Annotated in this window: 211 protein-coding genes, 2 tRNA genes, 1 pseudogene and 1 riboswitch (1 of these 215 cut by a window edge); of the genes and pseudogenes, 35 read left to right on the top strand and 179 right to left on the bottom strand. The window is 51.4% G+C overall.

What is annotated here, in order from left to right:
- The 6 genes from AC0YOB_RS01070 to AC0YOB_RS01045 form a co-directional block, all read right to left on the bottom strand.
- On the bottom strand, positions 1-142 hold the start of the coding sequence (locus AC0YOB_RS01070) for a tyrosine-protein phosphatase (RefSeq protein WP_475791163.1). 596 nt of this gene lie to the left of the window's left edge; 142 of the gene's 738 nt are visible here — the first part of the coding sequence; the start codon lies at positions 140-142; its stop codon lies off the left edge, out of view.
- A 39-nt stretch (positions 143-181) separates the two neighbouring features.
- Complete coding sequence (locus AC0YOB_RS01065) at positions 182-1,060, bottom strand: MBL fold metallo-hydrolase (protein WP_475791162.1); 879 nt, start codon at positions 1,058-1,060, stop codon at positions 182-184.
- A gap of 76 nt (positions 1,061-1,136) precedes the next feature.
- Complete coding sequence (locus AC0YOB_RS01060) at positions 1,137-2,687, bottom strand: extracellular solute-binding protein (RefSeq protein WP_475791161.1); 1,551 nt, start codon at positions 2,685-2,687, stop codon at positions 1,137-1,139.
- Between the two features lie 50 nt (positions 2,688-2,737).
- The gene (locus AC0YOB_RS01055; RefSeq protein WP_210039488.1) at positions 2,738-3,613 is read right to left on the bottom strand and encodes a carbohydrate ABC transporter permease; all 876 of its coding nucleotides are present in this window, start codon (positions 3,611-3,613) and stop codon (positions 2,738-2,740) included.
- A gap of 1 nt (position 3,614) precedes the next feature.
- Positions 3,615-4,445: an ABC transporter permease gene (locus AC0YOB_RS01050; RefSeq protein ID WP_475791160.1), complete on the bottom strand. Its 831-nt coding sequence runs from the start codon at positions 4,443-4,445 to the stop codon at positions 3,615-3,617.
- A 416-nt stretch (positions 4,446-4,861) separates the two neighbouring features.
- A complete protein-coding gene (locus tag AC0YOB_RS01045; protein ID WP_475791159.1) occupies positions 4,862-7,093 on the bottom strand; it encodes a helix-turn-helix domain-containing protein in 2,232 nt (743 codons plus the stop codon).
- A 290-nt stretch (positions 7,094-7,383) separates the two neighbouring features.
- Between AC0YOB_RS01045 and AC0YOB_RS01040 the strand changes: the two are divergent.
- A pseudogene (locus AC0YOB_RS01040) lies at positions 7,384-7,726 on the top strand (arginase family protein); the annotation flags it as partial.
- Positions 7,727-7,840: 114 nt separating this feature from the next.
- Here AC0YOB_RS01040 and AC0YOB_RS01035 read toward each other — a convergent pair.
- The 9 genes from AC0YOB_RS01035 to AC0YOB_RS00995 form a co-directional block, all read right to left on the bottom strand.
- Positions 7,841-8,713, bottom strand: coding sequence for a sugar phosphate isomerase/epimerase family protein (locus AC0YOB_RS01035; RefSeq protein WP_475791158.1), 873 nt, complete (start codon positions 8,711-8,713; stop codon positions 7,841-7,843).
- Positions 8,714-8,780: 67 nt separating this feature from the next.
- Positions 8,781-9,827 (bottom strand): glycoside hydrolase family 18 protein, encoded by a 1,047-nt coding sequence (locus tag AC0YOB_RS01030; RefSeq protein WP_475791157.1) that lies wholly within the window; start codon positions 9,825-9,827, stop codon positions 8,781-8,783.
- Between the two features lie 97 nt (positions 9,828-9,924).
- Entirely contained in the window at positions 9,925-12,138 is a 2,214-nt protein-coding gene (locus AC0YOB_RS01025; RefSeq protein WP_475791156.1) for a helix-turn-helix domain-containing protein, read from the bottom strand.
- 169 nt (positions 12,139-12,307) lie between these two features.
- Positions 12,308-13,948 (bottom strand): type 2 periplasmic-binding domain-containing protein, encoded by a 1,641-nt coding sequence (locus tag AC0YOB_RS01020; protein ID WP_475791155.1) that lies wholly within the window; start codon positions 13,946-13,948, stop codon positions 12,308-12,310.
- Positions 13,949-14,173: 225 nt separating this feature from the next.
- A complete protein-coding gene (locus tag AC0YOB_RS01015; RefSeq protein ID WP_475791154.1) occupies positions 14,174-15,073 on the bottom strand; it encodes a carbohydrate ABC transporter permease in 900 nt (299 codons plus the stop codon).
- A gap of 14 nt (positions 15,074-15,087) precedes the next feature.
- On the bottom strand, positions 15,088-16,068 hold the full coding sequence (locus tag AC0YOB_RS01010; RefSeq protein WP_475791153.1) for an ABC transporter permease: 981 nt from the start codon (positions 16,066-16,068) through the stop codon (positions 15,088-15,090).
- Between the two features lie 339 nt (positions 16,069-16,407).
- Positions 16,408-17,811, bottom strand: coding sequence for an alpha-L-fucosidase (locus AC0YOB_RS01005; protein ID WP_475792274.1), 1,404 nt, complete (start codon positions 17,809-17,811; stop codon positions 16,408-16,410).
- Positions 17,812-18,017: 206 nt separating this feature from the next.
- Entirely contained in the window at positions 18,018-18,569 is a 552-nt protein-coding gene (locus AC0YOB_RS01000) for a DUF5412 family protein (protein WP_475791152.1), read from the bottom strand.
- 180 nt (positions 18,570-18,749) lie between these two features.
- A complete protein-coding gene (locus tag AC0YOB_RS00995) occupies positions 18,750-19,193 on the bottom strand; it encodes an Lrp/AsnC family transcriptional regulator (protein WP_475791151.1) in 444 nt (147 codons plus the stop codon).
- 148 nt (positions 19,194-19,341) lie between these two features.
- Here AC0YOB_RS00995 and AC0YOB_RS00990 point away from each other — a divergent pair, with 148 nt between their 5' ends.
- Positions 19,342-20,169, top strand: a complete 828-nt coding sequence (locus AC0YOB_RS00990) for an alpha/beta fold hydrolase (protein ID WP_475791150.1) — start codon at positions 19,342-19,344, stop codon at positions 20,167-20,169.
- Positions 20,170-20,263: 94 nt separating this feature from the next.
- Here AC0YOB_RS00990 and AC0YOB_RS00985 read toward each other — a convergent pair whose 3' ends face one another.
- From AC0YOB_RS00985 to AC0YOB_RS00965, 5 genes are all read right to left on the bottom strand, one after another.
- Positions 20,264-20,890, bottom strand: coding sequence for a cysteine hydrolase family protein (locus AC0YOB_RS00985; RefSeq protein ID WP_475791149.1), 627 nt, complete (start codon positions 20,888-20,890; stop codon positions 20,264-20,266).
- Positions 20,891-21,251: 361 nt separating this feature from the next.
- The gene (locus AC0YOB_RS00980; RefSeq protein ID WP_475791148.1) at positions 21,252-23,558 is read right to left on the bottom strand and encodes a helix-turn-helix domain-containing protein; all 2,307 of its coding nucleotides are present in this window, start codon (positions 23,556-23,558) and stop codon (positions 21,252-21,254) included.
- 145 nt (positions 23,559-23,703) lie between these two features.
- Positions 23,704-24,582: a carbohydrate ABC transporter permease gene (locus AC0YOB_RS00975; protein ID WP_210039502.1), complete on the bottom strand. Its 879-nt coding sequence runs from the start codon at positions 24,580-24,582 to the stop codon at positions 23,704-23,706.
- A 12-nt stretch (positions 24,583-24,594) separates the two neighbouring features.
- Positions 24,595-25,551 (bottom strand): ABC transporter permease, encoded by a 957-nt coding sequence (locus tag AC0YOB_RS00970; RefSeq protein WP_475792273.1) that lies wholly within the window; start codon positions 25,549-25,551, stop codon positions 24,595-24,597.
- 104 nt (positions 25,552-25,655) lie between these two features.
- Positions 25,656-27,257: an extracellular solute-binding protein gene (locus AC0YOB_RS00965; protein WP_475791147.1), complete on the bottom strand. Its 1,602-nt coding sequence runs from the start codon at positions 27,255-27,257 to the stop codon at positions 25,656-25,658.
- A 485-nt stretch (positions 27,258-27,742) separates the two neighbouring features.
- Between AC0YOB_RS00965 and AC0YOB_RS00960 the strand changes: the two genes are divergently transcribed.
- A complete protein-coding gene (locus AC0YOB_RS00960; protein WP_475791146.1) occupies positions 27,743-28,645 on the top strand; it encodes a manganese catalase family protein in 903 nt (300 codons plus the stop codon).
- Positions 28,646-28,870: 225 nt separating this feature from the next.
- On the opposite strand, the gene ppsA is transcribed toward AC0YOB_RS00960, so the two are convergent.
- The 25 genes from ppsA to AC0YOB_RS00835 form a co-directional block, all read right to left on the bottom strand.
- Positions 28,871-31,465 carry a phosphoenolpyruvate synthase gene (gene ppsA, locus AC0YOB_RS00955; RefSeq protein WP_475791145.1) on the bottom strand — a complete coding sequence of 865 codons (2,595 nt, stop codon included), beginning with the start codon at positions 31,463-31,465 and terminating at the stop codon, positions 28,871-28,873.
- Between the two features lie 263 nt (positions 31,466-31,728).
- The gene (locus AC0YOB_RS00950) at positions 31,729-32,322 is read right to left on the bottom strand and encodes a YdeI/OmpD-associated family protein (RefSeq protein ID WP_475791144.1); all 594 of its coding nucleotides are present in this window, start codon (positions 32,320-32,322) and stop codon (positions 31,729-31,731) included.
- Positions 32,323-32,400: 78 nt separating this feature from the next.
- Positions 32,401-32,832: an SRPBCC family protein gene (locus tag AC0YOB_RS00945; RefSeq protein ID WP_475791143.1), complete on the bottom strand. Its 432-nt coding sequence runs from the start codon at positions 32,830-32,832 to the stop codon at positions 32,401-32,403.
- Positions 32,829-33,158, bottom strand: a complete 330-nt coding sequence (locus AC0YOB_RS00940; RefSeq protein ID WP_475791142.1) for an ArsR/SmtB family transcription factor — start codon at positions 33,156-33,158, stop codon at positions 32,829-32,831. Before AC0YOB_RS00940 ends, AC0YOB_RS00945 begins: the two co-directional genes overlap by 4 nt.
- Positions 33,159-33,229: 71 nt before the next feature.
- On the bottom strand, positions 33,230-33,652 hold the full coding sequence (locus tag AC0YOB_RS00935; RefSeq protein ID WP_475791141.1) for a DoxX family protein: 423 nt from the start codon (positions 33,650-33,652) through the stop codon (positions 33,230-33,232).
- Between the two features lie 307 nt (positions 33,653-33,959).
- Positions 33,960-34,871, bottom strand: coding sequence for an aminoglycoside phosphotransferase family protein (locus AC0YOB_RS00930; RefSeq protein WP_475791140.1), 912 nt, complete (start codon positions 34,869-34,871; stop codon positions 33,960-33,962).
- A gap of 120 nt (positions 34,872-34,991) precedes the next feature.
- Positions 34,992-36,419: a sensor histidine kinase gene (locus AC0YOB_RS00925; protein WP_475791139.1), complete on the bottom strand. Its 1,428-nt coding sequence runs from the start codon at positions 36,417-36,419 to the stop codon at positions 34,992-34,994.
- Between the two features lie 3 nt (positions 36,420-36,422).
- Positions 36,423-37,130, bottom strand: a complete 708-nt coding sequence (locus AC0YOB_RS00920) for a response regulator transcription factor (RefSeq protein ID WP_475791138.1) — start codon at positions 37,128-37,130, stop codon at positions 36,423-36,425.
- A gap of 125 nt (positions 37,131-37,255) precedes the next feature.
- Positions 37,256-39,424, bottom strand: a complete 2,169-nt coding sequence (locus AC0YOB_RS00915; RefSeq protein WP_475791137.1) for a M1 family metallopeptidase — start codon at positions 39,422-39,424, stop codon at positions 37,256-37,258.
- Between the two features lie 31 nt (positions 39,425-39,455).
- Complete coding sequence (locus AC0YOB_RS00910) at positions 39,456-39,815, bottom strand: YxeA family protein (RefSeq protein ID WP_475791136.1); 360 nt, start codon at positions 39,813-39,815, stop codon at positions 39,456-39,458.
- 26 nt (positions 39,816-39,841) lie between these two features.
- Positions 39,842-41,773 (bottom strand): FtsX-like permease family protein, encoded by a 1,932-nt coding sequence (locus AC0YOB_RS00905; protein WP_475791135.1) that lies wholly within the window; start codon positions 41,771-41,773, stop codon positions 39,842-39,844.
- Positions 41,760-42,527, bottom strand: coding sequence for an ABC transporter ATP-binding protein (locus tag AC0YOB_RS00900; RefSeq protein ID WP_475791134.1), 768 nt, complete (start codon positions 42,525-42,527; stop codon positions 41,760-41,762). The genes AC0YOB_RS00905 and AC0YOB_RS00900 overlap by 14 nt, the downstream gene beginning before the upstream one ends.
- A gap of 211 nt (positions 42,528-42,738) precedes the next feature.
- Positions 42,739-43,464, bottom strand: coding sequence for a Stf0 family sulfotransferase (locus AC0YOB_RS00895; RefSeq protein WP_475791133.1), 726 nt, complete (start codon positions 43,462-43,464; stop codon positions 42,739-42,741).
- A gap of 311 nt (positions 43,465-43,775) precedes the next feature.
- Positions 43,776-45,908: a GMC family oxidoreductase gene (locus AC0YOB_RS00890; protein ID WP_475791132.1), complete on the bottom strand. Its 2,133-nt coding sequence runs from the start codon at positions 45,906-45,908 to the stop codon at positions 43,776-43,778.
- Positions 45,909-46,115: 207 nt separating this feature from the next.
- On the bottom strand, positions 46,116-46,853 hold the full coding sequence (gene pyrH, locus AC0YOB_RS00885) for a UMP kinase (RefSeq protein WP_475791131.1): 738 nt from the start codon (positions 46,851-46,853) through the stop codon (positions 46,116-46,118).
- A gap of 215 nt (positions 46,854-47,068) precedes the next feature.
- Positions 47,069-47,905: a nucleotidyltransferase domain-containing protein gene (locus AC0YOB_RS00880; protein ID WP_475791130.1), complete on the bottom strand. Its 837-nt coding sequence runs from the start codon at positions 47,903-47,905 to the stop codon at positions 47,069-47,071.
- A gap of 304 nt (positions 47,906-48,209) precedes the next feature.
- Positions 48,210-48,404 (bottom strand): hypothetical protein, encoded by a 195-nt coding sequence (locus AC0YOB_RS00875; protein ID WP_475791129.1) that lies wholly within the window; start codon positions 48,402-48,404, stop codon positions 48,210-48,212.
- 65 nt (positions 48,405-48,469) lie between these two features.
- On the bottom strand, positions 48,470-49,420 hold the full coding sequence (locus AC0YOB_RS00870; RefSeq protein ID WP_475791128.1) for an SGNH/GDSL hydrolase family protein: 951 nt from the start codon (positions 49,418-49,420) through the stop codon (positions 48,470-48,472).
- 187 nt (positions 49,421-49,607) lie between these two features.
- A complete protein-coding gene (locus AC0YOB_RS00865; protein ID WP_475791127.1) occupies positions 49,608-50,222 on the bottom strand; it encodes a 3-keto-alpha-glucoside-1,2-lyase-like domain-containing protein in 615 nt (204 codons plus the stop codon).
- Positions 50,131-50,472: a hypothetical protein gene (locus AC0YOB_RS00860; RefSeq protein ID WP_475791126.1), complete on the bottom strand. Its 342-nt coding sequence runs from the start codon at positions 50,470-50,472 to the stop codon at positions 50,131-50,133. The genes AC0YOB_RS00865 and AC0YOB_RS00860 overlap by 92 nt, the downstream gene beginning before the upstream one ends.
- Before the next feature lie 357 nt (positions 50,473-50,829).
- On the bottom strand, positions 50,830-52,623 hold the full coding sequence (locus AC0YOB_RS00855) for an ABC transporter ATP-binding protein (protein WP_475791125.1): 1,794 nt from the start codon (positions 52,621-52,623) through the stop codon (positions 50,830-50,832).
- Positions 52,620-54,371 carry an ABC transporter ATP-binding protein gene (locus tag AC0YOB_RS00850; RefSeq protein ID WP_475791124.1) on the bottom strand — a complete coding sequence of 584 codons (1,752 nt, stop codon included), beginning with the start codon at positions 54,369-54,371 and terminating at the stop codon, positions 52,620-52,622. Before AC0YOB_RS00850 ends, AC0YOB_RS00855 begins: the two co-directional genes overlap by 4 nt.
- Before the next feature lie 490 nt (positions 54,372-54,861).
- Complete coding sequence (locus AC0YOB_RS00845) at positions 54,862-56,064, bottom strand: macrolide family glycosyltransferase (RefSeq protein WP_475791123.1); 1,203 nt, start codon at positions 56,062-56,064, stop codon at positions 54,862-54,864.
- A 261-nt stretch (positions 56,065-56,325) separates the two neighbouring features.
- Entirely contained in the window at positions 56,326-57,333 is a 1,008-nt protein-coding gene (locus AC0YOB_RS00840) for an SDR family oxidoreductase (protein ID WP_475791122.1), read from the bottom strand.
- Between the two features lie 354 nt (positions 57,334-57,687).
- Positions 57,688-58,611, bottom strand: a complete 924-nt coding sequence (locus tag AC0YOB_RS00835; protein ID WP_475791121.1) for an AraC family transcriptional regulator — start codon at positions 58,609-58,611, stop codon at positions 57,688-57,690.
- 232 nt (positions 58,612-58,843) lie between these two features.
- Here AC0YOB_RS00835 and AC0YOB_RS00830 point away from each other — a divergent pair, with 232 nt between their 5' ends.
- Positions 58,844-59,812, top strand: a complete 969-nt coding sequence (locus AC0YOB_RS00830; protein ID WP_475791120.1) for a quinone oxidoreductase family protein — start codon at positions 58,844-58,846, stop codon at positions 59,810-59,812.
- A gap of 137 nt (positions 59,813-59,949) precedes the next feature.
- On the opposite strand, the gene AC0YOB_RS00825 is transcribed toward AC0YOB_RS00830, so the two are convergent.
- Together AC0YOB_RS00825 and AC0YOB_RS00820 are read right to left on the bottom strand one after the other, a co-directional pair.
- The gene (locus AC0YOB_RS00825; protein WP_475791119.1) at positions 59,950-61,713 is read right to left on the bottom strand and encodes a hypothetical protein; all 1,764 of its coding nucleotides are present in this window, start codon (positions 61,711-61,713) and stop codon (positions 59,950-59,952) included.
- A 32-nt stretch (positions 61,714-61,745) separates the two neighbouring features.
- Positions 61,746-62,681 (bottom strand): zinc-binding dehydrogenase, encoded by a 936-nt coding sequence (locus AC0YOB_RS00820; protein ID WP_475791118.1) that lies wholly within the window; start codon positions 62,679-62,681, stop codon positions 61,746-61,748.
- A gap of 108 nt (positions 62,682-62,789) precedes the next feature.
- On the opposite strand from AC0YOB_RS00820, the gene AC0YOB_RS00815 reads away from it, so the two are divergent.
- Both AC0YOB_RS00815 and AC0YOB_RS00810 read left to right on the top strand, forming a co-directional pair.
- Complete coding sequence (locus AC0YOB_RS00815; RefSeq protein ID WP_475791117.1) at positions 62,790-63,152, top strand: MerR family transcriptional regulator; 363 nt, start codon at positions 62,790-62,792, stop codon at positions 63,150-63,152.
- Between the two features lie 86 nt (positions 63,153-63,238).
- On the top strand, positions 63,239-63,856 hold the full coding sequence (locus tag AC0YOB_RS00810) for a TVP38/TMEM64 family protein (protein WP_475791116.1): 618 nt from the start codon (positions 63,239-63,241) through the stop codon (positions 63,854-63,856).
- A gap of 173 nt (positions 63,857-64,029) precedes the next feature.
- Here the strand turns inward: AC0YOB_RS00810 and AC0YOB_RS00805 are convergent, their stop codons facing one another.
- Positions 64,030-65,070, bottom strand: a complete 1,041-nt coding sequence (locus AC0YOB_RS00805) for a Gfo/Idh/MocA family protein (RefSeq protein WP_475791115.1) — start codon at positions 65,068-65,070, stop codon at positions 64,030-64,032.
- Positions 65,071-65,087: 17 nt separating this feature from the next.
- The gene (locus AC0YOB_RS00800; RefSeq protein WP_475792272.1) at positions 65,088-65,939 is read right to left on the bottom strand and encodes a sugar phosphate isomerase/epimerase family protein; all 852 of its coding nucleotides are present in this window, start codon (positions 65,937-65,939) and stop codon (positions 65,088-65,090) included.
- A gap of 134 nt (positions 65,940-66,073) precedes the next feature.
- On the opposite strand from AC0YOB_RS00800, the gene AC0YOB_RS00795 reads away from it, so the two are divergent.
- Complete coding sequence (locus AC0YOB_RS00795) at positions 66,074-66,976, top strand: helix-turn-helix transcriptional regulator (protein WP_475791114.1); 903 nt, start codon at positions 66,074-66,076, stop codon at positions 66,974-66,976.
- 185 nt (positions 66,977-67,161) lie between these two features.
- Here AC0YOB_RS00795 and AC0YOB_RS00790 read toward each other — a convergent pair whose 3' ends face one another.
- The 3 genes from AC0YOB_RS00790 to AC0YOB_RS00780 form a co-directional block, all read right to left on the bottom strand.
- Entirely contained in the window at positions 67,162-67,320 is a 159-nt protein-coding gene (locus AC0YOB_RS00790) for a hypothetical protein (protein ID WP_475791113.1), read from the bottom strand.
- A gap of 362 nt (positions 67,321-67,682) precedes the next feature.
- Positions 67,683-70,082 (bottom strand): glycoside hydrolase family 95 protein, encoded by a 2,400-nt coding sequence (locus AC0YOB_RS00785; protein ID WP_475791112.1) that lies wholly within the window; start codon positions 70,080-70,082, stop codon positions 67,683-67,685.
- A gap of 93 nt (positions 70,083-70,175) precedes the next feature.
- Complete coding sequence (locus AC0YOB_RS00780) at positions 70,176-70,307, bottom strand: hypothetical protein (protein WP_475791111.1); 132 nt, start codon at positions 70,305-70,307, stop codon at positions 70,176-70,178.
- 30 nt (positions 70,308-70,337) lie between these two features.
- Between AC0YOB_RS00780 and AC0YOB_RS00775 the strand changes: the two genes are divergently transcribed.
- From AC0YOB_RS00775 to AC0YOB_RS00765, 3 genes are all read left to right on the top strand, one after another.
- On the top strand, positions 70,338-72,149 hold the full coding sequence (locus AC0YOB_RS00775) for a DEAD/DEAH box helicase (RefSeq protein ID WP_475765515.1): 1,812 nt from the start codon (positions 70,338-70,340) through the stop codon (positions 72,147-72,149).
- On the top strand, positions 72,146-73,096 hold the full coding sequence (locus AC0YOB_RS00770) for a YqhG family protein (protein ID WP_210039536.1): 951 nt from the start codon (positions 72,146-72,148) through the stop codon (positions 73,094-73,096). The genes AC0YOB_RS00775 and AC0YOB_RS00770 overlap by 4 nt, the downstream gene beginning before the upstream one ends.
- 169 nt (positions 73,097-73,265) lie before the next feature.
- Positions 73,266-74,162: a hypothetical protein gene (locus AC0YOB_RS00765; protein WP_475791110.1), complete on the top strand. Its 897-nt coding sequence runs from the start codon at positions 73,266-73,268 to the stop codon at positions 74,160-74,162.
- A gap of 21 nt (positions 74,163-74,183) precedes the next feature.
- Here AC0YOB_RS00765 and AC0YOB_RS00760 read toward each other — a convergent pair whose 3' ends face one another.
- The gene (locus AC0YOB_RS00760) at positions 74,184-74,372 is read right to left on the bottom strand and encodes a YqzE family protein (RefSeq protein WP_475791109.1); all 189 of its coding nucleotides are present in this window, start codon (positions 74,370-74,372) and stop codon (positions 74,184-74,186) included.
- 169 nt (positions 74,373-74,541) lie between these two features.
- Between AC0YOB_RS00760 and AC0YOB_RS00755 the strand changes: the two genes are divergently transcribed.
- Positions 74,542-75,306, top strand: coding sequence for an N-acetylmuramoyl-L-alanine amidase family protein (locus AC0YOB_RS00755; protein WP_475791108.1), 765 nt, complete (start codon positions 74,542-74,544; stop codon positions 75,304-75,306).
- Here the strand turns inward: AC0YOB_RS00755 and AC0YOB_RS00750 are convergent.
- From AC0YOB_RS00750 to AC0YOB_RS00740, 3 genes are all read right to left on the bottom strand, one after another.
- A complete protein-coding gene (locus tag AC0YOB_RS00750) occupies positions 75,274-76,101 on the bottom strand; it encodes a divergent polysaccharide deacetylase family protein (protein ID WP_475791107.1) in 828 nt (275 codons plus the stop codon). The two genes, AC0YOB_RS00755 and AC0YOB_RS00750, sit on opposite strands and share 33 nt — an antisense overlap.
- Before the next feature lie 137 nt (positions 76,102-76,238).
- On the bottom strand, positions 76,239-77,873 hold the full coding sequence (locus AC0YOB_RS00745; RefSeq protein ID WP_475791106.1) for an MDR family MFS transporter: 1,635 nt from the start codon (positions 77,871-77,873) through the stop codon (positions 76,239-76,241).
- Between the two features lie 28 nt (positions 77,874-77,901).
- The gene (locus AC0YOB_RS00740; RefSeq protein WP_475791105.1) at positions 77,902-78,261 is read right to left on the bottom strand and encodes a MarR family winged helix-turn-helix transcriptional regulator; all 360 of its coding nucleotides are present in this window, start codon (positions 78,259-78,261) and stop codon (positions 77,902-77,904) included.
- Between the two features lie 371 nt (positions 78,262-78,632).
- On the opposite strand from AC0YOB_RS00740, the gene AC0YOB_RS00735 reads away from it, so the two are divergent.
- Genes AC0YOB_RS00735 through AC0YOB_RS00725 form a run of 3 tightly spaced genes read left to right on the top strand, consistent with a single transcriptional unit; the run spans position 78,633 to position 82,369 of the window.
- On the top strand, positions 78,633-79,547 hold the full coding sequence (locus AC0YOB_RS00735; protein WP_475791104.1) for a permease: 915 nt from the start codon (positions 78,633-78,635) through the stop codon (positions 79,545-79,547).
- Entirely contained in the window at positions 79,544-80,431 is an 888-nt protein-coding gene (locus AC0YOB_RS00730; RefSeq protein WP_475791103.1) for a TIGR03943 family putative permease subunit, read from the top strand. Before AC0YOB_RS00735 ends, AC0YOB_RS00730 begins: the two co-directional genes overlap by 4 nt.
- Positions 80,432-80,470: 39 nt before the next feature.
- Positions 80,471-82,369: an LTA synthase family protein gene (locus AC0YOB_RS00725; protein ID WP_475791102.1), complete on the top strand. Its 1,899-nt coding sequence runs from the start codon at positions 80,471-80,473 to the stop codon at positions 82,367-82,369.
- Positions 82,370-82,562: 193 nt separating this feature from the next.
- Here the strand turns inward: AC0YOB_RS00725 and AC0YOB_RS00720 are convergent, their stop codons facing one another.
- The 9 genes from AC0YOB_RS00720 to AC0YOB_RS00680 form a co-directional block, all read right to left on the bottom strand.
- Positions 82,563-83,168 (bottom strand): pentapeptide repeat-containing protein, encoded by a 606-nt coding sequence (locus AC0YOB_RS00720; protein ID WP_475791101.1) that lies wholly within the window; start codon positions 83,166-83,168, stop codon positions 82,563-82,565.
- A 22-nt stretch (positions 83,169-83,190) separates the two neighbouring features.
- Complete coding sequence (locus AC0YOB_RS00715; protein ID WP_475791100.1) at positions 83,191-83,829, bottom strand: pentapeptide repeat-containing protein; 639 nt, start codon at positions 83,827-83,829, stop codon at positions 83,191-83,193.
- A gap of 62 nt (positions 83,830-83,891) precedes the next feature.
- Positions 83,892-84,311, bottom strand: coding sequence for a MarR family winged helix-turn-helix transcriptional regulator (locus AC0YOB_RS00710; protein ID WP_475791099.1), 420 nt, complete (start codon positions 84,309-84,311; stop codon positions 83,892-83,894).
- 202 nt (positions 84,312-84,513) lie between these two features.
- Positions 84,514-85,239 (bottom strand): N-acetylmuramoyl-L-alanine amidase family protein, encoded by a 726-nt coding sequence (locus AC0YOB_RS00705; RefSeq protein ID WP_475791098.1) that lies wholly within the window; start codon positions 85,237-85,239, stop codon positions 84,514-84,516.
- A gap of 495 nt (positions 85,240-85,734) precedes the next feature.
- Entirely contained in the window at positions 85,735-86,886 is a 1,152-nt protein-coding gene (locus AC0YOB_RS00700) for a serine hydrolase domain-containing protein (RefSeq protein WP_475791097.1), read from the bottom strand.
- A gap of 170 nt (positions 86,887-87,056) precedes the next feature.
- On the bottom strand, positions 87,057-87,494 hold the full coding sequence (locus AC0YOB_RS00695) for an RrF2 family transcriptional regulator (RefSeq protein WP_475791096.1): 438 nt from the start codon (positions 87,492-87,494) through the stop codon (positions 87,057-87,059).
- Positions 87,495-87,734: 240 nt separating this feature from the next.
- A complete protein-coding gene (locus tag AC0YOB_RS00690) occupies positions 87,735-88,103 on the bottom strand; it encodes a DoxX family protein (protein ID WP_475791095.1) in 369 nt (122 codons plus the stop codon).
- Between the two features lie 306 nt (positions 88,104-88,409).
- Positions 88,410-88,496 (bottom strand) — tRNA-Leu (locus AC0YOB_RS00685).
- A gap of 81 nt (positions 88,497-88,577) precedes the next feature.
- Positions 88,578-89,534 carry a glycosyltransferase family 4 protein gene (locus tag AC0YOB_RS00680; protein WP_210039551.1) on the bottom strand — a complete coding sequence of 319 codons (957 nt, stop codon included), beginning with the start codon at positions 89,532-89,534 and terminating at the stop codon, positions 88,578-88,580.
- A gap of 170 nt (positions 89,535-89,704) precedes the next feature.
- On the opposite strand from AC0YOB_RS00680, the gene AC0YOB_RS00675 reads away from it, so the two are divergent.
- The gene (locus AC0YOB_RS00675) at positions 89,705-90,103 is read left to right on the top strand and encodes a response regulator (RefSeq protein WP_475791094.1); all 399 of its coding nucleotides are present in this window, start codon (positions 89,705-89,707) and stop codon (positions 90,101-90,103) included.
- A 133-nt stretch (positions 90,104-90,236) separates the two neighbouring features.
- Here AC0YOB_RS00675 and AC0YOB_RS00670 read toward each other — a convergent pair whose 3' ends face one another.
- The gene (locus tag AC0YOB_RS00670) at positions 90,237-93,575 is read right to left on the bottom strand and encodes a DUF5107 domain-containing protein (RefSeq protein ID WP_475791093.1); all 3,339 of its coding nucleotides are present in this window, start codon (positions 93,573-93,575) and stop codon (positions 90,237-90,239) included.
- 171 nt (positions 93,576-93,746) lie between these two features.
- On the opposite strand from AC0YOB_RS00670, the gene AC0YOB_RS00665 reads away from it, so the two are divergent.
- Both AC0YOB_RS00665 and ilvD read left to right on the top strand, forming a co-directional pair.
- Positions 93,747-94,412: a GntR family transcriptional regulator gene (locus AC0YOB_RS00665; protein WP_475791092.1), complete on the top strand. Its 666-nt coding sequence runs from the start codon at positions 93,747-93,749 to the stop codon at positions 94,410-94,412.
- Positions 94,413-94,433: 21 nt separating this feature from the next.
- A complete protein-coding gene (gene ilvD / locus AC0YOB_RS00660; RefSeq protein WP_475791091.1) occupies positions 94,434-96,125 on the top strand; it encodes a dihydroxy-acid dehydratase in 1,692 nt (563 codons plus the stop codon).
- Positions 96,126-96,222: 97 nt separating this feature from the next.
- Here ilvD and AC0YOB_RS00655 read toward each other — a convergent pair whose 3' ends face one another.
- The 7 genes from AC0YOB_RS00655 to AC0YOB_RS00625 form a co-directional block, all read right to left on the bottom strand.
- Positions 96,223-97,329: an ABC transporter permease gene (locus tag AC0YOB_RS00655; protein ID WP_475791090.1), complete on the bottom strand. Its 1,107-nt coding sequence runs from the start codon at positions 97,327-97,329 to the stop codon at positions 96,223-96,225.
- Positions 97,329-98,546: an ABC transporter permease gene (locus AC0YOB_RS00650; protein WP_475785664.1), complete on the bottom strand. Its 1,218-nt coding sequence runs from the start codon at positions 98,544-98,546 to the stop codon at positions 97,329-97,331. Before AC0YOB_RS00650 ends, AC0YOB_RS00655 begins: the two co-directional genes overlap by 1 nt.
- Positions 98,547-98,659: 113 nt before the next feature.
- Positions 98,660-99,592 carry an ABC transporter ATP-binding protein gene (locus tag AC0YOB_RS00645; RefSeq protein WP_475791089.1) on the bottom strand — a complete coding sequence of 311 codons (933 nt, stop codon included), beginning with the start codon at positions 99,590-99,592 and terminating at the stop codon, positions 98,660-98,662.
- Between the two features lie 157 nt (positions 99,593-99,749).
- Positions 99,750-100,385, bottom strand: a complete 636-nt coding sequence (locus AC0YOB_RS00640) for a response regulator (protein ID WP_475791088.1) — start codon at positions 100,383-100,385, stop codon at positions 99,750-99,752.
- Positions 100,382-101,524: a sensor histidine kinase gene (locus AC0YOB_RS00635; RefSeq protein WP_475791087.1), complete on the bottom strand. Its 1,143-nt coding sequence runs from the start codon at positions 101,522-101,524 to the stop codon at positions 100,382-100,384. The genes AC0YOB_RS00640 and AC0YOB_RS00635 overlap by 4 nt, the downstream gene beginning before the upstream one ends.
- Before the next feature lie 31 nt (positions 101,525-101,555).
- Entirely contained in the window at positions 101,556-102,011 is a 456-nt protein-coding gene (locus tag AC0YOB_RS00630; RefSeq protein ID WP_475791086.1) for a DUF1801 domain-containing protein, read from the bottom strand.
- 81 nt (positions 102,012-102,092) lie between these two features.
- Positions 102,093-102,785 (bottom strand): O-methyltransferase, encoded by a 693-nt coding sequence (locus AC0YOB_RS00625; RefSeq protein ID WP_475791085.1) that lies wholly within the window; start codon positions 102,783-102,785, stop codon positions 102,093-102,095.
- A 118-nt stretch (positions 102,786-102,903) separates the two neighbouring features.
- Here AC0YOB_RS00625 and AC0YOB_RS00620 point away from each other — a divergent pair, with 118 nt between their 5' ends.
- Positions 102,904-103,818, top strand: coding sequence for a LysR substrate-binding domain-containing protein (locus AC0YOB_RS00620; RefSeq protein ID WP_475791084.1), 915 nt, complete (start codon positions 102,904-102,906; stop codon positions 103,816-103,818).
- A 6-nt stretch (positions 103,819-103,824) separates the two neighbouring features.
- Here AC0YOB_RS00620 and AC0YOB_RS00615 read toward each other — a convergent pair whose 3' ends face one another.
- From AC0YOB_RS00615 to AC0YOB_RS00585, 7 genes are all read right to left on the bottom strand, one after another.
- Positions 103,825-104,133, bottom strand: a complete 309-nt coding sequence (locus tag AC0YOB_RS00615; RefSeq protein ID WP_475791083.1) for a hypothetical protein — start codon at positions 104,131-104,133, stop codon at positions 103,825-103,827.
- A tRNA-Leu gene (locus tag AC0YOB_RS00610) sits at positions 104,104-104,190 on the bottom strand. The genes AC0YOB_RS00615 and AC0YOB_RS00610 overlap by 30 nt, the downstream gene beginning before the upstream one ends.
- 320 nt (positions 104,191-104,510) lie before the next feature.
- Complete coding sequence (locus AC0YOB_RS00605; RefSeq protein ID WP_475791082.1) at positions 104,511-104,828, bottom strand: TFIIB-type zinc ribbon-containing protein; 318 nt, start codon at positions 104,826-104,828, stop codon at positions 104,511-104,513.
- A 115-nt stretch (positions 104,829-104,943) separates the two neighbouring features.
- Positions 104,944-105,378, bottom strand: a complete 435-nt coding sequence (locus AC0YOB_RS00600) for a NucA/NucB deoxyribonuclease domain-containing protein (protein WP_475791081.1) — start codon at positions 105,376-105,378, stop codon at positions 104,944-104,946.
- Positions 105,379-105,459: 81 nt separating this feature from the next.
- On the bottom strand, positions 105,460-105,678 hold the full coding sequence (locus AC0YOB_RS00595; protein WP_210039566.1) for a hypothetical protein: 219 nt from the start codon (positions 105,676-105,678) through the stop codon (positions 105,460-105,462).
- 104 nt (positions 105,679-105,782) lie between these two features.
- Entirely contained in the window at positions 105,783-106,103 is a 321-nt protein-coding gene (locus AC0YOB_RS00590; RefSeq protein ID WP_210039567.1) for a hypothetical protein, read from the bottom strand.
- 92 nt (positions 106,104-106,195) lie between these two features.
- Complete coding sequence (locus AC0YOB_RS00585; protein ID WP_475791080.1) at positions 106,196-106,765, bottom strand: xanthine phosphoribosyltransferase; 570 nt, start codon at positions 106,763-106,765, stop codon at positions 106,196-106,198.
- Positions 106,766-106,956: 191 nt separating this feature from the next.
- Here AC0YOB_RS00585 and AC0YOB_RS00580 point away from each other — a divergent pair, with 191 nt between their 5' ends.
- Positions 106,957-107,661, top strand: a complete 705-nt coding sequence (locus tag AC0YOB_RS00580; RefSeq protein WP_475791079.1) for a hypothetical protein — start codon at positions 106,957-106,959, stop codon at positions 107,659-107,661.
- Positions 107,662-107,761: 100 nt separating this feature from the next.
- Complete coding sequence (locus AC0YOB_RS00575; RefSeq protein WP_210039570.1) at positions 107,762-108,802, top strand: YkvI family membrane protein; 1,041 nt, start codon at positions 107,762-107,764, stop codon at positions 108,800-108,802.
- A 14-nt stretch (positions 108,803-108,816) separates the two neighbouring features.
- Here the strand turns inward: AC0YOB_RS00575 and AC0YOB_RS00570 are convergent, their stop codons facing one another.
- From AC0YOB_RS00570 to AC0YOB_RS00560, 3 genes are read right to left on the bottom strand one after another with little or no spacing between them, the layout of a single operon-like run.
- A complete protein-coding gene (locus tag AC0YOB_RS00570) occupies positions 108,817-112,353 on the bottom strand; it encodes an AAA family ATPase (protein WP_475791078.1) in 3,537 nt (1,178 codons plus the stop codon).
- Positions 112,350-113,696, bottom strand: coding sequence for a metallophosphoesterase family protein (locus tag AC0YOB_RS00565; protein ID WP_475791077.1), 1,347 nt, complete (start codon positions 113,694-113,696; stop codon positions 112,350-112,352). Before AC0YOB_RS00565 ends, AC0YOB_RS00570 begins: the two co-directional genes overlap by 4 nt.
- 21 nt (positions 113,697-113,717) lie before the next feature.
- On the bottom strand, positions 113,718-114,860 hold the full coding sequence (locus AC0YOB_RS00560) for a glycosyltransferase family 4 protein (RefSeq protein WP_475791076.1): 1,143 nt from the start codon (positions 114,858-114,860) through the stop codon (positions 113,718-113,720).
- Between the two features lie 226 nt (positions 114,861-115,086).
- Here AC0YOB_RS00560 and AC0YOB_RS00555 point away from each other — a divergent pair, with 226 nt between their 5' ends.
- Together AC0YOB_RS00555 and AC0YOB_RS00550 are read left to right on the top strand one after the other, a co-directional pair.
- Positions 115,087-116,289, top strand: coding sequence for a GGDEF domain-containing protein (locus AC0YOB_RS00555; RefSeq protein ID WP_475791075.1), 1,203 nt, complete (start codon positions 115,087-115,089; stop codon positions 116,287-116,289).
- Between the two features lie 235 nt (positions 116,290-116,524).
- A complete protein-coding gene (locus AC0YOB_RS00550; protein ID WP_475791074.1) occupies positions 116,525-117,784 on the top strand; it encodes a stalk domain-containing protein in 1,260 nt (419 codons plus the stop codon).
- Positions 117,785-117,875: 91 nt separating this feature from the next.
- Here the strand turns inward: AC0YOB_RS00550 and AC0YOB_RS00545 are convergent, their stop codons facing one another.
- From AC0YOB_RS00545 to AC0YOB_RS00460, 18 genes are all read right to left on the bottom strand, one after another.
- Positions 117,876-119,198 carry an FtsW/RodA/SpoVE family cell cycle protein gene (locus AC0YOB_RS00545; RefSeq protein WP_475791073.1) on the bottom strand — a complete coding sequence of 441 codons (1,323 nt, stop codon included), beginning with the start codon at positions 119,196-119,198 and terminating at the stop codon, positions 117,876-117,878.
- Positions 119,195-119,527 (bottom strand): PadR family transcriptional regulator, encoded by a 333-nt coding sequence (locus AC0YOB_RS00540; protein WP_475791072.1) that lies wholly within the window; start codon positions 119,525-119,527, stop codon positions 119,195-119,197. Before AC0YOB_RS00540 ends, AC0YOB_RS00545 begins: the two co-directional genes overlap by 4 nt.
- Before the next feature lie 129 nt (positions 119,528-119,656).
- A complete protein-coding gene (locus AC0YOB_RS00535; RefSeq protein WP_475791071.1) occupies positions 119,657-120,379 on the bottom strand; it encodes a metallophosphoesterase family protein in 723 nt (240 codons plus the stop codon).
- Between the two features lie 59 nt (positions 120,380-120,438).
- Positions 120,439-121,239 carry a PhzF family phenazine biosynthesis protein gene (locus AC0YOB_RS00530; RefSeq protein ID WP_475791070.1) on the bottom strand — a complete coding sequence of 267 codons (801 nt, stop codon included), beginning with the start codon at positions 121,237-121,239 and terminating at the stop codon, positions 120,439-120,441.
- Between the two features lie 102 nt (positions 121,240-121,341).
- A complete protein-coding gene (locus AC0YOB_RS00525) occupies positions 121,342-121,815 on the bottom strand; it encodes a GyrI-like domain-containing protein (RefSeq protein ID WP_210039580.1) in 474 nt (157 codons plus the stop codon).
- A gap of 192 nt (positions 121,816-122,007) precedes the next feature.
- Positions 122,008-122,289, bottom strand: a complete 282-nt coding sequence (locus tag AC0YOB_RS00520) for a GNAT family N-acetyltransferase (RefSeq protein WP_475791069.1) — start codon at positions 122,287-122,289, stop codon at positions 122,008-122,010.
- Positions 122,290-122,306: 17 nt separating this feature from the next.
- Entirely contained in the window at positions 122,307-122,609 is a 303-nt protein-coding gene (locus AC0YOB_RS00515) for an antibiotic biosynthesis monooxygenase family protein (protein WP_210039583.1), read from the bottom strand.
- A 42-nt stretch (positions 122,610-122,651) separates the two neighbouring features.
- Entirely contained in the window at positions 122,652-123,416 is a 765-nt protein-coding gene (locus AC0YOB_RS00510) for a class I SAM-dependent methyltransferase (protein ID WP_475791068.1), read from the bottom strand.
- 25 nt (positions 123,417-123,441) lie between these two features.
- Positions 123,442-123,690 (bottom strand): DUF2164 domain-containing protein, encoded by a 249-nt coding sequence (locus tag AC0YOB_RS00505; protein WP_475785687.1) that lies wholly within the window; start codon positions 123,688-123,690, stop codon positions 123,442-123,444.
- 53 nt (positions 123,691-123,743) lie between these two features.
- Entirely contained in the window at positions 123,744-124,547 is an 804-nt protein-coding gene (locus AC0YOB_RS00500; RefSeq protein ID WP_475791067.1) for a GNAT family N-acetyltransferase, read from the bottom strand.
- Positions 124,548-124,604: 57 nt separating this feature from the next.
- Positions 124,605-125,108, bottom strand: a complete 504-nt coding sequence (locus AC0YOB_RS00495; RefSeq protein WP_475791066.1) for an NUDIX domain-containing protein — start codon at positions 125,106-125,108, stop codon at positions 124,605-124,607.
- A gap of 12 nt (positions 125,109-125,120) precedes the next feature.
- Positions 125,121-125,903, bottom strand: coding sequence for a phosphoribosylformimino-5-aminoimidazole carboxamide ribotide isomerase (gene hisA, locus AC0YOB_RS00490; RefSeq protein ID WP_475791065.1), 783 nt, complete (start codon positions 125,901-125,903; stop codon positions 125,121-125,123).
- 67 nt (positions 125,904-125,970) lie between these two features.
- Complete coding sequence (locus AC0YOB_RS00485; RefSeq protein ID WP_475791064.1) at positions 125,971-126,837, bottom strand: HAD family hydrolase; 867 nt, start codon at positions 126,835-126,837, stop codon at positions 125,971-125,973.
- Complete coding sequence (locus tag AC0YOB_RS00480; RefSeq protein ID WP_475791063.1) at positions 126,810-127,538, bottom strand: HAD family hydrolase; 729 nt, start codon at positions 127,536-127,538, stop codon at positions 126,810-126,812. The genes AC0YOB_RS00485 and AC0YOB_RS00480 overlap by 28 nt, the downstream gene beginning before the upstream one ends.
- Positions 127,516-127,971 carry a VanZ family protein gene (locus tag AC0YOB_RS00475; protein WP_475791062.1) on the bottom strand — a complete coding sequence of 152 codons (456 nt, stop codon included), beginning with the start codon at positions 127,969-127,971 and terminating at the stop codon, positions 127,516-127,518. Before AC0YOB_RS00475 ends, AC0YOB_RS00480 begins: the two co-directional genes overlap by 23 nt.
- Positions 127,972-128,063: 92 nt before the next feature.
- Positions 128,064-128,849, bottom strand: coding sequence for a GNAT family N-acetyltransferase (locus AC0YOB_RS00470; protein ID WP_475791061.1), 786 nt, complete (start codon positions 128,847-128,849; stop codon positions 128,064-128,066).
- A gap of 89 nt (positions 128,850-128,938) precedes the next feature.
- Positions 128,939-130,915 (bottom strand): dihydroorotate dehydrogenase, encoded by a 1,977-nt coding sequence (locus AC0YOB_RS00465; RefSeq protein WP_475791060.1) that lies wholly within the window; start codon positions 130,913-130,915, stop codon positions 128,939-128,941.
- A 104-nt stretch (positions 130,916-131,019) separates the two neighbouring features.
- Entirely contained in the window at positions 131,020-131,502 is a 483-nt protein-coding gene (locus AC0YOB_RS00460; protein WP_475785696.1) for a TcaA NTF2-like domain-containing protein, read from the bottom strand.
- A 315-nt stretch (positions 131,503-131,817) separates the two neighbouring features.
- Between AC0YOB_RS00460 and AC0YOB_RS00455 the strand changes: the two genes are divergently transcribed.
- Positions 131,818-134,082 carry a stalk domain-containing protein gene (locus AC0YOB_RS00455; RefSeq protein WP_475791059.1) on the top strand — a complete coding sequence of 755 codons (2,265 nt, stop codon included), beginning with the start codon at positions 131,818-131,820 and terminating at the stop codon, positions 134,080-134,082.
- A gap of 142 nt (positions 134,083-134,224) precedes the next feature.
- Here the strand turns inward: AC0YOB_RS00455 and AC0YOB_RS00450 are convergent, their stop codons facing one another.
- On the bottom strand, positions 134,225-135,424 hold the full coding sequence (locus AC0YOB_RS00450; protein ID WP_475791058.1) for a GTP-binding protein: 1,200 nt from the start codon (positions 135,422-135,424) through the stop codon (positions 134,225-134,227).
- Positions 135,425-135,595: 171 nt separating this feature from the next.
- A complete protein-coding gene (locus AC0YOB_RS00445; protein ID WP_210039594.1) occupies positions 135,596-135,853 on the bottom strand; it encodes an AbrB/MazE/SpoVT family DNA-binding domain-containing protein in 258 nt (85 codons plus the stop codon).
- Positions 135,854-136,159: 306 nt separating this feature from the next.
- Between AC0YOB_RS00445 and AC0YOB_RS00440 the strand changes: the two genes are divergently transcribed.
- Entirely contained in the window at positions 136,160-136,408 is a 249-nt protein-coding gene (locus tag AC0YOB_RS00440; protein WP_210039595.1) for a type B 50S ribosomal protein L31, read from the top strand.
- Positions 136,409-136,879: 471 nt separating this feature from the next.
- On the opposite strand, the gene AC0YOB_RS00435 is transcribed toward AC0YOB_RS00440, so the two are convergent.
- From AC0YOB_RS00435 to AC0YOB_RS00300, 28 genes are all read right to left on the bottom strand, one after another.
- Positions 136,880-137,341 carry an NUDIX hydrolase gene (locus AC0YOB_RS00435; protein WP_475791057.1) on the bottom strand — a complete coding sequence of 154 codons (462 nt, stop codon included), beginning with the start codon at positions 137,339-137,341 and terminating at the stop codon, positions 136,880-136,882.
- Between the two features lie 111 nt (positions 137,342-137,452).
- On the bottom strand, positions 137,453-137,878 hold the full coding sequence (locus tag AC0YOB_RS00430; RefSeq protein ID WP_475791056.1) for a GNAT family N-acetyltransferase: 426 nt from the start codon (positions 137,876-137,878) through the stop codon (positions 137,453-137,455).
- A gap of 166 nt (positions 137,879-138,044) precedes the next feature.
- On the bottom strand, positions 138,045-139,841 hold the full coding sequence (locus AC0YOB_RS00425; RefSeq protein WP_475791055.1) for an asparaginase domain-containing protein: 1,797 nt from the start codon (positions 139,839-139,841) through the stop codon (positions 138,045-138,047).
- 20 nt (positions 139,842-139,861) lie between these two features.
- Entirely contained in the window at positions 139,862-141,055 is a 1,194-nt protein-coding gene (locus tag AC0YOB_RS00420) for an asparaginase (RefSeq protein WP_475791054.1), read from the bottom strand.
- Positions 141,056-141,562: 507 nt separating this feature from the next.
- Positions 141,563-142,234 (bottom strand): NUDIX hydrolase, encoded by a 672-nt coding sequence (locus AC0YOB_RS00415; protein WP_475791053.1) that lies wholly within the window; start codon positions 142,232-142,234, stop codon positions 141,563-141,565.
- A gap of 37 nt (positions 142,235-142,271) precedes the next feature.
- Positions 142,272-143,288: an ion channel gene (locus tag AC0YOB_RS00410; RefSeq protein ID WP_475791052.1), complete on the bottom strand. Its 1,017-nt coding sequence runs from the start codon at positions 143,286-143,288 to the stop codon at positions 142,272-142,274.
- Between the two features lie 109 nt (positions 143,289-143,397).
- The gene (locus AC0YOB_RS00405) at positions 143,398-143,790 is read right to left on the bottom strand and encodes a DUF350 domain-containing protein (protein ID WP_210039663.1); all 393 of its coding nucleotides are present in this window, start codon (positions 143,788-143,790) and stop codon (positions 143,398-143,400) included.
- On the bottom strand, positions 143,790-144,476 hold the full coding sequence (locus AC0YOB_RS00400) for a signal peptide protein (RefSeq protein WP_475791051.1): 687 nt from the start codon (positions 144,474-144,476) through the stop codon (positions 143,790-143,792). The genes AC0YOB_RS00405 and AC0YOB_RS00400 overlap by 1 nt, the downstream gene beginning before the upstream one ends.
- Positions 144,473-145,678, bottom strand: coding sequence for a glutathionylspermidine synthase family protein (locus AC0YOB_RS00395; RefSeq protein ID WP_475791050.1), 1,206 nt, complete (start codon positions 145,676-145,678; stop codon positions 144,473-144,475). The genes AC0YOB_RS00400 and AC0YOB_RS00395 overlap by 4 nt, the downstream gene beginning before the upstream one ends.
- Positions 145,675-146,388, bottom strand: coding sequence for a hypothetical protein (locus AC0YOB_RS00390; RefSeq protein WP_475791049.1), 714 nt, complete (start codon positions 146,386-146,388; stop codon positions 145,675-145,677). The genes AC0YOB_RS00395 and AC0YOB_RS00390 overlap by 4 nt, the downstream gene beginning before the upstream one ends.
- A 28-nt stretch (positions 146,389-146,416) precedes the next feature.
- On the bottom strand, positions 146,417-146,632 hold the full coding sequence (locus tag AC0YOB_RS00385; protein WP_210039610.1) for a hypothetical protein: 216 nt from the start codon (positions 146,630-146,632) through the stop codon (positions 146,417-146,419).
- Positions 146,633-146,979: 347 nt separating this feature from the next.
- A complete protein-coding gene (locus tag AC0YOB_RS00380; RefSeq protein ID WP_475791048.1) occupies positions 146,980-147,678 on the bottom strand; it encodes a cupin domain-containing protein in 699 nt (232 codons plus the stop codon).
- Between the two features lie 200 nt (positions 147,679-147,878).
- Entirely contained in the window at positions 147,879-148,895 is a 1,017-nt protein-coding gene (gene desA, locus AC0YOB_RS00375; protein ID WP_475791047.1) for a Delta(5) desaturase DesA, read from the bottom strand.
- A 305-nt stretch (positions 148,896-149,200) separates the two neighbouring features.
- The gene (gene thiE / locus AC0YOB_RS00370; protein ID WP_475792271.1) at positions 149,201-149,839 is read right to left on the bottom strand and encodes a thiamine phosphate synthase; all 639 of its coding nucleotides are present in this window, start codon (positions 149,837-149,839) and stop codon (positions 149,201-149,203) included.
- Positions 149,840-149,843: 4 nt separating this feature from the next.
- Positions 149,844-150,659: a bifunctional hydroxymethylpyrimidine kinase/phosphomethylpyrimidine kinase gene (gene thiD, locus AC0YOB_RS00365; RefSeq protein ID WP_475791046.1), complete on the bottom strand. Its 816-nt coding sequence runs from the start codon at positions 150,657-150,659 to the stop codon at positions 149,844-149,846.
- Positions 150,660-151,006: 347 nt separating this feature from the next.
- Positions 151,007-151,774, bottom strand: a complete 768-nt coding sequence (locus AC0YOB_RS00360; RefSeq protein ID WP_475785720.1) for an SDR family oxidoreductase — start codon at positions 151,772-151,774, stop codon at positions 151,007-151,009.
- A gap of 21 nt (positions 151,775-151,795) precedes the next feature.
- Positions 151,796-153,301, bottom strand: a complete 1,506-nt coding sequence (locus AC0YOB_RS00355; protein WP_475791045.1) for an acyl-CoA reductase — start codon at positions 153,299-153,301, stop codon at positions 151,796-151,798.
- Positions 153,294-154,433 (bottom strand): LuxE/PaaK family acyltransferase, encoded by a 1,140-nt coding sequence (locus AC0YOB_RS00350; RefSeq protein ID WP_475791044.1) that lies wholly within the window; start codon positions 154,431-154,433, stop codon positions 153,294-153,296. Before AC0YOB_RS00350 ends, AC0YOB_RS00355 begins: the two co-directional genes overlap by 8 nt.
- Positions 154,430-155,785: a uracil-xanthine permease family protein gene (locus AC0YOB_RS00345; RefSeq protein WP_475791043.1), complete on the bottom strand. Its 1,356-nt coding sequence runs from the start codon at positions 155,783-155,785 to the stop codon at positions 154,430-154,432. Before AC0YOB_RS00345 ends, AC0YOB_RS00350 begins: the two co-directional genes overlap by 4 nt.
- A gap of 96 nt (positions 155,786-155,881) precedes the next feature.
- Positions 155,882-156,898 (bottom strand): thiazole biosynthesis adenylyltransferase ThiF, encoded by a 1,017-nt coding sequence (locus AC0YOB_RS00340; RefSeq protein WP_475791042.1) that lies wholly within the window; start codon positions 156,896-156,898, stop codon positions 155,882-155,884.
- Positions 156,895-157,662 carry a thiazole synthase gene (locus AC0YOB_RS00335; RefSeq protein WP_475791041.1) on the bottom strand — a complete coding sequence of 256 codons (768 nt, stop codon included), beginning with the start codon at positions 157,660-157,662 and terminating at the stop codon, positions 156,895-156,897. The genes AC0YOB_RS00340 and AC0YOB_RS00335 overlap by 4 nt, the downstream gene beginning before the upstream one ends.
- A gap of 1 nt (position 157,663) precedes the next feature.
- Positions 157,664-157,867, bottom strand: a complete 204-nt coding sequence (gene thiS, locus AC0YOB_RS00330) for a sulfur carrier protein ThiS (protein WP_210039620.1) — start codon at positions 157,865-157,867, stop codon at positions 157,664-157,666.
- The gene (thiO, locus tag AC0YOB_RS00325; protein WP_475791040.1) at positions 157,851-159,005 is read right to left on the bottom strand and encodes a glycine oxidase ThiO; all 1,155 of its coding nucleotides are present in this window, start codon (positions 159,003-159,005) and stop codon (positions 157,851-157,853) included. The genes thiS and thiO overlap by 17 nt, the downstream gene beginning before the upstream one ends.
- On the bottom strand, positions 158,989-159,624 hold the full coding sequence (locus AC0YOB_RS00320) for a thiamine phosphate synthase (RefSeq protein WP_475791039.1): 636 nt from the start codon (positions 159,622-159,624) through the stop codon (positions 158,989-158,991). Before AC0YOB_RS00320 ends, thiO begins: the two co-directional genes overlap by 17 nt.
- A gap of 117 nt (positions 159,625-159,741) precedes the next feature.
- A riboswitch (TPP riboswitch) is annotated at positions 159,742-159,843 on the bottom strand.
- A gap of 146 nt (positions 159,844-159,989) precedes the next feature.
- Positions 159,990-161,276 (bottom strand): hypothetical protein, encoded by a 1,287-nt coding sequence (locus AC0YOB_RS00315; RefSeq protein ID WP_475791038.1) that lies wholly within the window; start codon positions 161,274-161,276, stop codon positions 159,990-159,992.
- A 34-nt stretch (positions 161,277-161,310) separates the two neighbouring features.
- Positions 161,311-162,147, bottom strand: a complete 837-nt coding sequence (locus AC0YOB_RS00310; RefSeq protein WP_475791037.1) for a carbohydrate ABC transporter permease — start codon at positions 162,145-162,147, stop codon at positions 161,311-161,313.
- Positions 162,144-163,088, bottom strand: coding sequence for a carbohydrate ABC transporter permease (locus AC0YOB_RS00305; RefSeq protein ID WP_475791036.1), 945 nt, complete (start codon positions 163,086-163,088; stop codon positions 162,144-162,146). Before AC0YOB_RS00305 ends, AC0YOB_RS00310 begins: the two co-directional genes overlap by 4 nt.
- 45 nt (positions 163,089-163,133) lie before the next feature.
- Positions 163,134-164,456 (bottom strand): ABC transporter substrate-binding protein, encoded by a 1,323-nt coding sequence (locus AC0YOB_RS00300; RefSeq protein WP_475791035.1) that lies wholly within the window; start codon positions 164,454-164,456, stop codon positions 163,134-163,136.
- A 267-nt stretch (positions 164,457-164,723) separates the two neighbouring features.
- On the opposite strand from AC0YOB_RS00300, the gene AC0YOB_RS00295 reads away from it, so the two are divergent.
- Together AC0YOB_RS00295 and AC0YOB_RS00290 are read left to right on the top strand one after the other, a co-directional pair.
- Positions 164,724-165,452, top strand: coding sequence for a response regulator transcription factor (locus AC0YOB_RS00295; protein WP_475791034.1), 729 nt, complete (start codon positions 164,724-164,726; stop codon positions 165,450-165,452).
- Positions 165,453-165,467: 15 nt separating this feature from the next.
- A complete protein-coding gene (locus tag AC0YOB_RS00290; RefSeq protein WP_475791033.1) occupies positions 165,468-167,270 on the top strand; it encodes a histidine kinase in 1,803 nt (600 codons plus the stop codon).
- 127 nt (positions 167,271-167,397) lie between these two features.
- On the opposite strand, the gene AC0YOB_RS00285 is transcribed toward AC0YOB_RS00290, so the two are convergent.
- The 5 genes from AC0YOB_RS00285 to AC0YOB_RS00265 all read right to left on the bottom strand — a co-directional run bounded on the left by AC0YOB_RS00285 (position 167,398) and on the right by AC0YOB_RS00265 (position 172,064).
- Positions 167,398-168,603 carry a multidrug effflux MFS transporter gene (locus AC0YOB_RS00285; RefSeq protein ID WP_475791032.1) on the bottom strand — a complete coding sequence of 402 codons (1,206 nt, stop codon included), beginning with the start codon at positions 168,601-168,603 and terminating at the stop codon, positions 167,398-167,400.
- 242 nt (positions 168,604-168,845) lie between these two features.
- Positions 168,846-169,553 carry a C40 family peptidase gene (locus AC0YOB_RS00280; protein ID WP_475791031.1) on the bottom strand — a complete coding sequence of 236 codons (708 nt, stop codon included), beginning with the start codon at positions 169,551-169,553 and terminating at the stop codon, positions 168,846-168,848.
- Positions 169,554-169,738: 185 nt separating this feature from the next.
- Positions 169,739-170,866, bottom strand: coding sequence for a PAS domain-containing sensor histidine kinase (locus AC0YOB_RS00275; RefSeq protein ID WP_475792270.1), 1,128 nt, complete (start codon positions 170,864-170,866; stop codon positions 169,739-169,741).
- 25 nt (positions 170,867-170,891) lie between these two features.
- Positions 170,892-171,545 (bottom strand): response regulator, encoded by a 654-nt coding sequence (locus AC0YOB_RS00270; RefSeq protein WP_475791030.1) that lies wholly within the window; start codon positions 171,543-171,545, stop codon positions 170,892-170,894.
- 33 nt (positions 171,546-171,578) lie between these two features.
- Positions 171,579-172,064, bottom strand: a complete 486-nt coding sequence (locus AC0YOB_RS00265; protein ID WP_475791029.1) for a hypothetical protein — start codon at positions 172,062-172,064, stop codon at positions 171,579-171,581.
- A 337-nt stretch (positions 172,065-172,401) separates the two neighbouring features.
- Here AC0YOB_RS00265 and AC0YOB_RS00260 point away from each other — a divergent pair, with 337 nt between their 5' ends.
- Positions 172,402-172,914, top strand: a complete 513-nt coding sequence (locus AC0YOB_RS00260) for a DoxX family protein (RefSeq protein WP_475791028.1) — start codon at positions 172,402-172,404, stop codon at positions 172,912-172,914.
- An 85-nt stretch (positions 172,915-172,999) separates the two neighbouring features.
- On the opposite strand, the gene AC0YOB_RS00255 is transcribed toward AC0YOB_RS00260, so the two are convergent.
- The 9 genes from AC0YOB_RS00255 to AC0YOB_RS00215 all read right to left on the bottom strand — a co-directional run bounded on the left by AC0YOB_RS00255 (position 173,000) and on the right by AC0YOB_RS00215 (position 183,207).
- Positions 173,000-173,950 carry a sugar phosphate isomerase family gene (locus tag AC0YOB_RS00255; protein ID WP_475791027.1) on the bottom strand — a complete coding sequence of 317 codons (951 nt, stop codon included), beginning with the start codon at positions 173,948-173,950 and terminating at the stop codon, positions 173,000-173,002.
- Positions 173,951-173,981: 31 nt separating this feature from the next.
- Complete coding sequence (locus tag AC0YOB_RS00250) at positions 173,982-174,692, bottom strand: PIG-L deacetylase family protein (RefSeq protein ID WP_475791026.1); 711 nt, start codon at positions 174,690-174,692, stop codon at positions 173,982-173,984.
- A gap of 52 nt (positions 174,693-174,744) precedes the next feature.
- On the bottom strand, positions 174,745-175,479 hold the full coding sequence (locus AC0YOB_RS00245; protein ID WP_475791025.1) for a metallophosphoesterase family protein: 735 nt from the start codon (positions 175,477-175,479) through the stop codon (positions 174,745-174,747).
- A gap of 22 nt (positions 175,480-175,501) precedes the next feature.
- A complete protein-coding gene (locus AC0YOB_RS00240) occupies positions 175,502-176,176 on the bottom strand; it encodes an HAD family hydrolase (protein WP_475785740.1) in 675 nt (224 codons plus the stop codon).
- A 194-nt stretch (positions 176,177-176,370) separates the two neighbouring features.
- Positions 176,371-177,939, bottom strand: a complete 1,569-nt coding sequence (locus tag AC0YOB_RS00235) for an extracellular solute-binding protein (protein WP_210045724.1) — start codon at positions 177,937-177,939, stop codon at positions 176,371-176,373.
- A 210-nt stretch (positions 177,940-178,149) separates the two neighbouring features.
- The gene (locus tag AC0YOB_RS00230) at positions 178,150-179,952 is read right to left on the bottom strand and encodes a sensor histidine kinase (RefSeq protein ID WP_475791024.1); all 1,803 of its coding nucleotides are present in this window, start codon (positions 179,950-179,952) and stop codon (positions 178,150-178,152) included.
- Positions 179,953-180,380: 428 nt separating this feature from the next.
- Entirely contained in the window at positions 180,381-181,460 is a 1,080-nt protein-coding gene (locus tag AC0YOB_RS00225) for an AI-2E family transporter (protein ID WP_475765341.1), read from the bottom strand.
- Between the two features lie 175 nt (positions 181,461-181,635).
- Positions 181,636-182,439, bottom strand: a complete 804-nt coding sequence (locus AC0YOB_RS00220) for a class I SAM-dependent methyltransferase (protein ID WP_475791023.1) — start codon at positions 182,437-182,439, stop codon at positions 181,636-181,638.
- Between the two features lie 27 nt (positions 182,440-182,466).
- Positions 182,467-183,207: a methylenetetrahydrofolate reductase gene (locus tag AC0YOB_RS00215; RefSeq protein WP_475791022.1), complete on the bottom strand. Its 741-nt coding sequence runs from the start codon at positions 183,205-183,207 to the stop codon at positions 182,467-182,469.
- A 146-nt stretch (positions 183,208-183,353) separates the two neighbouring features.
- Between AC0YOB_RS00215 and AC0YOB_RS00210 the strand changes: the two genes are divergently transcribed.
- Positions 183,354-184,778 (top strand): RsmF rRNA methyltransferase first C-terminal domain-containing protein, encoded by a 1,425-nt coding sequence (locus AC0YOB_RS00210; RefSeq protein ID WP_475791021.1) that lies wholly within the window; start codon positions 183,354-183,356, stop codon positions 184,776-184,778.
- A gap of 498 nt (positions 184,779-185,276) precedes the next feature.
- Here the strand turns inward: AC0YOB_RS00210 and AC0YOB_RS00205 are convergent, their stop codons facing one another.
- The 6 genes from AC0YOB_RS00205 to AC0YOB_RS00180 all read right to left on the bottom strand — a co-directional run bounded on the left by AC0YOB_RS00205 (position 185,277) and on the right by AC0YOB_RS00180 (position 191,652).
- Complete coding sequence (locus tag AC0YOB_RS00205) at positions 185,277-186,071, bottom strand: Cof-type HAD-IIB family hydrolase (RefSeq protein ID WP_475791020.1); 795 nt, start codon at positions 186,069-186,071, stop codon at positions 185,277-185,279.
- Positions 186,072-186,149: 78 nt separating this feature from the next.
- Positions 186,150-186,914 carry a pseudouridine synthase gene (locus tag AC0YOB_RS00200; protein WP_475791019.1) on the bottom strand — a complete coding sequence of 255 codons (765 nt, stop codon included), beginning with the start codon at positions 186,912-186,914 and terminating at the stop codon, positions 186,150-186,152.
- On the bottom strand, positions 186,915-188,894 hold the full coding sequence (locus AC0YOB_RS00195; RefSeq protein ID WP_475792269.1) for an RsmB/NOP family class I SAM-dependent RNA methyltransferase: 1,980 nt from the start codon (positions 188,892-188,894) through the stop codon (positions 186,915-186,917).
- A 312-nt stretch (positions 188,895-189,206) separates the two neighbouring features.
- The gene (locus AC0YOB_RS00190; RefSeq protein WP_475791018.1) at positions 189,207-189,731 is read right to left on the bottom strand and encodes a DUF309 domain-containing protein; all 525 of its coding nucleotides are present in this window, start codon (positions 189,729-189,731) and stop codon (positions 189,207-189,209) included.
- A 1-nt stretch (position 189,732) separates the two neighbouring features.
- Positions 189,733-190,536 carry a GTP diphosphokinase gene (gene yjbM, locus AC0YOB_RS00185; protein ID WP_475791017.1) on the bottom strand — a complete coding sequence of 268 codons (804 nt, stop codon included), beginning with the start codon at positions 190,534-190,536 and terminating at the stop codon, positions 189,733-189,735.
- Positions 190,537-190,554: 18 nt separating this feature from the next.
- Positions 190,555-191,652, bottom strand: coding sequence for a quinone-dependent dihydroorotate dehydrogenase (locus AC0YOB_RS00180; protein ID WP_475792268.1), 1,098 nt, complete (start codon positions 191,650-191,652; stop codon positions 190,555-190,557).
- Positions 191,653-191,842: 190 nt separating this feature from the next.
- Between AC0YOB_RS00180 and AC0YOB_RS00175 the strand changes: the two genes are divergently transcribed.
- Positions 191,843-191,983, top strand: a complete 141-nt coding sequence (locus AC0YOB_RS00175; RefSeq protein WP_210045716.1) for a hypothetical protein — start codon at positions 191,843-191,845, stop codon at positions 191,981-191,983.
- On the opposite strand, the gene AC0YOB_RS00170 is transcribed toward AC0YOB_RS00175, so the two are convergent.
- The 3 genes from AC0YOB_RS00170 to AC0YOB_RS00160 form a co-directional block, all read right to left on the bottom strand.
- Complete coding sequence (locus AC0YOB_RS00170) at positions 191,984-193,381, bottom strand: L,D-transpeptidase (RefSeq protein ID WP_475791016.1); 1,398 nt, start codon at positions 193,379-193,381, stop codon at positions 191,984-191,986.
- Positions 193,382-193,695: 314 nt separating this feature from the next.
- Positions 193,696-193,932, bottom strand: a complete 237-nt coding sequence (locus AC0YOB_RS00165; protein WP_475791015.1) for a ferredoxin — start codon at positions 193,930-193,932, stop codon at positions 193,696-193,698.
- A gap of 123 nt (positions 193,933-194,055) precedes the next feature.
- Complete coding sequence (locus tag AC0YOB_RS00160; RefSeq protein WP_475791014.1) at positions 194,056-195,345, bottom strand: DNA polymerase IV; 1,290 nt, start codon at positions 195,343-195,345, stop codon at positions 194,056-194,058.
- A 258-nt stretch (positions 195,346-195,603) separates the two neighbouring features.
- Between AC0YOB_RS00160 and cimA the strand changes: the two genes are divergently transcribed.
- Positions 195,604-197,217, top strand: a complete 1,614-nt coding sequence (gene cimA, locus AC0YOB_RS00155; RefSeq protein WP_475791013.1) for a citramalate synthase — start codon at positions 195,604-195,606, stop codon at positions 197,215-197,217.
- A gap of 79 nt (positions 197,218-197,296) precedes the next feature.
- Here the strand turns inward: cimA and AC0YOB_RS00150 are convergent, their stop codons facing one another.
- Positions 197,297-197,860 carry a TlpA family protein disulfide reductase gene (locus AC0YOB_RS00150; RefSeq protein WP_475791012.1) on the bottom strand — a complete coding sequence of 188 codons (564 nt, stop codon included), beginning with the start codon at positions 197,858-197,860 and terminating at the stop codon, positions 197,297-197,299.
- Between the two features lie 178 nt (positions 197,861-198,038).
- Between AC0YOB_RS00150 and AC0YOB_RS00145 the strand changes: the two genes are divergently transcribed.
- Complete coding sequence (locus AC0YOB_RS00145) at positions 198,039-199,340, top strand: MFS transporter (RefSeq protein WP_475791011.1); 1,302 nt, start codon at positions 198,039-198,041, stop codon at positions 199,338-199,340.
- An 85-nt stretch (positions 199,341-199,425) separates the two neighbouring features.
- On the top strand, positions 199,426-199,911 hold the full coding sequence (locus AC0YOB_RS00140) for a M67 family metallopeptidase (protein WP_475791010.1): 486 nt from the start codon (positions 199,426-199,428) through the stop codon (positions 199,909-199,911).
- On the opposite strand, the gene AC0YOB_RS00135 is transcribed toward AC0YOB_RS00140, so the two are convergent.
- The 3 genes from AC0YOB_RS00135 to AC0YOB_RS00125 are packed head-to-tail and all read right to left on the bottom strand — an operon-like array spanning position 199,897 to position 203,135.
- Positions 199,897-200,631 carry an exonuclease domain-containing protein gene (locus AC0YOB_RS00135; RefSeq protein ID WP_475791009.1) on the bottom strand — a complete coding sequence of 245 codons (735 nt, stop codon included), beginning with the start codon at positions 200,629-200,631 and terminating at the stop codon, positions 199,897-199,899. The two genes, AC0YOB_RS00140 and AC0YOB_RS00135, sit on opposite strands and share 15 nt — an antisense overlap.
- A gap of 20 nt (positions 200,632-200,651) precedes the next feature.
- Complete coding sequence (locus AC0YOB_RS00130) at positions 200,652-201,722, bottom strand: DUF294 nucleotidyltransferase-like domain-containing protein (protein ID WP_475791008.1); 1,071 nt, start codon at positions 201,720-201,722, stop codon at positions 200,652-200,654.
- Positions 201,723-201,764: 42 nt separating this feature from the next.
- On the bottom strand, positions 201,765-203,135 hold the full coding sequence (locus tag AC0YOB_RS00125) for an ammonium transporter (protein ID WP_475765311.1): 1,371 nt from the start codon (positions 203,133-203,135) through the stop codon (positions 201,765-201,767).
- Positions 203,136-203,570: 435 nt separating this feature from the next.
- On the opposite strand from AC0YOB_RS00125, the gene AC0YOB_RS00120 reads away from it, so the two are divergent.
- Positions 203,571-204,014 (top strand): MerR family transcriptional regulator, encoded by a 444-nt coding sequence (locus AC0YOB_RS00120; RefSeq protein WP_210045707.1) that lies wholly within the window; start codon positions 203,571-203,573, stop codon positions 204,012-204,014.
- Positions 204,015-204,038: 24 nt separating this feature from the next.
- Positions 204,039-204,722: a zinc metallopeptidase gene (locus AC0YOB_RS00115; protein WP_210045706.1), complete on the top strand. Its 684-nt coding sequence runs from the start codon at positions 204,039-204,041 to the stop codon at positions 204,720-204,722.
- 217 nt (positions 204,723-204,939) lie between these two features.
- On the opposite strand, the gene AC0YOB_RS00110 is transcribed toward AC0YOB_RS00115, so the two are convergent.
- From AC0YOB_RS00110 to cymR, 14 genes are all read right to left on the bottom strand, one after another.
- Positions 204,940-207,093: a methyl-accepting chemotaxis protein gene (locus AC0YOB_RS00110; protein ID WP_475791007.1), complete on the bottom strand. Its 2,154-nt coding sequence runs from the start codon at positions 207,091-207,093 to the stop codon at positions 204,940-204,942.
- A gap of 289 nt (positions 207,094-207,382) precedes the next feature.
- The gene (locus AC0YOB_RS00105) at positions 207,383-208,639 is read right to left on the bottom strand and encodes a peptidase U32 family protein (RefSeq protein ID WP_475791006.1); all 1,257 of its coding nucleotides are present in this window, start codon (positions 208,637-208,639) and stop codon (positions 207,383-207,385) included.
- 37 nt (positions 208,640-208,676) lie between these two features.
- Positions 208,677-209,642, bottom strand: coding sequence for a peptidase U32 family protein (locus tag AC0YOB_RS00100; protein ID WP_475791005.1), 966 nt, complete (start codon positions 209,640-209,642; stop codon positions 208,677-208,679).
- 3 nt (positions 209,643-209,645) lie between these two features.
- Positions 209,646-210,785, bottom strand: coding sequence for an endolytic transglycosylase MltG (gene mltG, locus AC0YOB_RS00095; protein ID WP_475791004.1), 1,140 nt, complete (start codon positions 210,783-210,785; stop codon positions 209,646-209,648).
- 187 nt (positions 210,786-210,972) lie between these two features.
- Positions 210,973-211,269, bottom strand: a complete 297-nt coding sequence (locus tag AC0YOB_RS00090; RefSeq protein ID WP_210045702.1) for a DUF1292 domain-containing protein — start codon at positions 211,267-211,269, stop codon at positions 210,973-210,975.
- Positions 211,270-211,306: 37 nt separating this feature from the next.
- A complete protein-coding gene (locus tag AC0YOB_RS00085; protein ID WP_210045701.1) occupies positions 211,307-211,618 on the bottom strand; it encodes a DUF1292 domain-containing protein in 312 nt (103 codons plus the stop codon).
- An 8-nt stretch (positions 211,619-211,626) separates the two neighbouring features.
- On the bottom strand, positions 211,627-212,043 hold the full coding sequence (gene ruvX / locus AC0YOB_RS00080; protein ID WP_475765301.1) for a Holliday junction resolvase RuvX: 417 nt from the start codon (positions 212,041-212,043) through the stop codon (positions 211,627-211,629).
- A gap of 27 nt (positions 212,044-212,070) precedes the next feature.
- Complete coding sequence (locus AC0YOB_RS00075; RefSeq protein WP_210045699.1) at positions 212,071-212,334, bottom strand: IreB family regulatory phosphoprotein; 264 nt, start codon at positions 212,332-212,334, stop codon at positions 212,071-212,073.
- A 48-nt stretch (positions 212,335-212,382) separates the two neighbouring features.
- The gene (alaS, locus tag AC0YOB_RS00070) at positions 212,383-215,025 is read right to left on the bottom strand and encodes an alanine--tRNA ligase (RefSeq protein ID WP_475791003.1); all 2,643 of its coding nucleotides are present in this window, start codon (positions 215,023-215,025) and stop codon (positions 212,383-212,385) included.
- A gap of 389 nt (positions 215,026-215,414) precedes the next feature.
- The gene (locus AC0YOB_RS00065) at positions 215,415-216,485 is read right to left on the bottom strand and encodes an AI-2E family transporter (RefSeq protein WP_210045697.1); all 1,071 of its coding nucleotides are present in this window, start codon (positions 216,483-216,485) and stop codon (positions 215,415-215,417) included.
- 296 nt (positions 216,486-216,781) lie between these two features.
- A complete protein-coding gene (locus AC0YOB_RS00060) occupies positions 216,782-216,976 on the bottom strand; it encodes a hypothetical protein (protein WP_210045696.1) in 195 nt (64 codons plus the stop codon).
- A complete protein-coding gene (locus AC0YOB_RS00055; protein WP_210045695.1) occupies positions 216,973-217,524 on the bottom strand; it encodes a PRC-barrel domain-containing protein in 552 nt (183 codons plus the stop codon). The genes AC0YOB_RS00060 and AC0YOB_RS00055 overlap by 4 nt, the downstream gene beginning before the upstream one ends.
- A gap of 16 nt (positions 217,525-217,540) precedes the next feature.
- Positions 217,541-218,695 (bottom strand): cysteine desulfurase family protein, encoded by a 1,155-nt coding sequence (locus AC0YOB_RS00050; protein ID WP_475791002.1) that lies wholly within the window; start codon positions 218,693-218,695, stop codon positions 217,541-217,543.
- Between the two features lie 65 nt (positions 218,696-218,760).
- Positions 218,761-219,180 carry a cysteine metabolism transcriptional regulator CymR gene (gene cymR, locus AC0YOB_RS00045; protein ID WP_210045693.1) on the bottom strand — a complete coding sequence of 140 codons (420 nt, stop codon included), beginning with the start codon at positions 219,178-219,180 and terminating at the stop codon, positions 218,761-218,763.
- A gap of 250 nt (positions 219,181-219,430) precedes the next feature.
- On the opposite strand from cymR, the gene mnmA reads away from it, so the two are divergent.
- Entirely contained in the window at positions 219,431-220,531 is a 1,101-nt protein-coding gene (gene mnmA / locus AC0YOB_RS00040) for a tRNA 2-thiouridine(34) synthase MnmA (protein WP_475791001.1), read from the top strand.
- 124 nt (positions 220,532-220,655) lie between these two features.
- Here mnmA and AC0YOB_RS00035 read toward each other — a convergent pair whose 3' ends face one another.
- From AC0YOB_RS00035 to hisS, 7 genes are all read right to left on the bottom strand, one after another.
- The gene (locus AC0YOB_RS00035; RefSeq protein ID WP_210045691.1) at positions 220,656-222,008 is read right to left on the bottom strand and encodes a hemolysin family protein; all 1,353 of its coding nucleotides are present in this window, start codon (positions 222,006-222,008) and stop codon (positions 220,656-220,658) included.
- 247 nt (positions 222,009-222,255) lie between these two features.
- The gene (locus AC0YOB_RS00030; RefSeq protein WP_475791000.1) at positions 222,256-223,566 is read right to left on the bottom strand and encodes a replication-associated recombination protein A; all 1,311 of its coding nucleotides are present in this window, start codon (positions 223,564-223,566) and stop codon (positions 222,256-222,258) included.
- Positions 223,567-223,816: 250 nt separating this feature from the next.
- On the bottom strand, positions 223,817-225,160 hold the full coding sequence (locus tag AC0YOB_RS00025) for an Nramp family divalent metal transporter (protein ID WP_475792267.1): 1,344 nt from the start codon (positions 225,158-225,160) through the stop codon (positions 223,817-223,819).
- Positions 225,161-225,359: 199 nt separating this feature from the next.
- Positions 225,360-225,839, bottom strand: coding sequence for a hypothetical protein (locus AC0YOB_RS00020; RefSeq protein ID WP_475790999.1), 480 nt, complete (start codon positions 225,837-225,839; stop codon positions 225,360-225,362).
- Positions 225,836-226,591 carry a tRNA threonylcarbamoyladenosine dehydratase gene (locus AC0YOB_RS00015; protein WP_210045688.1) on the bottom strand — a complete coding sequence of 252 codons (756 nt, stop codon included), beginning with the start codon at positions 226,589-226,591 and terminating at the stop codon, positions 225,836-225,838. The genes AC0YOB_RS00020 and AC0YOB_RS00015 overlap by 4 nt, the downstream gene beginning before the upstream one ends.
- A 176-nt stretch (positions 226,592-226,767) precedes the next feature.
- Positions 226,768-228,582 (bottom strand): aspartate--tRNA ligase, encoded by a 1,815-nt coding sequence (gene aspS / locus AC0YOB_RS00010; RefSeq protein ID WP_475790998.1) that lies wholly within the window; start codon positions 228,580-228,582, stop codon positions 226,768-226,770.
- A gap of 82 nt (positions 228,583-228,664) precedes the next feature.
- Positions 228,665-229,912, bottom strand: a complete 1,248-nt coding sequence (gene hisS / locus AC0YOB_RS00005; protein WP_475790997.1) for a histidine--tRNA ligase — start codon at positions 229,910-229,912, stop codon at positions 228,665-228,667.
- Positions 229,913-230,686: the final 774 nt, after the last annotated feature.

The raw sequence follows: 230,686 nt of genomic DNA, 5'->3' as shown, positions 1-230,686 counted from the left end.
GCCCGTGCAGGCCGTCCGCTCTGTACAGCAAGCCCCAGCGGGTCGTCCTGCCGTCCTTCGTCTTGTACCCGCCGAGATCCCTCACGTTATAGGCGCCTTCTATTTGAAGAACGCGCTGTTGATCTGCCGTTTGCATATCCATGAATGATAACCGCCTTTATATTGAAATTAATATTGCATATCAAGCGCCCTCTTCGTCGATGGACAGCCCGTCATACGCAACGGCGACACGGTGACCGGTGCGGTCGAATTCCGCCTGCATCTCATCGTGGAGCAATTGATGGGCCGTATTAATATGCGTCGCCCATACAGGTGTCCGCTCGTTCACTAGTCCGATCTCCTTCATGCGCTCAAGCATCAGCACATAATTGGGAATGTCCAGATGGGAATTGGCATATTTCGGATATCCTTCGCGATTGCCGAACGTACACTCCATAATGAGCAAATCCACCGATTTCCCCTCCAGAAACCGCCACGTCTCCTCGGTGTACCAGCCGGTATCCGATGCATACAGCAGCTTCCTGCCGTCCGGCAGAGCAATGAGATAATTGATGGCCATTTCGTTCCTGCCCATGGCGTAATGATTGCCGGGCACGGTCGTTACCCTCAGCCTGCCGGCCTCATAGCTTTCGAAATAACGAAGCGGGTGAATGATAAACCGGCCGCCCCAGTCCGACCTGCCGGGAGCCGCGTCCAGACCGTACACGTCGAGCAATTTCCTGCTCCAATCGGCCGCGGGCTCGCTCAAGTAGATATGCAGCGGCTTATGGTTGTGCTCGATCCGGTTCAGCTTGGACATGATCTCCCCGACGTCAAAATGATCCTTATGGGTATGGGTGACGAGCAGATGCTCCAAATCGAACACATCAAGCCCCAGCTTGGTCATCTGATAGAAAATATCCGGACTAAAATCGATCTGATGCTGCGCATCGATGCGAAACGAGGAACGGCTGCGGATATTGGGGCCGCCCGCTTCCCTGATTCTGCTGCACAACCGGCAGCGGCAGAAGTATGACGGCGCGCCTTCGGCCGCGCCCGTCCCCAGAAATGTCATGTTCATTCGCTTGGTCCTCCATGAAGCGGCGTCGCCGCAAGCCGCCTGCACCCTCAAGCGGCAGGCGGCGCGGCGGACGCCTTTATTTGGCGAAGCGTTCGTTATAAGCCGCATTCATTTCCGTGATGATCTGCTGGTACTTGGCATCCGCCTTCAATTCGTTTACGTACTTGTCCCATGCCTCGATCGGCTGCTTGCCCATGATGACCTGGATTTTCAAGTCCTGAATCTTCTTCATAAACTCCGGTCCCACTTGATTAAACGTTTCGCTCTGCAAGCCGACGGCTGGGCTGCCAATGCTGTACTGCTCGCGGTCATCGATCAGCTTCTGCATATCCGCATACTGCTTGCAGGTGACGAACGATCCCGCCGCAGGCACACGGCCGTACTTGTCGTATCCGTTGAAAATTTGTCCGATGTCGCCGAAGTTGTCGGTCTTCTTCTGCGGCAAATCCTCGTATCCGCATTCGGCTTCCTTGATGTGAACGCCAAGCAGCCCCTTCTTCAGCATCAGCCCGTCCGGTGAAGAGCCGTAGTCCAGCATGGCCAATATCTTCTTCAGCTTCTCCTCGGAAACGGTCTTCTTCGGAATGACCAGTCCGCCGGTCATCCCCGTGCCCCGAATCGACATTTTCGCTTCGTTCGGGCTGATCATATACAGCGGCGACATCAATTGCGCATCAGGCGCCACCTTGACCAGATCGACCCCGATGTTGTTGATATTGTTGAGCGTGTTGTTGAAGCTGCCCGCCTTGTTGGATTTCAATTGATCCTCGTGCTGCGACGTCTTCATAATGGCAAAATCCTTCGGAATCAATCCCTCGGCGAACGCCTTGCTCAGATACACCAGCATGTCGCGGGTGCCCGGCAGCAGATCGGTATCAACGAGCTTGTCGCCGTCCAGCTTCCATTTGCCGTTGGAATTGTTGAACAGGTTCTGGAAGATGACAAAGTTGCCCATCGAATCCGAGTCCACGCTCCCCGTAAACCCGTACGTATCCTTCTGTCCGTCGCCGTCCGGGTCCTTCTCCGTGAAAGCCTTCATCACGTTATAAAAATCGTCCAGCGTCTGCGGCACCGGCAGCCCGAGCTTGTCCAGCCAATCCTGACGGATGATCGGGAAGCTGTCGCCGTCCAGCGCGCGCACCCGCGGGATCATGTAGTTCTTGCCCTTGACCTTCGTATTGTTCCATACATCCGGCGGGTAAGCCGCCAGATTCGGGTAGTCCTTGATGTAAGGCGTAAGATCCCAGAAAGCGCCCTGCTCCATCATGGTAAGCACGTTCGGGGTGAAGGGGTCCGTCAGCACCATCAGATCCGGAATGTCTCCGGACGCCAGCGTGACGTTGGCTTTCTCCTCGTAATTGTTGCTGGAGATGAGGGTCACGTCCATCTTCATGTTCGTACGCTTCTCGTATTCCTTCTTGATCACGTTATCGTCGGCAAACGGCTCAGGCTGATAGTACGGCGACATCACGGATATTTCGGTGATCTCTTGCGGAGCATCCGAAGCAGCAGCACCTGAAGCGGTGGAGCTGGAAGCTGCGTCATTCGCAGCTTCCTTGCCGCAGCCCGCCGCAACCAGCACAAGCGCCAGAAGCGGAAGCAGCCATTTCTTTCCCATCAATTTCATGAATATCCTCCTTAGTATTGAATCTCATTTATAATAAAAAGGCTTGCGGGCTATTCCTTTACCGAGCCCAGCATGACGCCTTTGGTAAAATGCTTCTGCAGGAACGGATAGACGAACAGGATCGGCACGGTCGCCACAATGACGGCAGCCATCTTCAGCATTTCCGGGGGCATCCGTTTCTGCAGGCTCAGCTCGGACGCGTCGCCTCCCATGGCCGTAGACGAGTCGATCAGCATGTTCTGGAGGAGCACCTGCAAGGGGTATTTGCCGGCGTCGTTGATATACAGCACCGCGTTAAAAAATGTGTTCCAGTAGCCCACCGCATAAAACAGGCCGACTGCGGCGATCGACGGAAGCGAGAGCGGCAGAATAATTTTCGCCCATACGCCGATGTCCGAGCTGCCGTCGATTTTCGCCGCCTCTTCGAGGCTGGCCGGCACGCTGTCGAAGAACCCTTTCATCAGGAAAATATACCAACCGCTGGTGAGCGAAGGAATGATGAGCGACCACAGGCTGTTCACCAATCCAAGATCGCGAACCAGCAAATATTGCGGAATGATGCCCGGATTGAGCAGCGTGGTCAGCAGTACGAGCAGCAGCAGCGCCTTTCTGCCCGGCATCCGCTTGCGGGAGAGCGCATAGGCAAACGATGAGGTCACCACCAGGCTGCAAGCCGTCCCCGCCGCCATGAGAAACGCGCTGACTCCCGCCGCTCTGACAAAAGCGCCGGTCGAAAGCAGATACCGGTAGGAATCGAGCGTCCACCTCTCCGGAAACAGGATAAGACCGCCGCGGTAATATTGCTCCGGGGTGACGAAGGAAATGACGAACACATAATAGATCGGGAATATCGTAACTACCGCAAGGACGGCAAGCACGATCAGATTGCCCGCGTTGAACGCCCTGCTTCCCCATAACTCTCTCATCTTAGTACACACCCTCCTCCCCGAAACGCTTGGACAAGCTGTTGGCAACGATCACCAAGATGAATCCGATCACGGATTTGAACATGCCGACGGCCGATGTGAAGCTGAACTGGCTCTGCTGGATGCCCAGCCGGTATACATACGTATCGAATACATCGGCCACGTCGGCGACGGCTCCGTTCGCCATCAGGTACACCTGCTCGAAGCCGACATCCATCATATGGCCTATCCGCAGGATGAACAGGATGACGATGACATTGCGGATAGCCGGCAGCGTAATATGCCACGCCTGCCGCAGCCTGCCGGCGCCGTCGATCTTCGCCGCCTCGTACAGTCCCGGATCGATCCCCGCGATCGCCGCGAGGAAGATAATCGTGCCCCATCCCGCTTCCTTCCATATCGATTGTGCCGTAAGCACGATCCAGAACAGCTTGGGATTGGTCAGAAAGTCGACCGGCTGCATGCCTGAAGCCATGATCAGCCTGTTGATCACGCCCTCCGAACCGAGCAGCAGGAAGCACAGCCCGGCAATAATCACCCATGACAGAAAATGCGGAAGGTACACAATTGACTGCACGATGCGTTTGAACATGTTGTTCCGCACTTCATTCAACAGCAGCGACAGAACGATTGGCAGCGGGAAGAAGAAGATCAGGCTGAGCAGGTTGATTCCCATCGTGTTCCGAAACAGAACGATAAAATCCGAGTCTGCGAAAAACCGCCGGAAATGCTCCAGCCCCACCCACTCGCTGTGCAGAATTCCCAAATAAGGCGAGTAGTCCATAAAGGCGATAATCAAGCCCCACAGCGGCACGTATTTAAACAGAATCATAAATGCCAGCCCCGGAAGAGCGAGTACAATCAGCTGCCGTTCGCGAACGATCCGGCTGAAGACAATTTCCCGTCGCGTCCGACTTTGCCGGGCCTGCCCGGCTGCGTTAGATAATGATTTTGAATCGTTGATCGCACCTCTCCTCCTTTCATCGGGTTTATTGTAAGCAGAGGCCTTGTTTCCGGCAATGAGACATATTTTCCCCGCCGTTCTCCCCGGGAATCCCCCTGTTAGGCGGGTTTTGACCCCATCTTCGCCTTTACAATTCCAACAGAATATATGTCCCATTGCCGGAAATAACAAATGGGGCGGCAAGACGCTTCCGGCAGCTCCCGGCGCGGCGGGAGAACGGTCAATACGACAAAAAAAACCGCAGGCTGCCACAGGCCGGCCCGCAGTTTTTAGTTGTAATCCGCTTATTGTTCCAATGCGCCGCGGTACTGGCCAGGCGTCTTTCCTTCATACTTTTTGAAGATGCGCGTAAAATACGACGGCTGGTAGCCAACCTGCTCGGCGATGTCGTGAATCTTGCTGTCGGTCTCCCTCAGCAGCTCCTTCGCCTTGTCCAGGCGAACCTTGGTCAAATAATCGATAAAATTCATGCCCGTTATCTGCTTGAAGCCGAGGCTCAGCTTTTTCATATAGGTGCCCTGCAAATCGGCGCATGACTCAAGTGTAATGTCCGTCATATAGTCGCGGTGAATGACCGTGACCACCTTCTCCACCAGCTGCTTCAGCTTGATCCCCTGCGTCTCCTCGACCCACTGCATATACGGCTCGATCAGCCTGGAGCGGCACCATGTCAGAACCTCCCCCAAATTGCGCAGTCCGGCGAGCTCCTCGTACAGATTGACACCGCCATAAATCTCGTGAAGATTGCAGCCGGATTGGATCAGCGTATGGTGAATGCTGCCCAGCAGTTGATGCATCCCCTGCAGTACGTAAAATTCCTTGGTGGAATTATGATGAAGCTCCGTAATGAACGCTTCGATCAGACGCATCGTTTCCTCAATTCCGCCCATCCGCAAGGCCTGCAAAATTTCTTTCTCGGCCGTGACCGGATAAGTAAAACCGTCGTAATCGATATCCGACCAGCCGTCCAAATCGAGAATCTGATTGATTGCCTCCAGGTCGCGGTATCTGTGCGCCTTCCTCGCCTGCGCGTACAAATCCGGAATCGACTTCAGCTGATCGGTCAGCTTTCCCGCGCCGATCGTCACATTCACCTTCAGCATTGTGTGCAGATAGTGAATGATCTCTTCGGAAAGCTGCATAAGCTTCGTCTTCGTCCGTTCCTTGTCCCCGTCGCACGCGAAGGATAAAAACACGCCCAGCAGCATGCCCTGGAAACTGACGACACTCACTTCCACCTCCCGGCTGCGCACCAGTTCCTCCACAATGTTGGCCGCGGCGAAGGTCACCGACTGCTTGTCCCCCTCGGAAAATCCGCTCTCCCGGCCGGCCAGGTCGAACAGCTCGATGGTGGTGAACGAAAAGCTCCTGCCATCGACATCCCAACCGTACGATTCCATCCGCTCCCGGATTTCCTGCTCCGACATGGAATAATAATGCCCATCCACGAACTGAATCAAGAATGCATTGCGGAGCGCCGGCAGGCTGTTCTCAAACCGCGTCTGGAACTCCCGGCTCTCGTACGTCAGGTGCCGCCACTGCTTCTCGATAAATGCAAGCTCGTCCCGGCTGTCGTTCGGTCCCGCTCCGATCCGCCTGCCGCGAAACAGTCCGACGATCCTGCTGATCGGCCGGTACAGCTGATTCGTCGCCACCCAGGATAACAGGAATGCGATGATCAGTCCGAAGAAGCTGGCAGCAAGCATCAGCCGGGACGTAATGATGATTGGCCGGCTCAGCAGACTAAGCGGCGTCGCCGTCACGAATGTCAAGCCGACCTTGGACATCTCATACTGCCCAACCGCATACTTTTGACCGTCCCAGTCGAACTTGAACGCCTCGCCCAGCTTCCCCTTAGCAATCTCCTCCCGCAATGCGGCGGCAAGGGGACTGATCTCTGTCTCCTCCGACGCGCCGTTTGCGACCCAATTCATGCTGTCGTTCAAAATAAACGCCGCTCCCGAATTCTCGGGATTTAATACGCGCAGAAGGCTGTTCATTTCCCCGGGGTCAAGGTCGATAATGAACGCGCCGTACGGATTCGCGCTGATCACCGGCAGCTTGTGAATGAGCGTCATCGATGACAGCGGAGCCCCGCGGTCCGAAGTAACGCCGAATTTCCAGAAGAATCCGTCGCCGGACCGCAGCAGCGCGGCATACTTCTCCTGCTCCTGCCGATCCGTAATGGCCATCGCGCCTTGATAGGGCGAGATCAGCGCGTTGTTCCGTTTGATGTACAGCTGAACCCGCTTGATCATCCGGTCGGCGGAGTTGAGGCGTGTAAGCAGCTCGAACATATTTTGCGCCAGACGAAAATTATCGTTATACGAATCCTCGTTCAGCTGATTCTGAAACAAATCCTGCTGCGCATACTGGTTCGCAATGATTTCCACTTGAGAGAATTGCTCATTGAGCTGCTCCGCCGTCTGCATCAGCCTCAGCTGATGCGTATAATCGACTTCCCGCTCGATTTGTCTCGCGCTGATCAGGTACGTGCTGACGGCAATCAACGCCATCGGCAGGCTGGAGATGAACAGGACGATCGCAAGATTTTTGCGAAAAAGCCGCCCCCGTTCTGTCCGCTTCCTCCATGCCCGGATAATTGGACTCCAAAACCAGGAGTTGATAGCGCCCTCCTCCTTTAACGATAATTGGCGCCTCCGTGCTTGGTCATATTTTGCTGTCGGTCTGACCGCAGTTCAAGGCAGGCTAAATAAACGGACGAGCTTGACGCTTCCCGGACGTATAATACCAATCAATTGTTATCGTAGTGTCACCTGTTTAAGAAGGAATTGCAAATATCCGCGGGGAATTAAGTTTAATTTGGATCGATGCCCACAGCGATTTAGTTCGATTTGCCAGGTATGACAACTGACATACCTTGCCTCTCGGGAATCTTTTGGGAGAAGGAGAACAAGATTCGGAAGTCATTCAAAGACTGGGTATAAATCTGCTGGAACCAAAGAGTTAATGAACGGCCTTACGATCTTTCTACTCCGGGAACAATGCAAATGCCTCAACTAAAGAAGCTGATTAAAGAACGGTCTGAAGAAACCGATGTAGTTGGATTAGGTATAACGGAGCATATGCCGTGGGATTCAATTAACCCGAAGAAGCTGCTTGGAGAAATTTCTATTTTAAATAAGTAATGGGCGAGGAGATTGGCGAAAAAAGCGGTTGCCTTTGGGGCAGCAAGCCCGGAACCGATTCAGATTCCGGGCTTGCTGGCTGCCTGAGCATGGGGAATTTCTTTTCAGACTCCCCTATGCCTCCTCCCAAAAACGCCGCAGGTTGTCCATGGCGATCTTGGACGCTGCCTTGCATTCCTCCATGCCTTCGAACTCTATTGTAATGCTGCCATCGTATCCGGAATCCTTGATGAGCTTGACAATTTTCCTAATCGGGATGTCGCCGTGCCCGACGATTGCTCCGCGCAGGAAATTGCCATGGGCCGTTCTGAACCATTCCCCTTCGCCCGGATGCTCGTCGTAGGGGCGGAAATAGAAGTCTTTGAAATGAACCAGAGACGCATACGGCAGATTCTTCATCACTCCGATAACCGGGTTCTCATCTACGCACATGAAATTGCCGATATCGAGCGTCGTCTTGAAGTTGGGGCGATCCACCGCATGCAGAACCCGCTGGACACGGTCGCTCGCCTGTACACTGAAGCCGTGATTTTCGATCGTGGTCGTAATGCCGAACTGTGCGGCGTAATCGGCAATGATCCGGCTCCCCTTGACGATCAGGGGCAGGCTGTCCTCGAACCAGGCTATCGTCATTTTCTCCTGCGGCAGCGTAAATGCCGTTACGTCATGGCGCATATGGGTCATGCCCATCCGGTGCACGACATCTACATGCCTTTTGACCCGGGCCATTTCCTCTTCGAAAGCGTCCTCTGTCTCTTGAACAAAATTCGCGGGCAGGGAGTAGTTGGACAGTTCAATGCTTGCGGACTTTGCCCGCTCGCGAATGGCGTCAGCCAGTTCAGGGTTATCCTCCACCGTGTACCCGTAGGGAACCATTTCCATATGCTCGCCGCCATTCCCGGCAATCCAGTCGATGACGTCCAGAACGGTCATTCCGCCGGATTTCAAATCATTTAACAAACTATACGTGCTAAGGCCTACTTTCATTTTCTCAGCTCCCAGATTATATTTTCAAATGAACTCCTTACGGCCAGGCGACAACGACGCGGGTTGATCATGATTGATTGCCACGCGTGAATTCCTTGCTTATAGCGTTCAGGAGTGTCAACGTCGTGTCGCATCCGTATTCCCAGAACATGATGCCGGCTAGCCCCTCATTGTTGACATAGCTGCATTTGTGATGAATGGATTCCTCATCCTCATACGTGATAAACGAACTCCCGTCAAACAGGTACGGCGCTTTCGCCTCATCATCCCAATAGCGCGTGTACCCGTTCTTATTCCTATAGTCCGCTGCCAGATTCGTATAATCGGGACCATATCCTCCCGGCCCGCCAGTCATCTGATGCAGACCGCAGTTATGGTTCGGAACGTCCTTCCACATCCGGGAATAGAACGCGGCTCCAATCACCAATTTATCGCGGGGGACGCCCGCCTTCTCGAACATGCGGACGGAGGCATCCGCGCTGATCCGGAATAAATCCCCTGTCGATGCATACAGATTCGTATGATGGCCCGTCAAGGTCTGGAAACCGCCGCGCATATCATAGGTCATGAGCTGCACGTAATCCAGATATTGCTGGACTTGATCCATCTGCGTGCCGTCGAGGTAATACTGATCCGCCCCCGCAGCAACCGTCAGCAAGTAATGCCGGCCATCCTCAGCCGTTTTGCGGTCGAGCGCCGCTCTGATTTCCTTCAATAGCAGCGTAAAGTTTACTTTGTCATTCGGGGACGCCGCGATCCCGGCCACGGCATAACACGGATACTCCCAGTCGAGGTCGATCCCGTCAAAAGAACCGCGCTCCAGCACCTCAACTGCCGACCGGGCCATCCGCTCCCTGCCTGCCTGCGTGGAGGCCGCTTCGGAGAAGCCGCCTGCGCTCCAGCCTCCGACAGATAATAGAATCTGCAGCTTTGGATGATCGCCCTTCAACCGGTCCAGACAGTCAAGATGCTTCAGATGGCCAACGCGAATTTCATTCTGCTCCACATGCCCGAACGCGACATTCAGATGGGTGAGCTTTCCGGCTGCATCTGCCGTGATGTCAGGAAGCGCCCGGTCGCCCGCATACCCCACAATAAACTTCTGACTCATCATCCATTCATTCCTTTCTCATATGGTTCCTATGACGCCGCTTCCCTGCTGCGAAGCGTTTTTGTAATCCATCTGCAGATTCTCCTCATGGGCTTGACTTTTATATGGCCTTTCTGTAATCGCTCGGAGCAATGCCGACCACATTTTTAAACGCCCGATTGAAGGAGTTGTAATTCGTATAGCCTACTTCCTCGCTGATCTCCTGTATCGGCTTATCCGTCTCCATCATCAACTGCTTAGCCTTCTCGATGCGGTGGGTGATCAGCAGGTCCACGAACTTCTCTCCGATCTCGTCCTTGAACAGCTTGCTCAAATATTTCGGATTGATATCAAACAAATTGCTTAAGTAGTTCAGTGAAAGCTCGGGATTATGATAGTTTTCCTCGACATATTTGCGGATTCGTAAAATATGCGTCCGATGTTTCTTGGCATAGCGCAGCGTCTGCATCTGCTGGGCCAGCTCCCGGAACGTTTCCCAGCAAAGCAGCCGGAGGTCATCTGCCGTTTCCCAATCGTCCAGCTGGTTAAGCAGGCGGCCGAGCAGCGCGGTCCATAACTCCAGATATTCGCGGGGCAGCTCCGCGAACTCGCGTTTATATTGCTGGAACAACAATTGAACCGTATTGATCATTTCCTGACGTGACAACACGGATGCCGTGATCTGTTCAAACAACCGGTCAAAATGCTTCTCCCAGATTTCATCGGATACCCGCATCGCCTGTACCAGGAGCGAGATCGTCTTCAAGAGCTCGTAGACATCATTTTTGGAATCCGGCACATCCGCGAACCGGATGATTTGGCCCACCCCCAGAACCGCTTTATAATCAAGGGCTCGAACCGCTCCCTTCAAGGAGGACCTGAGACCCCGCAGGTCAGACGCAGCCTGACCCATTCCGATCGTGACGGTGAAATTGAGATACTGCTCTACCCTATCAAGATACCCGGAAAGCACCTGATGTTCAACCTCTTCCGGCTGCAATGTTTCAGGAAGCCACAGGATCGCATACAGCCGGCGGTCTGAAATCCATTCCGCCCATACCTCATTCCCCTCCTGACGCGTGTTTTCCTGCAGAATGCTGATTAGTACGAACTTGAGCAGAGATTGGTCCTGCTCATGGTAGTCTGCTGCAAATTGCCGGTAGCGGTCAATCTCCACCACTGCCACAGTCCACCTGTCCGCAAGCTCCGGGAGGTTGAACTTCCTCATTTCCGACTGCAAATCACTGTCGGCGAACTCCCGCGCGCCTTCCAGCAGCTCCTGGAAGAAATATTTTTTTTGCAAAAGCAGATTCTCTTCGTATTCCTCCTGATATTGCCTCGTTTGATCAATCATACGCTCCAGCGTGTTCTGGATAAAGCGAAACTCGTTTTCCTTCACAGGACCCAGCTGTGTCTGGGAGGAGACGGTCTGGATCAGCGTCACAATCTGCTCTATCGGCTTGTAGTTTCTGCGAGTCACATAGATTACCCATATCACTCCGATGAACACGACAGCTACTGCAAAAGCAAACCAAATATCATAAAACTTCAGCGCAAATTTAATGATCTTGCCATTATTAAGACCCGTTTCTACTTTCCAGCCGCTGTAGCCCGATGTGAATTCGGAGAACACTTCGCCTGAAGCAAGGCTTGCGCTATCACGGCCCGCCCTATTATTCTCCCATAAACTATCGCCCGACCGGTTGAATACATTCACGAATGTAAATTCCGGATCGTACATCTGCATAATGGATTTGCGCAGCGACTGCAAGTCGACATTAACCACCATAAGACCCTGGCCGCTCCCCACACTGCGGACCAGCGTAATGACATGCTTGGCCGGCTGCGCCGCCTCATCGAAGGCTTTGAATTCTCTGGACCCCGCCCACTTCTGGCTGTTCGCGGCACGGCTCTCCCCGATGAACGCCGCATCCGGAAACTCCCTGATCGGGACCCCCTTGCCGTTGCTGAATACCGTGTCGTCCTTATAGCGCACCAAATAAATCGAATCAATTAATGGAAAATCTATTTTTAAATCATCAATCACCTGAACAGCCTGAATGCCGGCATACACGTCATGGCTGCCGGATACGGCAAAATAGTTCTTCAGGCTGGGATTCGTCAAAATTTCGCGCAGCACTTTAAAATCAATGGAGCGCAATGAATTATCCAAATATTGCATGACCTGCGATGCCAGGAACTCATTCGCCTTCAGCGCTTCTTTCCGGTTCTGTTCATTGAATACCTGGAAAAAGATAATAAACAAAATCGTTGTCACAATAAAAAAGACAGGCAAATAAGATAGCAGCAAACGTCTAAACCAATTGTTGTTCATCTCCGAAGTGCCCCCCACCACTGTTTATTCGTAAGACGACAACCCTCTGACCAGGCCGCTAATTTTGATCCATTATATTATATAGGATGAAGTGGGGTTGTCAAAGGAGAAGACTGCTCCGCGTCATGTCTGACAGGCAGAACAGCCCTTGTGAACAAACGTTGTGTTGCTACTGGGTTTTCTCAATCGCACGCTGATAGATATCAAGATAATTGCCAAGGCCCAATCCGTCGAAGCCTTTTACATACGCATCCCAATCCTTCTCGATGCTCTTGCTGCCGATAATGAATTGAGCCATGTTGGTTTGCACGTAATCCTTAACTGCCGTGGTCAGCTGTGCTGCCGATTCGGTATCGTCCGGGCGAATAAATACATTCGAAGGGTATGCCTCTTGCGGAGCAAACGGCTTGTAGACATTGGTTGCTTGCGCCAGACGCGTGCCGTAGCCTTCCGCCGATAAAGGATCCTGTCCTTCTGCAAACAGGTTGCGGAACGTGTTGGACAAGTCATGCGCTCCGATTTGCGACCAGCTCTCGTTGACTATGACGTTCGGATCGCGTTCAGGAAGATTATAGTACGTGTATTTGGCTGGTTCGCCGTTGATGTTCTTCTCATCCGTACCCGCTAATTTCCAGCCTTTCCCTTCCGTTGGCCCATATTCCGCATACAAGGCGCCTTCTTCGCTGAACATGTAATCGACAATTTTAATTGCGGCTATCTGCTGTTCTTCCGAAGCTTTGTTGGTGATCGCGAATTCGAATTCCCCTACGCTTTGCGTGACGCCGGTCGTTTGCACGCCGTCCGGCCCTTTCAGCGGAGGCACAATGTCCCAGTGCTGATGGCGGGTAAGCTTCTTGTCATACGTATCGACCAAATAGCTGACGAGCGCCGTTGTAATGGAACCGACGATTTCATCGCCTTCCTTCCTGCCCAGCTGCGAGACCGCCTGATCGTTCTGCGTGAATGAAGCGGGATCAACCAGACCTGCCGCATACAGCTTGTTCATGTATTCCAGACCCTTCCTCCAACCCTCCTGGTTGGCTGCAAACTCCACTTTCCCATCCTTGACGATCAAATATTTATCGTTGTCATTATAGATGAAGCTATTCATCAAATAAGCATCGATACTCCCGTTCCATACATATTTGTTCGGTGCGCCGGTGAGCGGGATTTCATCCGCCTTGCCGTTGCCGTTCGGATCCTTTTCCTTGAACGCCTTAAGCACCGTGTACAGCTCATCCGTCGTCGTTGGCATTGCAAGGCCCACCTTGTCGAGCCACTCCGTGTTGATCCAGTATTTCTGCGCATACGTACAGTGGTAGCACTCATTGAATATAGGCAGCGCGTAGATATTGCCGTCCGGTGCGGTGATTGCCTCTTTAAAATACGGCTTCTCTTCCATTATCTTCGTAAGGTTCGGTCCATATTTGGCAATCAAATCGTTCAGCGGGAGGAAAACTCCCTGTTTCCCGTAAGTCTGGAGATCCGAGGTTGTGAACTTGCCGTGAAGGAACACTTCAGGATAGTCACCGCTCGCGAGCAGCAATTGCCTGCGATCCTGCAGCGCGTCTGTTGGAGCCAGATCCCATTTCAGCTTAACGTCAAACTTCTCTTCAATAAATTTCGTGAAGTCATTGTCTTCCATAGGGGCCTTGCCCTGCGGAGCAAAGAAGGTCATCGTTACGGGGCCGGCGCTTTCCCTGCTTCCGTTGCTGCTTTCTGTATTTTTCTCCTCTGATGTACTGCAAGCAGAGAGCACTGAAACCGCAGCCATGATTACCAGCAGCATCGAAATCCAAGATTTTCTCAAACCTGACTCCTCCTTTTGTAAAATAGAAAAAAGTATAAATTTCCGCCGTACTTTGCCGAAATGAAACGCGCCTCGCCGCCAAAGGACGGCTGAAGCCGTGTCACCTTGTAATGCGGCATACACTCATGTTAATGTGCGCTATCAATCCCTATCCCGAAATCCACGGCGCTCCCCGCACCTCCCTTCAAGCCCTTTTTGTGGATCGTGGTGGATACCACGGATGTTCTATCCTTTCAAGGAGCCCACCATAACCCCTTTGACAAAATGCCTTTGAACGAACGGGTACATGATGAGAACAGGGATACTGGCTACAACGATCAATGCGTATTTAAGCACCTGCTCGAACCCCTGATCGCGGATTTGCTGGCTCGTATTGGCCAACATCGCCGGATCGGCGGCGTTCAGGATCAGCAGATTGCGCAGCACATATTGCAGCGGGAACAAGCTCTCGGACCGCAGATAAATCAGCGCATCGAAGTAAGCATTCCAGTGGCCGACCGCATACATCAGGGTCATGACGGCCAGAATCGGCTTCGATAACGGAAGAACGACGCTGACCAGAAACCGGGTATCCCGGCAGCCATCCACTTCCGCCGCCTCCCCCAGCTCCTCCGGAATCGAAGACTGGAAGAACGTTCTCGCCACGATGACCTGGAATACAGCCAGTGCTCCAGGCAGCCACATCGCCCATCGCGTATCCAGCAAATGAATATCCTTCATAAGCAGGTAGGTCGGAATGAGACCTCCGTCGAAGAACATCGTGATCATCATAAGGATCATAATAGCGCTCCGGCCATAAAACGTCTTGCGGGCCAAGGGATACGCCAGCATAACGGTCAGCACCACATTGATCAAAGTCCCTACGACGGTATAAATAATCGTATTGTAGAAACCCAACATCAGCTGCGAGCTTTTAAAAATAGAAACATACGCCTTGAAGTTTAAATCGACCGGAAACAGCCAGACCTGCCCCGACGTGACCGCCCGGGAGGAACTGAAGGAGGAGCTGACAATATAGAGCAGCGGGTAAAAGACGACCAACAGCACAATAATCAGAAATACATAGTTGAAACCCATGAAGATGCGGTCGCCAAGCGGATCCTTGATCTGATTTCGTTTAAACATAAATATCCCCTCCTTTACCACAGGCTGTTCTTAGAGACTCTTCGGGAAATGGCATTGACAAGGATAAGCAGAATCAGGTTAATGATGGAGTTAAACAACCCTACAGCCGAGGAAAAGCTGAAGTTCGCCCCGATCAGACCCACTTTGTACACATAAGTCGAAATAACCTCCGAAGCACTCGTATTCAACGGATTTTGCATCAAATAAATTTTCTCGAAGCCGACTCCCATAATGCTGCCAAGGCTCAAAATAAGCATAATGACGGTCACCGGGATGAGGCTCGGAATATCGATATGCCAGATTTTCTTGAGCCGGGAAGCCCCGTCCATCCGGGCGGCTTCATATAGGGCAGGGTCCACCCCGGCCAATGCCGCGATATAAATAATGGAAGAATAGCCCATCCCCTGCCACACACCCGACCATACATAGATGGATTTGAAATATTCCGGAATGCCCATAAAGTTGGTCATCGAGAATCCAAAAAAGGAGAACAGCCTGTCTACTATCCCTACGTGAGGAGACAGCATCAGAATAATAATGGATACCATAACGACCGTTGAGATAAAATGCGGGGCGTACGTTACCATCTGCACCGTCTTTTTGAAATAACCCGTGCGAATTTCGTTCAAAGCCAGAGCGAGCAGGATCGGAACCGGAAAACCGGCCAGCAAGGAATAGAAGCTGATTCCAATTGTGTTTTTGATAAGCAGCCAGAAGTTAGGAGAATTGAAGAAGGCTTCAAAGTGCTTGAAGCCGACCCACGGGCTCCCCCAAATGCCTTTAACCACACTAAAGTCTTTGAAGGCGATTTGCACACCTACCATGGGAATGTACTTAAAGATTAATAGATACACTACCGGAGGCAGCACCAATAAATAGAGCTCCCAATGTTTTTTGATGCTTTTAATGAAAGGATGCCCTTTTTTGCGTTCGGGCGGATTCATTCCTTTCTGGAGCTTCATCTGTGCAGGTATGCTTTCTGTAACTTGACTCATTCATGTCACTCCTTATGCATTTTGTGTCATAATACCTTACACTTACCTTCGTTATTTATCTTTTTCAGTTTCCGAAACTCGCTTGTAAAGATCTATTATGTAAAGATACATGTCAGGAAACGCTTTCTTGAATGGTATGAATTGATAGTACCTTGAGAGGCGTTCTTTAAGCAATTTGCAATTTTCTCATACCTCTCCATATTCCATAAACCCTTGTCCGACAAGGAAAAACCGTTGTTTTGAGCCTGATAGCCTGCCTGAATCGCTTGCGTTCCGCCCGCAACCCCTTGCACAATAAAAAAACCGGGGGTACTGCTCCCCCGGAATTCCTGAACCTGCTTATTCGTTTGCAATCAATCGAAATGCATGGGTAATCGGCGCTTGCTCCGTGACGGCCGCTTGCGGAAGTTCAACCAACAGCCCTTCGTCTGTGCGATTGAACTCCAGACGCCCGCCCGTTCCGACGAGCTCAATCCGTGCTGCACTTCCTGTGTAAGGAATGACCGTCTGCTGACGCACAGGCTCATTCTCATTCTTGTACAGGCGGAAAGCGTAGGTTGTGTCTGCCTTGCAGGTGAATGCCCATGCTCCCGTGAAATAAGGGCCGCAAATCCTTGTTCCGTAGATTCCTTCACCATATACGCTGAGCCATGCGCCAAGCTCCTTGATACTGCGCACCGCGCCTCCCGGAAGGCGTCCGTCCGGCTGCGGCCCGACGTTCAGCGCCAGGTTCCCGCCCTTGGCCACCACCTCCAGGAGGATGTGAGCCAGCTGTCTTGCCGTCTTATAACGGTCATCGAATCCGAAGGCAAAGGAATTCCCGACCGTAATACAGCTCTCCCACGGGATATTCATCGGCCGATCCGGTATCGTCTGCTCCGGGGTTACAATATTCTCGTAGGGACCTCCGACCGTACGGTCCGCGGCCAAGAGCCAGGGCTGCGTCTTCCGAGCCTTCTCAACGACCTCACCCAGCCGGATATCCTGGCCTCTTCGGCCCGCCCGCACCCAGCCCGCATCCAGCCACAAGCATTCGATCCGGCCGTATTTGGTCATCAGCTCCATAATCTGCTCATGCGTGAATTCCACGAACTTCTCCCACAACCAGGGATATTGTTCCGGATCATAGGAAGGGCCGCGCCACATATGCCGCCCGCGCTCCATACCGGGCGCCCAGTAATAAGGCGTATGCCAGTCCGCCTTCGAGAAATAAGCCGAGATTCCCAATCCCTTGGCGCGGAAAGCGTCAAATAGCTCCCGGCAAATATCCGCATATCGATGGGTATGAAACGGTGTATCCGGACCTGTAATGCGATAATCGGTCGTATGCGTATCCCACATGCAGAACCCGTCATGGTGCTTGGTGGTAAACAGAAAATATTTGAAGCCATTGTCTGCGGCAAGCTCTGCCCATTTCTCCGGTTCAAACCGGATCGGGTTAAAGGTTTTGTTCAGATCGAAGTATTGGCGCTTGAACGCCTCCATGTCGTCGATCCAGTCGACGTCATTGCGGGACCAATCCCCGTCATCATCACTTAACGCCCAGGATTCTACCAGTCCAAGCTGTGAATACGGCCCCCAATGCATCATGAGGCCGAGCTTCTGGTCCTTGAACCATTCCAGGCGTTCATTCAGCAGCGGATCCTCCGGCTTGACCCATTCTTCCTCTTTGCTGAAATTGTGCACGCCGGATTCAACCACCTGTTCTTCCTGATCCGGCTGTGTATCCTTCGATTCGCTCATCGCATTCATTCCCTTCCTGCTACGCTGATGTTCACAACCAACGTATACCCTTTTCCCCGGAACAGCACAATTCTCAATAATCGTTTGCTATGCTATTTTCCATTTGCTCCTCCTGAATCCGGTGAAAAGACGGGGGTGTTGTGGTGACTTCCACTTTACACGAATCCATCATGGCCTCTTTGTTTTTCTTGCTGTCGCACTTCATATTACAATCCGTCAACTATAAATAAAGTTTCGCCTTCCTTTAAATCCAATTCATGATTGTTAATCAAAATGATATGGTTATTTGCCCATTCAATATCAGCTTGATCCACTCTTCGTTCACTATAAATCTTTTTCTTAAACCAGAGAGGTCCGTTTAATTCGCCCAATATTCCGAACGTCCCCATGGCCCCTGCATCGGTATAGTAAAAATCGATCGTATAATGGTTGTCTGGGGAGTGTGCCGTTTTCAAAAGCACTTTTGCTCCTGAAAATATGATTGTGAATGATAGGGCAATTAATAGAACGAAGGATAATGCTACTGAAAGAAGCACAGTTAACCAACTTCTCATTCTTGCAAACCAGCTGGATTTATCTTTAAAACCTTTAATAGCTAAGATCAAAGCGAGAATGGACAGTAATAAAATCATATAATTAGGCGGGGCAATCAACCAAGTGTCGTGAACATTCGAATATACAGAATATGCTGTTGTCAGGGAACAAAATAAACTTAAAAAGAAGGAAACGAGATTATACTTGGATGGCCGATTTTTCAATTTATTTTCCTCCTTGTATTTGTATAATCTATATTCCTCAGACTGCATTTCCCCCCACAACTGCCGATAAACGTCTCAAAGGACTGCCATCCGGCAGCCCCTCTGTTTGTTAGAATAATATTTCGCTGCTTTCTTTAATCTTTAAGATTACAACTTTCTGACGTCCTTGCCCAGTTTGCTTTAAATCAGTCCATCATGGCTTGCAACAATGCTTTTATCCTCGAATCGCGTGGAGAGAACGACGAGGGTCGACGAAAATCCGAATGTGTTGCACGTTTCAAGGAAGGTTTCCAAGGTTTCGCTTGTTTCGGTTACGACCTTCATTAAATAATTATACTCTCCGCTGGTTCTGTAGAAATCGACTATCTCGGGGGCAGTTTCGCCGAAAGCTTCAAACTCCTTGCATTTGTTCGATTTAAACAGTACAAACGCGGTTGTATACTTGCCAAGCTTAGACGGGGAAAGCTCCGCCCGATAGCCCGTGATGATGCCCTGATCCTCCAGCTTCCGAAGCCGTTCCGTTACAGCAGGCTGCGACATCGCGATTATTCGGCTCATCTCGGAAATCGTAATCCTGGCATTATCATGAAGTGTTGACAATATTTTATAATCAATGTGATCCATGACCAGAGCACCTCATTTTTATAAGTCAGGGTCGGAAAACAACGATAGAATTAAGTTTTCAGACCATAAACCCCTTAATAATCTCATTTAAATTGTAGGGCAATTCCAATAAAATGTCACTAACAACCAGTGAGGGAGAATGAAAACGATGAGAATGACATCAAACGAAACCAGAGCGGCTGAAGGGTTGAACTTTTTCACAACCGGTGACGGAGTTCGGATTGCTTATCAAATCAACGGATCAGCCGGTAAACCGGTATTGATGCTTGCAAACTCCATCGCCACCTCAATGAGCATGTGGGATGGCCAGATAACTGAATTTTCCAGGTATTTCCGCGTGCTTCGCTACGACTATCGGGGGCATGGCGAATCGGACACGCCCGCCGGTCCGTATTCGTTCGACAGATTGGGACGGGATGTAATCGAACTGCTCGACGCGCTTCACATCGACCGTGTGCATTTCCTCGGGCTGTCGCTGGGCGGTGTCATAGGACAATGGCTCGGCATCTACGCTCCCGGGCGTGTCGACCGGCTGATTCTGAGCAATACCTCCTCCTACCTGGGGCCGCCCGGGCAATGGGAGAGCCTGATCGCCTCTGTGCTGCAACCAGAGAAAAGGACAGAATTCGCTGATATGTTCATGAAGAACTGGTTTCCTTCGCATATGCTGGAGCCGCAGAACCCGCTCGTCACGTTGTTTCGCAGGATGGTGCTCGCTACTCGTGCGCAGGGAATTGCAGGAAGCTGGGCTGCGATCCGTGACATGGATATGCGCCGGACAGTCGCCCTTATCAGCAGCCCGACACTTGTCATTGCCGGCCAGTATGATACAGTGACGCTTCCCAGCCACAGCGAATTGATCGCTGAGACGGTGCCAAACGCAAAACTCGTCATACTGCCCGCAGTTCACCTGTCGAATGTGGAGTATCAAGCCGAATTCCTGAGTGCCGTGTTCGAATTCCTGCAATCGAAATAAGGAAAAGCTGTTATGCGCTTTTGCTTACTATTGCACGATTCTACCCGTTCAGAAGGGCTGCCCAAGAGGCAGCCCTTTATCCGTTAAATACGGTTCAAATTTCTTCGTTATGACGTACATCTCTGACTATCTCCAACTCGTCCCAATAAATAGGCGTACCCCAGAAAGGAAAGAGCGTCTCGAATAGCACCCTCTTCTGTTCCAAATTACCCGAATAAGTGTCCACGCCTTCAAACAGGACCTTGGCACGATAGCCGCGATGATGCAATTCTTGGAGAGTGCTCAGAACGCAGATTTCGAGCACCAGTCCGATCAAGACAATGTCTTGCCCGGAGCCCGGTGGTCCGATTGTTTCGGACAACCACTGGCTGAAACCATTTGGCGAGGGATACGGGACACCCGGAAGATCATTCGCTTTACCGGCACCTTCACGAATCCACATCGGCGACGGTTCGGACTTCACCCATGTAGACGGGTGTTTGATGTCGTCGGGGATGAGAGATTCATACCCCCACATACCCGGGACACATACAGAAGTATTCTTTCCAGGCTCGGCAGCACGATAATCCGAGAGAATCTCAACAATCGTGTAACCTCGCCCGCGGACAAACGGGAATAATGTGTCCCTGATGAATTGCACGCACGGGCGCCGGCTGTAATGGGCGCCACCTGCAGTGGCGAAGTCGTTCTGCAGATCGATAGACAGGAATACGACTGACATATTGCACCTCCGTAGGTCATACCTTTTGTGCTGGAAGATACCGTACTGCATAATTTCCCCAATATGCTCAAAACCAATATTAACATATGATCCTGCTTTCCGCCCGTTAGTGTGGAAAGGTAGTCGACTGACACCTGAAACTTTCGGCTTTTGTTATACTAAGTAATGGTGATTGCTTAGACTGTCAAGGGAGGGGAGATCGGTTATGTGGGGAGAGACGACGAAAAATCAACCAACCCCAGGAAGTTAATTTATTCTATCCGTTACTTTAATGGATAAGAGGAGCTGCCGCGTAGCAAGCCCCTCCACTGTTAAAGCATCAAGTATACCCTTGTCGCACCGCAATAATTATGATGAATAATCAGCAGCTGTCGCGGTACTTGCCCGGCGTAATGCCCTCTACCTTCTTGAAAACGCGGATCAGGACGAGATCGTTCGCATAGCCAACCTTTTGGGCAATTTGGGCGATCGTTAAGTCTTTTGTGGAAATCAGTCTTTTTGCCTGATGGATACGACATTGTGCAATGTAATCGGTGATGTTCTGCCCGCTCGTTTTCTTGAAAAAAGTCGAGACATACTGTGGTGTCCGGTTGAATTGTTCGGCAATCATATTAAGTCCCATATACGGATCGGAGTAATGATTATCGATAAAAGCAGTCATTTCCTGAAGCAGCTGATCGCTATGGCAGCCCCGGTCGGCTTTGAGCGAAAGGGTCAGCGACAGAAACATTTGCTTCATCTGTACATGCATCTCTTCGGCCGTTGCACAGGCCAATATGGTTGTAATGGCTTCGAATTGACCGTCAACCTGCTCTCCGAGCCGTGCCCTTGTAACGTTAATGAGCTTCAAATGCGTGCTTGCCAAATCAAAAAACAGGCACCGGGCGAGTCCGGGTGTAATCGGATTGGAAGTGAAATTGACCGCATACAAATTATTCAACAGCTTGCCGACGCTTTCCGCATCACCGCTGCGGACATAATTCATCAATTGTATTTCTGTCTCCATGGGATAATAGTAGTTCTGATCTTTGCAGTTTATTTCGTGAAAATATATAATCGCGCTCCCTTTGATCATCTTATACTCCATAGCCGCGAGCGCCTCAACATAAGCGCTCCCGATCCGCTGCCATCCTTCGTGAATGTTGCTGACGGCCAGGGTAATGGCGATTTTGAATTGGTGCTCCACCACCTCCTTGAGTGTACTGACGAGCTTCTCCGTATCCTGCATGGCTTCGTTCAGACGATTTTCCTTGAAATTAAGCAGAATGACGAGACGATCGCGGTCGAGTTCAATACAGTATCCGGCATGATGCTCGTGAATCAGATCGGTACAAATATTCGAAATGACAAAACGGGTCAACGCCCATTGCCGCTCGGAATGCTCTTTGGAAAATTTCCCGGCCTGATCGACCTGGATCAGAATAACTGCAAATGACCCGGACACAAACTGGATGTTCATAAAGTCGAGCGAATGGCTAAAATCTTCCGTGTGATCCACAAGTCCTCTTATGAGCCGGGACAAAAAGTTCGCCCGCATGACGGGCGTCTGCTGTTTCAGCATCCCTTGCAAATTTTTCTGTTCAATGAGTACGCTTTCAAAAGATTCCTGGATGTATTCGTATTCATTGGATATATGCGATTGTGCTGCAGTGCGGCCTTTTACGAAAGCCTTGAGCATTTGCTTTACCGGTCTGTAGTTGTGGTAAGCCATCAAATACGAGGCCACCAGCCCCCCTGCCAAATAAACCGCGAACAGCCAAATCGCCGTGACCTTGACCGAATTGACCTTCTGCATGTACAGGTCCCGCGGCATGACGGAAATGTATTTCCAACCGATTTGTTTGGAGGATGTGTAGGAAACCATCAGATCCAGTCCATTTTTCTTATAAGGGAAAAACCCGGGTTTATCCTGCATTTGCCCAAAAACCTGCTTGCTGAGTGGAACCTGATCCGTTGTCCCGGTCAGCACCCTTTGATTGGCGTCGATAATGTAGATATTGCTTCGGTTGGCTGACTCGATTTGCCGTATCATTTCTTTGACCTGCTTTTCATTAATCAGCACGACAAGACTTCCCTTGACGTCTGACGTGCCTTGTATGGGAATGAGAGACTGAACATACGTGATCACTTGAATGGGTTGTCGTTCCAGGCTTGCCGTGAGAGGAAGACCTCCGTCCTGGATAAGTGTTTGGGAAGGCAAGTAATCCCTATTGTGATTGCTCTCCAGTACCTCCTTGCGCCAGGACTCATAATTCATGTCCTTATAGCTGTAGTAACTATTGTAGAACGTTCGGGAATCCGTGCGGACTCCCGGTTTAAGAATGGTATCGCTTCCTTTGAAATAAACGTAGTAATCCTCGATAAACTGCCCGCTGAAGCTTCTATAGCGGTTTAAATAATCCGAAATAAATTCAATGTACTTGTACGATGATTCATCCGCCAGATCGTTGTTCAACAGCAGATCCATTTTGGGGTTCAACGCGATTTGCTGCGACAACTGATCGACTTCTTTCACGCTGCTGTCCATGGACAGCCTGAGCTGCTCCAGCATGGCAAGGTTGGAACGGTTGGCCTGATCGACCATCGCCTTTTCCACCCGTGAATACAAGACGCCTCCGATTACAACGGGAAACACAAGAAAGCAAATGTAAGAAATCAGCAAAGTCATGAACACGCTTCTCCGGCTGCGCCGCCTCTTTAACCGGAGAAATTGAATGACAAAAGGAATCATAGGGGTCCCTTTCTTCACTTAAAATGCCTTTCCTCACTAATTCGTGGAAAACCGTCCCATTTCCTTCTGTTCATCCATGTTTTCACTCCTTAATCGCTCCAATCATGACGCCTTTGACAAAATATTTTTGCAAGAACGGATAGAGACACAAAATCGGCAGGGTCGATACAATGATGGTCGCATACTTGATCGTTTCCCCAATCGGCATTTTGTCCCCGACGGAGGCGCCCGTCATCATCGCGTCCGTGCTGTTTGTAATTAATATTTCCCGCAAAATAAGCTGCAGCGGATATAACTCGCGGTCACGCAAGTAGATCAATGCGGAGAAGTATGAATTCCAGTGTCCGACCGCGTACCATAATATCATCACGGCAATGACAGGCATGGACAGCGGGATAACGACCCGGAACAATATGGTCAGGTCGTTCGCTCCGTCGATTTTGGCGGATTCCTCCAGACTGACGGGTATTGCTTGAAAAGCCGTCCGCATGATGATCAGATTAAAAGTGCTGATCGCCCCTGGAATGAGCAGCGCCCAAGGCGTATTCAACATACCGAGATTGCCGATCAGCAGGTAAGAGGGAATTAGGCCTCCGCTGAATACCATCGTAATGACAATCATGAACATGATGTGATTTTTAAAATACAAATTGCGGCGAGAGAGCGCATACGCCCCCAGCGAGGTCATGAACAAGTTGATTGCGGTACCTGCCAGCACGTAAAATAGCGTGTTTTGATAACCTTTGGCAATCATGGGATTATCGAATACCGCTTTGTATGCCGACAAATTAAATCCGCGCGGTGCGAACAAGAGTCCACGGTGCTGAGCGACCTCCGAGGGATCGCTGAAGGAGGCAAAGAGGACATAAAGAAACGGATAAAGCGTTATAAAGCAAAGCAGCAGCATGAGAATGACGTTGAACACGTCAAAGCTCTTCTCCCCCAAACTCCTTTTAATCATGAGTTCCCTCCTTTACCAGAGCTTATTTTCGCTCACTCGTTTACTGACGGTATTCGAGATGACAATCAGTGCAAAGCTTATGATTGAATTAAAGAGACCTACGGCAGCGGTATACCCGTAATTGGCCTCCAGAATCCCTTTGCGGTAGACGAATGTCGAGATGACGTCCCCGGTTTCGTAGGTCTGGGGGTTGTACATAAGCAGGACCTTCTCGCTGCCGACGCTCATCATGGATCCCACATTCAAGATCAGTAAGATCACGATGGTCGGCATAATGCCGGGTATGGTAATATGCAGAACCTGCTTCAATCGGCCTGCCCCATCGATTTTGGCGGCTTCGTAAAGCGTTGGGTCAATATTGGCAATGGCGGCCAAATAAATGATGGATCCCCAGCCTACACCTTGCCAGACGCCGGATGAAACATATAAGAAACGAAACCATCCGGGCTCCCGGAAAAAAGCGATTGAATCCAGTCCCAGAAATCCCATTATCTGGTTGATAAGTCCGTCACGGGCCAAAAAATCAACCATCATCCCGACCACGACAACGATCGATATGAAATGAGGCAAATACGAAATCGTTTGTACGGAACGTTTGAATAGGGTGCTGCGAATTTCATTGAGCAGAAGAGCCATAAGGATAGCGGCCGGAAAACCGAACAACAGCTCATAAATGTTAATCAGGACCGTATTACGGACAAGACGCCCAAAATAATAACTGCTGAAAAACTCTTGGAAGTGATTGAATCCGATCCAGGGACTGCCGGCAATCCCTTGTCCGGGACTGAAATCCTTGAAGGCGATTTGCAAGCCGTACATGGGTCCGTAATGAAAGATAACGTAATAAGCGACAACGGGCAGCACCATCAGATAGATCAGTTTATTAACCTTTAGATCCTTTCGTATGGTGCGCCAGGCACTGTCCTTTTTCAATACTGCGGTTTTGTGTACCGCAGGCTCCGTTTGCATGACGGGCATGAATATTCACTTCCTCTCGATCGCTTACGATGATTCCCTGAAACTGCCGGGAGCTAATTACGCATGCCCCATCCTCCGGAGAATCGAACGGCCGATTATTTACGGTTGTTGTACCTTTCCAGGGCGGCCTGCTGGATTTTCAGAGCCTCATCGAGGCCCATGCCCTGTATGGTTTGGACATAATTATCGAAGCTTTCGATCGGTTCGGCTCCCATGACGAACTTGTTGAACATTTCGTCCTTGTAGGTATTAATGTCCGCCATAATTGACGCGAACCGGCTGCTTTCATCCTTGGTCGGGGTTACGAGCGGCATCTTCTTCTCGTTGCTCGGTTCAGACCATACCGTAACCGCATCTTTCTGCTCTGGCAGCGCTAAATATTGTTCCAAATAACGCTTGTCCTGAATGAACGGACCATCCCAGGACGCCCTGTTATGGCGGGCCATAGCTTGCTGTACCGGCAGCCCGTCAGCATTTTTCGAGATGTCATCCGTCCATTTGGGATAGCCGTCAACCAGATTGTAGCTTATGCCTTCCGTTCCGAAGTTGAACAGCATGTGCCCTTCTTCGGAATAACCATAATCGAGCCATTTGACCGTTTCAATCGGGTTCTTGTTGCTTGTTGTAATCGCCGCTCCTCTTCCGTTGAACGCAAAATCGAGCTGCCCGAGCTCCGGCTTGTCGCCCGGATTCAGCACGGGATACGGCACGGCCGCCAGCTTGAAGTTCGGATCTTTATCCTTCATCAGGTTGGAATATTTTCCGATTCCGCCACCAACAAGGAGTACGGCGGATCCGACTTGATTGCCCGTGATTTTGGCATCGTACAGCTTATCATCCGTCGCTGCATAATCACGGTCCAGAAGGCCTTCTTTATACCATTTGTTCATCGTCATCAGGAATTCCTTGAATTCGGGCTGAACCGGACCGAACTTGACGGTTCCCTGGTCCTGGTAGAAGCCGTTGGTTATGCCGTATGCGCCAATGAATGCATATGTTCCGAGTTCTGCAACCCGCAGCAGCAGAGGGATTTCATCCGGCTTGCCATTGCCGTTCGGATCCTTCTCTTTAAACGCTTTCAAAACGTTATACCATTCGTCGATCGTCGTTGGTGTTTTCAGCCCGAGCTTATCCATCCAATCCTGCCGGACTGCAGGTCCCTGGAACACCTGCAGCTCTTTGCCATCCCGGATAAACGGGAAGGATATGATGCTGCCGTCGTCTGTAGTAATTTGCTTACGCCAATCCGGATGCGAGTCGAGCAGTTGTTTAAGGTTAGGAGCGTATTTATCGATATAATCATTCAATTTAATAATAGTGCCGTCTTTGACCGCCTTCTCCGGACCGCCGGGGAAGCTCGTCGTCCAATGATATTCAATGACATCAGGAAGCTTGCCCGATGTAATCATTAAGTTAAACTGCTCTGCATCCTGTCCTTGAGGCGGATGCTGGAAATCGACCTTGACTCCGGTCTTTTGTTCCAGTCCTTTATATAGTTCGATTTCGTTATAACTTTTCATAGTTGCGGACGCTTGACCGGCCATGCCTGTCCAATACGTCAGACTGGTCAGCTTTGGAACCTCTGCCGGATCAGTAGTTGCTTCTTGGGCAGGACTGGATGAGTTACATCCAGCCAAAAGGGATGCTCCCAAGCATGTAATGAATAGAAAACTTGAAACCTGTTTCTTTTTTGTCATGAATCTATTACCTCCTTTTTCTTATCACCCGGAATCAAACACTTATCAAAGCTGCAAGGTATAGATACCTGGTGTCACCTAAGCGTAATCGCAACACTTGAAATAGGCTATAAACGATATTTAATGTCGACCTCTATTTTTATAATTTTGAACATGCAATTTTTCATCCGGGCTGTTAAAACTAAAGGTTTATAGCAAAAATCGATCCAGAAAACAAGAAAAGCCCACCTCATGGCGAGCTGATTCCCGGTCTGCGAACGTTGAGTAAATACAAGCAGCCTGATCGCTATAGTGGCAACAACCAATACGCCAACTTATCTGATGCAGCGAAAAAACCAGTCCCCCTCAGGGGACTGGTTTAGCCTCATGAATCCTAATTTTCAGGATGTCCAATTCTCAAAAAAGCATAATAAATGCTTATTACTTGTGAATCCAGGTTAATAGCCCTTAGCATCTCACAACCATTTTGGGAGGTAGAAAAATTTATGTTCAAGCGTATGGATGAAATAATGATTGAGATACCTTCTGTCGAGAAACCCGATCCCAATGCTGCTGCAGCCATTCAAGAATTGTTAGGCGGGAAGTTCGGCGAAATGTCGACGTTAAACAATTACCTCTACCAATCCTTTAATTTTCGTTCAAAAGAAAAACTAAAACCTTTCTATGATTTAGTTATGAGCATAACGGCGGAAGAGCTTGGCCACGTCGAGCTGGTTTCTCATGCTATTAATAACTGTCTGAGAGGCTCAACCGATTATAAAGAGCCGGACAAGACTCCTCTCGGTCCGGTCAAAGACTCGCGCTTGTCTTACCACTTTTTAGCCGGAGCGCAAGGTGCGATGCCTTTTGACTCCATGGGGAATCCCTGGACGGGCGCCAATGTCTTTAACAGCGGAAATTTAGTGGAAGACCTGCTTCATAACTTTTTCCTTGAGTGTGGCGCCAGAACACACAAAATGAAGGTATATGAAATGACGGATCATCCTGCTGCCCGTGCAGTCGTTGGATTTCTCCTTGTAAGAGGGGGCGTTCATGTTGTGGCGTATGCCAAAGCACTGGAAATCGCAACAGGAGTCAATGTAACGAAATTGGTGCCGATACCGTCATTGAGCAATAAATCGTTTAATGAAGCCAGAAAATACGAGGAAAAGGGTGTTCACACGAAGCTGTACACGTGGAGCGATAATGATTTTAATGCAATTGATCAGATCTGGAAAGGAACGCACCCCGAAGATGGACTCCCGCTTGAGGTTATCCAAGGCGTACCAAAAGGGGTACCCATTCCAGAAGCCCCTTCTGCCGAAGAGGAATTTGCACCCGGAATCTCCGAAGATGATTTTAAAGCCATAGCCAAACGACTTAAATTAGCCGGTAATATTAAAGAATAGCCGCAGCCGTATGAATGTGCTCTTATCATCTCAAATCTCATTATGAAAGCTGTTCAGATTTTCTGGACAGCTTTCGCTTCTCATGGAGGAAGAGTTTATTATGCTGCGTAATCATGGACAAAAGGTAGGTAAAAGGACGAACAGGCTAACCGCCCTTTTATCCATGACAGGATGCATTTAATGCCGTCCATTACGCTAGAGGCTCTTACTTGACGTATTCAGCCATTACAATATTTCGATATACCCTTCTGTTCCATGCACGCGAATTCGTTGCCCATCCTTTATCAGTCTGGTAGCATTATCCACTCCGACAACGGCCGGCAAGCCATATTCACGCGCGATAACTGCTCCATGGGTCATCAGTCCGCCAACTTCGGTGACCAGGCCTTTTATGGATAAAAATAACGGTGTCCAGCCAGGATCAGTAAAGGAGGTGACTAATATATCTCCATCTTCCAGATCGGCATATTCCATATTTAAAATAACACGCGCTCTTCCTTCTATCACTCCGGAAGAAACAGGCAGACCAACAATCGCATTGGCCGGCAAATTTTCTCGTTTGTACTCACCTGAAATGATTTCACCATCAGACGTCATGACACGCGGGGGAGTTAGTTTTTCGAAAAATTTGTAATCCTCTTTTCGTTTGCTGATGATCTGATCATCAAGTTTGTTTGTGCGTACGACTTCATGAAGTTCTTCAAAAGTGAGATAGTACGTATCTTCTTTGTCATGGATAACGCCAGCTTGAACGAGTTGTTCGGCTTCTTTCAGCAAAGCCTGCTTATAAACGAAGTAGCGGCTTACTATGCCGTATTTTGGATATTCCCGGTAGCCGATGAAATTGCGGATGAGGTCGATCATTCGTTTTGTTTCTTTGGCTTTTTGTTCACCATCCGGTAATTGCTTCAATCGTTCTATTAACTCTTGTTCTTTTTCCAAAGCCTCCTGGCGCCCTTGCTCAAATTTTCGCTTGCCGGCATTAGGCTCAAAGTTCTTGATGTTACCAAGAATCATAGGGACAAGTGTAATTGGTTTTTCATTCCAACGGGTTCTCGTAATATCGATTTCTCCGGTGCATCGCATTCCGTATTTGCTGAGATAATCATAGATAGCGTCTTGGGTTTCCCTTCCTCCATCAAGCTTAACCAGTTCCTCCAGAAAGTTATCTTCTTTTGCATGCTGCAAATAATCAATCACCTCTGGATAAGGGCGAATCACATCCGCGACATCCAATAGCGCCAGACCCATTTCCGAAGTAATATTATTGGGTACAGATTGAGAAAGTGTATCTGCTGCGTTTTTTTCGCCTAACCACTCGTTCATGTTTTCATTAATCCATGATGTAGCATTTATAGCAGCCATAAACACAGCCGAGCTTTGTGGGTCAAACAAGATCTTCTTTAATTGCTGGAGATCTTCCAGAATAAAATCAAACAATTCCGATCCCGATTTCGCTTGAATGTTTTGTTTTAACTCTTCTATCGATGTTTGACTGCGCTTAATCAAATCAGAAACGATTGTCGGATCGTTCTCGAATTGTGGCAGCATATCTGTATTACTTCTACCCAGAATCGGTGCTGTTTGATCATTTGGTAACAATTTTATAAAATCTCGTTCTATTATGGTCATGAGTGCGCCTATTATGAGCGGATCGGATGCCAGGGTATTTAATAAAGCTTCCCGGCCGGCAGGTGTAGCCAGCCTGGGTGCAACATCAACAAACAACCTCCCGCCGGCTTTACGCATAGGTGCAGGCGTAATTAACAGGTAGAAAGACAACCCCAATGGTTTTATGGGATCTAACATCATTTGTTGATGACCAACAGACAGATAGACGTGATTTTCTTGGGTATTCGCTTCAGGGATCGGGTATAAAGTAGTGATCGGCCGACTCTGGACAATATAAAATGTATCATCAGCCAAACACCATTCGATATCTTGCGGGCTACCAAAATAAGCTTCGATCTGTCTTCCGATGTGTGCCAGCTGTAAAATTTGTTGCTCAGTAAGTGTTTGAGAATTCTGCTGATCAGGATCGATCTGCTTTGTCTCTGTTCCGCCTTCTTTCCTTCCATAGATAGCCAACTTTTTGGTTGCTATTCGCTTATCGACGATTTCCTCTTCCCTCACTTTATAACAATCAGCAGAGACCAAGCCGGAGACCAGCGCTTCTCCAAGTCCAAAACTGGCATCGATGGATAGCAGCTTTCGGCTTCCAGTAATGGGATCAGCGGTAAATAAAATCCCTGAAGCCTGCGGGAAAACCATCCTTTGAACGATAACGGATAAATAAACTTGACCGTGATCGAATCCATTCTGCATACGGTAGATTACCGCGCGCTCCGTGAACAGGGAAGCCCAGCATTTGCTGATATGCTGCAGGATCGCATCTTTGCCGATGATATTTAAATAGGTATCTTGTTGACCGGCAAAAGAAGCATGCGGCAAATCCTCAGCAGTAGCGCTAGAACGCACGGCATAAGCATGTTCATCGCCAAACCGGGATAGATAGAGAGCAACGGCATTCACAACATCGGAAGGGATTTCTATCTCCGTAATGATTTGACGCAGCTTCCTGCTGATTTCACCAATTTGTTCTCGATCCTCTACTTTTAGCATGGTTAGATGATCCAACAAAGCATGATACCTTTCGTTTTGATCGATGGCTTTTTGGTACCCCGCTGTTGTAACACAAAATCCTTCCGGTACTTGTATCCCTTGAATTTTTGATAATTCCCCTAAATTCAACCCTTTTCCGCCAACAAGCCAAAGCTGCGTTTTTTCCATTTCCTGAAAATCGAGAACCAAAGAACTCATTCAACATCTCTCCTAACTGTTAAATTGAGAAAAAACATTTGACAAGAGTTTACCGGCATGGTACACTAAGAGTGTAAGATGAAATAATCATGCCAACATGACTTTACGGAGTCGTGATCTGATTATATCATCGTGTCTGTTTATATGCAATATAAAAGAACCTGATAAAACCACCCAGGTTCTTTTTTGTATTCCCTCTATCATTAGTCACATCAAAAACCATGGTTCGAGCGGAACTCCGTCACTTGCAGCCTACCGAAATCCTAATCATCTAATCCCTTTCCATTGAGGATGTGCACAATATATTTTTCAACCCTTGATTCTCGAGTTTTGGATTGCTTGGGTGTAGAAAAATGCAAAATATATGCTCTTTGCCGTCCCGGCGTCAATGCTTCAAAAGCCGTTTTTAAATCGGGGATTTCAACGAATTTATTGTCTAATTCTTCAGGTATGATATATTCCGTATTCTTTTTATAGTTCACTTGCAAGCCGGCTTTTTCAACTTCAATGGCTTCATCAATATATGCTTTCAACATAAGCTGCATTTCATCGATATCTTGAACATTGGTGAACCGAATTTGGCGCGCTGCCTGAACATTCTCCGTTTGCTGGATTAGGATCCCATGAGGATCTTTTAATAACGCGCCTTTGTGAAACAGAAGCGCGCAGTAATCCTTAAAACCATGGATCAAAACGATGTTTTTATTGTCAAGCGTGTAACAAGGATGCATCCACTTAAAATCCTCGGTCAGCCCGCAGTCAAGAACGATATCTCTCAATAGCTCGAATTCTTCCTTCCACTTCTTAAGCTTGTTAAAATAAGGATCAATCTTAGGATTCCTTTCACCTTTTATCATAAAGGTACCCCCTTCAGCTTTTTGTTTTAACTTGCTTGATTGCGGTCGATAGATCAAATGCCGCGGTTCACAAGGGCTTCATACGGCCCTTGTTGCCAATGCCGTTTCAAGCTCGCCGCACCATTTTCCCCAACCATATCTAGCGCCTTCGAGACCTTGTACATTGGCGAATCCGGTTTGTTCAAGATGAAGGTTAACCTTTCCGTCCCCTAAATCCTGCAGCGTCCAGGTGACCGTGTGCTTCTCCCCTCCGCTGGACCAAGTATAGGATACCCGGTTTGGTGCGTCCACGATCAGCACTTCTCCGTCGATAATGCCATCCCAATATTCGGACGGCTGCGTGCGAAACTGAAAACGGTGTCCGACGACGGGCTCAAAATCATTTTCCATCGCCTGACCACTGTGGATGTTGACCACCCACCTGGCTAGCTTGCTTGAATCGGTTATGGCGGACCAAAGTTTTTCGATCGATGTCGTGTACTGAAAATCCAAGGATAATGCTAAACTCATTCTTCTTCCTCCTCCAATAGTTGGCTCAAGCGCAGCATATTCGTACTCCAGAACTTGCCGTAGAAGCCCACCCAATCTTGAATTTCTCTGAGCGGAGAGGCGTTCAGCCTGAATCGCGTTTCTCTGCCGACTTTTCGGTCTAGGACCAGTCCCGCCTCTTTAAGGATTGTCAAATGTTTGGATACCGCTGTGCGGCCCATTTGAAACTGTGCCGTTAATTCATGAAGCGGTATCTCCTCTGCCTCTGCCAACAGACGAATCAGCCGGCGCCTTGTTGGATCAGCAATCGCATCAAACACATCCCGCAGCTGGTTGTTCTCGCTCACAACACCCTCTCCATTCTGTAGTAGAAATCTTCTGGCGGTACCAATGGACAGCCGTTTATTTCACCGACAACCTAAAGTTTGCGGCTCTTCGGACGCAGCGCCCAAGAGGCGATATTTAGTGCAGCATATGAAAGCGGTAGAATAATATTAAACCCGTAATCACCATAATCGTCAGCAAACACATGAGATAAAGCCGCACCAGTCATTAAAAAGAAGATACCAGCGTGAGCCCATTCTTTAAGCTGAGGAAAACCTGGCACGACGAGAGCGATGACTCCAAGCACTTTCCAAATCCCGAGAATGGTCAAGATGTACAATGGGTAATTAATATTCGTCACCAACTCGACGTTTCCCCCATATTGCATCAATTGCCCGATACCACTTAACATAAGAGCTGCTGCGAGCAGTATTGTGACTGTCCAATAAGCAAGCATTTTTCCTCGGGGCTGGATTTGTACCATCGCGGTTGTTTCCCTACCAATGATCGTACTCATTCTGGTTCCTCCTCATAATGGTTGATTCAAGCGGACGATTTTCTTGCTCCAAACTTTCCAATGACTGGCTCCCAATTGGACACCATATGGTGACGATTTGATTATAGGACACCATTGAGTGTCCTGTCAACAACATTTTTAAATTCCCCTGAAAACGTCTGTAAGCCATGTGTGACAACATTTTATGCCATTTGGCTCTTTGGCTCTTTGGCTCTTTGGCTCTTTGGCTCTTTGACTAAATGTTAATAAGCCTCGGCGCGCTAATGCCAAAGCTTTTGATTACGGCTCCATTCTTTTTGGACAGATCTCAATCCAGGCATTTGGCAAAGCGCTCCGTAATTTGGATGCCTCTGTGCCAATCCGTTCCTCCGTCTTCAATCGTCCAGCATGCCTCAAGCACACCCCGCGCCACACCCCACATCGCAATTCGGCGAGGGTCAAGACCGAGACGATCGGCCATTATCGCAATCCGGCCCCGCAGAACCTGCTCGCAGTTGCCGCCTCGATCCTCATAATTAAGCAGATACTGGATAGTATCAAAATGGATGTCACCCAAGATGCCTTTGGGATCAATGACAACCCATTGCTCTTCACCTTGGCGAAGGATGTTTTCATGATGCAGATCGCCATGCAGCAGAAGATGCTCACTCGTGGTCGTTATGAGATACGCCAGACATTCTTCGGCATTTTCCACCCAGCTCGCAGGCAGCGGCGCGGCAATGGTTACATCGCCTAAGCGCTCGCGGTACCGCTCGATTGCCGCGAAATGCTGTCTCATAGACGGGTACATACTCCCGGTTGGTGAAGGAAGGTGAAGACGGCGAAATACTTCGCAAAAGAGATCCGTCGCGCGTGCATCATCCTGAATTGATGACAACGGCGTGCCAGGGTCGGCACCCTCCAGCAGGGCCACGCCCCACTCCTCGTCTGCATCCAGGACATGAATCGCCCCCCGGCCCTCATAGGCACGAAGCACACTGACTTCCCTAGAAAGCTCATCTTTCATAAAAGATGATTTAAGGACGGCTGGCTTCCCGTCGCTGCGCTTTACTCGAAGCACGAAGTTATAGGATAAATCGGAAAATGGAGCTTCTGCGATAAAGTTGAAACGGCTTTCACAGTCGGCAATCAACCCGGGCAGCGCCTCCGACCATGTTACTCCTTGCTCACCGTGGAGTTCGTGCATTCTTTCAATAAAATTATCAGGGATCACAATCACGCCCAATGCCTCCTTTTAAAGAGTTGTCTGCTTCTTCTCTTCTTCGACATGAGGTATTGTAAAATCCTGTTTCGCCGACGCAATTCGGAGTATTATGCTGCTGTATCCTTTTTTAGATTATCAATTGCCCGCTTTTTGCGGCAGGTTCAACCGGATTTCCATGCGGGTTCCCTGGTGAGGCGCGCTGCTGACCTGAATTTCTCCTTTATGCGCCACAACGATGTCATTCGTAATGGCCATGCCCAGACCGGAGCCTTTATGAAGCTCGCCTGTGCTGGTGCCACGGTAATATCTGTCAAAGATGCGTTCAATTTCATCCTCCTTGATTCCTTTTCCGTTATCCTCGACACGGATGACGGCATCGCTCCCGCTTGTCTCCACGCTTACTTGAATGTGCACGGCTTCGTCGTTATGGACGATCGAATTATAGATGATATTGGCGACCGCCCTCCGGATCAGAATGCCATCCACCTTCGCGACGATGACCTCGTCGCTGCAGTGAAAATCGATATTGCGGCTCGCGTACATGGCATCGTTCAGGATGTCAATGACGATATTCCGGACAAGACTGACGATATTTACATTTTTCAGTTTGAGCGCAAGCTCTTTATTCTTCAAACGGGTGGACAGGTTCAGGTCCTCGATGACCTCTTTCAAATACAGCGATTTGCGTTCAATGATTTCTGCATATTCCCTTATTTCCTCGATGGAAAATTGATAGTCCCTGTCCTTGATCATCTCCGCGTATCCTTGTATGGAAGCCAAGGGCGTTTTGATGTCATGCGAAACATTGCCGATCCATTCTTCCTTCATCCGATCAAGCTTTTTTCTTTCGACTTCGTTGGCCTGAAGCTCATTGGAAAGCAAATTGACGTTCAAAAAAACGTCCTTGTATACACCTTCGGGCCTATACTGGACCTTGTAATTTTTATTCGCCATACGCTTGATGGCCTCAATCAGCACATACAGCGGCTGCGTCAGCCGTTTGCTGAACAGATAGCCGATGAACAGCGCGATCAACCCATCGAGGACAATCAGAACGAGGCTGCCGTTTTTCAAAATTTGCCCGGTTTTGCGGATATCAAGCGCTACAACCACCCGCCGCAAATTTGGATCTTTAAACCCGATCAAGTAGCTGTAGCGATGATTTTGAACCTTCTTTTCCCCCACAAAAACCGTTGAAAGGTAGTTAACCTCCAGGTATTTGTAAATATCTATAATATCCAGCGGGGTATATTTGGTTTTAGCCCCCTCAGGGACGCGGTAGCCGTACAGCTGCCTGCCGTCTTCATCCAAAACCTGAATCCATGCTTGATGGCGGGCAAGAAGCTCCTTTCCCCCGTCCGATACCGAGATTCCGGATGGCGAAGCCGCGATATATTGCCCGAAGGAACGCGTCATCGACTCGGCGGAGTTCCCTTCAGTCTGAGCCAGAAAGCCGCTGTTCATCACCAGCAGCGCAATAACCGCCGTGATATTCATGACGATCACAATGACGACAATGAGCACGATGGATACGAGGTATCTTCCGGTCAACTGCCATTTCATCGGTCAATCATCCTCTACGGCCAATTTATATCCCAATCCCTTAACCGTAACCAGATACCGCGGGTTGGAGGGATCGTCTTCGATCTTTTCCCGAAGCCTTCGGACATGAACCATCACCGTATTGTCGAATCCGAAAAACTCCTCGCCCCACACATGGTCATACAGGCTTTCCTTGCTTATAATCCGGTTTGGATGCTTGAGCAGATAGGTGAAGAGGCCCAGCTCCTTCGGCTTCAATTCAAGGAGCATTCCGTTCTTTTTTAATTCGACTTTATGCTCATCCCATTCAAAAGGCCCTGCCTTAATCAAATGCCCCGTCTTCTCCCCTTCCAAAGAGAAATCCTCTCTCCTGAAGCGGGCCTTGATCCGGTAGGCTACTTCTTTTGGACTGAACGGCTTGGTAATATAGTCATCGCCGCCGATCGCGAAGCCCAGAATTTTATCGATCTCTTCGTTTTTTGCCGATAAGAAGAAAATGGGCACATTGGAGACGCTGCGTATTTTTTTGCATACATCGTACCCTTCGCCGTCCGGAAGCATGATGTCCAGAACGACAATATCCGGCTGCCTTCTCTGAAACTCCTGCCAAGCCTCTTCCGCAGTAGACGCCGTGTATACATGTCCGATCCGTTCCTTGATCAATACCGTTTGCAGCAACCTTACAATGTCCGCCTCGTCGTCCACAATGAGCACCTTATGATTGAGCGTCAAACCGTTCACAGCCTCCTTGCCTGGGGTCGGATTCGCTGCCGCGGCAGACAAACCCGGCACATACCCTCATATTACCCTCTCAACAGGTTACTATACAAATGTCCGGCCGCAAGGGTATGCCTTTGCTACTCTGCGAAAAATTTCGAAATGGGGTTGACAAGCTTCTTTTCCGAGATGATTTTTCCCGTCTTTCCCATTTCATAATATTGATAAAAATCGGAGGTGAAATTGAAGACCTTCGACATCTGCGCCGAAATCGGCCCCTCGGCTTCCCCGTTTAACCGATCCTGGTTCCAATAAAAATGGAGCAGCAGGCGATCGTGATTATAGGGGTGCTTGATAATATAGGCACCCGCCGCTTCCGGCTTGCTCATCCTGTCTTTCCAGGAAAAGCCGGTGTCCCCGGAATTTTGGACGATGCCTGGCTTCAGCGCTTGAATAAGCCCGTTCGACTCGGCATTGCCGATCGCGATAATATTGCTGACCGCCAGTTCTTTTCCCATTTCGCTTTTCAACTGCCGGCGGCTTGTGATGACCTCGGGCTGAATTCCGAAGATGGCCAGCATGCTTTTCAGATCGGTGACGAACTTTCCCTGCCCGTCATTATCGCCATCATCGTCGCTCACGACGATGGCCAGCGGTTCCCCCTGCAGCGCCTTGCTAATGATCCGGCTCATCGTTTCAAAGGGAAGGTCCGGCACTTCCAGGGAAGATTCGTATGCCTGCAGGAATATATGATGGGTGTAAGCGGCTTTCTCTGCGTCCGAGAGCCGGTATTCCTGCTTCAGAATAAAATTCGGTTCATGCAGAGACTTGTCCATCTCATCGGCCGCCGCGCTCCCCAATGTATCCTTGACCGTCTGTAAAAGCCCGTCAATCGATGCGTTTTTATATTCGTACCTATTGAAATATGCCTTCATGAACGTATCGAACTTCTCTTCGCCCGCCGTGCGGTACAGCTGGTAAATCGCCTGCCGGCCTTTTACATAAAAAACCGGATTCGCCAAATCGCCAACTTCGCTATTGGATGAGGCGATGGGCACATCGAAGGACGATTCATCGAATCGAACGGCTTGAAAGCCGTTTAAGGCATCTCCCTGTTTCTCAAAAAAATAAGCGCTGGAAAAATCGGCAAAGCCTTCATCCAGAAACGATTCCTGCTCCGAGTTGTTGCCAATTAAGGAATGGAACCACTGATGCGCGATTTCATGGACGAATACCGTATCTTTCGCCGGGTCAGCATTGCCTTGCAGCACGCCCATCTGAATAACCCGGGAAAATTCGACCGCGGCTCCTTCAACGTACGACTCGGCGATCCGGAATTCGGGATACGGGTATTTGCCGTACTTTTCGTTAAAAAACCCGATCGCTTGAAAGGCTTGATCGATATACCGGTCTACAAGCTTTTTCTTATCCGGCTGATTGTCGAAATAATAATATTCGATGGTCAACCCGTCCCTCGTCACGCTCTCCACCTTATAGTCAGGACTTGCAAAAAAGACGAACTCCCGGGTGTTTGCAGCAGTGGCGGATACGGTTTTTCGCCCGGCTTCTTCCCGGTCCTCCTCGGTTGCAATCGTTCCCGGCATCAATACTTGATATGAGTCCGGCACATTGAGATGTACCTGGAAGTTGGAGGAAATGTAATGGTCGGATTCGAATGTTCTGCTGTAAGGCGCTCGATCCCATTGATGCGTACCATCATTATACGTGGACATAACGGGAAACCAATGCGCTCCGTTGATGATGTCCTTATAATGCGACAAGCGCTCCTGGCCATACGGAATTGTGACATCGAAGCTAACCTGCACGCTCGTCACCTCGCCCGGCTTAAGCTCCTGCTTCAACTGAACAGTTAACGCCTGATCGGCATTGTTGTATGTCAACGGCTGACCATCGGCAGCCACCTCCTTTATGTCGATGCCGCCGAGAAAGTCGTCGGGCTTCAATGCCGGATTGTTCTTCAGAATCTCTTCGTTGCTGTTTGCAAAAGTCGCAGACTGGGTGGATGCCGAGCGATTGGCGTCGGCATACGTGTGAAAGACCAATTCCCGCAGCGTATCCTTCGACATATTCCGGTAAGTGACTGTTTCGCTTCCCAGGATATGCATATTCGTTTCATCCAGCCGGGCATCGATCCGGTATTGAACAGGCGCGGGCGCTTCGGCGATATTCGCGGCTTCCCGGGCAGCCGCTGCCGGCTCTGTAATGGCGGCCGGGAAAGCCGCAAGTGTGAATACAATGGAAAAAGTCACGGCTTTTCGGGTTGCGGACGCAAAAACTGTTTTTTTCATTTTCAGCTCTCCTTATGATTAAAATTGTGTATTAATGACCTTCCAGCTCCCGCTTGGCCGGCTCCGGCAGCTCTTGCTCCCGAACCTCCTGATAGGAGCTCGCCTTGCCCCCTTTCAGATATACGCGCAAGTAAGCATCCTTGCGCAATTCTTTGTTTGCGGTAAATATGACGTTCTTCTCTTTGCCGTCCTTGTCGAAGCCCTCCAGCGTATATTGGTAATACACATAGGTCATGCCGTCGTCCGCTTTATCTTCCATTCTCACGCCTTTTCCGACTTGGACGTAATATTGGTCGGTGCCCAGCCTGTTCAGATTCACGTTTTGAAGCAGCAGGACGGATCCGAACAGCAGGACAAGTACGGTTATAATCGTGATTAGGAAAGCTTTCATCACCAATCGCTCCTTCTATTTATCTGTTAGTTGAAGTTCGTTACGATTCTGCAGTAGGCATTCACCGTAAACAAATAGTAGATAAGATAAATACACGTATAGACCCCCATGCAGACGGCAACCGGAATGGCCAAGCCCGACTGCATCAGATGGGACACTGCTGATAAGGCCGCCGCACAGTGAGCAATTCCGGCAACCAGCGGCAGGGCAAAAATAAACCTGACCTGTTTGGCGACCGCGCGGCGGATCTCTTTTTTATTGAAGCCGATCTGATATAAGACCCGGTACCGCGCTTTATCCGAATTTGCTTCGGTCAATTGCTTGAAGTAGATGATGCTGCCTGTCGCCGCCAAGAAGACAAGGCCCAGGAATCCGCCCATAAACATGATCAGGCCGGTCGATTGCATTCCCAGGGAGTAATCGCTGTAAAAGCTTGTAAAATTGGCTTTCTCCGGCAGAATGCTCTCCAGCTCCTGCGTCAGCGGCTTGGCATTGTCCTGGCGGGTGATGCCGTAAGCCTCGACGGTCGTTGCCGGGGACTTGGTCTTCAGCTTCGCATACATTTCGTCGCTGACGACGATGGTGAAGTACACCGTTCGCTGGTTAAGAACATTGTATTTTTTCAGTTCCTTGAAGGTCAGCTTATCGCTCTCCCCGCTTTCATTCAGCGTAATGGCAGAGCCTGTGTATGCCGGTGACATGCCGTCGATATACACCGGGTCCAGCGCGGCGGCTTCGTCCGTCTGCAGGCTTAACGACTCCTTCCGCCCCTGAAGCTTGGCGAGCCGGTTGAACTCCCGGTTGGACAGCACGGTGAAGGTTTGCTCGTCCGAACCGCCGGTCTTGTACAGTTCCGAAGTATCGGCATCCGCCTGAAGCAGCGGAATGGACTCATGGTAGAGTACGTGATGATCCGGAGAATGCCGGATCGCGTTATCCGCCTGTCGGGAGACGCCGGTGTCCGTATCCACAAACATGATGCTGTTCGGGTTGGCCTGCGAGACAGAGCTCCGGTTGTTGTAATACAAGCTGTACGCAGTGCCGACTGCCGTGAGCGTGGTTGCGCTCAGCACGGCAATGACGGTCAGCATCCGGGCGTTGCCCTTCATCCTGTACAGCAGCTGGGATGTCCCGATAAGGTTGACGCCTTTCCAATAATGCCGCTTGTTGCGTCTGGACAGCTTCAGCCAGGTAACAGTCACCGTATTGAACAGCAGATACGTTCCGATAATAACCGCAACCAGAATCGAGAGCGGGGTGATCATGAATCCCAGCGCCATCCACGCATCCGATTGAAGCGGGTTTTGCAAGGCCAGCCAGTAGCCGCCTCCGATCAGGATGAGAGAGAGTGCTACGATTGCCGCAGAAGCCTTCGGTTCATCCTCGCGCTGCCGGTCCGCATAAAACAATTCCACTAACTTGAACCGGTAAATCAGACGATAACCTTGAATTGAAGTAAACAGTATAATAATCATAAACACGATGAACGTGTTTATGACGGCGGCGGAAGAAATGGAAAAGCCGACGGCGGCATCATAGCCCATCGCTCTCATCAGAATCATGACGAAGAACCGGCTGAGCGCGGAGCCGAGCACAATTCCCGCTGCAAGCGCGAAAAGGCCCATCACAATATTTTCATAAAACAGCATGAGCCCGATTTGCTTTTTGCGCATCCCGAGCAAGGCGTACAGCCCAACCTCCCTTTTGCGTTTCCGCGTGAAATATGAGTTCGAATACCAGATAAATATGGCGACGAACACGACCAGTACGACTGCCGCGCCGCTGAAAGCGGACCTGATCTGGATCGGTCCGTCCGATACCGACTGAATCGTGCTGTCGTATTTTAAGGACACGAAGGTAAAGTAAATGACAATGCTGAAAATCATGGAAGCAAAATAAAGAAAATAATGGGTGAAATTTTTCCGGATATTTTTTCCGGCGATTTTAAACAACGTCATGATACCCACCTCCGAGCGACGCCAGCACCTCCAGAATGTGCTGAAAAAAATCTTTGCGTGTCCCCTGACCCTTATGAAGCTCTTTAACGAGCCGGCCGTCGTTTATAAAGAGGACCCGCTGGCAGTAGCTGGCGGCGTAGGCGTCATGAGTCACCATCATAATGGTTGAATGCTCGGACAGATTGAGCTCCTGCAAACTTTCCAGCAGGCCGGTCGCCGATTTCGAATCGAGCGCGCCGGTCGGCTCGTCCGCTAAAATAAGGCGAGGCTGCGCAACCATTGCCCTCGCCGCCGCCGCCCGCTGCTTCTGACCTCCCGAAATCTGGTACGGATACTGGCCGAGAATATGAACGATACCGAACGTATCCGCGATTGTGCTCACCCGCGCCTTGATCTCCGCCGGCGGCACTTTGGACAAGGCGAGCGGCAGCAATATATTTTCCTGTACCGTCAATGTATCGAGCAGATTATAATCCTGGAAGATAAAGCCCAGCTTATTCCTCCTGAAATCGGACAGCTCCGCCTCGCTCATGGACACGATATTTTGGCCGTCGATCGTAATTTCGCCGGAGGTTGGCGTATCAATGGTCGACAGAATGTTCAGCAAGGTCGATTTTCCCGCCCCGGAAGGGCCCATAACCCCGACGAATTCCCCTTCCTTTATATCGAGGTCAATGCCCTGCAAGGCCGGATATTCATTTTCTTTGGTTCCGAACGTCTTTTGCAAATTAACAGCTTGCAGAATGGTTTTCATTTGACTATCTCCTTAAAAAAAACGAATTATGTCGCTAACCTCATCGTAACAGCCCCACCTTACAGGATTTTAATCCGAACCTTACATAAACCTTAAATATGTACCGCATACTAATCACTTGAAGCGCGTCGTTACATAAAAAAAATAGCCGCATCGGAACAAAAAAAAAGCCGCGGATTCCGCGGCCTTTCCGGTCATTGGGTTATGAAAATCACCAGGCTATGTTGTCCCAGCCCACTTGCCGCTCCTTGCGAAAACGTTGTACCCAGATTTCAGCAATATCATCGGCGATTGGGTCATAGAATGGAGAAGCGATCTGAACAGATTCCGTCGATAGGTTCAGAAAGCTCAAAACTTTCATAACCGTATCATGGTAGTTCCGGATAAAGTCTTCATATACAATCGTCATGGGTACAATATGCTCTTCTGCGAAAAAAGCTTCCATGGCAGCTTCACGCAATGTGCACTCCACAAGCAAATGATTGATTGCATCAAAGGAGTACTTATCCGCTATCTCCTCTTGATGCGGCTGCAAGCCGTGCACCCGATGCCATTCGCCGGTTACGATCGCTCTCCACCACGACACCGCGAGCCTCACTTTATTACGACGGGTCATGAAGATGTGTTTACAAGCCGGGAAAGCTTCTTCCCAAATCTTTGGCCCGGACAGCCCATCAGGCAGAAGTAACTCCTTTTGGAATGTGCGCAGCCACTCATCCAACTTGACTGACGAGGTCTTGAGCCCGAATACGCCATTTGGAGTCGTACCATTCTGCCACATTTGCCGTATGTCCTGGCAGCCGAATGCAGCGGGATCCCGTTCCGTCAGCCACTCTCCTGGAATTCCTGCTACCCCGGTCGATTCGAGTGCTTTATACAACAAGGTACTTCCGGTCCGCTGTGAAAACCAGATTGTATAACTGAGTACAGGCTTCATTGAACATTCTCCTTATGGGTTTAGATTAGATTATTTATATTGATCGTAGATAATCAACGAGAAGAAACCATGGATGAACTTTGTTCACCCACGGCCCTATTTCGCAGGAATACCAAAGCAAGACAATCTAAAACCATCGATGAAGAATTGGTTCAAACAGAGTACACGAGCGAGGACAGAGCAAACTGTCTCTGCCTTATTAGGCAAAGTGCCTTGGTCACGCTCATGACTTATTAGGTTGGCAGATTAACCTTTATCTTCCCTCAGGATACCGTCGTCGTCATCATCACTGCACATATCCCAACATCTCGCTACCCTTGTTTCGCCAGATTTTCTGCCGTGCGGAAAGCCAAGGCAAGAATCGTCAACACCGGGTTGACGCCGCCATTGGTCACGTGCACAGAGCCGTCGCTCACCCAGAGATTGTCGTATCCATGTATGCGGCCAAAGGGATCAGTGACGGATGTCGAAGGGTCATTTCCCATGCGCAGCGTACCCGCCTGATGCTGACCGGCACTAAGCCCGCCACCAGGCCGAGTTCGCCATACCTCACGTGCGCCGGCGGCCCAGAGCCACTTCTCGGCTTGCTCAGCCAGCATGGCTGAAGCTCGAAGAGACTCGGGATGGACACTTCCGGAGAGTTGGGCTGCGGGTATGCCAAAGCGGTCCTTGACCGTCTTCGATAGCCGCACTCTGGACTCGGCGCTCGGGATCTCTTGAATGGGTCCCTGAATTTGGCTGGTACGCAGGTAACTCTCGCGCATCGTGTCCTTGCCTGCGCTCCCCCATCGCGCAGCGTCCGGCGCAAGCGCCCGATACCAGTGAATAAGCGGCAGCCGAGTAAACTCGTTAGCAAGCAATCCGCCCCCGATAATTCCGCCTTCGTTGCGATGGTCAAAACGGAAGGTGGCAATACTCACCCCCGGACCAAGACCATCTTGAACCGGTTCATCAAAGAGGCCGTAAGCGCCGGAATAGACATGGCCTTGAAGGTTTCTTCCTACTTGTCCGTTCCGATTGCCGATTCCATGCGGTTCCGAAACGCTTGCCGAGTTGAGAAGAAGGCGTGCGCTTTCGATGGCTCCGGCAGCAACTACAACATGCCCAGCCCGCACTTGCCGCCGCTGGATAGCGCCGTCCAATTGCTGCACAAGATGAACCCCGGTGGCATGTCTTCCTCCCTCGGTATCGATGCGCTCTACTGTGGTATCGCAGATCAGATCGCAGTTGCCGGTAGCAACAGCCCTTACCAACATCGTATTGTGACCGCCATTCTTACTGTTGGTCGGGCAGGCAAATCCGACACACTGGCCGCACCGGCCGCAAGCCGGCCGACCGTCCCGCTCGATGGAGTTGATGAGGAGAGGCACCGGCCCCACTTCCCATCCCAGCTTCTCTGCCGCCCGGGCCAGGCGTTCTGCTTCCAGCGTTCGCGGCAGCGCCGGCATTGGATAAGAGCGTTGCCGTTGTCCGCGTCCGGGGTGGGCATTCCCATCGCCGGAGACGCCGACTTCCCACTCGGCCCGCATGTAATAAGGTTCAAGCTCCTCATAGCGAATCGGCCAATCGCTTAGCGAACTCCCGTCTGGTATCCCATAGCGGCTTGCCATACGGAAATCATCCGGATGAAATCGCCATGCCTGCGCCCCGTAGATCCGTGTTCCTCCGCCCAGCGTCATTGCGTTATTGTGATAATCGCCTTCAAAAGGCGCGGTGATCCGCTCGTCTCCGCCCGCCAATAGAATCGTGCGGGGGTTGCCCTCCAATCCTGGTCCCGTGTTATGGCCATACTTGCTGAAACGATGGTTACGCAAGTGATCGCTGCCTACCTCACTATATCGGAGCCAGCTACCGCGCTCAACGACAAGAACGTGAAGTCCGGATTCAGCCAATACAGCCGCCGCTACCGAACCGCCGGCCCCGGCTCCGACAATGATAACATCATACCGGTCTCGAAGTTGATCGAGGTTTTTTTGCGGCAGATCGGTTTCCGGAGCCGGCTCATGGCTTTCGGATATGGGGCCCGGGCGAAATCCGATCATGTCCCAAGACTTCCCTTCATTATTCCCGCCCGCCTCAGGACTGCCATAATAGCCTTCAATGACCAGAGACAATAAAGTGTCAAAGAAGCGTTTAGACGAAACAGGCCAGTCCCGAAAGGAATCATGCTCGGCGGCGTGGAGCAGTCTATCTTTCTCATGAGACGGCAGTTCCGAAAATGGTTGGTTATAAAGAGCTGATGCTTCTGCATCCAGTGCGCGAAGTCCAGGTTCGATCACATCCGTCCAGGCAGCAGCATCCTGTGCGGCACTACGTTTCAGGTATGTCAGGACTCCGCCGCCGGTCGCCGAAGGCCATGCATCCTCCGGAATCATCCGGTCGGCAACCGCTTTCAAAATCAGAGAGGCCTCGCTTGTAAAATACTTCTGATCGCCATTCTTCATCTAACTCCCACCACCCCATGATATTCAACAGCATCATATTGACTCACCCTCGTGAACACTCCCTCTTTTTCTTTGTCTATGAAATACAGCTTACTATCCATATTATACTTTTCATAGAGTTGTTCAAGTACTTTCCATTCCTTGTCCAAAAACATAAACGGGCGTCTTCGTCGTACTTGTGAAGAAGCCCTCGGCAACAATATCTATTCATTCCAATTCCAGAACTGATTCACCGCTAATGATCGTTCCGATGTTTTCCCCTTCACAAATTTCTTTCATTGAACCTGGCTTGTCAAAGTTGAACACATACATTGGCAGATTATAGTCTCTTGCCAATATGAATGCCGACTGATCCATCACCTTCAAGTTATGTTGTAAAACATCGTTGTAATGAAGGGATTTGAACTTTCTGGCATTCTTATCGTACTTTGGGTCTGCATTGAGAACGCCGTCTACACCTTGTTTTGCAACTAAAAGCGCTTCGCAATTAACTTCAATCGCTCTTTGTACCGAAGGATAGTCAGTTGTTACGTAAGGCTGCCCGTTTCCTCCCGCAAATATGACAATGTATCCCTTTTCCAGATGGTGAACGGCCCTTAGTCTGATATACGGCTCGGCAACTGATGTTATGGGTATTGCTGTCATTACCCGAACTTCTTTATTGGTTTTGGCTTTCAGAACTCCACGGAGCATTAAGCTATTGACAACAGTTGCAAGCGTACCGATGTTGTCAGCTTCTGCTCTTTCGATTCCCCAACTTTCCGCCATATTGCCCTTGAATATATTTCCACCGCCTATAACCAAGGATACCTCTACACCCAGGTTCACAACGGACATAATTTCATTAGCGATGTAATCCAATCTTTCTGGCGCAAAACCGAATTCAGTATTTCCTGCGACTGCTCCGCCACTTAGTTTAATAAGCACTCTTTTGTATTTCGTCATCGTTACACCTCCATAAAAATAAAAAACACTAAAGCGATGAACGCTTTAGTGTCCTGATGAAAGGAGGAGAATATGAAAATTTAAAATGGATTGGTTTCTGTTTTACTCTCATATTCCCACTCCTTCCGGAAATTTTTCGTCATTTCATTTTATACATAATGACTGTAAAAATCAATGAGTTCTGGTTATGTTGTTTGGCGGTATAAAAGAAAGATTCAAGAAATCTTCGTTTTGTAGACGTTGTTACTCTCCGTGTGAATCAGGCGAAGCAGTTCGACTAGGTCATGCATCCGTTTCAATTGCGAAGCATATTCTCTTGAATGCTCTCCACGCTTGATCGCGATGGCCTCGCGGATAAGTCCATGCCAACGTTCGGGTAATCGTGTAAGGCCATACTCTCCGGCACCAATTTTGCTGGTCACGTCACGCTCTCGAATCGTGTAAAATTGCCGCAGCATGCCGAGGGTGCACCATTCAACTGCATAGTCATTCCGTTCCAACGGTACTGTCTGCTCAGTCATACCCGGCGAATTAAGTTTTTGCTCCAATCTGTCAATCCATCCGGCCCAATATGAATTCATATTTTCAATAACGTATTGGATGAGTTCATCAGATGACAGCTCATAATTGAAGGACATAGGCTGGCCATAAACACAGATGCCATGTCTTTGAAGGATCCACCATGTGACCGGATTTAAGTCCCCATCCCCGTCAGATTGCATTTTTTTATCGAAATACGTGGGGACGGGAGAGAGTTCTCCGACGGATTTACCCGCATCCTTCCGTTGTATATAGGCGCCCATAATATCTAAACCATTGAGCGCTGGCTCAACATCCTCGTGCGCTTCCATAATCAATCGGATGTCAGACGGCGTTAACGTTCGATTAACAAATACAAGAAAGTCTATATCACTTGAGCCTTCAATAAAAGCATTGAGAGCGGTAGAGCCATATACATAAACGGACTCTACGGTATCCGGTATCCGGATTTCCAGCGATTCGCACAGCTTCCGCATAGATCGATTAACAGCTTCCGGTAATAGTTCAGTCATTTCAGTATCCCTCCCTGTTAAAAAATATCTATTAAAAATTAGTGGAAATGATGCCTTTATTGTAACAGGGAAATATCTGAAAACGAACACATTAATTAAGTTCAGCTATCTGTTATTTCATTAGAAAACAGGAGCAGTCCGCCGCAGCAGCCACTCCGCTATCACCTGATTCAATTTATGATCGACTCTAAATCACATGGGTTTGCCCTCCTAAACTTTATCTTCGATTCCCGCGAACAGGACCTTCAGCTTGGCAATATCCGCCCGTCCGTTGCCTAGTTCGAACAATACTGCGGTACGCAACTTATAACGGCGGCTGCACCAGCAGCAGTCTTCCGAGCTGAATCGCCGTCCGGTTGTACCATTCCGGATGCTGCCGGAGATGCTCCAGGCTCCGCTGATTGCCAACGGCCTCGAACACTCCCGCTTTATCCGTCCTCTCGGTGTCGATCTCAAATCGAACCGAATGCTTCCCATTCGAAAGCTCCGGCAGAAACACATACTGGTTCCGGTTATGGTCATTATGCGGGGTGAACCGGTCGACGACGAAAGACTCCCCGCCATCTACCGTAATCCTAAGTCTGCCGGAATCGGGTCCCCCGATATCGAATAGACCGATGTGGGTACCGGTGAACTCAACCGTGAAGGTATCGCCAGGCTCGTGGCTCTCCACAGACCGGGAAACAGCCATTCGTATTCGCGCGCCAGCTTGAAGTTTTCCGGCGTCATATAGGTCCACCCGCCGGAAAATTCCGCGAGTTCCTCCGGTGCCAGCAAATTGGCATATTCCCACGGATTCTCCGCTACTTGAGGCTCCAGCGGAAAGGGATGTTCAACCGGTCCGCCGCTTATACCTATGCCACGAACCGTCTCCAAGTGCCTGATAATCGTACTGGCATAGATCAAATGTCCGTCCGGAATGGTCGGATGAACGGAATCGTGAGTGAAGACGGTTGTACCGTTCACGGTCTCCTCATTCGACTTGGCCGTAAATACGAGCGAGCCCTCCGTCACAAGCCGGCTGACCTCTACGCCCAAGTGAATCGAAGGTATGCCGTAATAGTCGGCCAATTCATCCTGCAGAAGAGCTCCCTGCTGATATTGCCCCGCCTGAAATACTGCCACATCCCGCTCCGCCAGCGTATACACGAACAGAACATCGGTCACAGGGCTCCTCTTGCGGATTTGCCGGACGATCCCTTCGATCCAGGCTTTCGACTCAGGGGCTCCCCCATCGTTCACGACAAATTCGACGACCACCAGATCGGGCTTGTGCCTGAGTACATCCGTCTCGATACGTGCGCAGCCCAGATCCGAGCCGGTACCGGAAATACCCGCGTTCACGGCATGGATATCCGCCTTGGGATACTGCTGCCGCAGCCAATTCGCAGTCATCGCCCGGTATCCTTCCGCACGGGTAATACTGCCGCCCAAATAGACAATTGTCACCTCGCCCCCATTTTCCAGCTTGTAAAACAGATTAGGGAGTCCATCACGCGGGGTGAACTGTTCCATCTTCATTGCACCACCAATTCGGGAATCTGTTTCCATCCGGCTTGAAAGCGGCCCGCTCGGCTTTAATATGCCGGCAATTCTCCGCCAGTATGGACGGTCGGGTATAATTTTTGACATAGACAGTTCTATTAAAAACCATGTGCCGCTCCCTTCGGATACACGCGTATAAGCATAAGGCATGCCTCAATCAATTTGTATTCACGCTGCCATAATCAACTCGAATGTCATCGACGCTGGCCGAGGTGTTGTACATACGGAAGCCTATTCCCCCGGTCAGATGAGACACATCCTTCACGTCGAATAACTTCGTTCCATTCACGAATGCGGTAATCGCATCGCAATTGACCGTCACCTGCACGTCATGCCATACACCTGAAGACTGAGGCAGCGGAACGGCCGCACCCATCTGTGTCCACGTTCCGTTTACTTTCTTCATCAGGCGGACGTCGTTATTGCCGGGACGCAGATTCAGCCAGTACAAGTTGGCATTATCCTGCATACGGAACGTCATGCCGGCGCCGGTGCTTCCGGTTCCCGCGCCATCGATGCGAATTCTCGCCTCCGCGGTGTAATCGTCGCCAGCTTCCGTTGCAGCGTTGGAAACCATGATATCTCCCGCAAGCGCGTTTTGCCGGAATGCTTTCGTTCCGTCCGGCTGAGGCTCCGCCCACGAACCGCCGGTTGTCGCCCAACCATAGGAACTGCCATCCTCAAACGAATCCTCGAATGGAATCGGCTCCCCGCTCGTCGCAGGCGTCCCATAGACAGCTCGAAGGCGGATCGACGACGTACCGCCCGGCATCGAACACTACTTCCGCTCCGTCTGGCGAACGTGCCGCAGTATCAAGAGCGGCTCGTATGGCGTCGCCGTCGGCTGTTTGATCTCCTGCAACTGCACCATAATCCGCAACGTGAATCACCTCTGGAACAGCAGCAGAATCCGTTCCTGATGAAGTTGCCGGTGCCGATTCCACAGGTGAAACTCCGCTAAGCACCGCAAGGCTCAACGCAAGCGAAACAATAGCCCTCACTCCATAATTGCGCAATACCAAAACCATTCACTCCTTCGTTTTCGAATTATATTGTAAGCGCTTACCATTATTATTGTAATCCGCCGGGCCTGGCTCTGACGATTCACGATCTGACGAAATGTTTTCACATCTGGTTAAATACGCATGTCCCGTCTTTCGCCAGGAGCTGTGCAATAATTATGGAATGACACCTTGTTCCTTCAGCTGCTGCCGGGCGGCATCCATATTCCGATTCCCGATTCCCCCTCTTTCTCTGTTCACTTTATTAGTTGAAAAAAGGCAGCCGATCGTTCTGACCGGCTGCCTCATGTAAAGAACTATTGTGTTCCGTAAGATACGCCTGGGCTAAGCGCTTGCAGGCATCCAGCCATTCGCACCTCACGCCGGCTGTTCGGCCTCTTCTTCCTCGACATCCGCCCTCGACTCCTCGCCCTGCCACAGCAGCTGCATCTCTGCGCTGGTTGCCAACAGTTCGGACAGCGAGCCCTCGGCTTCGATCCGTCCGTCCTTCATCACGAGGATATGGTCGGCACGCGCCAGCGCTGCTCTGCGATGAGACACCGCGATGCAGGTCACGTCCCGTTCCTGGAACAGCCGCTCCCACAGAACCTTCTCCGTCTCGACGTCTAGCGCGCTAGACAGATCGTCAAAGAGGAATACGTCCGACTGCGTCATGAGCATCCGAGCCGTGGCGGCACGCTGAATCTGTCCGCCGGAGAGCATGACACCGCGGGGACCGACGAAGGTCTCGAGCCCGTTCTCCAGCGTTCGAAGGTCCTGCTCCATTACGGCCAAACGGATGACGCGGTCCAGCGCGTCCGGCGGGACGTGGCTGCCTTGCGTGATGTTCTCGCCCAGAGTGTCGCTGAACAGCCGCGGCACTTGGGGCGTATAGGACGTCCTCGGCGGCTTCAAGTAAGCAGCCGGGTCTTCTATCAACCGCCCGTTCCACAGGATGGTGCCGTCTGACTTCGGCAGGAGGCCGAGGAGCGTGCGGACGAGCGTTGATTTGCCTGAGCCGATCCGGCCGGTGACGACCAGGAACTTGCCTCGCTCCAGGCGGAAGCCGACGTCCCGGATCCCGTTCTTCGAGTTCGGATACGTATAGGACAGGCCCCGAACCTCCAGGCTTTGTAATCGATCGTCCTCGCTCGCGACCGTGGCTTCGATCTCGGGGGGATCGCCGTACAAATGGATCTCGCTATGATCCGCGATGCGGTCCTCCTCGCCCGGACGGAACAGAATCCGCATCCGGTCGAGCGCAACGCGCAAGCGCTTGTGCTGGAAGACCATATAGCCGAATAATGAGACGCTGAACGCGAAGGTGCTCAGATAGGATGTGAAGAGAGCGATATCGCCTACGGTGAAGCGGCCCTCCTTCATCTCCGCGGCGCACATCAGAAGGATGACGCCAGTGCAGATGCTGAGCACATGCTGGTTCAGCGATCTCATCCACTGCTTGAACAGATTGTCCCGCAAGGCCGCCTTCCGCCGGCTCTCATTCAGCTGAAGGAAGCGGTTCAGCACATGATCCTCTGCCCGTCCGAGCTTCACGGCCTGCACTGCGCCGAACGTCTCCGCGATGAAGCCGGTGATCCGGCCGGTTGCTTCCCGGTTCAGCTGGGAATACCGTCTCGCCCGGTTGCCGGACAAGTTGTTGAACAACGTAACGATGACGAGCGGGAGGATGGCCACCATCGTAATCTGCCAATTGATGCGGGCCATGATCACGATGCAGGTGACTGCGTAGATCACGCGGCCCCAAAAGTCGACCCAGGACTCCACGTATTCAACGACTTCGTCCACGTCTTCCCGGAAGCGGGTCATCGCTTCCCCGGGAGAGGCCGGCAGATTGCGTCCGGGCCAGCGCATGATCCCGGCCAGCATATTGCGGCGCAGAACGGCTTGGAGATGATAGATGTACGTCACCCATTTGAAAAAAGCGATAAAAAACATGCCGACTCTGGAGAATCGGATCAGCGCGACGACGATCAGCGGCAGCGCGAGCCATAGGTAATCGTGAGACTGGGTCGTCGCTCGGTCGAAGTACCATTTCATCCCAAGCCCGATACCGACGGGCATCGCGTGGAAGAGCCCCCATAGCAGAGCATTTACAAGATATAGAACGGGGTTGTAACGAAATAATCTCCCCATGAATTGCGTGACGGTCATGCCAATTCCTCCTGTCGGTTGGCTCGCAGCAGCTGGGCATATTCCGATGACGGATCTTGCGCCAAGGCAGCTCTCGCGCCGAACTCGATGATGCGGCCCTGGCGCAGCACCATGATCTTGTCGACTTGGTCCAGCGTGGCCAGCCGATGGGCGATCACGATCCCCGTGCACTGCTCCACCAGTTGATCCACAGCCTTCTGCAGGATCGCCTCCGTCGCGGCGTCAAGCCGCGAGGACGGTTCATCGAGGATGACCAGACTCGGCTGGGTCAGGAACACCCGCGTCAGCGCGAACAGCTGCGCTTCCCCCGCTGAGAGCGATGCTCCTCCGGCGGAGAGGCGTGAATCCAGCCCTTGGGGCATCGCCTCAATCCAGGGCTGCAACCCGATCCGTTCGGTCGTCTTGAGGATCTCTTCGTCCGAGAGGTGCGGATTGAACAGCGTCAGGTTGTCGCGGAGGGTGCCGTCAAACAGCTGCACATCCTGCGTGACCATGCCGACCCTGCGGTACAGCGACTCCAGGCGCAGGGAACGGATATCCACCCCGCCTATCCGAATGACGCCGCTGTCCAAATTATACAGACGAAGCAGCAGCCGGCTGATGCTCGACTTGCCGCTGCCGGTCCGTCCGATGAGGCCCAGCCGTTCCCCCGGCTTCAGCTTGAAGCTGATGTCGTGCAGGATACGCTGATCCTCGTTATAGCTGAAGTTCACCTGCTCGAACGATACGGATAGCGGGCCCAGCGGCAGCTCGTCGTCATTGCCATCCACGATCTCGTTTTGCAGCGCGAGCAGCTCCCGGGCTCGGCGCATGCCGGACTTCGCCTTCTGGAACTCCTGCAGCTGATCGCCGAGCTGTTCGATCGGGTCGTTCAGCATTTGGGTGTATTGAAAAAAGAGGAATAGCATGCCGAGCGTGATCTGCCCCTGCAGGAACATGCGGACGCTAATCATCAGCACGATGGTGACGGTGACCGTGAACATCACGACCGTGACGTTCCAAGGCATGACCCGGAGCATCCAAGCCCTGCGGCCGGAGAGGAAGACCGACCGCATTGCCCGGTGATAGCGATTCATGAGATGTGGTACTCCACCGTTCGCTTGTACGTCTTCAATGCCTGCGATCCGCTCCTCGATCAGGCCGAAGAGGGCGGCATTCGCTTGGCGTTCCGATTGGGAGGCTCTCACGCCCATATCGCGGATTCCGATCATGACGCCGATGGATAGGCAGGTGAAGGCCGTCATTGTCGCGGCTATCTGCCAGTTGTAGACGAACATATATCCGAGAATACCTGCGAGCAGGACAAAGCTGCCCACAATCTTGGCGATGAACATCGCGAAGAAGTTCGACATGTGGGTCACGTCTCCGTCGATTCGTTCAATCATCTCGCCCGGCGTCTTTACGTTGTGGAACCGCATATCGAGCCGTAAAGTGTGCTTGAGCAGGTTGGCCCGAATCTGGTTGGTCGCACGCCAGGAGACGTCATTCCCCAGGTAGTCGACCGATACCGTGAACAATTGATTGAGCACGGCAACGACGAGATACAGCCCTGCCAGCGACAGCAGGCTGGAGACGCTTCCGGCGCCGGTCGCCTGGTCGATGAACCGTTGGACGATCTGCGGGTTCAGGAGCTGGAGCGCCGTCGTCAATAACAGCAAGAGCATCAGCGCGAGCATCCGCCATTTGACGGGACGCAGGTATTGGAGGAGCCAGGACATGGATTGTTTTGGTTTGCGTGTTTGCGGCATGGTGGCGGAGAGCCCCTTTCTGACTTAAAGCAATCGCGGCGTGACCGTGACCGTGCAGACGGGAACCTGGAGATGAAATATAAAAACTCCAGGCGAAACCGCCTGGAGCGAGGTACATGGGGGAATTAATGCAGACGCACGGCAGGGCCAGCCGATGGATACAAGCCTATGAAGTTGGATTGGATAGGGACAATTGGACTTGCCATCTTGGTGACCTCCTTTATTAGATCATTAGAATTGGAACTTGAATAAGGAAACTATATCACGGGCTTACGAATAGCGTCAACCAGAATCTGGATGATACTTTTTTTTTGCCTTACTCATTTTCGCGCTTGAACTGCCGGTATTATTGGCCTTCATCAGTTGGCTAGAGGTTTCGCCGGCATTCGGTTTCTCTGGATCAACGAGGTCATTTTAACGTAAATGACTTCATACGTTTATTTCTTGTCTCATCTTTTTCGTTTGTGTCCAGATGCAAAGACCGGCCGCTTTATAAGGCCGTAAGGTGCCGCCACTGCATAATGAGCTCCGCCGCTTTCCGCGCCCCTCCCGCTTCGCGGAAGGATGCCCCGATTTTGGCTGCCTGCTGCTTATACGATGGATCGCTCAGCAGCTTCTTGGCCGTTTCGCGCAGCTGCGCGGGAGAGATCTCGCTCAGCTTGAGCGCGATTCCCGCTCCCAGTTCGGCAACCCGCCCGGCCACGATCGGCTGATCCGCCGAGACCGGCACGACGGCAAGCGGCGTATCAAAGAACAAACCCTCGCTCGAACTATTCATCCCGCCATGGGTAAAGAATACGTCGGAGTACTGCAGCACTTCGAGCTGCGGCACATAATTCCGGACGATAAAGTGATCCGGAATCGACGGGAAGCCGCTTAAATCCGTTTTTTTGCCGACGGACATCACGACGACCGCATCCAGATCCTTGAACGCCTCGAAACACATCTCGTAATAGGCCTTTTGCTGATTAAACACGGTGCCCATGGAAATAAAGACGACCTTGCGCCCTTTCAGCTCATGCAGCGGAAAATCCGGCGCATCCGCGCGGTCGGCGATGGACGGCCCTACGAAATGAAACGAATCGTCGAACCGATCCGCTTTCGGTTGAAAATACGTCGAAGTATACACGATCGTCATATCGACCGGGTGGCACATGATTCCCATCTGCTGCTTAAGGAAGCTGAGGTCCAATTGATATTGGGTCTTCATCTGCTTCGACCAGTCATCGATTTTGTCTCTAAATTCCGCAAGCTTGGCCGGCGGAATCAAATCCTTCATCGGATTTTCCCATTCGGGATGAAAGGCGAACGTCGTGCATGAGGTGATTTTCGGCACCTGCATTGTCTCGGCAATCATCCAGCCGGCCAGAAAAATGTGATCGTAAATCACATAATCGTAGTTTTCGCTCTGCACCTGCGGCAGAATCGACTCGTACAGCCTCTCCGAGTTTCGCAGCAAAAACTCCATGAACATGAACGGGTCCCTGCCCGTTTGGCCGGCCTTGCTCAGCAGCTCTTCAACGAAATCCTCGTATATTCGGACTTCAGCTCCGGCTCCTTCCATTCGCTCCCTGAATTTTTCCGTGCAATAATACGTTACCTTCTCTCCTTTGCTTATAAGCTCCTTAACCAATCCTACCGTCGGGTTGACATGTCCTTCTCCGGGAAAACCAATGAACAAAACATTTCCCATAATCCATCACTCCCTTCCACCTAATGGTAGTCCAAGACGGAAGGGAGAGTCAAAAAACGGTTCGCAAATATTTCTAAATTATGGTTAATTGAAGAAAAGTTCAATTTTCCGTCACATGATCGATTCCCGCGTTCCGGCCCCGTCAACGATGATGGAGATTGGGTCAATCTACCGCAACCCTAAGTTCTGCCCTGAACATTCCTGCAGATTAATCAGTCAATCAATATTTTACCCGTAAGAACAAAGCTGCGGCGGCTGTCTTTATATCTTCGACAAAAACGCCTCGTAAGCCGCGATTAAATGATCCATTTTTGCGTTCAGCGCTACATCCACGGTTTGCCGTTCCGGATGCTCGCTGAAATAGGCAATGGATTGCCGAATCCCGTGCTCGAACCTGGTTGTCGCCATGTAGCCGGGAACGAAAGCTTTGATTTTGCTGTTGTCCAGAACGTAGCTGTTGCACGTATCCCCGAATAATTGGCTTTTGAATTCCGGCATGGCAAGCGAGATGCATTCCGAGGTGATGTGAATGATGTTCGGTTCCGCACCGACCGCTTGGCCGATGATAGTCAAGTACTGATCCCATGTTTTGACTTCATCGGAGGTAATGTGAAAAGATTGGCCGATGGCCTGCGTATTTCCTAACAGCCCCACCAGACCTTTTGCAAAATCGGTATTGTGGGTTATTGTCCAGAGCGAAGTGCCGTCGCCCGGAACAATAATCTTGTTCCCCTTAAGGATGCGGTCTACAAGCGTCCAGGGATGAGCCCCGCTTGAGATCGCAAACGGAATGCTGGTCGGGCCGTAAGTGTGGGAAGGCCTTACGATCGTGATGGGAAAACCCTGTTCCCGATATTCCTTGACGAGCCTTTCCTCACAGGCTATTTTATTGACGGCGTAAGGCCATCCGGGGTTGTGCTGCGGTGTGGATTCATCCAGGATGTAGTAGCCGGGGGGCCTTTGATAGGTAGCCGCCGTACTGATGAAAATATACTGATTGGTTTTTCCCGCGAACAGCTGAATATCTCGCTCAATGCCATCCGGCTCAAAAATGATCCAATTAACCACGACATCAAAATGCTGATTGTTCAAAAGAGTTTCCATTTCTGCACGGTTGTTGATATCGCCATGAAGTATTGTTGTACCTTCAGGCGCCAACTGATCACGGGTTCCCCGGGTTAACAAATAAAGATCAAAGCCCTTCTCGATCGCCAGTTTGGAAGCCGCCGAGCTAATCAGGCCGGTTCCGCCAATAAATAACACTTTCATCCTATACACGCTCCCGTCTGTTCGTTATGAGTGACTCTGACGGCCCGCACCTGCTACCATGGACCGCCGGGATGAGGCTGCACCTACCCTTCTATTTAAAATGCAGTCTGTCAGGCAATCTCTATATCTGGAATAGTAAACTGTTCGTGATAGGCATATTCAATTCCTTTATTGGCTTGGCCGGGCTCGGCAGACCTGGCAGCAATCGATCATGCTAAAGCGACGGCTTCACGATGCAAAAAACGGCGTATTTCCCTTGCTGACAAGGGCGATGCGCCGTTTTTTTGGTTACGAATGTATTCGGGTATCCCGTATAACGTTGAAATTGGTTTCAATACCCAGCGGATTATTTCCTTACTTTTCTGTGCCCCCTGCTGCCCGTATGGCTCGAACATCCCTTAAGGGCGAAAGCCCGAATAGACGTTTGTATTCCCGTATAAACTGTGTCGAGCTTTCATAGCCAACCTGCGATGCCGTTCTGGTTACATCAATCATACCTGCTATAAGCAGTCTTCGTGCCTCTTGAAGTCTAATCCGCTTTTGATATTGAAGCGGCGTCATAGTCGTTACGGCTTTAAATTTATGATGCAGGTTGGAAATGCTCATGTTTCCCAAATCAGCTAATTGACTGATCGTAAACGGACTGTCGAAATGAGCTGTGATCCAATTAATTACATGGTTTATCCCGGCAGCCTCTTGATGCAAAAGCATTTTACTATAAAAAACATCACCCTCCTCGCCGGTTAAAAGGCGATAAATAAGCTCGCGCTTCGCGGCGGGAGCAAGAAAAGCGACCGCCTGGGCGTCAACGGAAAGCCGAAGAAGCCTTTCACATACCCCAAGCGCTTCAATATTCGTTTTCCCAATAAATGCACCGCTGCTTAAGCTTTTATACGAATTGATGTTAACATTTGCCTCCAAAGCAACCGATGATACCTCTTCAGAGGTAAAATTAATTTGCAGCGCAACATATGGTGTTTCTTTTGTGGCTTTCAGAACCTGCCCCTTGATTGGCATGTTGATACTTGAAGCAAGATAATTCCCTGCTCCGTAATCAATTGTTTCCCGCCCGGCATGAAGTACTTTATTTCCTTGTATGACTACACAAACAGAAGGAGCAAGAACCCCTTGCGAGACGGGCGTAGATTTGTTTTCCTTAAGTATGGAGAGAAATGGAATATTTGTATGATAAACTCCATCGTAAAATGAAAATTGTGAAGTCAGAGTCAAAATTCTACTCAGACAACGTCTAGTATCAGCAGAGATGTCCTCTATCATTTCATCTACCTTCCCTATCCGTAATTTGCATAAAATAAATAAACCGGCGTTTTGATTTATAGGATTGATAGTTTTCGTTTTCTGATTGTATTATGTCCCTATTTCGCAGTCTTAGGCAATATTTAAGCACAATCGGACTATTTTTGCATCTGAAAATCATTGAAAATAAAGAGGTCAGCGAGCTAACAAACTAAAAAGCAAGCCCATTCCCATTCTTAAGGAGGAAATCAGCATGAAAGCTATGGTTGTCACACAATACGGAGGTCCTGACGTCCTCTCGGAATCCGAAACGCCAGACCTTCATCCAGGGCCGGGGCAGGTCAGCATTGATGTAACCCACTCTGCAGTCGGATTGATTGATTCTTTCCTTCGCCGCGGTACGATTCCTATTTTTTCGCCGCCCTACGTACCTGGGTTGGAGGTTGCGGGTACTATCCGAGAATTGGGAGAAGGTGTCACCGACTTTCAAATTGGTGAGCCTGTCGTTACACTTTCTTTGATGAGTTTGGGTGGGTACGCGACTGTTACAGTTGCCGATTCCGCTCTTACCATATCTCTCGATGGATTCAACATTGACCCGGCGCTTGCCGTGTCGGCGCTCCCGAACGCTGTGACTGCGTATTTGTCCCTGACAAAGGTCGCCCACATTCAAAAAGGTGAGAATGTATTAATCCATGGCGCTATTGGAGGACTGGCATCTGCGTACCCTGCAGTTGCGCGTTCACTTGGAGCATCCCGCATCGTCGGAACGGTTCGAACTGCCTCCAAACTGGAAGCTGCACGTGAATTAGACTATGACGATGTTGTACTGTCCGAAGATTTTCCATCAGCAATAGCAGATGAACAATTTAATATCGTGGTCGATCCCGTAGGCGGAGATATGCTTGCTTCAAGCTTGGACTTAATGGCTCCACTCGGCCGTGCTCTGCTTGTAGGCAATGCAAGCGAGCATGCCGTGGATATTTCAAGCAACTCGTTGTGGTTAAAAAATTTAGGGGTTCAGGGATTTAATGTTGGTGGCTATTTGATGGGAAACCCGAGTGCCGGCCGTCCTGCCGCAAAGGCTGTTCTCCAATTACTCGAGGAAGGAAAGATAGATTTTCCGGTGACCCTTCTTCCGCTTCAAAATGCATCTGAGGCGCATCGAAGGATGGATGCAAAAGAAATAATAGGCAGAATCGTCCTTCGAAATGAATTTTAAGCGTTTCTGAACAGGATCAAGCATGAAAAAGGCAGCCGTTTTATTTTGGCTGCCTGTTTATGTTTCGTATCAAGCTCATAGTGCCTGGCAGCACGAAGCCTCGTATTAATGCTGCCAATTAAATAAAGTTACGTTGCCTAAAGGGTTTGGCGTATTCGGTTTGCGGTCACAAACAGCAGCATTACGGCGATCAACGCAAAAAGTACATTTCCGATCCAAGCCAAAGAGTCATCCGGCCACAACAATGATGTCAAGGCAAAGCCTCCCCATGCATACGTCAGCAAAGCTCCGGCAACCAAGGCGAATTGATGCCGCAAGCGCCACTCCTGCTGCCGAGACCAATGGACAACGAGCGGCGACACGATGCATAAGATGAAGATGCCCATCGTCAGGCCAGCCCAGCTCTCGGGCTTCATAAAAAACAGGCTGGCCGCTGCAAATGCACCCACACCAAGAGGCCATGGCTTTGGCACCGGGCGGGCCGAAGGAACATCAGGACTCCTTTTCTTTTTAATAACAAAGGCGAAAGCAATCAGCGCGAGCGCCGCAGAAGCTGCACACATCAACTGCATTGGCGAAGCCAGGAATTTTTCATCGGCGTATATAAAGCTGAAAACAATGGCACAACCCATAAGATACAAACCGCCGGTTATGATCAGACCCGCCTTTCCTAACCAGGGTACCGTCATTCTGGCAGGCGTCATCATCTCTACAAGTGCAACAGGAACGGCGATACTCCATATGACATGCCCCATCACAAAAGCCAGGGTGTTGTAGGCGCTGATCCCCAGCACGGGAATAGGTGTGACTTTCTGGGATTCAAGGCCTAAGAAGGTCGGGTTAAAGAGCGATTGATCCACCAGACCCGCCTCAATAACGCCATATGCCGCAGCCAAGAGGAAGAGGGACGGCCAACCGCGGCCGGTACGACGGACCAGCTCCCGAATGAGCAGGGCACCTCCGCCGTACAGCGGCACAATAAGCGGAAACCCGGGAAGGTTCCGGAGCGGACTGACTCCCAGTAAAAATTCACCCACCCATGGTGCAAGAAGGAGCAGGCCCAGCGCTGGAGCAAGGCGGCGGAGCCGTACTGAAGACGGGAATGAGTTGCCTGATGGATTCTTCGTTCCTCTCTCCCGAATCCTGCATGCAACGTTTGCGATCAAGCCAAGACATACCCCTGCCATGAAGCGGACAGCAAGTATTCTGAAAAAGATCACGAAGCGAATAACTATCTCTTCCCCTGCCGGGCTGAAGAAATCTTTCAAATTTCCCTTGAGCTCAGGCAAATTATTGTCCATGGTGATCTGATGAGTTACCGCAACAAACAGGCCCAGCAGCGTACCTAGAACGATAAAGTCATAAAACGGCCTTTTGTTCTTCCGTAACAAGGCAATACCAAGGTAGATCACAAACGGACCCGCAGAAAGCGTCTTATATAGAGGCGACTCCAGCGAAAGCAGCTGCAAGTCTTCAATGACCACGCGGAGAATCGCGATTGCAGCCAACGCCATAAGCAGCACCAGCGGCATATCTGTACGCAAAGCTGCTATCCGCCGTTTCTTTAACCTCTCTATTTGCTTTTTCATCGGAGCGGATCCCTCCTTCATCGAAATTTGATTATACATATAATTTTTTGATCGATTAATCAAATAATATTCTCTGCAGTTTAATGTGTCAATAGCGAACACACACAAAATCCCGGTTATTCGAAATCTCCCGCTCGTGGTGGATGCCTTTCCTTGGTTAAGGGGAAGTATCGCCTGCTCCCTTCGGCCCTGGAGTGACTCAAGTGCCGGGTCTATAATAAGAAAGGAGCAGCTGTCTGCACAGCTGCTCCACTCTACCCTAAATCCAAATCCGGAATAAACCATGCAGCCACACCCGGTACCAATGATCATTTCTTCCATTCCAGTGATTATAAAAAGTCATATTAAGAAACAGAAAGCACCGCCTTGCCAGCGATACGACGGTTTAAGAGGCTTTGGGCAACCTCAGCAATTTCAGTCCAGGATGACTCCTGGGCCACTTGCGGATGCAATCGTCCCTCAGCAACCATCTGAGCTAATCGGCCGAGATCCTTCGATACACCCTGCCGGTCTCCAATCCCATCAAGGACAAGTACACCATCGGGTACGGACTTTAGCCGGGCTTCTAATGTCATCTCAGGCTCTGTTGCAGCTCCAACGTTAACACAACGGCCGCCGGATTCGAGAAAAGACGAAACAATGCTTAACGATTTTCCACCCAACGTATCCACGATGAAATCGTAAGGCCCTGATGAATGAGCTGCAGCAGCGTCTTCTCCAACGACTATATGGAGTCTTCCTGTCTTTCGGAGACTCGCGGCGCGTTCTTCGCGCCTTACAAGCGCAATAACTGCAGCGCCTGCTTGATGAGCCAGCTGGCAGGCAAAATGGCCTACACCGCCCGATGCTCCGGTGACCAGGACATTGCGATTAAGTAGAAACCCGCCTCTCTCCAGAGCATATAAAGCTGTGAGGCCAGCGACGGGCAGCGCCGCAGCTTGAGCAAAAGTGACATTTTCGGGAATCTCCGCTAAAAAGGCCGTTGGAACAGCCACAAATTCTGCCCATGATCCGGAAGGGACCATTCCAAAAACTCTTGTTCCGATTGGCGGTCCAGATCCATCTGCTGCCGGTTGTTCGATTACTCCTGACAGATCCCACCCTGGCCGCCATCCCGCAGCCGCTCTCATTGAGGTGCGGACCTCGCCAAGATTGAGCGAGACGGCAGAGACACGAACAAGTGCTTTGTATGATGAAGCAGGGCGGGGCGACTCCACATTGTCAATCTTGAGACGTCCTTCGATTGCAGGACAAACAACAATGGCTCGAATAGTACTCATTATGCATCTCCTTCTCTTCTTCTTGCATTTTGACATGGTGCTGCTGGACGAGTAGAGTATAAACTATAAAGTATAGTTGAAGGTCAATCCTTTTTTGGGGTGATTCTCATGATAATTAATACGTTGGCACAAAAAACAGGCTTAACGGCTCCCGCCATCCGATTTTATGAAAAGGAAGTCCTTCTGGATGCACGCCATGTACAGCGAGGAGAAAATAACATTCGTGAATATTGCCAGGAGGCAGTTGAGCATCTTCAGTTGATCAAAAAGGTTCAGACTGCAGGATTTACGATAACGGAGATAAAAGAAGTGATTCAAGCCGATGAGGCAAATGAGCTATCCCTATCAAGGAAGGTTGAGATTCTCCGTCAAAAAATGCAGGAGATTGAAAGAAAACAAAACGAATTGGAACAAGTTCAAACGCATATCTCACGAATGCTGGCGAATAAGCTGGCGTTGATGGAAGCTTAGGAAAAAGCCCATTTTATAAGCTCCACAGATATTGAGTTGTACAAAGATAAGATAAACTCAATGCTTCAACCCATAAGGAGATTGCAATGAAATTATGGCAGACCTTACTGATCTATGCGGCCGCAATTATATGCCTTCTGATCTACAGGCAGGAAATAACCGATTGGATGATGTACAGCCGTCCATCTTACCTGACTATGTTTTTGCTCAGTCTGTGCTTTCTGCTGTTCCCCGTGCTGCCCTTCAAGATTATTATCGGCATGCTCGGCTTTATCTATGGACCGCTTATTGGCGCTGCAATCAGTTGGGCTGCGGCTTCCACCGCATCAGTCATTGTTTATCTGGTTGTGCGCATATATTTTCAGAAGAAGGGCAGAGCCTACCTGGCTAAATATAAAAGGCTTGAGAAATGGACCGTTTTGATGGAAAAGAATCCGTTTCTGGTCATCTTCCTGGCCAGAATAATTCCCGTATTTCCGCAGGCCATCGTCAATATCTATCCTGCTTTTCTGTCCATTAATCTCCTCACCTACACGGCCGCTTCCTCTTTAGGCAAAATACCGGCGATGCTGGTATTCTCTTATCTTGGAAAAAATATATTCTCCGATCTCTCAAACGCATTCCTGGTCATTGGCATATACGGCGCTTTCCTGCTGCTGGTCTACCTCATATATCGTCTATGGCTGAAAAACCGGCTGGTATAGCTTTCAATTGAGAGGATGTTAAAGCGCGGAAAATAACAAAAAGGCGTTGGAAGTTCAACGCCTTTTTTGGAATAACAAGAAAGTATGAATTTACATCTTTGCACTCCTTGTGGTACTAAAGCTGAAGAAGCCGGCTGCCGCCGATGGACGGTAGCAGCCGGTTCTTCTTACTATTAAACCTGCGGTGACGGTTCGTTCTTGCTCCCCAGCGTTACCGCCTCTCCCCTGCGGTCGGCAGAAAGGATCTCGGCTTCAATGATTTCAAGCGAACCAAGTGTGTTCGCGGGCTCCGCAGTCGTAATCGGAGTATCGTTCATGACTGATTCCACAAAATAACGAATTTCACGGTAGTAGCCCATATCCGGAGACAGCTCGGCGATGAAGCCGGGAGCGTCATTGGGATTTACTTTCACCTGATTGTTCTCGAACACGATATTGCCCTTTTCAAAATTAACCCTGTACACCATCGAGAAACCGTAATCCCCCTGCAAGGTCCAATCGCACTGGGCATTGATAACTTTACCGTCCTCGTAGCTGTAGTTGGTCGATACGATATCGTAGCCGCTGCCCGGCACCACATTGCGGCTCATCGACAATACCTTCTCAGGCTTGCCGAAAATCCAGTGAATGGCATCCGTGTCATGGATATGCATGTCCAGCATCGCGCCGCCGCTTTTCTCCCCAATCCGGAACCAGCCATTCGGCGTCGCGCCGCCGCGGAAGAAATACCCCCCTGTAGCTGCGCCGAAACGTCCGGAATCCACCGTTTCCTTCAAATATTCATAAGCCGGCCAGAAGCGCAGGCATTGCCCAATCATCAATTTCTTGCCGCTTTGCTCCGCCGCCGCGATCATCCGCCTGCCATCCGCGGAATTCAGCGCCATCGGCTTCTCGCAGAGCACATGATAACCGCGGCCCAGCAGATCGCAGGTCAAGTCGGCGTGCAAATACGTAGGAAGCGTGATGCTGACCATATCCAGCTGCTCGCTGCTGAGCATCTCTTCAATGTCCGCATACAGACGGTATTTCGACAAATCGGTGATTTGGGAATCCGTCGCGATATTGCCTTCCACCTTCTGATGTTTCAGTTCCTCGATCAGAAGATCGCAGATGGCGACAAGCTCGACTTCCACTCCCTCTGCCTGAAGCCTTACATAGTTCTCCATATGCATGTGGCCCATAAATCCGAAGCCGATCAGTCCAACCTTTAGCATCGTCTCTTCATCCTCCCTTAAGCTCTTGCCGAATCGTTCAAAATCGCATCTATGGAACGGGACGTATTATAGATAATCTGTGTGGAATGATGCGTATACGAAGGAATCATTTCCGCCGTCACATAGTTCGTATAGCCGATTTCCCGAAGGGCTTCGACCACAGCCGGGTAATTGACGTCGCCAGCCAGCAAATCCACAAAACCGACCAGGCCTCCGGCCTCTCGGCGGTAATCCTTAAAATGCACCTTCTTGATCCGGCTTCCCAGAATCCGCACCCAATGCTCGGGATAGCCGGAATAAACCACATTCCCTACATCAAAGTAGGAGCCGACAAAGTCCGAACCCACGGCATCAATAAAGCCCCTCATTTCCAGCGGTGACAGCAAAAACTTGTTCCAGACATTCTCGATACCGATATGAACGCCTGCGGCTTCGGCATCCGCGGCCAGCAGCTTAATCGCCGCCAATGCGCGGTCATAAGCGATATCATAAGGTACAACCGGGTAGCCGGGGATAAAATCAACGCCAACGCCGCCCGGAATAACGAGAATAGCGTCAACGCCAAAAGCTGCCGCAAGCTCCAGCTGTTTTTTGCAAATGGAGACCGCTTTGTCACGAACCGCCTCGTCGTCGCTGGTCATGGCATAGTCCCAATACAAGCCTGTCGCGAGCCCGCTGATTTCAATACCGGCATCCGCAGCTAATTGGCGGATTTCACTGATTTTAGCGTCCGTAATGTCTAGCCCCAGCTCGCCGCCCTCGGTCAAAGCCAGTTCAATGCCGTCAAACCCGGCATCCTTGGCGATCCGGATGCATTCTGCAATGGGCATGCCGTCCGGAAAGGACCAAATATTGATTCCTTTTTTCATCATTAAAACCTCCCATAACCTGTATTTGGACAATAGCGTTTGCCAACGAAACGTCATTTATGTTAAATAAGTAATAGCTAAAGCTATTTTAACAATAGAACAGCCTGAAATATTTAGCGAAAGGAGATCAGTTTTTGGACAATTCCGGTTTCTTATATCCTCTTCGCAAGCAGGTTCCCTTTCGCGACTGGTCACCCAGCGTGCATTATGCCAAATTTCAAAAAATGCCGGAGGGTCCGCTCGATGGCAGGCGGATCTACGACTTTGAGCTGCTTTATGTCCGCCAGGGACAAGCTGCCACCTGGATCGGCGGCGAGCGCCACGATATTGCGCCCGGGCAATTAATCTTTATCCCGGCGGGTGTTTACCACCGCAACGAGGTGCTTTCTTCCTATGCGCAGTTTATGGGCATTCATTTTGATTTTCAGGATGAGCTGGATATTGTGAGCGAGGTGGATATGGTCGTGAACGAAGCGGCCGTCCAGGAGATCAAGTTCGGAGTGGAAGCCCTGGCCGAAGGCTTCGAGCCGCTTTCGGAGAAGCTCGTCTACACGCCTACCCCGTTATGCGTCCAGCTGATGGAACAGGTCGTGCATGAATTTACGATGCGCCCGCCCGCTTATCACTTGCTCTGCAAAGCGCTGATGCTGCAGGTATTGGGGCTGCTGCTGCGCTCGCAGAGAACTTACAATCCCGTCAACCTGCCGCTTCAGGGCGACCGGATTCTGGAAATGATGACGGCCATGGAGGCCGACCCGGCTGCTTCATGGTCCAATCCGGTTCTGGCCGAGAAGCTTGCCATGAATCAGGATCATATGATCAAGGTCTTCAAGAAGGTCGCAGGCATGCCGCCGGGGGAATATGTGCAGATGCTCAGGCACAGGGAGGCTAGAAGGCTGCTGCGGGAGACGAATTTGTCGGTCGGAGAGATTGGAGCGCAGGTTGGCTATCCGGATATTCATTATTTCAGCCGCTTATTCCGCAGCAGCGAAGGAATACCCCCTAAGGCTTACCGGAATCTGGCCCGTATTCTGTAGGACGGGGCGGCTTGATGGCGAAGGGTTCCTATCTCCAGACCAAAACGGGCTCCGCCCGTTATCGATTCATGCGGCACTGTGCTGCCGCCGTGCATCTGAACCACCTTCCTGACAAGGAGAGTGGTTCATTGCATTGCATTACATTGCATCGCATTGCTTTACATTTACCAGAACATTCGGCTTTATCAATCCACATCCTTATTTGATTTTCCAGTTACTTCCTTCATCTTCCTCCTCTTCTTTTCCTTATGATCCATATAAAACAGAAGCGAAAAAAGCAGCACACCCAGTATAACGATTATCCATCGAATGGTTGGCGGCATCATCAAAAATGAATAAGTCATAATGAAACACCTCCCCTGAATCGTGTATTGATAAACTCAATTTTCGCGGCATAAATATTGCTCTCTGAAAGCTGAGTTATAAACGTATAGAATTTTTATATGTTCAGCGCTATAAATTTCTATAAGTTTGTTGTCGGAATAACGCGCTTTGCCGCCAAAGGGCGTCGATAGCTGGTTCCTCTTGGATTAATATCCATTATAAAGGTTTTAATTGTAAAAAAAACCTTAATTAAGTTCATTTTTAAAATTTGTCCTTTGAATACAGATTTCGTCCGGAAGGATCCCATTACAGCCCGGTTTACGTAAAGCAGGCCTTCCCTTTTGAGAGAAGGCCTGCTTTCATCCCAGCCGCTACGCAACCGTCAGGAAACAACAGAGCTTTCGACGGCCGTAAGCGTGTACGTTTTACCTGGTTCGCTATCAAATGAAATCAAGCTGCCCGGCATAAGCTCCGCAGCGATTTCTCTGCCATTCTCCGATACAATAACGGACGAGTCTGCATGCACCAGACAACGCCCACCCTGTCCGGAAGTTATGGCAGCCTCCTTCAAGCGGCCGCTATCCCAAGCGAGATCCACTTCGAAATCTCCCCTCGCCTTGAGCCCTCTTACCCAGCCGCTTGCCCAAACATCCGGCAGCGCCGGCAGCAGGTGAATAAATCCCTTCTGGGATTGCAGCAGCAGCTCCGCAATGCCGGCGGTAACGCCGAAATTGCCATCGATCTGAAATGGCGGATGGGCGTCGAACAAATTCGCATACACCCCGCCATGGTGATAATTCGTATGCTTTTTATCTTCGACCAGACGAAGCAAATTGGAAATCAGGGCAAACGCCCGATTGCCGTCCATGAACCGCGCCCACAAATTCACCTTCCACGCCAGACTCCAGCCGGTTCCGTCATCCCCCCGCCGCTCAAGCGAACGCTCCGCTGCGGCGAACCACTCCGGCGTATCTTCTCCAGTGAGCTGACGGCCAGGAAAAACACCGTAAAGATGGGACACATGGCGATGATTCACATCTTCATCCTCAAAGTCCAGACTCCACTCCTGAAGCTGGCCGTATTGTCCGATCTGCAGAGGCAGCAGCCGCTCGCGCGCTTTGGTCAATTCCCCGCGGAGGGTTTCATCGGCATCCAGTCTCAGAGAAGCCTCGATACAATTGGTGAACAGCTCCCAAATGAGCGCCATATCCATTGTCGACGCCCGGCTAACCCCTGCAAGCGACCCGTCAGGCGCTACAAACTTATGCTCAGGCGAGGTTGACGGGGCTGTAACCAGATTGCCCTGTTCATCTTCAATCAACCAATCCAGGTAGAAACGGGCTGCCTCTTTCAGCACCGGAAACGCGCGGTCGCGCAAGAAAGAATCGTCCCGCGTAAAGCTGTAATGCTCCCATAGATGCTGGCACAGCCATGCGGCGCCCATCGGCCACAACGCCCACAACGGATCGCCATGGCCGTAATCCCCAGCCGGCGATGTCAGGCACCAAATATCCGTATTATGATGAGCCGTCCATCCCCTGGCCCCATAATTGACTTTGGCGGTTGAGGCGCCATTGACCGATAAATTCTCGATGATCTGCATTAATGGTTCATGGCATTCTGACAGATTGCAGCTCTCCACCGGCCAATAATTCATTTGCGTATTGATGTTGATCGTATAATTGCTGCTCCAGGGCGGCCTCACCTCCTGATTCCAAATCCCCTGCAGGTTGGCAGGCTGGCTGTCCTGACGGGAGCTGGCAATCATCAAATAACGACCGTAATGAAACAACAGCTCAACCAGCGCCGGATCAGCGGCTCCGAATTTTTCAATTCGCCGGTCGGTCGGCACACTTGCGGCAGCTGAAGAATCTCCCAAATAAATGTCTACACGATCAAAAAGTCTGCGGTAATCATCTACATGGGACTTAAGAAGCTCTTCATATGATTTGATCATGGCAGCGCTTAATTGCTCTTTCGTAATTACTGCCGGATTTCTCCCCTCGACCGAAGGGATCCTGTCAAAGCCCTGAAAGCTTGTTGCGGCGCCAATGAATAGCGTAACGGAGTCCGCATCCGACACATGCAGCCCATCGGCATCGGTATGGAGTGTGCCCCCTGTATTTACTGCGCCAAGACGTCCTGTGAAGCTCATCGCTCTGTTCGACGCGCCATCCCCATACACGATTGGCCGGTCGGTTTGATAATAGCTGGGATCTACATTCTCGGGAGCTGTCCCGTGCAGAACATGCTGCTGATCCTCCTGACTCGTACGGGAGCGCAGCTGGCTTGTCAGACGGGCGCTGAAGCTGATCATACCGGGACGGTCGGCCTGCAAACGCATAATGATCGCCTGATCCGGGTAGGAGGCGAAGGTCTCCCTGGTATAGGTCACCTCTCCAATTTGATAGGTCAAACAAGAAAGCGCTCTCTCTATATCGAGGCTGCGTTCATAGGAACCTGCAATATCCGCATGATAGAATTGAAGATGCAAATCGCCAAGCGGAAGGTATGATTGCGTATACGGGCCCAGCATTTCTCTGGACAGCTTGTAAGCGTCCGTGAATTTCTCTTCGGCGAGCAAACGTCTGACCTCCGGCAGCACTTCCAGCGCGTGAGGATTATTGAATTCTCTCGGGCTTCCGGACCATAACGTATCCTCATTCAGCTGAATCCGTTCTTGTTCCACCCCGCTGAAGATCATACCCCCGAGCCGGCCATTTCCTATTGGAAGCGCCTCCACCCAGGAATGGGCCGGCTGCTTATAATGAAGCTTCTTCATGGTTATTCTCCTTCCTCTCGCTCAATATCATCTAAATCATAGTTCGTTCAGAGTCGGTTTGCAAGAGTAATAACGTCCGCTGATTAAGCTGTTTTACGAGACATCATCCGGCTCCGCCATCCATAGGATTGACGGCGCCGCCCTTGCGCCGGACGCACCTTCTGTCATTATTTCTCCGACCGTCTTATGAATTGCCGGCTTGAAGGTCATACTAAGAACAATCAATCCAATTCCTTCCTCGGAAAGGAGTCCTTCATGGCCCACTCTACAAACCATCCGCAGCAGTCGGAGTCCACTTCCGGTCCTGGTCCTGCAGGCCGCAAACTGCATCCGAATGCTCCGCTTTATTTTGACCGCAGCTGGTTCGATCAGCTTCAGGACAAAGTCGACCGCAACGGTCCATGGGACGACTGGACCATGTATCAGCTGGCTGTCGAAGCCGAGCAGACCAAGCTGATCAGCAGCTTCGACGATCTCCAGTGCATACGCAGCCTGCCCGCGCTTGAGCCGATGCCGCATCAGATCAGCACCGCCCGCAAGGTGCTGCACGAGATGAGCGGCCGTGCCATTCTCGCTGATGAGGTGGGGCTTGGCAAGACGATCGAAGCCGGTCTGATCCTCAAGGAGTATCTTGTTCGGGGGCTCGTCCGCCGCGCGCTTATTCTGGTTCCCGCTTCACTCGTTCTCCAGTGGGTGCGCGAGCTGAATCAGAAATTCGGTATCGCCGCAATCGCCCAGAAGAAAGAGCATACCTGGCAGCATGACATTGTCGTGGCCTCCATCGATACGGCGAAAAGAGATCCGCACCGGGATATGCTGCTGAGCCAGGATTACGATCTGCTCATTATAGACGAAGCCCATAAGCTCAAGAACAAAAAGACAACCAACTACCAGTTCGTCAATCTGCTCCGCAAAAAGTATTGCCTGCTTCTGACCGCAACGCCCGTACAAAACAACCTGGATGAGCTGTATAACCTGATTACGCTGCTCAAGCCCGGACAGCTTGGCGGTCAAAGCGAATTCGCCAGCAATTTTGTCGTGGACAAGCGTATTCCCAAGAATGAGGGCCAATTGCAGGAAACGCTGTCTACGGTTATGATCCGCAATCGCCGCGGCGACGGCGGAATCAATTTTACGAGACGGATCGTCAAAAATATCCCGCTTTCGCTCTCTAATGAAGAGCAGGCGCTTTATGATGCCGTGACGAGATTCGTAAAAGAACGCTATGAGGAAAGCGATGGCGATCTGAGCAGCATGCTTTCGCTGGTCACGCTCCAGCGCGAGGTGTGCAGCAGCCGCGACGCCGTCTTCCTCACCTTGGTGAATATGTTCAAGAAGACGCCGGAGGATTCGCCTAAACGCGCCAAGATTTGGGAGCTGGTCGAAGTCATCCGCGGCATCCAGGCCAACACCAAGGCGGAGAAAACGTTGGAGCTCGTACGCGCCATGGATGACAAGGTGATTGTCTTCACGGAGTACCGCGCAACGCAGGAATACCTGCTGCAGTATTTCCGTTCGCAAAATATTACCGCCGTACCGTATCGCGGAGGCATGAATCGGGGTAAGAAAGATTGGATGATGGATTTATTCCGCGGCCGCGCCCAGGTGCTGATTGCAACCGAGGCCGGGGGCGAGGGCATCAATCTCCAATTCTGCCACAACATGATCAACTTTGATCTGCCTTGGAATCCGATGCGGGTTGAGCAGCGGATCGGCCGGGTCCACAGGCTGGGTCAAACCAGCGACGTGAACATTTTCAACTTGTGTACGCTGGGAACGATCGAGGAGCATATTGTGTCCCTGCTGCATGAGAAAATCAATCTTTTCGAGCTGGTAATCGGCGAGCTGGATCATATTCTGGAACGTTTCGACAAGAAAGAAACACTCGAACAGAAGCTGGCGCGCGTCATGCTGGAGTCCGGGAACTCCGCGGAGCTGCGCAAACAGATCGACGATTTGGGCAACTCCCTGAACCGGATCCGCAGCGAAGTAGAATCCGAATCATCCCAAGGGCTTGAAGCCATTGATGCCATGCTGGATGCAGTAGGCCAGGAGGTGAGACCTTGAACGAGCGTCAGGTCCATAAATTTGTCCAGCGTTATCTGGAGGCAACAAATTGTCATGTAATGGAGAAATCGCCTGCTCATTACCTGGTCAAGCTTTCGCCCAAAGCGGACCGGGAGCTCATGAACCGGACCTATTATTGGGGGTTCATCGACCGAACCGGCGCTGAGCCCGAAACAATGTCGCTGCTGCTTGTTACCGACAAGCAGAAATATGACGAAGCTGCCGCGCAGGAGAAAATCCGCACCGAGAAAGCTGCCGCTCCATCCGAAGCGGATCAGGCGGCGGAAGCTGCGCTCAGCCGCACGCGCGGCTTCCTTCACGGCACCTTGAATACGGCGGCGAGAGTGCCGCGCGAGGATTTGCATTACGGCTCTCACAAGCTGAAGCAGTTGTTCGATTCCGCCAGGCATAACGGCAGCTACGTCTGTCTGTTCCAGGAGCCCGAGAAGCGCAGCGCCCACCCTCTCCAATCTACGGCTTATACCGCGTGGCTTGGAGTGAATTTGAAAGTCGAATTCGCCTGCGATATGAAACGGGAGGAAATCCATTCCTTTGGCGTTTCGCTGGCAACCGGACAATGCGTGGAACGCTTTTACGACCGGATTACGCAGCATCGGATGACACCCAAGCTGCCGCCCAATATACACACTGCCAAAAACGCATTAACGCTTAACAAAGCGGCGACCATCGCGGAACAAACGCTGGAGCGGAAGCTGAAGACCTACGATTACGCCTGGGCGGCTGCAGCTGCGGCAAGGCTCGATGAAGAGCTTGTCACTCTCCATCACTATTATGAGCCTCTGCTTGCTTCCATTGACGAGGAGCAGCGGACGCTCATTACCGAGCAGTTTCAGCGGAGGCAGGATGAAATCCGCTGGCAGTACGAGCCGCGGGTGAGTGTATCCGCCATAAACTGCGGAATTTTCTATCTGGAAGGAATCGGTTGACACCGGAAACGACAGGAAACCGGAGGATCCTTGGTTTCTTCGCAGCAATACGGCAAAAATAGAACGGAGCTTGTCCGCTTGGGCGCGACAGGTTCCAACACCCTTTTCAGACAGGCTTGGTTACAATGACGTTATGACCCAAACCCATGAAAGAAGCAGGTGATAGCTCATGCACAAACGAACTCCGTTATTCGCCGCCATTATTTTGCTTATGGTCAGCAGCCATGTATCAGCAGCGGCCGCAGCGGAAGCGAATGCTTCTTTATCTCTTGAGAATCCATCACAGCTGCAGACGCAGGTACGAACATGGATGGATATTTTGTCTGAGCAGCAGCAATTCCATGCCTGGAAAAACGCTGACTCCGCCATTGTTCCGCTTGGTCCGGGCACACATGGCTATCTTGTCACGATCATCCTGGATCGCCAGCCCGTCGGCTACATGATCGTCAATGCCACTGAGCAGGGCGGGTATGCCCTCGGTGAATACGGCGTCGGGCGCCACCCTATTTTTGATCCCAATACGCTGTACCTTTCATTGGTACGGCAAGGACTTATTGAATCTTATGCCGAAGCAACAAAAAAGCCGCTCCGGCTGGAACGTATATACGTCCATCCATTGCTGGCTGTTTGGAAATGGGATGCCCCTGATGGACAAGCCTATTATCTGGATGCCTGGACCGGCGGGGCGCTTCCGGTCAATGATGCCATGTGGCAGAAGCAGCTGTCTGTCAAGCCGCCGGGTCTTGCTGCGGACGAGGAGGCAGGCACACTAACAAGCCTGTCCGGGTCCCGTTTAAACAGCGCATTCGATCCCTATGAAACCATGCCGTGGCTGACAAAATCACCGCTCGTGATAGAACAGCCCGGCTCATTGCTCAAGCTTCTGGATGATCAGGCGAAATTACGATACACAGCCGAGCTGTTCGATCAGACTGTTCTCCATGTCTGGCCTGCCGTCGGGTACCACACATGGAATGACCAGAACGTTTACGTGGCGTTCGATCAGCAGGGCACGCGTTATGTCCCGCTGGAAATGCTGGTTGGCAATGGCCTTTTCTATCAATAATGGCGGTATGAAGCTTGATTTTTATCTTCCGCTTCGGCTGCGCCACCAGAGCGCGACGCCGAGAGGCGCGATTCCAAACCATTTCGTCAGCCAAGGCTCGCGTGAAGCTTTGGCTGTTTGGCGTGACTGTTTGCGTTCATCCTTGGGTGTTTCCACGTATTGAACAAATTGCTCGGTCACATATTTAACCCACTCATCGCTATCTGCCATCTTCTTCGCCTCCTTCCTTTTACGCATTCATTCCTGCGTTTACGCCTTCACCGCATGATCATTCATTACCTTTAGTCTCCCCTTGAATTGTTTCGCTCAAACATGAATGAGTTTCCTTCCTCTGTGCCAGTCTAAGGAGAGTGAACCTGATAGTGGAGGAATGACTAAGATGCTCCAACGACCGCGTTATCTGATCAAGAAGCATTATTTCAAAAAATGGCTGTTCCGGACAACTGCGATCTGCCTGGCCAGCTTCTGCTGCCTCGGTTTTCAACAAGAAGTTTCCGCGGGTGCCGAGCCAGTACCTGAAGAGCAAAAGACCGCCGCTGTTCCGGAATACCACAGGGCTCTGCCGACGACCGACGTCATTATTGATGTAGGCCATGGAGGCATAGACGGCGGCGCCCATTATGAAGATTTGCTCGAGAAGGATATCAATCTTGCTGTAGCGAAAAAGCTCTATGTGCTGCTGCGGGGCTATGGCATCCGCACCGTCCTTAACCGGGATGGCGATTACGCCTTAAGCGATGACAACCGCTGGCATTCGAGCCGCTCCCGGCATAAGCGCGATTTGTCCCAGCGCAGCCAATTGTCCGGCGAGATTCACAGCCGGCTTATGGTGAGCCTGCATGTCAACTGGACCAGGAATCCAAAACGCTACGGTCCTCTCGTGCTCCATCAGGACCAAGGGGAAAGCGCACTGCTCGCCTTCTGCATCCAAGATGCCCTGAACCGCCAGCAGAATACCAACAGATTGCCCGTGATCGGCAAACCCTTCTATCTGCTCAATGTTGTCAAACAACCGGCTGTCATTGTCGAAATGGGCTTTATCAGCCACGCCGGAGACCGCCGGATGCTGACAGATCCCGGTCGGCAGCAGGAAATTGCCGACGCGATTGCATCAGGGGTGCGGAATTATGTCCTTCTCCGATGAGGGGGTGAGCATCTCGGAAAGCCGGACGAAGTTCATGCTTTGCTGCAGCTTCGGGATGGTAACCTTGAGGACTGCGGCTGTTTTCTTGCCCGGGACACCGACATGGCCGATAGCAACGCCTGTTGCATGAGAATCCATATGCTTGTGCAGGATGCCCAGCTGTTTGGCGATATGGCTTTCCGTATATACATCATCAAGAAAAACATCATTCGAGAGCAGCGGCACACCCAGCTCCGCAGCGATCTTGGGAATTACGGTCTTGTAGGTGGTGCGGCTGTCCAGGAAGAACATCCCGTGTTCCTTCACTACAGTCAGGACGATGCGCATGATATGCTCGTCAGCCGTTACCTTCGATCCCATATGATTGTTCATGCCGATGGCATACGGAACATCCTTGATGGCCGCCTCCGTCCGATGGCGCACCTCCTTGTCGCTTAAGGCCGAGGTAATGGCTCCGGGACCAAGCCATTCCCGTTTGCCGCTGTTCGGTTCCATCGGCATATGCACCAGTACATCATGGCCGCGTTTATGCGCCATTTCCGCGTCATGCCTGGTCATGTGCATGAAAGGCATGACAGCGACCGTGAAATGAACAGGCAAATTCAGCATTTCCTTCGTTCCATCCGATCCATTGCCAAAGTCGTCAATGACGATGGCAACCTGTCTGTCCTCAGGGCCTCCAGCGTCTTGGATTTTTGCCCCTTCAAGCCCATCGGCAGCCGTATGGTAACTCATCTGTACGCTGATCAGCAGCAACAGGATCAGCGCCATCCGTTTTATCCGGTTGTTCATCATTATAGAACCGCCTGCTTTCCCTTCGAGTTACACTCATTGTTTGTGTGAGAAGGGCAAAATATGTGCGGATGACGGACGTAAACACAAAAAAACAACCCTTCCATAACTGGGAAGGGTTGTTTTTTCATAAATTTCCTTTAGTGCATCATTGGTGCCGCTTCTTTTCTTTCTTTGCGGGACTTCTTATCCGGCTGCGACAGCTTGATCTTGCCGATCATCAGACTCATCACAACGCCCAATACGATAAAAGCAAGACCGACCCAAAACACATGCTGCAGCGAACTGATCAGCGTGTGCTTCAATATAGGCGATACCTTCTCGACAAAAGACGCCGGCAGCGCTTTGAGAGTATCTGGACTCAGCAGCATGGAATAGACGCTTTGCGGATCACTGTGAATGCCGTCAATCATCTTGGCGGCAGTACCCGTCTGGTCATCCATGCCGGTGAGCACCGGCTGCAGATCCTTCGTCAGAAGCTTGCCGGACTGGCTGTTCATCACGGCGCCAAGCACCGTCATACCAAACGTTCCCCCGATGGAGCGGAAAAATTGGCTGGAGGAGGTTACGACGCCCAGCTCCGATTTAGGGAAGCTTTCCTGCAAAGCCAGCGTCAGAAGCGGCATTACGAATCCCATGCCAAAGCCCATCACCATCATAATGCCCGATGCGCTGAGCTTGGTTGTATCAATATCCATGGTTGTAAGCAGCATGAATCCTACCGCCATAATAATCATACCTAGGATCATCTGTACTTTGATCCCGATCTTGTATACAATTTGTCCTGCGATAATGCTGGTAATAATCATCGTAATCATGAGCGGAGTCATGACCGTGCCGGATGCGGAAGCGCTGATTCCGACAATACCCTGCATAAACAATGGAACGAACATGATCGCGCCGAACATGCCCACGGACATCAGGAAACCGATCGCGTTGATTGTGCTGAATACCCGGTTTTTGAACAGCTTGAGCGGAAGAATCGGTTCCTGGGCTTTTGCTTCAATCATGAGGAATGCGGCGATTGCCACTGCAGCCAGTGCGAACAATCCAATGATCTGCCACGAAGCCCAAGCGTAATCCACGCCGCCGAATGTCAAGGCCAGCAGCAGGCTGACAACCCCGACAATCATGGTAAGCATGCCCGGTATATCAAAAACAACCTTGCCTTCTGTTTTGTGCTTGGGAAGCGCCAGAGCGATCAGAACGACCGCAAGAAGTCCTACGGGAAGATTGATATAGAACACCCAGCGCCAGTTCAGCGAATCGACGATCCAGCCCCCGACCTGAGGTCCAATGACGGACGATAATCCGAATACGGCGCCGAATGCTCCCATCCACTTGGCACGTTCCTTGCCGGTGAAGATGTCTCCGATAATGATCATGGCCATCGGCATAATAATACCGCCGCCGATCCCCTGCATCGCACGGAAAATAATGAGCCATGTCATATCCTGCGCGGTTCCGCATAAAGCAGATGCGCCGATAAAAACGACAAGGCCTGTCACATAGACGACCCGTCTTCCGATCAAATCCGCCAGTTTACCTGCTATCGGTACGACGACAGTGGAGGTCAGCATATATGCTGTCGTCAGCCATGCCATGAGCCCAAGTCCACCAAGATCCCCAACAATCCGCGGCATCGCAGTACCGACAATGGTCTGATCCAATGCCGCAAACAGCATGGCAATCATCAAACCGAGAATTAATAATCCTTTCCCCTTTCGGACTGTATCCGTGGGAGTTTCGCTTTTTACAGCGCCAGTTGTTTCCATCCTTGCTCCTCCTTTTAACCTTGTCAAACTAGTCCTTGATGATCTTCTCAAGCGTAACAAGCATATTCTCTATCTCATCCACACTCAGCTCGCTGAAATATCGCCCGATCAGCTCATTGTGCTGCTCTTCAAGCTGCTTGCTCGCAGCCAGGCCGGCATCTGTGATCTGCAGCAAAACAACGCGGCGGTCGTTATGGTCGGGAAGACGGACGACAAAATCCAGAAGCACCAGTCTGTCGATCATCACGGAGATCGCGCTCGGCTTGACGCCCATCTGTTCAGCCAATGCGGTTACTTTAAGCGGTCCGTTGTCCCGGATGATAAATAAAATAATAGACTGAGGTATGGTCATTTCCGATTTGTAGTTGTTTGCAAATTCATGCGCCATTTTCCTTCTGAGTGTTTGCAGCACACCCCTGAAACGCTCAGCCTGCGCATTCCTGTTGGTTTCTATAAGTTTTGAACCCCCCGTCAATTTGCTTAGGTCATGTAATATTTAAACAATGAAAACTTTAGACAACTTAAGTAATATTAAATCCGAAGCCCAATAAAGTCAACCGGGAATCAAAAAATAAATTCCGGATGGCGTCAATTTGCTTTAGCTGACGCTTTGCCCGCTTTTACTCTCATTTCTTGCAATTCTTTTATCCCTATGTTTAAATTACTAACAGTTATTTTTACTATTATATTGAGATAAAGAGACGAGCTATTGCAGACTCAACAAATAATGCAAGAAACGAAGCCTGGCGGGAGGTACTTGTGAAAACATTTCTGCAGCTGAACACCATATTCCTCAGCATGATTATGGAAGCCATACCGTTCGTGCTGGTGGGAGTCATCGTCTCCGGACTTATCCAGAGCTTTCTGACGGAAAAATGGATCGCCCGCATCATGCCGCGGAACCGTTTCTTCTCCACGCTGCTTGGCTGCGGCATCGGGATTTTTTTCCCGGCCTGTGAATGTGGAATCGTGCCGATTACAAGGCGCCTCCTGGGCAAGGGCGTGCCGCTTAATGCCGGCATCGCTTTTATGCTGACCGGGCCGATTATTAACCCCATTGTGCTGTTCGCCACCTATATCGCATTCGGCAACGACTGGCGGATGGCCGCGATTCGCGCAGGTGCAGCAATTGTGGTCGCTTTCACGGTTTCGATCGTCATTTCGTTCCTGTTTCGCGAGCTGCCGTTCCGCGGCGGCGTTCCGGCAAGCACACTCGTGGCTGCCGCAATCGAGCAGCCTGCTGCAGCCCCCGCCCGGCCGCCGCTGCATCTGAAGCTGCTCGACGTGATGCAGCATGCGGTCGAGGAATTTTTCTCGGTTGGCAAGTTCCTCGTGCTGGGCGCTTTTATCGCGGCCTCCATGCAGACCTTTATTCCGACCTCATCTCTTATTCATCTCGGCAGCAATCCGGTTACATCGATTCTGGTCATGATTGTGCTCGCATTCGTCATGTCGCTGTGCTCCGAGGCGGATGCCTTCATCGCATCCTCGTTCCGCAGTACCTTCTCGATCGGTTCAATTTCGGCATTCCTCGTCTTCGGACCTATGATCGATATTAAAAATACGATGATGCTGCTTGGCGTATTTAATGGGAGATTCGTCGCAGCGCTGATCGGTCTTGTAACGGTCAGCACGCTGCTGACCTCCCTCTTGGTCGGGAGGTTGTTCGGATGACGCGGCTGTATGTTTTGGCAGGCTTCGCCCTGATGTTTCTGCAGCTTCACCTGAATGGGAATCTGAACAAATATATTAATATGAAATATGCCTACCTGTCGGTCAGCGCGATCGTTCTGCTCGCGGTCTTGTTTATCTTCGAGTTCTTGCGGTTAAACCGGCAGGAACGGGCGGAAAAGCTGGCGAAAGCCCATGAGAACAGCCATACCCGCCATGAAGGACATTCCCATTCGCATCATGACGACCACGGCCACTCTCACGGCGAAACCTCCAGGCTGAAGCGTACGCTCGGCTATATCGTGCTGATCTTCCCGATTTTGACCGGTCTATTGCTTCCGGTTCAGACTCTTGATTCGAGCTTCGTCAAGGCCAAAGGCTTCTCATTCCCGGGTCTCAATGTTTCGGCAGAAAATCCGGGTTATCATCAGTTTCTAAAGCCGGATACGAGTGTGTTCTATGGTAAGGCGGGCTACGAGAAGGTTTCGCAGGCGGAGTTGTCCAATTTCACCAATCAACGTAAAATTGTCCTGACCGACCAAAATTATTTGACCGGTTTGGAGGCAATCTATAACTATCCGATAAGCTTTTCGGGAAAATCGATCGGTTTTGACGGGTTCGTGTATAAAGGAGAACAGGTGGACGACAACCATTATTTCGTGTTCCGCTTCGGCTTCATCCATTGTGTTGCGGACTCCGGCGTCTTCGGCATGCTTGTCGAGTTTCCGAAGGGAACCGTTTTGAAGGACGATGAATGGGTTCATGTGTCCGGCACGCTGACATCGGAGCTGTACCAGCCTTTCAAGCAGACCGTTCCGGTGCTCAGGACCTTGTCCTGGAACGATACTGCGGCGCCATCCGATCCTTATGTTTATCGTACTTTTTAACGGCTATAATAAGCTTTGCCAAAGAGGAGAGGATTGGTTTTGGTTAATCGTTTTCGATGGGGCGTTCTTCTGCAAAAGCCCTTTATTTTCTTTTCCATCCTGATGATTTTGAAAATGCTGCTCGTCTGGAGCGTTGTATTCAAAGAAACCGGCGGCAGCTTCGGCATGACGCTGCTGACCGGCATCCCGTCGATCTGGTTTATATTTTGCCTGATCGAGAGCTTTGCCTACCGGAAGAAGCTGGGTACCTATTTGGCTGTCGATCTCGTCCTGACCATCGTTTATTTTGCGGTGATCATGTATTACAAGTATTTTGGCGTCATTGTCACCTACCACGAGCTTCGCCAGGTAAATCAGGTATCGGAGGTCAACAGCAGCGTCATCTCCCTGATGGACCCTTACTATCTGTTTATCTTCACGGATATTATAGTCCTGTTCATTCTGATGCTGACCAACCGGCGTTTTCGCGCCTGGGGGCGGGGATTGTCCGTACAGGAGAGCCGCAGCTGGTTTGCAGCCGGACAGGTGCTCGCGCTTGCCGCATGCGTATTGTCCGTCCTTCCTTACCATGGCGGCATGAATGAGTTCCAGCAGGCCCAAAGCATGGGGATCCTCAACTATGAAGCCTATGCTGCCTTTGCTCCCTCCAAGGACCTGAAGATCGAACCACAATCGGTGACCCCCGCCATGGTTGCGCAGGTGAAGGGCGCCGCGGAGCCGGAGCAGCCGGCATTCTGGGAGGCCGCCAAAGGAAAAAATGTGATCATCGTTCAGCTGGAGGCATTCCAGAACTTTCTGGTCGATCTGAAGATAGACGGGAAGGAAATTACGCCCAACATGAATGCTCTCGTCCACGACCATTTTTATTTCCCGCATTTTTTCCAGCAGGTTGGTCAGGGCAATACGGCCGATGCCGAATTTGTGGTCAACACCTCTCTCTATGTTCCGCCGAACGGCGCGGCCTCTGAGATCTATGCGGACCGGGCTCTGCCCAGCATGCCCAAGCTGCTTGGAGCAAACGGCTATCAAACGGCTACGTTCCATACAAACAGCGTCATATTCTGGAACCGGGATCAGCTGTACAAGGCGCTTGGCTGGGGCAAGTATTATGACGACAAGTTTTTCGGCAAAAGCGATCTGGTCTCGTTCGGCGCCTCCGACGAAGTGCTTTACGCCAAAACAGCCGAAGAGCTGGCTCGCTTCCAGGAGAGCGGCAAGCCCTTTTACGCCCAAATCATCTCGATGTCCGGTCACCATCCATTCCGCATCCCGGCTGCCAAATTCAAGATGGAGCTGCCGAAGCGCTACAAGGGAACTCTGGTCGGCGATTATATCCAATCGCAAAATTATGCAGACTACGCACTCGGTCAATTCATTGACGAGCTGAAGAAGAACGGCGTCTGGGACAACAGCGTTATCGTGCTGTACGGCGACCACCAGGGGCTGCCGATCTATTCCCTCAACAATAAGGAAAAAAAGCTGATGAAGGAAATCTACACCCGCGACTACAGTCTTCCGGATATGATGAACATTCCGCTCGTCATCTCCGTGCCCAATGAACAGCCGCAGATCTTCCAGCAGGTCGGAGGACAGTCGGATATCTATCCTACAGTAGCGAATCTGATCGGCGTCCCGCTTAAGGATCAGGTGATTTTTGGGCGGGATATACTGAACCAGACCGCCAATGTGCTTCCGGAGCGTTATTACCTACCCTCAGGCTCCTTCATTACGGCCAAAGGCGCATTTGTCCCGGGCTCCGGTTACGCGGACGGCATCACTTACCCGCTGGAAGGCGGCAAGGTCGCCAAGCCGCTGGATGCCAAGAGCGAATACGACAAGGCCCACAGACTCATCAGCATGTCCGATGAGTTCGTCTCTTCCCTGCCTGCTGTCAGCGAGAGCGGGGACAAGACGGCTCCAGGTCAGGAAAGCAAATAAGCTGGAGATAACAAAAAGTTTCACGCCTCCAAACAGGAAGAAGCTCACTTTGCTTTCCTTGGCGGCAGAGTAAGTTTCTTCCCTCGCAGAGTGTGTTGGGAATTCTAGTTCAAAAAAGCAGCGGGCTCCTGATTGGAGAAGCCCACTGCTTTTTTGATCCGTATGCATATTACGCAATGCTATCTGACAAGCCTCAATCAACCTTGGCGCCGAACGAGCGCAAGAAACCAACGGCCTGCGCGGTGTCCATCCTGGCCCCTTTCACATCCAGCGACTTCCAGTTGACCCCATCCATGACGGCGCCGCGCAAATCGGTCCCGTTCAGCTTCGTTTGCGCCAAATTCGCCCGGGTCAGGTCGCTGTTCCGCAAATCCGCCTTCTCCAGATTGGCGCCGAAGAGATCAGCCTCAAGAAAGCGGATTTCCCGCAGATCCTGTTTATTCAGCTTCGTATACCTCAGATTCGTATAAGACCAATCGCCCCGGAGCAGCGTAATGCCATCCATTTGAGCCTTTGAAAAGTCCGAGCCCGTCATTTTGCAATTGTTGAATTTGGAAACAAACAAATTGGCATCGACAAAATTGCAATTCAAAAAAGCCGATTCCGTATGGACCGAAGCATTCAGCATCGCACCGTGAAAATTGCATTCAATAAACCGGCAGCCGGTGCTCGTCATTTCCTCCATGGAAGCGTTCGTGAATGTGCAGCGTTCAAATGTGCAGCGCAGCAGCTCACCATCCCGCAGATCGCGATCGCTGAAATCCACTGCTTCGTAGTGTTGATCCGTATATTGATACATTTTCTGCCCCCATCATCATTGGCTATTTAATGACCAGGCCCAGAAGGCCCGCGAATGTCGAAGCCTGCCCCGCCGAAATGATGCAGCCCCTCAAATCATCGATTTCCACCATCAATTCATCGAATTCGCAGTCGCTCAGATCGATCCCCTTGAGCTTGACCCCCGACAGGATTGCCTGATCGATTTTGCAGCGGATGAAGCCGGTTTTGTTCAAAGAAGACTGGTAATAGTCAGCGCTGACTAAAGAGCATTCCTCAAATTCAACCTGCTTGAAATTCGCGAACCGGAACAAGGCGTAATCACTCAGGCAGCTGAGAAAGGAAACATGCTGCAGCCTGCTCTTTGTAAAGTCCGTACCCATCAATTTGCAGTTTCTGAACTCTGTCCTGTGCAGGAAGGTCCCGGCGAAATCGACATTCGACAGATCGCATTTCTCAAAAATAACGTCCATCAATTCAGCATCAGGCAATGACGACTCTGTAATGGTCACATTCCTGAACACTACTTTTTCAAATGAAACCCTGGCCGCTTGCTGACTATGTATGCTAATATCTTCAATGCAACCGTGACTGAATTCATCTTTGGTCATCAGCGCATGCATCCGGTCGGAGATATCTGGCAGGTCTGACGGGATTTTGGGCTGCTCCAGCTTGCTCTTCATACTGTCCATACACCTCCGCAGTTAAAATAGTTGATTCACCAGCCGCTTGTCCACAACCTGGATTAGTGCACATTCTCCCGAATCTTGGCAAGCAGTCTGCGCAGCTCCTGCATCTCATGATCTGCTATTCCTTTGACCGCAAGACCCGGAATATGGTCCACAACAGGGAATATGTCCTCAGCAAGCCGCCTCCCAGCCTCCGTTAAAGAAACGATAAAATACCGGCGGTCATTCTCCCGGACCATCCTGCGGATAATCCGCTTTTGTTCCAGACTTATGATCATCCTCGTTATACTTGATTTATCCTTGTTTAACCTGCCGGCAATCTCATTCTGGGAAAGCTTGTCCCTTTCCTTCAGAAGGATCAGGATCAACGCCTGCTCGGGCGTAATCCCGTAAGGAGCCAGATCCTTCTTGATCCGAAAGGCAATTTCCAAATTGACATCATGAATCAATTTCACAATATTTTCAGGCAGAACCATCTTAGCTGATCACCTCTCGCCCATCAAGAAGCTAATTAGTTGATATGTTAACTATTATAAGGCAGCAATGCGGCTCTTACAAGAAGAATCAGCTAGCTCCGCTCTCCCGCGGCAAAGCCGGAATGAAATCTGTACAACCTGTAACTTATAAGAAAAAGACCCCCGGCTGACATAAGCCGGAAGGTCGGGAAGGCCGCCTGCATCACGGAGCCTGTCCGCCAAAATAATCCTTGAGTCCGTCCATAATCCCTTGGGCGATATGGGCTTGTCCGTCATGATCCAGCAGCAGAGCCTCATCGCTCGTATTGGACAAGTACCCGACTTCGGTCAGGATGGCCGGAACCTCGTTAAGCCGAAGAACCTTCAGATCATTATAGCGCACGCCCCGGTCCTTAAAGCCGTTGGCCGCGAGAATATGCTCATGGATGACATCAGCAAGCTGTATGCTGCTATCGGAATAATAATAGGTTTCCGTTCCGCTGACCTCCGGATCATCATAGGTGTTCCCATGAATCGATATAAAGGCATCCGCCTCCAAGTCATTCGAAAATTTCGCCCTGTCATCCAATGAGACGAATGTATCGTCGCTGCGGGTCAGATATGGATCAAACATCGGGTCCTGCTTCAGCTGATCATATACCTCCTGCGCAAGGGCAAGCGTATAAGCTTTCTCCTCTAATCCGCTGATTGTGGGAGCTCCAGGATCATGCCCGCCATGGCCTGGATCGATGACAATTTTATACCTCCCCGTTTGCATGTCATCGACTGAAGATGTGGCGGACGGTGATTCGGGACCTGCGAGCATCCCTACGACCTTGGACGAATTATGATTGATTTCATAGATTGCAAATGTGCAGAACAGCAGGAATAATATGAACACAGTAACGATTCTGCGTCCTGTGCGAGCCGGCCTCATCGGTTTTTTCATGTCAGCCACCTCGCTCATGCAAATAGAGCGAAGCCCTATGATGGATCAGATTTTCTTTTGCTGCCACGCCGGGGTCGGACACTATCATGAATCCTGTCAGAAATAATCCGGTTTTTATCATGCTGTCTTCCTCTCCTTGTTCCTTGTCTCTTGCTATCACCTGCTCTCTTAGTTATAAAAGATGGATATAGACAAATCTTCTGAAAATTGTAAACAAAGTGTATCGACTTGTATCCATTTAAAATCGTATAAGAAACATACTTCTTGATCTGGTAGAAGAGCAGGCAGCCCGACATGCGCATCAGCTTCCCCGGAGCCGTATAGAACGCTCTGAACCATCCGGGAAAAATAAAAAACCAGTCCTATCACGGATTGAACGTGATAGACTGGTTTTTGGATTTTGCTGTTCTTTTGCCATAAAGTATCTATTGACTGGAGTGTTGAAGCCACACAGAAACAGCACTTGTCAAAGTGCCGCACCGTCGGCTATATTTCCTATTCCAGCGCTCCGTATATAACAGCCCGCAGCCTTGGATGAAAATAAGGCTCGCGGCTTGGCAGCATCTGCTGCATATAAACGATGGACAATTCCTCGTGCGGGTCAATCAGCGTCCAGGAGCCAGCCAGACCTGCCCAGCCAAATTCGCCGATCGTGCCGTTGTTCCCGCCCGCCGCCGGATCCATCAACACGCGGACTCCAAGGCCATAACCGTATCCGTTCATATGCGCCCAGCTGAAATCCTTGAGCTGCTGCTGACTCAAATGGTTGGTCCGCATCAGCTGAATCGTCTTCGGACTGAGAAGCCGCACGCCATCCAATTCCCCGCCCCTCGCCAGAGCCTGCGCAAACCGGCTGTAGTCGCCGGTTGTCGACAGCAGGCCCCCTCCGCCGCTTTCGTATCTGCATCCTGGCTGGAAAGGGGTATCCATCCTGTCGTTGACGGTCAGCTTGCCGTCTTCTGCACTGTCATACATCACGCATAACCGGTCCCGCTTGTCGTCTGGGATTCTGAATGAGGTATCGTTCATCCCGAGCGGTCCGAAAATTTCCTGCTTCAGAAACTCTTCGAAGGTTTGGCCGGACAGCACCTCGATCAAAGCGGCCAGGACGTCATGGCTTGTGCCGTACTTCCAATGCGTGCCTGGATCGAAGGCAAGAGGGATGGCCGCAAGCTGCTTGGACAGCTCCCGCATATTCATCGTGGCGGCGGCGTTCTCCATCATAACGCGGGTCTGCCGTTCGGTTTCCGTCCCGATCCCGCCATATGTAAGACCGGACGACATGGTGAACAGATCCTTGACGCGAATCGGGTTCGCCGCGGGAGATACCGTCATGTCGCCAAATTCGTTGTAGCGGTACACCATCGGATTTTTGAACTCGGGCAGATACTCCTCAAGCGGATCGTTCAACAGATAGTGCCCTCTCTCGTAAAGCATGAGCGCCGCGGTGCAGGTAATCACTTTGGTCATCGAATAAATTCGGTAAATGGTATCCGTGCTGATTTCCTTCTTCTTCTCCAGATCCGCATAACCGAAGCTGTCCTGGTATAATATTTCCCCGCGGCGGATAACGGTTAAGGCGCAGCCGGCCGGTCCTTTTTCCACAAAGCTCTTAAGGAGCGGAGTCAATCGTTGTATCCGGTTCATTAATGGTTCCCCTCTCTGAAAACGTTTACCATAATAGTAGCACATGGTTTTGGCAGGTGTAAATTAATACGGAGCCCCCTTCCCGATAAATATTTGGGTCCTCGTGCATGAGTGGCCCAAAACGTGCTTCTTGTTGATCTTGCCGAACTTATTATTTGGTCCGATATATCCTAACCGTTGAAGAAGTCGACCCTGGACATGACATGATCAATGGTGAATTGATGAAGATACTGAATGGTGTTCTGTTCCGCATTGTGGAGAATTTTTTCCAGCTCCAGATCCAGAAACTCCCCGGCCTCCCCGCAATCCGCCTCTTGAGCGGGCTCTTTGCCTCCCGTGTTGACTGCATCATATATATCTCCGAGCGTCAGCGCGGCAGTATCTTTTTTGAGAATATATCCTCCCTCACGACCACCCTTGGATTCCACGATTCCGGCACTGGCCAAGGCTTGAAGAACTCTTCGCAGGAAAGTGGCATGGGAATCCACCTGGCCGGCAATCATGGCACTTGATAAAATGCCCCTGCTTTGAGCCAGCCAGACAACGGCATGAATGGCGATTTTGAAATGCGGCGGCCCGAAATCGATTCCTTTATTCGCTGTGCTCATTACCGCTCACTCCCTTCTTCATTACAGCATGTTAGAGTTTCAATATGTGTGTAATATAGGCACATTATATGTTTTTTACCCGTCTGTGGCAAATTCTATTCAACCTGTTTCCTCCGTTGCATCTATTAGAAAAAGAGAGCCAATCGTGATTGGCTCCCTTTGATTTGACTTCTATAGTACCGTCTGTACGCATCTGCCTGTTTAAGCTGACGACTGATTATGTTGATCGAACAGCCGTCATTAACCCGGGAAATTCGCCAGCTCCGAGCTTTGCAGCAGAGTAAGCGCAACGGATAGAATCAGCAGCACGATTACAGGCAATAACGCGGTTACCGGATCCTTGACCCGGATATGGGCGGCGGCAGCGCCCAGCATGATAAGTCCAAGCCAGATGCCTGCCCACGCCGACCAGCTCGGCTCCCAGAAGCCGATGACCAGCGCGATCACCGCTATATACTGGGTCAGACCGGTAAAGACCCGAAACCATTGTGGCAGCTTCAAATGCGCAAAACTATCCACCTGCATTTTGGTGCCAAAAACCTTCATCGAACCCGCCATCAGAAACATCAGACCTAATAGGATTTCAATAATCATGACTACAACGTCCACATCGATCTCTCCCCGCATGTTCTTTTTTTAACACAATGTTCATGACCATGGCTGTAATCATAAAGCGCAATACATCAATACTCATCTCCCCTTGCCAGCCTTCAGCAATCCTCAGATTTAATTGCAACTGATGTAGGCACATTATAGAACGAAAGCGTAATGAATGCAATACTGAATTAAACTATGAGACGGCTTCCAGTTGTATGCCTATCATGGAGCGGAGCAAAACGCCAAGAGCAGTAACCGGACGAAGCCGCTGCTGAACAAACAAAAAAACCCTTCCTGAGAAGAGTTGGTTTAAAGGTATGGTGCGGTCGAGAGGACTCGAACCTCCACGGCATTGCTACCACTGGAACCTGAATCCAGCGCGTCTGCCAATTCCGCCACGACCGCATATCAGCGAGAAAATCATTTTCGCTCAATATTCAATACTATACCGTTTATTTATGAGAATGTCAACATTATTTTCCTTAATTATTGAATCAGCAATAATATGATGGAGAATAAGCCGGTGCAAATATTGATTAAATACAGGAAGGACACCACCTGAACCGGTTTCATGCCTGTTTTTAACAATACATAATGCGCCTGGGAAGCGTCTGCCTTGTAGAAGGGAACGCCCTTCATCATCCTCCAGATCACAACACGGACATTGTCCAGGATCGGAACGCTGAGCGCAAGAATCGGAATGAACAAGGACAGGACTGTCGCCTGCTTGAAGGCTCCATCGAGCGCAATGACGGCAAGGATGAAACCGAGAAAAGTAGCCCCTGCATCACCCATGAACACTTTTGCCGGCGGCCGGTTGTATCTGAGATAACCCAGGGATGCCCCCACAAGAATCGTAGCCATCATCGCCGACTCGCCCTGCCCCATTACAAGCGCTACCACCAGAAGCGTTGTTCCCGATATAGCGGATAATCCGCTGGCCAAGCCGTCAATCCCGTCCGTAAAGTTAATTACCGTTGTTACGCCAAAAATCCATAAGACGGTGAAGAGGAACTGGAACAACTCGGGAAGTACGTAATAGCTTCCCGTGAAGGGATTCTCAAAGCCGCTGAATACAATCCCCGAGCTGTAGACTAGAATGGCAGCACCCATCTGAACCACAAATTTTGGCAGCGAGGCAAATTCCTTGCCATGCGTCTTGTACCAGTCGTCGACAAGGCCGATGACCAGAATGATCAGGCCGCCTCCGAGTATAGCCCCGGTCTTGATCCAATTATCGTGAACAAATATCAGATATAAAATGACAAAAGCAGCGTAAATCGCAATGCCTGCGGTCAGCGGAATCGGTTCCCGGTGAATTTTGCGTTCGTTGTTGGTTTGGGGCTTGTCCACAAATCCGATCCTGAGCGCCAGCTTGCGAAGCGGCGGTATAAGCGCGATAACAATAGCAATAGCAAACACAAAAGCGATAATATAATTCATATCATTCTCCTTATCGATCATGATAACCTATCTGAAATTATAATCATCCCCCCGCTTAAATGCAATCCTGACACCGGAGCTTGCGCTGTTCACGCCTTTCGCAAGCGGTCCGTTCAGTTTTTGTTCAGACTGCCCTGATATGATCGGTTTAAGACAAGGAGGCGATGACCATGAATGGAATCAAAGTAATGGTAGTCGACGATACCGCATTTATGCGCATGATGATGCGCGGCCTTCTGGAGAGTCTGGGTCTTGAGGTGGTAGCGGAAGCCGGCAACGGCATTGAAGCTGTTAATCTCTATAAAAGAGTAAGACCCCAGCTTGTGACCATGGATATTACGATGCCCGAAATGGACGGAGTCAGCGCCCTCAAAAATATCAAGCAGGTCGATCCGGCAGCTAAAATTATTATGTGCTCCGCGATGGGACAGCGGGAAATGGTCCTTGAGGCCATTCGAAGCGGCGCATGCGATTTTGTCGTCAAACCGGTGCAAAAAGAACGATTGGCCGAGGCAATATCCAATCATTTCCTGACCTTCGCAAATTCAGCCGGGGGTGGCCATATTTAGTGAACCTCCAATGAAAAAGCGGCTGAACAGATTATTTTCTGCTCAACCGCTTTTTATGTTACTCTCCAGCCCACTTTGAATCTTATGGTGAAGATATGGCTTTCCAGCCTTTCCCCCCTGCCATTATTCTCGTTTACTCCGCGATTTGAAAATGAATGATTGCCCCTTGATGATTGGGTTCAAGGCGGAGCACCTCCTCCAATTGAGCCTGCGATTCAGCCAGGCGGCCAAGCCCCAGATGACCCAGACCGATCATATAGCGGCAGTGGATTTCATTGCGTCTGTTCAGATCATCATCGAACACCAGAAAATCGGGAAGCGAGACGGCAAAATAATCGAGCTTAACCTTGTCAAACAGATGGGTTTCCCCATAATCAATCAGTTTATTGAAGCGGGAAGCCGCTTCCTTATCCCCTTGCAGCCTGGACCAGGCAAGCCCCTGATAGAAAATCGTATCCGGCGGCTGATCATTATAGAACATCGCTCCCGCAGGCTCATCCATACCCTGCGAGGCAAGGCGGAATGCCTTCTTTGCTTCTTCATTGCGTCCATCCGCTTCCAGCGCACATCCCAGGTGATAGTAAATATTGTTCTCCTGTGCGCCGGCCAGCTTCCCCTCGCCCAGATTATCCGGATACTCGAGCGCGCGCAGCAGCACTTTCTCCGCTTCCTGGTATGCCTGTTCAGCAAGAAGCTTCTTGCCCAGCTCCACATGCGCCAGCACATACTGACCGGTAACCTTGCCTTCCCCTCCTTCCCATGGATGGAATTTGCGGGAATTCAGCAGGCCGATCGCTTCCTCATGTCTGCGTACCGTGTTATGCAGAGTGACATACTCTACAAATAAATCATCACGCATTCTCACCTGATCCGGATGGCTGTTCAAATGATCCAGACGCTGCTGCGCACTGATGCCGAGCTTTTTGTACAGCTGGTCGAGCTCGTACAGCACCCGCGCATCGCTCTGGTCTGCGGAATAAGCGAGCTCCAGATAGGTCCGGGCTTTCCCGGAATCGTTCTGTTTGTTGAAATAGGCCAGCGCCAGATTGCGGTGGGACGTTGGAAACGAAGAATCCAGCTCTGTTGAGGCTTCCCAATGCCGGATGGCCTCCTGATGCCTTTTCTTATCATATAATAAGTTGCCCAGATAATAATGAGCGCGGGCATCGCCAGGGTTTTGCCCCAAAGCATATTCCAGCACCTGCATATCAAGCAGGCTGTTAGGGAAACAGTATGCTGAAGAGGCTGCCTGCCCCGCCCGTAACTGTTTCGCGGAATCGTCCTGTCTTCCAAGCTTCCCATATAAATACCCCAATGTGTAATGCAGCATTGGATATACATCCCCGGCTTGATCCGACAGGGCTCCATTCAATACGTCAGCGGCTTCCTCGTACAGCCCGCATCCCGCATAGTCAGCGGCCAGCTGCAAATAATTATGCGCATCGCCGCGCAGCAATTCCCGGAAACTGCCCAGGGCGGCAGCCGCTTCTTCATGCAGGCCCCTTGCACCAAGGTTTAAATATTTTTCATAATTTGCGCCGAAGTCTGCAACATCGAGGTTCAATGTTTCCACTGCCGCGCTTACAGCCGCTTCATACCTGCCAAGCTTCCGCAGCAGTGCTGCTTTCAGATGGCGCGCCTTATAATTACGCGCATTGCGGATAAGCGAGCGCTCTGTCAGCTCCAGCGCTTCCTCATAGGACTGTCTGGCGCCGGCGATTTGAGCGAGCGTAAAATATCCGCTGTCCTGCCACGCGGCGGACCATACCGATTTGTACAGCGCTTCGAAGGCTTCTTCGTTACGTTCCTGCAGCTTGAGCGAGACGCCCAGCTGGTAATAGGCCTCGCTGTCGTACGGATTGGTATTGCGCGCCGTCAAGGTCTTGATTGCGCGCCGGAAATGCATCTCCGCTTCTGTAAACAGGCCTCTGCGCAGCAGAAGCGTGCCGTAGGCAACATTGATGCGGATATCGCCGGCACTGCGCTTCAATCCTTCCAGATAATACTCCTCCGGCTCGAATGTCGCATGGCGGTACTGCTCCAGATGAAGACCGGCCAGAAGCAGCTCTTCCACCGTCAGCAGCTCATGCGGTGCAGGCATCGGCTGCGCGGCCTCAGGCATTTTCTCGATTGCCGGTTTTTTGGGCTGATAGCCGACCAGCGTACGTCCTGCCGCATCGCGTACAGTAAGCATGAGGTCATGGGCCTGATCGTCTTCATGAAGCTGCATCGTCTGCGTGAACGATTCAAGCGGCGACAGGCTCACGCTTTGCAGCAGATAACGGCTGCGGGCACTGGACAGTTCTACCGTGGCATTTTCGAACCGGGACGTCGCATAGACCTGGATCCGGATGCTGCGGTCCGCGGAATCCACCTCCAGGTTGACTGCGGCATCCCTGGAAGCATTTTTCACGACGCCAATCTGCTTGTAAGGCATGAAATATTGGGTGAAGGATTTCTCCTCATAAGGCTGAAGCCAGGTGAAGTCGGGCTGGTTATCGGTATAGACTCCCGTCATAAGCTCAATGTAAGGACCATCCTCGTCTGTCAGATTGCGGTCCCACGCCTGGCCGAATTCCCCGTTGCCCCATGTCCACTGTTTTTTGCCCGGCGAAATATGATGGTTGGCGACATGCAGCAGCCCCGCCTGAACCGCATGATCGTAACCGCCGACAAAATTATAGTCGGAGTGATATGCCATGTACGAGGTGGGAACCGGAATGTTGGCATACCGGGAAATATCGACCCCGGCGGAATAATCCATTTTGTAATAGGTTCCAGTCGCTATAGGAAAACGGGATACATCGCGCTTGCCATGATCAAATACGGCATGGACGTCCGGCGGGAATACCGATTGGGTGTGGTCATTGACCGCTACCGCCGGATTGGCCCACCACAGAAAGGTTTGCGGCTCCGGTGTGCGATTGTACAGCTGCGCATTGATCTCCAGATAGGCCGCTCCCGCATGGAGTGTGAATCCGGCAGTCATCTTGGTGCCGTACATCCGGTCAATCTCGCTGACCCATACCGTTGCGCTGCCGTCCTCATTTTCGCCAAACGTACATTCCACCGCTCCGTACGTATTGGGCCTGTGATGCTGCGGCCAGTTAAATTCAATCCCGCCTGAAATCCACGGCCCCGCCAGGCCGACCAAGGCTGGCTTGATGACCCGGTTATAATAAACAAAATCATAGTTATTCGTCTTATCTACTGCACGGTAGATTCGTCCGCCGATTTCCGGCATGATTTCAATCCGCAGAAACTCATTCTCCAGAATAACCATCCGGTAAGCCTGCAGTTCCTTGTCATCGTTTATTTTATCAATTACCGGATGGGGATAGACCTTCCCCGAACTGCCCTGATAAACCCGTTTCTCCAGAAACATCGGGTTTTTATCCGGCTTGCCGACCCCGTAAGTGGGGATTTCGACTATTTCCTCACGGACTGTTGCCTGTGGAATCTTCTTGTCCATTGCCTCGCGCCCCTTTCCTGATATGCTTTAACTTTACAAGGGAGCAAGGGAGAGAACAATTGACCATTGACGGTTTATGATGGACAATATTCGGCTCCATCCCGATTTTACTTGCAATCGATATATGTATGCGATATATTGCATATAACATTATGAATAAGGATGATGCAAATGCCCATACCTGCGAATTTTTCCTCCCCCATTCGAATGTCCGCCAAAGAAAGAGCCTTCTCTCAAATCCAGCGATGGATCATTGACGGGACCCTTGGACCAGGCGAGAAATTAATCGACGCCGAGCTGGCAGAATCTCTGGCTGTCAGCAGAACGCCGATCAGGGAAGCTTTTCAGCTGCTGGAAGTCCAGGGACTGGTTTCCATGCATCCCGGCAAAGAAACCAGGGTTTCCCGTATCGAGAAGGACGATATTCTCAAAATGTATCCGACTCTTGCCGCGCTGCATGCGCTCGCTGCCGAATATTCGTCCAGACTCCTATTGCCGCAGCAGATTGAGCTGCTAAAGGATCTTAACGGACAGTTCGCCCATGCCATCGGGATCGGCCAGCCGTACCAGGCGATGGAGCTTGACGAACAATTCCATAATCTGATCGTTGAGGCTTCGGACAACGCCTACATCGCTTCCTTCAGCGCATCGCTCCAGATTCACATCAGAAGGTTCAAATATGTTTTCTTGAAGCAGCCGGTCGCCGCGACTTTAACCTCTGTGGAAGAGCACGCCTCCATCATTGCGGCCTTGGAGAAGCAGGACCCGGACAAGGCTTCCGCAATGATGAAACAAAACCTGATCAGACCGATGCATGAACTGTATGCGTTAATCTGACGACGAGAGGAATGAACAAGAATGACAAACAAAAAAGATTTGAGAATTCGCAGCAAAGTCATCAGCGAGGGCGTGAACCGCGTCCCTAACCGCGCCATGCTCCGGGCTGTCGGATTTCAGGATGCTGATTTCAAGAAGCCCATGATCGGCGTGGCAAGCACCTGGAGCGAGGTCACTCCGTGCAATATCCATATTAATGACTTGGCCGTCCAGGCAAAAAAGGGAATCCAGGAGCATGGCGGCGCCCCGCTGATATTCAATACCATTACCGTTTCGGACGGGATTTCAATGGGACATGAAGGCATGCTGTATTCGCTGCCCAGCCGTGAAGCGATAGCGGACTCCATTGAAATCGTAACGAACGCGGAACGGTTTGACGGCCTGGTTGCCGTGGGCGGTTGCGATAAAAACACCCCCGCATGCCTCATGGCCATCGGGCGCATGAATTTGCCGGCTGTCTATGTGTATGGAGGAACGATCCAGCCTGGGAAGCTGGATGGCAAAGATATCGATATTGTCAGCGCCTTCGAAGCAGTCGGCCAATATCATGACGGCAGAATGACCGATGAAGAACTGCATAAGGTCGAATGCAATGCCTGTCCCGGAGCCGGCGCCTGCGGCGGCATGTATACAGCCAACACCATGGCCTCAGCCGCCGAAGCGATGGGAATGAGTCTGCCCGGCTCTTCCTCCACTCCCGCTGTCTCCGCCAATAAAGCGGTGGAATGCGAGGAAGCGGGACGAAGCGTGCTCGAGCTCCTGGAGAAGGGGATTTATCCCCGGGATATCATGACCAAGAAGGCATTCGAGAATGCGATCACCGTTGTCATGGCTCTAGGCGGCTCAACCAACGCGTTCCTCCATCTGATCGCCATTGCCCATTCGGTGCAGGTTGATTTGACCTATGACGATTTCGAGCGAATACGAATCAAAGTTCCTCATCTTGCGGATTTGAAGCCGAGCGGCAAATATGTCATGCAGGACCTTAATGATATCGGCGGTGTTCCCGGTGTGATGAAGCTTCTTCTCGACCAGGGCTTTCTTCACGGGGACTGCATGACCGTTACAGGCAGGACATTGGCTGAGAACCTGGCGGAGGCTGCGCCTTTGCAGGAGAATCAGGATATTATCCGTCCGTTCGATAACCCTCTGAAGCCAAGCGGCCCCTTGGTCGTGCTGCGTGGAAATTTGGCGCCTGAGGGAGCCATTGCCAAGATGTCCGGGATGAAAAAGCTGCGTTTTACCGGCCCTGCCCGGGTATACGACAGCGAGGACGCGGCAACAGCCGCGATTTTGAACAATGAAATCCAGAAAGGGGATGTGCTGGTCATCCGGTACTGCGGTCCCAAGGGCGGACCGGGCATGCCCGAGATGCTGTCCGTCACGGCTCTGATTGTCGGAAAAGGTCTTGGCGGTGAGGTTGCCCTGATCACCGACGGAAGATTTTCAGGCGGATCGCACGGCTTCGTCGTGGGGCATGTTGCGCCGGAAGCGCAGACAGGCGGCCCCATTGCCCTGCTGCAGGAGGGGGATACCGTGACTATCGACAGTGAAACACAGGACATTTCATTCCAGGTTACCCCGGAGGAGCTGGAGAAACGGACCCGCGAATGGACTCCGCTGCCGCTGAAATTTACGACAGGCGTGCTTGCCAAATACGCGCGGCTGGTATCGTCGGCATCCAAAGGCGCGGTCACGGATTTATTCGAATAGCTCATTCAATATTGCCAAAAGATCCTCAACCGCATCGGTTTTGAGGATCTTTTTTTGCATCGTGCAGTTATTATGGCTCACACGGTCATCACAACGATTATGCCCTTTGGCGTTCCATTAAATTAATTCCCACTCCAAGGCATACCACGCCTATCAACAACAGCTTGGCGGCAGGCATCAGCACATCGGACCATCCATCCTCATAAATTGCCACTCCCGTTAATGCCTGCAGTGCATGGGTCAGCGGGAAAATCTGCGCCAAGCCAAGAATGATTGGATTCGTGAGCGTGCCGGGCGGGACATACACTCCGCCAAGCATGGGCATAATCGGGACGATGGCCGGCAGCACCGAGTTGAATTGCTCCGGTGTTCTCAGTATCCCTGCAAGCAGCATGGCAAACGCCACCATTGCAAAGGTATACAAGGCCCCGAGAATAAGCAGCATGCCGAATTGCTCGCCCAGATGATAGCCGAATCCATAACGGAAGACGAGAAAAACAATTGCAATTTGCGCGAATCCGACCAGAGAGCTGTATAGCAGATGTCCCAGGTACATTTCCGTTTTGCGTACAGGCGACAGAATGACCCGGTTCCATATGCCGGAGGCTTTTTCAGATGTCAGGGCACTGACCTTGAATCCGATGGTAAAAATGACCAGGAACAAGGTGAAGCCGAACAAATAATGTACGCTCATATCATACTTGGCGATAGCTTGCCCGTTCAATGACTGTGTTCGCAGCGTAAGCGCCGGCTGCTGGAGATCACGATCCGCTGCCTGCCGGAATCCGCTTGCGTCCTCTGCCAGTCCTGCTGCAGCGCGCAGCTTCAGCTCCTTCTCGAAGACCGCGTGTACTTGTCTTTCCACGATTTCAACATTAGGACCGTCAACCGCCGCAATCATCCGGTAATCCTCCGCCATGAGCTTGACCGCGACATCCGCCCTTCCTTCGCGGACGTCCAGCCGGGCCTGTTTTTCGTCCCGGAGCTTGAACTGATAAGCCTCGCTTTGATTTAACCGGTCTATCCATGACTCGGCTTCCGCTTTAGTGAGCCCTTGATCGCCGAAGACATCGATCTTCATTTTATTGGAGCCCATCAAGCTGCTGGATAGAAGAGTAGCCCCAATGCTGATCGCAAGAAAAACGAGAACCAGAACCGGGGACCGCCTGTCTTTCATCCATTGCGCCAAAAATACCGGAAACATCAGATCCGCCCCCTTCTCGGAAACAGCAAGCATCCCAGTACAATCAACATGATCGAGAAAACCGCCAACTTCAGAAATGGCATCGTCAGAACAGTAAACGAATCCTGCCCGATCCACTGGATGAAGACGGATAAGGAAACGCCGTTAGGCGTCCATTCTCCGGCCTGTTTAAGCCAATCAGGCAGAATGTATTTGGGAATAAAGCTCCCTCCGATCGTCCCCAGTATTCCGATGATAAGGGAAAACAATCCGCTTGCCGCCGAGTCTTTCATCCGAAAGGTCATAGAGGTGAACAATGCGGAGAAAGCTGCCACGCTCAGGGAGGTCGCTATCGTAATCAATGCCATACCCGACCAAAATTGAAGCGAGCGTCCCGGGAACAAATTGAAAATAAAGTGGGACAGAAGAATAAGGATCGATAATTGCAGCAGTGACATACAGAAGGTCGATCCAACTTTCCCGGCCAGATATTGGAACGGGTGACTGCCTGCCAGCAGGATTCGCTGAAACACATGCTCCCTCTTCTCGGTTATTGCTTTCACAGCGGTTGTGATGGAGATAAACAGGGCAAACACGATACTGATTGCGATGGCATAATATTGAAATGAAGTGAGCGGCTTTACACCGGCTATCGTCTCCAGTCCGCCAGCCGGAGATACCGCTTCAGTCAGGTCTGGCGCTGCTGTACGCGTATCCAGCGTATGATCGATCGCAGATTGCAGATTCAATGATTGCATAAATTCGTTGATCAGATCCTGCAGCACGTCAATCCGCATCGATGAACGGTGATCCGCCGTTAGCGTGATAGCGGCGCCGCCCCCTTCATTCAGCAGCATCTTGTTCAGTGCCGCCAGAGTGAAGCCTTCGGGAATGGTAATTATCGCTTCTATATCTTTATGCTGCAGCCGGTTACGGGCGGTCTCGCTATCCATCACATGGGTTGTGATGAAGGATTGTTCCTCCATCCTTTGCATCAGCAGTGAGGCCGGCAGTATTTGTTCAGGCTGATTCTCAAGCGACGATACGAATTTCCCAGGCAAAGATAGTGATGCGGATGAACTCCGGAATTGTGCCAGAGCAGCCGCTTCGTTGTCTTCATTGACGATGGCCACGGTCATTTGCAGCGGAGCATCCGATTTTTCCACCCAGGATGACGTAGTGAATCCCAGAATGACAATAATGACGAGAGATGTCAGGATTGAGATGATCATTTCCATGCGGTCTCTCCACAAAACCAGGAAATCCTTTCTAATAAATGGTCCCAACCAGGTCCCCTCCCTCACGTTTTGCAGCAGCAAACTTTCCTTCGCACGTTTATTCTTATGAGAAGCTAATCCCTTAATTTGCGGCCGGTCAGATGCAGGAATACATCTTCCAGACTTGGCGTGTGTACGTGGATGTTTACAATCTGCACATGCTGCCGCTCAGCCTCTTTGACCACCTCGGAGAGAATGCCGCTCTGTTTCATGACAATCAGCTTCAGCCCTTTTTCCGTTTCTTCGGCCATCCTGACCGGCTTCAATGCCTGAAGCTCCCGGGCAAGCTCCGGGCTCGGCTCGTTAAGCTCGATAAGCAGAGTATCTTCACCGGATAAAATGCGCCGCAATTCCTCCTGGGTGCCCGAAGCAATAATCCGGCCATGATCCATGATGTATACGCGGCTGCATAATTGTTCGACCTCTTCCATGTAATGGCTCGTATACAGAACGGTCGTGCCCTTCTCCCTGTTCAGCAGCCGGACGGTGTCCAGAATGTGATTGCGGGACTGCGGATCAATTCCGACAGTCGGCTCATCCATGATCACAATCTGCGGATCATGCAGCAGGGCAGCGGCAATATTGATACGACGTTTCATACCGCCCGAGAACGTTCTGATCAATTCCTTCTGCCGCTCACGAAGACCGACCATCTCCAGCACTTCTTGAATTTTCAGTTCCAGCCCTCTGCCTCTCAGCTTATAAATGCGGCCGAAAAATTTCAGATTCTCATAGGCCGACAGCTCTTCGTACAAGGCGATTTCCTGCGGCACCACTCCCAGCACCCTGCGGATATCCTGCGGATGCTTCACGACACTTTTCCCGTTCAGCCTCACGTCTCCGCCCGTTGGTCTCAGAAGTGATGAAATCATTGAAATAGTCGTCGATTTCCCCGCTCCGTTTGGTCCGAGCAGACCGACCGATTCGCCTTGATCCAAATACAAGCTGACTTCGTCGACAGCGGTTTTCCCCTTGAAAACCTTGCGCAGCTCCACCGTTTCCAGCATGTTGCTTGCCCCCTTTCGAGTTATGGCGATCCTTCATCCCGTTAAAGCACTCATTATTATCCCGATGGCATACTTAAAGTTTATATACAAAAAGACAGTGCTCCCACTGCCTTCGGTCATTTCAAGTTTGGCAAACCATGACTTGCGTCACTTTTATTCAAACGATACCGTGCCGGATCGCATAGATGGCCAGCTGCGTCCGATCGCGCAGGTCCAGCTTATCCATGACCTGACTGAGGTGATTCTTGACCGTACCGACGGATAGCCCCAGGTCGCTTGCGATTTCCTGATTGCTCCGTCCGACCCCGACCTGGCGGATGATCGCCAGCTCACGGGGTGTTATGGATGCATCGATCTGCTGCTTTTCTCCGGTTCCCCTGAGCAGCTGCGGAATGATCTTGGCCGCCACGTCGTCCTGCAGGGCAAGCCCGCCGGCCAGACAGCTTCTGATGGAGCGGATGAGCGCTTCCGGCTCGGCATCCTTGAGCATATATCCGTTTGCCCCAAGCTTCAGCGCCTCCAGCGCGTACTGTTCATCGTTGAACGTGGTAAGCATGAGCACCTTGCTCTGAGGCCAGCGTGTCCGGATTATTCGCGCCGCCTCCAGACCGTTCATTTCCGGCATGCGGATATCCAGCACGATAATGTCGAAGGCCCGGGACTCGCACAGCTTCACAGCATCCTTCCCGCTGCCGGCCTCACCGGTGACCCGCATTTCGCTGTCGGTTTCGATCATCATTTTGAGTCCTTGTCGTACCATTGCCTGATCCTCGGCGAGCAGAATTCTGATCATGCCTCCACCTCACCCTTTTTAACCATCGATAATGTCCCCCGCACGATAAACTGCTCTTCATAGGCAAGGATATCCAGCTGCCCTCCGGCAGACTCGATTCTCTCCCGCATGGAGCGGAGTCCGAAGCCTTCCCGGAAAGGCTTATTTTCTTTGCGTGTATTGATAATTTCAAATCTGAATACGCCTCCGCCGGGCGCTTCAAACAATATATCGGCATCGCGGGCATTGCTGTGCCTCATCATGTTCGTCAGAGCCTCCTGCACAGCGCGGTAGACGGCAATGGACTGCGTATTGCTCAAAGGCGCCGAAAGAGCGCCATGCTTCACAGAAAAATTAACCCGGATGAAGCTCTCCGCTTCCAGCTTGCGGATCAAGCTCAGAATGGCGGCCAACCCGCCTGCCTCATGCTGCTTCAAGGCTTTGACCGCATTGCGCGTCTCCTCGAGACTTTCCTTGGCCAGAACCTTCAGCGCCTGCATGCGGCCCGCTGCTGCAGGATCTGCCTCCATGCGGAACACCTCCAGCTGCATTAACAGCGCCGTCAATTTATGCCCGACAGAATCGTGAATATCCCGTCCGACCTGTACCCTCTCCTCCTGACGCGCCGCTTGCTCGTCTGAGACGATACGCCGCTTCATTTTACGATATTCGCTCAGCAGCGCTTCATTCCGGGCAGTCATTTCCTCTTCATTCTTCCAGATTCCGCGAAAGACCATAAAGGCTGCACCGTGCAATAAGCCATACAAGCCAATAAACAGCGGTGAAAAGGTTGAATAGCCCCAGTAACCCGGTGAAATCGCCCCAATCAACAGAATAACACTAATTACCGATGCGTGAGGGCCAGGAAGCCTGTAAACCGCCTCCCCTGCGATCAGCGAGAAAACAAGCAGCGGATATGGATTGGGGGATCCTCCGCCTTCCGGCCAAAGCGCAATGACAGCCATTATGGCGGCAGCGCTTAAACTTACCGTTAGCGCAATTGGCTTCTGCCGGATAAGAGGAGTTATGAAATACAAGGCGAAGAACAGTGCGCTCATAAGGATACGCCAAGGCATTTCCGCGGGGCTGATTGAAAAAGAAGTAAAATTGCAAATCCAGGCAATCGCCAGAAACGAAAACCAAACCCAATATGAGCGCATGCTACACCCCCTGCCCTAAACCATCGTCCCTTTAACATTTCCGCGGGCTCGTCACTTCCAGCCATTTCAATACAAGCTCCACCAGCTTTTCTTTCTTGGCTTCCACATCATTCATATCAGTAAACTTCACGAGCGCCCTGTCACTGGCAGCCCAGTCCAATAATCCTGTGGCATCCTCAAACAAAGGCTTCTGCGCAGTGTCATCTTTTGCCTTGGCCCCGCAATGAAAAACAAGCCGGAAAAATCCCTTTCCGTGAAGATTAAACGTCATTCTATCCTCATTCTCATAACAGAAGCTCGGCGCATTCCACTTTATCTGTTCGCTGATTTGCTTATCCGCACTTAAAATAATCTTTCGTACCGCCTCTATTTCCTTCTTCAGGGGATGCTCGAGATTGTTCATATATTCATTAACCTGCTGATGGCCAGACAATGCCATCGCCTTCTTCCCGTTGGTCCCCGATTGGTTCTTGTTCGTTGTCTCCATTTCTTCCCCCCGTTAAATGGTCGAGCCGCAGCTGTACATTCTATGCAAATGAGATTCTCTATAGCAATATTAGCATATATTTTAACCCGCGGTTTCTTCAGAATTGCGATTCACAATCCCTATTGCGAACCCGTCATAGCCTTTGCTTCCCACTGTCTGAATGGCAGAAGCCGTAATTCCCGGTTCTTCAGCCAGCAAATCATAGAATTCCCTTACTCCTATGACGCGCGGATCGCTGCTATTTTCATTTATGACTTCACCATCACGAACGACGTTATCACCAATAATGACCGTTCCCCTGCGTGAAAAATGAAGCGCCCACTTCAGATAGGCGGGGTTGCTCGGCTTATCGGCATCGATAAAAATAAGATCGAATGGCGCTGCATGCTCTTTCTCCAACAGGGCCAATTGCTCCAAGGCGTCCCCTTCCCGAAGCTCTACCCTGTCATCCAGCCCGGCAAGCGAGATGTTGGTGCGAGCTGTTTCGGCGTGATGGGGGTCTAATTCTATCGTGACCAAATGTCCGCCGGCCGGCAGCGCTCTTGCCAGCCAGATGGTACTGTAGCCGCCCAATGTGCCGATTTCCAGAATCCGTTTTGCGCCTTGCATCTGAGCCCAAATGTTCAATAACTTTCCCTGGCTCGGTGTTACGTCAATCGCCGGCAGCCCAGCCTCCTGATTGGCGGCCAACACCTTTTCCAGAACGGGATCATGCGGAATAAGACGCTCTGTAATATAACGGTCTACTTGGGTCCAGGTGTTCATTTGATTCATCGTTATCACTCCTTTTTATTTTTCAACTTCATTGTAATTGAGTTATAATCATAGATATAATATATCTTTTCGGATAACTTATAATTTAAATATATGAATTAAGATAAGGAGTACCGCTATGAATCTTCACGCCTTGCGTTTATTCCATCTGATTGCTGCTACCGGAAGTGTGACTCGTGCCTCGGAATTACTCCATATAAGCCAGCCGGCCATTACTGCCCAGGTTAAAAAATTCGAAAAAGAATTGGATCTCACCCTTCTTAAGCCGCATGGCCGGGGAATTGCTTTAACCGATGCGGGTGAAAAGCTTGCTCTGCTCGCCAAGAGACTTTTTGCGGTTGAACAGCAGATCGAACAGTTCTCCCTGGATTACCGTACAGGCGCTAAAGGCGATATCCGGCTGGCTGCGACGTATTTGCCCGCCCATTTTCTGATCCCGGCCTGGATTGCCAAGTTCAAACAGCAGTATGAACAAGTGGAAATGACGATTACGACAACTAATTCCAGCGGTGCCTTGAAGCAGCTTTTGAATGTGGAGGCGGATTTGGCGATTTATGGAGGTTTACCGGAAGAATATCCCGATACGGTTCTGACCGAGGAATTGTTTCAGGACGAATTATGGTTCGTCGTGGCGCCGAATCACCGTTTTGCGAATCAGCATGTTTCTCTACTGGAGATGATGAAGGAGCCCTTTGTCATGCGCGAGGAGGGAAGCTCCACACGCGAGAGATTATTTGCCTTATGCCGGACATACATCTCATCGGCTCCGCGGATAGCGTTACAGTTCAATGGATTGCATGAGTCAATCACAGCGGTTATTGCCGGATACGGCGCGAACTTCGTTTCTTCCTTGGTCGTCCGCGATTATGTGGCGCGCGGGGAGTTATGCCGCGTGTATGTAGAAGGAATCCATCTAGTAAACAGTATTGCCATCTGTACCCGCAAAAACGAACCCTTATCTGCTGCCGCATCAAATCTCATTCAGATGATCCGGCGGAATCCTTATACCAAAGCTTATTCTGATTTTATTTAAATCCCGTTACAGCACCCGACCGGAAACCTCGCTCATCTGACGAATCCACCTCAGAAGCTCTTGTCCGATCGCATGCGGGTTCTCCTCCAGCAGATGACGGAAGCCCGTCCGATATGGAACAGCCTTAACATCCTTGCCCGAAGGCTCATTGTAATAATGCGACATGATCGAATCGAAAAAAGAAGTATTCCCCCGCTCCGCTGTCAGGGAATACTTCTTTAATGGTTCTTCAGTTTCTATTAAATATAAAAAACTCTTCATCAAGAAGAGTTTGGCTTGAGGGTTTGGTGCGGTCGAGAGGACTCGAACCTCCACGGCATTGCTACCACTGGAACCTGAATCCAGCGCGTCTGCCAATTCCGCCACGACCGCATAAGTTGGTATTTCTTGTGGCATATCTCTTAACCACGAGACTTATCTTATCATCCGTACAATCCGAAGTCAATCATCCGGGATAAAGTTCCACAATTCGAAATACTCAATAATTAACAGCTTTTACGCTGTTCATTCCTCTCCTCTAAAAAGCAAAAAACTCCAGCCAACTTGCCGGAGTCTTATTATCGTCATGTTACTTAAACAGTATATATAGTTATGATTCACAAAGGATCATGCAGCGGGTTCATTTCCAGGCTATTAAAAAAGCAGGCCCCCGCAAAGCCGGGAAGCCTGCCTTTGAATCCCTGTCATTTGATTCATTCAAACAAATCGCCGAACACGTCCATCATGTTTTTCTTCTTTTTATACGGTCTGCCATTCTTGTCGTAGCCTCTTGAACCGTAAGCATCGTTCGAGTGATCATCCTGCCTGTAGCCGCGGCTGTCTTGATTATCATAGGAGACCTGACGTTCCAATCGGTCATATTCGGTGCGGACTTCACGAATTCCATTCGTCAGCTTGTCCAGCTCACCCCGGTCAAGCCAAACGCCTTTGCATTCGGGACAGACATCGATGACCACGCCGTTCTTCTCCACCTCACGCATACGCGCATCATCACATACGGGACATTTCATTATGAATATCCTCCATTCGATTCATGTCGTTGCTCGGTCTTTTCTACGTTTGAGTGGGGCTGAGGTTTCATGTTTTGTCCTGCGCAGCGTAAAGAAGATGAATCCAGCGAGCGTTCTATTCCATAATGAACATCACAGTTGCCCCGTCCGGATAGTCCTCCAGCTGATTGCTGACCCAAGCGCCCGCTCCCCGGTTATCCGATGGGGTTATGTAAGCAATATCGGCATTCTCGCCGCCTTCCGCACACATGGCCATCGGCCACTCGTCGCGGTCAAAACCTTTTTTCGTATCAATGCCCTTTAGAGAGGCTTTTCTATTCTCATCCGCTCCGTCCCTGTCAATGGTGCAGACCGGCGACTTCCCCGCTTCAATGGCCTCTTTGATATGCTTGGCTGTCTTCGGAAAGCGGTCGGTTGGAAAATGAATGGAATAATCCGCTTCTCCGGATACCGGCGCTTCCGTCTGTTCCTTCAGAAAATCCAGACGGGGAATAATAAACAGGACGATAACTGCTAATAATAGGGCGAATATGCTGCTCTTCCGTTTCAAAGTCTGAACTTCCTCCTGATTGTGGTCAATGATGCTTATTGCCAAGGAAAAACGGCAATCCTGCCGGGTACCGTTTTGGCTTTAGACTTCCCAATTGCTGCTCCGGGGCTCAGATGCCGGCTCGATGATATAATTCCGCTTCACCTTCACGATCCGTCTGTTCGGCCGGCGAATTGCTACAACTTCATCATCCCAGGCTACTACAATTCCGATCACGTCATTGTCTTCTATACCGTCACGGACTACACGAATCCGTGTGCCTTCCACCCGATATGCATCCAGTTGTTCCTCTGATATCACGATTTTCGTTTGCCTCCTAACCCTCTCATCATGTATCCCTATATGTAAAAGACCCCAATGCCCAAGTTTGCTCATTGAGGTCTCTTACCCAATCTATGCTGTTGTCAGCTCACCGTTTCGTTCGAATCAATAGTTTCATACCATTCATCAAGTACGCGCGACGACATGACACGACTTGAAATATAATCAGCCTGCTTGGCTGTGAATTGTGTTTTCCAATCCATCTCAAGCTCTTCGGACAATTTGACAATGGTTAATAACTCGGACCAGGCAACATAGCGTTTGTACCAAAAAAATTGTGGATGCTCGATCATATAAGGATACAAGTCATCGAATTCCGTATGCTTGCAATCGAGTGCACGCTCAAAGTGATTCTTGGCGTCGGACAACTTGGTTTCTAAAAAATCTGCAGAAAGATTCCCCATGCTCTTGTGCCTCCCCTCGGTCAATAAGAACATTATAAGGCAAAACGGCTGAATCGAAAAGGTACTGATTGTGGAATATTTCGTTCATGAAGCTACAGGAACTGAATATGCCCGCCTTCCAAGGAGGCAATCTGGACAAGCGATTCCACACGAATCCCTTGCTCCCGTATGGTTCGCGCCCCGGCCTGAAAGGATTTCTCAACTACGATTCCAAGACCGGCCAGCTTCGCGCCGGAGCGTTCAATTATTTTTATGAGTCCGCGGGCTGCATCGCCATTGGCTATGATATCGTCTATGAACAGGACCGTATCGCTCCCGGTCAGAAATTGGCGGGATACCATAATATCCGTTACAATTCCTTTCGTAAATGAGGGCACCCGCTCCGTCAGCGCATCCGGATCGGCGATCAGCGTCTTCTTGCGCCTTGCAAAAAGCAGTGGAACACCCAATGCCAGGGCGGTTGTAAATCCAACCGGTATGCCGGAAGATTCAACCGTAATCACTTTCGTAATCGCATGCTCCGCATAACGTCTGGCAAATTCATTGCCCATCGCCATCGTCAGCTGAGGGTCAACCTGATGATTCAGCAGTGCATCGAGCTTTAACACATCATTGTTGATGACGGAAGCCTCGCGTAAAATCCGTTCTTTTAACAGTTCCATCGCTTTCCCTCCACCAAACACCTTTTTACGTCTAAAGTACCATATGCAAGGCCAACTCCGCAAGCTGGACAAGCAGGAAGGATTCAAATTCCACAAGCTTTAATGCAACTTTTTGCCAGGTTTTTACGTCTAATAGTTGTCAGATGCTTTAGGGCCACTAGAGCATCAAAATGCAGGAGGTGTACGTACAATTGAATAACCCGAGATCCCGCAAGGCTGCGCGCGGGGCGGCTGTCGCTTTGCTCTCCATTGTCATTGCCGGATGCCAGATGCAGTCCGGCAATCCGTCCTCCACCGGCGACAGCGCCGCCCAGCCTCAGGGACAAGCTGACGGAAACTCTTCAGAACGCACGAACGGTCCGCAGCAAACCTTCAATAGGGACAAGAACAACGGAGATAGCCCTGTTGTTCCTGCTTCCGGTGATGACGGGAAATCCGAAGCGGATGCCACAACCGAATCAACCGCTTTAAAGAATACGGCCAAAGAAGGAAAGGCCGAGTTGAAATGGGATCCAAAGGCACCCAAGCTGCGCCAGATCTCCATCGCCGACTCCCAGGCTTCCCTGGACAAATTGCTCGGCAAGCCTTCCGAGAGCTACAGCCTGGATGATGGCGGCGATGAACTGACAGTCCACGAATATAAAGGCTACTCCATCGGCTTCGACGCAAGCAAAAAAGTAAAATTCATCGAAGTGTTCGAGAGCGATGCCGTCACCGATCTCAACGGATTGCGCGTCGGAGACAGTGAAAAAACAGCCCTGACGCTGCTTGGCAAGCCGGAAACACACACCTCAAGCGTTATCGCCTACAAAGCATCTGGCGCCCTCTTGAAGCTTGATCTGGACCCCGAAAACAACCAAATCATTTCCATTAAGCTCTTTGCCGATTCCGAATAAAACCCGAACAAGACGATTTTCATGCCGGGACTTGTCATGCCTGTCCTTCTTCTCACATATCTTGTAGATAAGTGCGAACGAGAGGCAGGTCGGAACCGTCATGAAACAATTTGGAAAAGTCTTGCAGATTGCGTTCACGTATATGGGCACCATAGTTGGTGCCGGCTTCGCGACCGGACAGGAAATATTGCAGTTCTTCACACGTTTCGGCTACTGGGGCGCAGCCACTATTCTCCTGGCAACCGCCATGTTCATCTGGCTTGGAGCTAAAATGATGCTGATTGCAAGCGACATATCCGCCAAGTCATACGAGGATGTCAACAAAAAGCTGTTTGGCCCGCGTTTCGGACGTTGGGTCAGCCATTTTATGCTCATTGTACTTCTTGGAGTCAATGCCGTTATGCTTGCCGGCGCGGGTACAATCTTCACAGAAAACTGGAATGTTTCCTATCAGACCGGACTGCTTGTGACGCTGATCGGCTGTTTTTTTCTTGTCCGCAAAGGAATGAGCGCCATACTGACAATCAATTCGATTGTCGTGCCGTTGATGCTTGTTTTTACGCTGATTATCGTTGTAGACACGCTGAATACTCCCGGCTCGAGCCGCTGGATGCTGCTGACCAGCGATTATTCTCCCTTTGCCGTATGGGCATCGCCCCTGCTGTACGCCGCATTCAATTTGTCCATGTCGCAGGCTGTGCTTGTCCCTCTCGGAGCGCAGGTGCGGGACCGCAAGACCATCATCGCCGGTGCATGGATAGGCGGAATCGGGATTGGCTTCATGCTGATTGCCGGACATATGGCCTTATCCCTTTACATGCCCGGTATTCAGCAGTATGCCATTCCGATGGGCGGGATTGCCCGAGAGCTTGGACATGGCATGCAGTGGATCTATATCGGCCTGATTTTTGCCGAGATCTTCACCACATTAGTCGCAGATATCTATGGACTGACGCTCCAGCTTAAAGAACGGATGAAGATGTCGCATACCCGGATCACCTTAATCGTACTCGTTATCTGTTATGCTGCCAGCCAAATCGGGTTTGGACCGCTGCTGTCCACGCTTTACCCGATATTCGGCCTTGTCAGTCTCGGATGGCTCGCACTTCTGATCAAGCAATCTGCTCCCCTGGGCAAATAGACCCTGTGCATCGTTTAGGATAAGTGGACAAGCCTGGCACTGGAAAGCCGCTCCATCAGCTTGTCCCGAATATGATCATGGCAGGTAAGCAGCACAAGCTGTCTGCGGCTGGACAGCTCTCCAATGATATCTATGGCAGCCTCCAGCCGGGAGCCGTCAAAATTGACGAATAAATCATCCAGGATCATCGGCAATTCCGTCGTTATCGCCGCTTCATCCGCAAGAGCAAACCGCATGGACAGATACAACTGCTCAGCCGTCCCCCTGCTGAGAAAGATGCTGTCGACGAACTGACCGTCCGGCGTCTCAAGCCGAATCGTTTGTTCCCCCTCCGGCACGGAAATCCGGGTGTATTTCCCCTTCGACATCTTTGCCATATAGCGCGAGGCTTCCTTCAGAACGGCGGGCTGCCGCTGCTCCTCCATCAGCCGTTTTGTTCTTCGTATCATGGTCATGCTCAATGCCGCTACCGCATACCTGTCCATCAACTGCTTCAGCGCCGCTGAAGTCTCTTCCCGCTGCGCCAGAAGACGCGTACGGCTGCCGGCCTGCATCAGCTGGTCCATCGTCTGGCGCTGGCGTCCGCTTGTTTCCAGCAGCTCGCTTCTCAGCCGCTCTCCGCTTGCCAAGGCCGATTCCGCTTCCAGCTTCATCGCCTCCAGCCGGGCGGCATCGACAAATTGAAACCACTGCTCCAGACGCTCTCTCTGGGCAGAGGTAACTCCCGCATCCAGCTCTGCCGCAAGCTTGTACAGCTCCGGCTCAATTTCCTGCAGGCGCTCGGATTTCTTGACCGCTTCCAGAAAACCGCGTTCATTGTCCGCGGAAACTGCCGCAAACCAGGTCTCCCGCTCATCATCCAGCTTGTTAAGTGCTTCCACAAGCGAGGTCTCTGCGGTGCGGAGCCTCGCAATTTCCGTTGTTAATTCGTTCAGTCGCGCACGCGCTGCCGTTTGCTTCCCCGCTTCGCTGTGCATCAGCTTCAAGGCAAGTCCAGGTTCAGCAGAGGCGGTCCCTTTGACATCCGGAAATTCTGAGGCAAGCATCCTGACTGCCGCATCGAAGTCCGCAAGCTGCGTATCCATATCGGCAGCTTTCGCCTTCAGGCGGTCGCGTGCCTGAAGCCGAAGCGCCGCCTGCTCAGCCAGGTCGGCGGTTTCTATCGCCGCCTCCGGGGATAATGTAAGCGGCAGCGCCTGTGCGGCAAGCCAGCTATGCCAATTGGAAGCAGCGGCTTGCTCCTGTTCGGCGGCCTGCGCTTGCTGGAGCCGCTGCTCTGTTTCCTGCGCGGCAAGCGAAGCGAGACGGCGCTGCAGCTCTCTTCTGCGCTGGGCGCTGTGCTGGCCCGCACGCAGCTGATCAAGGCGGGCATCTATCGCCCCTCTGAGCTGCTCCAGCAGCGCTGAAGGACTGACAGGCTGGCGGTGGTGCATCCCGCCGCCGCTTGCCGCCCGGCTGACCGCTGCGCCGGCAGCCGCGGCTTCCTGGATGTAAGCCCGCGATGCGGCGTGCTGCCTGTCAGCGCCTGTGGGAGCCGCAGCGGCGGGGCTGTATGCTTCGCTGCCCGGAGCGAAGCTTCGCCCGGGGGCAGCTTCACGGTCTGCCAGCAGCGCGGCGAGCGGGGCCTCCGGCTCGCTGACGAGCCCGCGCAGCGCAGCCGCAACGCGGCGCTCCGCCGCGGCAAGCGGGGCCAGCGCCGCCGCGGCCGCGGAAGGCGCGGGGCCTGCCGCGGCGCGATGCGGCCCGCCACGGCGAGCGCGGGCCGGCGCTGCGCCGGCGCGCGGCGCAGCCTGCCGCGCTTCGCGCAGGCGCAGCAGCGCCAGCGCCGCGATAGCCAGCGCGGCGCTGGCCGCGGCTGCCGCGGCCGTCGGCCAGCCGGCCGCAAGCAGCGCCGCCGCTGCCGCAGCCAGCACGCCGGCCGCGACCCAGAGCGCTGCGCCGCCGCGGTGCCCGGCGGCGCTGGCGCCGGCAGCCCCCTGCTGCGCTTGCTCAGCGCGCAGCTGCTCAAGCTCAAGCTCCCGCCACGCGTCCTCGAACGTCCGCGCAGCATGGCGCAGCCCCTCCGGCGTTGCCGGCAGCAGCTCAGCGCCGCCAAAGTCCGCCATGCGGACAGCAGCCGCTGCCTCTTCACGGCTGCCCAACCTTCCTTCGCTACCATGCAGCTGCCCGCGCTGCTGGCTGCCTGTTACGGCTGGAGACCCGCCCCGCCGGAACAGTTCCCTTCCCCCGGCCGTCTCTTCAATCTCGGCCAGCTGCGCCTCCACCTCCCGCGTCTGCTCCCGGGTTGAACGCAGCTCCGCCTCCGCCAGATGGCTGGCTTTCGCCGCGTCCGTCATCGCGGCTCTTGCCGCCCTCACCGTTTCACGGTCGGCGACAGTGAAACGGAAGAGGCGCAGCTGATGCTCTGTCCAGTCCGGAGAAATCCGTGACAACAATCGGGACAACGCTTCGGAATGCTCGCGCAGCTCTGCCTCCAATGCCTTGCGTTCGAGACGAACCGCATTCATCCGTTCCACTGACATCAATAGAGCTTCGATCTCATCAACAGCCTCGATCAGCTTCTCATCATAGATCAGGGAGCTTGATTCCCGTTCATGTCCGTCGGCCTTCAGCTTAATGCCGCGAAGCTCAGCAGCCGTGCGGTCATGTTCAACCGTCCACAGCTCCCATCTTCTTCTCATATCCGAAGGCAGCCTTCCGGCCGCATTCAGATCCTCAAGCTCCCGCACAAGCGCCATGCGCCCGATCCACAGCGGTCTTGTTTCATGGGCTCGTGCCAGCAGCGCCGCCTGCTCCCGCATTGCGGGCAGGCGGCTTTCCAATTCCTGAAGCTGCTGCTGCGTCTGTACAAGTTCATCCGCCAGATCATTATAGGAGCTGATCTCGTCTTCCAGACGCCGCAGCTGCGTTTCCGTATCGTCCAATTCCTTGAGCAGCCGGTTCATCTGCTGATTGCTCCCGCGCGGACGGAATAGTCCATCCAATCGGGCGTTCAACTGCTTCTCCGTCCTGGCAATCGCCTGCCCTCCGCCCCAGCCTGCGTGATACAGCTGCTTGCCCAGCTCATCGCCTTCCAGCATGCCTACGGCCTGCAGCTCCGTCAGCGTAATAGCGAATAATTGACGGTATACTCTCTCATTGACTCCACCGAGAAACAGCTGCTCCCAAGCGCCTTGGAGGAGCAGCTCCGGCAGGTCTGGCGCCGCGGGCATGTCCGTGTCGTTCTTCTGCCCCTCTGCCAGCTGGCCTTCATAGGGACGGACAGACAGCTTCCCCCCTGCCGTCTTGGCAAGCCGTTCCAATACGTACGCTCGCCCGAGCGAATCCCGGAACAGCAGCCTGCCGCCATGACGGCCTCCAGCGGATGGCTCCTGCCGTTCGGAGGGATTGGCCCTCGTCGCAAACCCGTACAGCATCGAGCGGATAAACCCCAGCATCGTGCTTTTTCCCGCTTCATTCGGCCCGTAAATGACCGTAACCGGCGCATCGAAGCTGCAGCGAAACTCGCTCAGCTTGCCAAAGCCTTCCACATGCATACCTATCCATTTCACTTCACAGCTCCTCCTTCGCTTGTCTCCATCACGGAGGATGAAGGAACCGCTTCATGCTCCTCCGTCAGTAAACCGGCTGCCAGCTCTTTCGCCTGCTGCAGCCAGGAAAGCGAATACCGCTCCATGCGTTCCCTTACCAGCTTGCGCATCCGGGCATTGGCAAGCAGCGGCGCAAGCGCTTCCTCCAACAGCTCCAGGCGGCCCGCTTCGTCAGCTTCAATCCCAAACATGCCGCGCAGTAGTTCACCGGTAAAGCTGTCTTCACCTGCGGCAGCCTCCAGATCCAGAACGATCCCTGTCGCCAGCTCAAAGCCGGTGACCCAGCACCACGGCTGTTCGCCTGTTTGCCAGCCAGCCGATCCGCTATCCATCCGCTGGCGCAATCCGTCCAGCAGCTCTGCTGCAAAGACAGGATCCATCAGCTTATTGTGCATGGCACCCCTGCCTGTAAGACGCAGCCTGGCGACCAGCGGCCGGCCGCCGCTTCCGGTCAGACCGGCGAGAAGCGCCTGCTCCAGCAGATCCAGCAAAGCCTGCTCATGTTCAACCCCCTCGATGGACGCCTCCATGTGTTCCCATCGGACGGTGTCCAGAGCCGCGAAGGTGAGCTCTGCTTCCCTGGAGGGCTTTACATCGACGATATAACATCCTTTGGCGCCTGTTTCTCTGGAATGACGCCCTTGTGTATTTCCCGGATAGACTATATGGGGATATGTATGCAGAACGGCACGGGTATGTATATGTCCGAGAGCCCAGTAATCGAAACCGGCTGAAGCAAGCTCAGTGAGCGAACAGGGCGCATATGGATCATAGGCCGGGTTGCCGTCCACATTCCCATGGAGGAGCGCGATATGGTATGGCCCCACCGGATCCGGACGATAGCTGCGGGCAATGTTGTCTGTCACGGCGCGCGCTCCGAACGACATGCCGTACACATATGCGGCAAGCTCGCCGTCCTTTCGGTAGGCCGGCGCGTGTTCCACTTGCTTCGAACCAAAAATGGTCATGGACTCCGGCCATTGCAAATTAGCTCTGCCGCCGCCGAGATGATCGTGATTGCCGTGAATGACAAACAGCTGCACACCATGGGTGTGCAGCCGCTGCCATTGTTTTTGCAGCGCCAGCTGCGCGCGCAAGGAACGGTCTGCCGAGTCAAACAAATCACCGGCGATCACCACAAAATCCACATCGGCCGTTATTGCCGTTTCCACCAGCTTCTCCACTGCCCTGAAGGTTGAGTCCGCAAGTGTTTCACGCACATGATGAGGCGCGTCCGGGAGACCCTGGAAGGGACTGTCCACATGCAAATCGGCAGCATGAATAAAACGGAACGGGACGCTCATTCGTAAACTCCTCCTGCGGTATTAAGATTTCACTTCCGGTTCCGGATTAATCTCCAGGTAAACTTCCTTCAATTGAGCGATGACGCGCTGCAGCGAATATACCTTCTTCGCTTTATTCCAGGCTGCCCGGGCCAGGTTGTAGCGGAAGCTGGGATCACTGATGACTTTCTCAAGCGCCTCGCAGAGGGCCTCCGGGTCCTCCGAAGGAACGAGCAGGCCATTGACGCCATCATCGATTTGCTCTGCGATGCCGCCTACATTCGTACCGATCAAAGCCAGCCAGCAGAGCGCGGCTTCCGCGAACACCGATCCGAACGCCTCGGCGCGCGACGGAAGCACGAACACGTCGAAGAACGGCATGAATTCCTCCGGATGAAGCATATATCCATAAAAAATAATGTCGTCATACAAATCCAGCTGCAGGGCGAGCTGCTCCAGCTCCGTCCGTATAGGGCCATCGCCAATGATATGCAGGACAAACGCATGCCCCTTTGCCTTTAGTCCCGCACAGGCATGAAGCAGAATATCCAGACCTTTGGCAGGCACTAGCCGGCAGACCGTAATCAGCTGTACAACCTCGTTCTCATGGGAGATCGGCCGGAAGCGCTTCTCATCGAAGCCATTCGGTATGACCTTGATCGCATCGGGATTTTTGATATAGGGGCTCATATAGCTTCTGAAGGATTCGGAGACTGTCAGAATCCGGTCAACCTTGGCTTCCAGCTCACCGTAGATGGATGTCAGGAATTGATGCTCCTGTCCGCCCTCCCGGATCCTGCCGTTCAATATGAGCTCCCGCTCATAGCTGGAATGAATCGTCATCATAAGCGGCATTTCCGGATACAGCTTCTTCATCGCAAGCGCCGCTATGGGGTGATGCGCGTGAATCAGGTCGTATGATTTATTAATCCGCATTCGCGTCCACCACAAGTAGTCGCGATAGGTCTGAATATATTTATCAACAATCGGGTTGCCTTCGTATTGCCGTATATCGAACGTATCGAAGCTGACAGCGTCCTGCCCCTTGCTTCTGACCCTCTTGGGAATAGAAAACAGCTCCATCTGCCAACCCATCTTATTGAACCGCTCTTGGATATACGGAACCATTGAGGACACACCACCGGGTTGATCCGGCGGAAAAAACAAAGCTTGTAATATGTTCATTTTTTGTCCTCCCCAAATGTATTCTGTTAAGAAAACATATCATCGCAAGCATAAAATTGATGTCTTCCGTCAAGATCATCATACGGCCGTCCTCGACACTTTTCGACTGAACAAAATCATGATATACTAGAACATATGTTTCTGTAAAGTTTATTCCACCCGGCAAGTTTCAACCATACATAAGAAGTTTAAACGGGTAACTTCAACCTCGCTAGGTGGGTATCATATGACGATTTTGCAGTGGATTGCCGGTCCGACCGGTCAAACCTTCGCTTCCGCTTGTGTTTTGACCATACTGGTCCTGACGCTCTTTATGTCGATTCGCCTGTACAAAAGCTACCGCCGGAACAAAATCCACCGGTTGCTGATTGTTGTTCTTTCTATTGTCATTCTACAGCAAGCAGCGCTTGTCAGTCTCGCTTTTCCCGGGTTATCCCAGTCGCCTTATTTGAGCTTGTCCTATTCCGTTACAAGTCTGCTTTCCTTTATTATTATAAACTTTGTTTTCATGAAGTTGTATACACAGCCTTCAACACGTCTGAAAGGAATGCCGTTTCTTCTTATGGTGATCGGCCTGATCGGGATTACGGCGCTTCAGATCGCATTGGACCCGGATATCCTCACTCATCCGGTAGGTGCTGAAGGCTTGTCCGTGCTCGCTCTGGATTTCTATGGCCTCGTCATCAACTTCATCATATTGCTGAATTTGCGCGGCATCGATCAACGCTTCAGCTATTCTGCCAGTCTGATTGTTTATTTTATTTATCAGCTCTCGGATCTCGCAGACAGCTATGTTTTTCACGGAAGCGAGCCGATGCTTGTGATCCTTTCCCACCTGCTTCCTATTGTCTATTATGCCCTGTTGTTTCTGCTTTTGTTTGACTGGGTGCTGGAGAGGCTGCTGATGACCTTTCAATCCTCCATTACGGACGGCCTGACCAGCTTGTATAATCGCAGGCATTTCAATAAGAAAGCAGAGCAGATGCTGCGCGAGACTAGACGGATCGCCATTATTTTCTGTGACATTGACAACTTCAAGAAGCTGAATGATACGGAAGGCCATCATCGTGCCGACGGCGTACTCAAACAAGTCGCTGATATTATAAAAGAAGAAACCGCCGGTATCGGAGCGGCCGGGCGATATGGGGGCGAGGAGCTGCTGGGACTGGTAGCCGCTGCTGGCGTCAAGCCTGAGAAAGTGGCGGAAACCATTCGAAGCCGCGTTGAGAAAGAAAGCATCGTGACGATCAGCATAGGCGTGAGCTGCTCCCGCGACGGCGTTTCTGCCGAGGAAGTCGTGAGGCAGGCGGATGAAGCCATGTACGTGTCGAAGGCCTCCGGCAAGAATAAAGTGACTCTCCATGCCTCGATGAAACGCTCGCGGAGCCGCTCTGCCGGAGAAGATTCCCAGCAAAACCTCCACGCTTGAATTATCACTGCTTCAGCTATCCAACTCTCGCAAAACAAACCGAAGCCTCTGCTTCGGTTTGTTTCGTTGATCCGGTAATCAACGGTCTGCATATGCTGCTGTGGAGCGCTTGTACCGCGATCGATCGGATTTAACAATTCTTTAGGTGCTGTTTTGGGCCATCTTCTTTGTTCTGTGAAAACGACCTGCTATACTTAATAGATTAATAGATTTGGACAGGAGACGAATATTCAAGATGAGAAAATCCAAAAAGATAGTCCTTATATTCTGCTCTTCCTTCATGCTTTTCTCCGGCTACGGATTGGCTCCAAAGGCACAGGCCGCTTCTGCCGCGCACGCACCTCTTTCCATAATGCTGGACAGCTATCCGCTGCCGTTCCCTGCTGATCCTGTCGTCATCCAAGGCACAACCATGGTTCCTTTCCGGGCAATTGCCGAAGCCATGCAGATCTCGGTTCAATGGACGGCGAAAACCCAACAGATACAGGCAACCAAGTCCATCGCGGGAGCAAGCAAAACCGTGATTCTCCGCGTAAGCAGCAAGAACGCGACGGTTAATGGGAACCCGCTTCCTCTGACGGTTGCACCGCTTGTCCGCAATGGATCGGTGCTTGTTCCGCTCAGCTTCTTCAGCAGCCAGTTCGGCGCTTCCGTAGGCTGGGATGCCAAGAGCAGGACCGTATCGATTGCTTCCCCCAAGGAAGACCTGTACACCATGGGCTTTTATGCTATTTCCTCGTTTGATGAGCGGAGATTTATCAGTAAATTCGATTCCGTCTCGTTTGGCTGGGCACGAATTGATGAACAAGGCCAATTAACGCTGCAGGGAAAAGATTATTACTGGCCCCAGGCTGCAGGCGACACAACGCCGGAATCTATTATTACAGGAGCATCCCAGGCAGGAACCTCCCCTGAACTCATGGTGGTGGCAACCGATGTCAAGGGAGAGCTGACCAGACTTCTTGGAGATCCTCAGCTGCGCAGCAAGGCAATCGATAATATCGTTGCGCTGGCTGCCGACAAGCAGTTCGATGGCATTACATTGGACTTTGAGGGTCTTGGACTGACAGGGGAGGCCAGTACGGTCCAGCAATCATTCACCGAATTTGTCCGTCTCCTGGATGAACAGGCCCAAAATCGGGATCTGAAGCTCACCCTTGCCCTGCATCCGCTTAATGGCTCTTACAAAGGCTATGATTACAAGAAATTGGCCGCATATGCCGATCAATTCGTCATAATGGCTTACGATTATTCCTATGAGAAAGGACCTGAGCCGCTGAAGCGTGTGGATGAAGCGATTCATCTGGCACTGAATCAGGTGCCCAAAGACAAGATCCTGCTGGGCATCTCCATGGGTAGTGAGAATGCCGATACCATCAACGGCAAAATCGGTTTGGCCAAACGCTACGATCTGAAGGGGGTTGCCCTCTGGCGGATCGGGATCATAGGTGATGCCGTCATCCAGAAGGTGGAGCAAACGATCGCTTTAAAATGAATAAATCTCAAGCCGTCTATTGGGCTTGAATAAGGAAATGAGACTGCATGCGGCGGAAGCGCCCGCAAGCAGTCTCATTTTTGGTTTCTGCCTACTGCCTGTACCAGACTTGTCGGCTGCTTATCATGTTCTTTCGCTTGTATACCGTGAGAATCAAACCGACAGCGCCAAAATGAAGCAGCAGCAGCGTATTGCCGTAACTCAGAAACGGCAGCAGAACCTCGACATTCGGAGCTAGTCCCATTGCCATCAGCATGGGCAGCACAAATTCAATTCCTATGACGATCAGCAGCAGCCCCACTAAACGCCGGCCATATTCATCCCGAATGGAATGGGCAAGCGCCGCTATCTTCACAATAAATAACACAGCAACCGCTGCAATGATGAGACCACCTGCCCAGCCGAAGCTGTATATCAAATACGAGAAAATCATATTGCTGTGCTGATAAGGCAGATGCGTGTTAGGGGCTGCAAAGCCGTGCCCCCACCAGCCAGCGGCGTGAATAGCCTGCAGGGACTGATAGGTCATATATCCCGCCCCAAACTTGTCATCGGACAGGAATGACGTCAACCTGGCGAGAAAATAACGGGAATACATCTGATTCAGCATACCAATAGATACAGCAGCAATAACATAAGCTCCAATAATAATCAAAAATTGGTATACTGAACGGCGATACAACCAGAAAAATCCGAAGGCTGCGCCCAGATACAAGATTCCTGCGGATAAGCTGTTTCCTTTCATATACATCACGGTAGGAATGCCGAGCAGGTAGATGCATCGCAGGAAGGTCTCCCGCACGGTCCAATATTTTGGCAGTTTCATTCCCGCAAGCGAGATGACCAGCATAAAGGTGCAGATGGTCACCACATCAATGCTTTTTCCATAAAAGTTTAAATAGGGCATTCCGTTAATCGGTCGGCCTGCAGCAATGCCTGCCGCCAGCACTGTCAGCGTCACCGGAAATAAAACGAGCGAAAACCGGTTCAGCCTGCGGTAATCGAAAAACCATAACGCGGCGAGTCCAATTGAGCCAAGCCCTGTAAATACCAGCTTTTTCTCAACATAACGGCCTTCATTCATATAGGAATTATCTACAGCTTGAACCGCGCAGATCGCAATTATGCCCATTCCCGCTATAAGAGCCAGAAGGCAAATCAATCCCCAATCCAGCTTTGGCCTGTGAATATGGTGCAGCTTGTCCCCAATTGACGCCGCAGGGCCCATTGCCTGAATGGCCTGCTCAACTGCCTCTGCTTCCTCTTGTCCTTGAAGTAACAATTCCTCTGCCCGATCAGCGATATGTACGATTAATTCTTCTTTAATCTCCTCATGCAGCTCAACCGCCTTCACCTGCTGACAAACCGCTTGCAGAAATTTCTGCACCTGTGGATAGGATTCAATTGACTTCATGCACCTCCCTCCCCAATCATGCGGTCCAGAGCGGTACGAAATAAAACCCATTCCTGTTTCTTGTCCTGCAGCTGCCTTCCGCCCTTATCGGTTATACGGTAATATTTCCTCTTGCGGCCATCATGCTCGCTCCAATAGGCCTCTACCCAGCTCTCCGCTTCGAGTGAATGCAGAATGGGATAAAGCGTACCTTCCTTCAGACTGAAGATGCCCCCCGACTGCTGCTCCATTTCCTTAATCATTTCATAGCCATACATGGCTCTGCGATTCAGCATCGTCAGAATCATGATGACCGTGCTTCCCTTCAATAATTCCTTGTTGATCTTCATGGATTTTATCTCCTTCCATACCTAGTAAATCTATGTATAGATTTACTAGGTATTATACAGAAATATACAGAAAGCAACAACTGATTCCCGGCGCATAATTTCTCTATTTAACAAAAAGAGAGCCTTCACCTAAGAGTGAAAGCCCACTTTGTACGTCCGGTAATGTCCACTTGCGTCTATTTCCAGGGCGTTAAGCTGCTGCCCGAAAGCACATCCGCCGTCAATGCCGATCTTCCCCCCGCCAAACCATACGTCCGGGCTTCCATGAATATCTTCCGCTTGGGTATGACCGAAAATAACCGTCTTGCCGACAACGGTCGGCTTGCTCAGAAAAGGTTCCTTGATGTACATAAATTCACGCTGCGGCTGCTTCTTCCAATCCGGGTAGTCCGGGTTCAGCCCTGCATGAACATAAATATGATGGCGGTCCTCCGCATAGTAGGGGAGACTGTTCAGAAAAGCGATATGATACTCATAATGCTTGCTTATTGCAGCAATCATTTCGTGCACGGTCTGAGTCGTCACTTCCTGGTCACTCAGATCCGTTTGAAGATAGCTTTTCACAGTCGCCCTGCCCCCATGGGACAGAAATTTCCTGATTACAGCTTCGTCCTTGAATCTCATCAGATCGACAAGCCTCTGATCATGATTGCCTCTAAGCACAACCGCTCCATGCACATCGTGCAAATAAATGAGATGCTCGACCACTTCCCTGCTGTTAGGTCCACGATCCACATAATCGCCGAGAATTAATAATTGATCCCTTTCTTTATCGTAATCCACCTTCTCCAACAAGCTTAACCATGCTTCATAGCAGCCGTGAATATCGCTAATAACCAGTTTTCGCTTCATGATGGGATTGCCGCCTTTCGGGAAAATGGATCAACTCTCAAAGATAAACCACTCATTACCTAAGCCAAGCTTCCTCTCAGCACAGTGACGGCCTGACCTGTTATAAACACGCGGTCTTCCGCATTCCGTAGATGCAGATACCCTCCCCGATCCGATGCCTGATAACCGCGAAGCTCAGTTTTGCGGAGCCTTTGCTGCCAGTAAGGAGCAAGCGCACAGTGGGCGGAGCCTGTAACGGGGTCTTCATTCACACCTTGCGCCGGGTAAAAGGCACGGGATACAAAATCATATTCCTCACGCGTATCCTCCGATGAGCGGCTTGTTACGATGACTCCGCGCGCATCCACTCTGGCGATCAGGGCAAAATCAGGACGAAGCGTCCTGACGGTCTCCTCGCTGTCCACTTCAACCAAATAATCCATCCGGTTGCGGCCCACATAACGGGGAATCAGGCCCAAAGCCTGTATAAGCTCGTCTGGCGCTGCCGCTTGAACAGCGGGCTCCGCAGGGAAATTCATCATAATCCCTTGCCCGGAGCGGTCTGCAGTCAGCAGTCCGCTGCGGGTATGAAAGCGTGCTTGCTCAGTCTCGCCCAAATGACCGATTTCCCACAGATGGTGGGCGCTTGCCAGTGTTGCATGACCGCATAAGTCCACCTCTGCCTGAGGAGTAAACCATCTGAGGGAATAGCTGCCGTCTGCTAGAGGATGCAAAAAGGCGGTCTCCGCAAGATTCATTTCTGCCGCGATTTGCTGCATCAGCACCTCATCCAGCTCCGCTTCAACCAAACATACCGCAGCCGGATTGCCTTTAAACATTATATTGGTGAAGGCATCAATAATATGAATGGGAATGGACATGGGTACCTCCTAAATAAAAATGGGCCAGTGCGATCCGGGAACATATTCATCCCTAAAATCACAGCACCCACTTATGTTTGATCTATACAAAAACTCTTACGTTTATTCAAAAACTCCCAGTCCACCCTGATCTTCTATGGGAACGAGCAGGTCGACCGCTTCTTCTTCCAGATGCTCATCAATATAAAATATTTCGATGGATACGGCATTATCCCGCTTCTTTAGCTGCTGCTCATTCATCCAGGCGGATAACTGTTCGTAGCCTTCGCCAATGCGCTTGTTCGTGCATGTCACCATGGCGTACGTATGCTCGGGAATAATAAACTGCACCATTCCATCCGGGACCGTTTCCATATGCGCGGTTTCGAAACTCGCCCAATAAGTGGCGAACACTTCGTTGCCGAAATAAGGACTGTACAGCGCGGTGGATCTAACCTCTCCGTTTAATTCGTGCTTTCTCGAGAGAAACTCGCTCTGCAAAAGAATGGCTTCATCCGGAAATGTCGAATACGGTCCGCAGTAACTGATTCCAACCAGATTTAACGCTGGTTTTGTAACCACTGTACAATTATCCATCGCGAATAACCTCCCGCATAAATTGGTGAAGAGACTACGCTCGCTGACAGGCGCCTTTAATGAAAATATATCTTTTTCAGTGTAACATGTTCATGCTCCAATGGGATATATTTTATTTTACCACCATATTTATGGAAAGAAAAAACCTCCTGATCCCTGTGCGGATCGGAGGTTCAGTTTGTTTATATGCGGCTATTCGCCGTACAAACTTTTCAACATATGAATATCTTCAGGCTCCAGCATGAACAATTCGTCATCGATATGTTCTGTTGGCGCGCTTCCGAGACTTTGGTAGAAGGACACGGCGGATTCCGTCTCGGTAGAGGAGATATACAGATAGCGGGCACCCAGCGCTCGTGCCTGCTCTTCCATCAGCCGCATGAATCGTGAGGCGATTCCCCTCCGCCGGTGGCTGCGGCTGACATACATCAGATCCACGTCAAACAGCCAGTTTTCGTAGGTCCGGAATTTCACAGCAAGCCGCAGCCCCTCTATAGAAGATCAAGTTTCTCGTAATGTTCGACCACTGGAAACGGCTCATAATAATGATGCAGCAGCTGCTTCCATTCCAGATATTGGGGAGAAGTGCGGAAGCCTGTCACATGATCCTCCAGCGTTTCCCACCAGACCAGCAGCAGGTATTGATTCTCCCGGTTCCCGTCAACACAGCGCTGCAGCTCATGGTTGATATAGCCGGACATGGACGCAATTATCGCCGAAGCCTGCTTGAAGCTTGAGAGGAAAGTATGATTCAGTTCCGGTTTCACATGCAAAACGGCTGTTTCCAGTATCATGCCGGCATCGCTCTCTTTCTTTGGCGCGGATCGCTCTTCGTGTTAAACGGCTCCGTAAAAAACCTCTGTCTTGTATTTAAAAGCAACCTTGCCATCCTTCTGATACTCATTAAACAGCTGCTGAAGCTGCGCTTTGAAGGATGCATGGTCGGGATGACCCGGCAAAGGCGTGTATGATGAAGAAGCCGTCCGCCCCTCCAGTTCTTCCATATTAAAAAGCTGTTGATACGCAAAAAGCTCAAGATTATATTGGCCGTCCCGGAAAAAGGAGGCATACTGCTCAGGTCCCAACCGGGTATGCTTGACTTTGTCATAATCGCTGGCATAACGCATCAGCAGCTCATCGTAAGCGGCGGCAAAGTCATCGCTGTCCGTCCGGCGCCTGTTCCAGATCAACGCCGCGATCCCGCCGGGCTTCATAATCCGCGCAAATTCCACCTTTGCCTGACCGATATCGAACCAATGGAAGGCTTGGGCGGACACGGCGGAATCGACGGATTGATCCGGCAGGGTGGTATGCTCCGCCGAGCCTTTGACTGCAATAAATCGTTCACCAAGCGGACTGGCCGCCAAAAGCTCCAGGGATGCTTGTCTCATCTCGTCATTTGGTTCTATTCCATAAACCATGCTGCCTCTCTCCAGCAAAAGACGCGAGAAGATCCCGGTTCCTGAACCAATATCCGCTATTTTCCCATCCTGCGGGAAGCCTGCTTTCGTATACAGAAAGTCCAGCGCCTCGCTTGGGTAACTGGGCCGATATTTCACATAAGCATCCACCCGATTGGAAAAACGTGTTTTACTGTCCATTCCTCATCAACCCTCTCTCACTCATTTACCTGGTTCTTCGCTCCAGGGCATACAATTCCTCTTCAATGGAAGAGCTTTTCTCCATAACGACTTTTCGTGCATCCTCTATAGCACGATTATACACATAGGGAGCAATCTCGCGCAGCATAAAATCGATAATCTGCTCCGCTCCGATGCTTCCCAGCTCTTCTGAGCGTTCTTCCGCATAGAAATTCACCAGTTGCTCGATGATCTGCTCTTTCTCTTCGCGCGGCAGCTTAATTGGAATCATCATCCCGATCTCCTTTCTTGCAGCTGTTACCTGCCTGTTATTCCACTTCCATTCGTCTACAACCGGGTCATAGCGACCTTTGTATAAGCAAGCTTCATGCCCAGGCGCTCCATGTTCCGGTGGCTGGGAGAAAGATAGGCGGCCTGCCCAACCGCCAAACGGCAGCTGCTGCGCGCAGCTTCCCCGAGGCGCTGCTTCAACAAGGCCAGCTGCAGCCCGCGGGACTGGTATTCAGGCAAAGTAGCCGCGAAGGTGAACGAGGCAACGTCATCCTCCATATGCATAACACCGGCGGCAGCAGGCTGCTCGTCCACAAGTCCAAGAAAGAAACGCCAGCCTGGCCGCTGATCCAGCACTAGATTGTTTGCCGCGATGGCCGGAATGCCATTCTTCCCGAGTCCAAACCCCAGACAATGGATGCGGGCATAAATATCAAATTCATCGCTCGTTAGGGCTCTTATCCGGATATTTGGGTCCTCGGTGAAATCCGGGAGCTGCGGCTTCATATAAAAGGAAGCATGAAATCCGCTCGCGGCAAAGCCGAGCTCGCCAAGCCGGCGCATCAGGGCAGTCGTGGTCCTGGCCGGAACAATCTCGATTTGCGGCGTCCGGCCCTGCTCTTCATAGAAATCAAGGATTTCAGGGAGCAGTGGAATTTCTTCCTCGCCCAATCCTTTGACGCAGTTGAATGCCGGCCATGGCATCGTCCGGCTGCAGAATGCGGCTGCCCGGCCAAACCGGCGGATCCGGATCCCCTCCGGGTTGCCATCACGCTGCCGGATCGCGGTCATCCGGTCGATCATATAGCGGATTTCAGAGCCTTCGATTTGATCTGCAAGCTCTCTTGTCAAGATCGGCAAATTAGTATCCTCCTCTGGAGGTCTGGAAAATAGTGTGAAAAAGACGGGCTCCGCCTATTAATCACTACGCTTCTGGCTATTATGCACATAACAGTCAAGCTGATGATCTTCGATCAATTCGATGGATCGCCGATGAGCCGCATAGTGAATGATTTGCTCTTTAATATTCGGAAAAAGCATAATGGAAGCCAGCTCTGAGAGCGGAACCCAGCGCACTGCGGATTGATCGGGGTCCGGAATCTCCGGCAGCCCCGGAACGGAGCCGGGCTTCAGCTTGCATTCAAAAATTAAATTCAGCGCATGCGGCGTATCAGGCGGGTATTCGCCGGATTGCTTGTGAGGCGCGCACTCATAAACAAATGCAAGCGGACCTACGTCCGCTTCCGCCTTCGTCTCTTCCATCAGCTCGCGGAGCACCCCGTCGATAACCGTCTCTCCCGGCTCCGCGCCGCCTCCAGGCAAATTATAATGAATGCCGTCCTCATCTTCATATTCCACCAGCAGGACGGCATCATTTTCAATAATAAGGGCAGTTGGACGAACGCGAATATGATAAGTCATGACTACCCCCTGTTAATTGATTTCAATCGAACCGCTATCCAGCCGCTCGCAGTAGGCGATCACTTCGGAATAAGGAAGATTGCCGCCAAAAATATCGAGCGCGCTGCCGATGGTGATATCAAGACGCCCCGCCGTCAGCCGGTGAAAGAGCGCCAGATCCTCGAACGACCTCGCCCCGCCGGCATAGGTTGTGGGCAGGGTTACCCATTTCGCCAGCTGTTCCACCAGACTCTCCAGGATCCCGGTACGTTTGCCCTCCACATCGACGGCATGAACGAGAAATTCACTGCAGCAGCCTGCAAGCTCGTTAAGATTGGTCTCATTGACTTCAAAATCACTGAACGTTCTCCATTGGTTGGTAACGACGAACCACTTATCTCCCTGCTGCTTGCAGCTAAGATCGATGACCAGCCTGTCCTTGCCAACCTTAGCGACAAGACTGTCCAGACGGTTCTTGTCCAGCTTGCCATCCGGAAATATGTAGGAGGTGACGATAACCTGCGAGGCTCCGGCTTCCAGATACCGCAGCGCATTATCGGTTGTAATGCCGCCGCCGATCTGCAGCCCGCCGGGGTAAGCACGAAGCGCTTCAAGCGCGGCTTGTTCATTCCCGCCGCCCAGCATAATGACATGACCGCCCGTAAGTCCGTCGCGTCTGAACATCTGGGCATAATAAGCCGAGTCATGATCCGAGACGAAATTTTCAACGACCTGCTGCTGGTCTGTTCCCAGAGTTTCGCCCACAATCTGCTTTACTTTACCGCTGTGCAAATCAATGCAAGGCCTGAATTTCATGAAAAATCCCTCTTCCTTCTGGCATTCTATCCTACCATTGTAGCAGATATCGGTACGCTGATCGAAGCTATGGGCGGATCGTCTGCTGGAGAGAATTCAAATAGACCGCCACTCCATGCTCCATATTGGATAAAATCATGCCCGTTGCGGCCGCTTTAACCAGCTCATGGGCGTTGGCGACTGCATATTTCTCATCCGCCGCTTCGAACATGGGAAGATCATTCAAATTATCGCCAAAGCACACAAGGCGCTCCGCCTTCAAGCGGCGTTTTACGAATTCTACGGCTTCACGCTTGTTCGCGCGGCTGTTGGCGATTTCCAGCCAATGATAGCCTGGCGCGTAGATATCCGGCCCATAATGGCATATTAATTCGGGATGTTGATGAAAAGCCATATAAGCCGGGTCCAGCTGCTCCTGCGTGCCAACTGCAATGACATTGACAATCGACTCATTCAGCGCGTCCCGGTAATGATCCACAAGCCTGAATCTGGAATCTCCCGCACTCAGACGGTCGGAAATATACCGGTCCTCGCTAGGATTAAATATACCCTTGTAATAAACATGCGAGCTGCCCGCGCTGTCCATCGTATAAACCAGCGGGTGAAGCCCGTCGGACTCGCATGAGGCGATGATCTGCGCAGCAGTCTCCGCTCCAAGCAGATTGGATTGTATCAGCCTGCCGCCTACCGGATCGTAAATGAACACGCCATTGAAGAATATCATCGGTAAATGGAAATGAATGCCTTGCAGCAGCCTGGCGGCCGAATCCTGCGACCTGGCGGTGGCAAAGGTGATCCACATCCCTTGACTGATCAGCTGATTGAGAATATCCCTGCTCTCATCGCTTATTTTCTGATGTTCGTTCAGCAGCGTTCCGTCGAGATCCGACACATACAAGGTAGCGCTCATGTCAGTGGCACCCGCTTTATCCATTGATTATGGACATCCATCTGAATGAGCTCGGACAAGCTGTGAATCATATAAGCCGGCTTGAATGATTCATCGAGCCGTTTCGCCAGTGGATTGTAATAGCAGAAGTCAATCCCCGCGCCGGCAGCGCCGTGGTAATCATCCTGCAGGGAATCTCCGACGAACAGCACTTCTGTGTGATCCACGCCAAGCGTCCGTACCGCTGTATCAAAAATTTCTCTCTGCGGCTTGTAATAGCCGACTTCGTCGGAAATGAACAGATGGTCAAAATAGTGATCCAGCGCTCCTGTCTTCAAGCGTCCACGCTGTGCTTCACCGATTCCATTGGAGATAATCCCCATCCGGTAGCGGCCGTGAAGCTTGCCCAGCAGCTCATTCGCACCCTCCATAGGATGGCAAGAGGCGCAGAACAACTCCCAATACGTCTTGGCAAGAGTCGAGGATATGCGATCGTCATGTCCCAATTGCTCCAATGTGTCGCGGAACGAATGATACAGGACATCCCCAATAGTCAAATTGCGCTGCACCCGTTCGATCCAGTAGGTCCAGTTAATGGGGGCAAATACGTTCCGGAAGCTGTCCCATTCAAAATTCGCAATCTCCGGCAGACGATGATGCTCTACCGCTCTTTGCATCGCATCCCGTTCGCTGAAATCATAGTCCAGCAATGTATTGTCCAGATCAAAAAGAATCGCTTTGTACATTTTTTTTGCGCCTCCTCTGTCCATTCAAGCCGCCAATTCTGTAAATAAAAAAGCCTGCCATGACGCCCAGCGTATTAAGCAGGACGTCGTCAACATCGAAGGTTCCGCGGCGCAGAGTCAGCTGCAGAGACTCCAGGATTACAAGTCCCATTACAGTGACCATTAACAAGGGGAGCAGCCGGCATCGGAAGATATAGGGCAGGGTAATGCCAAACGGTACAAAAACCGCCACATTGCCAACCACGTTGACAAGCCAATTCCGGACATTAAAATTGTCGGCGTATTCCATATACATTTTAATCGTTTTCAATGGAACGAGATTATAATGATAGCCGCCCGACAGATGCTGGGAACGGCCAAATCCGATAAACATCCAGTAAATCAGCAGAATCGTATAAAGCAGTGTAATTAATGCAACAAGCTGTTTCATCATGTATGAATACACTCCTATCGGACAAACCAGCTTAAACCTTAATTATCTATCGTAATAATCCCCCGCGTATATCGATTTCCGCAATATTTAGATCAATCCCCGCCGGAGTCTGCCGGTGCTTTTCGTTTGACTCTGTACCAGTACGTATAAATGTCCTCAAAGCCAAATTTATCATATAACCGGTTCGCCGGCGCATTGCTCTGGACAACCTGCAAATAACAGGCGGCGGCGCCCTGTGCTCTGCCCCATTGAAGCAGCCGGGCAACAAGCTCCTTCCCCAAGCCCCGGTTTCTGTAATCCGGATGCACCGCGATATCAAACAGCCCCATATATCCCCGCTCTGCAACGGCAAGTCCGCAAGCGGCAGGCCGGCCTTGAACAGACAAGGCGAGAAAACCCTGCCGGAGCTTGCTGCCTTCAATCAGACTGCGGGTGGTCTGCAGAGCAGCTGCGGATAGCGCACTTACGTGCGCCAGCGTTTGCAGCCAGCAATCCGTCACTGTTTCCTCAATCCGGATATCAGCCAGTGCCGGTAATGAGCCGGGCTCGGGGAGCTTTTCCAAATCAAGCAGCCTGACACTGGAGGGTTCCACCTTCTCATAGCCATCCTCCTCCAACAGCGAATCAAGAATGCCCGGCTGCGCAAAAGGCGTGATTTTGAAGATCACATCCAGTCCGGCTGATGTATAGAAATGCTCCACATCCCGGATTCGCTTCCAGGCTGCCGCAAGCGAATCACCGTCACAGGAATAGATCGGACTGACGGAGTTGGAGCGTTTTGTATATCCATCCGCTGTGCGCAGGAGCCAACCGTCCATCACCAAGGTTTGCAGCGCCGGCCAGCCGTTAAGGGCCAGCTCTTCTATTTTTCTGTACATATATTCGAACCTCCCATTCAGGTGTATTTCGAATAAATATACAATCATATGCAATTTTATTCAATAGAGAAGCGAGATCATATCCAGTTTTAATCGGCTTCTCCGACTGCAATGCGGCGGCTTCCTGCAGAAGGTGTCGCAGATTTCACCATATAGGGATAAAGCCAGATCAGGCCCAAGACATAAAGCAGCAGCGCCACAATGGCCGGCGAGAGATGCAGCAGATCCGTATAGCCAATTTGCAAATGCACGCTGAAGCCGGCAATAAAGGCGGGCAGACCCGCTGCAAGAAAAGTCCACCACAGCCAGCGCTGCCCTTGGCCGATCCCCCACAATGCCGCAGCCAGCAGCGCGATGGCATCGGACAGCAGCGCCCCTCCGAATCCGGCGCGGTCATGAGCGATCAAGGGAAGCAGATTGCCGTTCGCGCTGCTAAGCGAAGCGGAACTTGTCATCAGGAACTCCAGATCTTCGGGAACAAATACATGGGTTACACCGATTACGGATATCGTAATGCCGCCGATTGCCAGTGCAAACCCGAGCGCTACCATCATCAGCTGTCCCCGCTGGGCCATACGCCAGACCCGGTCATTGCGGACATTCGTTGGTTTGCGTGAAGGCCACTCGATCCGGTCGCGCATGGAGAACAGGAACATGGGCAGCAGAAGTACAGCCGCAGCGGCGTGAAGCGGATCGAAGAAACCGTAGCCCAGGAACAGCAGGAAGCTGCTGAAGCCGACAATTCCGGAGGTCAGGAGCGCTGTCCGCGCCCAGTGAAGCCTTCTGCGGAGACCATGCCAGCCCAGTTGGCCATAAAGGATGCCGATCGATATCATCGTCCCGGCCAAGGTCACGCGGTCATGCGACATAAACGGCAGCAGCCGGTTGTTTATCGACTCCATCGTCGCCGGAGTGATGCATAGAAAAGCCGTATCATAAGGAAGAACAACGGTAGTCGCCGCGATGATCCAGGCGATGATTCCGCTGATAATCATTCCCAGACCGAGCAGACACATCCAGCCCCAACCGGACCAGAAGGAAGGAGCTGCCTCTGCTTCTTCCGCTGTGACAATGCGGTGAAGCAGCGCTTCATTAATACGTTTGGGAAGGCCCGGCCCGGAATAGACAAGACCGCTGTGAAGCTGCACCAAATCCGCTCCGGCATCCACACAATCAAGCGCATCCTGCGGCTCGTGAATGCCACCGGCAGCTATAAGCGTAAGACTGTCTGCGAGCTCACGCTTCAACAGATTCAGCTTGTCTATGGTTGGCGCCTTGGCGCTTGCTCCAATTACATAGCCTTGGGCTGTACGCAGCCCGTCACCAAGGACGATACCCTCGCTCAACAACCCATGCTCACCGAGCAGATGAACCAGCGCGGTCAGCTTCCCATCCGGAAGCGCGAGCGGAATATATATAAATAGAGGCTTGCCCGGCACAAGTGACCGGGCGGAACGCATGATCTCAAGCGTGCAGCTACCGGCTTCCCCATTCTCCTGCTGCAGCCGGCCCTCATCAAGGAAATCAAGGTAAAACCCCGCAGCATAAGGCCCCAGTCTGTCCATGAGCTGCCTGAATTCCGTCAGCACTTGGTCTCTTGAGGAGCCAGGCATCGCACAGATGCGAAAAAAAACAGGCAGCATATGACCCTGTTTTCGCTTCATTCTGGCGGCTATTGCCTCCAGTCCGTCATTCTCCAGTTTATCGGGATAGACTAATGCTTCACGTGCGGTATCTCTGCTGATCGCTTCCTTATGCAGAATTGGCTGTACAGTAACAGGTCCAATCTCAAGGAAGCCCAGTCCAAACTGGGCCAAAGCGCCATGGGCGGTTCCATGGGGGTCAGTTCCCCCGCTGAGCCCAACGGGATATGTAAAATCAATAGCATTCAGCCGCCGCCTGAGAAGCGGTGAAACTTCCATATGTCCCAGCGTCCGGATAACAAGTGATCCGCCGGGTATTGCGCTCAGCCCTCCCATTGCACGAAGCGTGACGGCACGCGCGACGCGTGCCGGAAGCTTGAACAAGAGGGGACGAAAGAGGGATTGATAGGACCAGTCCGGCATAAGGTTGAGCTCCTTTTCCAGCAGCAAGGGGGCTTCTTCGCAGTTCATGTATGGACTGTGCCCTGGCTACCGCAGACAAAGCAGGGGTATCAATATTCCCTTGTTCAGCGCGTCCACTTTTCAATGCTGTAAACCTTGGCTTCGCCCTTGGCGGCATTTTCCTTCACTGTATATACCCATTCGTATTCGAACACTTCCGGAGCCCTGTCAGGATGATACAGCTCCGTATTCTCAACCACATAAAACTTGTATACGCCATTCGTTCCCTGAATGCTTCGAATTTCATAGCGGATCAGCTTTTCTTTGACCTGCTTGTCGTTCAGGTGCGCAACAAGCTTCTTCTGGTCCTGATACAGCGGCCCTTCCTCATCAAGCAGACCTTCTACAAGAGAGAATTTATTCTTGTTTATCGCTTCTATAATAGATTGCTCGTAGGCAATCATCACTTCATGCGCATAATAGCCCGCAGGCTTTCCCGGCCCCCCGCTATCGACATTCACAGAACCGGCACCGGTCTTCCCGTCGTCGCAGGCTGACATGAGGAGGAGGCATAAGGTTAATAAACAGAAGATTACAATTCTGTACATCCTTGGGATTCTCCAGTCTTCTTTTTAATTAGCTCATTACTATTATAAAGCTTAAATGATGGATTAAGCCATTAAAATAAGCTTAAAATATTAATTTTAGATTAGCGAAGGCAGCGATTGCGAATTGTAAAATATCGCCTCCATTTTCCCTCATAAACCGCCAAAAACCTGACAAGTCCATCCTATGCCTATGCGGATTTTTCCAAAAAAAAGCCGCGGTACGAAAAAAAGTTTGAAACCCGGAAACATTAATCGGCCCCTGTACGTCTGAGACTCGAAGAGATAAAGACAAATAAATCTGGAGGGTGAGTATAGTTGAAAAAATTATTGGTTACATTGGCAGCAAGCTTGCTGTTGTTCTCATTGGTACTGCAGACGCAAGTACAGGCCGCGGCTCCAACAACAACCATTTATATTAATGGTGTGAAGCTGGTAACGGATCAGGCGCCGATAACAGTCGGAAGCCGCATTCTTCTGCCTTTAAGGGCTATTTTCGAAGTATTGGATTCAACGGTGGACTGGAATGCGAGAGCAAAGACAGTCACCGCAACCAAGGATGACACGACCATCGTTCTGAAACTGGGCTCCAAAACGGCGACCATTAATAATGAAGCCGTGACGCTGGATGTTGCCGCTCAATCGATTAATGGCAGAACCATGATTCCGGTCCGGTTTGTCAGTGAGGCCATGGGCGCGGAAGTGGATTGGAACGCCGGGTCCAAGAGCGTATTCATCAAAACTTCAGGTGAAGTAAATCCGGTTCCGAATGTGTATGCACAGGTTGTCGGACATAAAGGAAACGGCAGTGATCTGGTCGTCAGCTTTATCAAATCGCCAAATGAATCGACGATCGATCATTATCGCATTCTGATCGTAAAGGCAGCTAACGTGCCAAGCTTTCACCTGGCGGCGGCACAAGCCGTAACGTCCAAAAATTATACAACCGCATTGACCCAAAGCGGAGATCAAACCATCTCGTTGTCTGCGCAAGCCCGGGATGTAAATGGAGAAATGATCCGGGCTGATCAATCCTATGCAGCCTTTGTATTGGCGGTAGGCAAAGCAAATGGCCAAAACGCGCTGTCGCAGCCTTCCTCGAAGGTTACGATAACTGTAAACGCGGTTGCGCCGGCAGTAACGAATGTAAAAACAAGTGACATTAATGATTATGGTGACGGACGCGATCTGCAATTCAGCTTTACAAAAGCATCCGACGAATCGAAGATCAGCGCCTATCGCGTGTTTGTTGTCAAAACGGCAAATGCCGGCACTTTCAATCTGGCGAAAGCCAATGCCACAGCAAGCTCCAACTATACGTTGGTCAACAAGACAGGCAGCAGCATTACCCAGACTCTTGCTTCCGGTACACGCGATGTGGACGGAGCAGCCATAGTAAGCGGTATGAGCTATCAGGTATTTGTCCTGTCGGCAGCAAGCAACAACAATTCCGGCAATAATACGTTATCAGAGGGCTCTGCTCCAATCGTGTTGTCCACTAATACAGGCAATGCTGCAGCAAGCAATGTAGTCGCATTCGATGTCAGCGATTATAATGACGCACGCGACCTGAGGGTTAACTTTAATAAAGCAAGCGATGAAAGCAGGATCAGCCAATACCGTATTTTCGTGGTAAAAGCCGCTTATGCGGACAGCTTTACTCTTACGACAGCCAATGCTCTTCCAAGCTCTTTCTATACCGTTGCGAATAAAACCGGCAATAATATTTTGCAAGCTCTGGCATCCAGTGCCAAAGATACCAGCGGGGACAAAATCAAGAACGGCGTCAGCTACCGCGTATTCGTTGTTTCGGTTGGCGCCAACCGTTTATCGGCTCCGTCCCCTAACGTTGTTTTAACGAACAACTCAAGCTTGCTTGCAGCAACCGATGTTAAAGCAAGCGACACCAGCGATTATAATGACGCACGCGACATGCTGGTTACTTTCAATAAAGCCTATGATGAAACCAACATCGCCCATTACCGCGTGCTGATCGTCAAAGCAGCCAATGCAGGCAGCTTTACACTGGGCAAAGCGAACGAAGTTGCAAGCTCCAACTATACGGCCATTAACAAAACCGGCGGCAATCTCAGCTTGAATCTCGCAGCCGGTTCCCGGGACGTGGACGGTACAAAAATTTCAGAAGGCGTGAGCTACCGCGTATTTATTCTCTCTGTCGGCGGCGGCAACTATAATGGAAACAATGCCTTGTCCGCTCCTTCCGGAGAGGTTGTATTGACAGACTCCATCTCTGCCGCAACCAATGTATCGGCGAAGATAACAGACAGCGGCAGAATTGACATCAATTTTGACAAGCCGCATAACCAAACCGGGATTTCGTATTATGCCGTGATGATCGTGCCCGCCGGTGTTCCGTTTGATGTGAAGGCGGCAAACAATGCCGCGTATTTCATACAGGTTAACGGAGGCACCGGAACAACGACCAATGACAATGACAAGGATATTACAGGCGCGCCCCTGACCAGAGGCAGCTCGTATAAAGTCTATGTCCTCTCGGTTGCGGCCAACGGAAATACGTCTTCCAATGCCCTGTCCGATCCTTCCGGCACAGTAACGCTATAAACGACTCCAAGGGCAGTCTGTGAAAAGTTACCCCAAACAATCCCTTATAAAGGATTTCTTGGAAATAGCCCGGCTTGACAAAAATAGCCCCGGAAACCACTATTGACGTGGATTCCGGGGCTTTTTCGAATGTCAGGGAAATCTATTGAAAACGGGGCAGCGGATCCTTCAGCGTACGCCAATTCGCGGCCATTTCTTCATCGTCAAGCAGAGCTTTGTCCAGTGAACGGGCGATTTCCTCGCGGTTCATTTCGATTCCGATAAAGACAAGCTTGGTCACGCGGTCCCCCCATTCCTCGTCCCAATCGGGCGATTTGGGATATTCGCTGCCGAAGTAGGCCATACGTTCCTCCTCGGATAAGGCCGATATCCACAGTCCGGCAGGTGACAGCTGCTTGGAAACACCAGCCTGGCTGAAGGAAATTGCCATGTTGTTGCGGGTAGCCAGCCACATCAATCCTTTGGAGCGGACCACGGAAGCAGGCCAGGCACTTAGCCAGTGGGCCAGACGTTCGGGATGAAAGGGTCTTTTGCGGGTATACACGAATGAAGCAATGCCATACTCCTCCGTTTCCGGTATATGCGCATCTTTCTGCAGCTCACGTATCCACCCGGCCGATTGGCTCGCTTCCTCAAAGTCAAACAGATGGGTGTTCAAAATTTCCTTCGGATCCACCTTGCCATGGCTGCTGCGGATGATTTTGGCGCGCGGCTGCAGTCCACGCAGGGCAGTTTCCAGCTTTTGCAGCTCTTCCCCGGAGACCATATCGCATTTATTCAACACCAGCACATCACAGAACTCGACTTGATCAATAAGCAGGTGCACGACGCCTCTCGTGTCCTCCTCTCCCGCTTCCTGTCCGCGGTCCAGCAGACTCTCAGACGTATTGTAATCCTTCCAGAAATGACAGGCGTCAACCACAGTCACCATGCAGTCAAGCCGCGTAAGCTTGGACAGGTCAACATGATTATCCTCATCGATGTAGGTGAAGGTCTGGGCTACCGGGAGAGGCTCCCCGACCCCTGTCGACTCAATCAGAATATAATCATACCGATTCTCCCGGGCAAGCCGCTCCACCTCCAGCAGCAAATCATCGCGGAGCGTGCAGCAGATACAGCCGTTCGACATTTCAATCAGCTTCTCATCCGTACGGCTAAGACCTCCGCCATCCCTTACCAAATCCGCGTCGATATTAACCTCGCTCAAATCGTTGACGATTACAGCCACCTTCATGCCTTCGCGATTATTCAGCACATGGTTCAAAATCGTTGTTTTCCCCGCACCCAAATAACCGCTTAATACGGTTACCGGAATCTTTTTATCCAAAACCTCGATACTCACCAGGCACAACCTCTTTCGAATTTTATTTAATCGTAATTATTACTATTTAAAATCAGAATAACTCTTCCTCCATCGCAAAGTCAACTCGAAATCTGATCCGGGTACAAAAAAACTCCAAAGAGGAGAGGACCTCTTCAGAGCCGTGATCGTTATCTTATTATTGTATAATGGCTATGCCCTGTTAAAGACATCGATGAGCTCGCCCAAAACATCCTTGCTGACCATCTTGCCTCTAAAAAATACCAAATTATCCCCATTTCCGGTAAATATGCAGGTTGGCTCATATTTTCTCAGAATGATTCTTCCTTCATCCACAAAAATCTCCATCGCGTCTTTTTCCTCGATCCCAAGTGTACGGCGCAATTCAATTGGCAGCACAATTCGTCCCAGCTCATCCACTTTCCGGACAATTCCGGTTGCTTTCAACATGTTAACAACTCACCCTTCAACAAGTGTGATGCAATAATTATCGCTTTCTTACCATCCAAATTTCGTAATTATTACATTTTGAGTTAATTGTAACCTTTACGATATTCCGTGTCAATTTTTTTTCGACAATATACGATAAAATTAATATATTTTCGACAAATAAATAATCTGCGGTTTGGAATACTAATACTGATTCATGCGCAGTCAACCTTGGCTTTGTTTGACATACCGGATACATATCTTTATTATAGGAAGAAGAAATATCCGTAAAAATTACAAAAATATCGAATAGATGGGATGATTCAAATGAAACCAGGCATACACCCTTCGTACCAGCGTGTTATTTTCTTTGATACGAGCAGCGGATTTAAATTTCTGAGCGGTTCAACCAAAAGCTCCAATGAACAAATGGAATGGGAAGACGGCAATTCATATCCGGTTCTGCGGATCGATACCAGCTCCGCTTCACATCCTTTCTTCACCGGCAAGCTTCGCAATACGGAAGTTGGCGGACGGGTTGATCGCTTTAATCAGCGTTTCAAAGCCAAACAATAAGCAGCAAGCAAAAAGCAGCGGCCGCCGAAAGGTTCGGAGACCGCTGCTTTTGTTATTTTCTGTGCATGTTGAATCCAATGCACTGTACGCTGTACTTTCAATCGCATTAACCGGCCCGCAGCGCTCTGGACATCCGAACGATCTGTGACGCCAGCGCTTCAATCCGCTCCAGTATGCCGGCATCGACAATCTCGTTTTCGTTCATTGAAATGATCACGATGTGCATATACATAATCCGGCGCTGTAAATGCTCTGAAATAGCCGGTAATGGGCTTCAGCTGATTTTCGATCACAAGAAAATGTTCCGATCACAAAACAATCGGCTGCGAGCACAATTTCAACCTCCCGGCGCGTATCATGTTATAATCGGCGAAATTGCGCCCGTCGCAAAATTCAATCGAACAGGTTTTTCAGCATTTCCGTCTTAAGCTCAGGATATCCAATTGAAGGCGATGAAGGCTCTAAGCCGGCCTATGCCCAGTCTGACTTGATATATCCCGCTTTTCTAAGCGTCATCTCGGCATACGGATTAATCCCGTCAATGCGCCGATCAATCGAAAAATAGCGTAGCTCCAATCCCTCGTCGTCCTGAATGGACGGAGTTCCTGTGACATCCAAAGCTTCATAAACGGCCATAACGTTATAAATTTCATCGCCATGAGGGTATTTATAATACATATCTTTGCCGGACAACAAGGTTATAAAGCGAAAAGAGCCCGCCCTTAATCCGGCCTCTTCATATAATTCGCGTGCCGCCGCATCCTCCAGGGATTCGCCGAGCTCCAGCGCCCCGCCGAGGGTTCCCCAGTCCAGACTGTCGGTTCTTTTCTGCAGCAGCAGTTGGCCTTCCTCATTAAATACCAGCACGCAGGCACCTGCCATAATCAAAGGCTGTGTGCCGACATACTTTCTCAAATCCGATATATATCCCACGAGGCTGTACTCCTTCTTCTTTAATTAACTATGAATCCAGAATTTAATTCATACTCCCAATCCTTTGCCAGCGTATACGAGTCAATCAAGTCATCCAACTATTCCTTTCCGTTACTTTTTGGACCTTAGCAAATCAGGCGCTCTTCTCATAAATCTTTGGCTGTCCCTCACAAAATCATACTGCTCATATAATTCATGCGAATCCTTTGTTCCCAGCAAACCCATTAAATTTTTCAAACTGTCGGACGCCGTGATATGTTCAATCAATTTCTTGCCCAGTCCCAGTCCGCGGAAGCTCTCATCAATATATACATCGCATAACCAGTACATCGTCGCATTATCTGTCACCACACGCGCAAAGCCAACCTGGCGCTTCTCTTTATAGATCCCGTAGCACAACGAATGATGGATAGATTGTTCAATAACTGAATCCGACCGCTTATTGGCCCAATAGCTTCTCGCCAGAAAGCCCTTGATTACTGCCAAATCAAGCAGTTCCTTATCCTCGCTGATCAGATATTCATTCTCCACAAGCATCCCTCACCTTCCATTTACGCTCCCCTATGGAGTGCAGCAATCTGTTATTCCAGGAATGGAATACACTCCTTATTGTAATATATCACAAAAGAAGACCATGCCCCTTTGCGGAAAAATCCGCGAGAGGCATGGTCTTTCAATCTATCGGTTCGGTATGGATCCGGCTTTAGGAGGCAGCCGGAAGCTTGACGAGTATGGCCACGGCTTCCGATCTGGTTGCCGTATCGTTCGGAGCGAACATGCCGCCGCTGCGGCCTCCGATAATGGCGTTGTCCTTGGCTGCTTTTACCGCGCCTTTGGCCCATGCCGGGATTTTGGCGTCATCCGCAAATCCCGTCGCTGTACCGGCACTCACGTCCAGCTTCATCGCTTTCGCAATCATAACAGCCATCTCGGAGCGTGTAATTGTCGCGTCCGGCTTGAATGTACCGTCGGAATAGCCGCTGACGATCCCGGCTTTTACCGCTTGAGCAACAGCATCTGCTGCCCAACCCTTGATCATGGCGTTATCTTTGAAAGCAAGCTCCGCTCCTGTTCCTTGAGGTTTCAGGGCGTTGATCAGCATAACCGCAAATTCAGCACGGGTCAGCTTCTGATTCGGCTTGAACGTGCCGTCGCTGTAGCCGCTGACGATGCCCTCAGCAACTGCCTCCTCAATGGAAGCCATTGCCCAATGCCCGGCAATATCCTTTAATGCAACAGGTACTGGCGGAGCAACCGGCGGTGTCGCTGGAGGCATATCCACTGGATCTGCTGTACCCTCGACATCCGCCGTGCTGATATCCTGCCTGCCATATGTGGCGAACCAGCTTTTAATCGTTTGGAAATCCTTGGAGAAAGCCAGTGACACGAGCAGCATCATCCGGGCATGCTGGGCATTCAGATTATCCCCGGCAATAATGCCTTCGCTATCCGAAGGATACATGGTTCCCGAGCCCGTTCTCGTCGTTGTGACGAAAATAACACCCTGTTTGATGGCCTCGGCGCGTGCAGCGCTCATTTTCGGCGAGATTCCGCCTGCACCCGTGCCGGCGGTAACGATCCCCTTCGCGCCGTCAGCTACCATTCCCTTGATACCCCCGCCGTCGGCGTCCTGGTAAGCGAATGCGACCTCGACCATCGGCAGATCCATTTTCTGGATCTTGCTCAGGTCAAAAGGCGTCTTCCAGTCAGGCTTGCCCGCTTTCAAAGCTCTATCATTCAGACGGTAGATGGAAATATTGTCTTGATCGATATAGCCCAGCGAGCCGAGAATCGGCGTCTTGAACGTATCGAGACGCTGCGCGTTAGTTTTCGTAACTTCCCGGGCAGCTTGAATCATATCGTTAAGCATAATCACTGTGCCGTACCATTTGGTCTTGCCGCTTCCCGCCAGTTTAATGGCGTTGTACAGATTGGCCGGAGCATCGGTGCCGATGACGTCCCAAGGACGCATTGCACCCGTTACGACCACCGGCTTCTCGCTTTGAACGGTCAGATCGAGGAAATAAGCGATATCCTCCATCGTATCCGTACCGGATGTGACGACGACGCCGTCGTAGGTTTTCAGCGCCTGATCAACAGTCAGAGACAGATCATACAGATCGCCGATCGCATAGCTGCCTGAACCTTTATTGCCGAATTGATACGTGGATACATCGGCAATTTTATCTTTTCTGGGCAGTTGTGCCACCATATCTTCAATCTTGTAGGTGCCCGACTTGTAGTTTTGCAAATTCGTTGGATCTCCGTCGTTGGCCTGCCCGGAAATCGTACCGCCCGTCCCGATAACAAGGACGTTTGGCATTGCAGAAGCTTTGGACGCATCGCTGAGCGCAGGAAGCGGAGGCAATGCGGCCGGTTCGTCTGCGGCAGAGGCTGTAGTAACCAAGCCTCCAGCCGGAATCGACAAGCTGAGAAGGAGAAGTGCAAGAAACGGAAGAAGCAGTCTTTTTCCATATAAGCCGCTAGACATTGATATCATGTAGCCTTACCTCCTGTGTGTTATGCTTTCGGCGCATCAACAACAACATTTTGCGTGCCGTATGTGGCAAACCATTTTTTAATCGTCGGCTGATCCTTGGAGAAGCCCATCGAAAGCAGCAGCAACATACGGGCATGCGTCGCGTTCAGACTATCGCCGGCGATAATGCCGTCGCTATCGGAAGGATACATCGTTCCCGAGCCTGTTCTTGTCGTCGTAACGAAAAGGATACCTTTTTTGATCGCTTCGCTGCGCGCTGCGCTCATTTTCGGCGAAATTCCGCCTGCGCCTGTACCGGCTGTAACGATGCCTTTCGCTCCGTCGGCAATAAAACCATTAATTGCGCCTGCGCCGGCATCCTGATAAGCGTAAGCAATTTCAACTTGCGGCAGATCCGTTTTGCTGATTTTGGTCAGATCAAACGGTGTTTTCCACTCTGCTTTGCCCGCTTTGCTCACTCTGCCCGGTGCGCGATAGATGGAGATGTTGTCTTGATCGATATAGCCCAGCGCTCCAAGAACCGGAGATTGGAATGTGTCCAGGCGCTGCGCGTTGGTTTTCGTTACATCGCGGGCTGCTTGTACAATGTCATTAAGCATAAGCACTGTACCGAACCATTTGGTTTTGCCGCTAGCCGCAAGCTTAATGGCGTTGTACAGATTGGCAGGAGCATCTGTGCCGATAACATCCCACGGACGCATTGCGCCGGTAATGACAACCGGTTTCTCGCTTTGGACAGTCAGATCGAGGAAATAAGCGATATCCTCCATCGTATCCGTACCGGACGTAACAACGACGCCGTCGTAAGTCTTCAGCGCTTGGTCAACCGTCAGCGACAAATCGTACAGATCGCTGATCGCGTAGCTGCCTGATCCTTTGTTGCCGAATTGGTATGTGGACACATCGGCGATTTTTTCCTTTTTCGGCAGCTGGGCCACCATATCTTCGATTTTATATGTTCCGGATTTATAGGATTGCAGATTAGTAGGATCTCCATCGTTTGCTTGTCCCGAAATGGTACCGCCCGTTCCGATAACAAGTACGTTCGATTTCGTTGAAGCGTCTTTTACTTTTACATCAGGAATGGGGAAGGTAGTCCCGGCTGCTGGAGCATCCGCTGCAAAGGCACCTACTGCCGTTACGCTTAGCAAAGCCATTACTACGAAAGGGACGAGGAACAATCTGGCCAATCTTTTTCTGCTGATTAAAGTCACTTAAACTACCTCCTAATGTAATATATGAATTTCCGCAAGCTCATTATACGACCATGTCATATTATATTACAAGATAAATTTATAGAACCAAAGAATCAACGCAAAAAAGGAAGTTTCCAATGATTATTGTGTTAATTTTCATAACACTAAATGACGCAATTTCTAAGCATCTTGTAGATGCCTAGTTTCATTATTTGGTTGCTTTTGTCTTTTGTTTTTCCAAAACTTGTCATGTACTCCTAGCACTTTGATATGAATCTTCCTTTTAGTCATTCAACAAGTGGAAGGTTATCTAAAATTATGGATATGAAAAAAAGATACGCAAGGATACACACGCAAACACTGTGTATGCTTAAGTATCTTTTCTCTAATCTGTAATCGCTATTATCTGCTAACCGGCACTCTTTCAAGAAGGAACTCTCTCAGCTCATTATCTGACCTCTCATACATCTCCAGCAGCTCCTGATAAGGATCTCCTGACAGCTTCAGATATGCCGCCATTTTATCTCATTCCGGAGCATCCGATCGGATCAGATGCGCCAGCTTGTACAGCTCGGCGATATCATGACGATCAGAAGCCTCCAATCTTCGCACAGCTTCTTCAATTTCCACAACATCTACGACGGCAATCTGCTCGGCATCCGGCGGATTAAGCGGCTTTCCGACGAGCTCAACCTCCCCATATCCAACCAGCCTGATGAAATGGGGATGGGGAATATGGGCTCTGAAAGGGTTCTCTGCGAAAGACCGGCATTTGAAATGACCGAATATTTCATAATCCAGCAGATTGGCCCCCAGCTCCTCCTGCACTTCCCGCCGCAGAGCTTCCCGGTAGTGTTCATTCGGCTCCAGTGTCCCGCCAGGCAGCTCCCATCTGCCGTTATCCAGCTGGATCATGACATATCGGTTCCCGACGGTAGGGATAATGCTGATATTGCTGATCAACGATTCATCGGACGGTGATTCTACGGTAAACCGGGATTTCACGATGTCCCAATCGATCCATCCGGATAAGGTTGGCAGACCGCTGAGGTATGCCCGCCTCCGGTTCGTACCGGGGTTGTTTTCCGCCGGATGATTCCGCTCATTTGCTTCTATGCATATCGCCCCGCCCTCTCTTACAAAATCAGGGTGCCTTCTTTGGCCATTGAATTGTCTATTTCTGCATCGCTGCGCCATCCCTTTTGCTTCACTTGGCTTTCGTTCTTGTTCCGTTTTATTTCCCGGTGATAGCCTGATAGGTAGCAGTGTCAGCGATTATATAAAGCCGCGCTCCGGCGGGAATCGGCGTGTTCAGCTTGCGGTTTACTCCCAGATCGCCGCGATCCGAAATCAACGTCGCTCCCCGGCCCAACAGATCCTGAAAAGCATCCCCGTATGTCCGCCAACCTGCTTCTACAGGAACCTCATAGATATCGTCGCCATGCTGACGGCTGAGCAGTTGGCTGAAGATTTCCGAATTCCCCTCCTGAAGCGCAGCCCGGACGGCGAGTCTGGATATGGCGTCATGGGACAGAACGAACTCGTTTACATTAATATAGCGGAAATTCAAAATGTTTTTCTCCTGGACGATCTCCACCGTCGTATGGACATGCGGAGCAGTCCTTTCAATGCTCGAGGTAATCAACAGCGACTTTCCGTCAGCCAGCGCCGCCTCGTCAATCCGCGAATCCGCAAACACAATTGCTGACCGCGCCTTCTGCAGCATTGCCCGTTCCAGTACTTCATCGGATGCGGGATCGCCGCTGATGAAATGGACATTGCTGCGGTTCAGCAGCGGATGCTTGTCGGTCTCGTCGACGATAACAATTTCCGCTCCCGGCAGGTAGGTCATAATTTCCTCTACAGCGTATTGCGCCTTTTTGCTCCAGTTGATAATGATGATATGATCCTTGCCCTGAAAGTTCAATTGACCGGCCTCCCTCTGCCGTTGGATGCCTGCTACGGAATCGATGACTTTGCCGATCAACAAGCTCAGCAGGCCGATTCCGAAAATATACAGAAAGATCGTAAACACTTTGCCCAGTACCGTCTTCGCAAAATAATCGCCGTAGCCAACCGTAGCCATCGTCGTCAGCACCCAATACAGGGAATTAAACCATGAGGTGAATGTTGCCGGTTCCAGCAAGTAAGCGATGGAGGCGCTGATCAGAATGAAAATGATAACAGTCAGGATAATCGACGTATTTTTGAAACGCATGGTTTTGTTAAGCACTCTAAGAAAGAAATACATGCTGATCCTCATCCTCTTCCGCTCAGATCGGCGAATGCCGCAATAAAAAAGAGATTGCTCTGCCGGAATGGGAACGGACAGAGCATCATGCAAGCTATATAGGATCTTGTTATACGATCAGGCTGCTTACGGCGAAGCTCGTACCCAGGAATACGAAGCACAGCAGAATGCCGATGGCAGTGTTGCCCTTCTGCAGATGCTCGGATACTTTCAGCCCCGGTGTGACCAGCTCGAAAATCCAATAGGCGGCGATCAGGCAGACATAGCCCACCGCAAACCAGATCATCATAAACCAAATGGACGTATTGGTATAGGCGGCAACGCCCAGAATAATTGCCGTTGCCAGAAACTTTCCGCCCAGCGCCAGCCCTACCGCCATATTCCCCTTGCGCAGCTCATCCATGTCGCGGAATGGAGTCATCCAGCTGAAGATCAGCATGCCGAGCGTCTGCAGCAGGATAATGACAGCAACACTTACCACAATATTGATCACAATGGTCATCATGCCCACCCCCTGAATTTTGCATAGACCATATCATAGTCGCTGTAATCATGAACTTCTTCCACCATGATCATTACTTTTGTCACACTCTTGAGCGCCTTGTACCGGTCCTCGTCGATCGGCTGCTTGAGCTGGTTGCCCGATGGTAGCGTCAGGACCGCAAAGTTCCGCGTCTTGCCCTGGTACTCCGTCTTGTATACCCCGACCAGCGGAACATTCGTCTTCAGCGAAATCTTCAAATTGTCGAGATCCGCCTTCGCCTTGGTCTGATCCGGATAGGATTTGAGCGTATTCCAGGCAGACAGCTTGACTTCATTGCTGCCGGTTTCGTTGGTCACCATATCGGCGCTCATGAACTGCAGCGTCCAGATTTTGGCGCCTGTTGCGTAGTTTCCGTCATTGGGCAAAAGTGTATTGTCAGGCAGAACGGTCATGTCGCTGCCGATCAAATCGCCGACCGTACCTTCAACAATCCGGTAATCCCACGGAATCCGCTGAGCGTCTCCGCCGGAAGCCGCAGCTGTATCGGAGGTGGTATGGAATACGGACGGTTGATCGGACGAGCACGAGCTGAGGAGCAGACTGGCGAAGACAGCCAGCATCAGGATGCCGATCAGCTTCACGCGGCCGCGGCGGCGCATCACTCCGCGCTCTGCTGCTGAATCGCTTGCTCTGTTTTCTATCATTCTCTTTCTTTCACTCCCAACGCGATAAAATGGCTCGTATTTCCGGTAATCAGCCCTCCGGCTCTGCCGAGCAGCCCGCAGGGGGCGCCATTAAGCATGAACATGCCTGTCAGCAGATGAAATTCGCCTGCCGCCGTCTCGATGCGGGCAAGCTCTGCTCTTTTCTGATACACCACAGGAAATAATTCGCTTGTATCAAAACCGTGTTCATCCGCAAGCTCCAGCTTGCCCTGCGTGTCGAACAGCCTGACCGAGCCGCCCTCGCGGCCGAACATTGATTTGGATACAAAGCTGCCTTCGAAGACCGGCTTGTTGTAGGTCGGGAGCATATACAGTCTGATCGCTTCCCGTTCCTCCTCATTAAACAACAGACCCAATTCGTACAGCCCCCATGCGGCGGCCTGCAGCCCCTTGGACTGGAGAATAATGCTGTGCGGGGAATTGAACAGCGTAAGGCTGCCGCTCTCAATCGCATAGGCAAGAGCGTCTCCGCCCTCATCGACTGCCATCCACTCTTTCGGATACAAGGCGAACAACCGGTTGATCGGGGCTCCTTCCCCATCCTTCAATACCCCGTCGTCCACCCACAATTCCAGACAATCCGTACAGCGGACATCCAGTCCGCTGTGCCGCACAAGCGCTTCGATGGTCCCGGAATCCTCAACATGGGCGCCATAGCCCACACATGCGGCAGCCTCCGGCTGTTCCTCCGCCCAGGCTGCGGCAACCAGCTGCGCCATGCCTGCATTAGGGGATTCGAGCCCGGCCAGCTTGAACAGCCAGGGCGTCGCTATCGCAGCTTCCACATAACCTGTCGGCGTGTCTGCATTGAGCTCCAGCAGCTTGATCGTTCCATCGTGGGAGATGGCAAAATCGAACCTAGCATACCGGCTGATCCTGCCTTCGGGAGGAAGCGGCAGCTGATCGATCGTATCCCATAGTATCTCGGGGATGCCAAGCAGTACATAAAGCTCGCGTTTGCCCGCCAGATAACGCGCTGTCTTGTCGAGAACGAGCCACAGTATTGCAGATGCGCGCGCAAGCTCGCTGTATAGAGCCTCCGGCATGACAACCAGCTGGTCGATCCAGTAGGCCTCATCCTCCAGATCCGCCCAGGCGAAGCCGATTTCCTTCAGCTGGGCAACCCGGGCGGCGCGGTCGGAATGCGGCTGACCCAGCACCTCGAATATCGAAGCGGTCAACCGCCGAACCCTCCGGACGAACCGGAGCTTTTGCTCGATGATGAACTGAATCCGCTGCTCGACTTGCTGCTGGACGAGCTTGTGCTTCCGGAGCTGGATGAGCTCAGCACGCTTGACTTGCCGCCGATTCCGCCGGGCTTGGAGGATGTGCTGCGGCGGGTGACCGAACCGGTCGTATTGGTCGTCTTGGGGCGGATGGTGGAGCCGACCACCGGCTTGTTCTGAAAGGTATCGCTCGTATAAGTCTTGGACTTATACGGCTTGGTCGTTCCGGCGTAATAGGTCGTATGCGAGGAAGACCATCCGGAAGCCGAATAAGAAGAGCCTCTATTAAAGAGCAAATGATAGAGAATCAGATCATCCCAGCCAAAGCCGGATGTCGCCCCGTTATTAATGATGACCGTATCAGGCGGGTTGCCGCCCAGCGTTCCCATGCTGTCAGTTCCCGCAACAGCGCCTGTTCCCTCATCCAGCAGCGGGATGTTCCAATCGACCGCCGGGTCGAAATATTGCTTCACTTCGTCTGTCGACCACTCTACCAGCTTGGGCTGCCCGCTGCCTGCATCATCGGCCGCAAAAGCAGCAGAGCCGAAGGCCGCATTGGCCAGCAGCGCGATCCCAAGCGAGGTCGACAATATCCGAAGCGGCTTGCCGTCTTTGGTAAAAAGCTTGAATTTGACCGGTTCATCCGGTTTCTCTTCCCACTTCAACTGCTGTTCCCCCTGTCGCTGACATTTCTTATATGTTCTGCATCGGAACGACCAATATCTCCAGTTTTCCGTTATCCAGATTCAATCTGCCTTCCAGCGTCTCGTACTCGCGGCCGCTTACCGTTATATAATTAATATGCTCCAGCGAGGCGATCATGCTCGTCGACCATGTCCGTTCGTCGATCTGGCGCAAGCTGCCTTCGGGTTCTTTCTCATATAAGATGACTGCTATTCCGTTGTCCACATCTGTACACCCTTTCACTATGGAGTGTCTGCCATATTTTACAGTAACTGAATGCGGAAAGACTTGTCAATCCAAGAATTGTCATAATTTGTTGAAAAACAGAGCATGTATCCCATATCCATTTTTCTTCCCTTACATATACAAAAAGAGCGGAATCCTCATTCTTGTTTTATACCCGGTTTCCATATTAACACTCCTGATTCCTGTGGTATATACTGGATTTCCTTCCTTTGTTATCGGTATGCCGCTTTCTGAAATGTACAGCCGGACACCGATTGCAATAATTTTACAAAAAAAAAGAACCTCAGAGGTTTTAAAGACTCCCGAGGCTCTTGTATGGCTCATATTTAATAAAAATTTCCCCCATTGCCGATGACAGGCCGCGGCTGCGGATAGTAGCTTGGAAGTCCTCGATGGACAAATCCCTGGCTGTAATTGGTCTGCTGCTGGACCGGCTGATAGGAATAATCCGGCTGGCGGGCTGACTCCGCTTGTTCCCGGGATTGATTCTTATTGCAATTGGCAGGCGGGCCGATGATGACTGTTTCTGTGATAGGCGCCAGTGTCTCCTTTACTGCGGCTTCATCGAGACAGTAAGTGTGCGCGAATACATTCGCAGGCGTCAACCGGAGGAGATCGGAGCCCGGAATGAATTCCGGAATCGGCGCATCGAATATTGCCAGCAAATGGGTGTCGTCGACGGTCGCAATCTCATAATGCCACCATCCCTGCGGCACATTCGCCACCTGTCCGGGCTGTATCGGAAAATTCCGAAGCTCCTTGGTGAACGGGTTGATCAAGGATACAACGGCAGCACCAGAAATGCAGTATACCAGCTCCGAAGCGTTTTGATGAATATGCGGCTCTATAACATTCCCCGTACTCAAATAGATATCAAGCAACGAGGTATTTCCGAGTGTGTTCAACTGCTGGATGGATAATGCGTTGATTAAATTACGCGAATCCTTAGTGAAGAAATTATTCTTGCTTACATCATAAGAAAACTGTGCGGTAGGTGAAGCATAGTCCATATACGAAATCGCCAATATGAGCCCTTCCCTTCATGATCGTTCTAGACATTTGCCTTATTGGATAGGGTATGTGAATGCCTAGAACCGGGTGCGCCCATAATTCGTTGCTTCCCCTCCTTTTTCATTCCGGTTACGTTACGCTCATCCTCCAGTTATGCCGGCCCGCCTCACTGGCGCTGCGCCCATACTCGTCGTTTATTATATGTGATTCCCGCCTACCGGTATTGTTGGTCGGCAGAACCGCTCCTTGCAGCCTCCTTAAAATTGACGAATTTAACATTTTTCTCATCCCAGAGCCGGTAACGGAATGCCTGCAGGCTGGCAGCAATATTGATCGTCGTGGCCTTTTGAAGCGCCGGTGTGTGAGCATGCGCGGCTTCCAAATAATAGTTGGGCACTTTGGGACTGAGATGGTGGACATGGTGAAAGCCAATGTTTCCTGTGAGCCATTGCAGCCACGCGGGAAGCTTGTAATAGGAGCTCCCCTCCACAGCCGCGCTCACGAAGCTCCATTCCTGCTCCTTGACGAAGTAGGTATCCTCGAACTGGTGCTGTACATAGAAGAGCCAAACGCCCGCAGCCCCTGATATGAAAAATATCGGTCCATGTATCAGCAGAAAAGGCTGCCATCCAATCGTGAAGCACAGCAGGAGCGGAATCCCGATGACGGCCGCATTGGTGAGATAGGTGTTGAGGCGTTCTTTCAGCTTGGCTTTCTTCTTATTAAACCGGTTGGCAATTATGAAAATATAGAAGGGACCCAGGCCGAACATGACTAACGGGTTGCGGTACAGACGATAAGCAAGCTTTGTCAGAGCCGGACTGGCCCTATATTCGTCAACCGTCAGAATCCACACATCACCCGTTCCCCGCTTGCTCAAATTGCCGCTGGTTGCGTGATGCATGGCATGCTCGTGCTTCCACTTATTATAGGGGAAGAAGGTCAGAATTCCCGTCAGCGTTCCGAGGATCTCGTTGGCCAACCGGCTTTTAAAGAACGAATAATGGCAGCAGTCATGAAACAGGATAAACGTCCGGATCAGAAACCCCGAAGCTGCAATGCTCAACCCGAGCGTAAGCCAATAGGAAACGCCGAGGCTGGCATAGGCGAGATACCATAGCAGAAAAAAAGGAATGATCGTATTGCAAATCTGCCATATGCTGGACCTAAGATTTGATTTTTCAAATGGAGCCACGTCTTTCTTCAACTGCAGCTTAGCCTGTGCGCTCATAGCAATCCTCCTAATCATGCTTCAATTAATGATGATTGAATAATTCAGTCAAAAAATTAAAATACAAAAGTCCCTTTTAATTGCCTTTACCTGAGTCGCTGTATCTGTGACTACGACCCCAATCGCTTACGTCTTCTAGGGCTAGCTCTACTATAACGAAATCCATGAACGCGACAAACTGTCTGCAGAACGAAAATCCCTCATCCGCCGGGCGGATCATTTTCCACGACTTATGGTTGTTTACATATTCCTGAACGCGAAGAAAACCGGACAGCATTGGCCGGTTTTCAGTACACTTCTATTCATTACACAGCAGTCATGGCAAGCAGTCCTCGGGCAGTTTCCTCTACGTTCGCAGCCTGGCTGACCGCCGAGATTACGGCAATTCCATCTGCACCCGCCTGCAGAACCGGCGCCGCATTCGCTATGCCGATACCGCCAATGCCAACAAGCGGAGCGGTTATTCCGGCTTCCCTGATCCGGCGAATCATCTGCGGACCCTGAACCTCCCGGGCGTCGAGCTTCGTGCTGGTCGGATACATCGGTCCCACGCCAAGATAATCGGCTCCCTGCTCCATTGCAAGCCGGGCTTCCTCCACATTATGCGCGGATACCCCAAGCAGCTTGCTTCCCAGCCTGCTGCGGATCCTGGGCACCTCTCCGTCTTCCTGGCCGATATGGAGGCCGTCCGCATCCAGACTGAGGGCAAGCTCAACGTCATCGTTAACGATGAAAGGAATGCCGCTCTCCCGGCAAAGCAGCCGCAGCTGGCGGGCCAGCTCCAATTTGGCCAGGCCCGTCAGACAGCCGGTTCCTTTCTCCCGGAGCTGGAACATCGTGACTCCGCCCCTGATCGCCGCCTGCAGCACTTCAACCGGATTTCCTCCCGTGTTGACGCTCCCCATTACCAAATAAAGCCGAAGCTGCGGTCGGATATCCGTCATCCGGTTATTCAAGGACAGCCCCTCTTTCCTGCCGGTAAGCCCAATGATTCGTCGGGCCGTTACCGCTGCCCAAATCCAGTGAATGGGCAATGGCCGCCTGGATGAAGGCTTTGGCGGTACGCACCGCTTCGCGTACCGGATTACCCTTGCCCAGCTCCGCGGCTATGGCAGCCGAGAAGGTACAGCCGGTGCCATGCGTATGCCGGGTCGCAATCCGCTCCCCGGTAAATTCCTCGCAGTATTCCCCGTCCGAGAACAAATCCACCGTGTGCAGCGCATCCTCCTCATGTCCGCCTTTGATCACCGCATACCTCGCGCCCATAAGACAGATCGCTCTTGCGGCTTTCTTCTTGTCTTCTTTGCTGCTGATCCGGATGCCGGTGAGCGCCTCAGCCTCCGGGATATTCGGCGTTACCACCATCGCCAGCGGAATCAGATGGCTGATCATGGTCTGGATTGCTTCCGCCTGCAGCAGCGGCGAGCCGCCCTTCGCCACCATTACGGGATCAACCACCAGCCGCAGCCATTCGTAATGCTTCACTTTATCGGCAACCGCCCTGATCAGCTCTGCGCTGAACAGCATGCCGGTCTTGAGCGCATCAGGCCTCAAGTCCGCTCCGATAGAATCCAGCTGCTGCGCAACAGCCAGGGCGTCCAGCGGAAAAACCCCTTGAACACCAAGCGTGTTCTGCGCGGTAACGGCCGTGATTGCCGACATGCCGTAAACGCCAAGCTCCTGAAAGGTTTTGATATCGGCCTGTATGCCGGCCCCTCCACCGCTGTCCGAGCCGGCAATCGTTAATACTTTGCGAATCGTCATTGTCCACTCCTCCTCTTCGGCGCTGGTCTGGAAGGCCGGTGAAAAAGACCGGCTGCGCATGCGGAAACGTCTTCCGATACTCGCAAGTGCTGCAAGCGAGTTAGCCGCTTGTCACTTGTCGTGGAGCTGTGGTACCTCTGAATTTATTGAATTTGGAGAGCTTTGGCGCAAACCCATCTACGGTATGGATGTGGATGGGTTTGCACCCTATTTGTTAAATTCGGGGTACAAAGTTCGTAAGTGGATGCTTACGAAGCAGCTTTCTTACGAAGCAGCTTTCTTACGAAAGCTTTCAGCTTACGCTTCTCGAGACTATTTCCGCCTGCTCCGTCTGTTGTTCACCACGTCTAGACCATAACCAATCCGCCATCGACTCTCAGACATTGTCCGGTTATGAATGAGCCCCAATCGGACGCCAGCATCAGCACGCCCCCGGCAATATCCTTCGGCACAGCCAGCCGCCCAAGCGGGGTCAGCCGTATAATCGCCTCGCGCACATCCTCCGGCGTCTCGCGGCTGGAGTCGGCCCCTTGCGTCAGGCCGGCCGCCACGCAGTTGACGTTGATGCCGAATGCCCCAAGCTCCGCAGCCAGATTCCGGCTGTACCCGAGCAGGGCGGCCTTCGCCGTCGTATAATCATGGTAAGGCACAACAGGGAAATCAATCAGGTTCGTCACGATATTAATGATCCGCCCTTCACCCTGCTGCTTCATTATCGGGATCACAGCCTTGCAAATATGAAAAGCGCCGCCCAGACTGCCGTCCAGCTGACGCTGATAATCCGCCCAGTCGAGGCTCCATGCGGTTTGGCGCGTCTTCGGATTGAAGGAATACTGGCTGAGCGCATTGTTCACCACGATATCAATGCCTCCGAAGCCATCCGCAATGGCTGCTACCATCCGCTGCACTTCATCCCCGTTCGTCACATCCGCCTGCATCGCCGCCCCATCGCCGCCGCTCTCCCTGATTCTGGACACGACCTCTTCCGCCAGTTTCCCGCTGCGCAAATAATTGACGACCACAACTGCGCCCAAAGCTCCGAAAGCCAGAGCGACAGCTGCGCCTATGCCGCGGCTGGCTCCGGTTACGAGGACGACTTTGTTCCGGAAATCCATATCGCTCCCCTCCTCTGCTGCTTATTCCATATCGGGATCATACAGCTCCGCTCCCTGCTCTGCGCTCCACTCCATATCTGTCCAGCGCAGCAGATCCAGCAGATTGTACCGGCCGTCATGATGCCAGCCGGCAGGCGTGCGCGTCATTTGGCCCACAGCGCAAATCCGGTTGATCCCTGCTGCGCCAAGGCGCCCCGCAAGACGCTGAAGCCGGGCCGGCCCCACTGCTACCCCCACAGATTGGGAGTAGCGCCGGTGAAGCGGCATGGCCGGTATCGTTTCTTCGAGCGACAGACAGCCAATGACATGAACCGTCCGGTTCAAGGGAGAAGCCTGCAGCTCTCCGGAGGGATGATAGATCACCGTCCATTCCGTGCCTCGCTTGCTGCCGTAAACGGCGGTACCCGCTCCATTCAAGGCTGCCAGCTCGTACTGGTTCCGAAGCGCATGGATAGCCTGCGCTTCTTCCCTGGTGACAGCCGCCCGCGGCTTCCTGAGCTGGAAACGCTGAAGCTCGGCTGCGAGCAGCTGGGCAAACTGCTGCGGCGGCACCGAACCGCCCGACTCCACAAACACCGAGTGGGGAGACAGGCAGCTTTGCTGATCATAGGTGCTTACGTCCTGAGCGAGCCGGTGCACCGTATCCTGATAACGGTCGGGGGTCAACGCCTCCCTTCCTACCATGGCAAAGCTGATTTTATGTCCGTAGCTGACCAGCCTTTTATACTCCGGCAGCCTGCCGCGGATTTGCCGGACCGCTTCATCCGAGCCATAGGCGACCACGACCTCCGCGGCCTCCATTGCCGGAACCTCCAGCTCAAGGCTGCCGCCCTTCCAGGGAAGAACGGCAATGGAATCGGCCAGCTTCGGATCGATTTGCCGGAGCGACTCGGTGAACAGAACAGCCATGACAGGTTCGGACGAGGCGGTCTTGGAGAGAATGGCAGATTTGACCAGCAGCCCCATGACCAGACTCCAGACCGGCAGACCCGGAACATTGCCCGAGCCTACCTGGTAGATGAGCTCCGGTCCGTAGGCCCTGCTCATCCCGCCGGTTCTGCGGGGCCGGAATTCATCCAACACGGCGCTTGAGTCCAATTCCTCCTCCAGGAAACGGAGCAGCTCTTTCCTGCGGAACAAGCGCATGAATCGTTTGAGCTCCAGCCTGATCATATCCCGGTCATAGCCGGTCAGAGCCGGAAGCCAGCTCTCCGCCTTCCTCCGCAGCTCATAATCCGGATTCGTCCACAGCTGCACGGCGGCATCGATAACATCCACAATCTCGCCGGTTTGCAGACCAGCCAGGTAAGCGATGCGATTCATTGTCACCTTCGCGGCAATTTCTTCTATTTTGGACCGGGTCAGAATTGGAAATGACAGAATGACGGTTCCCTCGGATGTCTCAAGCCGCCGCTCCGTGTAGCCGTCAAAGATAATTCCGCGGGGCACCGCGTAGGCCGGGTAGACAGGGGGCTCTGCTGCTGATTCCCGACTCGCCCGCCCCGCGGCCCCTTCTTCCCTATCCACTCCATGCCGCCTGCTTCAATTGATCGACAGCGATCGAGCAGCCGCGCGCCTCCGAGCCCTGAAGGCGGCCCTCCAGCAACAATCCCCTGTCCGTCATATAGCCAGTATCCTCGGTCAGTATAGCCAGACTCGAATTCCAGTTTGCCAGGTCGAAATGGGCCAGGACACCGGATTCACCCTGGCTGACCGGCTCCAGCGTATCCGGATCAAGCACCAGCGTCTTGATCCATGCCGGGCCCGATTTCACATACATGGGCTGCGCATCCGAAACACTCGAGCTCACCGTCCGGTCATAGAGCTGGGAACTCAGCTCCGTCATCCCGTACATATTCACGAACCGGCTGCGGTCCAGACAGAACGCAGCTGTAAAAGCCTGATGCAGCTCCTCCACCGTCACTTCCCGCGCCTGCCCTTTCAGGCCGCCGGTATCGAACACGAGACTGCCTGCGGGCAAAGTGAACTGAAGCGAGCGCTCCTGGCAATAATCAAGAAAATGAACATAGGAGAAGGTGGTTCCCAGGATCAGAACCGGCTCCACGCGGCTCTGAACAGTCTGCATAGCCGAAGCCAGCCCCTCCATATCCAGCCCTGATCCGGCATGATAGAAGTTACGGCTGTCCTCACTCCCATACAGCTCTACGGCCCGGCTGACATAACGGGACAGCGAGGAATTCGGATTCAGATCGCTTCCTGGCGAGATAACCCAAATCGTCATCCGCCGGGTATCCGGCAGCACGAAGTCGGCAAACGACAAAGCCATCGACCTGTCCCACACCTGAAGGGTCGGGTGGTAATTGCGCCCCTTCTTGTCCGCATTCGTCGTTCCGCTGGTCATGAATACCGCTTCCGCCTCTTCCGGCGGCTCGCAGGACAAGGTCAACTCCTTGAAGCCCTGAATCGGCAGCGGCGGAATTTCTCTCCATTCCCGGACGTTGAGCGGTGATTTCCGGCGCGCCTGGCAGTACTTCCGGTAAGGGATATTATATTGAAACTGGTACTGAAAAAGCTGCAGCGCCAGCTTATTATAGGCTTCCTCCAGTGCAGGTTCGCCGCTTTCCGCAGCCGATCGGGCACCGAAGCGCTCCATAAAAGCCAGAATTTCCTGTACGATGCCTGCAGATTCGTTTCTCATGAGCTCAGCTCCCTTGGCTTGGGCCTGAATATCCGGAACCAGCCGGGTATGTTGACAAGCAGCAGCTGCAGAACAATGGCGGTCAATGCGCCAACCATGATCGTGTTGGACAGGAACTTACCGGCAAAGCCTGCGGCGCCCTCAAAAATAGGTGGCAGTGAAATTGCCAGCAGGATGGAGAGGCCGGCAATCGTGAAATTCGCTTCCGTCTTGGCCATACGGCCCAGGATGCCGACACCGGAATAGATCAGCGAAGCGGCGGCCGGCAGGAATAAGCCTCCCACGACGGCACCAGGCGTCACGACCAGAATCGCCCCGGCTTTAGGCACAAAACCGAGAATCAGGAAGATCACGCCCGCAGCCGTAACCGCATGCCGTGAACCGATTCCTGTAAGACGCAGCAGCCCGACATTTTGCGCATAAGCGGTTGTCGGGAACCCGCCAATCAACGTAGATACCACCGAGCCTGCCGCTTCTCCGGAGAATCCGTACCGGATCCGCTTGGCGGTCAGCGGTACACGCACCATATCCGAGGCGGCGTGATAGACGCCCATCGCTTCGATGACTGCAACCACATACGCGAAGAAGAAGGTTGCGAAGGTTGGCAGGTCCAGGGTGAGAGAGCCGTAAGGGAGAAAATGCGGCAGTCCGAACCAGCTTTTTTCCGCAACGGAGGAGAAGTCGATCTGGCCCCATCCGAACGCGATCAGATCGCCAACCAGCAGCGCGATCAGGAAAGCGAAGGAACGCAGAACCCCTTTTGCAAATACAGACAGCAAAATAACGACAAGCGCCGTTGCAATCGACATGGTCAGCACCGGAGCGGTCGCGAAGGTATCCGTGCCTGGCGACCCGCCCAGAAATTCGGAGAGCGTAAAGCCTGAGAGCGCAATCCCGACAACCAGGATTACGGAGCCGGAAACCACCGGGGAGAAGATCGATTTCAACCGGCCCAGCACGCCTGTAACGGCCAATGCAAAGACGATAAGTCCGCTCAAAATAATGCCGCCGCCCGCTGCCGCCAGGCCGTTATCCTTGCCTGCGGAAATCATCAGGGAATCGAAGGCGGCCGATGGCCCCTGTACAACCGGAAGCTTGACCAGGCGTGTCGCCTGGACCAGCGTGACCAGCCCCGCCGCGATGAATATCGCGTTGACCATATTGGCGGCAAGGGCCATCGGCAGACCGATCAATGCGGCCACAAATACGGGATCCAGCCATACATTGGATACAAATACATGCTGCAAGCCATAAAGAATATTTTTATGCGCCGGAAGCTTCTCTTCCACCCCGACACTCAGATAGACCGGCTCCTGATCGGGCAAGTCCTGCGCGCTTTCTCGTTCCTTCATGCTCATAATTCTCCCTTTCCTGCATTAACCTTGGAATGTCACTTGAAGCTGGATTCGCCTGAAGGGCTGACAATAACTTGTTCATCCCTTCCCGGGCTATCCAAGATAGCGGTGGTAAAGGCCTTTGGCTTCGGCCTCATCGCTGGTGCCGTGCACCAGCACCCTTCCATCCTGGAAGAGCACAAGCCGGTGAGGGGCAATATGCAGCGTGACCAAATATCCGTTGAACTCTACGCGCCCCTGCTGCGCCAGCTTGGCCGCTTCCGCTTCCAGGTCGCGTTTCACGGGAGCGGGCGGACGGATCTGAACGGTATCTCTTCCGCATAACACCGCTGTTCTCGTATGGTTCGATGCCGACAGGAACGGGTAGGTCGGCCTGCTCCCGCAGGAGAGGCAGTGCTCCTTCTTCAGCTTCTCCACCGCGATGGAGGAATGCTGGTTGTTCCACAGATCGAAGGAGGTCAGCCTGCCGCGAAGCGCTTGGCGCCCGCCTGTGAGCAGCTTAAGCGCCTCCGCCGTCTGATAGGCGACTACCATCTGCACCGCAGGGCTGATAATGCCTGCCGTGTCGCAGGTCGCTCCCCCAAGCGGGACGGTTTCGAGCAGACAGTTCAAGCACGGCGTTTCGCCCGGAAGGATCGTGTAGGTGATGCCGTAGCTGCCCACACAAGCCCCGTAAATCCAGGGGATACGGTGCTTCTGGGAAATATCATTGATAAGCAGCCGCGTGTCGAAATTGTCCGTGGCATCGATAATGACATCCACTCCCCGGACCAGCTGCTCAATGTCGCGGGTCGTCACATCCATGATCAACGCCTCGATCTCAACCTCCGAATTAAGCGACTGGAGCCGCTCCTTCGCGGCAATCGCTTTGGGCATCCGCCGCTTCGCGTCCTCTTCGCTGAATAATTGCTGACGCTGGAGATTGCTCCACTCCACATAATCGCGGTCCACAACCGTCAGCTTCCCGACACCCGCGCGCACGAGCGCTTCGGCGTTGCCCGTGCCCAGCGCTCCTGCTCCAATAAGCAGAACATGCTTGCTTCCAAGCTTCTCCTGCCCGGCCGTGCCAATGGGAGGAAACAGCTCCTGCCTGGAATAACGCCCGTTCAATTGGAGCTCCAGCCTTCCATCGGGCTGCTGGCCGACGCATACCGTTTCTTCGGAATTCTTCCCGCCTCGAAGCCAAGCCTTCCCGCCTCAATGGCAAGCTTCATCGCCAAGGCCATCTTGACAGGATCCCTGGCGCCGGAGACCGCCGTGTTCAGCAGCACGCCATCAGCGCCCATCTCCATTGCAATCGCAGCGTCCGAAGGTGTCCCGATTCCCGCATCCACGATGACAGGAACGGTCGCCTGTTCAATAATGAAGCCGAGATTCAGCGGATTGATAATCCCAAGACCTGTGCCGATCGGCGATGCGCCCGGCATGATGGCATGCACGCCCAAATCCTGCAGGCGTCTGGCCAGCAGAACATCATCTGATGTATAAGGCAGAACGGTGAACCCTTCGGCAAGCAGCATCTCGGACGCCTTCAGCGTCTCGATGGGATCGGGCAGCAGCGTCTTGAAGTCGCCAATCACCTCGACCTTGATCATATCGCAAAGCCCGGAAGCTTTGGCCAGTCTGGCAATTCGCACCGCTTCCTCCGCGGTCTTGGCCCCTGCCGTATTCGGCAGCAGCGTGTAGCGGCTCACATCCAGCATCTCCAGAAAATTGGGCTGGCCCGCCTCAAAAATATTCATCCTTCTCACGGCGAACGTCAGAATCTGCGATTCCGAAGCCTCGACGGCCTGCTTCTGGATTTCAAAATCCGGGAACTTCCCTGTGCCGAGCAGCAGCCGGGAATGAAATTCATGCGCTCCAATCTTCAACATATCAGCCACCTCCTACAAAATGGACAATCTCAATGCGGTCTCCGTCCGACAGACGGGTATCCTGGTGAGCGGACTTTTCCAGAATGCTCTGGTTCCACTCTACGATTACTACCTTCTCCTCCAAACCGAAATGACGGAGCAGGTCGTGCACGGATGCTAAAGTACCGGGCACTTCGACGTTCTCGCCGTTAATGTGCAAATTCATCCTGGTTCATCGCTCCTTTCATGTCCATCTGCCGGTCCAATCGAAAAGCGTCGAGATAATCGGCCTCTGCCGCTTTTCCCTCCGCCCAATCAGCGGCCAATTGCCCGGTAATGGGACTAAGCAGTATGCCATTGCGATAGTGGCCGGCCGCCACGTACAAGCCACGCAGCTCTTTATGCTCCCCCAGGAAAGGCAAACCGTCCGCAGTCTGCGGCCGCAGTCCCGACCAGGCTTTCTCCCATTCCGCATGCACAATATCCGGAACCAGCAGCTTGGCGGCTTCGAGGAGTTTGCCAATCCCCCCCAGCGTGACTTTGCGGTCATAGGAATGCTCTCTCATTGTGGCTCCGACAATAAGCCGTCCGCCCTTCTTGGGAACAAGATAACAATCATGGCTGAATATCGTCGCCTGCACCAGCGGCGCATGGGTAAGCACCGAGAAGCATTCTCCCTGAACAGGGAAAACAGGGCTTGAAAGTCCAGCCTGCTCCATAAGCGGCCCGCTCCAGGTGCCGGAGGCAATGACGATGCGGCTGCCGTACAAGGTTGTGTCCCGGGTCCGGACGCCGCATACAGAGCCCTGCTCCAGAACAAGCGATTGCACCTCCGCATATTCCCGTATATCCGCTCCCAGCGCCGCGGCCGCCTTGGCAAAAGCAAGGGAAAGCTCCGGGGCAAGCACATGCCCGTCCTCTTCAACAAGCATGGCGCCCAGAATATCCGGGGCAAGCGCCGGCTCGAGCTTGCGAACCTCATGACCGGTCAACCAGCTTGCCTGTTGCCCCGCTTTGCACTGAAATCCGATCGCATGCTGAAGCTCGTTCATCTGCGCGACGGTTGTGGCGATGCGCAGCAGCCCCTTGCGCTCCAGTCCGATATCAATTCCGCTGAGCTCTCGAAGCTGGGCGGCAAGTGAGGGGAAGAGCGCGCGGCTGCGGAGGGCCAGGTCGAATAAAGGCCCCGCTTCGTTGATTTCCGCCTGTGCGGCAAGCATGCCGGCAGCGGCACTGGAGGCCTGCCCGGCAAGCCGGTCACGCTCCAGCAGCACAACCTTCATGCCTCTTGCCGCCATATGGTAAGCGACCGAGCTTCCAATCACCCCGCCGCCCACAATGATCGCATCAAAAGTATTCGTCATCTGATTCGTCTCCTCGTCTGTTCAAAGCTTCGGCGTACTGCAAGGCGGCCCGCAGAGGATCCGCCGCCTGCATAATGCCCGACAGCACCGCTACACCCGCTGCTCCTGCTGCCCGGACCTGCTGCACGCGCTCCGGATTAATTCCGCCAATGGCGATTACGGGTATATCCGCGCTCCGGACCATATGCGCCAAAGCGCCGATCCCTCTCGGCTCCTGCCCCGGCTTGGAAGCCGTTGGGAATATATGGCCATAAATCAGGAAATCCGCCCCCTGCTGCCGGGCCAGGACAGCCTCCTCTGATTCATGCACGGAGCAGCCCAGACGAAGTCCGGGAAAAGCCATTCTGGCTTCCCGTACGCCCAGACTGCGGTAGGATAGCTGAGCGCCCTGCAGCCGGGCGGCCCATGCTACATCGATACGGTCATTAATCATTATTTTCCCGGCCGGAACGCCTTCGGCCAGCAGAGCTTGCACCCCCTGCCACAGCTCGGAAGCATTCCTCGCCGGTTCCCGCAGATGAAAGGAAGTCACATACGGATGAATCTTCCCGGCAGTCTTCGCATAGGCTTCCAGATCCTGCCGGCCATCCGAAATTACATGTAATTCCAGTGCCGTCAAACTATCACCGCCCTCCCAGACTACGGTATGGATAAAAACACAAAAAAGACCGCCCTCCAGATAAGAAGGCGGCCCTGTTCAACTAGGCAATAGCATACTTATTCATATGCCGATAGACCAATCGTGAGACCACTTCCCTACGCTGGTATTACCCAGATCAGGTGCAAAGGGTTTGAATTCATCTTCAATCTCAGCCATTCGGCTCCCCTAGTGATACATCCTATGCAATTGGCTTTATACTATCACGAATGCTAGAAAAAGCAAATAAAAATCTGTTGAAAGGCTGCAAATATGCGGGTCCAACCTTATACAACCAGGTAAAAGCCGCATCTGAAAGGGCAAGCATTGCGGAAATAATTATCCTCTCAATACCCGCCGGCATACGGGCTTTTCGGCTCTGCTCCCTGATGGTCGAACTTCGCCATATAAGCCCCTCTCTTCTCGACTGTTTCTGCCGAGGAACTCATCGCCTGCTTCAGATCCCCTTTATGCACGTCATTCACGATCCAGCGCTGTCCGAACCCGGCATGCACCACTTCGTCGGCCCAGTCAAAATCCTGGAAGGTCGTCATGAGCGGATCCCGGGCAATGTCGCGGCAAAATTCCCATTCCTCGCGTTTGCCAGGCGGATACTTCATCGCCGCTTTCTCGATGGCAATCGTCAGATGCGTATAGGCCTCGTCCGGCTCGAACAGCTGCAGCGTCATGTCCAGCCAGCCCGTCCAGTTCGGCTTGTCGTAAATATCATAGCCCTTGACCCGCAGCGCCGCTTCGCCGAACCAGGAATGTCTGACCTCGTCCCAGGCATGCCTGGCGGTATCGAGGTAGAACTCCCAGGGCTTGCCTTCGGATTGAAAGTGGACGCAGGCAACCGCTTCCGCCGGAGACATCTCGAAGAAGCGCGTAAACATCATCATTTCGAATCGGCCCGCCTCGGAGTCCTCGAACTGAAATTCCTTGAATTTGCTCACTGCGCTGCGGAACCGGCCGTCGCGCGTGCTGGAAGCAGGCAGCTCGAATGGCTGGGCGGCAACCGCAAGCTCGGGATCGGGCTCCTCCTTGGCGAGACCCCCGTCAATGCCTCCGGCTGCAGCCAGCAAATTACGAAGGTATCCGACCCAGCGGTCGGCATCGGCCACCGCTTTCTCAGTGGACTCGGCCGAGAAATGCCGCACGGCCTCATTCCCCCACTCCAACTGCTCCTCCCGGTCCATCAATTGATGCTTCAATAAATGAATCGTCGGCTCATCGACAATGGGCTGGGCGCTTGCCATATATGCCCGCGCAGAGCGGATTTGATCCGGTTTCACCACCTCGAACAACGCTCTCATCAGCTGCAGCGTATCCGCGGATTTCAGCACCTCGTCCATCAGCAGCTCCAGATTCGGGTCCGGCGACTTGTCGAAGGCCGACGAGCTCATTCGGAGCTGCTTGCAGCGGCTGCGCAGCTGATCGCAATGCGAGGCATCCTGCCACATCAGGCGGGAGAGCGCCCCCTTCACCTCATATTCGGGACGCGCCACCATATGCCCGGCCTCAAGCTTCATCAATCTGCGGTCCACATAGCCGATTCGATGCAATTTGTGGGATGATTCCGCTACCGACATGCCTACTTTGCCATAATTCTTGATTCCCATAAATGGATGCAGCATATAAATATTCCTCCCCGCAAATAAAAGTACTCTATTAACCCTTCAATCCGGTTGTAGAAATTCCTTCTACAAAATGCTTTTGCGCCAGGAAAAAGATAATCATGCAGGGCAGCATCGTCAGTAATGACATCGCCATGATCTGATTCCATTGAATATCATAGGTGGCGTCGATTGACATTCTCAGCGCCAGTTGAAGTGTAAATTTGCTGACGCTGTTCACATAGATCAGCGTGTTGAAAAATTCATTCCACAGCCAGATGAATTGAATTATACTGACGGAGAACAGCGCAGGCTTGCACAGCGGCATCAGGATCCGGGTCAGAATCGTAAAGGAATTGCAGCCGTCTATTTTCGCCGATTCATCCAGCTCGCTCGGCAGACCGCGTATAAATTGAACCATCATAAAGATGAAGAACGGATATCCGCCGAGGAAAGCCGGAACGACAAATGGCAAATAGCTGTCCAGCCATCCGAAATTCCGGAACAGCAGGTAACGCGGAATGATCAACACCGCATGGGGCAGCATCAATGTTGCTATCATGACTGCCAGCAGCACCTTCTTCAGCGGAAAGTGAAACCGTGTGAATCCGTAGGCGACAAGAACGCTTGAGACGACCGTACCGATGACAGTGGGAACGACCAGCAGAAAGGAATTGGCGTAGAACGTTCCGAACGTGAATTGACCGGAGCCCTTCCAGCCTTCCACAAAACCGTCCCAGATCACCCGCTTCGGAATTAATCCGATTGAAGTATAAATCTCTGCATTGGACCGGAAGGAAGCCGCCGCCATCCAGAGCAGCGGGTAGATCATAATAAAGCCGAATACGATCAATACCAGGTAAGCGCCGATTTTGGACAGATTCTTCATCATTTGCCACCATCTTCGTAGTACACCCATTTGGATGAGGATTTAAAAATAACCAGTGTAAAAATCATTATAATGACGAACAGCACCCAGGATTGTGCCGACGCGTAGCCCATTTTAAAATACTTGAACCCGTTCTCATAAATAAGCAGCCCGTACAGGTAGGTGGAATTCAGCGGTCCGCCGCTTGTAATCACCATCGCCGCGGTAAACTCCTGGAAAGCGTTCACCATCTGCATAATGAGGTTAAAGAAAATAATTGGCGTAATGAGGGGAAACGTGATGCTGACGAACATCCGGGACCGGGATGCCCCGTCGATCCGCCCCGCTTCATATAGCTCGCCGGGCACCTGCTTCAGCGCCGCGAGGAACAGGACCATGGACGATCCGAACTGCCACACTGTCAGCGCGCTGATCGTATACAGGGCAATATCCGGACTTCCCAGCCAATCGATCGGAGCGATGCTCAGCTTCCCCGTCATCTGATTGACCAGCCCTTCCCTGGAGAAGAGATATCTCCAGAGCAGAGCTACCGCGGCGCTGCCTCCCATAATGGACGGCAGATAATAAATGGTACGGAAGAAATTGATCCCTTTCAGCTTCCTGTTCAGAAGAATGGCAATCAAGAGAGCGAAAGCAAGCTTCAAAGGGACCGCGATGACGGCATAGATAAAGGTAACCTTCAACGATTGCAGAAACAGCTTGTCACGGGTAAACATCTCGATGTAATTTTGAAGACCGACGAAATTGGGACTCTTGAACATATTCAGATCCGTAAACGAATACAGCAGGGATGAGATAAACGGATATAATTCGAAAATAGCAAACCCGAGCAGCCATGGGCCGATATAGAGAAAGCCCATATACTTCCATCTGCGGTTCCTGCTTTTTTTGGGTGACTTGAACTTCGCATTCGCTGCAGAGGCATTGGATACTGATTCATTCACAAGCTCTGTTCCCTCCTTTGCCCGTTCATGGATGAGTCCAGTGAATTATTGATGACTTTTGATTTCCTCCAGCTTGGCAGTCAGTTCCTTGATAATCTCGTCGGCCGCTTCTTCCGGTGTGCTCTTGTGATAACCAAGCTTCTGCATGATGTCGGTGGCAATTTTGATCAGCTCGGCATTGTTGGTAATTCCGTTCTCCGGCTCGCCGCTTGTTTTCAGTGCCAGCTCCGTCGCATCCACGATAACCGAATCAAGCTTGTCCGCGCCTTCCAGCGCATCCAGAGCGGCTGAGCTTGCCGGTACGCCTCGTACATCTCCGAGAATAACGGCCGCATCTTTATCATTAAGCAGCCAATTCATCAATTTGGCCGCTTCCTCTTGATGCTTGGAGCTCTTCGCAATGGAGAGCAGCTGTGATGGACGATTGACCACCGCCGTCGTCAGCGCGCCTTTCATTATAATTTCAGGCAGCGCCCCCACTTCGAAATCGACCCCATCCTGCAGTGAGGGAATGGTTGAAGGCCAGTTCTTCGTCATCCCGAACTCTCCCTTGAACCATTTCGGATGCTTGTCCAGATTGTCCTGATAAGGGGCGGATTCCGCAAAAGGCTGAACAACGCCGGCGTCAAGATATTTCTCCAAATATCCCAGCGCCTCGACGGCTAGCGGTTTATCGAAGCCCAGCGTATAATCGTCCTGAATAAACTGCTTGCCTGTTTTCTGCCTGACATAGGATTTGAACATGGCCAGGAAGGTGTTCGGCCCGGCATTCAGCAGCACATCCGCACCGCCGCTCTCATCGTGGACTCTCTTGCCGATTTCGAGCAGATTGTCCCAATCGAATTGTGTGTCTTCCGGTATGTTGTATTTTTGAAAAAAGCTTTTGTTGTAGGAAATGATCATTCCGGTCGACCCCGTCGGAAGGCCCTGCAGCTGATTGTTCAGAACCGAATAATCCTGCAGAAATTTCTCGTCGAAGGTGGACAGGTCGATAATATCCTTGAATGTATTCAAATCTGCGAACATGTCATCCTGAGTGGAAAAATCGTAAATCCAGGGCTGATCCACCTGAATGAGGTCAGGCGCAGTCCCGCCGGCCAGCTGTGTTTTCAGCTTCTGCTCATAGCCCTCGTATCCGCTGTATTCAGCCTCGACTTTGACATTCGGATTCAGCTCCATATACTTCTCCAGTGCGGCCAGTGTCTGCTCATGCCGGGCATCGCTGCCCCACCACAGGAAGCGAAGCGTCACCTTCTCCTGCTCGCCTCCCCCATTACCGGTTGACGAACCGGAATTGCCGCATCCGGCAAGCGCAAACGAACCAAGCAGAAAGACGCCGAGCAGTAAAGCCATCCCTTTTTTCATCATATTGCTTACAACCCCTTTTCTTTTTTTTTTGATTGATCAGCAGCATATACTTTTTCTTAGTGACACTTTATCAATTCATGGCGCGATTTGGTATGCACCGGACTCGCGTTTATACCCCTTTGTTTTAGAAGCTTTGGGAATCGTTCCCCATAAAGGGGCGTTATTTTAAGAAAAGGGATGCCAGCTATAGATAATCCGCAAAGCATTCTCCCTCCCATGCTATAATCAGATTAAAACGCTTGCATAATACGATAGGGAGACCCGAACATGTATCAATTGCTTATCGTGGACGATGAATATGAAATCCGGCATGGCATCAGCAGCTATTTTCCATGGGACGAGCTGGGATTCCACGTCGCGGGTGAAGCGGAGAATGGACTGGAAGCGCTCAACTTTATCCGCGGCCATGCGGTGGATGTTATATTATGCGACATTAAGATGCCGGTCAAATCCGGACTTGAGCTGGCGAAGGATCTGAAAGCGATAGGCGATCCGACCCGGATCGTATTTTTGACCGGACACAAGGAATTCGAGCTCATCAAGGAGGCGCTGGTTTACGGTGCCAGAGATTATATCGTAAAGCCGACCAAATACCAGGAGCTGGCCCAGGTGTTCCAGAAATTAAAAATCGAGCTTGATCAGGAGCGGCAATCCGAACCTGTTCATGAGGATGACCAGGACAGCGATATCATGATCCGAAAAATGAAAGACTATGTAAAGGAGCATTTTCAGACCGTTCAATTAAAAGATGTCTCCCGGATTGTCCATATGAATCTGTATTATATCAGCACCTATTTCAAAAAGAAGACCGGACAGTCCTTCAGCGATTATGTTCTTTCCGTGAAGATGGAGAAGGCTGCACAGTATTTGTCGGACCCCCGGTACAAGACGTATGAGGTGAGCGAGCTGGTGGGCTACGGCAATCCCAAAAACTTCTCCAAAGCGTTCAAGTCCTTCTACGGAAGAAATCCGAGACAATTTCGAAGCGGCCAGTAAGAGAGGAAGCCTACGATGTGGAAGCAGAAATATATGTTCAAAAATCTTCTTTTCTTTCTGGTGCCTTTAATGGTGCCTATTCTTATTTTTGGCGCTTTTTCGATACTGATCACCCAGCATTTCATCAAAAATGATGTAAACCAGAAAAACTGGAGTCTGCTGGCGCAAACAAGAGACTCTTTGGAACTGATCCTCAATGAGATGGATACGCTGTCTTTAAGCTATCAGGCCAATCACAACATCTCCGTGCGCCTTAAATCGATCCTGAACGCAGCCCGTCTGGAGTACGAACAGGTTCTGCAGCTGGAATTATTCATCAATTTCCTGAGCTCTCCGGCTAATGCGCGCCCTTATATCGATTCGATTTATGTCTATTACGACAACCCCGCCGGACGGGTGCTCACCTCGACCGAGGGGCTCGCCACGATCGGCAATTTCTACGATACCGATTGGTTCCGCTCCTATCAGGCGGGAAATAGCGACGATACGTGGATCGAAGAACGCGATATCGACCGGTTCGGCCTCGGGAAGAACAGGATCGTCACCATTTACCGCAAGCTGTATACACCAGGCTCGAAGCAGGCGACCGGTATTCTGGTATTGAATATATCACCGGCCTATATCGACAGCCTGCTGCAGGATCTGGCTCCTTCCAAGGAGCAAACGCTGCTCATTGCCGACCAGCAGGACCGGATTCTTTTTCACAGCAACCGGACACCGGATTTATCTGCGACCGATCTGCAGCAGATAAGCGCTTCCCCTGCGGACCAGCTGCCGCTTCGGACAAGCACTCAAAACTATGCGGTATCCCATATTCAGTCCGAGCAGCATGAGCTTCATTATATCCTGCTTATTCCGCAGGATGTCTTGTACCGCGTGCCTACGCTGCTGCGGCAGGTTACTTTCATTCTGCTGATTGCCTCATTTCTGATCGGGATTGCCATCACCTATATTTTGACCAAACGCAATTACAATAACTTAAAGAACATTGTGTCGATTATTTCAGCAGCCAAGCATGACCGGCCTTTGCCGATACAGTTGAATAAGGTTTCGGATGAATACGGCTTTATTTTGCAAAATTTTATCAAAACGTTTATCGAGCAGGATTTTCTGAAAACACAGCTGTCCAATCGAAGCTACGAACTGAAATACATGGAGCTGCTGGCGCTGCAATCGCAGATCAATCCCCATTTTCTCTACAATACCCTGGAAATTATCAACTGGAAGACGCTTGGACTGTCCGGCGGACCTAATGACGCCAGCAAGATGATCGAGCATCTCAGCGATATTTTGAAATACGCCTTGAGCAGCCCGAAGCAAACGGTTATTGTAAACGAGGAAATCCGCTACACGGAAATTTATCTGGAAATCCAGAAAATCAGAAACAAAGACAAGCTTTCGGTTATTTGGGATGTGGATGACGATACCAGATATCTGCCGATCCTGAAGCTGATTTTGCAGCCTTTGATCGAGAACAGTATTTATCACGGAATTAAGGAGAAGACGGGAAGATGCGCAATCAAGATTAAAATCCATCATAAATCCCCCAACATATGGATTCGGGTAATCGATAATGGCAGGGGGATGACCAAGCAGCGCCTTAAAGAAGTACGGGATAGGCTTGAAGGCACAGAAGTGCTGTCCGTGCACAGCGGGGACGCTTCTTCCCGCAGCGGCTCCGGTCATATCGGATTGTCTAACAGCAGCAAACGGTTGATTTTATCATATGGAAGAGAGCATGGCCTTCGCATCCTCAGCAAGGACGGATGGGGAACAAGCGTGGAAATCACCATCCCGATCGAAGACCGGCAGTCTTAATGAGGCCGCAAAGGTAAAACCTGCAAGTCACCAACTCGCCACAGACAGTCGGCAGTCCTGACAAAAAAGCCTGCACCGCAGAGCGAAAGGGTGCAGGCTTTTTTGCATGCTGGCTGAACGCTGATGCTCAAGCAAGCCTTGTCTTCGGCACTCTAACGAGTCCAAAGTAAGCAAGCAAGGCCAGGAAGCTGGTCGACAGCAGAATAACGCCCATTGGAACAGCCGTGTACTCGCCCGCCATCCCGACAAGCGGGGAAACGATGGCGCCAATTACGAACGGGAACAATCCAAGCAGGGCCGATGCGCTCCCCGCGATATGACTCTGCGTCTCCATCGCCAGCGAGAAGGAAGCCGTCGATGTGATGCCGATTGACGCGACAAATATGAACAGCAGCGCAACCAGCGCAAACAACGGCCCCTTCAAGAGAATAACGAGCAGAACCCCGATACTGGTCGTCCCCGCGAGCAGCAGCCCGATCGTCAGGAAGCGGCTCTCCGATACCCGATGGGCCAAACGGCCAACCACCTGGGAGCCTAGGATCAGGCTGATCCCATTGGTTCCGAATAACAGGGCAAACAGCTGTGGAGATGCTCCGTAGATGTTCTGATAAATAAACGGCGTGCCGGATACGTAGGCGAAAATTCCGCCGATCATAATGCCCTGCGCAAGCGCATATCCCATGAACTGCCTGTCCCTCAGCAGGACCTGGAAATTTTTGAACAGCTCGCCAAGTCCACCGGGTACACGTTTGTCTACCGGCAGGCTTTCCTCCAGCTTCCAGGCAGCCGTGACAACCAGAAGAATCCCCACGATGCCAAGTGTAACAAACACGCCATTCCACGATGTAAAGGAGATGACGCCGCTGCCTGCTACAGGAGCAATAAGCGGGAACACATTGTTCACCAGCATCAGTATGGAGAAAAACTTGGTCAATTCACGGCCGCTGTAATGATCCCGCACGACGGCACGGGAAATGACAATGCCGGCCGAGGCTGCAAAGCCCTGTATAAACCGGGCCGCAATGAAGAAAATTATATTCGGGGCGACCGCACAAACAAACGAAGCGATTAAATAGAAAACAAGTGAAATCAATAAAGGCTTGCGTCTTCCATGAACATCGCTCAGAGGGCCCATAATGAGCTGTCCCAAACCTAATCCGACCAGACATGCGGTCAGGCTCAACTGAACCAGCGATGCTTTTGTTCCAAAATCAGCTGCAATCTCAGGGAATGAGGGCAAATACATATCGATCGTAAGCGGACCAAGCGCTGAAAACGCGCCTAAAATCAAGGCAAAGCGTATTGAATTTTGTTTCTTTTTTTCTGTTGTCATTGCTGCTGCTTCTCCTTACTGCTACTGGATGTTGGTAAAAAGGTTAGTATCTTCCTTTCTTATATTGGCTATCATTTATTGTAAAAACGGCTGAATTCTATAATAACACATCCTTCTGCTTCGTAGAGTAATGAAATAATATTAAATTTTCAAAACATCCGCCATACTGAACCTGCAGCCGGTATAACACGGCAAAAAAGCCGCCATGAAGGCAGCTTTGTTCGAAGAAATACAAAGTTGTATTAGTCCTCGTGGCGGTCTCCGTACCGGTTACCGGATTTCCATCCTTCGTTATGTTCCCAATGAGATGACTGATTGCCCGTTTGCTGATCCGTCGGAGCTTTAACCACAGGCTGTGAGCTATCGTCTGCAGGCTGAGTTGACTGATCATCCGATTGCTGATCTGCCGGAACATTCGCAGCAGGCTGTGATGCCTGATCTTCCGAAATGACACGACGTGCCGTAACAAAATCATGATCCCACGTGCTTCCCGCAAAATCGGAAATTGTAACGCCTATGCCGACCCGGTAAGTGTGGAGCAATTGTCCGTCACCCATAAAAATCGAGACATGATTAATCGTTCCGTCCCCGTTCGTATCGGAGAATACCAAATCGCCGGGCTGCAGATCGCTTTTGGCTACTTTGGTTCCAGCCTTCGACTGCTCGCGCGAGGAACGGGGAAGATCGATCCCATTTTGCTTGAATACATATTGGACAAAAGAGGAACAATCAAATGAACTGGTTATTCCCGATTTTGCCCCAAACTTATAAGGAACGCCCAGAAACTGCTTTCCTGTTGCAATCACGTTGTCCGCAGTTGAGGCGCTGGAGGAAACAGCCGCTTGAGCTGACTGGGGTGTGATTAGTATGCTGCCGGAAAAGGCAACCGTGAGACTGAAGCCGATTCCTGCGATCATTTTGACCATGTGGTTTTTTTTCATGTTGTCCATGTCTCCCTCCCAATAGGAAAGTTGGATTTGGCGATCACCTGATACCACCATAACACAACTTTAAACAACCACCATTTCCCATTGGTTAAGAAAACCCTTTCACCACCTGCATTTCCCTGCAATTATGAGAGATTGATGAGAATTTGCTGAGCAGATTAGCCTTGACAAAATAGACAATATAAGTCTCAGTCCCTGAAACCTTCCTCTGCAGAGCTGCCGTTATCGAACTGCGTTTGTTCACGCTTCAATATTAGTGTCACCGTTGTGCCGAGACCCTGTTCCGTTGCGAGCTGAACCTGGCCCCCTGCGATACGTGCACGCTCTTCCATGCTGAACAATCCCACGCCCTTGGTGTGAGACTTCGTATCGAAGCCATGACCTTTATCGCTGATTTGCACGGTGATTCCGGCATCGGTCTCAAGCATCGACACTTCGGCTTCAGCCGCGTCGGCATGCTTGGCGATATTGGTCAGCGCTTCCTGAACGATCCGGTAGACCGCTGTTTCTGCCTGTATATCAAGCCTTTTACGGAGATTGCAGGTAAACTTTACATCGATGCCGTAATGCGAGGAATAATTCTCGATATAGGTTCGAATCGCCGGCACCACGCCGAGATCATCCAGCACCGAAGGACGAAGCTTCCAGGCCAGACCGCGGACATCCGCCATAAGACCGGAAACCATTTCTCGGATGCCCTGAAGTTCATCTTGTCCCTTTTCTTGACCGGAAATATAACGGTCAAGCTGGATTTGCAGGGAGAACAGGCTTTGACCGATTCCATCATGAAGCTCCCGGGAAAACCGGCGCCGCTCATCCTCCTGAATTCGGATCACATTCGCAATCATTTCCTGAAGCTCCTGCTCCACCTTCTTGAGCCTTGTTACTTCATTGCGGATGGCCAGAAATTGATAAGGCCGGCCCTCTTCATCCACGAACGGAACGATGGTCGTGCTTACCCAATAATAGCTGGCGTCCTTCGCACGGTTGCGGATTTCTCCAAACCATACCCGGCCGGAGCTGATCGTCTGCCACAATTCCTGCATAAACGCTTTATCATGATACCCCGAATTAATGATCCGATGATCACGTCCGATCAGCTCTTCCCGCTCATATTGCGAGATTTCACAAAATTTCTTGTTCACGTACTGGATGCGTCCACGGTGGTCGGTCAAAGCAACGATAGAGGACTCATCAAGAGCAAATTTGACATCGGCCAGCTGCTTGAGCGATTGCTTGATAGCGCCGCGGCTTTGCTCGTCCCGGATCACATGATCGAGGCTGGACAGCAATGCCTCCACATGCTGACCAATCATTTCGGACTCATGGCTTTTTGGCTGATCACTCAAAGCTCAACAGTCCTTTCTTCAACGCATATTTGACCAGCTCGGGCCGGGATTTGAACCCCAGCTTTTCCATCACATTGCTTTTATGCGTTTCTACTGTTTTTACGCTGATGAACAGCTGCTCGGCGATATCTTTATTGGCATAGCCCTTCGCGGTCAGCGCCAGCACTTCCCGCTCCCGTTCCGTCAGCGTATCGAATTGGTCCATGCTCTCTCCGCGGTTCATCCGATCCATATACTCTTTCATCAGCCGCTTGGTCGCGGTCGGGTACAGGTAAGCGTCTCCCTTGGAAACGGCGCGGATTGCGCCAAGCAGCTCTTCATGGGGCGCGCTCTTAAGCACATAACCCGATGCTCCGGCATGAATGGCGCGGAACAAATATTCGTCGTCGTCATGCATGGTGAGAATAAGGATCGCGGTATCAGGCAGCCTGGACTTCAACTCTGCGGCCGAGGTCAGACCGTCCTTGCCGCTTGGCATGCTCAAATCCATCAGCACCACATCAGGGCGCAGCTCCACCGCCTTGCAGATTCCTTCATCTCCCTCTGAGGCCTCTCCGATCACTTCTATATCGTCTTTACCGCTGAGCAGCATGCGCAGCCCCGAACGAACCATCACATGATCGTCGACAATGATGATTTTGATCATAGGCACCTCCAGCCGCTTCGGCAATATATTCTCTTAATAGGGGTCGGGATAAACCTCGCTGGTCTGTTCTTCACTGCGGCTGCTCTGCAGCAGCTGATGAATATTCGGCAGCAGTGCCGCTGCCTCCCCGATTTCAAGGACTCCAAACGGTCGGCCGGTTCTTCTTCCAACTAACAGAACGCCCCCGGGAATCCTTTGCCGCACAGGCGGGAGTGCAAAAGCAATGGCTGCGGTCAGCTTCTCCGCGAGCATGACAGGGCATTCAGCGGCCTTCATTCCCCCTGAAGAACCGTCAATCCGGCAGGTGGTTCCGTGGCGGAGTACCATACCTGCCAGACCGACGCCGGGAGCCACCGTCAACCGACAAGTCCGCACGCTCCGGCTCCCCCATAGATACTGCCACTTCATCTGCCGGACACCGGGCAGCAGCACCGCCAGCGCGGCAAAATCGCCAGACATGCGGGTGCACAGCCTGTTCAATTCGCGCCTGATCTCAATATCTGCCGGATGAGTCATCATGCAGTCCCTCCTCCTATAACGGCGTTCATAGTCCGTTTGTCAGCTACTCTACATTGTAAACAAGGAGTCCTTGTTTGTAAGTAGGGGAACTCCCTGAATTCCAGGACGAAGAAGGTTCGGGGAATTCCCCTCCCATAAATAGGGTCATCCCCCGATTACGGGAGCTGGCCGTTTCCTCTATGATGAAGACACGACCTGACATGAAGGCGCCAAGAGAAGCTTGGGAGTATTTCATGTGAAAATGGCTGCATGGATTAGATCCGAGCCGCTTGGAAGCGTACTGTTCTGCCGGGCTGTACAGAATGTGAAACATAGACAGGGAGAGGGATGATTGAAGATGATCCATACATTTTTAAGAGAAAACGTTTATGCCGCCGGGCTTCTGCTGCTGCTTCGCCTTTATGTCGGCTGGGAATGGCTGACAGCCGGATACCATAAGCTGATGGACGGCTTCGACGCCAAGGGATTCTTGACGGGCGCAATCAGCAAGCCGGTAACAGATCAGGGCGGAGAACTCGTCTACCCGAATTTTACTGCCTTTCTGGAGCATTTCGCCCTGCCCAATGTCAAGCTGATCAATATCCTTATTCCTCTTGGCGAGGTGTTGATCGGTCTCGGACTTATCGTTGGCGCGTTGACAGCAGCGGCTGCGTTCTTCGGCCTTCTGATGAATTTCATGTTCATGTTTGCCGGAACGGTCAGCACAAATCCATGGTTGATACTGCTTGGCGGACTTATTATGATTGCGGGTGCCAATGGAGGCCGGCTTGGTGTCGATTATTATGCGGCCCCCTTTGTCCGGAAGCTGTTCCATAAAAATTCATTTCATGGCGCCAAACAACAAAGCTAAAACCGGATAACGCCGCAGCGAATCCCGATCAGCTCTGCAGATGTATGGAGCCAAGCAAAGCCGGGCCCACTCCTCAAGCCGGATCTCAATTAATTTCCGCATCAAGCGGACCTGCGAGTTCCCTGAGGAAAAACAATTTTCCCGGAAGTGTCGGCATATAGGTGGAAGGCAGCCACATGTCGGGGCCGTAGCGCAGCGTTGTCCAGAGCGAAAGCCCCTGCCACTGCATGCCGCGCCCCAGAGCGCCGTCGCAGCCGCCGATGACCCTGTCGGATTGGAGAAACAATCCTGGTCCAATGGTATTAGCGCGGCAGGGCACCAGCGTTGTGCGGCTTTTGAAGCTGGTGATGGCATTTTGTTCAATCGTCAGAGGGTGGAGCTTCGCGCCAAGCCGGTGCGTCTCTTCCCGCCACTGCTGTTCTGTGCTGAATTCCGCAGCGAAATGCGGCTCCCAGAAAGCAATATGCAGCATGCGGCCGATCCCGAAGACGGTAATAAGCTCGGCTCCATCCTTCTTCAGCCTCTCTATCCTGGATGCATAAGCCGGCAAGCTGTCCGCAGTAGCAAAATTTCGCTGCTTTACCGGAACCGTCAGCTCGCCAAGCGGCCCGTAGAATGCCTGCTCCATCGCATATTGAAAAGATCCTTTATTCTCCGGCGGCAGCGTGCGTCCATCCCCGTCGCTCCATTCATCCATGTTAAAGCCGTGGACATGCGAGCAATCCACCTGCCACTCTTTCAGAAAATAGACCGCCCATTTATACATCCCCATCGGTCCAGCCGGCAGTATGATCGCCAGCTTGCGGCCCGCTTCTTTGCTTATCCGGATTTCCCGGGCGATTTCATGGCCCATCTTCACATCCAGCTCCTGCACCTCTTCACAGGAAACCGGCTGAAAGTCCGCATGCCAAAAGGCTTGAGGCTCCTGAATGCTTTCCGGGCTGTTCGCGCAGCATTGGTCGATTCTGTCCATATCCCAGCCCCCAGGATAGAAGCCTTCCAGCATGGAATCCTTCAGCGTTCGCATAAAATTCATCGCCGTCACGCTCCTGTTCTTCTATTAACCGTTAAGGGAGAAGCCGCTCCGTTGTCAGACGCGGCCATGCCTGGCACTGCTGAAAGCCTTCCGCGTACGCTTTGCCGCACTGCAATCCGCGAAATTTGGAAACGGTCCGGACAAAATCCAGAAAATCGATGCCGTCATGCTCATACAGCCATTTGATCTGGCTCTGATGACAGTCGTTCATTTGAATTTTAACATCAATGAAATCCGATATATCCACATATTCGGTCGGCAGAAAGCCTACGCCCGCAAGCGTATCCATATAGAAAATCGGGGCAACTTTTTCATGTGCGGGCAATCCGTTTTCAACTGTATAATGGGGCACGGTTGCTGCGAAGCTGGCATCAAACACCGCCCTGGATACCTCCATATGATCCTTCATATAATCCTCGGGCGGGTGCGTGATGATATAATCGGGCTTCACCTTGCGGATCACCCCGGCCAGCCGCCAAATCAGATCGGCCTCATCCGACTTGACCGTCAAATCGGGCTTATCCAGGCTGATGACCTGAGCGCCGATCAGGGCCCCCGCATTCCTGGCTTCCTGCTCGCGAATCTTGATCAAATCCGCAGGCGCAATGACTTTATGCCCTTTGTCGCCATTCGCCACATGCACCATCGTAATTCCATGCCCCTGTGAAGCAAGCTTTGCCAATGTTCCGCCGCAGCCGATTTCCAGATCATCCGGGTGACACCCGACAGCGAGCACATTCACGTGGATTCCTCCTCCTGCCTTAGCCAGATCGTTTATTCTCCTTTTTCTCCATTCATCTCTTCTGTCTGCCCCGGTATACAGCCGTTCTGAGCTCCAGCGAATAAGACTCCAATTCGGGCATCTCCGCCTCAACCGCCTGCCGGATCGCAAGTTCAATATCATACGGCACTCTCACCAGCTGGATGCCAAAAGGGGACAGCTCCGCACAATGCAGCTGCCCCTCCAATATCGCATAAGAAGCCTGGTTAATCTCCAGGGGATTGCCCACGCTTCCCGCATTAAACAATGTTTTTCCTTCGAAATTCTGCACATATGCATTATGAACATCGCCATATCCAATAACATCCGCATCGCCCGCATACTCGCAATATTCGGAATGCCGGAATAAGGACAGTCTCGACTCATGGGTATCCCACGGCTGAATCCGCTCATGCACACTGCGGGGTGAGGCATGGAACAGTCTGATATGTCTGCCGCTCATTTCAAACTCAAGGATCATCGGCAGACTCCGGAGGTAATCCAGCCGCCCCGGGCCCAGATTGTTCTGATGCCAGATGATTGTGGGGTATTCGCTGTCTTTAGCCATATTCTCATCCCAATTTCCTCTGACCACGATCGTACAGACCTCTCTGACGCGGTCAACTGCCTTATCCCCGCTTGGACCTTTGCCAACCAGATCGCCCAGACAATAAATGGTTGAGATCCCCCGTTTATGAATATCCGCTACCACCGCGTCCAATGCAGGGATATTCCCGTGAATATCCGAAATAACGGCTATCCGATCCATGAAATCACCTCAGTGTTTTCGTTTAATTGACCTTGTGGCGCGCACTCAGAAATGCGATGACTTCTTCCAGACTCTTGTCTGTCATGGAGTCGATCAGAAGATCATAATCCGCAAACGCAAACTGTCTGGTCATTTCGTTCGGCACGACCACGCAGTGAAGTCCGGCCGTCCTGGCGGCATTGAAGCCATTCAGGGAATCTTCGAAAGAAATCGCCTCATCCGCCGCAACCTGAAGCTTGCTCAGACTTTTCAGGTAGAGCTCAGGATCCGGTTTAACCTTCGATACCTCATCCGCTGTTGTGACATAATCAAAGTACTCCGTCAGTTGAAATTGATTAAAGAAAGGCTCAATCCATGAGATGGTGGAGCTTGTCGCCAATGCCGTCTTTAAATTCAGCTTCCGTGCCGCCTTTAAATAATCCATCACACCGGGACGCAGAGCCGATTCGAACAGCAGCTTCGAGTAAATAGCCTGAAACTTCGTACGGACGACTTCCGGGTCAATGGTTTCTCCAAGACAATCGGATATGTACGTGTAGGGATTGAAGAGATCATGGCTGGTGCCTACGCATTTGGCGTATTCCGCCAGGGGCAGCTCCGCTCCAAATTCGCGGTATACCTCGCAAAATGCATGATAGGATGGCGTTTCCGTATCAATAATCAATCCGTCAAAATCAAATACAACTGCTCGAATCATGCAGAATCACTCTTTTCTGTCAGGATGTCTGTCTGTTAACGGAGATCCATTTCACCGGGCTCCTACTCAAAATCATACAACAGATTGATGGGCAAGTGTAACTTATCAATAGAATCATTTTATGCGCGTTTACGGCTGATCCATGCAAACAGGGATGCTCCATTTTGGAACATCCCTGTTTTACGCCTGGCTTTTTATTTTTTGCTTGCCAGATAGGTATCGATTTGCTTTTGCGTCTCCTGCAGAATCTTGTCAAGACCATTGTTTTTCTGCTTCTCAATATAATCCGCGACCGCTTCATCCACATTTTTGACCATCCCGAATTCAATCGGTCTGCTGATTTCCTCCGTCGCCTGATCGCGCTTGGCTATTTCATTCTTCATGGCATCTTCGGCAATAAACAAACCGTCAATCGGGGAGTTCACATTGTTTGGCTGGCTGGCGAATTCCGCTTCCTTCAACCAGAAATCCTGGCCGTATGTCATCGTCGGACGCATGAACTGCGGCTTCCAGAAAGCCCACTGCCCGCCCCACTCCATATAGTTGCTGGTTGTTGTCGTCATGCCTTCGGGATACTCGGTCGCTTCGCCACTAAGCACATAGGTTTTGCCTTCAATGCCGTACTGCACCAGGTCGTACAGCGTCTTGTCGGTTTCTATCATATCCAGGAAACGCAGAACACGATCGGGATGCTTCGAATTCCGGTTGATGGCGACTACATTGGCCAACGCAGTCCGGTTAACAAACTTTTTATCGGGATAGAGCAGCGACGTTTGCTGCTTGTAGTTCGGATCGGCAAAGCCCGGATCGGCATTCGCCCATTCATGGGAGGTGACGGTGAAGAGCGTTTTGCCGTTTCTCCACTGCGCGGCTCCGTCCTCCTTGTCGATCATCGCATCGCGGTTGATCAGCTTATCGTCATACCATTGCTTGGCCAGCGCCGCTGCTTCCTTGAAGAAGGGCTGCTGCTCAATCGGTTGAATCTTGATAGCAGGATCATTCAGATAGAAGCCGAGTCCGTGAAAATTAAGATCCACCCACTCATCACGAATCATATAAATGGACAGCGGCGTCGTCCGCGACAGCTTCTCGTTCGGATACGCTTTCTTCAAATCCCGCAGCAGTTTATCGATATCTTCTATCGTTTTGATGGAATCGGGAGCTATCGTGATTCCGGCTTTCTCGGCCAGATCGGCCCGCCACCCGGCGAACTTGCGTTCATTCATCTTCATCGTCCACGGAAGCCCGACGATTTGACCGTTTACGGTAGCCGCGGACAGCGTTCCCTGCTCTTCATATTTTTTGTTCAGATTGGGAGCATATTTCGGAAGCAGGTCATTAAGAGCCATATATGAGCCTTTAGCCGCCATTTGCTTGTAAGACAGCCAATCTCCGTCGAAGTTCATATCCCAGTCGTCCCCGGATGCGGCCATGACCAGCATCTTATCCTTGAAATCGCCGAAAGGAATGAAGTTGACATTGAAGCGGATATTAAGCCCCTTGGATTTCACATAATCGCTGATTGCAGACCAGACCTCATCGGTCGCCGCCTTCTTGTCCCCGCCAAAATAAAACTTGAGCAGCACCTCGTCTTCCTGCTCCGGCGCCGGTTCGGCCGCTCCGTCGGTTGTTTCGGACGTATTGGCAGGCTGATTCGACTGATTCGGCTGATTGCCCTCATTGCTGCTGCTGCACGCAGCAAGCAGCATTACAATTAGCAGCGCGGCCATGAACAGCGGTATTCTTGATTTTCTTCCTGACATCTGGACTTCTCCCCTTACTTGATCGAATGATGTTGCAAATCTTGATAGTATAATCATAAGTTTGGGGGCAAAAGGTTACTATGAGCTAATCTTATCCTTTGCGGTGCGATATTAGCCTGTTGGCCGGGACTTCTGCATGAGGGGAAGGCACACCCTTTTCGCTAGCTTTTTTGTCATGGTGCCCTGCGCAAATAACGGCAAAAGCCGCCCTTACCGGACGGCTTCCGCCACTCCCGCCCGCAGCGTCTCTTCTTCAAGGATCGGATGCCGCAGGGTGATCTTCGTCCCGATATCCGGACCTGTTTCGATTTTCAGCTTGTAGTTGTCTCCAAAATACAGCTTAAGGCGGTCATTCACATTCCGCAGCCCGACGCCTCTATGCACAGGCTTGCCGCCATGATCCATGTCCCTGTTCAGCTGTACAAGCGTCTCGTCCGGAATGCCTTTCCCATTGTCCACAATATCGATAACCATATCCTTACCTTCCCTGCGGGCGGAAATCAGAATTTTGCCTTTCTCGAAATTGTCCCGTATGCTGTGCTGGATGGCATTCTCTACCAGTGGCTGAAGCAGCAGGCGCAGAAACGGACTCGACATCGCTTCGCTGTCGCAGGCATACAGGATTCGCACCGTCTGGCCCATCCGGGCCTGCTCGATCAGGACATAGGCCTTGACCTGCTCGATTTCACGCGCCAACGTCGTAATTTCATTCCCCTGATTCAAGCTCAGCCGCAGCAAATTGCCAAGTGCCGAGACCATTTCACTGATATCGCTCCGCCCATGGCTCTCGGCCTTCCAACGAATGGACTCCAGCGTGTTGTATAGAAAATGCGGATTGATTTGATGACTGAGCACCTGGAACTCCAGCTCCTTCTTCTTCCTCTCGGACCGGGAGGCCTCCTCTACCAATCCTTCTATCCGCTGCGTAAGACTGTTTACCCCCCGGTACAGCCAGCCCACCTCATCCCCGCGGGACGAATTGGGAAGCTGCCTGAAATCCCCGGTTTCCATTCTTCTCATCAGCCGGACCAGCTTGGCAATAGGCTGCGTATAATTAATTGTGATATAGACGACTACGCCCAGGCAGCAGATTAAATAGACAATGAGAAAAATAACGAGCAGCCGGTTAATCTCATCAATCGTTCCCGTTAATTCCTGAAGAGGCGTAAGGCTGACAATCGACCAGGGAACGGAATCCATTTTGACAAAAGTGGCCAGATAGGTTGTGCCCTCCATGGTAATGGACTGCGAGCCCTCCCTGCCCGAATGAATAAGCTCATTAAACCGCGGCGAAGGGAGCAGGCTGCCCGTCCATTCATTACGGCCGGAATCGAAGAAAATCATGCCCTCATCATTGAGCAGCAGCAGCTTCTGTTCAATCAATTGATCCGATGGCGAAAAGAAACGCTTCAACTGGTCCTCGGACAAATCGGTCGCAATGATTCCGCGGGGAATCTGGTCGTAGAGTCCCGAGAATCTTTTTACATAAGAAAGCAGCGGCTTGGAATATTTGCCCCGCTGGGGCATGGACAAGTGCCATGTCGGACTGATCGAGGCTTTGGATTCCAGAAACCATTCCTCTTCTCCAACCTCTACGGATTCACCGATTGTGCTCATATAAGAGGGATAGTGGGAGGGATTGATGGGGTACACATGCACCCGGAATGCATCGATCAGGGGCGTGCTCGGATACAGGATCGTCAACAGGTTGACCGTGAACGCTTCTTCCTCGGCCTGACTGCCGGGCTCCTTCTCCAGCAGCTCCTGAAGCTGCTTGTTGCCGATGAGATCATTCACCTGGTCGTTGACAGAATTCAGATAGATTTCGAAATTTTTTCTTGCCTGCTGCAGATAGCTCATGGACATGGTCGTATTGGCATGAGAAATGCCTTCAATTGATTTGATATGCGCGTAATAAGCGAACAGCAAAAAAGGGACGATAATGATCATAAAAAAGATCAAAATCATCCTGTTGCGAAAAGACGATGCGAAGCGCAGAGAGACTTTATTCATCCGTCAATATTCAAAAGAAGCATGATGCGCCTCCCCCTCTCTTCGATGATGATAGCCATTATGACATCAATGTCCTACAATCTTATACTTGTTGCAAATCAAGATGCAATATGGCATTCTTAACTCTTTGTGGGACATTCATGCCGGATTGCTGCCCTTGATACTGGAAGTGCCGGCGATTTTTATACGCTACTTGGATACGTCAGGTCCGCTGCATATTCAAATAATACATTATTTGGTAACCGTCTGTTAATAGACAATTTCTCGAAAAAAACCTGCCATAGAGAAAAAACGGGATATGGAGACGTGCAAGTCTCATATCCCGTTATTTATTCTTGTTATGATTCGGCTGTATTCTCCTATTCATATCCGCATTTCTTTTCTTGTCACTTCACGCTTCTCGCAAGCGTCCCGTTATCCCGACCAAGTTACGCATTCTCCCAGCTCTGCTTGAAGAACAGCTGATAGACCTTCGTTACGATGATCTTGAGAATCATGTAAATCGGGATAATAAGCAGAATCCCAATAATTCCGGCCATATCTCCTCCCACCAAAGCAAGGATGATCGTCGTCAGAGGATGGATATCCAGCTGTTTGCCAAAAACATACGGAGCAATCAGATTATCCTGGATTTGCTGTGCCACCAGAATAATAATAAGCGCCCAGATTGCCGTCGTAGGCGATTCTATAAACCCGATAATGACAATCGGAACCGCCGAGAGAATCGCACCGACAAATGGAATGAAATTCAATATAACAGCCACTACGGTCAGCAGCAAAGCATAAGGCAATCCGATAATGAGAAAACCGCAATACATCAGAACACCCAAAGACAGATTCACGATCACTCTGCCCACGATAAAACCGCTCAGCGCATTGTCGATTTCGTCCATAACCTCGTTGCCTTCATCTCGAAACCGTTTTGGCATAAAGCTGACAATTTTGCGCCCGAAATTCCCGCCTTCCTTCAGCATATAGAACAAAATGATCGGGAAGATAAACAGGATGATGGCGAAATTGGAAATGATCGAGAACAGGCTCGTGAAATAATCCGTCAGCACGCCAAAACCTTTGTTCAGAAAATCGGTTAACCGGTTGAGCGGGCTAAGGTCCCCAGGGAACAGATTTCCGATAAATCCGTTCTTCTCCAGCTTCTCGACCTGCTCGCTGAGCGTATTGAACAGGGTCGGCGCATTATCAACCAGATTCACGAGCTGCGTCCGCAGGGAAGGCCATACCCCGATGCTGAAACCCACCAGAACAATGGCGACCACGAGATAGATCAGCAGGATGGACAGCGCCCGGTTTATTTTATAGCGTTCCATCATGTTTACAAGCGGCCGGAGCAAATAATAGAAAAACACCGACAGCATCAAAGGAACAATGATAATGCTGAATAGAGACAGGATGGGCTTGAAAATAAAATCCACCCGCGATCCCAAATAAATGATCCCTATCACCAGAAGGATCGCGATACACAATCGGATAAAGCTGTTCAATTTGATCATTGCTTGTCCTCCCCTGTCATTTCCGGTTTCTTTTATTTACCCGCTTCCAGCACAAATCCGACCGTTTCTCTTACGCTTCATTATCTCCTATGAATCCCCGCGCTTCAACCAATGGTTCCTGTTATCAAAAAAATGACCACCCGTATGCTCTATACGGACATGGTCATCAAAAATTTCATATTTCGTAAAATCCCTGTTTCCCTTTCACGGCCTGAAATAAAGCCGACTCCCCTGTAAAGCTGACCAGTTCTCCATCTTCTCCCCTGGTGATCGAGAAATAATCAATCACCTGCGGCTCGGCCTGAAGCATGGACGCTGCCAGCGCAGCCCGTTCGTCTTCCGGCAACCCGGATCTCTCGCACCAGGAACGATAATCAAACGTTTTCGGAAAACACGTCATCCTTTCAATCCGGAATCCCGTCGTTTCGATCATACGGACCCACTCGGATTTTTTATAGGCGCGCACATGGCTAGCGTCTCTATGCTTCTCGATCCGGTTATAGAATTGATCAAACGCGTCGTTCTCCGGCGTAATATTGTCAATCAGCAGCAGCCTTCCACCTGGCCTTACGACCCTTAGCGCTTCCGCCAAAAAAGCACCCGCATCGGCAAAATGATGAGCGGCGATCCGACAGGTGACCAAATCAAAGGAATCCCCGTCAAAAGGCAGCGCCTCCGCATCCCCCGCAACGAAATCAACATTGGCATGTCCATCGCTGCGGATAAACGCAGCTGCGGTATTGAGCATATCCTCCGTCAAATCATAGGCAATCACATGATGCACCAATGGAGCGAGCGCCTTGGCCACATGTCCCCCGCCTGTTGCAATATCCAGTACGTCCATCAGCTTATTGGCATTGGATGCGGCAACCAGCTGCGCCAAATCCTCGCCTTTGGCATGAAGCGGACTTGTGATATACTTTTCGGCGTTTTTGCCGAACTGCTGCTGTACCTGCTTTTTGATGGAATCTGACGACATGAATGTTCCTCCTTTATGCTCCAGTTTTTATTGAAAAATCCCCTTCAAATAAGCGGCAATATCATTTTTGATCGGCATGAAGTAGATATTGCTGCCACTTCCATAAGCATAATCCAGCGCCTTGCGGCCAAACGCAATATTCCATTCCAGCGTAGGCTCGAAATCCGCAGGGAAGAGGGCTTTATTTTTTACCTCCCAGTAATTTCTGGACTTCACGGACGTTACCGGCGATACTCCCCAGAAGGTATCAACGGGCTCCAGCAGCTTCAGGTACTTGTCCATCATGCGAAGATCAAAAAAAGGCTGTGTGAAAAATCCGTCAGCCCCCGCATCGAGCTTTCGCTGCGCGTACTCATATTCGGCCTGCACATCGCTTCGATAGGGATCCAATGCGGCATAAATCCGGGTCTCGGGGCTTACGGCCTTGACCTTCCTGATCAAATCGATGCTGGTGGTCGGATAAACGGCACGGCTCATATCCTGCGGCGCGTCGCCAGTTATGACGAGAATCTCTGAAATGCGATTGCGGTGCAGCTCTTCTAATAGTTTCATAGGAACATCGGGATCAAAATCAATAGCCCTTATATGCGGAATACTGTTCTCAAAATAGGGTTTGGATATGGCCGTGCCTTCCCAGCTGCGGATGCTCAGCCTGAGCAAATCTGGTATATTGACCGTATTGACGGATGGAAAATGGGTTTTGATAAATTGAAGCTCCTGCTGCAAATGCTCTGCTTGTCTTGGAACCAGTTCAATCGATATTCTCATAGGCACTCCTTTTTGTTGATAGCTTTATATCAAATTATAGCATGAATAGATTGCCGTATCAGGCTGTCCATTCGCCTCTTTATGGTATAATAATCTGCATTGTATTGCCCAGCCCGCCATCTCTGCTGAAAAGGAGCTAAAATACCGTGCCCGTCACACTCCCGGATGCTTTCATCCATCAAATGCGCCAGCTTCTGCCCCATGATATTGAAGCCTTTCTCCAGAGCTACAGCGCCCCCCGGACCTTCGGCCTGCGGATCAATCCGCTCAAGTCCGCTGCCGGGCAGCCGCTGCTTGCGGAAGCTGTCCGGCAGTTCAGGCTTGAGCCTGTCCCATGGTGCGGAACCGGCTATTATTATGAGGAAGCGTCAAAGCCCGGCAAGCATCCTTACCACATGGCCGGACTTTATTATATCCAGGAGCCCTCGGCGATGACGGCCGCGGAGCTGCTTGACCCTCAGCCAGGCGAGCTGATTCTTGATCTGGCCGCTGCTCCAGGCGGCAAAACGACCCAGATCGCCGGAAAAATGGCCGGTCAGGGCGTTCTGATCGCGAATGAGATCCATCCCGCCAGAGCCAAAATATTAAGTGAAAATGTGGAGCGCTGCGGCATCGCCAACGCTATCGTGACAAGCGCCGCCCCGGATGAATTATCCCGCCGGTTTCCGGGACTGTTCGACCGGATTATGCTGGACGCCCCATGCTCGGGCGAGGGCATGTTCCGCAAGGATGAAGCGGCCATCGGTGAATGGTCGGTGGCGCATGTTGCCATGTGCGCGGCCAGGCAGGCGGATATTCTGGATCATGCCGCCATTCTGCTGAAGCCCGGAGGAAGGCTGGTCTATTCAACCTGCACCTTTAACCGTATAGAGAATGAAGAGACGATTGCCGCCTTCTGTACCAAATATCCGGCGTTCAGCGTTATGCGACTGGAACGCATATGGCCGCATATAGAACGGGGAGAAGGCCATTTTGTCGCTGTGCTCCATAAGGCCGGGACTTCTTCCCCCGCGTTTGCTGGAGATGCTGGCGACAGCCCGCCTGCCGCGGAGCAGCACCCGGGCAAGTCAAAGCGTGAGCGCCGCCGGAATCATACCGCAGCGGGAACCAGCGGCCTCGAAGCGGATATGGCGCTCGTGCGCGCCTTCGCCGAAACGGCGCTGCCCGGCGGATGGACGCTGGGGCCAGGCGAGCCGCTTCGCTTCGGCGACGCCCTCTATTGGCTGCCGCATCCGGCAAGCGGCGGCATAAGCCCCATCGGGGCGGGGGACCTTAACGGTCTCAAGGTCCCCCGCCCCGGCCTGCACCTGGGCGACGTGCGCAAGAACCGCCTGGAGCCGGCGCATGCTCTGGGTATGGCAGTCCCGGCTGGCTCCGCCGCATGGATGCAGAGCTACCGGCCCGAGGCGCCGGAGATCGCCGCCTTCCTGCGCGGAGAGACTCTCCCCGCGCAGGAGGGCAGCACCGGCTGGGGCCTCATAGCCGTAGACGGCCTCCCGCTTGGCTGGGGCAAAGCCAGCGGCGGCCAGATCAAGAACCACCTGCCCAAAGGGCTGCGGCGCTTCACCTGAAGAACACCAGCTCGCCAGCTCCCGACACTCCCCGGCAGCTGCCTTCCATAATTGAACGGCAGTCTCTGCATGTCGCAGCAGGACATATGCCCAAATATGGCCGCAGCCTGGGCAGCTGTCCAGTCGCATGCCGGTTTTCTTCATATTATACTGTATACCGAGTACCGAAGATCATCATGAATGACCAGAAGAAACGGTGCCGGAATTATCTTTCAAGGGAGAAATTTGCTTGTCCGGAGCTGTCGGAGGATACGGAGGTTTCACTTCGGCCGGCGCAATATTGGTCTTGTTCATTCTGCTGGTCATCTTAACCTGCGGAATCCTGTACGGATCGATCCCGTTTGCGCACAAGAAGAGCTGGCGCCGTCCTTGGGCGGCGCATCAAGCTTCTTCTTTCCAGAAAATACATATGACGGAAAGGCAGACTTTCTTACAGTTAGAATAAAACCGCCTGAGGGAGTTCCCTCAGGCGGTTTTTCATTCCCTATAAAGCCTCCATCACCACGCATAAGTACGCAGCGCATAGGCGACACCATCTTCTTCATTGGAGAACGTCACCGCGTTCGCAGCTGCCTTAACCGCCTCGGGCGAATTGGCCATCGCAACGCCAAGTCCCGCGAAGGTCAGCATGCCGATATCGTTATAATAATTGCCGATAGCCATCACCCGGCTGCTGTCGATGCCGCGCACATGCGCAAGCTGGGTAAGCGCCATGCCTTTGCCGGCTTCCGGATGCTGCACATCAATAAAATATTCTCCGCTGCGTATCGGCTTTAGTCCGTCCTTCCACAAACTCCAGTCCGCCTCGATCCTGTCCATCTCCGCCGCGCTGCCAAATACCGTAAACTTTACTAGTCCCTCCGGCAGAGCTGCGGCGCTATCCCGCCAAACCGGCTTCACCTCATAGCGTCCATACATGGCCTCCGCTTCCGTGGTGATGCCTTCAATCATCAGATCAAACGCCGTGTTTATATCAAAATGATAGCCGCCCTGCAGACAGTACTCCCGGAAACGGGCAAGCTCAGTGCCGGATATCGCATATTGATGAATCACCTCTCTGCGGTCCGCATCGACCGTCGCCGCTCCATTATGCGTAATCATCGTACCCGAGAGGCCAAGCTCAGCGAGTACCGGCAGCGCATTGGTCGGCCCCCGTCCCGTGCACAGCACGATCTCCGCTCCGCGGGAGGCTGCCTCCCGCACCGCGTCACGCACGGCCGGAGTCAGTACATGACCGTCTGTGAGAAGCGTTCCGTCCACATCAAGCGCAATCAAATCATACTGAATCGACATCCTGTCCTTACCTGCCCTTCACAAAATCACGGTTGTTTGCCTCAACAAACAGGCTTAATTTATGCACGGCAAATACGTCTAGCCGTTCTTGACCTTCGCCTCTTTAATCAACATGAGCTGCTCCAGCTCCGTTTCCGTAAGCGGACGGTACTCACCAAGGGACAAGGCCGGATCGAGCGCAAGCGGCCCCATGGCTACCCGTTTCAGGTAGATGACTTTTTTGCCCACGGATTCAAACATCCGCTTAACCTGATGAAATTTGCCTTCATGGATCGTCAGTGAAATTCGGCTGTGCACCGATCCCTCTCCCGCGGCTTCTTTACCGGTGATATGAAGCTCTGCCGGCATCGTCTGATACCCGTCGTCCAAAGCGACTCCCGCGGCAAAAGCATCCACATCCTCCCGGGTGACATCCCCCAGCACGACAGCCTCGTACGTTTTGGGCACATGCTTGCGCGGCGACAGCAGCTCATGAGCCAGACGGCCGTCATTGGTCAGCAGCAGCAGTCCCTCCGTATCTTTGTCAAGGCGACCGACAGGAAATGGCTGAAGCACCCGATCCACCGGATCAAGCAGCTCGATTACGGTTTGATCCCATTTGTCCTCCGTTGCCGAAATGACCCCCTGCGGCTTGTTCAGCATCACGTAGATCACTTCCTGGTACACAACCTTCTCGTCATCGAACAGGACAACCGCCGTTTCCGGATCAAGCGTGAGACCGTGATCCTTGGCACGGACGCCGTCCACGCTCACGCGCCCTTGTTTAATCGCTATTTTCACTTCGCTTCGCGAGCCGCAGCCCATATTGGCCAGCAGCTTGTCGAGCCTCATCTTCTTTGCCACTTATATCAACCTCCAACCGGCAGGCAGCTCATTCTTGAGCCAGCCTTCTCCGCCAACCTTGCCCCATCCAATGGGAAAATCATCCGCGCAAACCAGCACATAACCCTTTGCCGCGGCTCCAGCCGGCGTACTATGATCCTGTTCGTGCGGATCTCCGTCCCGCGCATCGGACCGGCCATCCGGCTCCCCGGCCCGAACCAGACGCTCTGCATCGATATGCAGCGTCTCGCCCTTCAAATACCGGAGCGTCGCTTCATCATCCGCGCCCAGCCGCAGACTCAGCGCCGCTTCCCCGCGCCGCAGTCCCAGGGCCAGCGCCTGCGACGGCTCAAACCGGTGCGGGCCGGCTTCGCCGATGTACCAGCCGGCCCGCACGACCCGCAATCCGCCGAGCGAAGGCATGCCCGGCGGCTGCAAATAGACACGCGAGCCGTAAGCAACCAGTTCGCCGGTCCACTGCTCCGCGCCGATCAGCTGCTCGGCCGCGAATTTCCCCCAGGACGCCGCGGCATCCGGAGCCGTTCCGGGGCTGCTGCTCCCCTTGTGGGCGGCAGCGCGCTTGTCGTCCCGTGCGGATTTTCCCCCATAGCTTATGCCGCCTGTTTTGTCCGTCCTTCCGCCGCGGGAGCCCTTCTCCACGGCATGAATTCTGACGCTGTCCTGAGGATGGCTGCCCTGCCGGCTCTGGGCTTTTTTACGGCTGCGCTCATCAGCATGACCTTGTCCACTGCTGTCTTGCGCTCCGTTAGCCTGACGCTTCGCCCCGGAATACCGTTCATCGCGGACAGGCCTTTGCGGATAACCTGACTTCTCTTGTTCATTAATCCCAGCTATGCTGGCGGCAGTCCGCTTCAGCTGCCCGCCGTGGCTTGACTTCCCTCCATGACGTTCAGGCTCCGCACCTACGGCACCGCTTCGCCCGCCGTCACTTGTCTGTTCATCAGCATCAACCGGTTTGCGTTTGTACAGGACCGCTGCATAATGCCCTTCGCCTCCGGTCAAATGCGGCCACAGCCGGACCGTACCCGAAATGCTTGCCAACCGCGCACAGCCCGCTTCGGCGTTTTCTCCGAGCTGGCCGACAAGCAGGTTTCTTTCGGCTATCCGTTCCATGTCAGGATCTGTATCATTAACAGCTCCAGCAGCCTTGCCAGCGCTCAATCCGATCCAATCCGGTCTGCCTGCGGCCCAGCCATGGGCAAGCTCAATGGGGACAATCTCCAGCAGCGGCTCCGCAATTAATAAAGCGGCGATTTGGGCTTCGTTTTCTTCAGGCGAGAACGTGCATGTCGAATAGACCAAAGTGCCGCCCGGCGCCAGCATCCGGCTCGCATGAACGAGAATATCCCGCTGCATGACGCTGCAGCGTTCCACTGAATGACGTTCCCACTCGGCAATCATCGATTCGTCCTTACGGAACATTCCCTCTCCCGAGCAGGGGGCATCCACCAGAATGCGATCGAACCATTCCTCGAATACCTGAGCAAGCCTCCCTGGTTCCTCGTTCAGAATAACCGCATTCCGCACTCCAGCCAGCTCGATATTTTTGGCAAGCGCCTTCGTCCGTTCCCTGGCATTGTCGTTGGCTACCAGCACGCCGCTGCCCCGCAGCTTGGCTGCCAGCTGGGTCGACTTGCCCCCGGGGGCCGCGCATAAATCCAGCACGCGTTCACCTGGCAGAACGCCCAACAGCTCCGCGGGCACCATTGCGCTGGGTTCCTGAATATAGTAAAGCCCCGCATGATAGTGCGGGTGCTTGCCCGGGCGGTCGGCTTCTTCATAATAGAACGCCCCCTGTTCCCAGGGAACACCTGTCAATCTATCCGAAAGCAGCGATAGCTCGGCAAAAGCCGCCGCCGTCAGCTTTAATCCGTTTACCCGCAGTCCGAATTTGCGCGGCCGTTCATAAGAAGCAATAAAATCGTCATATTCGCCCTGCAGCATGATTTTCATTTTATCCGTAAACGATTGCGGCAGCATGATGCCCACTTGCCAAAACCCCTCCTGCCGTTTCTCTCGTTCATCTAAAAGCGAAGCATATCTTTGCCGTTGCAGTCATTAACATATTGTATTATACAGCGCCCGGCTTCACCAACTGCTTTTTTCAGGCAATTCCAGTCCAAGCGGGAACAAATGGCTGCTGCGCGGCAGATTTCTTCCCTCAGGTCCCCATATTTTAAATAAACCGCCTGTGCCGCTTCGCCCCCTATCCGGAGCAAGCCAGCAGCAGACGGTTATTATCCCGGGTGGATATGATTGTGCCAGCAAGCCGGCTAATCGGGTTCATGACGCTCACATCTCATCCGCCGCATGCAGGCGCTGCTCCAGCGGAATCTGTGACATCGCCCCGACAAGCCGGCGAAGCTCATCATCCTGTACAAGCAGCCGAAAAGCTGCGAAGGGAGGGGGCACCGCAAGCCCGGGTCCAGGCCTCGTCTGAACAGTTTCACCGGCGGCTTCAGAGGCTCGATTGCCCTCGTCAACCATCCGGTTTACCCAGGAATGGAGCGGCGCAAGAACGCGGGCCATGTCTTGACGGAGCATTCCCAAATCCAGTCCCATCCGAACATCCGGGTATGAAGCAAGCTTATTCTGCGCTTGCGTGAACAGCTTCACAGCGCCCGAGTAATTATCATTGCGCCAATGGTGCAGACCGACTGCAGCCTGAAGAAGGCCTTGATACAACGTATTCCGACCTTCCTCGAGCCACAGCTCCTCCATCACCTCATGGCATTCAAAGTAATCCTCGTCCACATTGAAAAGCACGATAAAATGAACGAAACGCTCATCATACCGTTCCTGCTCCCTGCCGCCCAATCTATGAGCCTCCGCTCTTCTTGACCTTGATCAGCGCTGTACGGATTTCATCAGCCAGCATGCGGATGGCATAACCGTCTTCTTTCTCCCACAGCTCGTTGAACCGCAGCTGGAATTGGACGGCTTCTCTGACCCTATGGAAGAAATACAGGTCCTGGATATCGCTAAGCACACTCGAGACCATATTTGATTTTTCTTCAAAATCGCGCTGGGCATCCAGAATCTCCTTGCGGATGCTCGACATCTCCGAATCTAGCACCGCTGCGGCTTCGGCCGCTGTCTTGAGCCGGGTCCGCACATCGTCAGGCAGGCTTTCTTTATATTTATAGTTAAGGGAATGCTCGATTGTTGCCCAGAAATTCATCGCGAGTGTCCGGATTTGCACCTCTGCCAGCACGATTTTAAGGCCGATTGCCGTCTGGACAGGATATTCTACAATCATATGAAAGCTGCGATAGCCGCTGTCTTTGAAATTCGTGACATAATCCTTCTCAAACACCAAGGTTAAATCCTTGCGGCTGCGGATCAACTGCGCCACACGATGAATATCATCGACGAATTGGCACATGATGCGGATTCCCGCGATGTCCTCAATACCCGTTTCGATGCTTTCCATGGGAACATTCAGACGCTTCGCCTTCTCCAGAATGCTTGAGATCCGTTTCACCCGTCCGGTTACAAACTCGATCGGGGCGTAGGTCTCTCTTGTTTTCAGCTCTGTACGAAGCGTCTTGAATTTCACCTTCAATTCCTCAACGGCCTGCTCATAAGGCTGTAAAAACAGCCCCCAATCTCTACCGTCCATCCAGCCGCCTCCTGTCTGTTATCTATGATCCGCACCGACTGCATCGGCGATCGTATGATATCCGTCTCTGTGCAAGAGTGCTTTCATTCCATAAGTCAGCTCCCGCAGCAGCACCGGCCCACGGTAAATATACGCCGTATAGATTTCGACCAAACTGGCTCCGGCGCGAATTTTATCGTATGCATCGTCCGCGGTAAAGATGCCGCCTGAACCAATAATGGGCAGTTTGCCGCCGGTCAGCCTATACACTTCGCGTATGACCTCCGTGGAGCGTTCCTTCAGCGGCCTGCCGCTGAGTCCGCCGGCTTCGCTCGCGTGCGGATGCCGGAGCCCCTCCCGGCTGAGCGTCGTATTCGATGCTATAATCCCGTTCACACCGCTCGCCGCAATGGTCTCCACGGTGTATGCGAGCTGCTCATTCGTCATGTCCGGCGCAATCTTGACCAGCACCGGCTTCACGGCCCCGCCGTTTGCCTTGGCCTGCGAACGCATCTCCTCCATAACGGTGGAAAGCAGCAGCCTCAGCTCATCGCCATGCTGCAGGGCGCGAAGGTCAGGTGTATTCGGCGAGCTTATATTGACAACGAAGAAATCGCCGTACGTATATAACGCTTTAATGCAGGCGCGGTAATCCTCATGCGCCAGCTCATTAGGCGTTGATTTATTTTTGCCGATATTGACGGCAATCGGAATGCCCCGCTTCTTCCCGTCAGCGAGCCGCTGCGCCATTGCCGCCGTTCCCTCATTATTGAATCCCATCCGGTTGACGAGCGCCTCGTCGGGCGGCAGACGGAACAGTCTGGGGAGTTCATTGCCTGCTTGTCCTTTGGGGGTCACCGTACCCACCTCAGCAAAGCCGAAGCCCATATTGGCAAACATATCCACCGCTTTCGCATTCTTATCCAGGCCGGCTGCCAGCCCTACCGGATGGGGAAAATGTAGACCGAATACATCTACGGCAAGCTCCGGGCATTCCTTCACTCCGTACAGCGACCGCATCATAGCCGGGATTCCGGGAACCCGGCCCGCGGAATGCAGTCCGTCTATAACGAGATGATGGGCTTTTTCCGGATCCATCCGAAACAGAATTGGTTTGGCTACTTTATACAACAACATATTCACTCCGTTCATCATGTTAGCTCTACGCAACATTTTAACGTGTTCAACTAAAAAAAGAAAGAGCCCGGCTCAGGCCATCAGCAGCACGGGCGGGCATTTATACTGTCTTTGTCGTTATTGCGGGCTATCAGGAAAACGGATACAATGAGATCACATCCTATTACCTATAAGAGAAAGGTTGATCCACATGAGCCAAACCAAGAAGAAACCGCCCATTCTAAAAACCAAACCAAAAGAAGAGGTTAACAAGAAGGCGCTGCTGTGGATCGGTGCCGTTATCGTTGTGATCGTCGCTGCAGTTGCGCTTCTGCTCGTCTTCGAGAATTAATTAGTTCAGCCAGCGATACACGACTTCCGGATTCGTTTCATCCTGCATCGGCTGCAAGCTGAAGCGCTCTGCAGCCGGCTTGGGAGCATCTGCAGGCAGAACCCCGCTCTTGATCTCCACCTTGGTCCCGAGAGGCACAAGATCGAACACCTCCTCCACATCCTCCTTGTTCATCCGTATACAGCCATGCGATTCATCCTTGCCGATGCTTTGGGGCTCATCTGTTCCATGAATGGCATAACGCGTTCCGGACAGCGTCATTCCCCTGCTTCCAAACTCGCCGTCATCGCGCCCGTTCGGATTCTTGACCTTCTCGCTGATATAAAAGCTGCCTGAAGGCGTCTTCTCGCCGCCGAGGCCCACGCTATAGCTGCGGATGATGACATCCCCGCTCACGACGGCCAGCGTGTGATTCTCTTGATCGACGATAATGGACAGCGGTTTATCCGGAAGCTCCATTTGCGCCGCCTCACTTGACCTTTCATTATTATTCGAATCTGCGCCGCCTGATCCGTTTCCGGCGGAATCGCCCCCAGCCGCTGCTTCCTTTTGCATCTGGAGAATATCCGGGAACAGCCTCCTCATTAATGATGTTTCGCCGGACAGGACATTATTCGGATAGGGACGCACCATATCCTCAAGCTTGTCTGGCCAACGTTTAAACAGCTCCCGGTACTGTTCAATCGCGCTGGTCAGCGTCCAACGCTGCTCCTGCTGCTTGCTCCAGCTTCCATAAGCCTGTTTGGCTCCGGCTGCATCGCTCGGCTGGCAATTACAGGCTATCTCATCGTGAAGACTGACATTGAAGGCTTGTCCTTCTCCCTGCCGCTTGGTTGACAGCAGCATGCGGGTATTGCCCGTCCATTTCCGCCAGTTGTCGTCCTGCTCCAGCATAACGGCAAGTCCGAGATCGGCCGACTTCTCCCCTCCTGCCATCAATACGCCCATCGCCTTCCCCAGACCGCTGCTGTCGGCAGGTTTTACGAAGGCCACCCGGACAGCCGGACCGGAATTCTCTTCAAAGCCGGCCGGCCAATCACCAACCGCCGCACTCTGATCAGCAGCTTGTTCATTCCGGCTGCTTGGCCCATCGGCAAAAGGATCAGTCAGAACAGCGCCCAATAGGAGCAGCAGCGCAATCAATGAACGGATAACCAGCAGCTTCATGCGCCGTCTGCGGTTCCACTCGGCAATCAGCTGCTGCGGCTCATTGGCGAGCGGATGCTGTTTTCGCTCAAATGCTTCATATATGCTTCCTGCCTTGAGAAAGCAATAATTCGCTTTCGCTTCTTTTTCTTCAATCACATACTGTTTGCCTAACAGGTACCATGCCATGCGATTATCGGGATGGTTTTGTACATAACGCTTCAAATACGCCATATCGTCCTGCTGCTCCATAGCCATCCCTCCCTGAATCCGAGCTAACTACTATATCGGCAAAAGGCCGTCCGATTTGGAATCGGACGGCCTTAAATTTAATATTTCTTTATAAATTAGCGCAAAAAGCGATAAACAATAAGCCGAAACGCAAGAAGAAACGGCTTCGCCATCTTTTTGGCGGCAAAGTTAGTTTCTTCCCCAAAAATATAAACAAAGGCGATGGAATTCTATACTTTCTTATATTTCAAAAAAAAGAATCCCGCCCTTGTCAGCACAAGAAACGGGACTCTTCCATATTACACGCGCTATGCTCAGGCTATACGCTTTTGGTATTACATGTTGAAAGGTACGTCTGCGACTTTGATAGAATCGGTAGGGCAGCCATCCGCCGCATCCTGCAAATCATCATATAAATCCTCAGGAATCTCGGTATTTCCTTTATTTCCGTCACCATCGAAAATCACTTCAGCCAGACCTTCATCGTCGTAATCATAAATATCCGGTGCCGTTGCTCCGCATGCTCCGCAAGCAATGCACGTATCTTTTTCAACCCAAGTGAATTTAGACATCGTATACCCTCCCAAAAGTGTTATGCATGCACGCAGGAACGAATTCTGCAAAAAGTTCGGCATGCATCAGCTTAGTTTTGTAAGCGCGTAACCATTGTTGCATATAAACGTAATGAACAGTCCTTATTCATCACTATATAACATATGCTCGTCTGTTTGCAAGGATGTCCCACGAATTCGCTTGTTCCGGATTAGTGCGGACGGGTCATCGCCAAGCATGCCTGCCGTAAGCACCGCATCCTCTCCGAACTTGTCGCGAAGCAGGTCCATTGCCCGCGTCAGGGCTTCCTTGCGCGGCTGCTCTTCGTAGCTGAAAAGATCAAGCTGCATAGCGGTCTCACTCCGTGATGTCAAATTCTGCAGCGTCACACCAAGCAGCCGTACAGGGTCGCCTTCGCGCCAATGCTTGTCGAACAGCTTGCAGGCTTCGAGATGGATCTCAGCCGTTGTATCCGTCGGAACATGGAGTGTTACGGAGCGGTTAACTGTCGTCATGTCCGGTTTGCGGATAACGATTTGGATCGTGGCCGCCACCAGCTTCTGGCGGCGCATTCTTCTGGCTGTTTGATCGGCCAGATTCAACAGGATGCGATGCGCCTCCTGCCGCTTGGTTACATCTTGCGGGAGAGTCGTTGTATGCCCGATAGATTTATTCCGTTCTCTGACAGCATTCACCGGAGAATAATCATATCCGTGCGCGGCCGACTTCATCCAAGAGCCTGCCACACCGAAATGCTTTACCAGCATGGCCTCTTCCGCCGCCGCGAGCTGACCGATTGTATGGATATTCAATTTTTTCAGCTTCTCGCCTGTTTTGCGCCCTATTCCAAACAGCGAGTCACAAGGCTTATGCCAAAGCAGACGCGGCACATCACGTATCCGCAAAACTGTCATTCCATTGGGTTTGTGCATATCCGAAGCCATTTTGGCAAGCAATTTGTTAGGCGCAACGCCGATTGAGCAGGGCAGATTCCATTCGGTTTGGATCCGGTGCTGAATATCCCGGGCGATATCGAGCGGTTCCCCGAAAGCCGAAGACCCTGTAATGTCAAGATAGCATTCATCAATCGAGGTTGCTTCCAAGAGCGGCGTGTATTGACTGGCAACCGACATAAAGCCGCGTGAGTACTTGCGGTACAGTTCAAAATCGGGCTTGATCAGAATCATCTCCGGGCACAGCTGAAGGCCCTGCCTTACGGTCATTCCGGTTTTGACGCCCTTCTGCCTCGCTGTATAGGAGGACGTCACGATAATCCCTCTGCGCTGCTCTACACTGCCGGCAACTGCCGTCGGCTTTCCTTTATAAATGCCTGGCTCCTCCGCCTCATGAACCGAGCAATAAAATGCGTTCATATCCAGGTGAATGATGATACGGTTTTTTCTGACTTCCTGATCCTCACCGGCTTGTTTCATATTCGGTTTTAACCGCACATAGACTTAAAACAAGCCCTGGTGCCGTCTGCTCCAAGCTAATAGACGCCAAACAAGTCTTCATAGCTTCCGCACCTCCTATATGAATATGTAATAGCTTCGATTGTTTCTAGCATACCACAAAACCCGCTGCTAAAATGACAATCCGACAGGACCGCGTTTAGCGACAGCCATCAGGTCTTATGCTATAATATGAAATTATGACTTTTCAAAGTATGGATAGAGGAGGGCGTCCAAGCAATGACCAACATTATCTCGGTTTTCGATACGACGCTGCGTGACGGTACGCAAGGCGAAGGTATCAGCCTGTCAGCGGACGACAAATTAAAAATCGCCCAGAAGCTCGATACGCTTGGCGTTCATTATATTGAAGGCGGCAATCCTGGAAGCAACAGCAAGGATATTGAGTTTTTCCAGCGTGTCAAGGCTTTGAAGCTGAATGCCAAGCTAACCGCTTTCGGGAGCACGCGGCGCAAGAACAGTGCGGCGGAGCAGGACAGCAATCTGCTGCGTATCGTGGAATCCGGCGTACCGGCGGCAACGCTGGTCGGCAAATCGTGGGATTTCCATGTCCATACCGCACTCCAAACAACACTTGAAGAAAATTTGTCCATGATTTATGACTCCTTCGCCTTTCTCAAGAGAAATCATGTAGAAGCGATTTTTGATGCCGAGCATTTCTTTGATGGATACAAAAATAATCCGGAGTATGCCCTCTCCGTGCTGCGCAAGGCTCAGGATGCCGGCGCAGATTGGATTGTGCTGTGCGACACCAATGGCGGTACACTGCCTACGGAAATTCATGATATCGTCAGCCGCGTCCGCGCCGAGCTTACTGCCCCGCTTGGCATCCACACCCATAACGATTGCGAGCTTGCCGTCGCCAATACGCTTGCGGCCGTACAGGCGGGCGCACGTCAAATTCAAGGCACGATTAACGGATACGGCGAGCGCTGCGGCAATGCCAATCTGTGCTCCATCATCCCGAATCTGCAAATCAAAATGGACTATCGCTGTATTGCAGACGAGCAGCTTGAGTCATTAACGACCACAGCCCGCTACATAAGCGAAATTGCGAATGTGCATATGCCGGTGGGCCAGCCTTATGTAGGAAATGCGGCATTCGCCCATAAGGGCGGCATTCATGTATCAGCGATTATGAAGGATTCCAAAACCTACGAGCATATTCAACCGGGTCTTGTCGGCAACAAGCAGCGCATTCTCGTATCGGAGCTTGCCGGACAGAGCAATATCATCTCCAAGGCGCAGGAGCTTGGTCTTGATGTAAACGCCAATAACGAGAAAACAAAACAGATTATGGAACGGATCAAGGAACTGGAGCATCAAGGCTATCAATTTGAGGGAGCCGATGCCTCCCTGGAGCTGCTCCTTCGTGACGCCTTCGGCGAGATGAAAGAGCTGTTCAAGCTGGAATCGCTGAAGATGCTAGTGGAAAAAAACAATGGCAGCATGAATGCAGAAGCCATCGTCAAGGTTAATGTGGAAGGCCAAACCGTATATACCGCCGCCGAAGGCAATGGACCTGTGAACGCTCTGGACAATGCGCTCCGTAAAGCGCTGGTCCAATTTTACCCAAGCATCAACAACATTCATCTGGCTGACTACAAGGTGCGCGTCATTGATGAGAAGGATGCCACCGCCGCCAAGGTCCGGGTGCTTATCGAATCCACCGATTTCAAAAACACCTGGAATACGGTGGGCGTGTCTAGCAATGTTATTGAAGCCAGCTGGGAAGCTCTCGTGGACAGCATACGTTATGCCATGATGAATATGGCCAAGGTAGATGGCAATCAGGACCAGCCGCGCGCAAGCCTTGGTCTTGTGAACCATTAAATGACCGTTTTATAACCCTCAAACAATTAATGGACATGCCTAACGGGTCTCAAACCCATCCGGCATGTCCATTTTTTTATCAGGCCGCAGCCTTCTGATCATCTTCCACCTTCAGCCATTTGTCAATCCGGTCCTGCCATTCCTGCTTGGAAATGACGCCCGTAATCCGCTCCCGTACAATCCCTTGACTATCGATCAACAAGCTTGTCGGAAAAGACGATACCTTATAGAGATCCGTCGCATTCCCGTCACGGTCCATGAGAATCGGGAAGGTGAGCTTCTGCTCGTCCACAAATTCGCGCGCCTGCCGTTCCTTGTCATAGCTTGTCGCATTAATGCCATATAAATCAACGCGGCCACCGTATGCCTCGGACAGCTCTTCCATGTCAGGCGCCTCCAATTCGCAAGGATAACACCACGACGCCCAGAAATTGATTAAAACCAATTTGTCCTGTTTTCCGCCGATCGCAACTTTATTGTCGTTCAGATCGGGCAGTTCAAGCGTTGGCGCAGTGAACCCGGGCTTGGGCAGCATGTCTGCCGACGCAGCCAAAGCTTCACTTTGCTTGCTTTTATTTTGATACACTGCAATTCCTGCCAGCACAAGTACAACCGTGAGCAATATCCATGTCCGTCTCATCATAAGCCTTCTTTCCTTCTGTAAAAAGTCGTCCCGCAGTCTGTCCAGGTAAGCTTTTCTATTGTGTTTCCCTCGCCCTGCGGACTCTTAAGCTCCCTATATGTTACCATGCTGGAGAATGGAAGCTCAAGTCGGGGGGCACATTACCACTACAACAGATACCATGGGAGTGTAGACAATCATGAACAAGACCAAATCCGGAACCGCCACTAAATTCATTACCCCAATGCGCACTACCGAACTTGCATCTTCCGAAAACAGCGCTGCATCTGACAATAAGTCAAAAGGCAGTGGAAAATGGCGGGAATATGCTGCATTATCCTCAGTTCCGCTCGTTCTGGTTCTGGGCAATTCCATGCTTGTGCCGATTCTTCCTGACATGGAGACCAAGCTTAATATATCCAGCTTTCAGGCCAGTCTGGTTATAACCCTATTCTCGGTATCCGCCGGAATCATTATTCCTGCTGCCGGTTTTTTATCGGACCGCTACTCCCGTAAGGCCGTTATGCTCCCTTCCCTCGCCTTATACGGCCTTGCCGGGATCGGAGCGGGCATTGCCGCCCTGATGCATTCATATGGTTTCCTGATAGCCGCAAGGGCTTTGCAGGGCATAGGAGCCGCCGGGACAGCCCCGATTGCCATGGCATTGGTCGGAGACAAATATAAGGATGGCGATGAGAGCGAGGCGCTGGGTTTAATTGAAGCCTCCAACGGAGCAGGCAAAGTGATCAGCCCGATACTTGGTTCCTTGCTTGCTCTCATTATATGGTACGCGCCGTTGTTTGCCTTTCCTGTCTTCTGTGCGGCTTCCTTCCTTGCTGTCAAGGTAATGATCAAGGAACCAGCCAGCGATAAGGAAAGCTCGACGCTAAAGCAATATATTTCCGATACGGTCAAGGTGTTTCGCGAAAAGGGACGATGGCTGACATCCGCCTTCGTCGCCGGTTCCCTTGGCCTCTTCATCTTGTTCGGAGTATTGTTCCGGTTGTCCGATCTGCTGGAAAAGCCGCCTTATTCCATAGACGGCGTCGCCAAGGGCGGCGTCCTTGCCATCCCGCTGCTTGGCCTGGTGGCGACAGCCTACTTGACCGGCCGTGCAATCAAAAACAACGGGACGCTCATGCGGTGGCTGATGCTGATCGGGCTTGCTCTGATGTGCGCGGCGCTTGGCGCCTGTGCTTTTCTGCACAATAATATTTACGCCCTGATCGGCTTCGCAACCCTGAGCAGCATCGGAACCGGTCTCCTGCTTCCCTGCCTGAATACGCTGTTAACCGGCTCGGTGGACAAATCTCATCGCGGCATGGTTACTTCATTGTATAGCAGTCTGAGGTTTCTGGGCGTTGCCTTTGGCCCGCCGATATTCAGCTGGATGGCGGACCGGTCGGATACGCTGCTCTTTGGAGTCGTCTCCGGGCTCTCACTTGCCGGCTTATTTCTTATTCTGGCGTTTGTAAAACCGCCCCAAAAGGTTGGAGGATAAGATTTTAAATTGCTTATTCGCGGTGCTGTAGCCAGGCTTCCATCTACGGTATAATGGTCCAAACAGGACCAGGAGGCGGATTGGCGTGGACAATCGGGATAAACAGCAATCAGGGAGTACACTCCCTATCCGCTTCAGTTTGGCCCAGATAACTGGAGAGGCTCGAATTCAACTGATTGGATCCTCTTTATCAGCTTACCCCCGCGAGGCATGCGGTGTTCTCACAGGCTCCATAAGCGAGCCCATGCAAGGAACAAGCGACGGCATTGTCCGCGTGGATGCTGTCCATCCCATTCGCAATGCTGCGGGGGAACCATTAAGCACTTTTTCGTTTGATCCCCATGAATGGGTCCAGACGATGTACCGCATACAAAAAAACCGACAATTGCTTGTCGGTTTCTATCATTCGCACCCTGCCTCGCCCCCCCTTCCGTCAGATGCGGATCTACGGGGTTTGCAGCACGGGAAAGCCGCATCCTATTGGATTGTTTCGCTGGCGGAGCAGACATGTCCTGTCATAAGCGCTTTCGGTGTTAACGGAATTTCACTTTATCCATTAATGCTTGCTTAGATAGGCATAAAGGTCGCCGAGTGTCACCACGTTACGTGAGAATATCCGCTTCAAATAAACAAGCCACAGCTGCGCGGTCATGATGGAATCCTCAAGAGCATGATGTCGCTGCGTGATGCGAATGCCGCTATCCTCAAGCAGCTCATCAAGGCCATAGCCTTCTCGTCGCGGCTCCAGCCATTTGGCCACCATCATCGTATCCAGCACCCGGTGGGTCAGATTTACCTTGGAGGTCCGCCACAGTGCCGCGTTCAGAAATTGCCTGTCATGGCCGCTGGCATGGGCAATCAGCATTCTTTTCCCCACAAATTCCATAAAATCATGGAGAACCTGCATCAAATCCGGCGCACTCTCCGCCATTTCATTTGTAATTCCTGTCAGCTCAGTTATATGTCTGGGAACTTTGCGTTCCGGGTTTACAAGTGTATAGAAGGACCGCTCCTCCAGAATGGTTTCCCCTCTTAAGGTTACAGCACCCACCGACAGAATCTCATCGCCATTGGCAGGGTAGAAGCCCGTAGTCTCCAAATCAAATACGACCACTTCCATCTCTTTCAGTGATTGATCCAGGATGGATTCTTTCCGCTGCTCCTTGGACATGGAACGTATAAAGGCCATCTGCTGGGCGTTTTGCGCACCCATCATTGAAGCGATCGCCGGCGTAATGCCGCCCATTTTATACAAATGCCACATCCGTCCGACGCCTTTTTGCTCCTTCATGGTATCCCCTTTCGCCTCCCCTATAGCCCGCTCATCGTCTCTTTATAAACTCGCCGCTGCAATTTCTTCCCCAGGCGCAAAGCAATTTTGAGCTCATCGGTTAGCTCCTTGGTCATTCTGCTGCCTGCAAGCTTGCCATTATTGGCATACAATCCATCTTCCTGACGCTCTGTCGTCATTAACCGAATACGCAGAACCAACCGGAAAGCCCCGGAATATAAATCGGCATCCTGCTGCGTAAAATCTCCGCTCAGCAGCAATCCCTGAATCCGCTCAAGCGTTGAGGTTGTCCTGATATTGCTGCGGATGCTCATGAGCCGGATGGCATTGACCATTGGTATGTAGGCACCGTATTTGATATCCAGACTGCCCGCATCCTCGCCATACTGCTCTTTAAGCAGCTGACCGAATACACCTACCAGCATTTTGTGGCGCATCGTGTTATTCAGCATGCTTCTCACGATAGCCGGGTTATCCAGCAAATCGGCATAAAATTGATTTCGGAAGACGGTCATTAACTCCGAATCTCCATAAATCAGCCGGCTGTCGGCAATGATGAGCAAATACCTTACACGTTCCCAGTTTGGTTCCGTGAACCATTCCTTCAATCTGGACCTCCATTCGGTCAGTGATTGGCGCCACTCGGAGTTCGAGCTGATAACTTTGCCTTCACATGGCGGATAACCAAGCTGCTGCAGCAAATCGACTATGGTTTCGGAGAATATTTTAAAATAGAGCGATACTTTTTCCTGAAGACGTTCATCCTCCGGATCTTCGTAAACAATACCGCTATCCTGATCACTGGATAACGTCTGTTCCTCTCTGCCCCCGCTGCCGAACAATAAATAAGCGTAAAGCACGGGTGGGGTTCCATGCCCCAGCCGTGCCATTTGCGCTTCCGAGAGGATAATTGCACGCCTGATAAAAGCGTCATGCACCTCATTTAAATCGGTATAAAATTGTTCGACCGTTTGTTCCGAGAGCAGAGCTTCCATTTGCTCGTGGATTTGATCCCGCAAGCCGCGCAGCGTCTTCACATCATCAGCGGTGCCGATGAGCGCTAGCAGCTGAGCATAAATCGAATCGCTCATGCATCCCTCTCCCCTGGCCAGTATGAAAGCTTATGATTTGGATTACAGGCTTTGTTGAGCTTTTTTCATTTGCTCAGGGTAGCCGTAAGTACCGTGCTCGGAAAGATCAAGTCCGATAATCTCTTGTTCTTCCGTAACACGGAAGCCCATAACAAGCTTCATAATACCGAGCAGCAGGAACGATGCGCCAAGCGCATAAGCACCGCAGACAACAACGGATTCGAATTGAACCCACAGTTGATGCCAGCTGCCTGTATCGATCAAACCGCCTTCACCAACGCCAACTTGCTCAGCCAGTGCTTTTGTTGCGAAGATACCGTTAGCCAGCGTACCCCAAACACCTGCGGCGCCGTGAACAGACATGGCATAAATCGGATCGTCCACTTTGATTTTCTCAAAGAATTTTGCACTGTAGAATACAAGCACACCTGCAACCAGACCGATAACAACTGCTGCCCATGGATCAACGAACGCACAAGATGCTGTGATGGCAACAAGTCCGGCAAGCGCACCGTTCAACATCGTGGAGATGTCAGCTTTGCCGTTAACCAGCCATGAGATCAGAAGCGCTGCTACCGCACCGGCTGCCGCGCCGAGTTGTGTATTGAATGCCACATAACCAAAGAATCCTTCGCCGACTGTAAGAGCCGAACCTGCATTGAAACCAAACCAGCCAACCCATAGAAGCAGTACAGCAAGTGAACTGAATACTTGGTTATGACCGAGGATTTCGTTAGCGGAACCATCTTTATTGAATTTTCCGATACGCGGTTTAAGCAGCACGGTTGCTGCGAAAGCTGCAAGCGCACCTGTTAAATGGACGACCGTCGAACCGGCATAATCTTGTGCGCCGTCCTTTGCCAGCCAGCCGCCGCCCCAGATCCAGTGAGCGACAACAGGATAAATTAATGCAGTAAACAAAATCGTGAATACGAGATATGCCGATAATTTCGCGCGTTCCGCGAATCCGCCCCATGCGATGGTCAGCGAAATAGCTGCAAACGCCAATTGAAATAGGAAGAATACGCTAGAAGGATAAGCCTCACTGGTAGAATCTCCTACAACAGATGGGCTAAAGAAGAAATTGCCTGAGCCGATAAAATTATTGATTGCATGATCGACGTTGTCTCCTCCGAAGATCAAACCATAACCTACTGCCCAGAATACCAGGGAACAAAGACCTACTGTAAAAATTGTTTTACCTGCTACGTGCCCGGCATTTTTCATCCGGGTCGATCCTGCTTCCAGCAGAATGAAGCCGCCTTGCATAAGAATAACGAGAACTGCTGCAACCAGAATCCAGACCGTGTTAATCCCCAGACTCAGCGTTGCCGGAGTAGGATCTTCCGCAAATGCCATTGCGGGGAAGACCAAAGATAACGCAGCAATCGATAAGACCAACTTCTTAACCATGACGACCACTCCCTAAATGTGTAATGTTTCTTGACATGCTTGGAAAGACTTAATGTCATTATAGTCAGAAGTGCTCATTTTGACAATACGGTTTTTCGAATTTCTACAAAAAAATCAAACGTTCGTTACTTCCAAAGGCCCGAATGTTAAGTTTTTTCACAATTTCAACTCCAAAATCATCTATTAAAGGGTTTATCCTTCGCCTTTTCCATTAGAAACTCTTATTTGTCAACTCTGAATTCGTTTGTAAAATCTTAAAAATCAGTGAGGATTATGAGGCATATTCTAAACAATTAACAATTTTGAAAGCATTACGTTTGACTGTATGGTTATAGATTCTGTATCATATACTAATAAGGTAAGCTTGGATAGGAAGGCAATTTGTCCATTTATACAGATCCCTTGTGTTCGTGTAATTAATGAAAGAAGGTGAGAATGTTGGCGGAAAAATCTTTGTACCGTATTGGCATGCTTTCAAAACTGGCCGACGTCAGCCCTCGCACAATCGATTTTTATACTTCGATTGGATTGATTCAGCCAGAGACGCGTTCAGCCAAAAATTACCGCTTATACAGTGATGAAACCTTAATTCGCCTCAAACGTATTGTACAAATGAAGAAAGATAAATATTCGCTTGATGAAATCAAAGAAAATATTAACGTATGGCGCAAGGTTTCATCCGAAGAGCAGGTTTCGAGCAAGCTTACAGACCTGCAGCTCCATCTGGAACAGCTGCAGCGCGAAGTAAAGGAGCTTGAGCCGGTTTTGAGCCAGATGAAGCCCCAGCAGGCCAAGCAGGTCTTCAAACGGCTTGTGCCGCAAACAGCGGCTTGTGTAGAGGCATTGGTGCTGCTCCTGAATAAGGGCGGACTAATGTAAAATTAAATAATGGAGGGACTTCAGATGCTTTTTTTTCATCCCATGGACTTTCTGATCATCATTGCCTTCGGTTTGTCGCTTTGGGCTCAGTTCCGGGTTAAAGGAACATTTAACCGCTGGGCTGAGGTGAGAACGATGAGCGGGATGACCGGCTATGACGCCGCCAGAAGAATGCTCGATGCGAACGGCCTGCATGATGTGCCTGTTGAGCCTGTACCAGGAAGGCTCTCCGATCACTACGATCCGATCCACCGGGTTGTAAGGTTGTCGGAGCCCGTCTATTACGAGAACTCCATCTCGGCCGTTTCTGTGGCTTGTCACGAGGTCGGTCACGCCATACAGCATCAGCAGCATTATCCCATGCTCGTCGTTCGCCACCGTATCTTCCCGGTCGTGAGATTCGCTTCCGGAGTCGCACCTTTTATGCTGATTGCCGGTTTCCTGTTCCAGGCAAGCGGACTTATCGGCCTAGGGATTATATTCTTCACCTGCGCCGTCGCTTTCCAGCTCATTACACTGCCGGTTGAGTATAATGCCAGCAACAGAGCACGGGACTTGATGATTGCCGAAGGCTTTATTACAAACGACGAAGAGCGGGGCGTTGCCAAGGTACTGAACGCCGCTGCATTGACCTATGTCGCAGCCGCGCTCATCTCTCTGCTTGAGTTATTGAAATATATTATGATCTTCACACAAAGCAGAGATTAATCTCACTAAAATCAGCTAAGAGGCGGGGAATCATCCCCGCCTCTTTTATTTGTTATACGAATCAGTGAATGCGTTCTTAGCCCTTGCAGTGTCACTCCCTCATAAGCCTGCCAAGGAATACTCTTGCCACACTAATTATGCGGCTAAGAGGAGAAGTGCAATCCCCACGCAAAAAACCGGGCATTCTCATGCCCGGCAATGTTCATCAAGTTTCGTTCTATCGTTCTTCCGTGCGGAAACGGGATAATGTCTCCTTTAAGCCAGTTGAGACAGTCTGAAGCTTATCTGATAGCCCGACAAGCCCCTCGCTGATATTCGTCTGTTCATTGCTGAGGGAGGCCACTTCCTCGGAAGTTGCAGATGATTCTTCGGCAACCGCGCTGACATTTCCCATTGCTTCCGACAATACAAGCTGTGATCGATCCAATACCATAATCGATTCCGTAACGGAGCTGAGGCGGTCAACGAACTGTCCCATCTGGCTCTGAACCGTTAAGAAAATCTGATTCGCTTCTTTAACGGAACCAATCTGTTCCTGGAAGATCGGATAGGCATCGGAAAGCACGTTAACGGTTTCATCAATTTCTTTCTGGATGGTGTCGGTGAATTGTCCGACCACATCAATGGATTGGCGGGATTGATCGGCAAGCTTGCGGATCTCGTCAGCCACCACCATAAAGCCTCTTCCTGCCGCTCCTGCACGAGCTGCCTCAATGGTTGCATTGAGGGACAGGATGTTCGTCTGTTTGGATATATTGTTCAAGACGTCCAGAATCTTGCGAATCGATGACGTGCTTTCTTTAAGACGGTCAACCTTCTCAACCATGGATCGGGTCATTTCTTCTGTTTGGCCCGTTTTCTCAATGAGACTGTTCATATAAACCGTCCCTTGACGACTGGCATTCTCAACCTCAGCGGCAGAAGTGCCCATTTGTTGATTGGCATCCATGACTTCCTTCATCTGGTTGCTGATCTCAGTTGTCAGGTCGCTGCCTTTCTCCGCCTCCATTGCAAGGCTTGTTGCCCCATTGGCAATTTCCTCAGTAGCTACCGCAATTTCCTTGGCGGATACAGCCGTTTTCTTCGATGCATCGGTCAATTCGCTGGCAGTGCTGAGTACATCCTGCGCGGACTGCGTGGTTTGATTAACAAGCGTCGTGATCTGCGCCATCATTTGATTGAAGCTTTGTGATAATTGGCCGATTTCATCCTGTGACTTTACATTCGACCGTACAAATAAATTCCCGTTCTCGCCTTCATTCATCAAATTGCGGAGTCTGCCGAGCGGAATAGCTACCATACGGATGACCAGGAATCCGATACCAGCGGCAATAACAGCCGATATTGCGGCAATTATCCAGGTCCAGTTGCGGATTGCGGCAGCGTCTTTTACCAGTTCCTTCACGGGCACCGTACCAAGCAGCTTCCAATTCATCGTATCGAATTGATGATACATAGCCAAAACTTCATTCCCGTTCTTATCATCCACCTGCATCGATCCATCCGCTGCATTCTTCCCTTCTGTAGGAAGAACGACCAGGGAGTCCTTCTCCAGAAGTTCCGGATCATCACTATAGACAATTTTATTTGTACTGCTCACGATGGTAATTTCACTGTTGTCGCCGAGCTGCAAATCTTCCATCTGTTTAGTGATTTGTTTCAGGAATATCTCGACCACGACAATATAATTGCCTTGGTTGGTTACGGTATTTTTCAGCACTCGGCTAAGCGCAAACGAAGGCTCTGTCAAAGAGCCGCTGTAGCCTTTCACTTTGGTTGGCAGCCATATAAGCTTGCCATCCCCGTCAACAATTTGCTGCATCCAATCCGACTTTTGAGCTTCTTCTGCATTTATTGAGCTTCCACCAACCGTGATGCTTGTTTCTCCTGCCTTGATTGGAATGATTGATGCTCCTACAATCGTACTGTTGCCGATAACATAGGTTTGAATTGTATCGGTCAGTTTTTTCATGGCATCAAATTTCTCATAGGCTTCTTTTGAAGCGTCAAGCATCTGCAGGTTTTCCTGTACTGTTTTGTCCAGCATAATTTGCATTGTCAAATCTTCATAGTTGCCGAACATAAGATCCAATTTGCCCTTGGATTGAGAGAGTGCAACTGAGCTCGACTCGGATACCTTCTTCTTGATTATCGACTTCGACGTGGAATAAGAAAATAATCCGACAAACAGCACACATACCAGAATCGCACTGAAAATAATTAGAAACAGCTTGGTTCCCACTGACTTAAGCGGACTTGTAAATTGAAAGTTCTTCAAACTTTTTACAGACGAACTGTAAAGCGCCTTCGCATCCTTTTTCTTTTCTTCTGAGCCCGTGTTTGCTTTCTTGTCCTTGTTCGTCCATTTCATCGACCAGACACCACCTGATATAATGTTTGTTTGCAATTGTGCTCGTACGTCTGTGTTAATGAGTCGTTCACTGCCATTGTTATATGTAAGAAAATACGAAAAAAATTAATTTATGTGCTGAATCCTCCTAACGTCCCAAGCCTTTCCTCACAATTTGGCGGAAATCAATATCCTATATATCGGTAATGAAGGCCATCATTGTTAGCCGATTTTATCAAAAGTTCATAAAAAAACCTTTCCTGGTGAAAGCTCACCGGAAAGGCGCATGACTTTAGTCTTATGAAGGAACCTAATTTACACGTACCCGTTTGCGCATCATATCCATCGGCTTGACCGGATGCTCGGTTTTCAATACGATAGATTGCAGCGGATGGCGCGCCGCATCTAGCGTTGTTCCCGCTTCATCGGCAATTGGACCGACGATCTGCTTGAAAAAGGTGCCCTGCGGGCCAAAGAACTCCACTTCTTGTCCAGGCTTGAAATGATTGCGCTGCTGGACAACGGCAAGCCCTGTAGATGAATCGTAGGACAGAACAACGCCGGCAAAATCATACGGAGCCGCCTTTTCCTCCGGCTCATAAATATGATCCTCCGCACCAGGCGTGTCAAAGAAAAAACCGGTGTTGAGAGGACGGTTGGCCGCCTTGTTCAAATCATCCAGCCACTCTTGCTTCATTATATAATGCTCCGGGTCAGCCATATAGGAATCGATAGCTTGCCTGTAAGCATTAACGACCGTGGCGACATAGTGAACACTTTTCATCCGGCCTTCTATTTTGAAGCTGTCGATGCCCGCTTCAATCAAATTTGGAATGTCTGCCAGCATGCACAGGTCCTTGGAGCCCATGGTGAATTTGTCTTCATCGTCACCGAACATCGGCTTGTCTTCATCAAAAATATCATATTTCCAGCGGCAGGACTGGGAGCATCCGCCCCTGTTGGAATCTCTGTCTGTGAAATGATTGGACAGCACGCAGCGGCCCGAGAATGAAGAGCACATGGCCCCATGGATGAAAGCCTCTATCTCAATATCCACATGAGCCTTGATCTGAGCGATTTCCTCCAGGCTTGTTTCGCGGGCAAGCACCACGCGCGGCAGTCCCTCTTCTTTCCAAAATTGGACAGCCTGCCAATTCAGCGTAGATTGCTGGGTGCTCAGATGCACCTCCAGCTTGGGGGCTACTCGCTGTGCCGTCTCAATAATGACGGGATCAGCAGCAATGATGGCCGCAATTCCGGCTTTCTGGAGATTCTGAAGATAATCCTCCAAGCCTGCAATATCCTCATTGTGGGCATAAATATTTGTAGCTACGAATACCTTCGCTCCATAGCGTGCGGCAAATTCGACGCCTTCCTTCATTTCTTCAAAGCTGAAATTGCCGGCTCCCGACCGCAGACCATACTTCTGGCCGCCAATATATACGGCGTCTGCTCCATAGTGAACGGCAAATTTAAGCTTTTCCAAATTCCCTGCCGGCGCCAGCAGCTCGGGTTTGGCGAGCCGATGACGTTTACCGGTTAAATTCGGCGATGTTAGGGTCGTCACGGTGTCACCTCCTAAATAATCGTTATCCATTTATACTTTAATACACCTGTTCTTTATAGAAAAAGCCGTAAGACAGCTCTCGCGCGGGATCTTGCACAGCCTTGATTGCATCAAGCCATTCCTCCTGAAAGGAATAGTCTGCCGGACTCTCAAAATAAGCATCGATAGCGGCACGGTAGCTGCGTACTACGGTCTCGTTGTAATTGGCTGATTTAAGCAGTCCCTCAATCTTAAAGCTGTCAATCCCGGCTTCCATGAGTTCATGCAGATTTTCAATCATGCAGATATCATCCGAGCTCATGATATGAGTCCCGTTCGCATCCTCATAAATGGGAAAGCGTTCGTCCGGCCGTTCGACCTCAATCAAATACAAACCATCCTCATACGTGCCATGCGCAGTTCCTCCCGGCATTTCCCCATCCACTTCGCCGGCATTCGCCGATTGTCCCTGATGATCCAAATAATTCTGCACAAGCGGCCTCTTGGAATGATAAATATTCGTTAAACCATGAACCTGCACCTGAACCTGCAGCTTCGTGTGCGCCTTGGCTTCCAGCACCTGCTCCATATTCAGCTCGCGTGCAAGCACTACCCTTTCAGCGCCACGGCGTCCCCAATAATTAGCCGTCTCATAATTGGTTGAAGTCATTTCCGCATTCCAATGAAGCTTCAAGTGAGGAGCAGCCATGCGTGCAGTCATCAGGACAGCAGGGTCTCCGAATACAATGCCATCCACGCCGGCAGCTGATAAAGCCTGAATATAATCAGGCAGCGTTTCTACTGTCGCATTATCCATAACATTGTTAAGAGCCCCATAGATAGCAACACCCTTGGGGTGCGCTATCCTGACCGCTTCGGCCATAGCCGCAGCATTGAATTCGCCCGGCAACCGAAGGCCGTACCGGGATTCACCAAGCACAAATGCATCTGCGCCCGCTTCAATCAGCCGTTCCACCTCTTCCAATGAAGCGGCGACAGTGAGCAGCTCGGGTTTCGTTGTCATGGTCTACCCTCCCTGTTTCGCCGTTTCATTGCTTTTGGCTATATTTTGATTATGCTCTTTCAGGGTGCGGCCGAACAAATGCTCATGGCTGCCGTCTTTCTTGGTCACATAATAAAGATAATCCGTTTTCTCCGGCAGCAGGGCAGCTTCAATCGATTTGAGGCTTGGCGAAGCAATCGGACCTGGCGGCAGGCCTTTAATCCGGTACGTATTATAGGGACTATCCACCTGGGTATCCGCTTCCAGCAGCCGTTCTTTGGGTGCAGGAAGGGAATATTGTACGGTAGCATCAATTTGCAGAGGCATGCCTTCGGCAATCCGGTTATAGATAATTCCAGCCACGATTGGCCGTTCTTTCTCCACCACAACCTCACGCTCAACCAGAGAAGCAATAGTCATCAGTGAATGAAAATCTATTTTACGCTCGGCAAGCGTCTCTTCCCAGTTCTCCGGAAGCGAATCCAGCTTGTGATCCAGCTCTCCCAGCATACGGGTAATGATCGCCTCTGCGTCGCTGCCTTTCTCCATCTCGTAAGTCTCCGGGAACAAGTACCCTTCCAGGCGATGCTTCATCTGCTTGCTGTCCTTAGGGATATCCCTTACAGCCTCAGCATCCCCCCAGGTCTGTTCGGTATCAGCCAGCTTGAGGAATGCCTCCCGGTCCACATAGCCGTCTTTGCTCAAGGTAACGGCGATTTGTTCAATCGTAAAGCCCTCCGGGATGGTAAATCGGATCGTTTCCTTCTCCAATATCGCTCCCGCATTCAAGGCAGCAATAATTGCATCCTTGTCCATGCCGGGATTCAAGGCGTATACGCCAGCTTGAAACCGCGGGCCTTCATCCTTGAAACGCAGATAATATTTGAAAAGAAAGGCATTCCGAATAATCCCCTCTTCTTCGAGAGTATCGGCAAAATTAAACGGAGACATTCCTTTTTTGAGCTCGATCTGTTTGGCGTCACCTTTTGAGGCAGGGCGCAGGCCATTCCATATGTAGAATGCAATACTGGCTGTTATAACAATAATTAAGCCTAACAGTGTAAGTATGACCCATAGGGTTATTCGTCCACGCCTTGGTCCTGCTGGGCGATTATTATTGTTTACCGGCTTCTCACTCACCGGCTGCTGGTCTGATCGATCCAAGGATATATCCTCCATTATAATGAAATCGCGGAAAAGGACGGCCTTGCGCCGCCCCCATCCTTGAAGCATCAGAGACAGCTTCAGCTTCGGCTGATCATCCCTGATCTAATCTATGTGAAGAAATTTTGCCATCTTCTTCTTATTGTTTCAGTTATCATAATTTGATAACCAAGTGAGTTGGGCTATACTACGGCTGCTGATCCCCGTCAAACAACAAGTCGTCATAAGCTTCTGCAGCAGCTTCCCATTCCTCATCATCCTCGATGGACTCCAGTGACGGCTCTGAACCGCCAGTAAGAATTCGGAAGAATGCTACTTCATCCGACTTTCGCATGAGAGCGGATTGCAGACCCGCATAGTCTGAACCGCCAACACGGAACTCAGCTACAATTCTCAGCGATTCTGTCTGTCCGTCCTCGCCGACCAACTCGACTTCCTGCCCGTAAACAGCCTTCAGGACGGAAATTCTCTCGACAGTGGACACCAATTATGCACACCTTTCTTCAGGAAAAAAATAATTCTTAGCCTTCGCTCTCCTCGATCTCGGCAAGAAGTGTATTAAAGGTTTCTTCAACCATATTCCACTCTTCTTCGTCCTCGATCGTATACAGCTTCAAATCATCGCCTTCTTCTTCATAACGGAAAGCGTAAACCTCTTCAGCTTCTTCCGAATCCTCGTCGGAATCTGCATTCAATGGCACAACCATCATATATTTCTGATCGGAACCGTCTACCTCAAACTTCATGACAACCTCGAATTCTTCCTCGTTGCCTTCTTCATCTGGAATGTAGATGATTTCCGGCTCTTCGTACTGCATGTCGTCCTTTGTCATCGTTACCCTCACCTTTTCGTTTTAGAATCGAGATAATTTTGCAAAATGAGCGCTGCCGCCATTTTGTCCACCACTAACTTTCGCTTCTTCCGGCTGACATCCGCTTCGAGCAAGGTTCTTTCTGCCGCGACAGTTGTCAGACGTTCGTCCCATAGGTGAACGGGTACATTTAGCTTTTGCTGCAATGTTTGTGCGAATGCGATGCAAATTTCGCCACGCGGACCGATGGTTCCATTCATGTTTTTCGGTAAACCGACCACAATTTCGCTTACTTCATGCTCACGGACCAGACTTTCAATCGCATTGATTTCACTATTGTCGCGACGCTTCTCGACAATACCGAGTCCTTGAGCAGTCCAGCCGAATGCGTCACTGACGGCAACTCCGATTCTGCGGTCGCCGTAATCCAATCCCATAAGACGCATACGCCAGATGACCTCTTTCATTGAAAATTACGTACGATGCTTGCTTAAATACGAGCGCACGAGTTCTTCAATAAGCTCGTCTCTTTCTTTTCGGCGAATTAGACTTCTGGCGTTGTTATGCCGCGGAATGTACGCGGGATCTCCGGACAACAGATAGCCGACAATCTGGTTGATCGGATTGTAATCCTTCTCCTGCAGAGCATCGTAAACAGACAGCAGTATCTCTTCTGAAGAAGTCTCGGGTCCCTCCGCCTTCACGTCGAATTTCATTGTCTTGTCCATGGAACTCATCGCCAGCACCTCACTTTCCAAGTCGCTTAAAAACGGTAATATAGCTAATCATATCACATTTCCCTGGGATAGAACCAGTTCTTGCGCAATTTGCAGCGCTTCTCCTAATTTAGACGGATCTTTGCCGCCGGCCTGGGCCATATCAGGGCGTCCGCCCCCGCCTCCGCCGCAAGCTGCCGCTGCCGCTTTAATGATTTTTCCGGCATTGTAGCCCTGTTTGACAAGCGCAGGAGATACCGCTGCCACCAGATTAACCTTGTCCTCTGAAACGGCTCCAAGAACGATCACGGCTTCGCCGAGCTTTGCTCTGAGCTCATCCACAATGCCGCGCAGCGCATCCATGGACGGCGCATTGACCTGACTGGTCAAAACCGTAACCCCGTTCACAGTCTTCGCCTGCGATTCCAGAGAGCCTGCTTCAATGCGGCCAAGCTTGCTTTGAAGCGATTCATTTTCCCGGCCAAGCTCCTTCACTTGCGCATTCAATGCTTCAATCCGTCTTGGCACTTCATTCATATTCGATTTCAGCAATCCGGCAGATTGCTTGAGCAGATCCAGCTGGCTCTCTACATATAAATATGCATGGCGGCCGGTAACCGCTTCGATCCGGCGTACACCTGAGCCGATTCCGCTTTCGCCCACCAGCTTGAACAGCCCAATCTGCGCGGTATTGGCAACATGACAGCCGCCGCATAGTTCAAGACTGTATTCTCCGACGCGCACGACACGCACGACATCGCCATACTTCTCGCCGAAGAGTGCCATAGCTCCCATTGCCCTGGCTTCAGCCAGCGATTTATAATCGATCTGCAGCGGCGTTCCGATCCAGATTTGTTCATTAACACGGCGTTCAATATCGCTCAGCTCCTCGGCGCTGATGCTGCCGAAATGGGAGAAGTCAAAGCGCAGGCGCTCCGGCTCGACGAGAGATCCCGCCTGATTGACGTGCTCGCCAAGAACATCTTTAAGCGCGCGGTGCAGCAAATGAGTTGCGGTGTGATTCTTAATGGTCGCTTCACGCGTTTGTCTGCTGACAGCGGCTTGAACACGATCGCCGACACGCAGCGTTCCGCTTGTAACGAGGGCGTGATGAACCGGTTGTCCATGCGGCGCTTTGGTAACATCCTCGACAATCAGCGTAAAGTCGCTTCCGGTAATCATGCCATGGTCGCCGACCTGTCCTCCGCTTTCTGCATAGAAAGGCGTTTGGTCCAGCAGCACAAGAACGCGGCTGCCTTCACCGGCCTCGCTTACCGACTCCTGGCCGCTGACGATGGCAATCACCGTTGCCCCTTCGGCTGTCAGCTCATCATAGCCGATGAATTCCGATTTCTCGGTGAAATTCGCAAGCGGACCGCCCTGCACATTCATGCTGCCCGTATCCTGTCGCGCCGACCTCGCCCTGTCGCGCTGCGCTTCCATTGCTGAATCGAAGCCTTCGCGATCTACCGTCATGCCTTGTTCTGATGCATAATCCTCGGTCAAATCAAACGGAAATCCGTAGGTATCATACAGCTTGAACGCATCCGGACCGTTGATTTCCTTCTGGCCGGCCGTCTTGGCCGTTCGTACGAGTTCATCCAGCAGCGCAAGCCCATCCGACAGCGTTTCGTGGAAACGCTCCTCTTCCGTGCGGATGACCTTCTCGATGAATTCACGTTTCTCAACAACTTCGGGGTAGTAGACACCCATGATATTGCCTACTACTGCGACCAGTTCATGCAGGAAAGGCCGGTCTACGCCCAGCGATTTGCCATAGCGGACCGCACGGCGCAGCAAGCGGCGGATAATATAACCGCGTCCTTCATTTGACGGAAGAACGCCATCTCCTACGGCAAAAGCAACTGTACGGATGTGATCGGCAATAACCTTCAATGCGATGTCATGCTCCACATTGGTCCCATAACGAACGGAATCGCCGGCAATCTGGCAGGTCTGATTAATAATCGGACGGAACAGATCCGTGTCAAAATTGGAATCCACATCCTGAAGGATCGATGCGAAGCGTTCCAGACCAGCGCCGGTATCGATGTTTTTGTTCGGGAGCGGCGTATAGCTGCCGTCCTTGTTATGGTTGAATTGTGAGAAAACAAGGTTCCACACTTCCAGAAATCGCTCATTCTCTCCGCCAGGCCAGCATTCGGGATCACTCAGATCGCCGTATTTGTCCCCGCGGTCATAGAAGATTTCCGTACAAGGACCGCATGGTCCCTCGCCGATATCCCAGAAGTTCTCATCCAGCTTGTAGATCCGCTCTACAGGCAGACCAATCTTCTCATTCCAATAACGGAAGGCTTCCTCGTCTTCGGGATATACCGTCACCGACAAGCGATCCGGCTCAAAGCCGATCCACTCGGGGCTCGTCAGAAATTCCCAGGCCCAGGTTATAACCTCTTCCTTGAAATAATCGCCGATCGAGAAGTTGCCCAGCATCTCAAAAAACGTATGATGCCGGCGCGTTTTGCCCACATTCTCGATATCATTGGTGCGGATGCATTTCTGGGAATTGGCGATTCTCGGATTATCCGGAATGACACGGCCGTCGAAATACGATTTAAGCGGGGCCATTCCGGCATTAATCCACAATAGGGAAGGATCGTTATGCGGTACAAGCGATGCGCTTGGTTCGATTTTATGGCCTTTGCTTTCGAAGAAAGCGAGCCATTTGGAACGGATCTCACTGGCTTTCATAAAGAATCAACCTCCATCATAAATTGAAAATAAAAAAAACGCCCCCTAAAAACAGGGACGAATCATTCGCGGTACCACCCTGGTTATTGCCACGAACCCCAGCAGGGAAGAAATCTCTTCCGGCCGGTAATCCCAATATGGGCAATCTCCTTAAGCGGGCGTTAACGGGCCCAACCGGTGAAGTTCTTTCACACTCCGAAACCAGCATTCAGCGGTTCTTCGCCAATAGAATTCTCTCAGCCGACGCAGTATTGCTCTTCATGCAAGCAATCTGCGAAGAAATTCTTTCTCTGATTGGCGGGCTACAGCCTACTATAGTTTCATCCACGCTTTGGCAGTCATGCAATTGACTTATTTGCATTTAGTATAGCGACACAGCAGGCCTGCTGTCAAATGGTCTTTCGACGCACATAATAGGCGAATATATGCTGAACGACAACCTTCAGAGCCGCAAAAATCGGCACCGCCAGAATCATCCCCACCATGCCCGCCAGTTCACCCCCAACCAGGAGGGCAAAAATAATCGACAATGGATGCATATGCAGCGTTCTGCCTACGACCTGGGGGGAAACGACATTGCTCTCAAGGATTTGGCAGGCGGTATTGACAATAACGACCATCAGCACCATTTTCATCGATATGGTGGATGCCATGACTAGCGCCGGCGCCGCGCCGAAGAACGGTCCGAGATAAGGAATAATATTCGTAATCGCCACCACGCTCGCAAGAAGCAGCGGATAGGGCATCCCAATGATCCAGTAACCGATATAGGCCAGAATGCCGACAATCAGACAAACGAGAAATTGCCCACGGATATAGCTGCCAAGCGCATTGTCAATATCCTTGATAAGCCTTACAGCATGGTTGCGGTGGGTTCTGGGCACATAAGTCAGCACCGTGCGCTCGAACACATTGAAATCCTTCATAATATAAAAGGCCAGAAATGGGATAATGAATGCGATAAAGATGACATTAAGCATCGCCCCGATATTATTGACAAAATCAAAAATCGCATCGGATGACTGTTTTTCCAGCTTATACAACGAGTTATTGATCCCGCTGCGGATGCTTTCCGGCAGAAATGATGTATTGTTCAAATCATTTACCAGGCTCTGCGCACGCATCGTCAAATCCGGCATATGCTGATTAAGCTCCTGCAGCTGCTCCAGAAACATCGGAATCGCATTGATAAGCACTACCGTAAGCGAAGCACAGAACACAGCGTAAATCAGCAGCACCGCCATCGTTCTCGGCACTTTCCGTTCATTAAGTAAATTCACGATCGGATTCAACACGTACGAAACAATCATGGCAATGAGAAAAGGAGCCAGAACGGCTTTGAGAAATCCGTAGATGTGCACGATGATCGGCTTCACCAACAGGAGTAAATATAAAGAAATCAGCCCCAAAATCAGATATATGAGCCAAGCAAAAAAGCGGTTGTTAGTAAAGCGCTCCATACTCGTCCCCCCGCACGACCCTTAGGAACCTGTCCAGAATCGTTCTTCCGTACAGTATATGTACAAGGCAGGGAATTCATCCTTTGTAATTGCGGGATGCCGTTTAATTCCAATCTCCGCATTGGCGGGTTCAGCCAAAAAAATCCGCAAAAAAAAGACGGGCTTTCGGCCGCCTTTTTAAAAAACTTATAGAATTTATAATCGTTTCACATCGATAAATTTCTATAAGTTCAGTGGGAAGAAACTCGCTGAGCCGCCATAGGGCGTCCGCAGGCGTTTCTTCTTGCAGAACCTTATTAATTTGCATGAATCTGAGGAATTTCCTCTTCAAAAAACAAATCGTCGAGCGAGCTTAACGTGCCATCCTCTTCCACTTGAAAGACAGACATTTTATCGCCATTGACTGTCAATTCAATGAAGCACCCCCAGCAGTAATACTGGTGGGATCCGATTTTCCCGATATCTTTCGAGTTGCAGTTTGGGCATCTCATGTTTCATTTCTCCCTATATCCGAATCAGAAGCGGCGACCGGCTCCATAAATGCCTCAATGCCGGCCGGAACGATAATCGCATTTTCCCCGAGCAGGACAAGATCAGCATCGCGCGGAGCGGGCAGCCACTTGCGGCCTTCCATCAAATCCGCTATAAACCCATCTGTCAACTCATAGCCTACTATTTGTGTACCCAGTAAATCCTCAAAATAAACATCCGATACCCGGCCAAGCTGCTCGCCGAGGTCCGTAACGATCGGCAAATCCTTCAAATGGACAAGCCCTGTGTGAAAAGTCCGCTGAACTTCAACGGTTTCCTTCTTGCGGACCGATGCCTCATTCATGACGAGAACGGCGTCACCGCCGCAGATCAGAACCTCACTCCAGCGCACGGTCTTCATGGCGGATAAGAACCGCCTCCCGGCATCGAGCACTATTCCATCAAGCTGCCAATGTTCGTTAAACCAGACGTCTTTTACATAGCCTACATGCTTGCCTTTGCTGACTTCAATAACAGGAAGTCCAATCATATGCTGTAATCGGATCAAAGGGTTTGGAGGCCTCCTAGGCATTAGTACGGATGCGGTTGTAAAAAGTTTCAACTTTTTTTGCCGCAATCTCAAGTTCCTCCAAAGTATTCCCCAAACCAAAGCTGAAACGCACGGCAGACGATAATCTCTCAGGCGGCAAAGCCATAGCTTCCAGCACATGAGACGGCTCGAGTGCTCCCGCTGTACAGGCTGAGCCGCTTGACGCTGCGATCCCCTCCAAATCCAGGTTCATCAGCATCGTCTCCGTATTCAAACCGATAAAGCTGACATTAATAATATGCGGTACTCTCAGCGTATCGTGGCCATTAATGATCAATCGCTCAGAGCCGACTATCCTGCGCATACTATCTATCCATTTATAACGAAGCTCGTCCATAAAAAGTTTCTTTTCCTGCCATGAATTCACAGAATGTTCAATCGATTTGGCGAAACCTACGATTCCGGCCACATTTTCGGTTCCTGCACGCCTTTTTCTTTCCTGTAAGCCGCCATATAGCAAAGGCATGATGGATGTCCGTTTGGAAACATACAAAGCCCCGACTCCCTGCGGTCCGTTAATCTTATGGGCAGAGAAGCTCATCAAGTCGACCGGCATACCCTTCAGATCGATCGGAAGCAAAGAAAGCGCCTGAACGGCGTCCACATGAAAGAGAACCCCTCGCGAATGGGCAATTTCGCCAATTTCCTCGATGGGCTGTACGGTTCCGGTTTCATTGTTGGCATACATCACACTAATAAGCGCTGTCTCTGCAGTGATCGCCTTCTCCACATCCAGGGGAGATACGCGGCCATCCGAATCGACCGGAAGGACGGTTAACTGAAATCCTTCCTTCACTAATGCTTCGCAGGTATGCAGCACCGCATGATGCTCCACTGCCGATGTAATGATATGTGTTTTTCCTTTAAGCTTGCCTGCTCTTGCCGCACCCGTGATAGCGGTATTGTCGCTCTCCGTGCCGCCGGAAGTAAAAACGAGCTCCGAAGGCTGGCAGCCCACCGCTGATGCAATAATATCCCGTGCATGATTGAGCCGCTGACGCGCCGCACGGCCAAAATGATGAATACTCGACGCGTTGCCGGGTTCACCCGTATAAACCTCCATCATGGCCTTGGCCACCTCGGGATGGAGAGGTGTTGTTGCTGCGTGATCCAAATAAATAAAAGCCATCGTTCCTTCACCCTTACCGGCCTTTCGGGCCTTGACATTATCCCGTCAAACCATATCTTTCATTCTTAGATATAAAACATGTATGAATCGATTTCACCATTCTCTTTATAGGAGATCAGGTCCGCAAGAGTGGTAGAATCTAGCACCTCAGCTATGCTGTCCCGGATGCGAAGCCACAGATCCCGCTTGGCAGGGTCGTCTTCTTCTGTAAAATCAACCGGAGAAATCGGCCCTTCCAGTATCCGGATCACATCGCCTGAAGTAATGGATTCCGGTTCCTTGGAGAGAATATAGCCGCCGTATGCGCCGCGGATGCTTTTGACAAGTCCCGCATTCCGCAGCGGCGCGATCAACTGCTCCAGGTAATGCTCCGATAAATTATTTCGCTCCGCAATACTTTTCAGTGACGTGGGGCCTTCCCCGAATTTATTGGAAAGCTCCATCATAATGGTTAATCCGTAACGTCCTTTAGTTGAAATCTTCAACTTCGACACCTCTTCTTCATTTGAAATATATCTGTATTTAAGGTAGGTTGTTCTATACACTTCTAAATCATGGTATTCCCATAACATATATATGTTAACATACGAAATGCGCTTTAGGGGAAAAAAGCTTGACTACTTCATGAAAAAGTTTATCAAATTATGCTACAATAAAGAAACTTATGAGCAAACCTTCTTATCAATATAACAGAATGTACCCGCTCATTGTAATAATCAAGGTGGTGAATCAAGGGTGAGTAACAGTCAAATTCGCGTAGTTGTCGGCATGTCCGGCGGTGTGGATTCATCCGTCACTGCCCTACTGCTCAAGCAGCAAGGCTATGATGTGATCGGCATATTCATGAAGAACTGGGATGATACAGACGAATTCGGCCACTGCACTGCAGAGGATGATGCCGAAGATGTAAGGCGCGTCTGCGATCAGATCGGTATTCCTTATTATACCGTCAATTTTGAACAAGCCTATCAGGATAAGGTATTTGCTTATTTTCTGGACGAATACAGGCGCGGACGCACGCCGAATCCGGATGTCATGTGCAACCGTGAAATCAAATTCGGTGAATTTCTTCAAAAAGCACTGGATCTTGGCGCCAATTATTTGGCAACGGGTCATTACGCACGGCTTGAACAGCTGGACAATGGAGAATCGCGCCTGCTGCGCGGTATCGATGGCAATAAAGATCAAACCTATTTCCTGCATGCATTGAGCCAGCAGCAGCTGGCTAAAGCGATGTTCCCAATCGGACATCTGCCCAAACCGGAAGTGAGAAGAATTGCGGAGGAGTTCGGGCTTGCAACGGCCAAGAAGAAGGACAGCACCGGTGTTTGTTTTATCGGGGAGCGCAACTTCAAGGAGTTTCTGAGCGGTTACCTGCCGGCCAAGCCTGGAATAATGGTAGATATCGAAAGCGGCGAAACGAAGGGCCGTCATGATGGCTTGATGTATTACACTTTGGGCCAGCGTCAGGGACTTGGCATCGGCGGCTCCGGAAACGGAGAACCCTGGTTTGTCGCAGCCAAGGATCTGAGCGAAAATATATTGTATGTCGTACAAGGAGACAAGCATTCCAGCTTGTACTCAAACTCGCTTACCGCCACAGGTATCAACTGGATCGCCAATGTGAAGCCGGAGGGCACTGTCCGCTGTACCGCCAAATTCCGTTACCGTCAGCCGGATCAAGGCGTCACCCTGACGCTGAGCAGTGACGGCTTGACCGGTGAAGTTGTATTTGACAGCCCGCAAAAAGCGATCACCCCCGGACAGGCCGTCGTATTTTACGATGGCGATATCTGTCTGGGCGGCGGCACCATAGACCAGGTTCATCAGGATTAAGTCTTGAAGATGAGCCTAAAGCAGCCTCCTGCCGTCCTCTGGTTCGCAGAGTCAATGCTGTAAAGCCAAAAAGGGATTGCCTCCATCATGCATCATGACGGGGACAATCCCTTATTTTTTTATATTAACCGGTATCGACTTGAAGCTCCTGTACAGGATTAAACGCTTCTTCCGATCGTTTGCGAATTAAAATTCGCGATACACGTAAATGATCTGTTTCTTCAATGATAAACTCATAGCCGTCGGGGTGATACACCATTTGATCGCGAGTCGGCGGTATCTCAATCTGTGCATACATCCATCCGCCTATCGTATCATAATCATCGCTTTCAATATCGATGCCGAAGTAGCTGTTGACTTCTTCAATCAGCATCATTCCGCTTACGGAATGGGAATATTCATCCTTGCGTTCAACATCCGGACGTTCCTCATCGAATTCATCCTGAATTTCCCCGACGATTTCCTCCATGATATCTTCCAGCGTCACAAGTCCCGATGTACCGCCATATTCGTCAATCAGGATGGCGATCTGCGTCTTTTTCTTCTGCATCAGCTTTAAGAGAGTACTGATCTGCATGGATTCGGGCACTGTTGTCATTGGGCGGGTAATCTGGCGAAGATCCGAAATGCCCGGAGCCGTCGTCACTTTCAGCATGTCTTTAATATGCACGAAACCGATAATATTATCTTTGTCACCATCACATACGGGATATCTGGTATGCATCTCCTTGAGTGCGATTGCCTGATTGTCATCAAAGGAGAAATTGGCATACAAGCATACCATCTCGGTCCTGGGAATCATGATTTCTCTGGCATTCGTCTCGGCAAAATCAAATATGTTATCAACGAGTGCGAGCTCTGTATTATCAATAAGACCGGATTTGTGGCTTTCCTTCATCAAGATACGGATTTCTTCCTCCGTATGCGCCAAGGTGTGCTCGGAAGCAGGTTCAATACCGATCCGTGTCAGCATCCAGTTGGCAGTGCCATTTAAGAACCATATGAAGGGGAACATAATTTTGCGGAATACGATGAGCGGCATGGCAGTCCACATCGTCACATCTTCCGACTTGCGAATGGCGATTGTTTTTGGAGCAAGCTCACCAAGCACGATATGCAAAAACGTGATGATGGAGAATGCAATTGCAAATGAAACCGTAGAGATTACCGTCTCATTGGAGCCCAGCTTAAGCATAATCGGCTCAATAAAGTGCTTGAGCGCCGGTTCTCCAATCCACCCGAGACCGAGCGAAGCGAGCGTAATGCCAAGCTGACAAGCGGACAAATACGCATCCAGATTGTTTGTCAACATCGAGGCAAAACGCGCACGGCGATTGCCGTCTTGTACGAGTGTGTCGATTCGGCTGCTTCTCACCTTCACCATTGCAAATTCGGCAGCTACGAAAAAACCATTCAAAAAGACAAGCAACAAAATCAAAACACCACTCCACAATATGGGTAACGGGTCACTATTCAACGATTCCCTGTCTGCCGCTTGTCGCTTGTAAGGAACGACGGTAGCAACGACAGGTGCACCTCCTTCTGGCCATGAAAATTATAATAAAAGTTTATAATCTAAGATTAGTCGAATGCTAACTTTACGTCAAACGTGGTGAATGCTGCATGTGGTCATTTTCGAGTCTATAGTAATGAATATTCGGTAAAGGTTGACCTTTATGCACATTTTACTTGCTCTTGCTTACTTTTATAAAGAAACTCGTCGTTTAACGCCCATTTCGCCGCTCTTGATTCTGTCTGATTTTATCTTCCATTCCCTGCTGCGTAGCCTCGTAAAACGTTTTATTGCGAATTTTATCAGGCAGATACTGCTGTTTGACATAATGCCCGGGAAAATTATGCGGATATTGATAACCGACATGGCCAAGCTGCTGCGCCCCGCTGTAATGGGCATCCCGCAGATGAAGCGGAACTTCTGCCGAGCCTGCCGCCTCAATGGCATTCATGACATTCCCGATGGCCACCGCCGCAGCATTCGATTTGGGACTCTCGACCGCGAATAGAATGGCCTGCGCAATATTGTATTTGGCCTCCGGCCAGCCGATCTTGTGGTAGGCATCCATAGCTGTAACCGCCTGCACCATAGCCTGCGGATTGGCAAGTCCGATATCTTCGCTGCAGGCGACAATAAGCCGCCTGATGAAAGTCATAGGGTCCATTCCAAGCTTCTCGACCGCATACAGGAACCAGAAGAGGGCCGCATCGCTGGAGCCCCTGACGCTTTTGTGGAAAGCCGAGAGCACATCATACTGTGTGGATTCATCCGCTCTGATGCTCGGCATCCGGATCGATTCTTCCGCCACTTCAAGCGTAATCCGTACGGAACCATCCTGCTCCGAAGGCGTTGTTACGGCTGCGAGTTCGATGGCATTTAGCGCTCTTCGGATATCGCCCCCTGCCTTGTTCGCAATATGCTGCAGCGCCTCTTCCTCTACATGCAGATCCATAAAGCCCAGGCCCTTCTCCTTGTCAGCCAGCGCCCGCCGCATCGCTTCAAGCGCATCCTCACGGGTCAGTGCCTCCAGCTGAAACAAGGTGGATCTCGACAAAAGCGCTCCGTTCACATAATGAAACGGATTTTCCGTCGTTGCTCCTATGAATACAATGACGCCCTGCTCGACGGCCGGCAGCAAGGCATCCTGCCTGGAGGAATTGAAGCGGTGCACCTCGTCCAAAAACAAAATGGTTTTACGTCCATACATGGACTTGTTCAGCCTGGCTTCCTCTATAACCGCACGAACATCTTTGACCGTGGCATCCACTGCATTCAGCTTGACAAACTCCCCTTGTGTTCTCCGGGAGATAATATGGGCTAGCGTGGTTTTGCCGCAGCCCGGCGGTCCATACAGCAGAATCGAGGATACCTGATCCGCCTCGATTGCCCGCCGAAGCAGCTTGCCCCGGCCGACTATCTGTTCCTGTCCGATATATTCGTCGATGGTTTGCGGTCGCATCCTGTCTGCCAACAGCTTGGCTTTGGAGGAATCCGCCGTTTCCTGATAATTGAATAAATCCATTCATAACACTACCTTTGCAAGATTCGCCCCTGGAATCATCTATGTCTGTATAATACTGTCATCATAACATACAAGCACAAATGTTCGCTACCCGGCAGGCATCTCACTAAGTCAATCTGACAGGGCTGCGCTTAAGTCAGATTCTTTCCTTGGATGAAAAACAGCTCTCCGTGATGGAGCCTCCCCTGTAAAAGGGGGCCAGCATCAATGGAGAACTGCCGTTTGCTTTGACATTTACGATATCCGGCTCTTATCCACGAAAAGTCTGGACGAGCAGGTAAATATTCAATACCGCGATCACTACCGCCACAATCCATGCCAGAATTTTGAGCCATAGCGGATTGGCGAACTCCCCCATCTTCAGCTTGTCGCTTGTGAACTTAACAAGCGGAATGACGGCGAATGATAATTGAAGCGACAGGATAACCTGGCTCAGGATCAGAAGATCCATCGTTCCTTCTTCACCGTACAGCATGGTCACGATAACAGCCGGAATGATGGCGATCAGCCGCGTGATCAGGCGCCTCAGCCAAGCTTTGAGGCGAATATTCAGGAAGCCTTCCATCACGATCTGACCGGCCAGCGTTCCCGTCAGCGTCGAGTTCTGGCCTGCCGCCAGAAGCGCTACTCCGAACAAGACGCTTGCGGCGGTCGTACCCAGAAGCGGAGCCAGCATATGGTAGGCATCATCAATCTCTGCGATGCCGGTATTACCCGAAGTGTGAAAGGTCGCCGAGGCAACGATCAGGATAGCCGCATTGATGAACAGTGCGAAAAACAAGGCTATCGTCGAATCCCAGGTCGAATATTTGATGGCTTGACGTTTACCCAGCGTCGTTTGTTCAAACTGGCGCGTCTGGACGATGGAAGAATGCAGATACAGGTTATGCGGCATGACTGTCGCGCCTAATATCCCAATAGCGATATACAGCATTTTCGGGTCGGTAATAATTTCACTGCTTGGGATGAAGCCTTTCAGTACGCCGCCGATTTCGGGTTTTGACAGAAATAATTCAACCAGGAAACAGCCCCCTATAGTAACAATCAGCGTAATGACTAGAGCTTCTATATATCGGAAACCTTTATTTTGCAGCAAAAGAATAAGCAGAACATCAACGACCGTAATCATAATGCCGACGATCAATGGAATACCGAACAGCAGGTTGAGCGCGATCGCAGAACCGATAACTTCAGCCAAGTCGCATGCGGCAATAGCGAGCTCACACAGAACCCACAGCATCATCGCAACCGGTTTGCTGTAATGATCCTTACAGGCCTGAGCCAAATCCCTGCCCGTAACAATTCCAAGCTTCCCGGCAAGCGCCTGCAGTAAAATCGCCATGAGATTGGATAATAAAATAACCGATAACAGCGTGTATCCAAACATGGAGCCGCCTGCTATATCCGTTGCCCAGTTGCCGGGGTCCATATATCCGACAGCCACCAGGTAGCCGGGACCTGCAAAGGCAAGAAATTTACGAAACCATGATCCATTCTTCGGTATTTTCATGGAACGGTATACTTCCGGAAGCGATGACGAAACCCGTTCATTCCGCCAGCCTGTTTCTTTTACAACGGGTGCTGATTCATTCATCTTGCCCTCACCTCTCGATGTCATCCAATATCTACTCCCTACATGTATGCCAATGCTTTTGGATTGTTTCCTCATTTCATTGTACACCCACAAAAAAGTTTGTCAAAGGCAACTTTTGTTGATATGCACAAAAAAAACCGCTTCAATGTCATCATATCTCATGATTTCACTGAAACGGTTCTTTATTCGCGGTATTTGATTATTCCTGCTTGTCCACTGCCGGAGTATCCTGTGAAGGGGCAGCGCTGATCTTTTTCTTTGCCGGACGTTTGCCGGAACTCTTGGGCTTGGGTTTTACCGGTGAACGGAAGCGCATAGCGGTCCAGGTATCATCAAGCGAAACTAACGATACCCCTTCCCAGCCTGCCGATTTCAGCACATTCCAGCCGCGGTCGCGGTTAAGATCCGTCTTGATCTTGGACGTGCCTTTTGGATAGCAGATCCAGACCATGCCGTCATCTTTGGCCGCTTCCATGACAATAGGTGTATGCTCATTCAAATCAGCAATACTGGGTGCAAACAATAGTACAAAATCGTAAGAGCCGGCCAGCTTGGGATCATAGGCGACCGATTCCCCGCTGACGCTCAGCTCCTCCAAATAATCAGGAGAAGGCGGCTCCAGAATCAAAGCCCGCATATCCAGAGAAAGACGTAATTTATTCACTAAGGCTGCGTTCACGGTGTTTGTCCTCCTGATTGTAACAAATCTTTAACAACGACACTAACCATGATAAGACCCGCCACCGGAGGGACAAATGCATTGCTGGCCGGCGGCTGCTGAGCCTTGCGAATTTCCGGCGCATTATCGGGCACGATCCGCTGCGTAACATCCTCACGCGGCTTCTGCGGCGCCTCTGTCGAGAACACGACCTTTACGCCTTTTTTGATCCCGTCCTTGCGCAGCTTCGTGCGAACGACGCGGGCTATGGGATCCATGGACGTTTTGGAAATATCCGCCACCTGGAACTTCGTCGGATCCATTTTGTTGGCGGCGCCCATGCTTGAAATAATCGGAATTTTACGTTCCAGACATTGCTTGATGAGATGGATTTTATACGAAATGGTGTCGGACGCGTCGACCACATAATCCAGCTCATATTCGAACAGCTTCTCATAGGTCTCTTCGGTATAAAACATCCTGAGCGAAATTGCATCGCAATCCGGATTGATCAGCTTGATCCGCTCCCGCATGAGATCGGCCTTGGGCTGGCCCACTGTAGTTGTGAGCGCATGAATTTGCCGGTTGATATTCGTGATATCCACAACATCCTTGTCAATCAGAATAATACGGCCCACACCGGTCCGGGCCAGCGCCTCTGCGGCAATGGAGCCTACTCCCCCAATGCCAAGCACGGCGACAGTGCTCCGCTTCATGATCTCAAGGCCCTCAGGGCCGATAGCAAGCTCCGTACGCGAAAATTGATGTAGCATATGGTACAAGCACCTCCTAAAGTCCTGCATAAGCAAGGACAGCCTCTCGGTACGACACTGCTGTCTTAGAGGCAAGCATCCCGCCGGATGAACCGGAGGGACGCTCCAGCCGTACCGGGATCGAACCGTCCTTGTTTACACGAGGTCTATGTTAAATGGGCAGCCTTCCCGCAAGTCTACTCAGCTGGCGTTCCGGCAGCGGCTGCTGCGGTTTCCGTCTGCTTTACCGGCTTGGGAAGCGTGCGAATGTGAAGCTGCTGCAGCTGTGACAAATCGACCTCGGATGGGGCATCGACCATCAGATCGGTTGCGCTTGCCGTTTTTGGAAATGCTATCGTCTCGCGGAGATTGGTACGGCCGGAAAGCAGCATCACCAGACGGTCGAAGCCAAAAGCGATTCCTCCGTGCGGCGGCGTTCCATAATCAAACGCATCCAGCAGGAAGCCGAACTTCTCATGCGCTTCTTCGGAAGAGAAGCCAAGCGCCTTGAACATTAGCTCTTGTACCTCGCGTTTGTAAATACGCATGGAGCCCCCGCCCACTTCATACCCATTGAGCACCAGATCGTACGCTTGCGCGCGGATCTGACCCGGATCCGTCTCGAACAAAGCCAGATCCTCCTCGTTCGGACGGGTGAACGGATGATGTTCGGCCACGAAACGTTTGGAATCTTCATCCCAGCCAAGCAGCGGGAAATCCACAACCCAAGCGAATTTGAAGGCCGACTCATCAATCAGGCCCAGATCCTTGCCGATCTTCAGGCGCAAATTGCCAAGCACATCGGCGACCACTTTCTTCTTATCGGCCGAGAACAACAGCAAGTCGCCTTCTTCCACGCCAAGACGCTCGGTAAGCGAAGCGATTTCCTCCGGCTTGAAAAATTTCACGATCGGTCCACGCCATTCACCTTCCTTGACCGTTACCCAAGCCAGGCCTTTGCCGCCGTAACGCGATGCAAACGGCTGGAGGTCATCCAGCTCCTTGCGGCTCCAGCTGGCACAGCCCTTGGCATTGAGCGCCTTCACAACGCCGCCGCTTGCCGCTACGCTTGCGAATACTTTAACATCGCTGGTGCTCACGATATCTGTGATATCTTCCATCTCCAGGCCGAAACGCAGGTCAGGCTTATCCGAGCCGTATTTGTTCATGGCATCGGCATAGGTAATTTGCTGGAAAGGGGCATGAATGTCGACCTGTACGGTTTCCTTAAGCAGCCGGACAACCAGCTTCTCCATCAGCTCAAGCAGCTGCTCCTGCGACAGGAAGGAAGTCTCTATGTCCACCTGCGTAAATTCAGGCTGACGGTCGGCGCGCAGATCCTCATCGCGGAAGCAGCGGGCGATCTGGTAATAACGCTCAAGTCCGCTGACCATCAGAAGCTGCTTGAAGATTTGCGGCGACTGCGGGAGCGCGAAGAATTCGCCGGCGTGTACGCGGCTTGGCACCAGATAATCACGCGCGCCTTCCGGCGTGCTTTTGGTCAAGATCGGCGTTTCCACATCGATAAAGCCTTCTCCATCCAGGAAGTCGCGGAATATTTTGGCGGCTTTGGAGCGAAGCTGAAGCGTTCTTTGCATTTCCGGACGGCGAAGATCCAGATAGCGGTATTTCAAACGGACCGATTCATCCACTTCCACGCCATCCTCAATCGGGAATGGAGGCGTTTTGGCCGCGTTCATAATTTCGATTTCCGTGACGCGGATTTCAATTTCACCTGTTGCAATGTTCGCGTTGACCGTTTCCGCATCGCGTTCGACTACCTGACCTTTGACAGCCAGTACATATTCATTGCGCGCGCGGTCTGCAATAGCCAGCGCATCTCCGGAGAAATCCGGGTTGAAGACGATTTGCACAATGCCTGTACGGTCGCGAAGATCAATGAACAACACGCCGCCGAGGTCGCGCCGGCGCTGTACCCAGCCGTTCAATGTAACGGTCTGGCCTACTTCCGTTTTCGTTAACAAGCCGCAAGAATGAGTTTTCAACATCATGATTAGAGTCGACTCCTTTTAAAGTGTGTTCGTATTTTTGGCCATACACAAATCCGGATCGTACATTGAGAAATCACTGTCGTTACCCCAGAATTTCATCGGCCAGCCGGACAAGCGGAACGAAGCGCTGCTCGCCGCTTGTCATATCCTTCAGAGCAATCTCGCCCTTGGCCAGCTCGTCATCGCCCAGTATCGCGGTGTAGCGTACGTGCAGGCGGTCCGCTGATTTCATCTGGGCCTTCATTTTCCGCCCCTGATAGTCCCGTTCTGCCGCAATGCCGCGCAGGCGCAGCTGCTGCAGCACCTTCGTCAGCTCGCGTTCTGCCGCTTCGCCGAGCGCAACCAGGTAGACATCGACCCCGTTCAAATTCTCATGCTCCACATTCTGCGCTTCAAGCAAAATCACTGCGCGTTCCAAACCAAGTCCAAGTCCGACACCCGGCTGATCAGGACCGCCGATATCGGCAACCAGTCCATTATAGCGGCCGCCGCCGCCAATGGTATCGATAGCGCCGATGCCTGCAGCCTTGTATTCGAAGGCGGTGAGCGTGTAATAATCAAGACCGCGCACAAGCCGGGAATTGATTGTGAACGGGATATCCATATCAGTCAGGCTGCGCTGCAAGGCCTCAAAATGCGTCCTGCTCTCCTCATCCAGACTGTCCAGAATGGACGGGGCGCCTTCAAAAAGATGCTGATCCTCCTTGCAGTCCAGCACACGCAGCGGATTGCGGTCGATCCGGGCCTGGCAATCCTTGCACAGCAGCTCGCGAATCGGATTCAGGAAGCCGAGCAGCTCACCGCGAAATGCCGCACGAACAGCAGGCGTTCCAACGGAGTTGATTTCCACGGTCACTCCGCTAAGGCCAATTTCCTTATAGAACATATAGCCCAGCGCAATGACTTCCGCATCGAGAGCAGGATCAACCGCACCCAGCGCTTCTACGCCGAACTGGTGAAACTGGCGGTAGCGGCCTGCCTGCTGGCGTTCATAGCGGAACATCGGGCCGATGTAATACAGCTTCGTCAAATCCGGTTCCCCATACAGCTTGTTCTCGACAAAAGCCCGTACTGCGCCTGCGGTACCTTCCGGGCGGAGCGTGATGCTGCGGTTGCCGCGGTCCGTGAATGTGTACATCTCTTTCTCTACGATATCCGTCGCTTCTCCCACGCCCCGTTGAAATAATTCCGTCGCTTCAATAATCGGTGTACGGATTTCCCGAAAATTAAACCGTCGGCAAATATCGCGTGCTTTGCTCTCTACAAATTGCCATCTCTCTACAGAACCAGGCAGAAAATCCTGCGTTCCAGGCGGCTTCTGAAATCCCATCGTTAACCCCTCCTTCTTATAATGGCCCTTCCTTCGCAAATACCAATTCATTTGCATCTGATGGGGAAAACCCGGCTGCACCGGCTTCCGGGCAGATAGCCCTCTTCCCCTTGTACCTTATTTGACTAGATACGTGTGTGATGATTCTACGCTCTATAAGGCCAAAAAAGCTCCCGCCCCTGCCTTATCAAGATAAGGCAAAAGGGACGAGAGCTGCGATAAACGAAGCTTCCGTGGTACCACCCACATTTCGAATCCAGACCGCCAGCAAGCACGGCATTGATTCGCTTTACCCGGTTAACGCCCGATTACGCAGATCGGCTAATGTGCAACGGAACTGATGCAGTCCGTTAGCGGTTCACCGATTGTCCTCCGGGAAGTCTGTTCGTTCATGCACGCCGAGGATTCTTGCAGCCAAGGAATCCCTCTCTGAATTGGTGCGGGTTGAACGACGCGGTCCCATCACTGGATCGACACAATATAACAATCATTGTAGCGATGGGAATGGGGGCTGTCAAGGGGGATGCCCCTAAATCCCCCGGAGGGGGACCCAAAAGGGCTCCGGCCCTCTGGACACCCGGCCGAATAACGTTGGCGATGCTGACAAGCGGGTTAGCTGCTGCGAGGTTGCCTCGTTTTTCGTCCCTTGCGGGACCTGCAGCCGCCCCCTAAATCCCCCGGAGGGGGACCCCAAAGGGTTCCGGCCCTCTGGACACCCGGCCGAATAACGTTGGCGATGCTGACAAGCGGGTTAGCTGCTGCGAGGTCGCCTCG

It is taken from the genome of Paenibacillus sp. JT31N17 (assembly GCF_056269255.1).
Note: the sequence above shows the minus strand (reverse complement) of the source record. Positions and strands in the feature narration are given on the sequence as shown.

Excerpts from the sequence above, each read along its gene's own strand:
- AC0YOB_RS00850 (WP_475791124.1), bottom strand. The coding sequence starts at position 54,371 with ATGCCGCAAACACGCAAACCAAAACAATCCATGTCCTGGCTCCTCCAA.
- AC0YOB_RS00535 (WP_475791071.1), bottom strand. The coding sequence starts at position 120,379 with ATGAAGCGAAAACTGGTTATTAGCGATATTCACGGCTGCTATGAAGCA.
- AC0YOB_RS00805 (WP_475791115.1), bottom strand. The coding sequence starts at position 65,070 with ATGCTAAAGGTTGGACTGATCGGCTTCGGATTTATGGGCCACATGCAT.
- AC0YOB_RS00350 (WP_475791044.1), bottom strand. The coding sequence starts at position 154,433 with ATGAGAAACGAATCTGCAGGCATCGTACAGGAAATTCTGGCTTTTATG.
- AC0YOB_RS00280 (WP_475791031.1), bottom strand. The coding sequence starts at position 169,553 with ATGGACAACATGAAAAAAAACCACATGGTCAAAATGATCGCAGGAATC.
- AC0YOB_RS00235 (WP_210045724.1), bottom strand. The coding sequence starts at position 177,939 with ATGTCAGGAAGAAAATCAAGAATACCGCTGTTCATGGCCGCGCTGCTA.
- AC0YOB_RS00300 (WP_475791035.1), bottom strand. The coding sequence starts at position 164,456 with ATGATGAAAAAAGGGATGGCTTTACTGCTCGGCGTCTTTCTGCTTGGT.
- yjbM (WP_475791017.1), bottom strand. The coding sequence starts at position 190,536 with ATGGACGGTAGAGATTGGGGGCTGTTTTTACAGCCTTATGAGCAGGCC.
- AC0YOB_RS00220 (WP_475791023.1), bottom strand. The coding sequence starts at position 182,439 with ATGTCGTCAGATTCCATCAAAAAGCAGGTACAGCAGCAGTTCGGCAAA.
- AC0YOB_RS00905 (WP_475791135.1), bottom strand. The coding sequence starts at position 41,773 with ATGACGTTGTTTAAAATCGCCGGAAAAAATATCCGGAAAAATTTCACC.
- AC0YOB_RS00870 (WP_475791128.1), bottom strand. The coding sequence starts at position 49,420 with ATGGAACAGTTCACCCCGCGTGATGGACTCCCTAATCTGTTTTACAAG.
- AC0YOB_RS00785 (WP_475791112.1), bottom strand. The coding sequence starts at position 70,082 with ATGAAGAAGCTTCATTATAAGCAGCCGGCCCATTCCTGGGTGGAGGCG.
- AC0YOB_RS00815 (WP_475791117.1), top strand. The coding sequence starts at position 62,790 with ATGATAATTAATACGTTGGCACAAAAAACAGGCTTAACGGCTCCCGCC.
- AC0YOB_RS00130 (WP_475791008.1), bottom strand. The coding sequence starts at position 201,722 with ATGAGCGATTCGATTTATGCTCAGCTGCTAGCGCTCATCGGCACCGCT.
- AC0YOB_RS00100 (WP_475791005.1), bottom strand. The coding sequence starts at position 209,642 with ATGACAACGAAACCCGAGCTGCTCACTGTCGCCGCTTCATTGGAAGAG.
- AC0YOB_RS00635 (WP_475791087.1), bottom strand. The coding sequence starts at position 101,524 with ATGCGCTCATATTGGGTTTGGTTTTCGTTTCTGGCGATTGCCTGGATT.
- cimA (WP_475791013.1), top strand. The coding sequence starts at position 195,604 with ATGACCAACATTATCTCGGTTTTCGATACGACGCTGCGTGACGGTACG.
- AC0YOB_RS00710 (WP_475791099.1), bottom strand. The coding sequence starts at position 84,311 with ATGGTTCTGCCTGAAAATATTGTGAAATTGATTCATGATGTCAATTTG.
- AC0YOB_RS00865 (WP_475791127.1), bottom strand. The coding sequence starts at position 50,222 with ATGCCGGGCGGTACGTCGTCGATCCGCCTTCGAGCTGTCTATGGGACG.
- AC0YOB_RS00405 (WP_210039663.1), bottom strand. The coding sequence starts at position 143,790 with ATGACCATTGTGATCAATATTGTGGTAAGTGTTGCTGTCATTATCCTG.
- AC0YOB_RS00475 (WP_475791062.1), bottom strand. The coding sequence starts at position 127,971 with ATGATGAAACAGCTTGTTGCATTAATTACACTGCTTTATACGATTCTG.
- AC0YOB_RS00890 (WP_475791132.1), bottom strand. The coding sequence starts at position 45,908 with ATGAAGAATGGCGATCAGAAGTATTTTACAAGCGAGGCCTCTCTGATT.
- AC0YOB_RS00645 (WP_475791089.1), bottom strand. The coding sequence starts at position 99,592 with ATGCTGGAAACGGTGGAGCTGCGCAAGGTTTTCAAGGGGAAAACCGCT.
- AC0YOB_RS00050 (WP_475791002.1), bottom strand. The coding sequence starts at position 218,695 with ATGGCTTTTATTTATTTGGATCACGCAGCAACAACACCTCTCCATCCC.
- AC0YOB_RS00175 (WP_210045716.1), top strand. The coding sequence starts at position 191,843 with ATGAGCCAAACCAAGAAGAAACCGCCCATTCTAAAAACCAAACCAAAA.
- AC0YOB_RS00800 (WP_475792272.1), bottom strand. The coding sequence starts at position 65,939 with ATGAAAAAAGGAATCAATATTTGGTCCTTTCCGGACGGCATGCCCATT.
- AC0YOB_RS01060 (WP_475791161.1), bottom strand. The coding sequence starts at position 2,687 with ATGAAATTGATGGGAAAGAAATGGCTGCTTCCGCTTCTGGCGCTTGTG.
- AC0YOB_RS00315 (WP_475791038.1), bottom strand. The coding sequence starts at position 161,276 with ATGCTGCATCCATTTATGGGAATCAAGAATTATGGCAAAGTAGGCATG.
- AC0YOB_RS00415 (WP_475791053.1), bottom strand. The coding sequence starts at position 142,234 with ATGGCGCAGCGATGCAGAAATAGACAATTCAATGGCCAAAGAAGGCAC.
- AC0YOB_RS00400 (WP_475791051.1), bottom strand. The coding sequence starts at position 144,476 with ATGATAGAAAACAGAGCAAGCGATTCAGCAGCAGAGCGCGGAGTGATG.
- AC0YOB_RS00775 (WP_475765515.1), top strand. The coding sequence starts at position 70,338 with ATGGCCCACTCTACAAACCATCCGCAGCAGTCGGAGTCCACTTCCGGT.
- AC0YOB_RS00335 (WP_475791041.1), bottom strand. The coding sequence starts at position 157,662 with ATGTTGAAGATTGGAGCGCATGAATTTCATTCCCGGCTGCTGCTCGGC.
- AC0YOB_RS00845 (WP_475791123.1), bottom strand. The coding sequence starts at position 56,064 with ATGGGAAATGTTTTGTTCATTGGTTTTCCCGGAGAAGGACATGTCAAC.
- AC0YOB_RS00255 (WP_475791027.1), bottom strand. The coding sequence starts at position 173,950 with ATGAATTTTATGCGAACGCTGAAGGATTCCATGCTGGAAGGCTTCTAT.
- AC0YOB_RS01015 (WP_475791154.1), bottom strand. The coding sequence starts at position 15,073 with ATGTTTAAACGAAATCAGATCAAGGATCCGCTTGGCGACCGCATCTTC.
- AC0YOB_RS00755 (WP_475791108.1), top strand. The coding sequence starts at position 74,542 with ATGCTCCAACGACCGCGTTATCTGATCAAGAAGCATTATTTCAAAAAA.
- AC0YOB_RS00715 (WP_475791100.1), bottom strand. The coding sequence starts at position 83,829 with ATGAAGAGCAAGCTGGAGCAGCCCAAAATCCCGTCAGACCTGCCAGAT.
- aspS (WP_475790998.1), bottom strand. The coding sequence starts at position 228,582 with ATGATGTTGAAAACTCATTCTTGCGGCTTGTTAACGAAAACGGAAGTA.
- AC0YOB_RS00470 (WP_475791061.1), bottom strand. The coding sequence starts at position 128,849 with ATGTACAGAAAAATAGAAGAGCTGGCCCTTAACGGCTGGCCGGCGCTG.
- AC0YOB_RS00145 (WP_475791011.1), top strand. The coding sequence starts at position 198,039 with ATGAACAAGACCAAATCCGGAACCGCCACTAAATTCATTACCCCAATG.
- AC0YOB_RS00410 (WP_475791052.1), bottom strand. The coding sequence starts at position 143,288 with ATGTATTTCTTTCTTAGAGTGCTTAACAAAACCATGCGTTTCAAAAAT.
- AC0YOB_RS00065 (WP_210045697.1), bottom strand. The coding sequence starts at position 216,485 with ATGGAGCGCTTTACTAACAACCGCTTTTTTGCTTGGCTCATATATCTG.
- AC0YOB_RS00025 (WP_475792267.1), bottom strand. The coding sequence starts at position 225,160 with ATGAATGAATCAGCACCCGTTGTAAAAGAAACAGGCTGGCGGAATGAA.
- AC0YOB_RS00030 (WP_475791000.1), bottom strand. The coding sequence starts at position 223,566 with ATGGATTTATTCAATTATCAGGAAACGGCGGATTCCTCCAAAGCCAAG.
- AC0YOB_RS00585 (WP_475791080.1), bottom strand. The coding sequence starts at position 106,765 with ATGGAACTGTTAAAAGAACGGATTTTACGCGAGGCTTCCGTCATCAAC.
- pyrH (WP_475791131.1), bottom strand. The coding sequence starts at position 46,853 with ATGACGAAATACAAAAGAGTGCTTATTAAACTAAGTGGCGGAGCAGTC.
- alaS (WP_475791003.1), bottom strand. The coding sequence starts at position 215,025 with ATGAAAGCCAGTGAGATCCGTTCCAAATGGCTCGCTTTCTTCGAAAGC.
- AC0YOB_RS00910 (WP_475791136.1), bottom strand. The coding sequence starts at position 39,815 with ATGAAAGCTTTCCTAATCACGATTATAACCGTACTTGTCCTGCTGTTC.
- AC0YOB_RS01010 (WP_475791153.1), bottom strand. The coding sequence starts at position 16,068 with ATGAGTCAAGTTACAGAAAGCATACCTGCACAGATGAAGCTCCAGAAA.
- AC0YOB_RS01025 (WP_475791156.1), bottom strand. The coding sequence starts at position 12,138 with ATGAACAACAATTGGTTTAGACGTTTGCTGCTATCTTATTTGCCTGTC.
- AC0YOB_RS00625 (WP_475791085.1), bottom strand. The coding sequence starts at position 102,785 with ATGAATCAAATGAACACCTGGACCCAAGTAGACCGTTATATTACAGAG.
- AC0YOB_RS00820 (WP_475791118.1), bottom strand. The coding sequence starts at position 62,681 with ATGAGTACTATTCGAGCCATTGTTGTTTGTCCTGCAATCGAAGGACGT.
- AC0YOB_RS00495 (WP_475791066.1), bottom strand. The coding sequence starts at position 125,108 with ATGACTTATCATATTCGCGTTCGTCCAACTGCCCTTATTATTGAAAAT.
- AC0YOB_RS00125 (WP_475765311.1), bottom strand. The coding sequence starts at position 203,135 with ATGGTTAAGAAGTTGGTCTTATCGATTGCTGCGTTATCTTTGGTCTTC.
- AC0YOB_RS00215 (WP_475791022.1), bottom strand. The coding sequence starts at position 183,207 with ATGAGAATATCGATTGAACTGGTTCCAAGACAAGCAGAGCATTTGCAG.
- AC0YOB_RS00310 (WP_475791037.1), bottom strand. The coding sequence starts at position 162,147 with ATGATGAAGAATCTGTCCAAAATCGGCGCTTACCTGGTATTGATCGTA.
- AC0YOB_RS00825 (WP_475791119.1), bottom strand. The coding sequence starts at position 61,713 with ATGATCATTGGTACCGGGTGTGGCTGCATGGTTTATTCCGGATTTGGA.
- AC0YOB_RS00525 (WP_210039580.1), bottom strand. The coding sequence starts at position 121,815 with ATGGATAATTGTACAGTGGTTACAAAACCAGCGTTAAATCTGGTTGGA.
- AC0YOB_RS00560 (WP_475791076.1), bottom strand. The coding sequence starts at position 114,860 with ATGAACATATTACAAGCTTTGTTTTTTCCGCCGGATCAACCCGGTGGT.
- AC0YOB_RS00655 (WP_475791090.1), bottom strand. The coding sequence starts at position 97,329 with ATGTTTCCGGTATTTTTGGCGCAATGGATGAAAGACAGGCGGTCCCCG.
- AC0YOB_RS01065 (WP_475791162.1), bottom strand. The coding sequence starts at position 1,060 with ATGAACATGACATTTCTGGGGACGGGCGCGGCCGAAGGCGCGCCGTCA.
- AC0YOB_RS00440 (WP_210039595.1), top strand. The coding sequence starts at position 136,160 with ATGAAACCAGGCATACACCCTTCGTACCAGCGTGTTATTTTCTTTGAT.
- AC0YOB_RS00505 (WP_475785687.1), bottom strand. The coding sequence starts at position 123,690 with ATGATGATTCCAATTAAGCTGCCGCGCGAAGAGAAAGAGCAGATCATC.
- AC0YOB_RS00970 (WP_475792273.1), bottom strand. The coding sequence starts at position 25,551 with ATGCAAACGGAGCCTGCGGTACACAAAACCGCAGTATTGAAAAAGGAC.
- AC0YOB_RS00290 (WP_475791033.1), top strand. The coding sequence starts at position 165,468 with ATGTGGAAGCAGAAATATATGTTCAAAAATCTTCTTTTCTTTCTGGTG.
- AC0YOB_RS00360 (WP_475785720.1), bottom strand. The coding sequence starts at position 151,774 with ATGGATTTCCGGAACAAAGTCGTCCTCGTAACCGGAGCCAGCCGCGGC.
- AC0YOB_RS00015 (WP_210045688.1), bottom strand. The coding sequence starts at position 226,591 with ATGCTACATCAATTTTCGCGTACGGAGCTTGCTATCGGCCCTGAGGGC.
- ilvD (WP_475791091.1), top strand. The coding sequence starts at position 94,434 with ATGACAAACAAAAAAGATTTGAGAATTCGCAGCAAAGTCATCAGCGAG.
- AC0YOB_RS00195 (WP_475792269.1), bottom strand. The coding sequence starts at position 188,894 with ATGCTGCCGCAATCGTTTACGGATAAAATGAAAATCATGCTGCAGGGC.
- AC0YOB_RS00460 (WP_475785696.1), bottom strand. The coding sequence starts at position 131,502 with ATGTACAGAATTGTAATCTTCTGTTTATTAACCTTATGCCTCCTCCTC.
- AC0YOB_RS00895 (WP_475791133.1), bottom strand. The coding sequence starts at position 43,464 with ATGAAGCCTGTACTCAGTTATACAATCTGGTTTTCACAGCGGACCGGA.
- thiE (WP_475792271.1), bottom strand. The coding sequence starts at position 149,839 with ATGACGGATATCCGACCGCAGCTTCGGCTTTATTTGGTAATGGGGAGC.
- AC0YOB_RS00700 (WP_475791097.1), bottom strand. The coding sequence starts at position 86,886 with ATGAACCGGATACAACGATTGACTCCGCTCCTTAAGAGCTTTGTGGAA.
- AC0YOB_RS00545 (WP_475791073.1), bottom strand. The coding sequence starts at position 119,198 with ATGAAGTCAATTGAATCCTATCCACAGGTGCAGAAATTTCTGCAAGCG.
- AC0YOB_RS00085 (WP_210045701.1), bottom strand. The coding sequence starts at position 211,618 with ATGACAAAGGACGACATGCAGTACGAAGAGCCGGAAATCATCTACATT.
- AC0YOB_RS00675 (WP_475791094.1), top strand. The coding sequence starts at position 89,705 with ATGAATGGAATCAAAGTAATGGTAGTCGACGATACCGCATTTATGCGC.
- AC0YOB_RS00485 (WP_475791064.1), bottom strand. The coding sequence starts at position 126,837 with ATGGATAAAGCGGGTGCCACTGACATGAGCGCTACCTTGTATGTGTCG.
- AC0YOB_RS00840 (WP_475791122.1), bottom strand. The coding sequence starts at position 57,333 with ATGAAAGTGTTATTTATTGGCGGAACCGGCCTGATTAGCTCGGCGGCT.
- AC0YOB_RS01030 (WP_475791157.1), bottom strand. The coding sequence starts at position 9,827 with ATGATGAGTCAGAAGTTTATTGTGGGGTATGCGGGCGACCGGGCGCTT.
- AC0YOB_RS00990 (WP_475791150.1), top strand. The coding sequence starts at position 19,342 with ATGAGAATGACATCAAACGAAACCAGAGCGGCTGAAGGGTTGAACTTT.
- AC0YOB_RS00745 (WP_475791106.1), bottom strand. The coding sequence starts at position 77,873 with ATGGAAACAACTGGCGCTGTAAAAAGCGAAACTCCCACGGATACAGTC.
- AC0YOB_RS00230 (WP_475791024.1), bottom strand. The coding sequence starts at position 179,952 with ATGAATAAAGTCTCTCTGCGCTTCGCATCGTCTTTTCGCAACAGGATG.
- AC0YOB_RS00665 (WP_475791092.1), top strand. The coding sequence starts at position 93,747 with ATGCCCATACCTGCGAATTTTTCCTCCCCCATTCGAATGTCCGCCAAA.
- AC0YOB_RS00810 (WP_475791116.1), top strand. The coding sequence starts at position 63,239 with ATGAAATTATGGCAGACCTTACTGATCTATGCGGCCGCAATTATATGC.
- AC0YOB_RS00880 (WP_475791130.1), bottom strand. The coding sequence starts at position 47,905 with ATGACTGAACTATTACCGGAAGCTGTTAATCGATCTATGCGGAAGCTG.
- AC0YOB_RS00170 (WP_475791016.1), bottom strand. The coding sequence starts at position 193,381 with ATGGAGCAGCAGGACGATATGGCGTATTTGAAGCGTTATGTACAAAAC.
- AC0YOB_RS00165 (WP_475791015.1), bottom strand. The coding sequence starts at position 193,932 with ATGTCTAAATTCACTTGGGTTGAAAAAGATACGTGCATTGCTTGCGGA.
- ruvX (WP_475765301.1), bottom strand. The coding sequence starts at position 212,043 with ATGCGTCTTATGGGATTGGATTACGGCGACCGCAGAATCGGAGTTGCC.
- AC0YOB_RS00075 (WP_210045699.1), bottom strand. The coding sequence starts at position 212,334 with ATGAGTTCCATGGACAAGACAATGAAATTCGACGTGAAGGCGGAGGGA.
- AC0YOB_RS00960 (WP_475791146.1), top strand. The coding sequence starts at position 27,743 with ATGTTCAAGCGTATGGATGAAATAATGATTGAGATACCTTCTGTCGAG.
- AC0YOB_RS01045 (WP_475791159.1), bottom strand. The coding sequence starts at position 7,093 with ATGGCGTTGATTGCCGTCAGCACGTACCTGATCAGCGCGAGACAAATC.
- desA (WP_475791047.1), bottom strand. The coding sequence starts at position 148,895 with ATGAGCGCACAGGCTAAGCTGCAGTTGAAGAAAGACGTGGCTCCATTT.
- AC0YOB_RS00540 (WP_475791072.1), bottom strand. The coding sequence starts at position 119,527 with ATGAAGATCAACAAGGAATTATTGAAGGGAAGCACGGTCATCATGATT.
- AC0YOB_RS00345 (WP_475791043.1), bottom strand. The coding sequence starts at position 155,785 with ATGAAGGAACGAGAAAGCGCGCAGGACTTGCCCGATCAGGAGCCGGTC.
- hisA (WP_475791065.1), bottom strand. The coding sequence starts at position 125,903 with ATGAAATTCAGGCCTTGCATTGATTTGCACAGCGGTAAAGTAAAGCAG.
- AC0YOB_RS00225 (WP_475765341.1), bottom strand. The coding sequence starts at position 181,460 with ATGATCAAATTGAACAGCTTTATCCGATTGTGTATCGCGATCCTTCTG.
- AC0YOB_RS00510 (WP_475791068.1), bottom strand. The coding sequence starts at position 123,416 with ATGGACAGTAAAACACGTTTTTCCAATCGGGTGGATGCTTATGTGAAA.
- AC0YOB_RS00120 (WP_210045707.1), top strand. The coding sequence starts at position 203,571 with ATGTTGGCGGAAAAATCTTTGTACCGTATTGGCATGCTTTCAAAACTG.
- AC0YOB_RS00550 (WP_475791074.1), top strand. The coding sequence starts at position 116,525 with ATGAGAAAATCCAAAAAGATAGTCCTTATATTCTGCTCTTCCTTCATG.
- AC0YOB_RS00900 (WP_475791134.1), bottom strand. The coding sequence starts at position 42,527 with ATGAAAACCATTCTGCAAGCTGTTAATTTGCAAAAGACGTTCGGAACC.
- AC0YOB_RS00980 (WP_475791148.1), bottom strand. The coding sequence starts at position 23,558 with ATGACTTTGCTGATTTCTTACATTTGCTTTCTTGTGTTTCCCGTTGTA.
- AC0YOB_RS00555 (WP_475791075.1), top strand. The coding sequence starts at position 115,087 with ATGACGATTTTGCAGTGGATTGCCGGTCCGACCGGTCAAACCTTCGCT.
- AC0YOB_RS00790 (WP_475791113.1), bottom strand. The coding sequence starts at position 67,320 with ATGACTTATTCATTTTTGATGATGCCGCCAACCATTCGATGGATAATC.
- hisS (WP_475790997.1), bottom strand. The coding sequence starts at position 229,912 with ATGGGATTTCAGAAGCCGCCTGGAACGCAGGATTTTCTGCCTGGTTCT.
- AC0YOB_RS00180 (WP_475792268.1), bottom strand. The coding sequence starts at position 191,652 with ATGTTGTTGTATAAAGTAGCCAAACCAATTCTGTTTCGGATGGATCCG.
- AC0YOB_RS00670 (WP_475791093.1), bottom strand. The coding sequence starts at position 93,575 with ATGGACAAGAAGATTCCACAGGCAACAGTCCGTGAGGAAATAGTCGAA.
- AC0YOB_RS00915 (WP_475791137.1), bottom strand. The coding sequence starts at position 39,424 with ATGAAAAAAACAGTTTTTGCGTCCGCAACCCGAAAAGCCGTGACTTTT.
- AC0YOB_RS00925 (WP_475791139.1), bottom strand. The coding sequence starts at position 36,419 with ATGAAATGGCAGTTGACCGGAAGATACCTCGTATCCATCGTGCTCATT.
- thiD (WP_475791046.1), bottom strand. The coding sequence starts at position 150,659 with ATGACGATTCGCAAAGTATTAACGATTGCCGGCTCGGACAGCGGTGGA.
- AC0YOB_RS00835 (WP_475791121.1), bottom strand. The coding sequence starts at position 58,611 with ATGATAGAGGACATCTCTGCTGATACTAGACGTTGTCTGAGTAGAATT.
- AC0YOB_RS00975 (WP_210039502.1), bottom strand. The coding sequence starts at position 24,582 with ATGATTAAAAGGAGTTTGGGGGAGAAGAGCTTTGACGTGTTCAACGTC.
- AC0YOB_RS00830 (WP_475791120.1), top strand. The coding sequence starts at position 58,844 with ATGAAAGCTATGGTTGTCACACAATACGGAGGTCCTGACGTCCTCTCG.
- AC0YOB_RS00965 (WP_475791147.1), bottom strand. The coding sequence starts at position 27,257 with ATGACAAAAAAGAAACAGGTTTCAAGTTTTCTATTCATTACATGCTTG.
- AC0YOB_RS00590 (WP_210039567.1), bottom strand. The coding sequence starts at position 106,103 with ATGGGGAATCTTTCTGCAGATTTTTTAGAAACCAAGTTGTCCGACGCC.
- AC0YOB_RS00765 (WP_475791110.1), top strand. The coding sequence starts at position 73,266 with ATGCACAAACGAACTCCGTTATTCGCCGCCATTATTTTGCTTATGGTC.
- AC0YOB_RS00730 (WP_475791103.1), top strand. The coding sequence starts at position 79,544 with ATGACGCGGCTGTATGTTTTGGCAGGCTTCGCCCTGATGTTTCTGCAG.
- AC0YOB_RS00240 (WP_475785740.1), bottom strand. The coding sequence starts at position 176,176 with ATGATTCGAGCAGTTGTATTTGATTTTGACGGATTGATTATTGATACG.
- thiO (WP_475791040.1), bottom strand. The coding sequence starts at position 159,005 with ATGACGAATACTTTTGATGCGATCATTGTGGGCGGCGGGGTGATTGGA.
- AC0YOB_RS00720 (WP_475791101.1), bottom strand. The coding sequence starts at position 83,168 with ATGTATCAATATACGGATCAACACTACGAAGCAGTGGATTTCAGCGAT.
- AC0YOB_RS00945 (WP_475791143.1), bottom strand. The coding sequence starts at position 32,832 with ATGAGTTTAGCATTATCCTTGGATTTTCAGTACACGACATCGATCGAA.
- AC0YOB_RS00760 (WP_475791109.1), bottom strand. The coding sequence starts at position 74,372 with ATGGCAGATAGCGATGAGTGGGTTAAATATGTGACCGAGCAATTTGTT.
- AC0YOB_RS00515 (WP_210039583.1), bottom strand. The coding sequence starts at position 122,609 with ATGATACTGGAAACAGCCGTTTTGCATGTGAAACCGGAACTGAATCAT.
- AC0YOB_RS00480 (WP_475791063.1), bottom strand. The coding sequence starts at position 127,538 with ATGTACAAAGCGATTCTTTTTGATCTGGACAATACATTGCTGGACTAT.
- AC0YOB_RS00275 (WP_475792270.1), bottom strand. The coding sequence starts at position 170,866 with ATGATTGGTCAGCATGTGGAGGCATTGCTGTCCAGCCTCGATCATGTG.
- ppsA (WP_475791145.1), bottom strand. The coding sequence starts at position 31,465 with ATGAGTTCTTTGGTTCTCGATTTTCAGGAAATGGAAAAAACGCAGCTT.
- AC0YOB_RS00285 (WP_475791032.1), bottom strand. The coding sequence starts at position 168,603 with ATGACAACAGAAAAAAAGAAACAAAATTCAATACGCTTTGCCTTGATT.
- AC0YOB_RS01055 (WP_210039488.1), bottom strand. The coding sequence starts at position 3,613 with ATGAGAGAGTTATGGGGAAGCAGGGCGTTCAACGCGGGCAATCTGATC.
- AC0YOB_RS00935 (WP_475791141.1), bottom strand. The coding sequence starts at position 33,652 with ATGAGTACGATCATTGGTAGGGAAACAACCGCGATGGTACAAATCCAG.
- AC0YOB_RS00265 (WP_475791029.1), bottom strand. The coding sequence starts at position 172,064 with ATGATGACTCATCCGGCAGATATTGAGATCAGGCGCGAATTGAACAGG.
- AC0YOB_RS00740 (WP_475791105.1), bottom strand. The coding sequence starts at position 78,261 with ATGGCGCATGAATTTGCAAACAACTACAAATCGGAAATGACCATACCT.
- AC0YOB_RS01035 (WP_475791158.1), bottom strand. The coding sequence starts at position 8,713 with ATGAAAGTAGGCCTTAGCACGTATAGTTTGTTAAATGATTTGAAATCC.
- AC0YOB_RS00680 (WP_210039551.1), bottom strand. The coding sequence starts at position 89,534 with ATGAATTATATTATCGCTTTTGTGTTTGCTATTGCTATTGTTATCGCG.
- AC0YOB_RS00640 (WP_475791088.1), bottom strand. The coding sequence starts at position 100,385 with ATGATCAGAATTCTGCTCGCCGAGGATCAGGCAATGGTACGACAAGGA.
- AC0YOB_RS00150 (WP_475791012.1), bottom strand. The coding sequence starts at position 197,860 with ATGATGAGACGGACATGGATATTGCTCACGGTTGTACTTGTGCTGGCA.
- AC0YOB_RS00530 (WP_475791070.1), bottom strand. The coding sequence starts at position 121,239 with ATGTCCATTCCCATTCATATTATTGATGCCTTCACCAATATAATGTTT.
- AC0YOB_RS00430 (WP_475791056.1), bottom strand. The coding sequence starts at position 137,878 with ATGCTTGTGGAGAATGAATATCTGATCAGCGAGGATAAGGAACTGCTT.
- AC0YOB_RS00445 (WP_210039594.1), bottom strand. The coding sequence starts at position 135,853 with ATGTTGAAAGCAACCGGAATTGTCCGGAAAGTGGATGAGCTGGGACGA.
- AC0YOB_RS00575 (WP_210039570.1), top strand. The coding sequence starts at position 107,762 with ATGAAACAATTTGGAAAAGTCTTGCAGATTGCGTTCACGTATATGGGC.
- AC0YOB_RS00985 (WP_475791149.1), bottom strand. The coding sequence starts at position 20,890 with ATGTCAGTCGTATTCCTGTCTATCGATCTGCAGAACGACTTCGCCACT.
- AC0YOB_RS00565 (WP_475791077.1), bottom strand. The coding sequence starts at position 113,696 with ATGAGCGTCCCGTTCCGTTTTATTCATGCTGCCGATTTGCATGTGGAC.
- AC0YOB_RS00270 (WP_475791030.1), bottom strand. The coding sequence starts at position 171,545 with ATGATCAAAATCATCATTGTCGACGATCATGTGATGGTTCGTTCGGGG.
- AC0YOB_RS00650 (WP_475785664.1), bottom strand. The coding sequence starts at position 98,546 with ATGGAAATGATCATCTCAATCCTGACATCTCTCGTCATTATTGTCATT.
- AC0YOB_RS00605 (WP_475791082.1), bottom strand. The coding sequence starts at position 104,828 with ATGAAATGTCCCGTATGTGATGATGCGCGTATGCGTGAGGTGGAGAAG.
- AC0YOB_RS00950 (WP_475791144.1), bottom strand. The coding sequence starts at position 32,322 with ATGATAAAAGGTGAAAGGAATCCTAAGATTGATCCTTATTTTAACAAG.
- AC0YOB_RS00630 (WP_475791086.1), bottom strand. The coding sequence starts at position 102,011 with ATGGAGACAACGAACAAGAACCAATCGGGGACCAACGGGAAGAAGGCG.
- AC0YOB_RS00115 (WP_210045706.1), top strand. The coding sequence starts at position 204,039 with ATGCTTTTTTTTCATCCCATGGACTTTCTGATCATCATTGCCTTCGGT.
- AC0YOB_RS00750 (WP_475791107.1), bottom strand. The coding sequence starts at position 76,101 with ATGATGAACAACCGGATAAAACGGATGGCGCTGATCCTGTTGCTGCTG.
- AC0YOB_RS00135 (WP_475791009.1), bottom strand. The coding sequence starts at position 200,631 with ATGAAGGAGCAAAAAGGCGTCGGACGGATGTGGCATTTGTATAAAATG.
- AC0YOB_RS00260 (WP_475791028.1), top strand. The coding sequence starts at position 172,402 with ATGATCCATACATTTTTAAGAGAAAACGTTTATGCCGCCGGGCTTCTG.
- AC0YOB_RS00060 (WP_210045696.1), bottom strand. The coding sequence starts at position 216,976 with ATGAGATGCCCAAACTGCAACTCGAAAGATATCGGGAAAATCGGATCC.
- AC0YOB_RS00295 (WP_475791034.1), top strand. The coding sequence starts at position 164,724 with ATGTATCAATTGCTTATCGTGGACGATGAATATGAAATCCGGCATGGC.
- AC0YOB_RS00855 (WP_475791125.1), bottom strand. The coding sequence starts at position 52,623 with ATGACCGTCACGCAATTCATGGGGAGATTATTTCGTTACAACCCCGTT.
- AC0YOB_RS00705 (WP_475791098.1), bottom strand. The coding sequence starts at position 85,239 with ATGAAAAAACCGATGAGGCCGGCTCGCACAGGACGCAGAATCGTTACT.
- thiS (WP_210039620.1), bottom strand. The coding sequence starts at position 157,867 with ATGAATTTGCACATTAACGGCGAGAACGTCGAAGTGCCCGGTACTTTA.
- AC0YOB_RS00620 (WP_475791084.1), top strand. The coding sequence starts at position 102,904 with ATGAATCTTCACGCCTTGCGTTTATTCCATCTGATTGCTGCTACCGGA.
- AC0YOB_RS00695 (WP_475791096.1), bottom strand. The coding sequence starts at position 87,494 with ATGAGCACAGCGAATAAAGGAATCGATTTCGGGCCGCCGCATTTCAAA.
- AC0YOB_RS01005 (WP_475792274.1), bottom strand. The coding sequence starts at position 17,811 with ATGAGCGAATCGAAGGATACACAGCCGGATCAGGAAGAACAGGTGGTT.
- AC0YOB_RS00160 (WP_475791014.1), bottom strand. The coding sequence starts at position 195,345 with ATGAAACAAGCCGGTGAGGATCAGGAAGTCAGAAAAAACCGTATCATC.
- AC0YOB_RS00995 (WP_475791151.1), bottom strand. The coding sequence starts at position 19,193 with ATGGATCACATTGATTATAAAATATTGTCAACACTTCATGATAATGCC.
- AC0YOB_RS00110 (WP_475791007.1), bottom strand. The coding sequence starts at position 207,093 with ATGAAATGGACGAACAAGGACAAGAAAGCAAACACGGGCTCAGAAGAA.
- AC0YOB_RS01050 (WP_475791160.1), bottom strand. The coding sequence starts at position 4,445 with ATGATTCTGTTTAAATACGTGCCGCTGTGGGGCTTGATTATCGCCTTT.
- AC0YOB_RS00205 (WP_475791020.1), bottom strand. The coding sequence starts at position 186,071 with ATGTCGATTCAGTATGATTTGATTGCGCTTGATGTGGACGGAACGCTT.
- AC0YOB_RS00465 (WP_475791060.1), bottom strand. The coding sequence starts at position 130,915 with ATGCCGGACTGGTCCTATCAATCCCTCTTTCGTCCCCTCTTGTTCAAG.
- AC0YOB_RS00245 (WP_475791025.1), bottom strand. The coding sequence starts at position 175,479 with ATGGATCGGATAGCCGTTATTTCGGATATTCACGGGAATATCCCTGCA.
- AC0YOB_RS00425 (WP_475791055.1), bottom strand. The coding sequence starts at position 139,841 with ATGATATCAATGTCTAGCGGCTTATATGGAAAAAGACTGCTTCTTCCG.